Annotated in this window: 213 protein-coding genes, 2 tRNA genes and 9 pseudogenes (2 of these 224 only partly in view); 102 read left to right on the top strand and 122 right to left on the bottom strand. The window is 61.5% G+C overall.

The genetic code is table 11. The features are described from left to right. A protein-coding gene (locus tag V1289_RS45865) for a hypothetical protein (RefSeq protein WP_334406148.1) crosses the window boundary here: on the bottom strand, positions 1 to 1,833 show its 5' portion. It extends 882 nt beyond the left edge of the window; 1,833 of the gene's 2,715 nt are visible here — the first part of the coding sequence; the start codon lies at positions 1,831 to 1,833; its stop codon lies beyond the left edge, outside the window. A gap of 179 nt (positions 1,834 to 2,012) precedes the next feature. On the opposite strand from V1289_RS45865, the gene V1289_RS45860 reads away from it, so the two are divergent. Beyond that, positions 2,013 to 2,138 (top strand): hypothetical protein, encoded by a 126-nt coding sequence (locus V1289_RS45860; protein WP_334406146.1) that lies wholly within the window; start codon positions 2,013 to 2,015, stop codon positions 2,136 to 2,138. Between the two features lie 76 nt (positions 2,139 to 2,214). Here the strand turns inward: V1289_RS45860 and V1289_RS45855 are convergent. Beyond that, a tRNA-Asn gene (locus V1289_RS45855) sits at positions 2,215 to 2,289 on the bottom strand. A gap of 266 nt (positions 2,290 to 2,555) precedes the next feature. Between V1289_RS45855 and V1289_RS45850 the strand changes: the two genes are divergently transcribed. The 6 genes from V1289_RS45850 to V1289_RS45825 all read left to right on the top strand — a co-directional run bounded on the left by V1289_RS45850 (position 2,556) and on the right by V1289_RS45825 (position 9,962). Beyond that, on the top strand, positions 2,556 to 2,735 hold the full coding sequence (locus V1289_RS45850; RefSeq protein WP_334406144.1) for a hypothetical protein: 180 nt from the start codon (positions 2,556 to 2,558) through the stop codon (positions 2,733 to 2,735). A gap of 146 nt (positions 2,736 to 2,881) precedes the next feature. Then, positions 2,882 to 3,547, top strand: coding sequence for a protein-L-isoaspartate O-methyltransferase family protein (locus V1289_RS45845; protein ID WP_334406142.1), 666 nt, complete (start codon positions 2,882 to 2,884; stop codon positions 3,545 to 3,547). Between the two features lie 210 nt (positions 3,548 to 3,757). Next, positions 3,758 to 5,164 carry a TolC family outer membrane protein gene (locus V1289_RS45840; protein ID WP_334406140.1) on the top strand — a complete coding sequence of 469 codons (1,407 nt, stop codon included), beginning with the start codon at positions 3,758 to 3,760 and terminating at the stop codon, positions 5,162 to 5,164. A 430-nt stretch (positions 5,165 to 5,594) separates the two neighbouring features. Continuing rightward, positions 5,595 to 6,365, top strand: a complete 771-nt coding sequence (locus V1289_RS45835) for a PopZ family protein (RefSeq protein WP_334406138.1) — start codon at positions 5,595 to 5,597, stop codon at positions 6,363 to 6,365. A gap of 251 nt (positions 6,366 to 6,616) precedes the next feature. Beyond that, the gene (locus tag V1289_RS45830; RefSeq protein WP_334406136.1) at positions 6,617 to 9,484 is read left to right on the top strand and encodes a valine--tRNA ligase; all 2,868 of its coding nucleotides are present in this window, start codon (positions 6,617 to 6,619) and stop codon (positions 9,482 to 9,484) included. Next, positions 9,477 to 9,962 carry a VOC family protein gene (locus tag V1289_RS45825; protein ID WP_334406134.1) on the top strand — a complete coding sequence of 162 codons (486 nt, stop codon included), beginning with the start codon at positions 9,477 to 9,479 and terminating at the stop codon, positions 9,960 to 9,962. Before V1289_RS45830 ends, V1289_RS45825 begins: the two co-directional genes overlap by 8 nt. A 712-nt stretch (positions 9,963 to 10,674) precedes the next feature. Here V1289_RS45825 and V1289_RS45820 read toward each other — a convergent pair. Further along, positions 10,675 to 11,280: a DNA-3-methyladenine glycosylase gene (locus V1289_RS45820; protein ID WP_334406132.1), complete on the bottom strand. Its 606-nt coding sequence runs from the start codon at positions 11,278 to 11,280 to the stop codon at positions 10,675 to 10,677. Between the two features lie 159 nt (positions 11,281 to 11,439). Between V1289_RS45820 and lipA the strand changes: the two genes are divergently transcribed. Continuing rightward, positions 11,440 to 12,399: a lipoyl synthase gene (gene lipA / locus V1289_RS45815; protein WP_334406130.1), complete on the top strand. Its 960-nt coding sequence runs from the start codon at positions 11,440 to 11,442 to the stop codon at positions 12,397 to 12,399. A 9-nt stretch (positions 12,400 to 12,408) separates the two neighbouring features. Then, positions 12,409 to 12,882, top strand: coding sequence for a type II toxin-antitoxin system RatA family toxin (locus tag V1289_RS45810; protein WP_334406128.1), 474 nt, complete (start codon positions 12,409 to 12,411; stop codon positions 12,880 to 12,882). A 107-nt stretch (positions 12,883 to 12,989) separates the two neighbouring features. Here V1289_RS45810 and V1289_RS45805 read toward each other — a convergent pair whose 3' ends face one another. Continuing rightward, positions 12,990 to 13,592, bottom strand: coding sequence for a CinA family protein (locus V1289_RS45805; RefSeq protein ID WP_334406126.1), 603 nt, complete (start codon positions 13,590 to 13,592; stop codon positions 12,990 to 12,992). Between the two features lies 1 nt (position 13,593). Beyond that, positions 13,594 to 14,790, bottom strand: coding sequence for a bifunctional 2-C-methyl-D-erythritol 4-phosphate cytidylyltransferase/2-C-methyl-D-erythritol 2,4-cyclodiphosphate synthase (locus V1289_RS45800; RefSeq protein ID WP_334406124.1), 1,197 nt, complete (start codon positions 14,788 to 14,790; stop codon positions 13,594 to 13,596). 286 nt (positions 14,791 to 15,076) lie between these two features. Between V1289_RS45800 and dusB the strand changes: the two genes are divergently transcribed. The 7 genes from dusB (at position 15,077) to hflX (ending at position 24,586) form a co-directional block, all read left to right on the top strand. Further along, a complete protein-coding gene (dusB, locus tag V1289_RS45795) occupies positions 15,077 to 16,078 on the top strand; it encodes a tRNA dihydrouridine synthase DusB (protein WP_334407936.1) in 1,002 nt (333 codons plus the stop codon). After that, positions 16,075 to 17,250 (top strand): two-component system sensor histidine kinase NtrB, encoded by a 1,176-nt coding sequence (locus V1289_RS45790; protein WP_309176630.1) that lies wholly within the window; start codon positions 16,075 to 16,077, stop codon positions 17,248 to 17,250. Before dusB ends, V1289_RS45790 begins: the two co-directional genes overlap by 4 nt. Before the next feature lie 9 nt (positions 17,251 to 17,259). Then, a complete protein-coding gene (gene ntrC, locus V1289_RS45785; protein WP_309176631.1) occupies positions 17,260 to 18,702 on the top strand; it encodes a nitrogen regulation protein NR(I) in 1,443 nt (480 codons plus the stop codon). Positions 18,703 to 18,881: 179 nt separating this feature from the next. Then, positions 18,882 to 21,230 (top strand): sensor histidine kinase NtrY-like, encoded by a 2,349-nt coding sequence (locus V1289_RS45780; RefSeq protein WP_334406120.1) that lies wholly within the window; start codon positions 18,882 to 18,884, stop codon positions 21,228 to 21,230. Positions 21,231 to 21,247: 17 nt separating this feature from the next. Beyond that, positions 21,248 to 22,618 (top strand): nitrogen assimilation response regulator NtrX, encoded by a 1,371-nt coding sequence (gene ntrX, locus V1289_RS45775; protein WP_334406118.1) that lies wholly within the window; start codon positions 21,248 to 21,250, stop codon positions 22,616 to 22,618. A gap of 331 nt (positions 22,619 to 22,949) precedes the next feature. Further along, complete coding sequence (gene hfq / locus V1289_RS45770; RefSeq protein ID WP_006020546.1) at positions 22,950 to 23,198, top strand: RNA chaperone Hfq; 249 nt, start codon at positions 22,950 to 22,952, stop codon at positions 23,196 to 23,198. A gap of 11 nt (positions 23,199 to 23,209) precedes the next feature. Beyond that, positions 23,210 to 24,586, top strand: a complete 1,377-nt coding sequence (gene hflX, locus V1289_RS45765; protein ID WP_334406116.1) for a GTPase HflX — start codon at positions 23,210 to 23,212, stop codon at positions 24,584 to 24,586. Between the two features lie 131 nt (positions 24,587 to 24,717). Here the strand turns inward: hflX and mazG are convergent, their stop codons facing one another. Then, positions 24,718 to 25,572, bottom strand: coding sequence for a nucleoside triphosphate pyrophosphohydrolase (gene mazG / locus V1289_RS45760; protein WP_334406114.1), 855 nt, complete (start codon positions 25,570 to 25,572; stop codon positions 24,718 to 24,720). Positions 25,573 to 25,722: 150 nt separating this feature from the next. Between mazG and queC the strand changes: the two genes are divergently transcribed. Continuing rightward, positions 25,723 to 26,439, top strand: a complete 717-nt coding sequence (queC, locus tag V1289_RS45755; protein WP_334406112.1) for a 7-cyano-7-deazaguanine synthase QueC — start codon at positions 25,723 to 25,725, stop codon at positions 26,437 to 26,439. A 26-nt stretch (positions 26,440 to 26,465) separates the two neighbouring features. On the opposite strand, the gene V1289_RS45750 is transcribed toward queC, so the two are convergent. From V1289_RS45750 to nthA, 4 genes are all read right to left on the bottom strand, one after another. Further along, positions 26,466 to 26,969, bottom strand: coding sequence for a DUF4188 domain-containing protein (locus tag V1289_RS45750; protein WP_074278660.1), 504 nt, complete (start codon positions 26,967 to 26,969; stop codon positions 26,466 to 26,468). Between the two features lie 86 nt (positions 26,970 to 27,055). After that, positions 27,056 to 27,430 (bottom strand): nitrile hydratase accessory protein, encoded by a 375-nt coding sequence (locus tag V1289_RS45745; protein ID WP_334406109.1) that lies wholly within the window; start codon positions 27,428 to 27,430, stop codon positions 27,056 to 27,058. Next, complete coding sequence (gene nthB / locus V1289_RS45740; protein ID WP_334406107.1) at positions 27,430 to 28,089, bottom strand: nitrile hydratase subunit beta; 660 nt, start codon at positions 28,087 to 28,089, stop codon at positions 27,430 to 27,432. The genes V1289_RS45745 and nthB overlap by 1 nt, the downstream gene beginning before the upstream one ends. Next, entirely contained in the window at positions 28,086 to 28,724 is a 639-nt protein-coding gene (nthA, locus tag V1289_RS45735) for a nitrile hydratase subunit alpha (RefSeq protein WP_334406105.1), read from the bottom strand. The genes nthB and nthA overlap by 4 nt, the downstream gene beginning before the upstream one ends. A gap of 125 nt (positions 28,725 to 28,849) precedes the next feature. Between nthA and V1289_RS45730 the strand changes: the two genes are divergently transcribed. The 4 genes from V1289_RS45730 to V1289_RS45715 all read left to right on the top strand — a co-directional run bounded on the left by V1289_RS45730 (position 28,850) and on the right by V1289_RS45715 (position 32,023). Continuing rightward, entirely contained in the window at positions 28,850 to 29,563 is a 714-nt protein-coding gene (locus V1289_RS45730; RefSeq protein WP_334406104.1) for a hypothetical protein, read from the top strand. 54 nt (positions 29,564 to 29,617) lie between these two features. Further along, the gene (locus V1289_RS45725; RefSeq protein WP_334406103.1) at positions 29,618 to 29,947 is read left to right on the top strand and encodes an antibiotic biosynthesis monooxygenase family protein; all 330 of its coding nucleotides are present in this window, start codon (positions 29,618 to 29,620) and stop codon (positions 29,945 to 29,947) included. A gap of 47 nt (positions 29,948 to 29,994) precedes the next feature. Continuing rightward, positions 29,995 to 30,801 carry an enoyl-CoA hydratase/isomerase family protein gene (locus V1289_RS45720; protein WP_334406102.1) on the top strand — a complete coding sequence of 269 codons (807 nt, stop codon included), beginning with the start codon at positions 29,995 to 29,997 and terminating at the stop codon, positions 30,799 to 30,801. Between the two features lie 136 nt (positions 30,802 to 30,937). After that, positions 30,938 to 32,023: a S1/P1 nuclease gene (locus tag V1289_RS45715; RefSeq protein WP_334406101.1), complete on the top strand. Its 1,086-nt coding sequence runs from the start codon at positions 30,938 to 30,940 to the stop codon at positions 32,021 to 32,023. Positions 32,024 to 32,157: 134 nt separating this feature from the next. Here V1289_RS45715 and V1289_RS45710 read toward each other — a convergent pair whose 3' ends face one another. Together V1289_RS45710 and V1289_RS45705 are read right to left on the bottom strand one after the other, a co-directional pair. Further along, complete coding sequence (locus tag V1289_RS45710) at positions 32,158 to 32,439, bottom strand: hypothetical protein (RefSeq protein ID WP_334406100.1); 282 nt, start codon at positions 32,437 to 32,439, stop codon at positions 32,158 to 32,160. A gap of 107 nt (positions 32,440 to 32,546) precedes the next feature. Beyond that, entirely contained in the window at positions 32,547 to 32,768 is a 222-nt protein-coding gene (locus V1289_RS45705) for a hypothetical protein (RefSeq protein ID WP_334406098.1), read from the bottom strand. Positions 32,769 to 34,009: 1,241 nt separating this feature from the next. Between V1289_RS45705 and V1289_RS50105 the strand changes: the two genes are divergently transcribed. From V1289_RS50105 to V1289_RS45685, 4 genes are all read left to right on the top strand, one after another. Beyond that, positions 34,010 to 34,204 (top strand): hypothetical protein, encoded by a 195-nt coding sequence (locus V1289_RS50105; RefSeq protein WP_442896150.1) that lies wholly within the window; start codon positions 34,010 to 34,012, stop codon positions 34,202 to 34,204. Between the two features lie 603 nt (positions 34,205 to 34,807). Continuing rightward, positions 34,808 to 35,827: a TRAP transporter substrate-binding protein gene (locus V1289_RS45695; protein WP_334406096.1), complete on the top strand. Its 1,020-nt coding sequence runs from the start codon at positions 34,808 to 34,810 to the stop codon at positions 35,825 to 35,827. Between the two features lie 20 nt (positions 35,828 to 35,847). Beyond that, a complete protein-coding gene (locus V1289_RS45690; RefSeq protein WP_334406094.1) occupies positions 35,848 to 37,746 on the top strand; it encodes a TRAP transporter large permease in 1,899 nt (632 codons plus the stop codon). Positions 37,747 to 37,775: 29 nt separating this feature from the next. Beyond that, entirely contained in the window at positions 37,776 to 39,425 is a 1,650-nt protein-coding gene (locus V1289_RS45685) for an acyl-CoA synthetase (protein ID WP_334406092.1), read from the top strand. A gap of 163 nt (positions 39,426 to 39,588) precedes the next feature. On the opposite strand, the gene V1289_RS45680 is transcribed toward V1289_RS45685, so the two are convergent. Genes V1289_RS45680 through tmk (V1289_RS45660) form a run of 5 tightly spaced genes read right to left on the bottom strand, consistent with a single transcriptional unit; the run spans position 39,589 to position 45,009 of the window. After that, positions 39,589 to 40,395 (bottom strand): MBL fold metallo-hydrolase, encoded by an 807-nt coding sequence (locus V1289_RS45680; protein WP_334406090.1) that lies wholly within the window; start codon positions 40,393 to 40,395, stop codon positions 39,589 to 39,591. Next, positions 40,392 to 41,183 carry a TatD family hydrolase gene (locus V1289_RS45675; protein WP_334407934.1) on the bottom strand — a complete coding sequence of 264 codons (792 nt, stop codon included), beginning with the start codon at positions 41,181 to 41,183 and terminating at the stop codon, positions 40,392 to 40,394. The genes V1289_RS45680 and V1289_RS45675 overlap by 4 nt, the downstream gene beginning before the upstream one ends. A 14-nt stretch (positions 41,184 to 41,197) precedes the next feature. Further along, on the bottom strand, positions 41,198 to 43,222 hold the full coding sequence (gene metG, locus V1289_RS45670) for a methionine--tRNA ligase (protein WP_334406088.1): 2,025 nt from the start codon (positions 43,220 to 43,222) through the stop codon (positions 41,198 to 41,200). A gap of 57 nt (positions 43,223 to 43,279) precedes the next feature. Beyond that, on the bottom strand, positions 43,280 to 44,320 hold the full coding sequence (locus tag V1289_RS45665) for a DNA polymerase III subunit delta' (RefSeq protein WP_334406086.1): 1,041 nt from the start codon (positions 44,318 to 44,320) through the stop codon (positions 43,280 to 43,282). Beyond that, positions 44,317 to 45,009: a dTMP kinase gene (gene tmk, locus V1289_RS45660; RefSeq protein ID WP_334406085.1), complete on the bottom strand. Its 693-nt coding sequence runs from the start codon at positions 45,007 to 45,009 to the stop codon at positions 44,317 to 44,319. Before tmk (V1289_RS45660) ends, V1289_RS45665 begins: the two co-directional genes overlap by 4 nt. 96 nt (positions 45,010 to 45,105) lie before the next feature. Between tmk (V1289_RS45660) and V1289_RS45655 the strand changes: the two genes are divergently transcribed. After that, entirely contained in the window at positions 45,106 to 46,167 is a 1,062-nt protein-coding gene (locus V1289_RS45655) for a hypothetical protein (protein WP_334406083.1), read from the top strand. On the opposite strand, the gene tmk (V1289_RS45650) is transcribed toward V1289_RS45655, so the two are convergent. Both tmk (V1289_RS45650) and V1289_RS45645 read right to left on the bottom strand, forming a co-directional pair. Next, positions 46,115 to 46,786 (bottom strand): dTMP kinase, encoded by a 672-nt coding sequence (gene tmk / locus V1289_RS45650; RefSeq protein WP_334406081.1) that lies wholly within the window; start codon positions 46,784 to 46,786, stop codon positions 46,115 to 46,117. The two genes, V1289_RS45655 and tmk (V1289_RS45650), sit on opposite strands and share 53 nt — an antisense overlap. A 149-nt stretch (positions 46,787 to 46,935) precedes the next feature. Further along, positions 46,936 to 48,195 carry a D-alanyl-D-alanine carboxypeptidase family protein gene (locus tag V1289_RS45645; protein WP_334406079.1) on the bottom strand — a complete coding sequence of 420 codons (1,260 nt, stop codon included), beginning with the start codon at positions 48,193 to 48,195 and terminating at the stop codon, positions 46,936 to 46,938. 165 nt (positions 48,196 to 48,360) lie between these two features. On the opposite strand from V1289_RS45645, the gene V1289_RS45640 reads away from it, so the two are divergent. After that, complete coding sequence (locus tag V1289_RS45640) at positions 48,361 to 49,302, top strand: alpha/beta fold hydrolase (protein ID WP_334406077.1); 942 nt, start codon at positions 48,361 to 48,363, stop codon at positions 49,300 to 49,302. Here V1289_RS45640 and V1289_RS45635 read toward each other — a convergent pair. Next, entirely contained in the window at positions 49,296 to 50,216 is a 921-nt protein-coding gene (locus tag V1289_RS45635) for a septal ring lytic transglycosylase RlpA family protein (RefSeq protein ID WP_334406075.1), read from the bottom strand. The two genes, V1289_RS45640 and V1289_RS45635, sit on opposite strands and share 7 nt — an antisense overlap. Positions 50,217 to 51,033: 817 nt before the next feature. Here V1289_RS45635 and V1289_RS45630 point away from each other — a divergent pair. The 6 genes from V1289_RS45630 (at position 51,034) to V1289_RS45605 (ending at position 54,779) form a co-directional block, all read left to right on the top strand. Beyond that, positions 51,034 to 51,453, top strand: coding sequence for a PEGA domain-containing protein (locus V1289_RS45630; protein WP_442896149.1), 420 nt, complete (start codon positions 51,034 to 51,036; stop codon positions 51,451 to 51,453). Positions 51,454 to 52,017: 564 nt separating this feature from the next. Further along, positions 52,018 to 52,257 carry a DUF2493 domain-containing protein gene (locus V1289_RS45625; protein WP_334406073.1) on the top strand — a complete coding sequence of 80 codons (240 nt, stop codon included), beginning with the start codon at positions 52,018 to 52,020 and terminating at the stop codon, positions 52,255 to 52,257. A gap of 111 nt (positions 52,258 to 52,368) precedes the next feature. After that, complete coding sequence (locus V1289_RS45620; RefSeq protein WP_334406071.1) at positions 52,369 to 52,620, top strand: hypothetical protein; 252 nt, start codon at positions 52,369 to 52,371, stop codon at positions 52,618 to 52,620. Between the two features lie 163 nt (positions 52,621 to 52,783). Beyond that, complete coding sequence (locus tag V1289_RS45615) at positions 52,784 to 53,146, top strand: hypothetical protein (protein ID WP_334406070.1); 363 nt, start codon at positions 52,784 to 52,786, stop codon at positions 53,144 to 53,146. Positions 53,147 to 53,240: 94 nt separating this feature from the next. After that, entirely contained in the window at positions 53,241 to 53,501 is a 261-nt protein-coding gene (locus V1289_RS45610; protein ID WP_334406069.1) for a hypothetical protein, read from the top strand. Positions 53,502 to 54,485: 984 nt separating this feature from the next. After that, positions 54,486 to 54,779, top strand: coding sequence for a hypothetical protein (locus V1289_RS45605; protein WP_334406068.1), 294 nt, complete (start codon positions 54,486 to 54,488; stop codon positions 54,777 to 54,779). A gap of 56 nt (positions 54,780 to 54,835) precedes the next feature. On the opposite strand, the gene V1289_RS45600 is transcribed toward V1289_RS45605, so the two are convergent. Together V1289_RS45600 and V1289_RS45595 are read right to left on the bottom strand one after the other, a co-directional pair. Then, a complete protein-coding gene (locus V1289_RS45600) occupies positions 54,836 to 55,024 on the bottom strand; it encodes a hypothetical protein (protein ID WP_334406067.1) in 189 nt (62 codons plus the stop codon). Between the two features lie 585 nt (positions 55,025 to 55,609). Further along, positions 55,610 to 55,837: a hypothetical protein gene (locus V1289_RS45595; RefSeq protein WP_334406066.1), complete on the bottom strand. Its 228-nt coding sequence runs from the start codon at positions 55,835 to 55,837 to the stop codon at positions 55,610 to 55,612. Here V1289_RS45595 and V1289_RS45590 point away from each other — a divergent pair. Next, positions 55,812 to 56,105: pseudogene (locus V1289_RS45590) on the top strand (ATP dependent DNA ligase); the annotation flags it as partial. The gene V1289_RS45595 and the pseudogene V1289_RS45590 overlap by 26 nt on opposite strands. 88 nt (positions 56,106 to 56,193) lie before the next feature. On the opposite strand, the gene V1289_RS45585 reads toward V1289_RS45590, so the two are convergent. From V1289_RS45585 to V1289_RS45575, 3 genes are all read right to left on the bottom strand, one after another. Continuing rightward, positions 56,194 to 56,361, bottom strand: a complete 168-nt coding sequence (locus tag V1289_RS45585; protein ID WP_334406065.1) for a hypothetical protein — start codon at positions 56,359 to 56,361, stop codon at positions 56,194 to 56,196. A 357-nt stretch (positions 56,362 to 56,718) separates the two neighbouring features. After that, positions 56,719 to 57,099 (bottom strand): hypothetical protein, encoded by a 381-nt coding sequence (locus tag V1289_RS45580; protein WP_334406064.1) that lies wholly within the window; start codon positions 57,097 to 57,099, stop codon positions 56,719 to 56,721. A gap of 204 nt (positions 57,100 to 57,303) precedes the next feature. Next, positions 57,304 to 57,531 (bottom strand): hypothetical protein, encoded by a 228-nt coding sequence (locus V1289_RS45575; RefSeq protein ID WP_334406063.1) that lies wholly within the window; start codon positions 57,529 to 57,531, stop codon positions 57,304 to 57,306. A 410-nt stretch (positions 57,532 to 57,941) separates the two neighbouring features. Between V1289_RS45575 and V1289_RS45570 the strand changes: the two genes are divergently transcribed. Next, entirely contained in the window at positions 57,942 to 58,385 is a 444-nt protein-coding gene (locus V1289_RS45570; RefSeq protein ID WP_334406062.1) for a hypothetical protein, read from the top strand. Positions 58,386 to 58,509: 124 nt separating this feature from the next. Further along, positions 58,510 to 58,920 (top strand): hypothetical protein, encoded by a 411-nt coding sequence (locus tag V1289_RS45565; RefSeq protein WP_334406061.1) that lies wholly within the window; start codon positions 58,510 to 58,512, stop codon positions 58,918 to 58,920. Between the two features lie 659 nt (positions 58,921 to 59,579). Here the strand turns inward: V1289_RS45565 and V1289_RS45560 are convergent. After that, positions 59,580 to 59,789, bottom strand: a complete 210-nt coding sequence (locus V1289_RS45560; protein WP_334406060.1) for a PRC-barrel domain-containing protein — start codon at positions 59,787 to 59,789, stop codon at positions 59,580 to 59,582. A 659-nt stretch (positions 59,790 to 60,448) separates the two neighbouring features. On the opposite strand from V1289_RS45560, the gene V1289_RS45555 reads away from it, so the two are divergent. Next, complete coding sequence (locus V1289_RS45555) at positions 60,449 to 60,751, top strand: hypothetical protein (RefSeq protein ID WP_334406059.1); 303 nt, start codon at positions 60,449 to 60,451, stop codon at positions 60,749 to 60,751. Between the two features lie 743 nt (positions 60,752 to 61,494). Here V1289_RS45555 and V1289_RS45550 read toward each other — a convergent pair. The 11 genes from V1289_RS45550 to V1289_RS45500 all read right to left on the bottom strand — a co-directional run bounded on the left by V1289_RS45550 (position 61,495) and on the right by V1289_RS45500 (position 74,087). Further along, a complete protein-coding gene (locus V1289_RS45550; RefSeq protein ID WP_334406058.1) occupies positions 61,495 to 63,009 on the bottom strand; it encodes an amidase in 1,515 nt (504 codons plus the stop codon). A gap of 92 nt (positions 63,010 to 63,101) precedes the next feature. Beyond that, on the bottom strand, positions 63,102 to 63,857 hold the full coding sequence (locus V1289_RS45545; protein ID WP_334406057.1) for an SDR family NAD(P)-dependent oxidoreductase: 756 nt from the start codon (positions 63,855 to 63,857) through the stop codon (positions 63,102 to 63,104). A 61-nt stretch (positions 63,858 to 63,918) separates the two neighbouring features. Beyond that, positions 63,919 to 65,433, bottom strand: a complete 1,515-nt coding sequence (locus tag V1289_RS45540; RefSeq protein WP_334406056.1) for an amidase — start codon at positions 65,431 to 65,433, stop codon at positions 63,919 to 63,921. Positions 65,434 to 65,472: 39 nt separating this feature from the next. Beyond that, positions 65,473 to 66,180: an ABC transporter ATP-binding protein gene (locus V1289_RS45535; RefSeq protein ID WP_334406055.1), complete on the bottom strand. Its 708-nt coding sequence runs from the start codon at positions 66,178 to 66,180 to the stop codon at positions 65,473 to 65,475. Beyond that, positions 66,177 to 66,899 (bottom strand): ATP-binding cassette domain-containing protein, encoded by a 723-nt coding sequence (locus V1289_RS45530; RefSeq protein ID WP_334406054.1) that lies wholly within the window; start codon positions 66,897 to 66,899, stop codon positions 66,177 to 66,179. The genes V1289_RS45535 and V1289_RS45530 overlap by 4 nt, the downstream gene beginning before the upstream one ends. Further along, entirely contained in the window at positions 66,899 to 67,972 is a 1,074-nt protein-coding gene (locus tag V1289_RS45525; RefSeq protein WP_334406053.1) for an ABC transporter permease subunit, read from the bottom strand. Before V1289_RS45525 ends, V1289_RS45530 begins: the two co-directional genes overlap by 1 nt. Further along, a complete protein-coding gene (locus V1289_RS45520) occupies positions 67,969 to 68,835 on the bottom strand; it encodes a branched-chain amino acid ABC transporter permease (protein WP_334406052.1) in 867 nt (288 codons plus the stop codon). Before V1289_RS45520 ends, V1289_RS45525 begins: the two co-directional genes overlap by 4 nt. 39 nt (positions 68,836 to 68,874) lie before the next feature. Continuing rightward, on the bottom strand, positions 68,875 to 70,098 hold the full coding sequence (locus V1289_RS45515) for an urea ABC transporter substrate-binding protein (protein WP_334406051.1): 1,224 nt from the start codon (positions 70,096 to 70,098) through the stop codon (positions 68,875 to 68,877). Between the two features lie 31 nt (positions 70,099 to 70,129). Beyond that, on the bottom strand, positions 70,130 to 71,128 hold the full coding sequence (locus V1289_RS45510; protein WP_334406050.1) for an acetamidase/formamidase family protein: 999 nt from the start codon (positions 71,126 to 71,128) through the stop codon (positions 70,130 to 70,132). 18 nt (positions 71,129 to 71,146) lie between these two features. Further along, positions 71,147 to 72,547: an amidase gene (locus tag V1289_RS45505; protein ID WP_334406049.1), complete on the bottom strand. Its 1,401-nt coding sequence runs from the start codon at positions 72,545 to 72,547 to the stop codon at positions 71,147 to 71,149. A gap of 22 nt (positions 72,548 to 72,569) precedes the next feature. Continuing rightward, positions 72,570 to 74,087 (bottom strand): amidase, encoded by a 1,518-nt coding sequence (locus V1289_RS45500; RefSeq protein WP_334406048.1) that lies wholly within the window; start codon positions 74,085 to 74,087, stop codon positions 72,570 to 72,572. 354 nt (positions 74,088 to 74,441) lie between these two features. Between V1289_RS45500 and V1289_RS45495 the strand changes: the two genes are divergently transcribed. Next, positions 74,442 to 75,623, top strand: coding sequence for a transporter substrate-binding domain-containing protein (locus V1289_RS45495; RefSeq protein WP_334406047.1), 1,182 nt, complete (start codon positions 74,442 to 74,444; stop codon positions 75,621 to 75,623). Beyond that, a complete protein-coding gene (locus V1289_RS45490; RefSeq protein WP_334406046.1) occupies positions 75,620 to 76,222 on the top strand; it encodes an ANTAR domain-containing response regulator in 603 nt (200 codons plus the stop codon). Before V1289_RS45495 ends, V1289_RS45490 begins: the two co-directional genes overlap by 4 nt. Before the next feature lie 2 nt (positions 76,223 to 76,224). On the opposite strand, the gene V1289_RS45485 is transcribed toward V1289_RS45490, so the two are convergent. From V1289_RS45485 to V1289_RS50100, 3 genes and pseudogenes are all read right to left on the bottom strand, one after another. Beyond that, positions 76,225 to 76,413: an isochorismatase family protein gene (locus V1289_RS45485; protein ID WP_334407932.1), complete on the bottom strand. Its 189-nt coding sequence runs from the start codon at positions 76,411 to 76,413 to the stop codon at positions 76,225 to 76,227. Between the two features lie 372 nt (positions 76,414 to 76,785). Beyond that, positions 76,786 to 77,487, bottom strand: a pseudogene (locus V1289_RS45480) (IS110 family transposase); the annotation flags it as partial. Between the two features lie 121 nt (positions 77,488 to 77,608). Continuing rightward, entirely contained in the window at positions 77,609 to 77,992 is a 384-nt protein-coding gene (locus V1289_RS50100; protein WP_442896148.1) for a recombinase family protein, read from the bottom strand. Between the two features lie 455 nt (positions 77,993 to 78,447). Between V1289_RS50100 and V1289_RS45470 the strand changes: the two genes are divergently transcribed. Then, on the top strand, positions 78,448 to 78,717 hold the full coding sequence (locus V1289_RS45470; protein WP_334406044.1) for a hypothetical protein: 270 nt from the start codon (positions 78,448 to 78,450) through the stop codon (positions 78,715 to 78,717). A gap of 124 nt (positions 78,718 to 78,841) precedes the next feature. On the opposite strand, the gene V1289_RS45465 is transcribed toward V1289_RS45470, so the two are convergent. Both V1289_RS45465 and V1289_RS45460 read right to left on the bottom strand, forming a co-directional pair. Beyond that, entirely contained in the window at positions 78,842 to 79,075 is a 234-nt protein-coding gene (locus V1289_RS45465) for a hypothetical protein (protein WP_334406043.1), read from the bottom strand. Positions 79,076 to 79,317: 242 nt separating this feature from the next. After that, the gene (locus V1289_RS45460) at positions 79,318 to 79,467 is read right to left on the bottom strand and encodes a hypothetical protein (protein WP_334406042.1); all 150 of its coding nucleotides are present in this window, start codon (positions 79,465 to 79,467) and stop codon (positions 79,318 to 79,320) included. Between the two features lie 1,146 nt (positions 79,468 to 80,613). Here V1289_RS45460 and V1289_RS45455 point away from each other — a divergent pair. From V1289_RS45455 to V1289_RS45445, 3 genes are read left to right on the top strand one after another with little or no spacing between them, the layout of a single operon-like run. After that, positions 80,614 to 80,799, top strand: a complete 186-nt coding sequence (locus V1289_RS45455) for a hypothetical protein (RefSeq protein ID WP_334406041.1) — start codon at positions 80,614 to 80,616, stop codon at positions 80,797 to 80,799. A gap of 58 nt (positions 80,800 to 80,857) precedes the next feature. Continuing rightward, complete coding sequence (locus V1289_RS45450; protein ID WP_334406040.1) at positions 80,858 to 81,100, top strand: hypothetical protein; 243 nt, start codon at positions 80,858 to 80,860, stop codon at positions 81,098 to 81,100. A gap of 59 nt (positions 81,101 to 81,159) precedes the next feature. After that, positions 81,160 to 81,420 carry a hypothetical protein gene (locus V1289_RS45445; protein WP_334406039.1) on the top strand — a complete coding sequence of 87 codons (261 nt, stop codon included), beginning with the start codon at positions 81,160 to 81,162 and terminating at the stop codon, positions 81,418 to 81,420. A 594-nt stretch (positions 81,421 to 82,014) separates the two neighbouring features. Here V1289_RS45445 and V1289_RS45440 read toward each other — a convergent pair. After that, positions 82,015 to 83,670, bottom strand: a complete 1,656-nt coding sequence (locus V1289_RS45440; RefSeq protein WP_334406038.1) for a hypothetical protein — start codon at positions 83,668 to 83,670, stop codon at positions 82,015 to 82,017. Continuing rightward, on the bottom strand, positions 83,597 to 84,808 hold the full coding sequence (locus V1289_RS45435) for an ATP-binding protein (protein WP_334406037.1): 1,212 nt from the start codon (positions 84,806 to 84,808) through the stop codon (positions 83,597 to 83,599). The genes V1289_RS45440 and V1289_RS45435 overlap by 74 nt, the downstream gene beginning before the upstream one ends. Positions 84,809 to 85,203: 395 nt before the next feature. On the opposite strand from V1289_RS45435, the gene V1289_RS45430 reads away from it, so the two are divergent. Next, positions 85,204 to 85,374 carry a hypothetical protein gene (locus V1289_RS45430; RefSeq protein ID WP_334406036.1) on the top strand — a complete coding sequence of 57 codons (171 nt, stop codon included), beginning with the start codon at positions 85,204 to 85,206 and terminating at the stop codon, positions 85,372 to 85,374. A 78-nt stretch (positions 85,375 to 85,452) separates the two neighbouring features. On the opposite strand, the gene V1289_RS45425 is transcribed toward V1289_RS45430, so the two are convergent. Continuing rightward, a complete protein-coding gene (locus V1289_RS45425) occupies positions 85,453 to 85,653 on the bottom strand; it encodes a hypothetical protein (protein ID WP_334406035.1) in 201 nt (66 codons plus the stop codon). Between the two features lie 265 nt (positions 85,654 to 85,918). Between V1289_RS45425 and V1289_RS45420 the strand changes: the two genes are divergently transcribed. Further along, a complete protein-coding gene (locus V1289_RS45420) occupies positions 85,919 to 86,128 on the top strand; it encodes a hypothetical protein (RefSeq protein ID WP_334406034.1) in 210 nt (69 codons plus the stop codon). A 426-nt stretch (positions 86,129 to 86,554) separates the two neighbouring features. Here the strand turns inward: V1289_RS45420 and V1289_RS45415 are convergent, their stop codons facing one another. The 6 genes and pseudogenes from V1289_RS45415 to V1289_RS45390 form a co-directional block, all read right to left on the bottom strand. Then, positions 86,555 to 87,427: an alpha/beta fold hydrolase gene (locus tag V1289_RS45415; protein ID WP_334406033.1), complete on the bottom strand. Its 873-nt coding sequence runs from the start codon at positions 87,425 to 87,427 to the stop codon at positions 86,555 to 86,557. Positions 87,428 to 87,553: 126 nt separating this feature from the next. Continuing rightward, a complete protein-coding gene (locus V1289_RS45410) occupies positions 87,554 to 87,835 on the bottom strand; it encodes a hypothetical protein (protein WP_334406032.1) in 282 nt (93 codons plus the stop codon). Positions 87,836 to 88,213: 378 nt separating this feature from the next. Further along, entirely contained in the window at positions 88,214 to 89,278 is a 1,065-nt protein-coding gene (locus V1289_RS45405) for an IS630 family transposase (RefSeq protein WP_334406031.1), read from the bottom strand. Positions 89,279 to 89,683: 405 nt separating this feature from the next. Continuing rightward, a pseudogene (locus tag V1289_RS45400) lies at positions 89,684 to 90,394 on the bottom strand (cytochrome c biogenesis CcdA family protein); the annotation flags it as partial. A gap of 38 nt (positions 90,395 to 90,432) precedes the next feature. Then, complete coding sequence (locus V1289_RS45395; RefSeq protein WP_334406030.1) at positions 90,433 to 90,876, bottom strand: TlpA disulfide reductase family protein; 444 nt, start codon at positions 90,874 to 90,876, stop codon at positions 90,433 to 90,435. A gap of 210 nt (positions 90,877 to 91,086) precedes the next feature. Continuing rightward, positions 91,087 to 91,479: a thioredoxin family protein gene (locus V1289_RS45390; protein ID WP_334406029.1), complete on the bottom strand. Its 393-nt coding sequence runs from the start codon at positions 91,477 to 91,479 to the stop codon at positions 91,087 to 91,089. Positions 91,480 to 91,701: 222 nt separating this feature from the next. On the opposite strand from V1289_RS45390, the gene V1289_RS45385 reads away from it, so the two are divergent. From V1289_RS45385 to V1289_RS45370, 4 genes are all read left to right on the top strand, one after another. Continuing rightward, positions 91,702 to 92,340, top strand: a complete 639-nt coding sequence (locus V1289_RS45385; protein ID WP_334406028.1) for an RNA polymerase sigma factor — start codon at positions 91,702 to 91,704, stop codon at positions 92,338 to 92,340. Beyond that, a complete protein-coding gene (locus V1289_RS45380) occupies positions 92,337 to 93,026 on the top strand; it encodes an NrsF family protein (protein ID WP_334406027.1) in 690 nt (229 codons plus the stop codon). Before V1289_RS45385 ends, V1289_RS45380 begins: the two co-directional genes overlap by 4 nt. A 43-nt stretch (positions 93,027 to 93,069) precedes the next feature. Continuing rightward, complete coding sequence (locus V1289_RS45375) at positions 93,070 to 93,294, top strand: hypothetical protein (RefSeq protein WP_334406026.1); 225 nt, start codon at positions 93,070 to 93,072, stop codon at positions 93,292 to 93,294. A gap of 199 nt (positions 93,295 to 93,493) precedes the next feature. Beyond that, complete coding sequence (locus V1289_RS45370; protein ID WP_334406025.1) at positions 93,494 to 93,898, top strand: hypothetical protein; 405 nt, start codon at positions 93,494 to 93,496, stop codon at positions 93,896 to 93,898. 73 nt (positions 93,899 to 93,971) lie between these two features. On the opposite strand, the gene V1289_RS45365 is transcribed toward V1289_RS45370, so the two are convergent. Continuing rightward, a protein-coding gene (locus V1289_RS45365; RefSeq protein WP_334406024.1) for an IS3 family transposase occupies positions 93,972 to 95,149 on the bottom strand; the annotation gives its coding sequence in 2 pieces (ribosomal slippage) (positions 93,972 to 94,858 and positions 94,858 to 95,149; 1,179 coding nt in all). 271 nt (positions 95,150 to 95,420) lie between these two features. After that, positions 95,421 to 96,575, bottom strand: coding sequence for an IS630 family transposase (locus V1289_RS45360; protein ID WP_334402008.1), 1,155 nt, complete (start codon positions 96,573 to 96,575; stop codon positions 95,421 to 95,423). A 248-nt stretch (positions 96,576 to 96,823) separates the two neighbouring features. On the opposite strand from V1289_RS45360, the gene V1289_RS45355 reads away from it, so the two are divergent. Further along, positions 96,824 to 97,387 carry a lipocalin-like domain-containing protein gene (locus tag V1289_RS45355; protein WP_334406023.1) on the top strand — a complete coding sequence of 188 codons (564 nt, stop codon included), beginning with the start codon at positions 96,824 to 96,826 and terminating at the stop codon, positions 97,385 to 97,387. A 525-nt stretch (positions 97,388 to 97,912) separates the two neighbouring features. Here V1289_RS45355 and V1289_RS45350 read toward each other — a convergent pair. Further along, positions 97,913 to 98,116 (bottom strand): hypothetical protein, encoded by a 204-nt coding sequence (locus V1289_RS45350; protein WP_334406022.1) that lies wholly within the window; start codon positions 98,114 to 98,116, stop codon positions 97,913 to 97,915. A 422-nt stretch (positions 98,117 to 98,538) separates the two neighbouring features. Further along, entirely contained in the window at positions 98,539 to 99,774 is a 1,236-nt protein-coding gene (locus tag V1289_RS45345; protein WP_334397144.1) for an IS701 family transposase, read from the bottom strand. A gap of 245 nt (positions 99,775 to 100,019) precedes the next feature. Between V1289_RS45345 and V1289_RS45340 the strand changes: the two genes are divergently transcribed. Then, positions 100,020 to 101,162, top strand: coding sequence for an OpgC domain-containing protein (locus V1289_RS45340; RefSeq protein WP_334406021.1), 1,143 nt, complete (start codon positions 100,020 to 100,022; stop codon positions 101,160 to 101,162). 100 nt (positions 101,163 to 101,262) lie between these two features. Here the strand turns inward: V1289_RS45340 and V1289_RS45335 are convergent. Further along, positions 101,263 to 101,436: pseudogene (locus tag V1289_RS45335) on the bottom strand (IS256 family transposase); the annotation flags it as partial. Between the two features lie 634 nt (positions 101,437 to 102,070). Between V1289_RS45335 and V1289_RS45330 the strand changes: the two are divergent. Together V1289_RS45330 and V1289_RS45325 are read left to right on the top strand one after the other, a co-directional pair. Next, the gene (locus V1289_RS45330) at positions 102,071 to 102,943 is read left to right on the top strand and encodes an alpha/beta fold hydrolase (protein ID WP_334406020.1); all 873 of its coding nucleotides are present in this window, start codon (positions 102,071 to 102,073) and stop codon (positions 102,941 to 102,943) included. Positions 102,944 to 104,012: 1,069 nt separating this feature from the next. After that, the gene (locus tag V1289_RS45325) at positions 104,013 to 104,183 is read left to right on the top strand and encodes a hypothetical protein (protein ID WP_334395306.1); all 171 of its coding nucleotides are present in this window, start codon (positions 104,013 to 104,015) and stop codon (positions 104,181 to 104,183) included. Between the two features lie 494 nt (positions 104,184 to 104,677). Here the strand turns inward: V1289_RS45325 and V1289_RS45320 are convergent, their stop codons facing one another. The 9 genes from V1289_RS45320 to V1289_RS45280 form a co-directional block, all read right to left on the bottom strand. After that, positions 104,678 to 105,160: a phosphate-starvation-inducible PsiE family protein gene (locus V1289_RS45320; RefSeq protein ID WP_074280223.1), complete on the bottom strand. Its 483-nt coding sequence runs from the start codon at positions 105,158 to 105,160 to the stop codon at positions 104,678 to 104,680. A 43-nt stretch (positions 105,161 to 105,203) separates the two neighbouring features. Next, entirely contained in the window at positions 105,204 to 105,890 is a 687-nt protein-coding gene (locus V1289_RS45315; protein WP_334406019.1) for an ABC transporter substrate-binding protein, read from the bottom strand. Between the two features lie 858 nt (positions 105,891 to 106,748). Continuing rightward, a complete protein-coding gene (locus V1289_RS45310; RefSeq protein ID WP_334406018.1) occupies positions 106,749 to 107,804 on the bottom strand; it encodes a HupE/UreJ family protein in 1,056 nt (351 codons plus the stop codon). Continuing rightward, positions 107,801 to 108,322, bottom strand: a complete 522-nt coding sequence (locus V1289_RS45305) for a hypothetical protein (RefSeq protein ID WP_334406017.1) — start codon at positions 108,320 to 108,322, stop codon at positions 107,801 to 107,803. Before V1289_RS45305 ends, V1289_RS45310 begins: the two co-directional genes overlap by 4 nt. After that, positions 108,319 to 109,881 (bottom strand): GldG family protein, encoded by a 1,563-nt coding sequence (locus tag V1289_RS45300; protein ID WP_334406016.1) that lies wholly within the window; start codon positions 109,879 to 109,881, stop codon positions 108,319 to 108,321. Before V1289_RS45300 ends, V1289_RS45305 begins: the two co-directional genes overlap by 4 nt. Then, positions 109,878 to 110,579, bottom strand: coding sequence for an ABC transporter permease (locus tag V1289_RS45295; RefSeq protein WP_334406015.1), 702 nt, complete (start codon positions 110,577 to 110,579; stop codon positions 109,878 to 109,880). The genes V1289_RS45300 and V1289_RS45295 overlap by 4 nt, the downstream gene beginning before the upstream one ends. Then, positions 110,576 to 111,328 (bottom strand): ABC transporter ATP-binding protein, encoded by a 753-nt coding sequence (locus V1289_RS45290; RefSeq protein WP_334406014.1) that lies wholly within the window; start codon positions 111,326 to 111,328, stop codon positions 110,576 to 110,578. Before V1289_RS45290 ends, V1289_RS45295 begins: the two co-directional genes overlap by 4 nt. 121 nt (positions 111,329 to 111,449) lie before the next feature. Next, positions 111,450 to 112,316, bottom strand: coding sequence for an N-acyl homoserine lactonase family protein (locus V1289_RS45285; RefSeq protein WP_334406013.1), 867 nt, complete (start codon positions 112,314 to 112,316; stop codon positions 111,450 to 111,452). A gap of 457 nt (positions 112,317 to 112,773) precedes the next feature. Beyond that, positions 112,774 to 114,768 (bottom strand): adenylate/guanylate cyclase domain-containing protein, encoded by a 1,995-nt coding sequence (locus V1289_RS45280; RefSeq protein WP_334406012.1) that lies wholly within the window; start codon positions 114,766 to 114,768, stop codon positions 112,774 to 112,776. A 361-nt stretch (positions 114,769 to 115,129) separates the two neighbouring features. Between V1289_RS45280 and V1289_RS45275 the strand changes: the two genes are divergently transcribed. Next, on the top strand, positions 115,130 to 116,194 hold the full coding sequence (locus V1289_RS45275; RefSeq protein WP_334406011.1) for an IS110 family transposase: 1,065 nt from the start codon (positions 115,130 to 115,132) through the stop codon (positions 116,192 to 116,194). A 308-nt stretch (positions 116,195 to 116,502) separates the two neighbouring features. Here the strand turns inward: V1289_RS45275 and V1289_RS45270 are convergent, their stop codons facing one another. From V1289_RS45270 to V1289_RS45255, 4 genes are all read right to left on the bottom strand, one after another. After that, entirely contained in the window at positions 116,503 to 116,667 is a 165-nt protein-coding gene (locus V1289_RS45270) for a hypothetical protein (protein ID WP_334406010.1), read from the bottom strand. 95 nt (positions 116,668 to 116,762) lie between these two features. Then, complete coding sequence (locus tag V1289_RS45265) at positions 116,763 to 117,737, bottom strand: ABC transporter substrate-binding protein (protein ID WP_334406009.1); 975 nt, start codon at positions 117,735 to 117,737, stop codon at positions 116,763 to 116,765. Between the two features lie 259 nt (positions 117,738 to 117,996). Continuing rightward, positions 117,997 to 118,275: a hypothetical protein gene (locus tag V1289_RS45260; protein WP_334406008.1), complete on the bottom strand. Its 279-nt coding sequence runs from the start codon at positions 118,273 to 118,275 to the stop codon at positions 117,997 to 117,999. A 422-nt stretch (positions 118,276 to 118,697) separates the two neighbouring features. Beyond that, complete coding sequence (locus V1289_RS45255; protein ID WP_334406007.1) at positions 118,698 to 120,953, bottom strand: hypothetical protein; 2,256 nt, start codon at positions 120,951 to 120,953, stop codon at positions 118,698 to 118,700. Between the two features lie 679 nt (positions 120,954 to 121,632). Here V1289_RS45255 and V1289_RS45250 point away from each other — a divergent pair. Beyond that, positions 121,633 to 122,572, top strand: a protein-coding gene (locus tag V1289_RS45250; protein WP_334397836.1) for an IS630 family transposase whose coding sequence is annotated in 2 segments (ribosomal slippage) — positions 121,633 to 121,971 and positions 121,973 to 122,572 — 939 coding nt in all. Because the reading frame shifts where the segments join, the coding sequence is not laid out codon by codon here. 224 nt (positions 122,573 to 122,796) lie between these two features. Then, entirely contained in the window at positions 122,797 to 123,357 is a 561-nt protein-coding gene (locus V1289_RS45245) for a hypothetical protein (protein WP_334406006.1), read from the top strand. 788 nt (positions 123,358 to 124,145) lie between these two features. Here V1289_RS45245 and V1289_RS45240 read toward each other — a convergent pair. The 3 genes from V1289_RS45240 to V1289_RS45230 form a co-directional block, all read right to left on the bottom strand. Beyond that, positions 124,146 to 125,393, bottom strand: coding sequence for an AAA family ATPase (locus V1289_RS45240; RefSeq protein ID WP_334406005.1), 1,248 nt, complete (start codon positions 125,391 to 125,393; stop codon positions 124,146 to 124,148). After that, positions 125,390 to 125,791: a hypothetical protein gene (locus V1289_RS45235; protein ID WP_334406004.1), complete on the bottom strand. Its 402-nt coding sequence runs from the start codon at positions 125,789 to 125,791 to the stop codon at positions 125,390 to 125,392. Before V1289_RS45235 ends, V1289_RS45240 begins: the two co-directional genes overlap by 4 nt. 139 nt (positions 125,792 to 125,930) lie before the next feature. After that, positions 125,931 to 126,137 carry a helix-turn-helix domain-containing protein gene (locus V1289_RS45230; RefSeq protein WP_334406003.1) on the bottom strand — a complete coding sequence of 69 codons (207 nt, stop codon included), beginning with the start codon at positions 126,135 to 126,137 and terminating at the stop codon, positions 125,931 to 125,933. Between the two features lie 172 nt (positions 126,138 to 126,309). Between V1289_RS45230 and V1289_RS45225 the strand changes: the two genes are divergently transcribed. Next, positions 126,310 to 126,603, top strand: coding sequence for a hypothetical protein (locus V1289_RS45225; RefSeq protein ID WP_334406001.1), 294 nt, complete (start codon positions 126,310 to 126,312; stop codon positions 126,601 to 126,603). On the opposite strand, the gene V1289_RS45220 is transcribed toward V1289_RS45225, so the two are convergent. Then, positions 126,563 to 126,928 carry a hypothetical protein gene (locus tag V1289_RS45220; protein WP_334408041.1) on the bottom strand — a complete coding sequence of 122 codons (366 nt, stop codon included), beginning with the start codon at positions 126,926 to 126,928 and terminating at the stop codon, positions 126,563 to 126,565. The two genes, V1289_RS45225 and V1289_RS45220, sit on opposite strands and share 41 nt — an antisense overlap. Here V1289_RS45220 and V1289_RS45215 point away from each other — a divergent pair. From V1289_RS45215 to V1289_RS45205, 3 genes are all read left to right on the top strand, one after another. Next, positions 126,878 to 127,831 carry a site-specific integrase gene (locus V1289_RS45215; protein ID WP_334407930.1) on the top strand — a complete coding sequence of 318 codons (954 nt, stop codon included), beginning with the start codon at positions 126,878 to 126,880 and terminating at the stop codon, positions 127,829 to 127,831. The genes V1289_RS45220 and V1289_RS45215 overlap by 51 nt on opposite strands. Positions 127,832 to 127,982: 151 nt before the next feature. Beyond that, positions 127,983 to 128,072: transfer RNA gene (locus tag V1289_RS45210), tRNA-Ser, on the top strand. A 160-nt stretch (positions 128,073 to 128,232) separates the two neighbouring features. Then, the gene (locus tag V1289_RS45205; protein WP_334406000.1) at positions 128,233 to 129,282 is read left to right on the top strand and encodes a tyrosine-type recombinase/integrase; all 1,050 of its coding nucleotides are present in this window, start codon (positions 128,233 to 128,235) and stop codon (positions 129,280 to 129,282) included. A gap of 11 nt (positions 129,283 to 129,293) precedes the next feature. Here the strand turns inward: V1289_RS45205 and V1289_RS45200 are convergent. Both V1289_RS45200 and V1289_RS45195 read right to left on the bottom strand, forming a co-directional pair. Then, positions 129,294 to 129,671, bottom strand: a pseudogene (locus V1289_RS45200) (D-alanine--D-alanine ligase family protein); the annotation flags it as partial. Between the two features lie 401 nt (positions 129,672 to 130,072). Further along, positions 130,073 to 131,107 (bottom strand): putative zinc-binding metallopeptidase, encoded by a 1,035-nt coding sequence (locus V1289_RS45195; protein ID WP_334405999.1) that lies wholly within the window; start codon positions 131,105 to 131,107, stop codon positions 130,073 to 130,075. Between the two features lie 237 nt (positions 131,108 to 131,344). Here V1289_RS45195 and V1289_RS45190 point away from each other — a divergent pair. Both V1289_RS45190 and V1289_RS45185 read left to right on the top strand, forming a co-directional pair. Continuing rightward, positions 131,345 to 131,964, top strand: a pseudogene (locus V1289_RS45190) (tyrosine-type recombinase/integrase). A 234-nt stretch (positions 131,965 to 132,198) separates the two neighbouring features. Next, positions 132,199 to 132,408, top strand: a complete 210-nt coding sequence (locus V1289_RS45185; RefSeq protein WP_334405998.1) for a hypothetical protein — start codon at positions 132,199 to 132,201, stop codon at positions 132,406 to 132,408. A gap of 103 nt (positions 132,409 to 132,511) precedes the next feature. On the opposite strand, the gene V1289_RS45180 is transcribed toward V1289_RS45185, so the two are convergent. The 5 genes from V1289_RS45180 to V1289_RS45160 all read right to left on the bottom strand — a co-directional run bounded on the left by V1289_RS45180 (position 132,512) and on the right by V1289_RS45160 (position 139,843). Then, positions 132,512 to 134,056, bottom strand: coding sequence for a SpoVR family protein (locus tag V1289_RS45180; RefSeq protein ID WP_334405997.1), 1,545 nt, complete (start codon positions 134,054 to 134,056; stop codon positions 132,512 to 132,514). Further along, complete coding sequence (locus V1289_RS45175; protein ID WP_334405996.1) at positions 134,053 to 135,324, bottom strand: YeaH/YhbH family protein; 1,272 nt, start codon at positions 135,322 to 135,324, stop codon at positions 134,053 to 134,055. Before V1289_RS45175 ends, V1289_RS45180 begins: the two co-directional genes overlap by 4 nt. Before the next feature lie 17 nt (positions 135,325 to 135,341). After that, entirely contained in the window at positions 135,342 to 137,285 is a 1,944-nt protein-coding gene (locus tag V1289_RS45170; protein ID WP_334405995.1) for a PrkA family serine protein kinase, read from the bottom strand. A 588-nt stretch (positions 137,286 to 137,873) separates the two neighbouring features. Continuing rightward, positions 137,874 to 138,848, bottom strand: coding sequence for an ABC transporter substrate-binding protein (locus tag V1289_RS45165; protein ID WP_334405994.1), 975 nt, complete (start codon positions 138,846 to 138,848; stop codon positions 137,874 to 137,876). Positions 138,849 to 138,862: 14 nt separating this feature from the next. Beyond that, positions 138,863 to 139,843 carry an ABC transporter substrate-binding protein gene (locus V1289_RS45160; RefSeq protein ID WP_334405993.1) on the bottom strand — a complete coding sequence of 327 codons (981 nt, stop codon included), beginning with the start codon at positions 139,841 to 139,843 and terminating at the stop codon, positions 138,863 to 138,865. A 227-nt stretch (positions 139,844 to 140,070) separates the two neighbouring features. On the opposite strand from V1289_RS45160, the gene V1289_RS45155 reads away from it, so the two are divergent. Further along, positions 140,071 to 141,135 (top strand): IS110 family transposase, encoded by a 1,065-nt coding sequence (locus tag V1289_RS45155; RefSeq protein ID WP_334398280.1) that lies wholly within the window; start codon positions 140,071 to 140,073, stop codon positions 141,133 to 141,135. Between the two features lie 1,704 nt (positions 141,136 to 142,839). Further along, complete coding sequence (locus V1289_RS45150; protein ID WP_442896147.1) at positions 142,840 to 143,235, top strand: phasin family protein; 396 nt, start codon at positions 142,840 to 142,842, stop codon at positions 143,233 to 143,235. Positions 143,236 to 143,745: 510 nt separating this feature from the next. Here the strand turns inward: V1289_RS45150 and V1289_RS45145 are convergent. The 8 genes from V1289_RS45145 to V1289_RS45110 form a co-directional block, all read right to left on the bottom strand. Then, positions 143,746 to 143,979, bottom strand: a complete 234-nt coding sequence (locus tag V1289_RS45145) for a helix-turn-helix domain-containing protein (RefSeq protein WP_334407926.1) — start codon at positions 143,977 to 143,979, stop codon at positions 143,746 to 143,748. A gap of 1,762 nt (positions 143,980 to 145,741) precedes the next feature. Then, positions 145,742 to 145,945: a cold-shock protein gene (locus V1289_RS45140; RefSeq protein ID WP_044585652.1), complete on the bottom strand. Its 204-nt coding sequence runs from the start codon at positions 145,943 to 145,945 to the stop codon at positions 145,742 to 145,744. 155 nt (positions 145,946 to 146,100) lie between these two features. Then, positions 146,101 to 146,580, bottom strand: coding sequence for a hypothetical protein (locus tag V1289_RS45135; RefSeq protein WP_334405992.1), 480 nt, complete (start codon positions 146,578 to 146,580; stop codon positions 146,101 to 146,103). A 1,014-nt stretch (positions 146,581 to 147,594) separates the two neighbouring features. Then, a complete protein-coding gene (locus V1289_RS45130) occupies positions 147,595 to 148,374 on the bottom strand; it encodes a hypothetical protein (protein ID WP_334405991.1) in 780 nt (259 codons plus the stop codon). A 183-nt stretch (positions 148,375 to 148,557) separates the two neighbouring features. Beyond that, positions 148,558 to 148,719: a hypothetical protein gene (locus tag V1289_RS45125; RefSeq protein ID WP_334405990.1), complete on the bottom strand. Its 162-nt coding sequence runs from the start codon at positions 148,717 to 148,719 to the stop codon at positions 148,558 to 148,560. A 109-nt stretch (positions 148,720 to 148,828) separates the two neighbouring features. Next, complete coding sequence (locus V1289_RS45120; RefSeq protein WP_334405989.1) at positions 148,829 to 148,981, bottom strand: hypothetical protein; 153 nt, start codon at positions 148,979 to 148,981, stop codon at positions 148,829 to 148,831. 33 nt (positions 148,982 to 149,014) lie between these two features. Beyond that, positions 149,015 to 149,191, bottom strand: coding sequence for a hypothetical protein (locus tag V1289_RS45115; RefSeq protein WP_171985690.1), 177 nt, complete (start codon positions 149,189 to 149,191; stop codon positions 149,015 to 149,017). A gap of 4 nt (positions 149,192 to 149,195) precedes the next feature. Further along, positions 149,196 to 149,393, bottom strand: coding sequence for a hypothetical protein (locus V1289_RS45110; protein ID WP_334405988.1), 198 nt, complete (start codon positions 149,391 to 149,393; stop codon positions 149,196 to 149,198). Between the two features lie 328 nt (positions 149,394 to 149,721). On the opposite strand from V1289_RS45110, the gene V1289_RS45105 reads away from it, so the two are divergent. From V1289_RS45105 to V1289_RS45095, 3 genes are all read left to right on the top strand, one after another. Beyond that, entirely contained in the window at positions 149,722 to 149,919 is a 198-nt protein-coding gene (locus tag V1289_RS45105) for a hypothetical protein (protein WP_334405987.1), read from the top strand. Between the two features lie 160 nt (positions 149,920 to 150,079). Then, positions 150,080 to 150,295 (top strand): hypothetical protein, encoded by a 216-nt coding sequence (locus V1289_RS45100; RefSeq protein ID WP_334405907.1) that lies wholly within the window; start codon positions 150,080 to 150,082, stop codon positions 150,293 to 150,295. 1,321 nt (positions 150,296 to 151,616) lie between these two features. Then, positions 151,617 to 151,811, top strand: a complete 195-nt coding sequence (locus tag V1289_RS45095) for a hypothetical protein (protein WP_334405986.1) — start codon at positions 151,617 to 151,619, stop codon at positions 151,809 to 151,811. Positions 151,812 to 151,889: 78 nt separating this feature from the next. Here the strand turns inward: V1289_RS45095 and V1289_RS45090 are convergent, their stop codons facing one another. From V1289_RS45090 to V1289_RS45065, 5 genes and pseudogenes are all read right to left on the bottom strand, one after another. After that, positions 151,890 to 152,195 carry a hypothetical protein gene (locus tag V1289_RS45090; RefSeq protein ID WP_334405985.1) on the bottom strand — a complete coding sequence of 102 codons (306 nt, stop codon included), beginning with the start codon at positions 152,193 to 152,195 and terminating at the stop codon, positions 151,890 to 151,892. 28 nt (positions 152,196 to 152,223) lie between these two features. Next, the gene (locus tag V1289_RS45085) at positions 152,224 to 152,475 is read right to left on the bottom strand and encodes a hypothetical protein (protein WP_334405984.1); all 252 of its coding nucleotides are present in this window, start codon (positions 152,473 to 152,475) and stop codon (positions 152,224 to 152,226) included. 243 nt (positions 152,476 to 152,718) lie between these two features. Next, complete coding sequence (locus V1289_RS45080) at positions 152,719 to 153,261, bottom strand: hypothetical protein (RefSeq protein WP_334405983.1); 543 nt, start codon at positions 153,259 to 153,261, stop codon at positions 152,719 to 152,721. Between the two features lie 489 nt (positions 153,262 to 153,750). Continuing rightward, a pseudogene (locus V1289_RS45075) lies at positions 153,751 to 154,133 on the bottom strand (NUDIX hydrolase). Between the two features lie 1,448 nt (positions 154,134 to 155,581). After that, positions 155,582 to 156,690 (bottom strand): annotated as a pseudogene (locus V1289_RS45065) (IS630 family transposase). A 37-nt stretch (positions 156,691 to 156,727) separates the two neighbouring features. On the opposite strand from V1289_RS45065, the gene V1289_RS45060 reads away from it, so the two are divergent. Further along, positions 156,728 to 157,021: a LexA family protein gene (locus V1289_RS45060; RefSeq protein WP_334397265.1), complete on the top strand. Its 294-nt coding sequence runs from the start codon at positions 156,728 to 156,730 to the stop codon at positions 157,019 to 157,021. A 980-nt stretch (positions 157,022 to 158,001) separates the two neighbouring features. Beyond that, a complete protein-coding gene (locus V1289_RS45055) occupies positions 158,002 to 158,829 on the top strand; it encodes a phosphatase PAP2 family protein (RefSeq protein WP_334405981.1) in 828 nt (275 codons plus the stop codon). A 902-nt stretch (positions 158,830 to 159,731) separates the two neighbouring features. On the opposite strand, the gene V1289_RS45050 is transcribed toward V1289_RS45055, so the two are convergent. Genes V1289_RS45050 through V1289_RS45025 form a run of 6 tightly spaced genes read right to left on the bottom strand, consistent with a single transcriptional unit; the run spans position 159,732 to position 166,289 of the window. Then, positions 159,732 to 160,247: a VOC family protein gene (locus tag V1289_RS45050; RefSeq protein ID WP_334405980.1), complete on the bottom strand. Its 516-nt coding sequence runs from the start codon at positions 160,245 to 160,247 to the stop codon at positions 159,732 to 159,734. Continuing rightward, the gene (locus tag V1289_RS45045) at positions 160,244 to 161,470 is read right to left on the bottom strand and encodes an FAD-dependent oxidoreductase (protein WP_334405979.1); all 1,227 of its coding nucleotides are present in this window, start codon (positions 161,468 to 161,470) and stop codon (positions 160,244 to 160,246) included. The genes V1289_RS45050 and V1289_RS45045 overlap by 4 nt, the downstream gene beginning before the upstream one ends. Beyond that, positions 161,470 to 162,588 (bottom strand): ring-opening amidohydrolase, encoded by a 1,119-nt coding sequence (locus V1289_RS45040; protein WP_334405978.1) that lies wholly within the window; start codon positions 162,586 to 162,588, stop codon positions 161,470 to 161,472. The genes V1289_RS45045 and V1289_RS45040 overlap by 1 nt, the downstream gene beginning before the upstream one ends. Next, positions 162,585 to 164,933 carry a xanthine dehydrogenase family protein molybdopterin-binding subunit gene (locus V1289_RS45035; protein WP_334405977.1) on the bottom strand — a complete coding sequence of 783 codons (2,349 nt, stop codon included), beginning with the start codon at positions 164,931 to 164,933 and terminating at the stop codon, positions 162,585 to 162,587. Before V1289_RS45035 ends, V1289_RS45040 begins: the two co-directional genes overlap by 4 nt. Further along, complete coding sequence (locus tag V1289_RS45030) at positions 164,930 to 165,421, bottom strand: (2Fe-2S)-binding protein (RefSeq protein WP_334405976.1); 492 nt, start codon at positions 165,419 to 165,421, stop codon at positions 164,930 to 164,932. Before V1289_RS45030 ends, V1289_RS45035 begins: the two co-directional genes overlap by 4 nt. Next, positions 165,411 to 166,289 (bottom strand): FAD binding domain-containing protein, encoded by an 879-nt coding sequence (locus V1289_RS45025; protein ID WP_334405975.1) that lies wholly within the window; start codon positions 166,287 to 166,289, stop codon positions 165,411 to 165,413. Before V1289_RS45025 ends, V1289_RS45030 begins: the two co-directional genes overlap by 11 nt. Positions 166,290 to 166,618: 329 nt before the next feature. Between V1289_RS45025 and V1289_RS45020 the strand changes: the two genes are divergently transcribed. From V1289_RS45020 to V1289_RS44990, 7 genes are all read left to right on the top strand, one after another. Then, the gene (locus V1289_RS45020; RefSeq protein ID WP_442896235.1) at positions 166,619 to 167,392 is read left to right on the top strand and encodes an ABC transporter ATP-binding protein; all 774 of its coding nucleotides are present in this window, start codon (positions 166,619 to 166,621) and stop codon (positions 167,390 to 167,392) included. Continuing rightward, positions 167,382 to 168,305 (top strand): ABC transporter permease, encoded by a 924-nt coding sequence (locus tag V1289_RS45015; protein ID WP_334405973.1) that lies wholly within the window; start codon positions 167,382 to 167,384, stop codon positions 168,303 to 168,305. The genes V1289_RS45020 and V1289_RS45015 overlap by 11 nt, the downstream gene beginning before the upstream one ends. Positions 168,306 to 168,463: 158 nt before the next feature. Next, a complete protein-coding gene (locus V1289_RS45010) occupies positions 168,464 to 169,423 on the top strand; it encodes an ABC transporter permease (protein ID WP_442896234.1) in 960 nt (319 codons plus the stop codon). A 30-nt stretch (positions 169,424 to 169,453) separates the two neighbouring features. Continuing rightward, positions 169,454 to 170,443 (top strand): ABC transporter substrate-binding protein, encoded by a 990-nt coding sequence (locus tag V1289_RS45005; protein WP_334405971.1) that lies wholly within the window; start codon positions 169,454 to 169,456, stop codon positions 170,441 to 170,443. 102 nt (positions 170,444 to 170,545) lie between these two features. Further along, positions 170,546 to 171,520, top strand: coding sequence for an ABC transporter substrate-binding protein (locus V1289_RS45000; protein ID WP_334405970.1), 975 nt, complete (start codon positions 170,546 to 170,548; stop codon positions 171,518 to 171,520). 8 nt (positions 171,521 to 171,528) lie between these two features. Next, a complete protein-coding gene (locus V1289_RS44995; protein ID WP_334405969.1) occupies positions 171,529 to 172,350 on the top strand; it encodes an ABC transporter ATP-binding protein in 822 nt (273 codons plus the stop codon). Beyond that, positions 172,347 to 173,102: an ABC transporter permease gene (locus tag V1289_RS44990; RefSeq protein WP_074276752.1), complete on the top strand. Its 756-nt coding sequence runs from the start codon at positions 172,347 to 172,349 to the stop codon at positions 173,100 to 173,102. Before V1289_RS44995 ends, V1289_RS44990 begins: the two co-directional genes overlap by 4 nt. A gap of 5 nt (positions 173,103 to 173,107) precedes the next feature. Here the strand turns inward: V1289_RS44990 and V1289_RS44985 are convergent, their stop codons facing one another. After that, positions 173,108 to 173,269 carry a hypothetical protein gene (locus V1289_RS44985; RefSeq protein WP_309176793.1) on the bottom strand — a complete coding sequence of 54 codons (162 nt, stop codon included), beginning with the start codon at positions 173,267 to 173,269 and terminating at the stop codon, positions 173,108 to 173,110. Between the two features lie 134 nt (positions 173,270 to 173,403). Continuing rightward, positions 173,404 to 174,744, bottom strand: coding sequence for a PQQ-dependent sugar dehydrogenase (locus V1289_RS44980; protein ID WP_334405968.1), 1,341 nt, complete (start codon positions 174,742 to 174,744; stop codon positions 173,404 to 173,406). A gap of 240 nt (positions 174,745 to 174,984) precedes the next feature. Here V1289_RS44980 and V1289_RS44975 point away from each other — a divergent pair, with 240 nt between their 5' ends. Beyond that, positions 174,985 to 175,611: a DsbA family protein gene (locus tag V1289_RS44975; RefSeq protein WP_334407924.1), complete on the top strand. Its 627-nt coding sequence runs from the start codon at positions 174,985 to 174,987 to the stop codon at positions 175,609 to 175,611. Positions 175,612 to 175,700: 89 nt separating this feature from the next. Continuing rightward, the gene (locus V1289_RS44970; RefSeq protein ID WP_334405967.1) at positions 175,701 to 176,669 is read left to right on the top strand and encodes a Bug family tripartite tricarboxylate transporter substrate binding protein; all 969 of its coding nucleotides are present in this window, start codon (positions 175,701 to 175,703) and stop codon (positions 176,667 to 176,669) included. A gap of 24 nt (positions 176,670 to 176,693) precedes the next feature. Here the strand turns inward: V1289_RS44970 and V1289_RS44965 are convergent, their stop codons facing one another. Continuing rightward, on the bottom strand, positions 176,694 to 176,963 hold the full coding sequence (locus tag V1289_RS44965; protein ID WP_309176790.1) for a PilZ domain-containing protein: 270 nt from the start codon (positions 176,961 to 176,963) through the stop codon (positions 176,694 to 176,696). Between the two features lie 249 nt (positions 176,964 to 177,212). Between V1289_RS44965 and V1289_RS44960 the strand changes: the two genes are divergently transcribed. Genes V1289_RS44960 through V1289_RS44950 form a run of 3 tightly spaced genes read left to right on the top strand, consistent with a single transcriptional unit; the run spans position 177,213 to position 180,243 of the window. Next, a complete protein-coding gene (locus V1289_RS44960) occupies positions 177,213 to 178,616 on the top strand; it encodes an MFS transporter (protein WP_334405966.1) in 1,404 nt (467 codons plus the stop codon). A gap of 2 nt (positions 178,617 to 178,618) precedes the next feature. Next, positions 178,619 to 179,815: an acyl-CoA dehydrogenase family protein gene (locus V1289_RS44955; RefSeq protein WP_334405965.1), complete on the top strand. Its 1,197-nt coding sequence runs from the start codon at positions 178,619 to 178,621 to the stop codon at positions 179,813 to 179,815. 26 nt (positions 179,816 to 179,841) lie between these two features. Continuing rightward, positions 179,842 to 180,243 carry a VOC family protein gene (locus tag V1289_RS44950; RefSeq protein WP_074276744.1) on the top strand — a complete coding sequence of 134 codons (402 nt, stop codon included), beginning with the start codon at positions 179,842 to 179,844 and terminating at the stop codon, positions 180,241 to 180,243. 389 nt (positions 180,244 to 180,632) lie between these two features. Here V1289_RS44950 and V1289_RS44945 read toward each other — a convergent pair whose 3' ends face one another. Next, entirely contained in the window at positions 180,633 to 180,857 is a 225-nt protein-coding gene (locus V1289_RS44945; RefSeq protein WP_334405964.1) for a hypothetical protein, read from the bottom strand. Between the two features lie 224 nt (positions 180,858 to 181,081). Further along, positions 181,082 to 181,816 (bottom strand): Spy/CpxP family protein refolding chaperone, encoded by a 735-nt coding sequence (locus tag V1289_RS44940; protein ID WP_334405963.1) that lies wholly within the window; start codon positions 181,814 to 181,816, stop codon positions 181,082 to 181,084. A 468-nt stretch (positions 181,817 to 182,284) separates the two neighbouring features. Between V1289_RS44940 and V1289_RS44935 the strand changes: the two genes are divergently transcribed. The 7 genes from V1289_RS44935 to V1289_RS44905 all read left to right on the top strand — a co-directional run bounded on the left by V1289_RS44935 (position 182,285) and on the right by V1289_RS44905 (position 189,747). Next, positions 182,285 to 183,625: an ABC transporter substrate-binding protein gene (locus V1289_RS44935; RefSeq protein WP_309176785.1), complete on the top strand. Its 1,341-nt coding sequence runs from the start codon at positions 182,285 to 182,287 to the stop codon at positions 183,623 to 183,625. A gap of 149 nt (positions 183,626 to 183,774) precedes the next feature. Beyond that, on the top strand, positions 183,775 to 184,710 hold the full coding sequence (locus V1289_RS44930) for a carbohydrate ABC transporter permease (RefSeq protein ID WP_334405962.1): 936 nt from the start codon (positions 183,775 to 183,777) through the stop codon (positions 184,708 to 184,710). Beyond that, positions 184,710 to 185,621 (top strand): carbohydrate ABC transporter permease, encoded by a 912-nt coding sequence (locus V1289_RS44925; RefSeq protein WP_334405961.1) that lies wholly within the window; start codon positions 184,710 to 184,712, stop codon positions 185,619 to 185,621. Before V1289_RS44930 ends, V1289_RS44925 begins: the two co-directional genes overlap by 1 nt. Before the next feature lie 4 nt (positions 185,622 to 185,625). Continuing rightward, positions 185,626 to 186,726, top strand: a complete 1,101-nt coding sequence (locus V1289_RS44920; protein ID WP_074276739.1) for an ABC transporter ATP-binding protein — start codon at positions 185,626 to 185,628, stop codon at positions 186,724 to 186,726. A gap of 36 nt (positions 186,727 to 186,762) precedes the next feature. Beyond that, on the top strand, positions 186,763 to 187,752 hold the full coding sequence (locus V1289_RS44915) for a hydroxyacid dehydrogenase (RefSeq protein WP_334405960.1): 990 nt from the start codon (positions 186,763 to 186,765) through the stop codon (positions 187,750 to 187,752). A gap of 66 nt (positions 187,753 to 187,818) precedes the next feature. Then, positions 187,819 to 189,243 carry an amidase gene (locus V1289_RS44910; protein ID WP_334405959.1) on the top strand — a complete coding sequence of 475 codons (1,425 nt, stop codon included), beginning with the start codon at positions 187,819 to 187,821 and terminating at the stop codon, positions 189,241 to 189,243. Positions 189,244 to 189,345: 102 nt separating this feature from the next. Next, positions 189,346 to 189,747: a hypothetical protein gene (locus tag V1289_RS44905; protein ID WP_334405958.1), complete on the top strand. Its 402-nt coding sequence runs from the start codon at positions 189,346 to 189,348 to the stop codon at positions 189,745 to 189,747. 28 nt (positions 189,748 to 189,775) lie between these two features. On the opposite strand, the gene V1289_RS44900 is transcribed toward V1289_RS44905, so the two are convergent. Next, positions 189,776 to 190,294 (bottom strand): DUF1993 domain-containing protein, encoded by a 519-nt coding sequence (locus V1289_RS44900; RefSeq protein ID WP_334405957.1) that lies wholly within the window; start codon positions 190,292 to 190,294, stop codon positions 189,776 to 189,778. 98 nt (positions 190,295 to 190,392) lie between these two features. On the opposite strand from V1289_RS44900, the gene V1289_RS44895 reads away from it, so the two are divergent. Together V1289_RS44895 and V1289_RS44890 are read left to right on the top strand one after the other, a co-directional pair. After that, complete coding sequence (locus V1289_RS44895; RefSeq protein ID WP_334405956.1) at positions 190,393 to 191,175, top strand: transporter substrate-binding domain-containing protein; 783 nt, start codon at positions 190,393 to 190,395, stop codon at positions 191,173 to 191,175. A 193-nt stretch (positions 191,176 to 191,368) separates the two neighbouring features. Then, positions 191,369 to 192,187, top strand: coding sequence for a DUF2147 domain-containing protein (locus V1289_RS44890; RefSeq protein ID WP_334405955.1), 819 nt, complete (start codon positions 191,369 to 191,371; stop codon positions 192,185 to 192,187). A 186-nt stretch (positions 192,188 to 192,373) separates the two neighbouring features. Here V1289_RS44890 and V1289_RS44885 read toward each other — a convergent pair whose 3' ends face one another. The 3 genes from V1289_RS44885 to V1289_RS44875 form a co-directional block, all read right to left on the bottom strand. Then, positions 192,374 to 193,144 carry an FkbM family methyltransferase gene (locus V1289_RS44885; RefSeq protein WP_334405954.1) on the bottom strand — a complete coding sequence of 257 codons (771 nt, stop codon included), beginning with the start codon at positions 193,142 to 193,144 and terminating at the stop codon, positions 192,374 to 192,376. 189 nt (positions 193,145 to 193,333) lie between these two features. Beyond that, positions 193,334 to 193,738 carry a (R)-mandelonitrile lyase gene (locus V1289_RS44880; protein ID WP_334405953.1) on the bottom strand — a complete coding sequence of 135 codons (405 nt, stop codon included), beginning with the start codon at positions 193,736 to 193,738 and terminating at the stop codon, positions 193,334 to 193,336. Positions 193,739 to 193,761: 23 nt separating this feature from the next. Next, the gene (locus V1289_RS44875; RefSeq protein ID WP_334405952.1) at positions 193,762 to 194,460 is read right to left on the bottom strand and encodes a ribonuclease activity regulator RraA; all 699 of its coding nucleotides are present in this window, start codon (positions 194,458 to 194,460) and stop codon (positions 193,762 to 193,764) included. A 211-nt stretch (positions 194,461 to 194,671) separates the two neighbouring features. On the opposite strand from V1289_RS44875, the gene pxpB reads away from it, so the two are divergent. Genes pxpB through V1289_RS44860 form a run of 3 tightly spaced genes read left to right on the top strand, consistent with a single transcriptional unit; the run spans position 194,672 to position 197,277 of the window. After that, the gene (gene pxpB / locus V1289_RS44870) at positions 194,672 to 195,403 is read left to right on the top strand and encodes a 5-oxoprolinase subunit PxpB (protein ID WP_334405951.1); all 732 of its coding nucleotides are present in this window, start codon (positions 194,672 to 194,674) and stop codon (positions 195,401 to 195,403) included. After that, a complete protein-coding gene (locus V1289_RS44865) occupies positions 195,400 to 196,455 on the top strand; it encodes a biotin-dependent carboxyltransferase family protein (protein WP_334405950.1) in 1,056 nt (351 codons plus the stop codon). The genes pxpB and V1289_RS44865 overlap by 4 nt, the downstream gene beginning before the upstream one ends. A 51-nt stretch (positions 196,456 to 196,506) precedes the next feature. Beyond that, positions 196,507 to 197,277, top strand: a complete 771-nt coding sequence (locus V1289_RS44860; RefSeq protein WP_074276728.1) for a LamB/YcsF family protein — start codon at positions 196,507 to 196,509, stop codon at positions 197,275 to 197,277. Positions 197,278 to 197,405: 128 nt separating this feature from the next. On the opposite strand, the gene V1289_RS44855 is transcribed toward V1289_RS44860, so the two are convergent. The 5 genes and pseudogenes from V1289_RS44855 to V1289_RS44835 form a co-directional block, all read right to left on the bottom strand. Continuing rightward, positions 197,406 to 197,558, bottom strand: coding sequence for a hypothetical protein (locus tag V1289_RS44855; RefSeq protein WP_171985880.1), 153 nt, complete (start codon positions 197,556 to 197,558; stop codon positions 197,406 to 197,408). A gap of 257 nt (positions 197,559 to 197,815) precedes the next feature. Next, positions 197,816 to 199,413 (bottom strand): annotated as a pseudogene (locus V1289_RS44850) (sulfite reductase subunit alpha). Beyond that, positions 199,410 to 201,194 (bottom strand): NirA family protein, encoded by a 1,785-nt coding sequence (locus V1289_RS44845; RefSeq protein WP_334405949.1) that lies wholly within the window; start codon positions 201,192 to 201,194, stop codon positions 199,410 to 199,412. The pseudogene V1289_RS44850 and the gene V1289_RS44845 overlap by 4 nt, the downstream one beginning before the upstream one ends. Positions 201,195 to 201,545: 351 nt before the next feature. After that, positions 201,546 to 202,712 carry a CmpA/NrtA family ABC transporter substrate-binding protein gene (locus tag V1289_RS44840; protein WP_334405948.1) on the bottom strand — a complete coding sequence of 389 codons (1,167 nt, stop codon included), beginning with the start codon at positions 202,710 to 202,712 and terminating at the stop codon, positions 201,546 to 201,548. Next, a complete protein-coding gene (locus tag V1289_RS44835) occupies positions 202,709 to 203,299 on the bottom strand; it encodes an ANTAR domain-containing response regulator (RefSeq protein WP_334405947.1) in 591 nt (196 codons plus the stop codon). The genes V1289_RS44840 and V1289_RS44835 overlap by 4 nt, the downstream gene beginning before the upstream one ends. A 113-nt stretch (positions 203,300 to 203,412) precedes the next feature. Between V1289_RS44835 and rimO the strand changes: the two genes are divergently transcribed. Next, entirely contained in the window at positions 203,413 to 204,738 is a 1,326-nt protein-coding gene (gene rimO / locus V1289_RS44830; RefSeq protein WP_334405946.1) for a 30S ribosomal protein S12 methylthiotransferase RimO, read from the top strand. Between the two features lie 232 nt (positions 204,739 to 204,970). After that, complete coding sequence (locus V1289_RS44825; protein WP_334405945.1) at positions 204,971 to 206,167, top strand: acetylornithine transaminase; 1,197 nt, start codon at positions 204,971 to 204,973, stop codon at positions 206,165 to 206,167. Positions 206,168 to 206,270: 103 nt separating this feature from the next. On the opposite strand, the gene V1289_RS44820 is transcribed toward V1289_RS44825, so the two are convergent. The 3 genes from V1289_RS44820 to pcsA all read right to left on the bottom strand — a co-directional run bounded on the left by V1289_RS44820 (position 206,271) and on the right by pcsA (position 208,876). Further along, entirely contained in the window at positions 206,271 to 207,245 is a 975-nt protein-coding gene (locus V1289_RS44820; RefSeq protein ID WP_309176761.1) for a quinone oxidoreductase family protein, read from the bottom strand. Between the two features lie 171 nt (positions 207,246 to 207,416). Continuing rightward, a complete protein-coding gene (locus tag V1289_RS44815; RefSeq protein WP_334405944.1) occupies positions 207,417 to 208,145 on the bottom strand; it encodes a TerC family protein in 729 nt (242 codons plus the stop codon). Then, complete coding sequence (gene pcsA / locus V1289_RS44810; RefSeq protein WP_334405943.1) at positions 208,142 to 208,876, bottom strand: phosphatidylcholine synthase; 735 nt, start codon at positions 208,874 to 208,876, stop codon at positions 208,142 to 208,144. Before pcsA ends, V1289_RS44815 begins: the two co-directional genes overlap by 4 nt. Positions 208,877 to 209,008: 132 nt before the next feature. Between pcsA and V1289_RS44805 the strand changes: the two genes are divergently transcribed. Beyond that, the gene (locus V1289_RS44805; RefSeq protein ID WP_334405942.1) at positions 209,009 to 210,199 is read left to right on the top strand and encodes a UbiH/UbiF family hydroxylase; all 1,191 of its coding nucleotides are present in this window, start codon (positions 209,009 to 209,011) and stop codon (positions 210,197 to 210,199) included. Between the two features lie 14 nt (positions 210,200 to 210,213). Here the strand turns inward: V1289_RS44805 and V1289_RS44800 are convergent, their stop codons facing one another. Next, complete coding sequence (locus V1289_RS44800) at positions 210,214 to 211,167, bottom strand: AEC family transporter (RefSeq protein ID WP_334405941.1); 954 nt, start codon at positions 211,165 to 211,167, stop codon at positions 210,214 to 210,216. 123 nt (positions 211,168 to 211,290) lie between these two features. On the opposite strand from V1289_RS44800, the gene hspQ reads away from it, so the two are divergent. Beyond that, positions 211,291 to 211,623 carry a heat shock protein HspQ gene (gene hspQ / locus V1289_RS44795; protein WP_309176756.1) on the top strand — a complete coding sequence of 111 codons (333 nt, stop codon included), beginning with the start codon at positions 211,291 to 211,293 and terminating at the stop codon, positions 211,621 to 211,623. 101 nt (positions 211,624 to 211,724) lie between these two features. Here the strand turns inward: hspQ and V1289_RS44790 are convergent, their stop codons facing one another. Further along, positions 211,725 to 212,552, bottom strand: a complete 828-nt coding sequence (locus V1289_RS44790; protein ID WP_334405940.1) for an invasion associated locus B family protein — start codon at positions 212,550 to 212,552, stop codon at positions 211,725 to 211,727. 258 nt (positions 212,553 to 212,810) lie between these two features. Between V1289_RS44790 and V1289_RS44785 the strand changes: the two genes are divergently transcribed. From V1289_RS44785 to V1289_RS44770, 4 genes are all read left to right on the top strand, one after another. Then, entirely contained in the window at positions 212,811 to 214,643 is a 1,833-nt protein-coding gene (locus V1289_RS44785; protein ID WP_334405939.1) for an extracellular solute-binding protein, read from the top strand. Between the two features lie 18 nt (positions 214,644 to 214,661). Continuing rightward, the gene (locus V1289_RS44780) at positions 214,662 to 216,164 is read left to right on the top strand and encodes a class I adenylate-forming enzyme family protein (protein ID WP_334405938.1); all 1,503 of its coding nucleotides are present in this window, start codon (positions 214,662 to 214,664) and stop codon (positions 216,162 to 216,164) included. 88 nt (positions 216,165 to 216,252) lie between these two features. Beyond that, positions 216,253 to 217,473, top strand: coding sequence for a GGDEF domain-containing protein (locus V1289_RS44775; protein WP_334405937.1), 1,221 nt, complete (start codon positions 216,253 to 216,255; stop codon positions 217,471 to 217,473). A gap of 76 nt (positions 217,474 to 217,549) precedes the next feature. Continuing rightward, entirely contained in the window at positions 217,550 to 217,945 is a 396-nt protein-coding gene (locus V1289_RS44770) for a PRC-barrel domain-containing protein (protein WP_334405936.1), read from the top strand. A 161-nt stretch (positions 217,946 to 218,106) separates the two neighbouring features. Here V1289_RS44770 and mfd read toward each other — a convergent pair whose 3' ends face one another. Next, a complete protein-coding gene (gene mfd / locus V1289_RS44765; RefSeq protein WP_334405935.1) occupies positions 218,107 to 221,625 on the bottom strand; it encodes a transcription-repair coupling factor in 3,519 nt (1,172 codons plus the stop codon). Then, positions 221,622 to 221,912, bottom strand: coding sequence for an FAD assembly factor SdhE (locus V1289_RS44760; protein WP_334405934.1), 291 nt, complete (start codon positions 221,910 to 221,912; stop codon positions 221,622 to 221,624). The genes mfd and V1289_RS44760 overlap by 4 nt, the downstream gene beginning before the upstream one ends. Positions 221,913 to 222,167: 255 nt before the next feature. On the opposite strand from V1289_RS44760, the gene recG reads away from it, so the two are divergent. Then, positions 222,168 to 224,276, top strand: a complete 2,109-nt coding sequence (gene recG / locus V1289_RS44755; protein ID WP_334405933.1) for an ATP-dependent DNA helicase RecG — start codon at positions 222,168 to 222,170, stop codon at positions 224,274 to 224,276. Positions 224,277 to 224,422: 146 nt separating this feature from the next. On the opposite strand, the gene V1289_RS44750 is transcribed toward recG, so the two are convergent. Both V1289_RS44750 and glmS read right to left on the bottom strand, forming a co-directional pair. After that, on the bottom strand, positions 224,423 to 225,196 hold the full coding sequence (locus V1289_RS44750) for a DUF502 domain-containing protein (RefSeq protein WP_309176746.1): 774 nt from the start codon (positions 225,194 to 225,196) through the stop codon (positions 224,423 to 224,425). A 99-nt stretch (positions 225,197 to 225,295) separates the two neighbouring features. Then, positions 225,296 to 226,167: the final stretch of a glutamine--fructose-6-phosphate transaminase (isomerizing) gene (glmS, locus tag V1289_RS44745; RefSeq protein ID WP_334405932.1), read on the bottom strand. Its footprint extends 955 nt past the window's final position; only the last 872 of its 1,827 coding nucleotides appear in the window; the start codon falls outside the window, past its right edge — the gene reads right to left on this strand; its stop codon occupies positions 225,296 to 225,298.

Genomic DNA, 226,167 nt, shown 5'->3' with positions numbered 1-226,167 from the left:
TCCGACACTCTGCGAACCGTCCGAGATGGTCTTGCCTTGCGCATCGAGGAACTTGATATTCGTGATCGAGACCGACGATCCCGCACTCCAGAATGTTCCGGACGGGACGACAGCCTGCCCGATCTGTGGCGTCACGGGCTGCACGCCGGTGTCCTTCACCACGCTCACCGGCACGCCGGCGTCCTTCACGACGCTCACCATCGAGGTCTGCTGGCCCTCGACGGCAGCGGTCGAGGTGCTCGATGAGCCCCAGGTCGCTGCTGCGCTCCAGTTGAGTGCGAAGTCCCACGCGACGCCCGCAGATCCGCCATCGCCGAGGGATTCGCCCCCGGCCCAGATGCCCACCTGGCCCTCGCTCGTCAGGCTCAAGCCGATATTGACGGTTTGCTGCGCAGCGCTTTGCTGGGTCGATTTGGTCCCGTACACCATCGATCCGAGGTCGTTGCTGGTGCCCTCGAATTGCCAGCCGATCACGTTCGCGGCCGGCATCGGCAGCGGCCCATCGATGATCCCGGTCACCACCACGGTCGAGCCGCCATCCTGCGTAGTCAGAGCAATGTTACTGTAGTTCGCCATCGACACGGCGCTTCCATACGTGATTGCCTGCGCAACGGTGGTGCCGCCATAAAATACCAGCTGCCAAAGCGGGTACGACGTGCTGGTCATCGTGCCGTTCGCCGTTACGTTCTGGCTCGTCGTCGTTTTCGGATTCGAGGTGTCGACGATGAACAGCGACGTTGCCGGCGTAGAGGTGTTGGATGACTGTGCTGATTGCGTGGTCTGCGCGAGGTATTGAAGCTGCGCATAGGTGTTGAAGAGATGGAAGACCAGAGAATCCTCCTCCTGCTTGGTCCCGCCCTCAAGCGACGAACCGCTGGCCACGAGGCGGCCCGCGGGGTCGGATAAAAGCGTCAGAGGGGATTTGGTGGTCGGCGTGCTCGACCAGGCGAGCGCGGATGGCGCCGTGAGGGGCGAGCCGGTGTCATCAAGCGGGCAGGTGACGGCCACCTGGAACGGGGTTTTTCCGGAATGGTCCTCCATGGTGAGCGTGAGAAGCATCACGAGATTGAGGAGCAGCGGATTGTTGCCGTCGGCGCTGGTGCCGTTCACCTGCGGCGTGACCGCGATGCTGCACATGTTGCCGAAGCTGTTGCCGGAGCGGCCCGCGACGGTCGGAAGCAGTTCGCCGATCTCGAGGGCGGAGAACGCCCGCATGGCGCGCGCGGGCCAGATTCCGAAAGTGCCTGCGAGCGTCGTGGTCATGGTGCTCGGCAACTGATCGGCCACGTAATAAAGCCCGATGGCTCCCAGATTGAAGGGATTGCCTCCGGACGGGAACGCCACCAGAAACGCCTGCGATCCAAGCGAGACGGCGCTCACGCACGCCGCGTCCGGCGCCGGCATGATCGCCTGGTTGTCGTCGCACAGGACCAGGCCGGCCGACCAATTCACCGTCGGCGAAGTTGAGGTACCGCCCGACGATGGCTGGGTGACTTCCGTCGCCGACGTGGCCATGACACCGGCGTTCGGCTGAGCCCAGAACAGATAGAGCGCGGGGAGGGACTGGAGGGACTGAATCGCCAGCGCGCACGTGCCCTTGGTCTGCGGCGAAAAACTATCCGGCAGCGCAAGCCTGCTGTTCGACCATGATACCTTGTTTCCGAGGCTCGAAGCGGTGAAGCCGGTCGCGGCCGCGTAGATCGATTGCTGAATATCGGACTTGTCGTCGCCGCCGATGACGAAGATGTTCGGCCCGAACAGCGTGGCCGCATTCCCCTGCGGCCTCTCGCCAAACCCGAGCTGGATTTCCTGATTTTGTGCAGGCGTGGCCATTCCCGTATGTCCCTTCATGACAGATACTTCCGCCCGAGAGGTTACAGTCGATTCTTGTGATCAGTAAGACGGGCGGTACACTCGTCCCACACCTTGTGCGCGCGTGAGCAACGCGACTGAACCGAAGCGCAGGTGACGCCGATGACGGGTGCGCAGAGTCGTAAACCGGGGAACGGGCGATGATTAGCCAGGCCATATTCGCGCGCCAGCTCAGCTTGGCTACGGGGTACAGCTCGCGGCCCACCGGACCGGCGCTCGCGTTCCTGAATGTCATCGAGCGCAAGGGCATCAATGTCATTCTTTAGGCAACTCACCGCATCGGAAAGTTCGAATCCGCTGCGGGGGCAAATGTTACATTATTGATTTGATTCAGAGAATTGGTGGCTCCCCGGGCTGGATTCGAACCAGCGACCATTCGATTAACAGTCGAATGCTCTACCGCTGAGCTACCGAGGAACGGGCGAAACAATTGTTCGCGAGCCGGCAGCGTATAACAAAGCCTTCCGAGCTTGCAAAGGACCAAATGGCTGACTCGGGCATCGGCTCGCTCGGGCCGGAAAATCGCTGCAACACAAGGGTTTGCCGGCAGTTTTGCCCTGGCGGCAGACACAATTGGCAACCTGCCGGCGCAATCCGACCATCCGTCCGCGTCATAAGACCGGCCGCCAAATCGACTCATTCGGCCAAGAGGCTGGCCTTGCCGGGTTCACGGAGGCGATTCCATGCCAGTCATTGCGACCGATCTGATGAAGACGGTGCCCTCGATCGTGCCGAGCGACATCCCGACCCTGAGCGACGACGAATGTTTGCGCCGGCTCGCGCAGGCCGTTGAAGCCCGTGATTCCGAGCATCTGGACGAGGTGGCGCTGCTGATCGGCCGGCTCGCCGTCACGATCGAGTAACCCGGATTCCCGAGTGGCTGGCTTGCTTTCCGCAGCGCCATCGGCGTGTTGCGTTTTGGCGGAGCTTGTACCAAAGATGACCCGGTTCTAGCTCTTGCGGCGGCAATGCCGCTCGCCATCAGCGTCTCGTTATCAGGGTCTTGCCAATGTCCGGTTTTGTGACCGCGCGCCAGAAGATGGTCGATGGTCAGGTGCGTCCGAGCGACGTCACCGATATCCGAATCATCGATGCCATGCTGGCGGTGCCGCGCGAGGCCTTTGTGCCCGAAAACAAGCGCGCCTTGGCCTATCTCGATCTCGACCTCGATGTCAGCGAGGGCGGCGGCGCGAAGCGGTTCCTGATCAAGCCCGCGGTGCTGGCGAAAATGCTGCAGGCGGCCGAGATCAAGCAGACCGACCGGGTTTTGGTGGTGGGCTGCGCCAGCGGCTATGCGGCCGCCGTGATCGCGCAATTTGCCGGGCAGGTGACCGCGACCGAGAGCGAACCGGGGCTGGCCGCGAAGGCCCGGGACATCCTTTCCCGCAACGGTTGTGGAAATGTCGCGGTCGGCACCGGGGCGGCAGCCGGGGGCGATTCGGCGAATGCTCCGTTTGACGTCATCGTCGTCAACGGCGCGACCGAGATCGTGCCGGAGCAGCTCTACGCGCAGCTCCGGAATGGCGGCCGGCTGGTCGGAGTGTTCGCGATATCGTCGCCCGCACGGGCTACCATTGTGACGCGCTCCCACGGCGATTTCGGGAACCGGGCGCTGTTCGACGCCGCGGCGCCGGTCCTGCCCGGCCTGGAACGGCTTCCCGCCTTCGTTTTCTAGCCATTGTCGGCCCGCAACGGCCGTTAAAATCCCGTTCTGAATCAGAAGTGTGGCCGGATTGCCCCACGTGAAGAGTTTCCACCGGGTTCCGTTGCTGGGTGGTTCCGTCCGGCCCATGTGCGGACTAAGGTGAGCCGGGACTCACTTGGGCGAAGCGACGCCCGGTTCATTTGTGCGGACCGGCGAACGAATATGAATGGATTACCTGGGATGCGTGGGGTGAAGGTCGTTACCGGAGCTGCGGCTGCGGTGCTCCTGCTAGCTTACATGGGCCCGATGCCCGCTTTGGCCGACACGATCGAGGCCGCGTTGGTGCGCGCCTACCAGAATAATCCTCAGCTCAATGCACAGCGCGCCCAGGTGCGCTTCACCGACGAAAACGTGCCGCAGGCGTTGTCGGGCTATCGCCCGAAGGTCGCGCTCACCGGCAGTGCCGGTTACCAATATACCGATACCAATACCACCTCAGGCGGCAGCCCCACCGCCATCGTGCGGACCGAAATCCACGGCACCAACCCGCCGCGCAGCGTCGGTGCCACCGTGACGCAGACGCTTTTCAATGGTCAGCAGACCGCCAACAAGACCAGAGCAGCCGAGAGTCAGGTCTCCGGCTCGCGCGAGGCGCTGCGGGTTCTCGATCAAAGCGTGCTGCTTTCGGCCGCCACGATCTACATGGACTTTCTGCGGGACTCGGCAATCGTCGAGGTTCAGCAAAGCAACGTGCGCGTTCTCGAACAGACGTTGAAGCAGACCAAGGATCGATTCAATGTCGGCGAAGTCACGCGCACCGACGTCGCGCAGTCGGAAGCACAACTTGCCGCCGGCAAGACGCAGCTGTTGACGGCCGAAGCCAATCTGGTCACGACGCGTTCGAACTTCCGCCGCATCATCGGTAACGAACCCCAGGGGCTTGCCCCGGGCTCGCCGGTGGATCGCTTCTTGCCAGGAACGCTGCCGAGCGCGGTCGAACTCGGCTTGATCGAAAATCCGAACGTGACGGCTGCGATGTACGGCATCGACGTCAGTTATCTCCAGGTCAAAGTCAACGAAGGCGCGCTTTTGCCCACCGTGACGTTGCAAGCTTCGGTGCAACAGTCCTACGAATCGTCGCTAATCCTCTATCGGTCGTTTGGCGCATCGGCGACCGCGCAGGTCACGGTCCCGATCTATCAGGGCGGCGCCGAGTACTCGCTGATCCGCCAATCGAAGGAGACGCTGGCACAGCAGCGTCTCGTTCTTGAACAGACCCGCGATGCGACCCGCGCCAACGTCGTCACCGCATGGGGGCAGTTGGTCGCCGGCAAGGCCCAGGTGTCGTCGGCGCAGGCGCAGGTGACGGCATCCGAAATCGCGCTCAACGGCGTGCGTGAAGAAGCCAAGGCCGGACAGCGCACCACGCTCGACGTGTTGAACGCCCAGCAGGCTCTGGTCAACGCGCGCGTGGCGCTGGTTACCGCCCAGCATGACCGCGTGGTCGCGTCCTATGCCGTGCTGAACGCGGTCGGCCGGCTGTCGCCGCAGGTACTGAAATTGCCCACGGAGACCTACGATCCCAGCGTGCATTACCATCAGGTACGTGACAGCTGGATCGGCGTTCGCACGCCCGACGGCCGCTGATCCCGGCACCATCGCTGCCCCGCGCGGGATGACATCCGGCGGCGGCTGCGCCCCGGTCTCTTTTTGACGCGATTTCCATCGCCGATTAAGTCCACGCAATCTGCGTGGACTTAATTGCGATGCGAGCCGGATCGGTCCCGCATCACGTGCGGGACAGGCCTCGCTCGAAAACGCCATAAGTGCATTGCTTGCAATCAAATCTTGCCGTGACATACCTTTGCCGTAGGCAACAGAGCGATTCGCGCCGCGTATTTGCGTTCTTGGCGGCGATGCTCGGGTGCCAAAGGGGGAGCGGGACCTCGCGCGATGCATCGGGCGGGCTTGATCTGGGGACAAGTCAGGCCTGTGCGATGAAAATCCCGGCCTGCATATCCGGAACCGGCAAATCCTTTGCGGCTTGGTGTAAAATGCTTTCGATGTGGAGTCGGAAATGACGCAACCTGCAAAGGTCCAAGAGCCCTCGATGGAGGAGATTCTGGCGTCGATCCGTCGCATCATTGCCGACGACGAAGCAAAGCCGGCGGCTGCGGAGAAGCCCGCCAGTCCGCCGCCCACACCCGCCAAGCCGGACGCCCCGGCTGCGGCGCTGGCCGCCAAGGCGCCGGGGATGAAGGATATTCCGGCGTCGGCGATCGCACCTTCTGCCAAGCCGGCCGCGCCCAAGCCCGCACCGCCTCCGCCGCCCGCAGCGCCTGAGCCGGCTGTGTCCAACAGCCAGGACGACATCGACGCGATGCTGGCGAGCCTCGACGCGGCGACGCCCGAGGCCGAGATCAGGCCGCCGCAGCCTGACGGCGAGGTGTTCGAACTCACCGACGAGATGGCGCTGCCGGATCCGGCACCGCCGCCCGCCGCAGCGCCGGCATCCTCGTTCCACAAGATCGACCCGCAGGACGATATCGAATTCACCGAGGGCGCGTCCGCTAGGGCGCTTCGGCCGCCGGCCTACGAGCCGCCACCGTTCGAGAGCGCCGCAGCTCCGGCGCCGCAGCAGATCCTGTCGCGCACGACCGTGTCGGCGGTAGAATCCGCCTTCAATTCGCTCGCCAACACCGTGCTCAGCAACAACGCGCGGACGCTGGAAGATCTGGTCAAGGAAATGCTGCGCCCGATGCTGAAATCCTGGCTCGACGATAATCTGCCGGGATTGGTGGAGCGCATCGTCAAGGCCGAAATCGAGCGGGTTTCGCGCGGGCGGTAGGCCCCACATAGCGTTTTCAAGCGAAAGCCTGCCCCGGACTTGATCCGGGGTGGACCCCGGTTCGCAAAGCAATCAAGCTTGCGCAAATTGCGTAGACTTATCTGCGGTAGAAAACGCGTCAAAACAAGCGCCTTCCAGCCCTCATTCAGCCACCACAACCGGCTTTTATCGCGTTTTCAACGCACCAGCGCGGTTGACTTGGTGCTGTCAGGCGGCTTTCTAGCCGTTCCCATACCTCCGACTGCATTGTCATGATCGAGAAAACCTACCAGCCTGCCGATATCGAAAGCCGCATGTCCCGCCTCTGGGAGGAGAGCGGCGCGTTCAGGGCCGGACGCCCCGAGCGCAAGGACGCAGCACCGTTCACCATCGTGATCCCGCCGCCGAACGTGACGGGCTCGCTGCATATGGGCCACGCCCTGAACAATACGCTGCAGGATATTCTCTGCCGCTTCGAGCGGATGCGCGGGCGCGACGTGTTGTGGCAACCCGGCACCGACCACGCCGGCATTGCGACCCAGATGGTAGTCGAGCGGCAATTGATGGAACGGCAGGAGCCGGGCCGCCGCGAGATGGGCCGCGCCAAATTCCTCGAACGGGTCTGGCAGTGGAAGGCCGAGAGCGGCGGCGTCATCGTCAATCAGTTGAAGCGCCTCGGCGCGTCCTGCGACTGGTCGCGCGAACGCTTTACGATGGATGAGGGCCTGTCGCGCGCCGTCGTCAGGGTGTTCGTCGAACTGCACCGCGAAGGCCTGATCTACAAAGACAAGCGGCTGGTGAACTGGGACACGAAACTGCTCACCGCGATCTCCGATCTCGAGGTGCAGCAGGTCGAGGTCAAGGGCAGCCTGTGGTATCTGCGCTATCCGATCGAGGGCAAGAGCTTCAATCCCGAGGATCCCACGACCTTCATCGTGGTCGCGACCACGCGTCCCGAAACCATGCTCGGCGATACCGCGGTCGCGGTGCATCCGGAGAACGAGCGGCTGGGGCATCTCGTCGGCCAGCACGTCATTCTGCCGCTGGTCGGCCGCCGCATCCCGATCATTGGCGACGACTATGCCGATCCGGAAAAAGGCTCCGGCGCGGTCAAGATCACGCCAGCGCATGACTTCAACGACTTCGAAGTCGCCAAGCGGCACGGCCTGCCGCGGATCAGCGTGCTCGATCAGGAGGGCTGCCTCGCCCTCGTCGGCAACGAGGATTATTTGCGCGGCTTGCCGGAAGGGGCGATGCAATTCGCGGAAGAGTTCAACAATGTCGAACGCTTCGTCGCACGCAAGCGGATCGTCGCGCGCCTGGAGGATTTCGGTTTCCTCGAGAAGATCGAGCCGAACACCCATACGGTGCCGCATGGCGACCGCTCCGGCACGGTGCTGGAGCCCTATCTGACCGACCAGTGGTATGTCGACGCCAAGACCATGGCGCAGCCAGCGATCGCGGCGGTGCGCTCGGGTGCCACGACATTCGTGCCGAAGAACTGGGAAAAGACCTATTTCGAGTGGATGGAGAACATTCAGCCCTGGTGCATCTCGCGCCAGCTCTGGTGGGGCCATCAGATTCCGGCCTGGTACGGGCCGGACGGCAAGGTGTTCGTCGCCGAAACCGAGGAGGAAGCCGTCGGCAACGCGCTCGGCTATTACGTCGAGCAGGAAGTCATCACGCCCGAGCAGGGGCAGGCGATGGCGGAGGACCCGGCCAAGCGCGAAAACTTCATCACCCGCGATGAAGACGTGCTCGACACCTGGTTCTCCTCGGGGCTGTGGCCGTTCTCGACGCTCGGCTGGCCCGATGCGACGCCGGAAGTGCAGCGCTATTACCCGACCGACGCGCTGGTGACGGGCTGGGACATCATCTTCTTCTGGGTCGCGCGGATGATGATGATGGGCCTGCACTTCATGAAGGAAGTGCCGTTCTCGACCGTCTACATCCACCGCCTGGTCCGCGACGAGAAGGGCGCGAAGATGTCGAAGTCGAAAGGCAACGTCATCGATCCCCTCGGCGTCATCGACGATTTCGGCGCCGACGCGCTGCGCTTTGCGCTGGCGCGTGGCGCGGCGCACAGCCACGACATCAAGCTGTCGCCGCAACTCGTCGAAACCAACCGCAATTTTGCGACCAAACTCTGGAACGCCTGCCGCTTCGCCGAGATGAACGGCTGCGCGATGCCGGCAGGATTCGATCCGGCGAACGCCAGGGAGACGCTGAACCGCTGGATCGCGCATGAGACGTCGCGCGCGACGCGCGAGGTCACCGAGGCGATCGAAGCCTATCGCTTCAATGATGCCGCCAACGCGATCTACCGCTTCGTCTGGAACGTCTATTGCGACTGGTATGTCGAACTCGCCAAGCCGGTGTTGCTGGGCGAGGAGGGCGCTGCAAAGGCCGAGACCCGCGCCATGACCGCATGGGCGCGCGACGAAATCCTCAAATTGCTGCACCCGTTCATGCCCTTCATCACCGAGGAACTCTGGGCGGTGACGGCCAAGCGCGACAGCCTTTTGGTGCTGGCCGCGTGGCCCCGCAAGGCCGAGGCGACGGCGGAACAGATGGCGTCGATGGCGATGGCGGGGCCGAACGATCCGCTGATCCCGCCGATCATTCTTGCGCTCGATGCCGGTGACTTCAGCGATCCCGCCGCCGAAGCCGAGATCGGCTGGGTGGTCGACCTCGTCACCGCGATCCGTTCGGTGCGCGCGGAAATGAACATCGCGCCGGCGACGCTGACGCCGCTAGTGCTCGCGGGCGCATCCGCCGAGACGAAAGACCGCGCACAGCGCTGGAGCGATGTCGTAAAACGCATGGCCCGGCTTGCCGAGATTTCCGTCGCCGATCGCGCGCCGGAAGGCGCGGTGCAATTGCTGGTGCGCGGCGAGACCGTCGCGCTGCCGCTCAAGGGCGTGGTCGATCTGGCGGCGGAACGAACCCGGCTCGACAAGGAAATCGCCAAGGCCGACGCCGATATCAAGCGCGTCGACGCCAAACTCGGCAACGAGAAATTCGTCGCCAATGCACCCGAAGAGATCGTCGAGGAAGAAAAGGAAAAGCGCGAAGCCGCCGTGGCGCGCAAGGCCAAGATCATGGAAGCGCTGGAGCGACTGCAGAACGTCAATGCTTGACCACGTCTCCATCACGGTGTCCGACATTCCCGCCGCCGAGCGGTTCTATGACGCCATCATGAAGGCGCTCGATGTCGTCAAGGTCGGCCGCCGCGATGACTGGCTCGGCTATGGCGAGCGGGCGCGGGCGGCGTATCCGGATCGCGTCTATCTCACCATCCGCAAGGGCCCCAAGCCCGAGGAGGCCTTTGGGCCTCATTGGTGCTTCAAGGCGAAGTGGCGCACGCAGGTCGACGCGTTCTGGGACGCCGGCATCGCCGCCGGCGGCACCGACGACGGCGCGCCGGGCCTGCGCGACTATCACGCGTCCTATTACGGCGCGTTCCTGCGGGATTCCCGATGGCAACCGCATCGAGGCCGCGTGCCATCACGCGGTGTGAGCGGCGATCCAGAAAGTGCCCGACGGGCAAATCAGCGAATTTGCTGTCAAGCCTGCTCTAAGAAAAGATTCCTTTTGCACCGTCAGGCAAATCAGTGATTTGACTCTGCCCGTCTCACCCGAACGAGGGGCGGCTCGCGATCGTCACGAAACGCGCGGTGGGATGCGGTGGACGCGGCAGCGTCGGGCGCGATCGTCGTCGCTGGGCGGGCTCGTTGGGCCTCGTGAGCGGCAAGGCGGCGCGCAGACGACCGGCGCTGTTTCCCCGGGTTCGCCAAAACTTCGACGGACGTGCACAGCCCGCCGAAGTCCCTTGGTGAAGACGGCTCGCGTACGGCGAAGTCGTGTGGTCCTGGCATCCGTTGCTGATGTCAAGCCGGCGGAGATTAAGTCGGCCCAACCGGGCTTAGACAAATCTTAATCCGCTGGCGACGGTGACAAAAAGGAATTCGTCGCCGGGAGAGCACGAAGGAAACCGTTAAAACCATTGCGCCGGGAAAGCCGGGTGACTTCCGGTGTACTCGTGGTGACTACCCTGTGCTTACTACCAATGCACAGGGGCTACGGGTGCAGCGGGCACCCGGCTTTCCCTGCGCCCTCTGATTTCCGGGGCGAAAGTTTTTTGCAAAACTCGGGCGCATCGCGCCGCGATATCGCGAAGGTGCGTCCCATCAGCCGTCATTGCGAGCCACCGGGTCGCGCGAATGCGCGCCCGATGACAGGCTCCGCGAAGCAATCCATCGCGCCGCGCAAAGAAAGAATGGATTGCTTCGTCGCGGAGCTCCTCGCAAATGACGGTCTTATGCACTCGTCAAAACCGTTTGCTCAAAAACTTCGAATCCTTCAGCCCATACCGCCACGGCAAATCGACCGCCTTGGTGAGCCCGATCCGAATGCCTTTGACGATTTCCGGTTGGCCGGTCCGCGCATGCAGCGCGATCGGCGACTGATCGAGCGGCAGCTCGCTTTGCTTGATGGTGATGCCGAGGGCTTCGCACAGCTTGCCGGGCCCCGAGCACAACGCGCGTTCGTCGTGCAAGCCTCGGCGCCGGCGCATCGCTGGGATGCCGTGGGTCGGCTGCAGCGCGCGGATCAGCACCGCGCTGGCGGAGCCTGCTTCCTCACAGACGAAATTCACGCACCAATGGATGCCGTAGGAGCGATAGACGTAGGAAAACCCGGGGGGACCGAACATCACCATGTTCCGCGCCGTCGGCCCGCGGAACGAATGCGCGGCCGGATCGGTGTGATGATAGGCCTCGACCTCGACGATGATACCGCCGACGCCGTCGACCAGCAGTGTCGCCCCGATCAGGTCGGGGGCGACCTCATGCACGCTGCGGTCGAAAAATCGGCGTTTGATGGGCTTGCCGAGGCGCGGAGGGTGATCCGCGGCGGATTTGGAGCCTTGAGCCATTCTGATGAGAATCGGTGCAGAACTGACGGGAATGCTGCCAATATCTTGCATGTTTCTGCTAGCTTCGGCGAGCCCGCAGCGTCGCTTCGCTGGACGCAGCGGGTTGCAGGCTAGAGCGACACGGACTAGCTAGGGTGTCTCGCAACTTCCGGACTTAACATGGTCGTCCTCGTCGATACCGTCTCAACCAACCCGGTGCGCCCGCGTCATCCTGAAAAGGTGAACCGGCCGGATGCGCTGTCGCCGCCGAAACCGGACTGGATCCGGGTCCGCGCGCCGAATACCCGCGGCTATGCCGACACCCGCAAAATCGTCAAAGAGAACGGCCTCGTCACGGTGTGCGAGGAGGCGGGTTGCCCGAATATCGGCGAGTGCTGGGACAAGAAGCACGCCACCTTCATGATCATGGGTGACACCTGCACCCGGGCCTGTGCGTTCTGCAACGTCAAGACCGGCATGCCCGGCGCGCTCGATGCTTCCGAGCCGGAGCACGTTGCGGAAGCCACGTTCAAGCTCGGGCTCGCCCATATCGTGGTGACCTCGGTTGACCGAGACGATCTCGGCGACGGCGGCGCCGAGCATTTTGCACAGACCATCCGCGCAATCCGGGCGCGCTGCCCGACCACCACGATCGAGATTCTGACGCCGGACTTTTTGCGCAAGGAAGGCGCGCTGGAGGTCGTGGCCGCCGCCAAGCCCGACGTGTTCAACCACAATCTGGAAACGGTGCCGTCGCGTTACCTCACCGTGCGTCCCGGCGCGCGCTATTTCCATTCGATCCGGCTGTTGCAGCGGGTCAAGGAAATCGACCCGACCATATTCACCAAATCCGGCATCATGGTGGGCCTCGGCGAGGAGCGCCACGAGGTGCTGCAGGTGATGGACGATCTGCGCTCGGCCGACGTCGATTTCCTCACCATCGGGCAATATCTGCAGCCGACCCGCAAGCACCACGCCGTGATGCGCTATGTGACGCCGGACGAGTTCGCGGGCTATGAGAAGGTCGCCTATACCAAGGGCTTTCTGATGGTGTCGGCAAGCCCGCTGACGCGATCGTCCCATCACGCCGGCGAGGATTTCGGAAAACTCCAGGCGGCGCGGGCTGCGCTATCCCGCTGAGCATAGTCGATGCCGAAATTTTCAAGCAAGCGCCGTGTCCACCACACCGCGCAGCAAATGTTCGATCTGGTCGCCGACGTCGAGCGCTATCCGGAATTCGTGCCGTTGTGCCATTCGCTGAAGATACGCCAGCGCACGCCGAAGGAGGATGGCACCGAAATCGTCGTCGCCGACATGACGGTGTCGTTCAAGCTGGTGCGGGAAACCTTCACCAGCCGGGTGACGCTGGACCGGCCCAATTTGAAGATCCTGGTCGAATATTTGCGGGGGCCGTTCAGCAATATGGAAAACCGCTGGAGCTTTGAGCCGAGAGGCGAAACCGACTGCGACGTCGGCTTTTTCCTCTCTTACGAATTCAAGAGCCGGATGCTGGCAATGCTGATGGGCACAATGTTCGACACCGCGTTCCAGCGCTTTGCGGCCGCGTTCGAGAAGCGCGCGGACGTGGTTTATGGCAAGGCGGGAGTCAGTCGATCCTCATGAGCGCCTTACCCGTCATTGCGAGGAGCGAAGCGACGAAGCAATCCATACTTTTTTCCGCTGAGCGATGGATTGCTTCGCTTCGCTCGCAATGACGTGGAGAGGTCGCACTAAGTTCGCGGCGGCCGGCGCCGCTTGACGGCACCGCCGCGCGGTGTTCGGGCGACGCGCGGGCGCAACCGGCTCGCGGCCTCGCGTCGCGGTTTTGCCGGCGCCTGCGGCCCGCGGGCGAGCTCCATCAACATGCGCAGCGCTTCCACCACGGAGCGTTGGCGCACCGTGGTGCGGCCGATCGCGCCGAAGCGGCATTCGCGGTGCAGGATTCTGCCGTCGCGCGCGGCCACCGCGAAATGCACGAGCCCGACCGGCTTGCCGGGCGTCGCACCCCCGGGGCCGGCAATGCCGGTGATCGAGACGGCGAGATCGACGCCGGCCTTCTCCAGCGCGCCGATCGCCATCGCGGTCGCGGTTTCCTTGCTGACCGCGCCGAAGGTCGCAAGCGTGGTCGCCTTGACGCCGAGCATCGCGCGCTTGGCGTCGTTGGAATAGGTGACGAAGCCGCGGTCGATGACGTCGGAGGACCCGGGAATGTCGGTCAGTGCGCCTGCGACCAGGCCGCCGGTGCAGGATTCGGCGGTCGCGATCGTCAGCTTGCGCATCCGGCACAAATCGAGCAGCGAGCGGGAGAGGGCGCGGGCGTCGCTGCCGCTCATCTTATTCGCTCCAACCTTTATCATTCCAGGGAAGACGAATGGTGGCGCTCGCGGTCGCGGCGATGCCTTCCTCGCGCCCGGTGAAGCCAAGCCGCTCGCTCGTCGTGGCCTTCACGGCGATCCGGGAGATGTTGATGCCGGTGATCTCGGCGATGCGCGCGCGCATGGTGTCGCGCAGCGGTCCGATCTTCGGACGCTCGCAGATCATCGTGACCTCGAGATTCGCGATGCGGCCGCCGCGCGCGGTGACGCGGTCGACGGCGTATTTGAGAAACTGGTCGGAGGAGGCGCCCTTCCATTTGAGGTCGCTGGGCGGAAAATGCGAGCCGATATCGCCGTCGGCCAGTGCCCCGAGGATGGCGTCGACCAGCGCATGCAGGCCGACGTCACCGTCGGAATGGGCGAGGAAGCCGCGGGTATGCGGCACGCGCACGCCGCAGATCATCAGATGATCGCCATCGCCGAAGGCGTGCACGTCATAGCCGGTGCCGGTCCTGATATCGCCGAGCATGGCGCCGAGTCGGGCTTCTTCGCGGACGAAATCTTCGGGGGTCGTCAGTTTCATGTTTGCAGGATCGCCTTCAAAGGTCGCCACCGTCAATCCCGCCCATTCCGCGAGCGCGGCATCGTCGGTGAAATCGCTGCGGCCGTCGCGCGCGGCGCGGCGATGGGCCTCGAGGATGATTTCGAATCGAAACGCCTGTGGCGTTTGCGCGATCCGCAGCCGCGCGCGATCCGGCGTGGCCTCGACGTCTCCGGTCTCGCCGGTCAGCTTGATCGTATCGGTGACGGCGATGGCCGGAATAGCGGCGCCGGTGCGGCCCACCGCGTCGATCGCCCGCGAAATCACCGCGGCCGTGACGAAAGGCCGCGCCGCATCGTGGATCAGCACGACGTCGGGCTTCTCGCTCGCCAGCGCTTCGAGTCCCGCATGCACCGAAGCCTGCCGCGTCGCGCCGCCGCTGGTTGGCGGCGCATGGCGCAAGCCGCTGACGGCTTCGTTGAACATCGCGGCGTCGTCGGGATTCACGACCGGCTGCACGGCGAAGACATCCGGATGGCGGCAGAACGCCTCCATCGCCCGGAAGATCACGGTTTGCCCGCCGATCGTACGATATTGCTTTGGCCCGCCGGCGCCGGCGCGAAGCCCGCGCCCGGCTGCGACGAGGATAGCTGCTGTGCGCTCAGATTTGGACATTTGACTTAATGAGGGACGAATCCAGGTTCAGGAAAGGTGGGAAGGGCGCGTTGGCGACAGCCCTTACCATGCTGCATGCGCAAAAACAGAGCGATTGCCAATAGCTGTGGGAAAAGCAGTTTTTGTTGCAGTGCACTTGCACAAATGATAGAACTGTCTAAAGTGTAGGCATGAAGCTTGACTGCACAAGATTTGTGCTCACAATATGCGCCAGCGGTTGCAATGACGCGGCCGCCAGAACGACGAGAAACCCGTGACCGGCCTGGAATGCAAACGCACTAAGCCGTTGAAAATAGGTGATATTGCGGTCGCCAACCGGGTTCTCCTCGCGCCCATGTCCGGCGTTACCGACGCCCCCTTTCGACGCCTTACCGCCGCCCTCGGTGCTGGGCTGGTCGTGTCAGAGATGACCGCCAGCGACGACCTCGTCAACGGCAGGCCAATGTCGGTTCTGCGCTGCGAGGCGACCGGCATCGGGCCGCACGTCGTTCAGCTCGCCGGCTGCGAGACCCGTTGGATGGCGGAGGGCGCCCGGATTGCCGAAGCTGCCGGTGCCGACATCATCGATATCAACATGGGCTGTCCGGCACGCCATGTGACCGGCGGTCAGTCAGGTTCGGCATTGATGCGCGATCTCGACCACGCGCTGCGGCTGATTGAAGCAACGATCGCAGCCGTGAAAGTGCCGGTGACGCTCAAGATGCGGCTCGGCTGGGACGATCGCACGCTCAACGCGCCGGAGCTTGCGCAGCGCGCAGAGGCTGCCGGCGTCCAGATGATCACGGTGCACGGGCGCACACGTTGTCAGTTCTACAAGGGCGAAGCGGATTGGAGCGCGGTGCGCGCGGTCCGCGACGCGATCTCCGTACCCCTCATCGTCAACGGCGATATCACGTCGTACGAGAAGGCCGTGGACGCGCTGGAAATGTCGGGCGCCGACGCTGTGATGATCGGGCGCGGCGCGCAGGGCCAGCCCTGGTTGCCGGGTCAGATCGGGCGCCGGCTTGAAACGGGAACGGCCGAATCGGCGCCGCCGCTTGCCGAACAGCTCAAACATATCCGCGGGCTCTATGACGAAATCTGCAGCCATTACGGATTGCGCATCGGACTCAAGCACGCGCGCAAGCATCTCGGCTGGGCGCTGGAGATCGCGGCGCAATGCAGCCGGGCGCCGGCGGCGACGCTCAGGAATTGGCGGCACAAGATTCTGACCGCGGACGAGCCTTCCAGCGTGCATTGTTCACTCGAAGACGCATTCGACGATTTTGCATGGAGCGCTGCTGCATGACTTCAGCCGCAGAACATCGCCGGCGAGTGCCCGCCGACGGCGAGGCGATCCTCAACGCGCTGCCCAACCCGGTGCTGCTGATCGCGCCCGACGGCCGTATCGTCGATGCCAATATCGCCGCGGAATCCTTCTTCGAGATATCGACGCAATTCCTGCAGCGGCAGTCGCTCAAGGAACTGGTGCCGTTCGGCAGTCCGCTACTGGCGCTGATCGACCAGGTGCGGTCGAGCGGTTCGCCGGTCAACGAATACAAGGTCGATCTCGGCACGCCGCGGATCGGCGGCGATCGCCAGGTGGATCTTCACGTCGCTCCGCTCACGGAGCGGCCGGGCCATATCGTCGTGATGCTGCAGGAGCGCACCATCGCCGACAAGATGGACCGGCAGCTGACGCATCGAAGTGCGGCGCGCTCGGTGATCGCGCTGGCGGCGATGCTGGCGCATGAAATCAAGAACCCGCTGTCCGGCATCCGCGGCGCGGCGCAATTGCTGGAGCAGGCGGCTTCATCCGAAGACCGCATGCTGACGCGGCTGATCTGCGACGAGGCCGACCGCATCGTCACGCTGGTCGACCGCATGGAAGTGTTCGGCGACGACCGGCCGGTGGCGCGCGGCCCGGTCAACATCCATTCGGTGCTCGACCACGTCAAACGGCTGGCGCAGTCCGGCTTTGCCCGCAACATCCGCTTCATCGAGGAATACGACCCGTCGCTGCCGCCGGTGCTGGCCAATCAGGACCAGTTGATCCAGGTGTTCCTCAATCTGGTGAAGAACGCCGCCGAGGCGGTGGCCGACCTTGGCTCTGACGCGGAAATCCAGCTCACCACCGCATTCCGTCCGGGTGTGCGGCTCTCGGTGCCGGGCAAGAAATCGCGGGTGTCGCTGCCGCTCGAATTCTGCGTCAAGGACAACGGTTCCGGCGTGCCGGAAGACCTACTTCCAAACCTGTTCGATCCGTTCGTGACGACCAAGCAAACCGGCAGCGGGCTCGGCCTCGCGCTGGTGGCAAAAATCGTCGGCGATCACGGCGGCATCATCGAATGTGAATCCCAGCCGCGGAAGACCACCTTCCGCGTGCTGCTGCCGATGTTCAACGCCGCCAAGCATTTTGACCAAAGCAATCGCGATGACGTTTCGGGTACTCCGTCGCATGCCTCACAGGATGCAAGATGAGGAAAATCAATGCCCGCAGGTAGCATATTAGTCGCCGATGACGACACCGCCATCCGCACGGTTCTCAACCAAGCTCTCTCCCGCGCCGGCTACGAGGTGCGGCTGACAGGAAACGCGGCGACGCTGTGGCGCTGGGTGAGCCAGGGCGAGGGCGATCTCGTCATCACCGACGTGGTGATGCCCGACGAGAACGCGTTCGATCTGCTGCCGCGGATCAAGAAGATGCGGCCGAATCTTCCGGTCATCGTCATGAGCGCCCAAAACACTTTCATGACGGCGATCCGGGCCTCTGAACGCGGCGCTTATGAATATCTGCCAAAACCCTTCGACCTGAAGGAGCTGATCACCATCGTCGGCCGCGCCCTGGCGGAGCCGAAGGAGCGAGTGGCCAATGCGCCGGACGAGGGCGAATTCGATTCGATCCCGCTGGTCGGCCGCTCGCCGGCGATGCAGGAAATCTACCGGGTGCTGGCACGGCTGATGCAGACCGACCTCACGGTTATGATTTCCGGCGAATCCGGCACTGGTAAGGAGTTGGTCGCCCGCGCGCTGCACGACTACGGCAAGCGCCGTAACGGCCCCTTCGTCGCGGTCAATATGGCGGCGATCCCGCGCGACCTCATCGAATCCGAATTGTTCGGCCATGAACGCGGTGCGTTCACCGGCGCCAATACCCGCGCCTCGGGGCGGTTCGAACAGGCCGAAGGCGGCACGCTGTTCCTCGACGAAATCGGCGATATGCCGATGGAGGCGCAGACGCGGTTGCTGCGGGTGCTGCAGCAGGGCGAATATACCACCGTGGGTGGCCGCACGCCGATCAAGACCGACGTGCGTATCGTCGCCGCCAGCAACAAGGACCTGCGCATCCTGATCCAGCAGGGTCTGTTCCGCGAAGACCTGTTCTTCCGCCTCAACGTGGTGCCGCTGCGCTTGCCGCCGTTGCGCGAACGGATCGAGGATTTGCCCGATTTGATCCGGCACTTCTTCTCGCTGGCGGAGAAGGACGGCTTGCCGCCGAAGAAGCTGGATACGCTGGCGCTGGAACGCCTCAAGCAGCACCGCTGGCCCGGCAACGTGCGCGAACTCGAAAACCTCGCGCGCCGGCTGGCGGCGCTTTATCCGCAGGACGTCATCACGGGCTCCGTCATCGACGGCGAACTGGCGCCGCCGGCGGTCGCATCCGGCGGCAGCGCCCCGCTCGGCGTCGACAATCTCGGCGGCGCGGTCGAGGCCTATTTGTCCTCGCACTTCTCGGGCTTCCCGAACGGCGTGCCGCCGCCCGGCCTCTATCACCGCATCCTCAAGGAGATCGAGGTGCCGCTGCTCACCGCGGCGCTGGCGGCGACCCGCGGCAATCAAATCCGCGCCGCCGACCTGCTCGGCCTCAACCGCAATACACTGCGGAAGAAAATCCGCGATCTGGACATCCAAGTCTACCGCAGCGGGGGCTAGGCGGCTTAGCCGCCGGCTCCATCGCGCCATGAGGCGGAAAGCCGCTGGGGACCGATCACTTTCGTGGTCGGGTACGCCGCGGAATTGTCGCAATTCGGCAACATTGTGATATGAATGCATCAGTCCGCGGCAGGCGGACATAAGTCTTTCAGCTCACCCATTGCTCACCCATTGCCGGTATGACCAGCGCAGAGACCTCGGCTCCATCGTTTGACGCGTCGCTTGCCGAACCGAAGGGATCGCCCCTGCGGAAGTGGCTGGCGCCGGTTTCCGTCGCGATCGCGCTGCTCTCGGCGTTCCTGACCTTTGTCGTACTTTCCGGCCTGACCCCGATCGAGCCGACCAAACAGGTCGTATACTCATTTCTGCTGATCAACGCGTGCAGCATCCTGCTCCTGGTCGGCATTATCGTCCGCGAAGTCTGGCAGGTGGTTCAGGCCCGGCGCCGCGGCAGGGCGGCGGCCAGGCTGCACATCCAGATCGTCAGTCTGTTTTCGGTCATCGCGGTGTTGCCGGCGGTTTTGGTCGCCATCGTCGCCAACGTCACCATCGATCGCGGCCTCGACCGGCTGTTCTCGGGTCCGACGCGCGAAGTGATCCAGAACTCGCTGATCATTGCCCGCGCCTACACCTACGAACACGCGCAGCTCATTCGCGGCGATATTCTGGGAATGGCGAACGATATCTCCCATGCACGGCCATTGTTCGACCAGGACCGCAGGTCGTTTCGAGAACTGCTGACGGCAAGTGCAGCCTCGCGCAATTTGCCGGGCGCCATGCTGATCGACAAGGATCGCAACGTCCTGGAGTCGGCGCAAACCGGCATTCAGCAGAGTTTTACGACGCCGCCGCAGGACTTTCTCGGCAACGTCGATGAGACCGAGCCGCAGATCGCGGTATTTCCCGAAGCAAACTACGTCGCGGCCGTCATTCGCCTGCGCGCATTCAACGATACCTTCCTTTACGTCGCGCGCCTGCTCGATCCGCGCGTGATCAGCCAGTTGAAGCAGACCGAGGCCAGCGTCGCCGAATATGCCCAGATCGAATCCCGCAGGCTCGGCATTCAGGTGGCCTTTGCGCTGATGTTCGCGGTGATCGCACTGACGATCCTGATGGCTTCCGTGCTGATCGGGCTGAATTTTGCCAACTGGCTGGTGGCGCCGATCCGCAATCTGATGAGCGCCGCCAATATCGTTTCAACGGGCGATTTGCACGTCCAGGTGCCGGTCCACAAGTCGGAAGGCGATCTGGCCCAGCTCGGCGAGACCTTCAACAAGATGACGCAGGAACTGCGCACCCAGCGCGACGAACTGGTCAGCGCCAGCGACCTGATCGACAGCCGCCGTCGCTTCATCGAGGCGGTGCTGTCGTCGGCCAGCGCCGGCATCATCGGCGTCGATGCCTCCAGCAGCGTTGGCATCCTCAACCGTTCCGCCGAAAAACTGATCGGCCATGCCGAATCCGAGACGCTGGGCCACCCGCTGTCGGATGTGCTGCCCGAGCTCGACGATATGATGAAAACCGCGCGCGAAGGCACGCAGCGGCTGGTGCAGGGCCAGATCACCATTACCCGCGACGGCCACGAGCGCAATCTGTCGGTTCGCATCAGCGCCGAGCAAACCAGCCAGTCCCGCGACAGCTACATCATCACGCTGGACGACATCACCGAGCTGGTTTCCGCGCAGCGCACCTCGGCCTGGGGCGATGTCGCGCGCCGCATCGCCCACGAAATCAAGAACCCGCTGACCCCGATCCAGCTTTCCGCCGAACGTATCAGGCGCAAGTTCGGCAAGGTCATCGTCGAGGACAAGGGCATCTTCGAGCAGTGCACGGACACCATCGTGCGCCAGGTCGACGACATCAGGCGGATGGTCGACGAATTCTCGCGCTTTGCGCGGATGCCCAAGCCCGTGATGGAGGGGGAGGACGTCGCCGATACCGTGCGCCAGGCGGTGTTCCTGATGAAGGTCGGGCATGCCGACCTCGATATCGAAACCGTCATCAAGCAGGACCCGATGCGGGCCCAGTTCGACCGCCGGCTGATTTCGCAGGCGCTGACCAACATCATCAAGAACGCGACCGAGGCGATCGAGCAGGTTCCGCCGGAAGAACTTGGCAGAGGCCGTATCGACGTCATCGCGGCGTGCGAGAACGACGACATCGTGATCGATGTGATCGACAATGGCATTGGCCTGCCGAAGGTCGCCCGCGCCCGCTTGCTGGAGCCCTATGTGACAACGCGCCAGAAGGGCACCGGGCTTGGGCTGGCGATCGTCGGGCGCGTGCTCGAAGACCATGGCGGCCGTATCGAACTCAAGGATGCTTCCGACTTCCGGTCAGGCCAGCGTGGGGCGTGGATGCGGCTGCGGTTCGCCGTATCCGGCCAACCACCAAAAGCCGACGCAAAGGAGCAGCCTCCGGAGACAAATCAACAGGGCGCCGAAACAAATACGCCGGTTTCTGAAACCATTGAGCCGGCATCTACGACCAATAATGACACAAAAATCAAAGCCGCGACCGGCAACTGACAAGACAGGTGTAACCCATGGCCAGTGACATTCTGATTGTCGACGACGAAGCAGATATTCGGGACCTCGTTGCAGGCATCCTGGAGGACGAAGGCTTCATTACCCGCACCGCGCGCGACAGCGATTCGGCGCTGGCGGAGATCGCCAACCGCCGTCCGCATCTGGTGTTCCTCGACATCTGGCTGCAGGGCTCCAAGCTCGACGGTTTGCAGCTGCTCGAGCAGATCAAGAAGGATCATGCCGACGTGCCTGTCGTCATGATTTCCGGCCATGGCAACATCGAAACCGCGGTCGCAGCGATCAAGCGCGGCGCCTATGACTTCATCGAAAAGCCCTTCAAATCGGACCGGCTGATTCTGGTGGCTACCCGGGCGCTGGAGACATCGCGCCTCAAGCGTGAAGTGAAAGAACTCAAGCAACTGGCTCCTGCGGCTAGCGTTCTGACCGGCCGATCCGCCTGCATGAACCAGCTGCGCCAAACCATCGACCGGGCTGCCAAGGCCAACAGCCGCATCCTGATCGTCGGTCCCTCCGGTTCGGGCAAGGAACTGGCGGCGCGCACGCTGCATCACGCCTCGAGCCGTGCCGAGGGGCCGTTCGTGGTCATCAACGCCGCGGCGATCACGCCGGAGCGGATGGAAGTCGAACTGTTCGGGATCGAGCAGTCCAATGGCGAGCATCAACGCAAAGCCGGCGCGCTGGAAGAAGCCCATGGCGGCACGCTGTTCATCGACGAAATCGCCGACATGCCGCGCGAAACCCAGAACAAGATCCTGCGTGTGCTGGTCGATCAGACCTTTCTGCGCTCCGGCGGCACCGCCAAGGTCCACGTCGACGTCCGCATCATCTCCTCGACCGCGCGCAATCTGGAAGAAGAAATCGCGGAAGGGCGATTCCGCGAGGATCTCTATCACCGGCTCTCGGTGGTGCCGATCCGGGTGCCGCCATTGTCCGAGCGCCGCGAGGACATTCCCGAACTGATCGACTACTTCATGGATCAGATTTCGGTTGCGACGGGCTTGCCGAAGCGCCAGATCGGCCAGGATGCGATGGCGGTGCTGCAGTCCCATGTCTGGCCCGGCAACGTCCGGCAACTCCGCAACAATGTCGAGCGCGTCATGATTCTGGCCGGCGGCGGTCCGGAGGCGATCATCACCGCCGATATGCTGCCGCAGGACGTCGGTTCGATGGTGCCGGCAATGCCGACCAGCAACAATGGCGAGCACATCATGGGGCTGCCGCTGCGTGAGGCGCGGGAAGTATTCGAGCGAGACTATTTGATTGCCCAGATCAGCCGCTTCTCGGGCAACATCTCGCGCACGGCCGAATTCGTCGGCATGGAGCGCTCGGCCCTGCATCGCAAGCTCAAGGCGCTCGGGGTCGGTTGACCCGATCGGTTCTGATTGATCAGAACCGCGACTGTGTTTTGTTGTTTTGACGCGCACACGGTATCCGCAATACTCGAAAAGGCTTTTCTCGCGCCGGTCCATGCACTTGCTTTGGAATATTCATCTCTTTCCCCACGCTTTTGGAGATTTGACACCGGGTTCTTACGGGGTGGCGCGCGAACTGGCTTGCCTAAAAACCGCGCGTGCCTTCTAATCGTACGGCCGCGCCTACCGGAGGGGGATCTCAGGGTAGGCTGGCGACCGGGGAGGCTCCGTTAGAGAGCAGCAACCGGTTTAAGAAAAAGAAGCACAAGACGGCGGGATAAAAACAATGGCGGCAGACCGCGCACAAAACCTACAAGACACCTTCCTAAATCACGTTCGTAAAACCAAAACGCCACTGACGATCTTTCTGGTCAATGGAGTGAAGCTGCAGGGGATTGTCACCTGGTTCGACAATTTCTGCCTGTTGCTGCGTCGCGACGGTCATTCGCAGCTTGTATACAAGCATGCGATTTCGACCATCATGCCGGGCGCTCCGATCCAGTTGTTCGAAGGCGGCGAGGATGCTCCGGCTTGAAAGTGATCTGATTGGAACCCCTAAATCTTAAAGGGGGCGCCGACCGCCCGCGGTCGGCGGAGGGCAGAGAAACCGGGCGGGTGATCGTCATCGGCCCTTACTTGCGTATGCGCCGCGGCGACCCCGACGCGCAAACGAACGATGCTGTCCGCGATTCCGAGGCACGGTTGGAGGAGGCGGCCGGTCTGGCGCGCGCCATCGATCTCACGATCGCGGATACACTGATCGCGTCGATCAGCCAGATCCGTCCTGCCACCTATCTCGGCAAGGGCAAGGTCGAGGAGATCACAGGTCTCATCACCGGGCATGACATCGAACTTGCGGTGATGGATTGCGCACTGTCGCCGATCCAGCAGCGCAATCTGGAGAAGGCCTGGAACACCAAGGTTCTCGACCGTACCGGACTGATCCTGGAAATCTTCGGCCGCCGCGCCAAGACCAAGGAAGGCGCGCTGCAGGTGGAGCTCGCGCATCTCAATTATCAGCGCTCGCGCCTGGTTCGCTCATGGACCCATCTGGAACGCCAGCGCGGCGGTTTTGGCTTCATGGGCGGCCCCGGCGAAACCCAGATCGAAGCCGACCGCCGCCTGATCGGCGACCGCATCATCCGGCTCGAGAATGAGCTGAAGAAGGTTCAGGCGACGCGGAGGCTGCATCGCGCCGGCCGGCAGCGGGTGCCCTACCGCGTGGTGGCGCTGGTCGGTTACACCAACGCCGGAAAGTCGACGCTGTTCAATCGCCTGACCCGCGCCGACGTGCAGGCCGCCGACATGCTGTTTGCGACACTGGACCCCACACTGCGCGCGCTGACGCTGCCGCACGGCGGCAAGGCGATGCTGTCGGACACGGTCGGTTTCATTTCCAACCTGCCGACGCAGCTGGTCGCCGCGTTTCGCGCGACGCTGGAAGAGGTGCTGGAGGCGGACATCATCCTTCATGTCCGCGACATGTCCCATGAAGATGCGGAAGCGCAGGAGCGCGACGTCGATGCCGTGCTGCGCAAGCTGGGTATCGATCCCGATGCCGGGCAGCGCGTTCTCGAAGTCTGGAACAAGATTGATCGCTTCGACGCCGAAGAGCGCGAAAACCTGCGCAACATCGCCGCGCGCCGGCCGCCGGAGCGGCCGTGTTTCCTGGTCTCCGCCGCGACCGGCGAGGGGGTCGAGGCGCTACTGGCCGCAATCGAGGATCGATTGGCGGCTTTTCGGATGACGCTGGACCTCTCCGTCGACGCCGCCGATGGCGCCGGCATCAGCTGGCTGCATCGCAATTCCGAAGTGCTGAACAAGCAGCTTCACGACGGGCGATTCGATATGACCGTGCGCGTCGATGCGACCAAGCGCGACATCGTGGTGTCGCGTTTCGATGCCGTGCCGCACGTGGCGTAGTGGTCGTTCCCGCGCACGCGGGAACCCATAACCACAGGCGTTCGCGGTTACGACAGGTCGTCGAACGGCATTTTCAAATCGATAGATCGCGCGATTTGGGTCCCGGCGTTCGCCGGGACGACAACAAACATTCAGCCGCGACCCAGCGCCTTCACCGCCGCAGGCGGCGCGGGCTGCTCCTCGCCCTTGGCTTCATTCCACAACGCGTCCATCTCGGCGAGCGTGGCGCTTTCGAGTGAACGGCCCTTGGCCGCCAGAACGCGCTCGATATAGCCAAAGCGGCGTTCGAATTTGGCGTTGGTGCCGCGCAGTGCGGTTTCGGGATCGGCGCCGACATGTCGCGCCAGATTGACCAGTGCGAACAGCAGATCGCCGGTCTCCGCGGCGAGTTCGCCGGCGTCGCCGCGGTCGAGCGCGGCCTCGATCTCGTCGGCTTCCTCGCGGATCTTGTGCAGCACCGCGCGCGGGTCGTTCCAGTCAAAACCAACCGTCGACGCCTTGCGCTGCAAATCCATCGCGCGCGTCAGCGCCGGCTGCCCCGCCTTGACGCTCGACAGCAGTGATTTGTGCTCGACCTCCGGCGGCCGGCCCGCGGCGCGCTCGGCTTTCTCTTCCGCCTTGATGCGATCCCAGTTGCCTTTCACATGGGTAGCAGTCAGCCGCCCGTTCTGGTCGGCGAACACGTGCGGATGCCGTCGGATCATTTTTCGCGTGACCGCCTCGACCACGTCGCCGAACGCGAAGGCGTTTTGCTCCTCCGCCATGCGCGAGTGGAACACGACCTGCAGCAGGAGATCGCCGAGTTCGTCGCGGAGGTCGTCGAGATCGCCGCGTGTGATGGCGTCGACGACCTCATAGGCCTCCTCGATGGTATATTGCGCGATCGACGCAAAGTCCTGTTCGAGATCCCAGGGGCAGCCGGTCACGGGCGTGCGCAACGCCGCCATGATCTCGAGCAAACGTGAAATGTCGCGGGAAGGGGTCATCGGGCACCGGATTTTTTGGGTTTTGGCTTTATGCCGCAAGCGGCCGCTCGATCCCAGCGGAACGGGCCGAAACAGCCGATATTTCCACCGATTGGCCCAAACAAAGGTGGGCAATTGGCCAACGCATGGGTGGGTGCTAAAGGCCAATTAATGAACAATCAATCCCCATCCGAAACCGCGCTGGTGCTGTTTTCCGGCGGACAGGATTCCACCACCTGCCTCGCCTGGGCCCTGCAGCGCTTCGCCCATGTCGAAATGATCGGCTTTAGCTACGGACAGCGTCACGCCATCGAGCTTGCGTGCCGCGACCGTTTGCTTACGGGCATGAAGGCCGTGCGGCCGGACTGGGCGGCAAAACTCGGCGAGAGCCACACGCTGGAGATTCCGACGCTGGCGGAGATTTCCGACACCGCGCTGACACGCGATGTCGCGATTGAAATGGGCGCCGACGGCCTGCCCAATACCTTCGTGCCGGGCCGCAATCTGGTGTTTCTCACCTTTGCCGCCGCGCTGGCCTATCGGCGTGGCATCCGGCACATCATCGGCGGCATGTGCGAGACCGATTATTCCGGCTATCCGGATTGCCGCGACGAAACCATCAAGGCGTTGAACGCCGCGCTCAATCTCGGCATGGCCAAATCCTTTGAACTGCACACGCCATTGATGTGGCTCGACAAGGCCGCGACCTGGAAACTCGCGCACGATCTTGGCGGGGCAGGGCTGGTCGATCTGATCCGCGAGCACTCGCACACCTGTTATCTCGGCGAGCGCGGCGCGCAGCATGATTGGGGTTTTGGCTGCGGCGAGTGCCCGGCCTGCGCGCTGCGGGCGAGAGGATGGCGCGAATATTCGGCAGGCGCCGCCTAGCCGTTCGGTTGTCGGCGGGGCAAGACCTAAACGTTTGCCGGCTGATCCGCTCCGTCGGTCTGGCGCAAGCGGCCCTTGGCGCTCCTGAGCGATCCCTCGGCCGGCACATGCGCGCCGGCGGCGGCCAATCCCCAAATCGGCATGTTGTTGTAGACGCTCTCGTGCGCGCCGTCCTTCACAAGGTAGGTCTCATGCCAAATCCCGACGTCGCCATTCGAAGCTATCTTGCGGTTGAAGTCGCGCCATGCCGGTAAATGAGCCAACGATCGGTCGGATGCATAAGCGTGCAATTGCTCGAAGCTGCGCCAATACTGAATGACAAGCAGGTTGGGAAATCCAAACACCGTGCGGGCATGCAAGAGCCCGAGTTCCGGCCGTTCGGCAAGCTCGGTCAGCATACGCGGCATCGCCGTCGCCACCGGTCCCCATTTCCAAAACTTCCACCATTTGTTGACGCGCATCCCGATCAGGAACACGACGAAATCGCCATCAAGCCGGGCGGTCATGCGCGCCGGGAATAATTTGGTCATGAGCTTGGTCTCGCGCTGGAGTGAACGGTGCCTTTCCGACAAGCGACCACGGGTCGAGGCAGGCTAAAATGTCACTTCCGGCAATGCTAGCCGAAATCCGCCGGCGTTAGCTCGATTGGCTGGCCATGCGGCGTGCGGTCGGCGGCGTGGTCCCAGGCATCGCGGTAGCGGTGCAGGGTATCGGAGGTCGCGACGCCTTTCTCGGCAACCAGATTTTCCAGCGTCGCCAGCCAATGCCGGTAATAGGTTTCGCCGGTGTCGGGATCGCCGGCCGCCTGCGCCCGCTTGATCTCGCGAGCAAGGGCGGCAGCCCATTCGTTCCAGGTGAACAGTCCACGCTCATGCAGCGCGAGCGCCATCGCGAAGGCCTGCGCTTCCCAGGGCTCGCGGAACACCGGGCCGTCCTCATCGCGGGGAATCCCGGGCACGGCCGCCGTCGCGCGCACGCTCGCTGCGTCCATCACACCGGCTCCAGATAGGGCTCGAACGCGTCGACGGAAACCTTGACCGTCGGGTCGGCATCCGGACCCCAGAGTTCGGCGCCGTCGAACACGACGGTGTAGAGCCATTGGGGGTTCTCGCCGGATTCCGTCGCCGCCGAGTCCGGAAACACCTGACAGCCGTGATCGCGCTCGACCACGCCGACATGACCGCGCACGTAGCGCGGCAGCCGTGTGTGGGTCAGGGGGTGAATGTTTTTCGCGCGCACCCGATCGCCAGCCTTGAATTTCGCGGGTGCGGGCGCCGCGCGGGCGAATTTACCGCGCACCATGATGCGTTCGACATCATTGAGGCCAAACTTGCCGCGCTTGAGCGGTTTCGGCGGCTGCACGGCGTGTCCGGCGGCGACGTCTTCGGCTGCGATGAATCCCTTGTCGATCAAGAGGTCTTCGAGCCCCAGAAACCATTTCTTGTAATAGGAACTCGAGAGATAGACGTGCGGCGGCAAGGCCTCCCGGTAGAACCGCGACGTATCGATGTTGAAGGCGCCGGCAGCCCCCATCGCGCGCACCATCGCCAGCACGCGGGCTTCCCATTCGGTGTGGAACATCGGCTCGTTCGGCTCGGGCTCGACCTTGCCGAAACCGTCCATGCCGCCCATGTCGTGCACGCCGTTCATGATGGCGCGCCCGGCGTCTTCGGAAATCCGGTGCCGATCATGGAGTCGCGCGTCACGAGTTCGGCGAGCTGCTGCTCGCTCCAACCCTCGGTACCCTCTGGGCGTATCGGCAGCACCAGAAAGCGCGTTTCGGCGGTCGAATCCCAGACGCGGATATCGGTTTCCTTTGGCAGGCTGACGCCGAAGTCGGCGAGCACGCCGCGCGGGTCCTTGACGGCGCGCGACCGATAGGGCGCCGCCTTGTACCAGACCGGCGGCAACCCCAGCATTTCCCAGGGGTAACAAGAGCACAGCGTGCACACGACCATGTTATGGCGCTGCGGGGTGTTCTCGACGGCGACGAGATGGTCGCCGACCCGGCTGACATGACCGAGCGTGCTTACCGCCTTGGTGGCATCATCGAGCAGGGCCTGCTTGAAAGCTGGATCGGTCCAGGCTTTTGCGACAACCTGGGCGCCATTGTGCGGCCCGATCCTGGTCTCATAGGCCTGGATGATGGCATCGAGCGCGGCCGGTTCAACATAGCCTTTTTCGGTCAAAATCGTCTCGAGCGCGCGGACGCGCAGCTCGGTCTCCGACAATTCCGAATGGTCGTGATCGTGGTGGTGATGATGGTTGTGATCATGATCGGTCATGGGTCCAAGATAGGCGCAAAATCCGGGCTATGTCGAGGCGCAGACTCTGCTAGCATTTGTCATGGGGGCTGGGCAGGGTGGGGTGTTGGGCAGGGCGCATTGCAATAGCCGGGGGCGCGGCCATATTGGCGGGGTTTCCGGCGGGCGTGGCGCGGGCGGCCAACGGCGCCTATGCGGTCGACGCCGCCGACATTTCCGAGGTCGGATCGTGCAAGGTCGAAAGCTGGCTACAGGCGGCGACCAACACCGATTTCTCGGCCGTGGCCAATCCATCCTGCGCCGTGAATATTTTCACGCCGGTGGAATTGAGCCTGCAGACCGTGAGGTCACGCAGCGATGGCGACTGGAGCAACACGATCGCGCCGAGGGCCAAATGGAACATTGCGCCGACCGGAATCGGGCGGCTCGGTTATTCGTTTTATGCCGGCGGTTTGTTCGATGCGCTGACCGGAGAAAATCTGACCGCTTTCGCGGTGGTACCGGCGACGTACAGGCTATCCGAGAATATGCGGATCAACGTCAATGCCGGCTGGCTGTGGGATCGCACCGTCGATCGGCATTACCTGACCTATGGGCTCGGCTTCGACTGGAAATTCACCGAGGTCCTGCAATGGACGATCGAGGCGTTCGGCCAGGCTGGCGCGACCGATACGCCAAGCGTGGTCCGGCCCCGGTTCCAGACCGGCGTGCGCTACCGGCCCAATGAAATCTTTTCCGTCGATCTGATCTATGGGCACAATATCACCGGCGAAAACGCCAACTGGATCACGATCGGCACCACGGTCCGCTTTCCTGCGCCGGATCAAAGACCCGCGCGCGAGCGCACCGGCCATTTGTGAGCTATTGGTCTCTCAAATGCCGGGTAGGGTTTGGTCTGCTGTCGAGGAAATAGGATGCCCACAATTTCGAAAGGTCGAACGCCGCTAACGTTCATCAACGTTTTTACGGTCGCGCCGGAAAACCAGGATGTGTTGATCAAACTATTGACCGAAGTGACCGAGCAGAATGTCAGGCATCACAAGGGATTTATCTCCGCGAGCCTGCATCGCAGCGTCGATGGCAAGAAGGTGACGATGTACGCGCAATGGGCCAGCGTCGAGGATTATGAGTCCATGCGTCGAAACCCGGGGCCCGCACCGGCGCTGGAGAAAGCGCTCCAAATAGCGACGTTCGATCCCGGCATGTATGAGGTCACGCAGATTTTTCTTCCCGACAAGAATTAGATCGCGCCCTATCGTGCCAGGAAAAATACGGGCAGGGAGGTGTTGAGTTGACCGATTTCGTGACGATCGAAAAGGGCCTCGGCCCCGAGGGCCGCATTGCCGTGGTGCGCTTCGACCGCGGCGACGGCATCAATGCGCTGTCGCCGGAGGCGCTGCGTCAGCTCACCGATACCGCCCGCAGCTTTGAGGATGATGCCGAAACCTCGGTGGTCGTGCTCACCGGCGGCACAAAAGCGTTCAGCGCCGGCTTCGACCTCAGGGATCCCGAGGGCCGGTCGCGCAAGACCATGGATATGGACACGCTGCGCCGGCATTTAAAACTCGGACCGCGGCTGACGCGGGCCTGGCAGGAGATGGAGCAGATTACGATCGGCGCCATCGAGGGCTTTTGCGTCGGTGGCGGTGTCGCGCTGGCGGTGGCGCTGGATTTCCGCATCATGGCCAGCGACGCCCATCTGCGCGTGCCAGAGATCTGGCTCGGCATGAACATGAGCTGGCAGAGCGTGCCGCGGATGCTGCATCTGATGGGACCGGCGCGCACCAAGCAGGCCGTGATCCTGGCCGATCAACGCGTCTCGGCGGCCGAGGCCTATGAATGGCGGCTGGTGGAGCAGGTGGCCGATCCCGGCAAGGCGTTCGACGCCGCAATGGCGCTCGCCGCCAAGGTCGCCGCGCAACCGCCGCTGTCGGTCGCCATGACCAAGCTGACCGTCAACCGCCTCGCACACGCGCTGGACGATCTCGCCAGCCATATGGACGTCGACCAGTTCGCGCTGACGAGCCTGACCGAGGACCACAAGGAAGGCGTCGAGGCGTTCCTGGGCCGACGAAAACCACGGTTCAGGGGACGCTGAAAGCACCGAAACTGGTGTCACACGACTCCGTCAAGATGGTTTTGGCGGCGGCTTTCACATTGCCTCCGAGATTGCACTGTGTCTAAATCGCAACCGCGACGAATGTGCCCTTTTGAGCGAGACCGTGAGATTGCTCATGTCCAAAATAGTCTTCGCACTCAGTTGCCTTTTGTGCGCGCTCTATCCTGGATCTGCGTCGGCCTGGGCATATCAGGGACACAGGGTCATCGGCTCGATCGCGGACAATCTGCTGAAACCGAACGCAAGCCTGCAGGTCAAGCAGATCCTCAATCCGCCAGGGTCGCACGACGCATCGCCGGGTTCACAGGGGTTCGATCTGCGCAAGGCAGGGCCGTGGGCCGACTGCGTCAAGAGCGTCGCCAAGCTTTCCGACGGCACATTCAAATACACCCTGAGTGACCTGCATCCCGAATACGAATTGCCCTGCATCCCCTTCAAGAACGAGCGGGGCCTGATGGAGGACTACGCCTCACGAAACTGGACGACGTGTTTCTATCCATCGGATCCCAACAAGCCCCAGCTTGGCTGTCACAATACATTTCATTTCGACGACGTCGCGATCGAGCGCAACGGCTTTGACCGGAGTTTTCAGGGCACCAACGCGCACGATCTGGTGGCCGCTATCTCGGCGGCGATCGCGGTGTTGTCGGACAAGCCCGTGCCGCAATCGTTCGCCTTTTCGATCAAGGACAAGCGGGAAGCGCTGTTGCTGCTCACCCACTTCATCGGCGACTTGCATCAGCCGCTGCATGTCGGCTCGGTCTATCTGGACAATAACGGCCAGCTCGTCGATCCCGATGTGGCGCACGCAATCGATCCGGCCAACGATACCATCGGCGGCAATGCGATCCAGGACCAGAATATCAACCTGCACGCCGAGTGGGACGACATCCCGACCGACATCGGCGATGCCGCGACCCGGGAACTGCTTGCGGCGGCGAGGACGGTACCGGCGAGTCCAGGGCGCCCCGATGACTGGCCGGCGGCCTGGGCCACCGACACGGTCATGGTTGCCCATGAGGCTTTCGCGGGGCTGACATTCACGTTCGACCCGCCGCAGCCGCCGAGCACCCGAATCCAGTGGACGGTCGCGTTTGAGGACCACACCGCCTATCTCTGGCTGGCGGACCAGATCAAACGAAAGCAACTGGCCAAGGGCGGAGCGAGGCTGGCCGAAATCCTCAATGCCATCTGGCCGTAGCCCGCGTTGTCCGCAGGCCGCGTTCTCTGAGAGCAAGACCTCCGCTTGGGGCACGGCATTCCCGTGTGTGAGCGCCATCTTCAAATGCAGGGATCACCGTTGTGCGATCGGGATTTTGAGATTGAACAGCGCGATCAATGTTTGGGTGCGGGATGCCGATTACGAGCCGTTTCACTGCTTGCCAGGAGCTGATCGTACAATCGATCGATCTCGCTCGCCTGATCGGGTGTGACATCCTCCAAATGCAAGGCTCTCAGCTCATGCGCGGTTGGCTGGTAATTGCGACCATTGCGAATCGGCCATGGTCCCTTGTGAAGTGGAGGGGCGTTCTCTGCAGATCCGATGTTTGCCAGCAATAGCGACGCCAGAGCTAATGTGACCCCAAAGATAACCTTGCGTCGTGATTTGTCAGCCATTATTGCGAATCCCCGTGCAGAGGGTTACGGCGAACGACGGAGCGGACTCCGAGTGGATTCTCAAGGCAGTCGGGCTGGCGAGGTCTGCCAGCCCGAACTCTTCGTCGCTATTGGAACGTATCAATAGCGGTGTTGGGCATGCACGGGGGCACAGTATAGGGATCCGAGGCAAACGCGCCGACGCTTGGAGCCCGCACACAGTCCGTAGCGCTCGTATGGGCCTTGGTCGTGGCGTGCCGAGCCGCGACATCGTTGCGAGCAGCCATAGCCTGACTTGTGAATACGGCTGCGGCGATCAGCGCGGCCGACACGAAGGTCACTTTGGTCATTTGTTTCTCCATATGGTGGCAGAAGCCAAGAAAGCGTTCGGCTCCTTATTGTGGAGAGCGGCCAGCCTTGGGAAACATTCCATCACGCGCTTTCAACGAAGCGTGAGCTTCTGCGGTCACATTCGGTGATGACGACGGCCATGATGGCGGGACAATGCGGCTGGCGCGAAATCGTAAGAGCCGTAGCGGTCGCCGCAATAAGCAACGCCTGCGCCGATCGCCGCACACGCTCCCCTCAACGCGGGCCAGTCGCGAGACAACCTGGCAGCAGGAGTTGGCGCCCCTCCATTCAGAACGTCCAGATTGGGATAATAGAACGCGAAAAGGCCCGGCTCCTGGATGGCAGCTTGCGCAAATGCTGGCGCCGCCGCTGTCCCTGACAGGAGCACAGCCGCTGCGAGAGTTTTGAATGAAACCATTGTCCTTTCTCCTGTAGCGATCGGGTGCGTGCCCGCGTGGGGACACAAGACGATGTGATCACGCTCGTGAGGCGAGCGTGCTGTTCGAACGCGAGCTATCGGATTGCAACATCCAATGCGGATGCCTTCGCTTTCTGTAGGGAGAGATCGCGCCCGTTTCATTAAATTCCGCTTGGGAAACTCAACTCTACTTGAAACGCGCGTTACAGATTCAATTGCCAGGCGACCAGCCGGCTGGGGGAGCAACGGGACGTTGACGACCGGACGTAGTCGAGGTTCTGCTCGTCGCTCTTGGCTTGACCATATGCTGCCCGTTCGTCGCCGACAGGAGCAGTACCGACCGACGCCATGGGGTCGGTGGTCAAGCTGAATCACCACATGGAGCCGCTGCCAGACGCCCCACAAAGCGGCTACCGCGAACTCATCATCGCGAGAGAGGGCGTGGAAAGGCCCCGACGGTTGTTCGATCCCGACGGCAACCGTGTGCGCCTGGTGCCGCCGGGCATGAGAGGGCGTCACCCAGATCGGCGTAGGAATGGGGGTCCGAAGCCTCAGCGAACACCGACAAGCACTATGCCCATATCCATTGTTGCAACCAAGTTGAGATGTCCCTTGCTCTGCAAAGTTAAGATGTCACTCGGCAGCTTCTGACGTCGCCGGGGCCGTCGCTGCGTAGACGCCGGTATCGCAGCGGCGGCGGCCCCGGCGGGCGGGGCGTCTGCCTGGTTTTTTCCCCTGAACGAGACGATCAGCGCGGTCCTTCATCAGGCCGGCTTTCTGATTTGACCGCCTGGGACCGGCTAAGTTGTCACGATAATGGGGGTGCTTGTCCTGCTGCTGCTTGATCCAGGCCAGCACTTCGCCGAGACGCTTGTTCTCGATGATGGCGGCCGCTCGGCCCGGGGCAGCCAGATTCCGGCTTGCCGCATCCAGCCGCGCAACGTCTCCCGCGACACCCGCAGATCATGGCGCTCGGCCAGCTTCTCGGCCGCCAACGTCGGACCAAAGTCTGCGTAGTGCTCTCGAACCAGCGCAACCGCATGATCACGCACAACGTCGGGCAGGCGGTTGTTCGACGGCCGGCCACGCCGCCGGTTGGCAATCGCAGGTGAACGCCATCCCGGTGGCGCTTTAACAGCCGGTGGGTCTGCCGCCTCGTGAGGCGCATCAGATCGGCCGCCGCCGAAGTCGTCAGCCGGCCACCATCAAGCCGCGCCAGAACATCATCAGCACCACACCCATCGGATCCCCAGCCTCCAAACCCCGTGACATTTTAACTTTGCGCCTACATCCGTAATTCGCATAAGGTATATTATGGAATATTTATATCTACAATTAGATCAGATGTTTAGGCGGAATTCCTTCCAAATTAAATCAGTTCGGCCACCAACCTGACCATCGCGCCGGGATACCATCGGCCAGCTGGTTCGTATCCAAACGCGCGGCCGGCGCTCGGGCTTCGCCGTCCGTCCGCTCGCCCGAAAGCCGATATTGCCGCGGCCTGCGGACGCTGCAATAAGCCCCCCAAGAACCAGATCGCTAACGAGATCGCGGATGACCGCACGGCATCAGGTCCGTATAGGATTGCATCAAGAACAATAAGTCTCGAGGGAGAAACAGATGAGCTTTTCACGACGCACGCTTCTGAAGGCATCCGCTGCGTCAGCGGTTTTGGGCGGCATCGGCGCGCCATTGGTAGCGCGGGCCCAGACGGCCGAATTTACCTATAAATATGCCAACAACGCGCCGGACTCGCATCCGATGAACGTGCGCGCCAAGGAAATGTCGGCAGCGATCAAGGCCGAGACCAATGGCCGGTTCGACCTGCAGATTTTCCCGAATAACCAGCTCGGTTCGGACACCGACATGCTGAGCCAGATCCGCTCCGGCGGCATCGAATTCTTCACGCTGTCCGGCTTGATCCTGGCGACCCTGGTTCCCGCGGCCTCGATCAACGGCATCGGCTTTGCTTTCCCGGACTACGACACGGTCTGGAAGGCGATGGACGGCGATCTCGGCGCCTATGTGCGCGGCGAAATCGGCAAGGCCGGTCTCGTGCCCATGGACAAGATCTGGGACAATGGGTTCCGTCAGACCACGTCATCGACCAAGCCGATCACGAGCCCCGACGATTACAAGGGCTTCAAGATCCGCGTGCCGGTCTCGCCGCTCTGGACCTCGATGTTCAAGGCGTTCGACGCCTCGCCCGCCTCGATCAATTTCAGCGAGGTCTATTCGGCGCTGCAGACCAAGATCGTCGAAGGCCAGGAAAATCCGCTGGCGCTGATCTCGACGGCGAAGCTGTACGAAGTGCAGAAATTCTGCTCGCTCACCAACCACATGTGGGACGGCTTTTGGTTCCTCGCCAATCGCCGCGCCTGGGAGAAGATTCCCGAAGACGTCCGCGCTATTGTCGCCAAGAATATCAGCGCGGCGGCGGTCAACGAGCGCGGCGATACGGCCAGGTTGAATGCCAATTTGCGTGGCGAACTCGAGTCCAAGGGTCTGGTGTTCAACCAGCCGGATGTCGCGCCGTTCCGTGAAAAGCTTCGTTCCGCCGGGTTCTATGCGGAATGGAAGGGCAAATACGGCGACCAGGCCTGGGCGTTGCTCGAAAAATCCGTCGGCAAGCTGTCGTAACGCGTAGCCTGGGGGCCGTCATGGCTCATGCCGAACTGAGTGAAATCATGGGCGGCGAGGTGGATCAGCCCCCTCGCCGCCGTTCGGCATTGGCCTCGGTCGAACATGCCCTGGGAATGCTGGTCGAGATTCCGGCGGCGCTGCTGGTCATCGCCGAAATCGTGATCCTGTTCGCCGGCGTGGTGTCGCGCTACGGACTGCACAGTCCGCTGATCTGGTCGGACGAACTGGCCTCGATCCTGTTCCTGTGGCTGGCGATGCTGGGCGCCGCGGTCGCGTTCCGCCGCGCCGAGCATATGCGGATGACCGCGATCGTCGCCAACGCCAGACCTGCCATGCGGGCCTATCTCGATCTGATCGCGACCTGCGCCGCGCTCGCGTTCCTGTTGATGATCGCCTGGCCGTCTTACGACTACGCCTACGAGGAAAGCTTCATCACCACGCCGGCGCTGCAGATCCTCAACAGCTGGCGCGCGGCCGCATTGCCGGTCGGTATCTGCCTGATGGCGCTGTTTGCGTTGTTGCGGCTGGTGCGCGCGAGCAATTTTCGCACCGTGGTCGCCGCGATCCTGTCGGTCGCCCTGGTGATTGCGGTGTTCTGGCTCTTGAAGGGCTGGCTGAAACCGCTCGGCAATATCAATTTGATCATCTTCTTTGTCGGCGTGGCCGGCTTTTGCGTCTTCGCCGGCGTGCCGATCGCGTTCGGATTTGGGCTCGCCACCTATGGCTACCTGGCGCTGACCACGAATACGCCGCTGATGGTGCTGGTCGGCCGCATGGATGAGGGCATGAGCCATCTGATCCTGCTGTCGGTGCCGCTGTTCGTGTTTCTGGGGCTCCTGATCGAAATGACCGGCATGGCGCGGGCGATGGTGGCGTTCCTGGCCAGCCTCTTGGGCCATGTCCGCGGCGGGCTGCATTATGTGCTGGTCGGCGCAATGTATCTGGTCTCGGGCATATCGGGCTCGAAGGCCGCCGACATGGCCGCCGTGGCGCCGGTGCTGTTTCCGGAAATGAAGGCGCGCGGCGCCAAGCCAGGCGATCTCGTCGCCCTGCTCGCCGCGACCGGCGCGCAGACCGAGACCATCCCGCCGAGCCTCGTGCTGATCACGATCGGCTCGGTGACGGGGGTGTCGATCGCGGCGCTGTTCACCGGCGGATTGCTGCCGGGCGTGGTGCTGGCGATCACGCTGTCGGCGCTGGTCTGGTGGCGCTACCGCGGCGAGGATCTGCAGCACGTCACTAAAGCCAGCGGCAGCGAGATCGTCCGTGCGCTCGTCATCGCCCTGCCCGCATTGGCGTTGCCGTTCGTGATCCGCTACGCCGTGGTCGAGGGCATCGCGACCGCGACCGAGGTTTCCACCATCGGCATCGTCTACGCGTTCCTGGTCGGCTTTTTGATCTACGGCCTTTTGATCTACCGCAATTTCGACTGGCGGCGGATTGTGCCAATGCTGGTCGAAACGGCGTGCCTGTCGGGCGCGATCCTGTTGATCATCGGCTGCGCAACCGGCATGGCCTGGGGCCTGACGCAATCAGGGTTTTCGCGCGCGCTGGCCGCCGCCATGACTGGCCTGCCCGGCGGTTCGGCGTCGTTCATCGCGGTGTCGATCCTGGCGTTCACGATCCTCGGCAGCGTGCTCGAGGGCATTCCGGCGATCGTGCTGTTCGGGCCGCTGCTGTTTCCGATCGCCCGCGCCGTCGGTGTCCACGAGGTGCATTATGCGATGATCATCATCCTCGCGATGGGCATCGGATTGTTCGCGCCGCCGTTTGGAGTGGGCTATTATGCCGCCTGCGCCATTGGAAAGGTCGATCCGGCCGATGGCATCAGGCCGATCTGGGGTTATCTGCTGGCGCTGATGATTGGCCTCGTCATCGTGGCGATCTTCCCGTGGATTTCGATCGGGTTCTTGTAAAATTCACTTCGTGAGATGGGACAAAGCCGATGAGCGCAGCCCAAAACCAATACAGCATCGGACTGGACAAGACGCCGGCAAACTATGTGCCGCTGACGCCGCTAAGCTTCCTGGCGCGCTCGGCCGCGGTCTATCCCGATCACGTCAGCACGGTCTATGAAGGCCGCAGTTTTACCTGGTCGGAAACCTACGCGCGCTGCCGGCGCTTTGCATCGTATCTCGCCGGCCGCGGCATCGGTCATGGCGACACCGTGGCGGCGATGCTGCCGAACATCCCTGCGATGAACGAGTTGCACTTTGCGGTGCCGATGGCCGGCGCCGTGCTGAACGCGCTCAACATCCGGCTCGACGCGCCCTCGATTGCGTTCCAGCTCGATCATGGCGGCGCCAGGATCATTCTGGTCGATCCGGAATTCGCGAGCGTGATTGCGGAAGCGCTGACGCTGGTGAAGGGTCCAAAGCCCTTTGTGATCGACGTCGACGATGCCTCCTATGTCGGCGGCAAACGGATCGGCGAACTCGAATACGAGGCGGCGGTATCGCAAGGCGATCCGGGTTTCGTCGCAAAACTTCCGGACGACGAATGGGACGCGATTGCACTGAGCTACACCTCGGGCACCACGGGCAACCCCAAGGGCGTGGTGACCCATCACCGCGGTGCCTATCTCAACGCTGTCAGCAACATCCTGGCAGGCAATCTCGGCCAGCATCCGGTCTATCTCTGGACGCTGCCGATGTTCCACTGCAACGGCTGGTGCTTTCCCTGGACCATCGCTGCCGCCGCCGGTGTTAACGTCTGCCTGCGCAAGGTCGATCCCGCCAAGATCTTCGAACTGATCCCGAAGCACGGCGTCACCCACATGTGCGGCGCGCCTATCGTCTACAACACGCTGATCAACGCGCCCGGCGCACCGGAGGGCGGCGTCGCGCGGCCGGTGGTCGGGCTGATCGCCGGCGCCGCACCACCTGTCGCCGTGCTCGAAGGGGCCGAGCGCATCGGCGTCAAGCTGACGCATGTCTACGGTCTCACCGAAGTCTATGGCCCCGCCTCCGTCTGCGCCGAACAGCCGGGCTGGGACGACCTGGCGGCGGACCAGCGCGCTCAGCTCAAGCGGCGGCAGGGTGTGTCCTACCCGCTGCAGGAAGGCGTCACCGTGCTCGATCCCGAAACCATGCGCGAGGTGCCGCGTGACGGCGAGACCATTGGCGAAGTGATGTTCCGCGGCAATATCGTGATGAAGGGCTATTTGAAGAACGAGAAGGCCACGCGCGAAGCTTTTGCCGGTGGCTGGTTCCACACCGGCGATCTCGGCGTGCTCGACGAGCACGGCTATGTCATCATCAAGGATCGCTCCAAGGACATCATCATCTCCGGCGGCGAGAACATCTCCTCCGTCGAGGTCGAGGATATCCTCTACAAGCACCCCGCGGTCCTGTTCGCGGCCGTGGTCGCAAAACCCGACCCGAAATGGGGCGAAGTGCCCTGCGCCTTCGTCGAGCTGAAGGACGGCGCTCGCGCGACCGAAGCCGAGATCATCGCCTTCTGCCGCAGCCACATGTCCGGCTTCAAGACGCCGAAGGCGGTCGTATTCGGATCGATCCCGAAGACGTCGACGGGAAAAATTCAAAAATTCATGCTGCGCAGTCAGGTGGATTCGGCGAAGGCGATTTCGGCTTAGTCCGCGCGTCGTCCCGGCGAAAGCCGGAACCCATAACCACAAGTGTTTGTGGTTTTGGAAGCGCATCGAACAGCTCTTTCGAAAACGAGAGATCAGGCGGTATGGGTCCCGGCTCCTGATGCGCAATTGCGCATATGGGCCGGGACGACGCGTTGAGAGAGTCTCAGCCCGCCCCGTCCAGCGTCAGCCGCATGCCGTCATAGGCCGGCACTACCCCGGCCGGCAGGCTTTGGCGCAGCACCTCGTAATCGAGGTCGGAGTGCATGTTGGTGATGACGGCACGCTTCGGCTTGAAGCGGTCGATCCATGACAGCGCGTCGCTGACGCTGAAATGGCTGGGATGCCCGGCATAGCGCAGCCCGTCGACGATCCAGAGATCGAGGTTTTCGAGGTGCGGCCAGCTCGCTTCGGGAATGTCGTGGAGATCGGGCGTATAGGCGGCATCGCCGATCCGATAGCCGAGCGCCGGGATGTTGCCGTGCTGAACCAGAAACGCCGACAAGGTGAGCGGACCGCCCTTGCCTTCGATGGCGCGGTTCTCGCCGGCCTCGATCGCGTGACGGTTCAGGATCGGCGGATAGTCGCTGCCCTCGGGCGCGATGAAGCAGTAGGAAAACCGCGCCATGATGTCTTTGGCGGTCGACTGATTGAAATAGACCGGAATGCGGCGGCGCTGATGCAGCACGACCGAACGGAGATCATCGATGCCGTGGGTCTGGTCGGCATGCTCGTGGGTCAGAAATACCGCGTCGATGTGATCGACATGGGTATCGATCAACTGCTCGCGCAGGTCCGGCGAAGTATCGATCACGACCCGCGTGGTGCCATGCTCCGACGTCCGCTCGGCGAGCAGCGAACAACGGCGGCGCCGGTTTTTCGGATTGTTGGGATCGCAGGCGCCCCAGCCGAGCGCCGGACGCGGTACACCGGCCGAAGAACCACAGCCGAGGATCGTCAGCGTCAGCGTCATGCCACAGCCTTCGGCGCGGGCACTTTTGAGAACAGCCGGAAGAAGTTTTCGCTGGTCTGCCGTGAAATCTCCTCCAGCGAGACGCCGCGCGTTTCCGCCAGCACTTTTGCGACTTCCACCACGTAAGACGGCTCGTTGCGCTTGCCGCGGAACTTTCCGGGCGCCAGATACGGCGAGTCGGTCTCGACCATGATGCGGTCAGCCGGAAGCTCGGCCGCGAGCGCCCGCAGGCTCTCGGATTTCTTGAACGTCAGAATGCCCGTGAATGAAATCGAGAGCCCCAGCGAGATCGCTTTCATCGCCAGGTCTCGCCCGCCGGTGTAGCAATGCAGCACGGCCTTGAACGGCCCCTTGCCGATCTCGTCTTCGAGGATGCGGCCGCAATCCGCATCGGCGTCGCGGGTGTGGATCACCAGCGGCAGGCCGGTCGCGCGGGCGGCGGCGATATGGGCGCGAAAGCCGCGCTCCTGTGCGTCGCGCGAGCCGTGCTGATAGAAGTAATCCAGCCCCGCCTCGCCCAGCGCCACGACTTTTGGATGCCTTGTCAGCTCGATCAGCTCATCGGCGGGAATGCCGTCTTCCTCATCGGCCTGATGCGGATGGGTGCCGACCGAGCAATAGACGTTGGGAAACCGTTCGGCGATATCAAGCAGCGCGGCGAGCCGTTTCACCCGGGTCGAGATCGTGACGATGCGCCCGATGCCGGCGGTCTCGGCGCGCGCGACGATGGCGTCGAGATCCTCGGCAAAATCGGGAAAGTCGAGATGGCAGTGACTGTCGACCAGCATGGCGTCCGAACCGCTCAATCCGCTTTGGGTTCGACATAGCGCGGGAATACGCCGACCGGCGCCGGCAAGGCCGTCCCCGCTGCAATGCGCGTTGCGCCGCCGAGGGCGGCGAAGTTGCGCGCGTCGTGGGGAACCCCGAGACTGTCCAGCAACTTCGCGGATGCTTCCGGCATCGCCGCCTGCGCCAGGATCGCGATCTGGCGCACGACTTCGGCGGTGACGTACAGCACCGTTTTCTGCCGCGCCGGATCGGTCTTCGCCAGCGCCCACGGCGCTTCGCCCGCGAAATAGCGGTTGGCTTCCGCCACCACGGCCCAGACCGCGTTCAGCCATTGATGGATCTGCTGCGTCGCCATTGCGGTCCGCGATAACTCCAGCATGCCATCGGCCTGCGCCAGGATCGCCTTGTCGTTGTCGCTGAATTCGCCCGGCTCCGGCAGGATGCCGCCGAGCTGCTTCGCGATCATCGACAGCGAGCGCTGCGCCAGATTGCCGAGATCGTTGGCGAGATCGGCATTGATGCGCGCGACGATGGCTTCGTGGTTGTAATTGCCGTCCTGCCCGAACGGCACCTCGCGCAGGAAGAAATAGCGCATCTGGTCGACGCCGTATTGATCGGCGAGATTGAAGGGATCGACGACATTGCCGACCGACTTCGACATCTTCTCGCCCCTGTTGAACAGGAATCCGTGCGCATAGACCCGCTTCTGCACCGGAATCCCGGCCGACATCAGGAACGCCGGCCAGTACACCGCGTGGAAGCGGATGATGTCCTTGCCGATGATGTGCACGTCGGCCGGCCAGTAGCGCCAGGTCTCGCTGGTCTCGTCGGGAAAGCCGACGCCGGTGATGTAGTTGGTCAGCGCGTCGACCCAGACATACATCACGTGTTCGGGGTCGGTCGGCACCTTGACGCCCCAATCGAACGTGGTGCGCGAGATCGACAGGTCCCTCAAGCCCCCCTTCACGAAGCTGATCACTTCGTTGCGGCGTGAATCCGGTCCGATGAAATCGGGCTGGTTCTCGTACAGCGCCAGCAATCGGTCCTGATAGGCCGACAGCTTGAAGAAGTAGCTCTTCTCCTCGACCCACTCCACCGGCGAGCCCTGCGGGCCGCGGCGCACATTGTCTTCGCCGACAACGGTCTCCTCTTCGGCGTAGTAGGCTTCATCGCGCACCGAATACCAGCCGGAATAGGTGTCGATATAGATGTCGCCGTTCTGCTGCATGCGATTCCAGACCACCTGGACCGAGCGATGATGCTCGGGCTCGGTGGTGCGGATGAAGCGGTCGAACGAAACGTTCAGACGCTCGTCCATCTGCTTGAATCGCAGCGCATTGCGGGTCGCAACTTCCATCGTCGGCAGCTTTTCAGCTTCCGCGGTCTGGACCATTTTCAGGCCGTGCTCGTCGGTCCCGGTCAGGAAAAACACGTCCTTGCCATTGAGCCTTTGGAAGCGCGCCAGCGCATCGGTCGCGATCGCTTCATAGGCGTGGCCGATATGCGGCACGCCGTTCGGATAGGCGATCGCGGTGGTGATGTAGAAGATGTTGCTACGCTCGACCGCAGGCCGCGCGTCATGTTCGCGTTCTTTCTCAGCCGCTTCCTTTTCAGTAGCTTTCTTCTTGCGTTCGCGTTCTTTCTCAGCCGCTACCTTCTCAGCAGCCTTCTTCTTGCGTTCGCGCTCTTTCTCTGCAGCTGCCTTCTCAGCAGCTTTCTTCTTGCGTTCGCGTTCTTTCTCAGCCGCTACCTTCTCAGCAGCCTTCTTCTTGCGTTTGCGTTCTTTCTCTGCAGCTGCCTTCTCGACAGCTTTCTTCTTGCGTTCGCGTTCTTTCTCTGCGGCGGCCTTCTTCTTACGTTTGCGTTCTTTCTCTGCAGCTGCCTTCTCAGCAGCTTTCTTCTTGCGTTCGCGTTCCTTCTCTGCCGCGGCCTTCGCGGCGGCCGCGCTTTTCTTCGCGCGCTTTTTCGGCGCGGCCTTGGCGGCGCGCTGCGATACCTTCTTCGCTTTCTTCTTGGAAGGTTTTTTCTTAGCAGCCACCACGAATTCCTTTAGTGTTCAAAACGAGATTGTCGGGATTGATGTCAGGCGGAGCGCCTACCGCGTTGCTTCCGCGAGCATCGAGAATACCGAGAAAACCAGCGGTTTCCGTTCCAGATTGTACGATTCGGTATCGCGGGCGGCGCGGATGATCTTTTCCCATACCTCCGCCAGCCGTGCAAGGCGCGGCAGATTCGCGTTGGCGTCGTCGACGCGCAGCTTTTCGCCGATCCAGCGGTCGATCCCGTCGATGAAAGCCGCCAGCGCGACCCGGTCGCTGGTGCCGAGCGCATCGCCCAGCGCATGCAGTTCGCGCGGATCGACCCGCGGCAGCGTCGCCAGCATCGCCGCGGTCCGCTGCTGCAGTTTCAGCGCATCGCCGCCGAGCAGGTTGAGCGCGCGCCCGACGCTTCCGTCCGCTGCCGCAGCCGCCTCGGCAAGGGCGGGATCATCGGCTGCGATTTCCGTGGCGCCCGCGGCCGCACGCATGACGTCGCTGGTAGCGAGCGGCCGCAGCGGCAGCTTGCGGCAGCGCGACAGGATAGTGGGCAGCGCCCGTGCGGGGGCATGACTGACCAACAGGAACAGCGATCGCTGCGGCGGTTCTTCGAGAACCTTCAGCAACGCATTTGCCGCGTTCGGATTGAGTTCATCGACGGTGTCGACGATGCAGACCCGCCAGCCGTCCTCGGCCGCGGTCGAGCCGAAGAACGAAATCGTCTCCCGCGTCTCGTCGACGGTGATGACGGTGCGCAACACGCCGCGGTCGTTGAGACCGCGTTCGAGCACCAGCAGCCCGCCATGGGCGCCGGCCGTGACCTGGCGCGCCACCGGGTCGGATGGATCGACCGCGAGCGATTCGGCCCGTTGAACCGACGGCGCCAGCGGATCGCGATGGCTGAGCACGAACCGCGCCATACGGTAGGCCAGCGTCGCCTTGCCGATCCCCTGCGCGCCCCCGATCAGCCAGGCATGCGGAATCCGGCCGCTGCGATAGGCACTGAGCAACGCCGTCTCCGCCTTGCGATGCCCGAACAGGTCGGGCGTTTCGCGGGGGTGACGGACCGCGGTCTCCTGTTCGGTCTTGCGGGCGCTCATGCGGAACTGGCCGCGTTGGGGATGGCGAACAGATGATCGCGCAAGGCGCTCCAGACCTGGGCAGCGACCGCGTCAGCACCGGCATTGGCATCGATCAGCACGCAGCGCTGCGGGTCTTCGGCGGCAATCTGCCGGTAGGCGTCGCGCAGATCCTGATGGAACTTGATGTCTTCCGCCTCGAACCGGTCCGGCGCTCCGCTGCCGCGCCGGGCGGCGGCCCGCTGCAGCCCGATTTCGACGGGGACGTCGAGGATGATGGTGAGATCCGGCTTGAGGTCGCCGATGGTGACCCGCTGCATGGCGTTGAGCACGCCGGGCGCGACCTGCCCCAGGCTGCCCTGATAGGCCCGCGTCGAGTCGAAGAACCGGTCGCACAGCACCCAGATTCCCTGCGTGAGTGCGGGTTCAATCACCGTGCGCACATGGTCGTCGCGCGCGGCGGCAAACAGCAGCGTCTCCGCGTCGGGTCCCAGCAGCTTGCCCATCCCGGACAATACGAGATAGCGCATGATTTCGGCGCCGGGCGATCCGCCGGGTTCGCGGGTCACGATGGTTCGGAGCTTAGCGACGTGGAGCCGTTCGGCAAGCTTCTTGATCTGAGTCGACTTGCCAGTTCCAGTTCCTCCCTCGAACGTCAAGAACTTGCCCTTCATGCTGGTGCGCTGGGTTCTTGCATTGGTCTCACCCATCGAACAATCCAGTCTCTACCCATCTAGAAATTGACAAATTCGGCAAAGACGTCTCAATGCGTGTATTAGCCAATCCGATTTTCGCGAGGTACCTATATGCTGCGTAGTGGCCAACAAGTATCAGAGCTTCAACAATATATGGGGCAGATATACGGTGCCGCCAACAGCGAGTTCAGTGTTGAAGCTATTTTGGCACGTTTGCTCGAAGCGGTTTCAGAGGCAACCTCGCCTTTTGATTTGGCCGATAGCCACGCAACCTTTGTGAAGGCATTATCCTGGTATTTCGCGTTTTGTAACCGGATTCCGATCGACGTTCAAACTTGCACAATTAAGCGCTATCCTAAGTTGTGTCCTTTATGCTTGTCCGAAACCTGCGTTTGTGAACGAACGTCCCGCCTGCCTGCCCGAGCCAGTTATTTGGCAGGAAATCGTGAAGACACGCTAGAGGAAAGAGCCAGTCGAATCTTGCAGGGCAACAAACTCTCGCGAAAGAAGGCCGTTTCATTCGATCTGAATTGGTTTTCAGGAACTCTTTCGGAAATCTATCCCGTCAATCGAGCGCGCTGGCGTGTCAATCGGTTTTACTTTCCAGCCAAAGTTCTGAGAGAGACCGGAAAATTAGCTAACGGCTTTAGGAAATGGCGAAATGCGGGTAGTTCAGAAATCGCCGAACAAGCCACGCGACTGCTGGAGAAAGATGCCGCAGACTTTTTTGCTTGGCTGATAGGTTACTGGAGCTTAGTGGCGTCCGAAATCCGAGACGACGATCTTCAAAGCAAATTTGTTGAACGGTATGAATCGGGGTGCCCATACTGCCACGAAGTGCCATGTGGGTGCGACCGCAAGAAGCGCCTAGGAAATCGTGCAGAATTCGTTTCATTCAACTTGATAAACCAATCCCCTGATCTCGCTGAGGAACTCGAACGAAGGTTAGAGGAGATCAGAAAATCACTTGAACCCAACGCAGAACTTCTAAAAGAGTTCGAACCGGAGCTAAAGAGCAAGCTCTCCGTTGTTGAGGCCAAGCGAACTTTGTGGAAAATCGCCGAGAGAGTAGAGCAGTTGGACAAAATGTCGGGAAACGGCGAGAATATCGCAAGGAGGATTAGTACGGCGATAGAGTGGATCGACCGGACGTTTTCCTTCTTTCAAGGTTGAAGTGAGAAACAAGCTTGTTAGAAATATTGCTGGCGACGGTGCCAATTTCCTCTGTTCCATCGATAACCACGCATCGATCTGGTTGGGCGCTTGCGATTTTAAGGAATCCCTGTCGTGCGCGTTCGTGAAATTCGTCCATCAGTCGCTCGTAACGGTCCTCGGTTCCTCCACGCTTAAGTGCGCGCGCGATACCAACCTTGGTTGGCGCATCTAGTATAAACGTTATTTCAGGCTCAAGATTTCCGTTTACGCGCTTGTTCAATGCATTCAAAAACTTTCGATCTATCCCGTGCCCGTAACCTTGATAAGCGAGCGTCGAGTCATAAAAGCGGTCGCAAACAACCCAAATGCCGGTCTCTAAGGCTGGGATTACCGTCCGAACTACGTGATCTCGTCGGGCAGCGAACAACAGAAGCGCTTCCGCCAGAGGATCCCATCTGTCCTCGGCGCCTGTGACTAGTAGCTGCCGTATTTGGTCGGCACCATCAGAGCCCCCAGGCTCTCTGGTTAGGATTGCCTCAACTTCAAATGACCGAAGCAATTCAATAATACGGCGACACTGGGTGGATTTCCCCACGCCTTCTCCACCTTCCACAGTAATGAAGTGACCGCGTAACACTGAATCTATTTCTCCTATAGGGGCGATGCTACATGATAATTTCTGCGACGGCGCAGACCTAAACTCTTACCCACTGAAAGAATTAGGTGACGCTCGTTTGTGCAGGATCCCGCCTCCGGAAGTCCGCTTGACCGCTGCCTCGGCCATGGTCAGAGCTTCTCTGCGCTCGCGCGAAACATGCCGATGACGAGTTCGCTGGCTCCATCGATCGCGCGGCGCATCGTCGAACCTGTAGCGACCGCTTCCGCCGCGTAAACCGGCGCTTCCATGGCAACATTGGCGCCGCGCCATACCCGCACCAAGCCGACCTGCTGGCCGGACTGGACCGGTGCACGCACCGGCCCGCTGTAGACGATGCGGGCGATCAATTTCTCATTGCCGTTCTTTGGAACCATCACCTTGATCGGCTCGGGGCTGGCGAGCTTCACCGAGCGGCTATCGCCGCCGAACACCTTGGCGTAGCCGATCTGCTGGTTTGCCGCGAACAATGTCCGCGTCTCGAAACTGTGAAAACCCCATTCCAGCATCTTCTTGGCTTCGGTGGCGCGGTCTTCGGGATCCTCGAGGCCGTTGACCACGACGATCAGCCGGGTGTCGTTCTGGACCGCCGAGCCAACCATGCCGTAGCCGCCTTCCTTGGTGTAGCCGGTCTTCAGCCCGTCGGCGCCGGTGAGCGAGTTCAACAGCGGATTGCGGTTCTGCTGTCGGATCTTGTTCCAGGTGAACTCCTTCTCGCCGAACAGTTTGTAGAACTCGGGGTAGGTCTGGATGACATAACGCGCGAGTTTTGAGAGTTCCCGGACCGTCATCTTGTTGGCGGGATCGGGCAGTCCGTTGGAATTGCCGAAAGTCGACTTGGTCATGCCAAGTTCGCGGGCGCGCTTGGTCATGAAGTCGGTCGCAAAGGTGCGCTCGTTGCCGGCGATGCCCTCGGCGAGCGCGATGCAGGCGTCGTTGCCGCTCGGGATAATCGCGCCGTGCAGGAGATCGTCGACCGAAACCTTGCTGTTGATGGCCGCGAACATCGTCGAAGTGCCGGAGGGCGCGCCGCCCCGTCGCCATGCGTTTTCGCTGACCCGGTACTCGTCGGTGAGTTTGACGTCGCCTTTCTTGATGGCGTTGAACACCACCTCGGCCGTCATCAGCTTCATCATGCTGGAGGGCGCCCGCAGTTCATCGGCGTTCTTCTCGAACAGCACGCTGCCGCTGGACGCCTCGATCAGGATCGCGGTCGGCGCATCGCCGTCAAACCCGTTCTCATCCTTCTTGGCGCCCTGCACGCTGTTGTTGGCGGCGAAGACGATCCCGCCCCATCCGACGCCCAGCGCAACCACAGCCGCGATCAGGCTGCGCCAAGGTCGTCCGGCCGCGGCGCCAGATTTGCGGGAAGTTGCTGTCTCGGTTGCCATCGGCGATGTCCTGAATGGCAGGCGTTCTAACAGTTGGAAGTATCGCAAACAACTGAGGTTTTGGGACTTCCCCCGACCTGATCGGATTGCGGCGCGGGACAAAGGAACCTATCCTGCGCACCAAGCCGTTGCTCAACAAAATCCGGCAAACAAGGCGGAAACGCGATGCCCACCTCACGCACCCTCTCCGCCAACGGGATTGAGCTGTTCATCCTCGAACAAGGTGAGGGTCCGCTGGTGGTGCTTTGCCACGGCTGGCCCGAACTGTCCTATTCCTGGCGGCACCAGATCCCCGCCCTGGCCGAGGCCGGCTTCCATGTCGTGGCGCCCGACATGCGAGGGTTCGGCCGGACCAGCGCACCGGCCGATACCGGCGCCTACAGCATCTTTGACACGGTCGGCGACATGGTCGCGCTGGTCGCCGCCCTCGGCGAGAAACAGGCCGTCATCATCGGCCATGACTGGGGCGCGCCGGTTGCCTGGCACGCGGCGATGTTCAGGCCCGAGATATTCACCAAGGTGGCGGGCCTCAGCGTCCCGCCCCCTCTTCGTGGCCGCGGCCGGCCGCTCGATAGCCTGCGTGAAGGCGGCATTACCAATTTCTACTGGCAGTATTTCCAGGCGCCGGGTGTTGCCGAAGCCGAGTTCGAGCGCGATATCGCGCAGACCATGCGGATGGTTCTGGGGCGCGGCGTGTCCGATCCCAATTCGCTGTTCATCGACGAAGGCAAGGGATTCCTGGGCAATTTACGCGCCGACCTGCCCCTGCCGCATTGGCTTGATGAAACCGACATCGCCTATTTTGCCGAGGCCTACACAAAGTCCGGCTTTCGCGGCGGGCTCAACTGGTATCGCAACCTCGACCGCAACTGGGAGCTGACCGCGCCCTGGCAGGGCGCGCAGATCCATCAGCCCTCATTGTTCATTGCGGGATCGAAGGACTCCGTCGTCACTGGCCTGATCGGCGCCAAGCGTATCGGCGATATGGAACGGGTGCTGCCCAACCTGCGGCAAAAGCTGATCATTGAGGGCGCCGGTCACTGGGTCCAGCAGGAGCGCGCGGACGAGGTCAATGCCGCCCTGATCGCGTTTCTGAAAACTCAGTAGAGCCCGCGCCCGCTCAGCACTTCGGCGGGGCCGCGCGGATCGATCGGCATATAGCTCGGCCCGGCCGCATAGCGATCGTCGCTCTCGTAGGACACCGCGCGGCGATTCTCCGGCACCCGGCCGCGGGAGCGGCTGGAGGCCGACATTTCCGAGGTGGCATTGATCGAGGCGTAATCGGCCGAGGTATTGCCAAGGCTGTAGGGCCGCCCTTCCGGCATTGGAACCTCGCCCCGGATCCGGCCGGGGGATGACGAAAGTTCCGGCACGAACGGGCGGGCGGACGCGATTCGGACCGTGGACGGCGATGGCGCGGGAACGCCGGTGCGCAAGGTCGCAATCAACTGGCGATCGTCGGAGCCTTCGAGCGGAGCGCGACCGACATATTCGACGCGAACGCGGGCGACACCATTGCCTTTGAATTCAAGAAGTTCCGCGGCTTTGTTCGAGACATCTATGAGGCGATTGCCGTGGTAGGGTCCGCGGTCATTGACGCGGACGATCAGCGATTTGCCATTCCGGAGATTGGTGACGCGCGCGTAGCTCGGCATCGGCAGGGTTGGATGGGCGGCGGTCAGCGAGCCCATGTCGAACACTTCGCCATTGGCGGTCAGCCGGCCGTGGAAATCATCGCCGTACCAGGAGGCCATGCCCTCCTCGCGATACTCGGCATCTTCTTCGGGCACATAGACCCGTCCGCCGACAGTATAAGGCTTGCCGACCCGGTAGGTGCCGCCGCCCTTCGGCACGGGTTCCCCGAAGGCAACGACCCGGGGGCTACTGGAAACGCCGTATCTGGGATCAACGCGGCTGGCGAACTTGTTCGACGAGGCGCAGTTGGCGAGCACGAGGCAGGTTGCCACCGCGGCAGCGCCACGCGCTACCAGGACGATCGAATTTGGCCGTCGAATCCCCATCGCCCCAATTACCATTCCACTGGCCGCATGCCTACTCGGAGGCTTGAACAGCCATAAACCACGATGCGGCCCACCTCCGCACCAAGGCATGAAGATATCGCAACTGGAACACGGCGGAAATGGGGTCAGCCCCCGCGTGGTGAATCAATGGTTTCCGCGGCGGCCCGTGAAATTGCGACGCTGGAGCGCCGATCACGGGCAAATCGCGGCCGGATCACGCCTGCCCTGTCCCGCATTCAGACAACCTGTTGCAACAAATCATCACTCGGCCGGATCTTCGATCCGGACAAATGAATCTTTTTGACTGTGCAACGCGGCAGTCGTTTGGTGGGTGCCGGGGCGCAAAGGAAGTTTGCGATGATTGAGACGGTTACAGCGGTGATGGGCCTGGTGAGCGCCGGGATTTTTCTCGCTCATGCATTCGAAGGTTTTCGCTCAAGGGCTTGAGCCCTAGGCGGAGAGACGCGTCACCGCTGCCAATCGGCGATTCCGAAAGCTTTAATAAATTCGGACCAGAATCGACAGTGGCAGGTGTAACATGCGCAACCACGACATTGTCTCCGACGGTTTCCTCGCACTGACCACCGCGAGCCTCGTGCTTTTGTGCTCGAGCTTGATCGCTTTCGCGTTCAACTAGGCCGAAAGAGCGGGTGCCGGAACGCTGCCTCCACGCGCGTGCGTAAATTAACGATCTTGGATCGGTTGCTATTGATCTCACCCTCCGGTTGCGGTTGGATGCCGCCGGGCTTGGGGGAGATCAATCAATGCGTGTTTTGGGAGTCGTGGCGCTCGCCGGGCGTTGGGCGGCTGCGCGTCCGTGACACGCGGGACGACTGAAAATATCAGCATTTCATCGACGCCGCCAGGAGCCGAGGCCACCATCTCCGGCCTCGAGGTTCCGACCGCATGCATCACGCCCTGCGCCATTGTGGCCAAGCGCAGCGCCGACATCACCGTCAGTTTCGCCAAGGAAGGTTACGAGCCGGAAGTCGTCCCGTTGATAAAAGAGGTTCCGGCGACCGGCGCCGTCGGCTTCGCCGATAATGTCGGCTTCGCCGATAATATTGTCGCTGGCGGGCTCGTTGGGATGGGGGTCGACGCCGTCACCGGCGCGGCGCAGGACCACAAGCCGAATCCCGTTATCGTGACGCTCAAGCCGATCAGGCGGATGGTACCGCCCGACGCTGTCAAGCCGCACGGCAAATCCGCAAAACCCGCGCCCGAGACGGGTACCTGATTTCGAGCGATCGGCCTGCGAACTGGTTCGGCGTTTAGCTCCTGCCGAACCAGAGCAGATCGCATTCAGCGCCGGAATTTGCCGGACGCTGCGGCGGCTGGATCTCAGTAGCCGCAGTGCCTTATCGGCGACAGTTGCCCCTTTCGCGGCCCCGCCCGCTTTGCTAAGCCGCTGACTTCCAAAGACGGAAGGGTGGCCGAGTGGTTTAAGGCACCGGTCTTGAAATGCGTAAGGAAGTTTCCCGCTTTTTCCGGAAACTTCCTTTTGGCTCTAGTTTTTAAGGGCTTATGGCGCTGGCGGTCTCTCGCCATTATCAGACGTTCCCGCCGTTTCCATTATTTCCCATCGCGAGATGTGTCCAAAGATGTGTCCAAGATCGGACCGCTATCGCGAACGAAATACCGCAGCGCCCGCACGATCCCAGCATCCGCCCGCACCTCGCGCAATCAGGATCAAGGTCTTCGCCAGTCTGTCGTAAGCCACCCCGGCCCTAGCGGCTTCACTTCGGCCTGATCGGCGCAATGATCGGGGGGCATGCCACCCTCACCCGACGCGAGGCAAACCATGAAGGTTCTTGTTTGCGGCGGTCGCAAATACGATGACGCCGCCACGCTTGGCTCGCGGCTTGAGGAAATCCATCGAGATCGCCGCATTACAGTGATCATCGAAGGCGGCGCGACCGGTGCCGATGCCCTCGCCCGCAAGTTCGGAGAACGCAGGGGCATTCCGGTTCGGACGGTTCCGGCAGATTGGGGCACGCATGGCCCGCGCTGCTGGCCCTATCCGAAACCGCCAGATGCTTGACGAAGGAAAGCCCGATCTTGTTGTTGCCTTCCCCGGCGGCACAGCCACGGCCAACATGGTGAAGCAAGTCCGCGCGGCCGGGGTCGGGGCGTTGGAAGTCAGCTCGCCCTGATGCCCCATCCGACCAAGATCACCTTCGCCGAGACGCGCGCCGCTGGCGTCTCCGGCGTCCTGGTCTATTGCTCCGACCACCGCTGCAGTCATTGGACCCGGCTCAATGCCGACCAGTGGCCGGACGACCTCCGCCTTTCCGATGTGGAGCCCAAGTTCGTCTGCCAAGCCTGCGGCCATCGCGGCGCGGACGTTCGGCCGGATTGGCGATCACAGGCGCAGGCTTCGACCGGCCGAGCACTTCGGACCTGAACCGAAGCGGAAGCTGCCATCCTACCGGCATCAGCCCCCCCCAGTTGAATACCTTAACGGCAACTAGTAGCTTTAGGACGACGAGGTTGCACCGATTGGGGCCACCATGTTGAACCGCATGCCGACGCGCTGAAGAGCGTTGCCGTTACGCGAGGAGGATCACATGAAACCAGAACTGATCTCTGCATGTCAGATGTTCTTGGTCCCGTCGGCTATTATGTTTGCAGCGCTTGGCGTAGCGGGCAGTGAAGCACTTAAGTCACTCATTTGTGGTGCAGGCAGCTTCACGAGCCTCGTGTGGTTCTGGACGGTTAATCGTTGGAGCAGCCCTGATGTCCTTTTAGCTTGGCCGCAAGTCGACACAGCTCCTGTGTGGGTGCTTTCGCTTTTCTTTGCTCTGGCTTGGATCGGCTGTCTGATCGTTCATATACGGAACGGAAATAAGTACGGCTGGGAGAGGCAAAAGGATGTGCAGTGGACGTGGGCTGCACCGGCCCACGATTGGAAAGAGCCTAAAAAGCAATAGTCAGTCGTCCTTTCCTGCAGCAGGCGTGTCCGGCTCTTTCCCGTCAGTAGCTTCGGCACAGGAAGCAACGTCCTCATCGAGCTGAGATTGCAGCATGAAGTTCGTCGCCGACCGCCCCCTCGCCGATCCCGGCTTCGCCGCCCGCAAGCTCATGGAGCTGGCCAACGTTTTTGAGCCGGTGCAGGACGGCCGTATCCACATCGAGAAGATCAACCTGCCCTTCCTCCGGGAAGGCGGCAGCCCCGCCGAGTACAAAGCCGGCCTCGATCTCGCCATCGCCAAGGGCTGGCTGTGGCTGCATGAGTCCGGGACCTTCGTGCGGTTCACCCAGGCTGGCGCGGAGCTGTTCGCGTAGGATAGAGGCCGCCAACTGAGGCGGCCTCACAGATAATTTCTCTCCCCAATATAATGCGCTTCCATCGCTTCTCTAAAGTTGTCACTGGCTGAAATTATTTCAACGTTGCCAACCTCGTATGGCCCAGAGTCACCAAACCGATGCATCACGAACCCGCGTCGGCCACGGCCACGGCGTTCATACATGCCACTTTCTTTCCATATCGCCCACCATTGATCGAAAGTCAGGCGAAAGAGAATGCCCCTGCTCTTGGCGTTAGATTTCTGCTTCCGATATTGTTCTCGGGGTGATGACCACATGGCAATTGACCTCAGTTGAGCCGTCGTCATCCCACTGGAACTTTTTGGCTTTATCCGGGCTCGGTTCCAAAATAAGCCACTGCGGTTTTCAAATTAGGCCACTGAGGATCGAAACAGGCCAGTACCCGCGAGCAGGAACGTCGCCGGACTGGGCAGCCCGAGTACCACTGCCAGAGCGCACTCCCGAGGGAATAGCTCGCCGGAGATACGCAGTTTCCCAGAGTTGGCCGGACTGTCGCGAATCGGGCAGCCTCGGTTGAAATGCGTCGGGGCAGCGAAGTCTTCAAGGAACTGGGAAGGCTCGATTGGGCAGTCATAGCGACATGTCTGGCGGCCTCGATCTTTTTCGGAATTTACAGCGTCAAGCTCGCAATCGATTACCGGTCAAAGATTGACGCGCCGGAGGCGGCACAAAAGCCTCCCAAGGGTAGTTGACCCGCCGGCTCTCCCCTAGGCAATAACAGGCCTTTCCTGGTCCGTTTTTGTTGCGTGGGTGAATTATGAACGACGAATTTTTACGGGAACGCGCGCAAGCCGTGCGATCGATTGCCGAAAGGGCTGATCCCTTTACCAAGAAGCGATTGCTGGACCTAGCTGAACGGTACGAGGGCAACACCGGGCGGGCATCCCGTGCACCGGTCCGTTTGGCCGGGCTGCCGACCGTAGAACCGGCTGGCCGGGGCCAGTGAGACCGGACACCGGCTGGCAACGCTGGTTTGACGACCCGATCCCCCTGCCCGGCGGTGGCCAGCTCGTCACGCTCAAGGATGCCGCCAATTACATCTTGGCTTTGCCGGCGAAGACGTCCGCGCAAGAACACTGGCAACTCGCGATGCAGATGCTGATCGACGCCGCCGATCGCGGCGGCATCGTCATGCTGGCGCAGATCGCGATGATGCGGGCGTTGAACCACGGCAAGCCGGACCCTGCGAACACGCCGCGCAGCAAGCGGGCCAAGGCCTATCGGATCGTTCGATGATCGAGATCAACGCTTGGGAAAACGGGCGGCGTGAGGCCGCCCGCTCCTTTCGACTTTTACGCTGACTTGCTGAACCTTGCCTCGGCGACTTGCCTGCTGCCGACGTGGGTCTTTTCCTTCAACACATGATTGACGGCGCGAACGTTGATCACATACGCCGCCGCGATCTCGTGCTGATACTGGCCGCTGAAATGTCGCATCCAGACATCGATGGCCTGCTCGAAGGTAAATTGCGTAATACTCAAGTGTGGTCTCCGTTAGCAGGAGCCCATAGTGGATGACGTGCGAATCACCCATTGATCAGGGTGATTCTCGGTCGTACAATATTACTGTCCTCTTAGGCTCTCACAGGGTTAAAGGGACACGAAGGAGCCGAGCACCTGTGGAGGGAACGCTCGGCTTTTTCATGTTTGGTCCCCGGCGCAACTTGATCAAATTCCCCGGGGGGACCGCAAGGTGGCGCGGATGGGCCCCAAGCGCAAGGGATTGCGACGCCGTTCCCCACGTTATGCAAGGAGGAAAACCTTCTCCCGCCCCGCTCAACGGGCGGAAGAACAACGCCGCACAAGTCTGTTTGCGCTCAGTCGTCCATGCCTCCATGCCAGGAGCATGTGCCACGTCCTCTGCTGCGACTACTCCAGCCGTCGCGACAACGAGTGCAGCTTGCTGTCACTCCCCCAAATACCAAGACGAAGGCTGCAGCGATCCCAATGCCAATTGTCAACATGGTACACGGTGCTTTCCAGCCAGCCCCGGATGTAGCTTCGCTGATTCGGCTCCGATTGGTGTTCCGGTAATACTACGGTGTGCGCAAGCTCAGAGCATGTCGTTCAGGGAAAGATAAAAACATACCGTGCGGTTTTGCAGATGCCCGCATGCGTCACGATCTGTGCGACCGGCTTGGTCGACCCTTCGATCAGCGGCTCAAGCTCGCCATTCTTGAACCTCTCGACAACAGCGCCGGCCAGGATGCGCTCGGTCTCGCCGATCTCGGTCAGGTCATAACCCAGCTCGCGCAACGCTGCCGGCAACGCCGGGTTCGCGCTCGACGGCAGCAAATGGGATGGCATCTATGTCGGCCGCCGCAAGGGTAAGGACCTGGTCTACGCCGGCAAGGTCGACCACGGCTTCGACAAGATATCCGTCGCCGATCTGCGCAAGCGTCTGACGCCGCTGATCCGTAAGACCCAGCCCTTTGCGAAGAAGATCGCGCACAAGGCAATCTGGGTCGAGCCGGAGCTGCTGGCGGAGATCGAGTACCGTGCAAAGTCGGCCGAGGGGAAAGTCCGGCACCCGTTTTTCAAGGGACTGCGCGAGGACTTGTGACCGAGGCAGATCACCTCGCTCCGAAGGCCACAACGGGCTCGTATGGGCGGGCCAGTGCTGCGGGCATCGAACCGGCATGTCGTGTGTGTCACCCCGGTCGCATCATCAACAGGAACGGCGCATTGACTTTAACGTCGTCGACGCTCCGACCGACGAGGTTGTCCAGCTCCTCGCGTCTCAAAGTTTTTTGTTCGAGCAGCGCCGCCGCATGTCGTTCGATCAGCAACCGATGACGGCGCACGAGCATCCGCGTCATGGCGCGAGCTCCCGCCTTCGAGTTTCTCTGCCATTGGTTCGATCTGGTATCGGTCGTCACCGTCGCCCCCCTCCGTCGATTGGAGCAAGACGACCTCGGCCTCGGCACCGGCCATGAGGGCAATGATCCGTGCGTGCCAGACGGCGTCATCGATGAAGCGGACCTTGCCGCGCTTCTCCCATTCTCTGACGCATTGAAATGGATCTTCGGTGATGCTGTGGCCGGCGTGTCCCTCGTCAATGTCCCGTACAACGGATGCGCTGCCACAGGCGAGCGTAAGCACCCGCGCGATCACGGCATGACCGGCTTCGTGGGTTGCTGTGTGATCTGGATTGTTCAGTATCTCGCTGGCGTCGCTCACGACAGCACCCTCACCCCTTTCCCAAGCCGGTGTGCGACGTCGAACGCAACCACCTCGTGGGTCTCCGGATTGACCTCGATGTCGAAGTCGAAGTCCCACATGTCGAGATAGTCACCGTATGCACCGGAAAGAGCAGGGTCTGTTGATGGCGGCTTCAGCAATCCCCAACTCACGACCATCATCTCCACTTCCTTGGATCGTGTCGACCAACGGTGACCGTTTTTGCTGATCTGACCCAGCACTGAATGCCACAGATCAAGCGGGGTCACACCAAGGTCCTTCGCCATGGCGTTCGTTTCCACGTCGATGCGAGCGAGATCGTTGACGACAAGGTCCGCGTGGAACAGTTTCTTGCCGTTGAGCAGGACATTGATCATCGGGACGCTTCTCCCATTTGTTGACAGGAAGATGATCAGGTCGCGCAGGCTCAAAAGGAAGTCCGAAAATGAGACGTGATGCGAAATATATTTTCGATCTGGATGCTGGACTCAGCCGTCTACAACGACGGCGCGATGATCACCGTGCGTTGAAAATAATTCTCCGTTGCCGTAACAGTTTTAAGTGAGGATTTCCTCACACCTTCACGGTATCTCGAAGCCATACCGCTGCACCCAGACGATCCCGGCGTGCGTCACGCTGTGCGTTACCGGCCGGCTGCTGCCTTCCGTCACCCTCTCAAGCTCGCCATCGGCGCGGCGCGCAAACCGCTCGATGACTGCACCGGCCAGGATGCGTTCGCCCTCGCCGTCCGTGGTGACGTTGTAGCCGAACCGTTCCCGCAACTCCGCCGGCAAGGTCGAGCCAGGCAAGCATTCGATCGCCACTTCTCGCGCACCGGGTAGCGACTGTTACGAAGCCATTACGGGCCGTGACAAAGTCATTGATCGCGGCGAGGTCTTCCTTCCGCGCGGCGACACCGTCATTGCGCGGGGCAAGACGAAACTGGCGCATCCTGGTCTGGAAGTCCGTCATTGGCCTGCGGCCTCGTCGGCCGCCGACATTACCAGGTTGGCATACCCCCGCAGCCGTTCACGGAGCACGGCGCGCATCCGTGCGACGTCGGCCGGGTGGGCGTGCGTCCTGCAGGGCATTGGCAATGAGTGACAACGCCGTCACCGCCGGACGTGAAGCCTGGACGCGCCTTCTAGATCGCGAGCGTTCGACGTGGCAGGACTGGCTCGCGGTCGGCCGCGCTCTCCTCATCGGCCGCGCCGCCTGCTTGCAGATCGCGAAGACAAACAAGCCGGTCGGCACCCGCTACGACCGCGCCATAGGCGCATGGCTGGCGGAGAGCAAACTCGACGGGATCACCAACCAGGAGCGCTACCGCGCCCTACTCTGCTTGGAAAACCTGGGAACCGTCGAAGCCTGGCGAGCTGACCTCAACGATGCTCAGCGCCGCCAGCCGAATCATCCCAATGCTGTATGGTTCGCCTGGCGACGTTCCATGAAGGCGCGCGAGCCGAAGCCAGCGCGGGAGCCGGCCAAGGTCCAGGGCTCCAACCAAGCCCGAGCCGACTTTGAACAGGCGTGGCAAGTGTTTCTCGCCAACCGGACAGAGACCGATTTCCAGGCTTGGCGCGATCAGCGGGATTGGACGGCTCGAAAATATGCGATGTGGAAAGCCGGCGAGAAGCTGCCGTCGCAAAACCGAGTTCGCTGATGATGTGCCAGTGCGGCGAGACGTTCGACAGTCACGATCCTGATGGTAGCTTTATCCAACGTGGACACATCTATGCGGCCCAGGCCACTGATGGAATTCGGCGATGAGTTTTGGAGGGTGATCGATGATCAGCTTCGGCTTTACCGGCACTCGACAGGGTATGACTCCCGAACAGAAATCGGCGCTGCGAAATCTTCTCGACGGCGGTGCCGGCGAATTTCATCATCGCGATTGCATCGGAGCGGATTCAGAAGCTCATGACATCGCCGTCGAGTGCGGTTACGGGATCATCCTGCATCCGCCGACGAACTACTCTGAGCGAGCTTGGCGGGAAGTACGCCGGCACATGATGCGGCCCGAGAGGCCATATCTCGATCGTAACAAGGATATTGTGCGCGAGACCGCGTCGCTGATCGCCGCGCCGGCAGAGCCAGAAGAACAATTACGTTCTGGAACGTGGTCGACTGTTCGATTTGCGCGTAAGCAGGGAAAGCCGGTGTTTCTGATCTTGCCGGACGGAACTGTTAGAAGATGAGCATGGAATGCTCACTCTGCGATCATCGGGATTGGACTGCCGAGAAGCATCGCCGCTTTGGCAGATTGGGTACGCTTTGCACTCACCTGCTGATCTTCGGGACGGCGCTTCTCAATTATCTATCGCAATGATTATCGAGGCCACCTCAGTTGGCGGCCTCTTTCAACCGCGACCGTGCCGGGCCGCCCTCCTTAACTTGTTGGACACCATTGCTAGCGACGCTGCGATATTTGGGGGCCTCGTAAACTACGCGTCAGTTTCCTGTAAGGTGCAAGGCACATACTCCCCTGCGCACCTATTCTCAGTGGGGCGCACTAAGAGAGAAACCTCGCCGGGGACTGTCCTCTCTGGGCGGGGTTTTTTCTAATTGGTCGCCAATCGCCACCGCGCGGGCCTTGCTTCCCCAACTATCTGGACGCCCTTGCCTTCATGGTTCTCGAACGTAGCGGCCATGGGCGGGGCGCTCAGGGCGACAGCGGTTGGCTTCGCTTCGGCTCTCAGCCGGTCGCCAGCGCATCCGGTCAACACGAAGGCAAATAACAGGGCGATGATCCTCATTCGTGCAATCCCATTCTGTCAGGTTTCCAAACAGGGGATACGCCGCGAAGGGAATGCTATCACCGGAATTGGCGGCTGGAAATATGATCCGGGAAAACGGCCTACCCCTGTGTAAATTTGATGGTCGAGACGGGCCACTTGCCATCATGGCCCGTGATCGAAATTCGCAGACCGTGCACCTCGTCGAGCCAAACGTTCTCTACCGTACCGGCCTTGCCATCGGTGAGGATCACGGCCTTGCCGACAAGCTCAGACTGAGCCTCATCGAATGCACGGATGATCGTTAACGCATGGCGCTTCGCGGTTGGCATTGGTTGTATCCGAAACAGGCGCAGGCGTTTGGGGAGGGTGTCTAGGCGGAAAGCTGCGCCGGCTATGAGGCGAACGCTAGGGCCGTTTGCGACCTCATGCGGCCGGCGACTCGCTGTACCCGCGATCACCGAGCCCAGCGGGTAGGCAACCGGAGAAATAGCGCCCAGTTGCCCCTGTACTTGGCTGCTGGTCGCATGCTTTCAAACCCCGCCCATACGGTCCCGTAGCGGTCACAGACCCGCCATTCCCACTTGGTCGGCCTTAGCTCGGTAATCAACCCTTCCAACACGCCCCGACCGCATCCCCAGTTGCGCACCATCCAGATACGTGCCCTGCGCCGTCTGTTTCAAGCGGAAATGCGCGTGGTGGGGTCCGGAGGCGTCCCCGGATTCCAGACACAACCGGAACGCTCCGCCGCGAAGGTTCGCCGCTCGGATAATGCCATACCAACGGTATAACTCGGATTGTTCGGCGCATTGATTTCCATCAACGTCTCGGGCTGAGACCGGAAAGCACGACGCCGCCCAAGCGGAGTATTGTAGCCCGCGTGCCGCATACGTTACGCCGCGCTACTCCCGTCCTCCCTCGATTGGCCCGGTGGAACTCTCCGTGTCGGTGCCCGTTGCACCTCTAAATCAAGCCCAAGGAGGGTCTCCATATGATGAAGATCACTCTTGCCGTGGCGGCAGCCGCAGTGGTGCTGACGACTGCCCCGCTCGTCACTCCGGCCAAGGCCGAAGGCGTCAAGATGGCCCAAGTCGATATGCAGACCGGGCGGCACCTCGACGACCGCGACCCCGGCTACTATGGGGAACGTCGGGGGTATGATTCCAACGCCACTGTTGGCGTCGGTCGAGGCGGTGTCACCGTCGACCCACGACAGCGCTGCCGCATGGAGACTACCACGATTGAACGGGACGACGGCCGCAGGATCACGCGCCGTGAGCGCCGCTGCGACTAGACGGCGAGCAACAACGAAATATCGCCGATCCGCTGCCGCGCGGGGAGCCCCAACCCGGTGGAACCTGGTTTGCGTGTCGAACTGGGCCAGATGGTAGGCAGCCCTTTGGTGACGAGCAGTCACGGAGTTTTAGAGTCCCGGTTTAATAGGTCGGTGGTCGGTGCCAGTACAGGGTCCGTTTAGAAATCGGCCGCTCGATGTCGGCGGCGCAAGCCCGTCAGAGCCGGCTGATCGTGGTGTGCGACACAGCGAAGGTCCGCGCGATGGCCGTCAATGCCTCGCCTCGCGCCGTGCAATTGCCTCGCGCTGCTGATCGCTGGTAGCGCGTCGGCGGCCTGGCCTAAGCCTGCAACGACACGCTGTCGGAGGCGGCGATCACGGACATCATGGGTCCGAGGCTATCGGCTGCCCTTGCATCTTCGGCCGAAACATCTCGATCGTCCGGGCTACTTACTTCGTAGCTTGGTAGCTGCACCGTCGTCGCCGGCTGCTCCGTGATCGTGGCCTGGTTGCAGACCCGCTCCAGCATTAGAGAGTTTACTGCGGCGGAGAAAACGGAGTTATGGGATCGCTGGAAGCGCGGAGAGTCGCTGAAAGCGATCGGACGAGCTTTTGGTAAGCAGTCATCGTCGATCTATTTTTTCGTAGCTCCGCATGGTGGGATTCATCCTGCCGGACGGAGCCATCCGGCCGACAATGATGGCGATACCGTCCGATCGGACCGACCGGCGGGCCGCGCCGGTTCAGATCGGCTGCGGCATTTTCCAGCCGCCAAAGGTTTGTTCGAGATGCTGCACCAGCGCCAGCGCCACGTCCTCCCGCCACGGCCGGGCAGCAACCTGGACGCCGATCGGCAGCCCTTCCGGCGAGGTGCCGATGCGTACGGTTGCGGTAGGCCAGCCGGTCAGGTTGTGCATCTGCGTGTAACCGAACCCGATCCGCCGATCGTCGTCGAAGCTGGTGCCATGCGGCAATGCCGGATATGGCATGACCGGCGACAGCAATGCGTCGTAGTTTTCGATGAAGCGCAGCATCGAATTGCGAAACAGATCCCATCTGGCGAACGCGCCCAGCGCCTCCGTGGTGTTGGGCATCGCCGGCGCCACGGCAACCGTCAGCGCCCGCTCGAACAGCGGCGAGATCTGGTCGGTCCCGATGCTCTTCAGGAACGCCCGGGTGCCGGCGCCGCCGTCGCCGCGGCTGATGTCGAGATAGACGGCGCCAGGCTTTGCCACGTCGGGAGGCCGGTTTTCTTCGACCTTAACCCCTGCATCCGCGAACGCCTTGGCGGCGTCGCGGACCGCGGCTGCGATTTCCCTGGTCGGGGTGGCGACGCCATCGTCGTCGAAATAGGCCACTTTCAAATCGCGCAACGCCACTTTGGCCGGATCTCCGAGCGGCATGCCGACGATCGAGTGATCGCGGAAATCGGGACCGGCGATGATCGGCAACGCCAGGGCCAGATCTTGAACCTTTCGCGCGATCAGACTGACGTGAAACACCGGATTGCGCGCGCCCAACGGCAGCGGAAATTGCCCGGTCCGCGGAACCCGGCCCGCGGTCGGCTTGATCGCCGCGAGCCCGCAATAATGCGCAGGGATGCGGATGCTGCCTCCGGCGTCGGTGCCGAGCCCGAGCGGCGAACCGCCGGCGGCAATGATCGCCGCCTCGCCGCCGCTGCTGCCGCCCGGCGTGCGGGTGAGATCGTAGGGATTATTGGTCCGCCCATAGACCAGATTGTCGGTCTCGGCCGCGCCGGCGAGTTCGGGCACATTGGTCTTGCCGAGGATAATGCCGCCCGCGGCGCGCAGCCGCGCCACCGCGGTGGCGTCGGCCTTGGGGACGAAATTGGCTCGGCCCTTGGTGCCGCCGGTGCAGATGACACCGGCGGTTTCCAGCGTATCCTTGATGGTGATGGGAACGCCATGCAGCGGGCCTTTGATGTCGCCGCGGGCGAGCGCCGCGTCGGCTTCATCGGCCGCTTTCCGCGCCGCCTCGGCGGTCAGCTGAACGACGGCATTGAGTTTTGGATTGACCGTGGCGATCCGCTCCAGATGCGCCTCAACGACATCCCTGGATCTCAATTTCTTCGATCGAATGGCCGCAGCGAGGTCACTGGCCGACGCCGAGGTGATGCCGTCGCTCGGGTTCGCGGCGGCTTCGGCGGAATCGATCAAATTGGTTCGCTGCGCCGCCGCGGCTGCTCCCGCCAGCGCCAGTGTGCCGAGAAAGTCGCGGCGCCCAATCTTGCTATTCATCTGCGATCCATCCGTTTTTGCTGCGAGGTGGCGGTCGGCTGCGCCAGCTATCGACCATGTTCGGGCGATCCTTGAAAATTCCGCTCGAATCGTCAGACCGCCTTGGTGAGCGCGCCATCGATCACGAGGTTGGTGCCGGAGATCCGGCTCGCCACCGGGCTTGCCAGAAACACGACACCGGCGGCGACTTCCAGCGGCGTGCCCATGCGCCCGGTCGGGTTCAGCGACATCGCCGTCTTGTAGAGATTGGGCATGCCGCGCTCGATATCCTGCCAGATGCCGCCCTCGAAATAGGTATTGCCCGGCGATACCGTGTTGACGCGGATGCCCTTGCCGATCAGCTGGCTGCTGAGCCCTTTGGCGTAATGGATCAGTGCCGCCTTGAAGGCGCCATAGGATCCCGCAGCGAAATCAATCTCGAAGCCCGAGACGCTGGAGAGGATCACGATCGAGGCGGATTTGGATTTCTCCAGATAGGGAACCGCCGCCGCCACGGAGTTGACCGTATGCATCATATCGGTGCGAAACGACTTCTCCCAGGTTTCGGCCGTATCGCCGACCGCGAGCGCGCTGACGTTACAAACGATCGCGTCGATGCCGCCGAGTTCGCCGGCCGCGCCCTCGACCCATTGCTTGAGCGCAGCCGGGTCGGCGACATCGATCGCCTCACCCCATGACTTGCCTCCCTTCGTCGCCAGATCCTTCACCACCTTGCCGACCTCCGCGGCATTACGCGCGCAAATGGCGACATTGGCGCCTTCGGCGGCAAACAGTTCGGCGACCGCCAGGCCGATGCCCTTGCTTCCCCCGGTCACCAGCACGTTCTTACCCTTCAATCCGAGATCCATCTTGGCCTCCGTTGTGACGATGGGGCGGCCTGCCCTTGCGCGAACCGGCCGCTTCGCTGTCTTACATCTCGGTCCAGTCGCCTGCGTCCTCGAACGCCGCCGCAGCCCGATAGATCACCGACTCGTCGTAATACTTGCCGATCAGCATCAGCCCGATCGGCAGCCCGTCGCTCATGCCGCAGGGAATGGTCATCGCCGGATGTCCAGTCGCGTTGAACGGCGCCGTATTGGGAACCATCTCAAAGGCGCGCCGGATATAGAGATCGCGCGGCGCATCGGGCGGCGGCAGCGGCGTTGCCTTCATCGGCAAGGTCGGCATCAGCAGCAGATCGTAGCTGTCGAGCGCCGTATCGTAGGCGGCCCGCAGTTTGCGGTTGAGGTTCTGCGCCTTGGCGTAAAAATGCCCCCGATAGTGCTTGGTGAAATATTGACCAAGCAGCATGGTGATCTTGAGGCTGTCGGACAGTTCGTCGGCGCGACGGTGCCAGGCGGAATGGGCATCAAGCAGCGTCGTATTGTAGAGACCGCGCCAGTTGGTCCCCATGGCGTTGCCCTTCATCATGAACTCGGTGCCGCCTTCCGCGGCGATCGGCAGCCAGATCGCGGGGCCCAAAAGATGCATCGGCACCGATATCTCGTCGACGGTGGCACCGAGTTTCCTGAAAAACGCGGCGCCCGCCATGACCTTGGCATCGACATCGCGCTCGGAAACCGGAAGTCCGAAACCTTCCTTGACGATGCCGATCCGCAGCCCCTTGACGCCGCCGTCGAGCGCTTGCGTGTAGTTGGCGACCTTGGGAGCGATCTGCCTGGGATCGAGGCCGTCGGCGCCCGCCAGCACCTCGAGCAGAAGCGCGTTGTCGCCGACATTGCGGGTCATCGGCCCGGTGTGATCGAGCGTGATTTCGATCGGCATCACCCCGGTATAGGGAACGAGACCGTGCGTTCCCTTCATGCCGTAGATGCCGCAGAACGACGAGGGGATACGGATCGATCCGCCCTGGTCGCCGCCAATCGCCATATCGGCCTCGCCGAGCGCGACCACGACACCGCTGCCCGAAGAAGAGCCGCCGGCCGAATAACCCATCTTGTGGGGATTATGGACCGGACCGGTCGAATTGGTGTGGCTGCCGCCGGAGAAACAGAAATACTCGCAATGCGTCTTGCCGAGGATCGTGCCGCCGGCGTCGAGGATGCGCGTGACGATGGTGGCGTCCACATCGGGCACGTAGCCTTCGAGCGTCGAGGCGCCGTTCATCATGGGCACGCCGGCCAGGCTGACATTGTCCTTCAGCGCGACCATCTTGCCGGCGAGCTTGCCGCTTGCCGCGCCCTTGACCGTGCTCTTGACGTACCAGGCGTTGTACTTGTTCTCCTCGCCTTCCGGACGATAGCCGGGCGTTCGCGGATAGGTCACGGCCGGGACGTAATCCGGCATAGCATCAATAATGTCATAGGCAGCGTAATTTCCCTGCATCAGGGCGTCGTAGGATTTAAGCTCTTCCTCCCCCATATGCATGCTGAGGTCCTCGGCGACACTGCGCAATTGATCGAGAGTGGGTCGTCTGACTGCCATGGTCGGTCTCCCTGTTATCCGTGCCCGCTGAATCGGGCCTTACGTTGTGATTCCGATAAATTCGCCGACCAGACTTGCATCGGCGAGATCGCCTGGCTGCAATTCCCGGGTGATGGCACCTTTTTGAATGATGAGAATCCGCCTTGAGAGCGCGGCGATGAACTCGAGGTTCTGCTCGACCAGAATCATGGTGAGGCCGCTTTTGTCGCGCAGGCGCTGCAGCACCTCGACAATCTCGTCGATGATCGAGGGCTGGATACCTTCGGTCGGCTCGTCGAGCAGAATGAGACGCGGCTTGCCGCAAAGGCAGCGCGCGAGCGCCAAGAGCTGCTGCTCGCCGCCCGACAGCGCGCCACCGGACCGATCGAGAAGAGGTTTGAGGCGAGGAAACTCCTCGAGCACTTCCTCAATGGTTTCCTGCTCGCTGCCTGTCTCCTTGGTACAGCCCATGCGCAGATTGTCGTAGACGGTAAGCCCGGGAAAAATCTCTCGCCCCTGGGGCACATAGCCGAGCCCGAGCCGCGCGCGCTGATAGGGCTCGGCCGTTGTCAGGTCGTGACCATCGAAACGGACGGACCCGCCGGTGGCCGGCAAAAAGCCCATCAACGCCTTGAGCAGCGTCGTCTTGCCCATGCCGTTATGACCGAGAATTCCGATGAACTCCCCGACCTTGACGGCAAAACTCACCCCGTTGAGCATCGGAATGCGGCCGTAGCCCGCACGCAGTCCCTGGACATTGAGCATCATGCGGCTGCCTGCTTGCCGAGATAGACGTCGCGCACCAGCGGGTTGCGCAGGATATTTTCCACGGAATCCTCCACCAGCACGCTGCCCTGATTGAATACCGTCACCTGCTTGGCGATCATGCGGATGAATTGCATGTCGTGCTCGACGACGATGAGGGCCTTGCTGCGATTGATCTCGCGCACGATCTCGGCGGTCTTGTTCACCTCCTCATGCGTCATGCCGGCCGCGGGTTCATCGAGCAGGATGAGATCGGGATCGGTCGATAATACGATGCCCAGTTCAACCCATTGCCGCTGACCGTGGGCGAGTTGGCCTACCAGGCGGTTTGCCGCGCCGGTGAGCCCGATGCGCTCCAGCATCTCGTCAGCCACGGCATTAACGCGATCACGGGCATGGATGCGGCTCGCCGCCAGCCAGATGTTTTCGCGCACGCTCAAGCCATCGAACACGCTTGGCACCTGGGTCTTGATGCCGATGCCGAGACGCGCGATCTCGTGGGCGTGGGCCTGAGAAATATCGTGGCCGCGGAACAGCACCTGTCCCAGGCTCGGCTGAAGCTGTCCGGTGAGCATCTTGAAGAACGTACTTTTTCCGGCGCCGTTCGGACCGATCAGGCAGCGCAGTTCACCCTCGGCCAACGTGAAGTTGACGTTGCGGACCGCCTTGACGCCGCCGAAGTGCATGCTGAGATCGCGGGTTTGCAGTAGCGGTTCGGCCATCACCCCTCCTCCGCCTGCTTGGGCTCGAGGCTGGCTGCGACCCGCCGCGTGCCCGCCCGCAGCAGCCATTGTCCGACGTCGCCGAGCGTAGGCACCAACCCCTTCGGCACCAGCAGCACGAACGCCACAAGGATGACGCCAAAAATGAACGGCGCATTGGCCAGGAGCTTCGTCCACCAATCCGAGCCACTGGGCTGGTTCGCTCCGAGTGCCGTCGTAAGCCACTGGATGCCGATGCAACCGATGATCGGACCGATCAGCGTGCCGCGCCCGCCGACGATGACCCAAATGATGATCTGGGCGGACTGGGCCAACCCGAAAATGGTCGGACTTACAAAATTTCCCCAATTGGCGAACAGGCATCCGGCGAAACCGGCGAGCGCTCCGCCGATGGTGAAGGTCACCAGCTTGTAGGCCCGCGGATCGTATCCGAGGAGTTCGGCGCGCCGTTCGTTCTCACGGATACCGACGATGATGCGGCCGAACCGGCTGGCCAACAACAGCCGCAATCCGAAATAGGTCACGAGCAAAGCCGCCGTCGAAAGATAGAACATGCCTTCCAGATCGACCGTCGCGCCCTTGTTGCCGGGGTAATTAAGCGGCGGTATCCCCGGAATGCCGTTGAAGCCGCCAAGTCGCGCCGCGCCAATATGGAATTCCGGGCCAGCGGTGGAATTGATCGAATTGAACAGGATCAGCGTCACCGTCAGCGTGATGACGCCGAGATAGACGTCGCTGATGCGCCCGTAGAACATGAAATAGCCGAGCAACGCGGCGAAGGCTGCCGGCAGCGCGATGGCCAGCAGAAACGGAACCGTGCTTTCGCCGATGTTGAACATGGCGATCGCGTAGGTATAGGCGCCCAATCCGAAGAACGCGGATTGGCCGAAGCACAGAATGCCGCCATAACCCCAGATCAGCGCCAGACTGAGCGCTAGCACCGCCATGATCATGTAGACCGTGAGTTCAAGCACGGTATCGAGCTCGGCGAAGCGCGGGATCAGGATCAGGAAGGCGACGCCGACGATGCCGACCAGTCCGAGGCCGAGAAAATTCAGGGTGCGGGCGTTCACAGGCCTCTCCGGAAGAAGCGGCCGGTGATGCCCTGCGGCAGCAGGCGGATCAGGACGATCGCGGCGGCAAGCAGCGCGACCTCGCCAAACACCGGCGTCGTCAAGAAGGTCGCGATCTGATTGATGGTGCCGAACAGCACGGATGCCGACACCGTTCCCGAGAGGATCGCAGCACCGCCTCCGATCACCGTGATAAAGGATTTCGCCACATAGGCGACGCCGATGGTAGGAAAGACGCCGGAGACCGGCGCCAGCACGGCGCCGGCAAGGCCCGACAGAGCGGCACCGATGCCGAAGGTGACGGCATAGACCCGCGGCGGGTTCACCCCGAGTGCGGCGGCCATATTGGCGTTCTGCATGGTGCCGCGGGCAATCAGGCCGAGCCGCGTAAAGCGCAGCACCGCGAAGATGCCGGCCATCACGACCACAGAAACGGCAATGACGAACAGCGTGTATCCGCTGGTGCGATACGCGCCGATCTGGAAACTGCCAAGCGGCGCCGAGATGCCGACGGTGGTGTTGCCGAAGATCGCGGTCGTGAGCCCCACCAGGAAAAGACTGAGGCCCCAGGTCGCGAGCATGGTGTCGACCATGCGGCCATACAGGAAACGAATGATCGTCATTTCGACGACAATCCCGATGAGGCCGACGACAACAGGCGCCACCACCAGCATCGCAATCCAGATGCTGACACCGTGGCTTGTCGCGACAATCGCGGCATATCCGCCCAGCATCAGAAACTCGCCATGGGCGAGATTGATGACCCGCATCATGCCGAAGATGATGGCCAGCCCGACGCTGATCAGCGCCAGGCTGGCAACCGCATAGAGGACCTGGATCGCCAGAAGAACAACGAAATCCACGTTTACCTTTCCCAACGCATGCGAGATCCAACCGGCCTTTTAGATCTTGATCACGTATTGCTGGTTGTCGGTGGGGTTCTTGATGAGGTCGCACACCGCAGCGGTATCCGAAGGCTTCTGCTGCGCGAAGTCTTCCAGCACCTTGAGCTTCTTGTCGCTGACCTCGGCGATGTGAACGTCGAGCACGCAATGATGCGTCGGCGGGTCGATCGTCACCTTGCCGGACGGTGCATCGATGCTGATGCCGGTTTCCAGCGCCTCGATCACTTTCATGCGGTCGATACTGCCGGCTTTCTTGACCGCTTCGGCCCACAGAAGGAATCCCTGATAGGTTCCCATCGCGAGTTCGGTGACATTCGGATAATCGGCGCCGAAGCGCTTGTGGAAGGCGGCGACGAAGGCTTCGTTGGTCTTGTTCTTCAGATCCTGGAAGTAGTTGTAGCAGACCAGCATGCCGTTGCATTCGTCCGGCGACAGCACGATGTGCTCGTTGCCGACCGCGAAGGTGGTCGACGCCATCGGAATGCTCTTGCGCATGCCCGCCGCCGCCCACTGCCGATAGAAGGAGATATGCGCGCCGCCGACCAGCGCGGACCACACGAAGTCCGGCTTCGCCGCCTGGATCTTGGAGATAGTCGGACCGAAATTGGTGACGTCGAGCGGGAAGAAGTCGATCGAAGAAACTTCGCCGCCGTTTTCGGTGACGTATTTCTTCACCCATTGTGAAGTGATCTGGCCGTAGTTGTAGTCGGCCGCGACGATATAGACCTTCGTGCCCCACTTCTTCATGGCGTAGGGCACCAGCTTTTCCACAGTCTGCGCCGGCGTCACGCCGGTGTCGAACTGGTTGCGGTCGCAGACGCCACCTTCATATTGCGTGTTGTAGAAATACAGCGTCTTGAACTTGTCGAGTACCGGCCGGATCACCTCGCGCGAGGCGGAGGTGATGCCGCCATGCACGACGGCGACCTTGTCCTTCAACGCTGCCTGCTGCGCAAACTGCGTATAGAGCTGCATATTCGACTGGGTATCGTAATTGATCAGCTTGATCTGCTTCCCAAGCAGACCGCCGGCCGCATTGGCTTCCTCGACCGCGAGCGTCAGCGCATCGACCATCGGCTTGCCGTAGATGTCGAGCCCGCCCGAGAGATCGTGGATGCTGGCGACGTTGATTTCGTCCGCCGCCCAGGCGCTGGAGCCGAACGTGCCGGCAGCAAGGGTTGCGGCCGTGCCCCGTACGAATTTTCTGCGATTGAGCTTCATTGCAGTACTCCTCCTCGATGTTGCCGAAAAATCATGAGACCAGATATTTTTTCAGGATCGACGCACCCATTGTGTACTTTGGATCGACCATGTTCCCGAGCCGGATGCGTCCGGCCTGGCTGAGAAGCATGTAGGCGTCGATTTCATCGAAGCCGTAGTCGGCGCTCATCCAGCGCACGAGTTCGCGATAGGCGATCCGCGCCGCATCCTCCAGCGGCCGGGCACTGCCGATCGTCATGAGAAAGGCTTCCGTCTCGAGCCGCGGCCAGGCGAAGCTCCAGTTCTTGATGACGTCGATCTGCAGCGTGACCGTGGCGCGTTGTTCGACCGCGACACCCGACAATTCGCCGTCACCCTGCGCCGCGTGGCAATCGCCGACGTAAAGCAGACCGCCTTTGCTATGCACCGGAAAGTAAAGGATCGCGCCAGGAGCTACGTCCGGCAAATCCATGTTGCCGCCGTGGTAATCCGGCTGCAGCGAGGAGATCGCCTCGATCTGGGGCGAAACCCCGATCGTGCCGATGAACGGCTCGTAAGGGAGGACGATCTTGTCGCTCCAGCGCACCCCGCTTTTGTCGACGTGCATTTTCCTCACCCGCTCCGGCAAGGGCTGATTAAGCATGGCTGTAGACGCCGTTCCAACGAGGCCGCCGAATTCCGGAATGATGCAGGTTGTACCGGCGGGCTGCGCGCCCCGTGTTTCCACGGCGTGAATGTGGACCGCCAGGCAATCGCCCTTCTCCACGCCGTTGACGGCCACGGGGCCACACTGCGGATTGAGAAAAGGAAACTCCAATTTGGCGGTCGGACTGTCCTGCTCGCTGGTGATGACACCGCCGAAAGCGTCTTCCGTCTCCACCACGACGACGTCGCCAGGATTGATCGTGAGCACCGGCTTGGCGTAGGGCCCGTAGACGTAGTGGAAGTCGCCTTGCGCCGCGATCGGTAGTTCGTGGCGTTGCCCGGCCTGGCCTTTGGCAAGTCCGCGTTTCGCCATGATCGAGGTCTTGAGCCAAGGGTCGTTGATCATCGTGACATCCCTAAATCCTCACAGTGAAGGGTGGCGGCGGTGCCAGTTGGTCGCGCGCTGAAACGCATCTCCGGCGGCCACCAGACGAGCCTCATCGAAATGACGGCCAACGAACTGGAACGCTACCGGACCGCCGCTTTCCGTAAAGCCGCCCGGAAGAGTGATGGAAGGACTTCCCGTCATGTCGAAGGGGCAGCTGAAGCGCAGCAGACCGGTGATGAGATCCGGATTTTCACCCAGGGTCGCCATTTTGCCGATGGTCGGCGCGGCGAATGTCTGGGCCGGGACGGCAAGAAGGTCGACCTTTTCGAACAACGCCCTCACCTTTCCCCGGAATGCTTCGCGGCGCAAAACGATCTTCTGATAGTCGGTGCCGGATTGCTGCAGGCCAAGTTCGATCAATCCGGCAAGTCCCGGCCCGTATTCCGACTTCCGCGAGGGATAGGTTGTTTCGTGCGCAACTGCCGTCTCGACGCCGCATAGCGGAAACCAGTCGGCGATCATCGCTGTCGGATAGGGAAAGACAATCTCGTGAATTTCTGCGCCAAGATCGACGGCAATACGCAGCGCATCCTGAAGAACCTTGGTCGAAGCGGCATCGACGTCCTCGCTGGTCCAGCGCGGGTCGACACCGATCCGTGTCCCACGCAGCCTGCCATTCAAGTTCGCCAGATAATCCGGCACCGGTTCCAGTACGGCGGTCGGATCTTTCGGATCGGCGCCTGCGATAGCGCCCAGGATGGCGCCGCAATCCACGGCACTTCGTGCCATCGGCCCGATGTGATCCAGTGTGGCGGCAAGTTCGAAGACGCCGTAGCGGCTTACCCGTCCCCAAGTTGGCTTCAGGCCGGTCACACTGTTGGCGGCTGACGGAAAGCGGATCGAGCCGCCGGTGTCCGACCCCAATGAACCGTAACAAAGTCCCGCGGCAGTCGCTACGCCGGAGCCGCTCGAGGATGCGCCCGACCAGAGCGTTGCATCCCACGGGTTCCGCGGTGGATCGATGTCCGGATGATGGTCGGCGTAAGCACCTTCCGTCAATTGCAACTTGCCGAGGATGACCGCTCCTGCCTCCTTGAGCCTGGAGACGACAGTCGCATCCTCACTGGGGCGGTTGTTGCGATAAATCTTCATGCCCGCTGCGGTTGGTGCATCCTTGGTCCAGCACAGGTCCTTGACAGCGATCGGCACGCCATGAAGCAGGCCCCTCACCTTGCCATTTGCGATTTCCTTCTCGGCTGCGTACGCCTGCTCCAGTGCCGACGAGGCCATGACATGTGCGTAGCTTTTCAATTGGCCATCAAGACGGGCGATACGATCCAGTTGGGCTTGCGTTGCCTCCACTGAAGACAGGTCGCGCTTCTGAATACGTCGTCCAACCTCGACCAGTTCGGAATAGTGCAGATCGCGCGCCGGCATCAGATAGTTGCCTTGTTATGTTCTAATTCAGCTTCCAGTCGCCGCCAGCTTCGATCGCCGAAGCAAGCTGTATCAATGTCGTTTCCTCGAAATGGCGCCCGACCAGCATCAAGCCGACCGGCAGGCCGTCGATCCGGCCGCATGGCAGCGTGAAGGCGGGATGTCCGGACACGTCGAACGGGCAAGTGTTCGCCTGCATGTTGAGCGCTGCATCGATCGTCGTGCCGAGCGGCGCATCGGCCGGCGGAATCGGCGTTGCCGTAAATGGAATCGTCGGCATCGCCAGCACGTCGAATTTTGCGAGCGCCTCGTCGTAGGCGCGCCGCAGCAACACCCGCAGATTCTGCGCCTTCGAATGATAGCGCCCGTGGTAGCTGCGATGCATGTATTCGCCGAGCAGCAGCACCAATTTCACCGTCGGTGAGACGTCGTTGATCCGAGTTCCCATGCCACGGGCAAAGGCTTCCTGCATTGAAAGCGGATAGTAACCTTGGATGTTGTTGCCGACGCCGTATCCCTTGAGCATCATCTCGGCCGCGCCTTCCAGGATGATCCCGCTCCAGACATGCGGCCCGTCGAGATGCCAAGGTACCGAAACTTCCTCGGTTTCGACGCCGGCCTTGCGCAATGCGCTGACGGCTGCGAGCACCTTGGCATCGACAGCTGGATCGCTTTCGGGATGCCTGAAGCCTTCCCGCAGAACTCCGACACGCAATCCTTTCACCGACTTGCCGAGGGCGGCCATGTAGTCGCCGGTGTGAGCAGCAATCGTGCGGGTATCCCAACCGTCATGGCCGGCAATGACGGTCAGCAGCCGCGCGACATCTTCGACCGTCGCGCCCATCGGGCCGCAGTGATCGAGGGAATAACTGATCGGCATCGACCCCGTGGTCGGCACAAGTCCCCAGGTCGGCTTCAGACCATAAATTCCACACCAGCTTGACGGTGTCCGGATCGAACCGCCCTGGTCCCCGCCAAGCGCCATCGGCACCTCGCCAGCCGCCACGAGAGCGGCACTCCCCCCCGATGAACCGCCGGCACTGTGGGCGACGTTGTGCGGATTGCGTATCACACCGCTCGCGCAAGTGTGACTGGCGCCGGAAAAGCAAAGATCTTCACAGGCCGCCTTGCCTGCGATGGTACCTCCCGCCTCAAGAATCCGCGTCACCACAGTGGCATCGAGTTCCGGGACATAACCTTCAAGCAGCGCCGAGCCATTCATCATCGGAACGCCTGCGACACAGATGTTGTCTTTGATCGCGACGCTCTTGCCGCTCAGCAGGCCGTCTGCGTCGGCCCGGATATTCGTCTTCCAATACCAGGCGCCGTACGGATTTTCAGTCGCCGGAGGCCGGTATCCGGGCGATCGGGGCGCAATCGGCGCCAGGGCGGGCGGGACCAGTTCGTCAAGCCGGCCATATGAGGCCAGCGATCCCTTGAAGGCCTGCTGAAAGCCGACAACTTCGTCAGCCGTAAGAACGAGACCAAAACCGGACGCCAGGTTATCAATTTGCTCCAGCGTCGGAAGACGAACTACCATGCTTCACCGCAATCCTGTCTTTTGGCAGACAAACGAAAAACGCCACCCGCGGCCCGAAAAGGCCCCGAATGGCATCAATGCCGCTTCTATCGATGGTCGAGTATGCTTACGTTGCAGAACGAAACTTGAGGGTTGTCACTCAGACGTCATCGGCTGGGCGAGAACTCTATCGTCATGCACGCATTCACGTAGCGATTTATTGTGTCTTAGCGTTGCCAGCCTTGTCAATGCGACACCAGCACCTTTTTTGAGCATGTGGTCGCACAAATGACGCGCAGCCTAGATCGATGATACAAGGTGACAAATCGACGTTGTTGCGATGAGATGATCTGCCGTACAGCTCCGAGCTTCTTCATGAAAAAGCCATCCGTCCCTCTCGGTCTCGTATTTTCCCAATCGGGACCTTACGCAATGATGGCGGGCGAGATGTTGAAGAGCGCGTTGATGGCGATCGACGAAGTCAATCAGGGCGACGAGTTCGATTTCGCGTTCGCACCCCATTTGCGCGATCCCGGCGGCGTTGTCGCCGCCTACCATACGGCATGCGACGACTTGATCCGCGAAGAACACGTCGATCACATTGTCGGTTGCTACACGTCCGCCTCGCGCAAGCAGGTTATTCCCGTTGTCGAACGCACCGAACGGCTGCTATGGCATCCGGCACGATATGAAGGATTCGAAAGCAGCGACAACGTTATCTATGTCGGGGCCGCGCCGAACCAGCACGTCGTGCCGCTGGTGCGGCACATGCTCGATCACATCTCCGACGACGTGCTCTGCATCGGTTCCAACTATGTCTGGACCTGGGAAACCAACCGCGTCATTCGTGAAATCGTGACCAGCGCCGGCGGCCGCATTCTTGCCGAACGCCTGCTGGAGCTCGGCGAGACCGCGGTAGACCACATTGTCAACGAGGTCATCGACCGGAAGCCGCCTGTTGTGTTCAACACGCTTGTCGGGGAATCCAGCTACGCCTTCATGCGCGCATTGCACGAAGCGGCAACGCGCGCGGGACTGACGATTCCCATGCTGAGCTGCAGTCTTTGCGAACCCGAGCTGAAGCTGATCGGATCGGCGGCTTCGGTCGGATGCATCACATCATCTGCCTATTTCGAGAGCATCGAGCAGCCCGAGAACCGGGCTTTTGTTGCGCGGTGGAAGGCCCGCCACGGCACCGACAGCGATCCGTCCGTCGATGGACAGTCAACTTACGTCTGCGTCATGCTGCTTGCGCGCGCCATCCGTCGCGCGGGTTCGGCGGATGTCGGAGCCGTCCGTCGCGCCGCCGCTAATCACCGCTATGATTCTCCTCAGGGTCCGGTCTGGGTCGATCCTGACAATAATCACTGCTTCCTGACACCCCGGTTGGCACGCTCTGTGCCTGGATGCCAGTTCGAGATCTTCTGGGAAGCGGACGCTCCTGAGCGACCCGATCCCTATCTTTCGAACCTCGATCTTGCAGCCATTGGCGCGAGGCCGGAAAAGAGCAATGAGGCGATGACGAAGCGGTCAAGCCATCTGCGTGTCGCGAAATGACGAGGCCATCGCCATTTTCCGTTCGCGGCCGGCGCGCTCTCGTGGTGATAAGAGATGAGCGGGAAATTTCAATCGTGCGCCGCCAGCTCAACCGCCTCGGCATGTCGGTCACTGAATGTGACCCAGCGGAGTCGCCGCCAGCGGACGAGGCCTTCGACGTCGTCGTGGTTGACGCGGACACCATTCCGATCAAGTCCGATCTGGCCACAGCGTGGAAGGTCAGCGCACCGATCGTCGCGCTGATCGGAACCGAGACACCCAGCCGGTTGAAGTGGCTGCTCGACCTGCAGCCAGCATCCTTTCTCGTCAAGCCGCTGCGTTCCGCCGGACTCTACACCGCGCTGGTGGTTGCCTTCGATTCCGCGCAACGAAGAACGGATGAAGCCGCCTATATCGAAAGACTGGAAGATCGCATTCGTTCCCGGCGCGTTGTCTTCGCCGCCGTTCTTCAGATTATGCGCAGTCACGCTCTCTCCGAATCGGACGCGTTTACCCTGGTTCGGCAGACGGCAATGCGGCACCGCTCCACCATCGAGCAATTGTCCGCAGAAATCATCGCAGTCGGTGGAATGCCGAACCGGACAACACGGACCGCGTAACATCAGATCATCGTAAGACCGTTGACGCGCAGCACGCCCGCCTCGGCCATCGCGGCCCAGGCAGCGTCGAGCGAGCCCGCCAGATCGATGGCCCTGCAGCCCGCTTCGATGAGCACGATGTCGAAGCCGAGCCGACGGGCGTCCAGGGCGGAGTAATAAACGCAGAAGTCTGTCGCGAGCCTAGCCGGGATGTCAATCGGCCCTTTAATTGCGAATTTTTGTCAAGCACCGATAAGACCATTCCCAGCAAAACGGTAGCGCTCGCCCCGTCGGAACTGTTCGGGGTGGAGACGGGGCGAGCGCGGCTGGCATATGATTGCCAGCTCGGTATTGGATCGGTCGGCCTTCGCCGAAAAATCTCAACGCGGTGATGCCATCGCTGAGATCATGGTCCTTTCCGAGGTCGCCAGGCGCCTCATGATGATGTCCGGGTCGGGTGCCTCAACGTGTACAGCGGGGTACGGACGAGCCGCCACCAGCCGATTGACCGAGGTCACCACGACCACCGTCCCAGCGGGACATCGCCAGCCCGGCGGACCGGGCAAGGAAACTTCAGGATGCGTTCAGGCCGGCTTTGCGTGGCCCCAGTCGAACGAGGTGCCGTCGACCCAAATGCAGTGAAGGATGACGGCGATCTCGCGGGCAATGGCGACCTTCGCCTTCTTCATACCTATCCATTTTGCAAGCTTCATTCCCCAGACCTTGAGGGAGGACCATTTCTTGGTCCGATAAAGCAGAACGGTCGTCGCCTCGAACAGACAAGTTCGGAGAAGCCGGTCGCCCCATCGCGATATCTTGCCAGTTATGTCAGTTTCTCCAGATTGGTTGCGCCGAGGTGTAAGGCCGAGGTAGGCGCCGACTGTCGAGGCCGATCGGAAGCGGGACGGGTCATCGATCGTATGGCGGAACGTTAGGGCCGTCACCACTCCGACACCAGGAACCGTCATCAGGCGACGCGTCGTCTCGTCTGACTTCGCCAATCGGCGGACCTCGTCGTCGAACTTGTTCTGCTGCTGACAGATATGCTCATGGATCGACAGGGGCGGCGCGATCACGCTGAGGAGCTGATGATCTTTGCCTATTAGCTCGCTAACCTGATTGCGGAACTGTTGGCCAATGGCGCGAGGGAATAGCAACCCACATTCCTTGATGAGACTGCGGACCTGGTTCTCGATGTCCCGGCGCATAGACACGAGCCGAGATCGCGCGACGAGTATCGCGCGGATCTTCTGACTTTCCTCGCTCTTAACTTTGACTTCTCTATATCAAGTGAAAGCAACCACTCTCTTAAGTAGCGGGCCATGGGATGAAATTGGGAAAGGCGATGTCAGAGGCTACGAACGTCAGCCGTAAGCTCGTCGCAGTCTTCGCAGCGGATGTCGAAGGCTACATGGGCATAATTATACTGCTACATGCAGGGGTGTGCCGCCCCGATTTTTGGCGCCCGGATAGTATCTCGGGAGTCCGCGGCTTTTGGAAGCGGATCGGCCGACGCACTCTGATCAAGCGCGAAATCGTCGACTGATCGACGTTAAACAACCGCGCCACGGCGCTCTGCGGCTCGCCAGCATCGAGCAGCTTGATTGCCTGCTGCTGTTGGTGCTTGGTCAGCTTCGACGGCCGACCGAACTTGACACCCGCTTCTCTCGCGCGCCGGATGCCAACGGCGGTGCGCGCCTTGATCAAGCTGCGCTCGAACTCAGCGGCGCGCGTTCCGACCGGCCGCAGTTGCGCAAGGCGATCGCTGCCTTCGGCGAAGGTGACGCACACCTACGTCAGCAAACTTCGTGATGAACTCAGGTTCGTCACTGTAAACGTTGACAGTGAGGATCGAACCTACCGCACGAAGCACGGCACCGTCTCGACCATGCGGACCGGCAACATTGGCGTACTAAGGCCGACGAAATGTCCGAACTGCCGCTAGCGCCAGGTATGGTCCAGGATCAAACCGACCAGGGGAACGGGGACATCTGGTCCGGTCTTCGCATGATACAATTTTATCCTTGCCAAAATGCCCCCGCCCGACAGGGCAGCGGAGCGTTTCCCTCATTATCTCCGCAACACTTTCACGAGCGCGAACCTTTACGAAAATGGCGGAGTGGTTGCGCGAGTTTGCAGACCACTTTACCGAGAAAGGGAAAGACGACGTCGCTGCCTAGTGATTGCCCCCGACCTCATGACAGCACTTGGCAGCAACCTTTGCAGGACGATGAGGTTTATCGCCCGTGGCAACGGGCGGCTCTTCCTCGCCGAGCTCGGTCACCGTCGATGACCCGACCAGCACCTACTCCAACCCGACGCGCAGCCCGTCCGGCGTCACCGTCTTCTCGACGACCAGCGGCTTGTCGACGCCAACCTATGCCGCGTTCACTACGCCTGTCGCCGCGATCCGGCTCACGATGAACGCGCTGTCGAGCGCAGGCGGCAAGCCGAGCGACACATCGCTAGCGTTCGCCGCTATATTGAGAGCCAAGAGCAGATCATTGCTGACCTAGAGCGTGACGAGTGCGACATCACCATTGCATTGGACCTGCTTACGACCTTTCGCCACATGCAAGATCAAAACGTTGCGCACCGCGACCACATTCTTAAAGAGCTAGAGCAGTAAGGCCGCCTCTTTCATGACAGCCTTGACCCACGCGGCGCATGGCCTTCCCCGCCCGTCAAATGATCTTCGATGTTATCGGCGATCTCCTCGCAGACCGACGCCAACGCGAGCAGTTCGGTTTTAACGAGAGGATCGTCGGCCTGCTCGACAAGTTTCCGACACGTGGCCGCTTGATCCCATAGATAGTTAAGCCAATCATCTATGCCGAACACAGTACCGTTGGGCTTGGAGCGGTCACAATCCATGGTGGAGCTCTCACTAGAACGCCGAATGCGTGAAGCTGATGCAGGTTCGCAAACTGCCGACACCGTTAATTGTGGTTTTGGTTCGTGCTCCAATCTTTGGAAGCAGTCATTGCGAACGAGGAAAGCAAGTAAGGTCACTCAGTTGGACGAAACTGAGGCGGGCTCTCTAAACAGAATTTGATGGCGCGGCAGTGCGAACACGATGGATCACTCGTCCAAATGACGGATGAACGTCAAGACCGTTACTGACCAGTGCGGCGATCCAGCCTGAAGTCAACGTAGGACACGCTCGCGCTGCTGCCGTCGCCGATCGCCGCCTGTATCGCGGCGAACACCCGGCGCGCGCTCCGTGGCAGCGCCGCATAGGCCGGTGAGTTCTCCCGATCTGCCATGTCGGCTCCTCCCTGAGGGTGCGACCCAAAACGCCGATGTGGGCCGCACCTCGAACGTGGTTCCGCTCGCTTGCTCCACAACCGCGATTACGCCAGCAATGCGACACCGACGACGACCAGCATCATGAAGATCGCAACCTCGACCGGCGTCATGGTCCACACCGCGCACCGCCTTTGTGTACCAGACGGTACGTAATTTAGGGCGGTGTGATGAATTGCAAATATATTCGCCCATCGGCGTCGCGCGTTCCCCGCAGGCCCCCCACCCCCTCCATAGGACCCTGTCGCTGTCGCTGCTGCATGTTTGCGCTGTTCTGCCGACAATTCGGTCGCCCCGCCATCACGACAGGCAGGCAGGCACGGCAATAGAGCTTGTTCGGGGTCACCGTGATACCGCAGTTGCGGCAGCGTTTGTACCTCATCATCGCCCCGTCAGCATCGCTTGCGCTGCCTCTGGCATCTCATCATGATCCGGGTTGCTCTGCACTTATGCAACTGCCCATCAGGTCATGTACGCCACTCGCGTTCAGCGCTAGCAGCTGATCGCACGGATGCTTCGGCCGCATCAACATGCGAAGCGCCGCTCAGAGTCCTCGGCAAGCGCCTTAAGCTGACCCGCAACGTGTTGGTCGGTCATTGTTTGGGCAGCGCGGAGCAAAGTCTGCGCTGTTTCTAAGTATTCCTTGCCTCGTTGTGAGATCCGGAACGTCATAAGGCCCTCGTGCGGTACTCTGGCAGCTGGTCGAAGGCGATTTGGAGCCAGCCTACCCAATTACGGTCACTTGCCCGGCGAGCTCTGAAGCGATCAACGCACTTCTTGGAACAAAGCGGGGTTCGCCACGAGTAATGCCGGACGAGACCAAACTTGCCATCACAAACTGTGCATCGCGCGGCTCTGCCAGATCTAAGACTTTCGGAGCAATTGGGCATTGTAGTCTCCTCTCGGTATTATCGTCGCTGTTCGTCGATCATCCTTTTTTCACCGTCGCACTTCATGAGCCTGTGCGCTTTTCCAACGCATGCAGGCTAGGACGATCGCGATCAGCGGCTCAATTGAACGTAGGTAAACGTCGGGCATCTAAAGGGGTCACGGACCTATACGCAGGTTTATAGCGCTCGCCCTTAAAGCCGGTGGCCAAGACGAAGATGCGCGAGCAGATCGAAGCGCTCGCCGCTGCCGCCGCACCGAATTGCGACAGCGCGATTGAGCACGGCTTGCCGATCGGCTTCGTGACCAAGACCGTCTCCTCCATCGTGCGCAACGTCGAGGGGCCGGCAATCACATTCGTTGAGAGCCCGGACGCATTAGGGCTGATGTGTTTTATTCCGTGATCAGATCATCGTCCGCATTGAGCAGGAGTGGGACGCGCTCGCCGATGATGGCGCGGCCATGAGCGAGCGCGAACGGCAGGAAGCTGAAGCGCAGATCATGGCCGACACGCTAATGATCGAGCGCAGTGAGTGTGCGCTGACCTGGGCCGCCGAAGCCAAGGGCGAGGTGATCGACTTCCGCAGCGACACGACAGCGCAGGCGGTGCTTGGCCTCCAGCTCGTCAACCAACCGCGCGCCAACCCGTCACCGGGAACGTCGCCGCACGCCGAATTGATCGGACGTGAAGGCACCGGCGAATAGGTGGGGGAACAGGCACGCAGGCGCGGTCTACCTAAGAACCCAACCTTTCGAGGCCGTTCATGACAAAATTTGCAATCCTTGGCGCAGGGGTACTTGGCGCAGCGTTGCTAGCAACGACGCTCGCAGGTCCAGCGAGAGCGCAGGCCGTCGTCGAGGAGCCCGGGTACTGCGCGCAATATTATCCGACCGCGAACTGCCAGAACTACGGACCCGGCAACCCGCTCTATCCCAACGGTCTCTTCCGGAATGATTGGCAGGGCAGTTCTGCCCGGGTGTATCATCGCTACGACCGCCATCAGCGTCACCGTCACCACGGGTAAGGAAGGCGGGATCGATCCCGAGCCTTGGCCCGCGAACTGGCTAATCCCCTTCGATTTGACTAGTCTCACGGCGAACAAGCGCCGCCCTTTCGAAGCGGCCGGGATCGCGACTGTCATTTTGAGCATGGCTCTAGTCGCCTGGCGCACCATCAGCCGATAGCCGTCATGCTTGATTTCATGAACCCAGAGCGGGCCGGACGGCGGGCTTTGATGACGGCCATGGACTGCCGCGCACCCGGTGAAGATCAGCGGCAAGCTCACGCAGCCGGTGACGCTAACGAGCCACTCCGCCGCTTAAGGTTTCGCCCCTCTTCAGCAACTCCGACAACGGCGGGTCGTCAACCGGCGCGATGGTGCCATCGCCGGGGATGCCGCCGCGCAAGAGCCAGTCGCTTACCGCGCCTCGCAACTGCGCGTAGGTATTCCGGCGCGCGCCCCGGCCCTCATACAACGCCTGCTGCCGATCGCGTTCAGCCGTCGCGCGCTACAGGGTCAATCGCGTCGTTTTGACTGCTCGCTGATCACTTCCGGTCCACCCCGCAGAACGGACATCGTCAGAGCCGGTCGGCATGTCTCAAAAGTGCCAACAGCGGACTAAGCAGACGATCTTAGATCGCCGAGGAGACGCTGAGCTTTCGACAAATTTGCCGTTTCGATCCCTTCAGTGAACTGGCCGCAAATGCCGGGCAGCAGAGTCAGCGCCTCTTTCCCCCGACCTCGGCTTGCCCAAAGTTCACTCAAAGCCAGCGTTGTCCTCAGCTCCCAGGCAAGAGCTCCCTGCTTCTGCGCGAGTGCAATCGATTGCAGAAACAGGCTTTCCGCCTTTGCGACATCTTTGTCCACACCCAGCGCAAGTGCACCCCTCGCGCGAAGGATTTCAGGTGTCCACCAGTGGTGCTCGGGACCCGGGTCTTCCGCATCGATCTTCGCCATCCAGGTTGAAGCGTCGTCGTACCGCTCCGCATTGATTGCGGCCAGGACGAGTTCGGTACGGAACGCCGAATCGAAGATTCCATACTGGCCGTCCGCAAGCAGTTTGAGACCTTCGCTGACGAGCATCGGCGCGTCGTCATATTGCCCGCGTTGGGCCTGGCACAACCCCAATATGCAAAGACCAATACCTTGATAGCTGTCGGCAGGATGGGCTCTCCCATGCTCCGCAAGTTCGATCGCGTCATTTTCGATGGCATCGATATCGATTCCCGATAGATATCTGTTAAGGCTGGTCCACGCCTTCGCCACGCTGATGGGAACGGGGAAACCAAGCGTCGTTGAGGTCTCCATCGCACGCGCACCCATTTTCTCCGCCTGCCTGGGCAATCCCTGAAGCCAAAACACATTGGAAAGCGTAGCAAAGGTGTCGGTACGGCGATCATAGCCGACTTGCCTGAGCTGCGCGTGCCGGGACGTTTCGGTATCGGTATAGAGTGAACGCTGAAGATGCAGGCGGGCCTCCCTATGACGTCCCAGGCGATGCTCGGTTGTGCCGAGCATCCACTCCGCCATCGACCTCTGTCCAGGATCGTCAATCTTCCTGGCCGTGTCGACACATCTTTCTGCAACCTCGAATGCCTCTTGATAGTAAGGCGTCCGCACCGCTTGTCCCCAAAGAACCAAATATGCGTATACTTCCCCCCTGACATCGTTGAGACTGATAGCCAGCTCCAGGGCCTTGGCCCCGAACACTTTGACCTGATCCGATGCACCATTCGTAAACAGCACGGTACTTGCGAGCGCCATCTGTATTGAGAGCTGTTTTTGCGGTGAAGGAGTGCCCGTATCCGCTGCTGCCGCGGCCGCTGCCACATTTGCCCAATGGCGATACTCGGTCAAAAGCGCTTTGCCATACCATAGCGATGCCGAATAGGCCGCCAGGTCGACGCCGACCGACGGATCGCCGTTTGGGCCAAAGGCCCAATTCAGTGCGGCCCGGATGTTGTCGATGTCCGCGGCGGCTATGCCGGCCTGGTCTTGATAGACAGTGTCCTGATCCGCGGCGTTCTCGAGAATGTCGCGATAGCAAAGGGCATGTCGCCGCCTCAACAGCTCGCTTTCGCCACTATCGCCCAGTTTTGTGGAAGTATAGGTACGCGTGGTATCGAGCAGTCGATAGCGCGGGACCCGCCCGGACATATCGGTCGAGGCAAGCGATTTTGCGATCAACTCCGCGATCGCGTTATGGACCTTGGCCTCCTCGAGATCTGGCGTTCCGACAACCTTCTGCGCGACGTCGAGGGTGAAGCCGCCCACGAATACTGACAATCGCCGCAGCAGCAGCCGTTCGAGATCGGATGGGCGGCGCAGTCCGGCGTCCCGGCCAAAGCAGAGAAAATTGGCTGTCGAGCAGCTCCGCAGTGCGCCGTATGCCATATGCTTCAACCCGACCGGCCGCGAGCTCGATGGCCAGCGCCACGCCGCCGAGTTTGCGGCAAATGCTTCCGACAATCGGAGCATCTTCGTCGGTCAACTGTATCGGCATTCCGCCGGCGGCTACGCGTTCAAGAAATACTTGCACGGCCGGAAACGCGAGCGCTTCGTCCGCCGTAATGTCCTGGCGGTCAGGCGGGCTTTCGAGTGGCGACAGCCGATAAACGTGTTCCCCATGCGCGCGCAGCGTTTCACGGCTCGTTGCCAAAATGTGCAGGCTCGGAGCTTCCTCAAAAAGCCTCTGCGCCATTGCGGCCACTTGGGCGATCAGATGTTCGGAACTATCGAGTACGAGAAGTGTCCGCTTTCCGCTGATGTGAGCAACGAGAGCGGGGATTGGATCTTCCGATTGTATGGGAAGGCCAAACGCTGACGCCACGGTGCCCGCAAGCAGGCGCGGGTCACTGATCGTCCCAAGGTCCGCAAAACACACAGCACCGCTAAATTCGGTCAACAACGCATGCGCAACGGACAACGCGACGGTTGTCTTGCCCATGCCGCCGTGCCCGACGATGGTAACGAAACGCTCGGTGACGAGCTTTTCGCTGATGAGGCGGACGGTATCGTCGCGCCCTCGCATGTGTGCCAAACGTTGGGGAAGATCATAGATCGGTGTGTCGAGCGGCGGTTTGATGTCCGACGTGGAGCGTTCGTACGAAACAGGGGCGCTAAAACAATAACCGCGGCCCTTCACGTTGGTGATGTAATGCTCGCCGGATTGTCCTCCATCAATCGCTTTGCGCAGAGAAGCGACGTGCACGCGGAGACTGATTTCTTCCACAATGACGTTCGGCCAAACCTTGGCAATGAGATCCTTGTGAGCGACCACTTCTCCGGCGCGTTCGACCAACGCCAACAGAATATCGAAAGCCCTGGCACCCAGCTTGACGGGGTCGTCCCCTTTCTTGAGAAGACGTTGCGCTGAATACAGCCGGAATGGCCCAAAGGATACGGCGTCCATAGATGATAGCGTCCCTCAAGCAACGATCGAATCGAAGGCCAGGTCTCGGTCAAGGCGCAGCGCCGGCGTCCGCCGTCTTGATTAATTTTGATAGTGCGATGCGAACCACCGCGGAGACATCCTCGGCAAGGAAAAGAACTTGGCGCACCGTAAGAGAAAGCGACATCGTGTTTCAACCCCCCACAATGTATTTAGGACGCTTAGCACGATTGTCGGAAAGAATAGCACGGTCCGACCGTGCGGTCCTCACTTTGAGGCCGCATTGCGGCTCGGTCTAATGTCCGGTTGGGGTCAAAAGCTGAAATGCTCAATGGGAGCATATGTTTTCCGCTCTGCCCCCAACAACGGACATAGAGCGACCACGGCGGCATGTCCGAAAGGTGCCAACAACGGAAGTGGGCAAACTGAGTTTCTACTTCCGTGGCCTGCCACGCTTCGCGAATGAAATCCCGCCCGCATCAGCCGCATTGCGCAGCAGTCGGGCCTTTTTCAAGGCTTCCATTTTCTCCCGCCCGCTCGGCATTGATCGCGCCGCCTCCAAAAGCTTCATCGGCTTCTATCCATAGCCAAGTCGCGGATCAGAGCGGCCTCTGCGGCATCCTTACGAAGCTTTTCGACGGACTTTTGATAATCCTTCATGGACGCTACTTCGGCTGCTGAAGGCCGGGCGAGCTGGCCCATTCGTTGAGGTGTGCCGCAGTATCGGCCTGCCGTGCCTTGCGAAGCAGTTCGTCCTTCTCTGCCCCAGGTCGCAGAAGCGAAGCCTTCTCTCGTGCAGCCTTGGCGAACAGCGCCAGCCGTTCTTGAAGTGACAACTTTTGTTTGAAACGACGCCGCGTTGTCATGGTGTGCTCCTTTCCAGAGGAAGGCGGGAGCGCAACCAGGCGTTCTCATCACCGATGTAGGCCAAGGGCGGGGCGGTGATGGGTAAAGGTTATCAAGCCATGCAGGCTCAGTCGACTCAATCAAGCAAAATCTTAGTGCGCCCAATAGGTTACCGGCAATTTAGACGGATTTGGCTACGGAACACCGTAAGACCCCTAATTAATCAGGAACGTTATTGCCGCTTTGTACTTCTAATGAGTAAGTTTTCACATCACGCGGTGGACCATGGGTGTACTCAACCGAGCAGAACGCCTTCAGATCATGTTGAAGCCGGCCGAATTGAAACTGGTCGACAATTGGCGGTTCTTGAAGCGCATGCCGAGCCGCGCATCAGCGGTGCGAGAATTACTCAAGCGTGGATTGGTGGCCGAGGGTTTCGAAGTGGCGGAAGATGGCTCTCACTCAAAAGATTTCGGCTTAAGCACGGCTGAGTAGCCAGGGTGCAAAAACACATTAGCCAATTCCAATTAACGATTGGGGGGATGTCCTTTGGGGCAGTGCCCGCGTCCGATTACTTGCGGCTCGCAACTGGTTTACGCGCTTTGCCATGAGCCGCGTCCGTCGAGCTCCCTCGCCGACCCGGTATCGTTCGGGCGGGCGCGGAGCGCCTTCCGGTTGATCGTGATGGATACGCATTAAGCCGAAGCCGCCCCCGGCACCCTGGTTGGCCTCATGCGGCAGGATCACCCAGGCGTTTTCACACAGAAAAGCGCGCTTCCGCTTTGCGTCAAAAACGGAAGTGGGCCCGCTAGATCGGCACGTCCGTTCTGCCCTCAACAGCAGACATCGTCAGGCCGCCCCGCCACTTCCGTTTCGTGCCAAAAGGCGACGCAGTATGAATTCTCAAGCGTGCGATCGGCGTTATAGGTCGCACGCTAGGAACGGCGCAACGACCTGCGCGACTTGATCGGCGAACTCCTCGTGCAGAGAGAGCTTGCCCCGCGGAATACAGACGCTTCGCATACCGTCAATCGTGGCGAGCGCCTCCATCTCGGCACGCGATCGTGGCGGCGTCTGATCCCCATACACCATCAGCATTGGGATCGCCGCCTTTCGCGCCAGTGCCAGAAACTGTTCGCGCGTTTCGATCGGATCGAGCTCCCCCGTCACAAAGCGGATTGATGCAAATCGAGATCCAGGCGCCCGAGTGACCGCCAGTTTTTCGCGCTGCCGCTCATCGCTCAGCCACGTCGGGTCCGCGTAGACGTGCCCCGCGGCCATGTAGCGAACGACGATGCGATTGACGTTCAGCTTGTAGAGCATGGGTCCGAGCACCGGCAGATCGACGAATTTGCAAAGCCGGCCAAAGAATGGCCGCCGCCCGTTCATCATGGTCGGCAAGGGCCCGCGCCAGGTTGGCGCCAGCAGGACAAGCCGTCCGAACGAGCTGGGCCGAGCGGAGGCATGAGCGAGTGCATAGGTTGCCGCATGCCCCGCCGCAATAATGGCGCGCGGGGATGGGGCCACCGCGTCAAGGATGTATTCCAGGAATGCCGCGTACGCCGCAGGGTTCCAGTCAACCGCGGGGCGCGCCTGATCGCCAAAGCCCGGCCAGTCGAGAGAAACCGTGCGATAATGTGAGCTCAAGCGCTCCTGTAGCGGCCACATTTCGCGCCGCGTCGAGATCGAGCTCAATGCGGGCAGCAGAAGTAGCGTCGGTCCTTGCCCACTCGTGTCGAAGCCGAGATGGATGCTCTTGCCACGCCAGGTCCACGTAAGCTGTGCTGACTGCATGTAAGAAACACGGCTCCCACATGGAAAGCGTCCACGATCTGGACCCGTAAAGTGCTACTCCGTTCATAACCTACGTCAACTCAGCTGCTTCGCCAGTATTCGCCGGAGCCGAAAGCCCGTAGCCTTTTATAGCTCCGGGTCACCCAAAAGGGCGCAGTAAGGACAGTAACGGTCAGCCGCTTTGCCGAGTTGGCGTCCAAATTCTTTCCGAAGAGCTTCTCCCTCCCACGTCGTGCCATCGCTTTTGACGAGCTTTCTGGCACGCGCAAAGGCGTGGCTTTCAGCCGCGTCGTCACCGATGCGGATGGTTAGATCCAAGTGAAAAGGGCAAATTGTTATGGCATGGGTCGTTTCTAGCGCGTAGTGCACGGCTGAACCCAGATCATCCGCGTAACTGGTTACGGACATGCGAGCCTCCTGCTCGGGCGAAGCGGGGCTCGGAATGCCTAGGAGCCCGGGCCTCATATCAACGACGGGGTAAGGTCGTTCGGCTACTATCTAAGATAGTTTTAGGGTTCCATTTTGAGTTAGCTCAAGAGTTGGGCACCCGCTGGGACGAAGTAAGCGCCGGAATCACCGAGGCCGACATTGCGACCACGCGGGGCTACGCCAAGCGCAGCGCGGAGGCGCTGGCCCAGTATGGGCGGAAGGGCGACGGGCGAGGCCCGGATGAGGGTATCCGGGCCTCTGACAAAAGCCGGAACTGAGACCTCGGACCGCTCGGCTATCGCTAGAACGAAGGCTAAGGCGAAACTTTGCGCACCCATCTTGATCTAGTACCCGGAATCAGAGCTTCGTGATACGGCGGCCTTTGAAACGGCGTTGACGGACCTTTTTCTTGGTCCAGACGAAGGGCTCGGCTTTGTCGTTGTACGCGTTGACATAGGCATCGATGTGTTCCTGAAGCTGCTTGAGGCTTGTGAAGGAGGTGCCGCTAAGCGACTGCCCCTGCAGGATCGAAAACCATACCTCGACCTGATTGAGCCAGGACGCACTTGTCGGCGTGAAATGAAATTGCACGTTGGGGTGGGCCTTGAGCCAATGTTCGTTTTTCTTGTGGGTGTTGAGGTTGTCGAGAATGACGTGAAGCTTTCGGTCCGGAAAGGCCGCGGTGACGCTGTTCATGAAGTCGAGAAACTCGACGCGGCGACGTCGTTTTGAATGAGCCGCGATGATCTTTCCGGTGGCGACTTCGAGCGCCGCAAACAATGTTGTGGTGCCATGCCGCTTGTAATCGTGGCTCTGGCCGGTCAAGGCGCGGCCATTGGGCAACTTCAGATAACCCTGCGCTCGCTCCAAAGCCTGGATCGAGGGCTTCTCGTCCACGCATAGCACAATGGCCTTCGCGGGCGGGGCGACGTAGAGGCCAACAACATCGGCGGCTTTGGCCGTAAAGTTCGGGTCGGTGCTCTCGCACCAGGACTTGCGAGCCGCGAGGTCAATCTTGTGGCTGCGCAGGAACCGCCAGACATATTGGACGTCAACATCGCCCAGCGCCTCGGCCAGCAGAGGGCCGGTCCAGCGCGCAAACCCATCCGGGGGCGGCTTATCCAGCAGCTTCAGAATCCGCTTGTCGGTCGTCTTCGTATAAATCGGCTGCTTACCAGGCCGCGGCTTGTCTCGCAGCCCTTCAAGGCCATGGTCGGCATAGCGATGCCGCCAAAGGCTGACAATCCGCGGCTGGACCCCAACTTCCTTGGCGATCGACCGGGTGCTGCGCCCGTCCGCCGCCAACAGAACTATCCGCGCCCGCTTCAAATCGCGCTGCAACGTCACCGGTGAGCGACAACACGCCTCAAGCACCTTGCGATCTTTCCTCGAAAGGTGGACTTCTCTTGCTTCGGGTATCATCCATATCTTGAATCACGACTCACGATCCAAGAAAAGTGGGTACTAGAGCAAGATACGCGGAGCTTTTCCTTGTGTACATGCCGCCGCCAATACCCCGGTGTAGCAACTGCTGTTTCAGCCTTCCCCGATATGGCAGTCGGATCGGCCTACACATCTTCCTTTTCGAGGCTTACTCGACGTTCACTCGCGTTGCGGCCTGCACACTCGCGCTGTCACCAATTCGTGACACGCTAATCAAAGGCTTCAGCCACTTCGTTACCTCCATGACTGCTCCGATTGCTTCCGGCTGGAGCGGTTGCCGGGTGGGGCTTGCACCCACTGGAAAGCGCCGCCTTTGCACGGCGCACGCCAGTAACGGAAGTCGCGTAACCAAAGGCGTATGGAAGTAACCTCACCAATGCCTTTAGTCAGGTCGATCAGCCATGACGGCGAGACATCGACCAGGAACGCTTCGAGCGACTTGTCCGCGCCCGATATGACGAGTACGCCGATCGTCACGAACAGAAGCCCGAGCGCAGCCTTCATGGCGCTGCCTGCCGATAGCAGCCCGCTTCGCCAGCGCGCCATGGTTTGCCTCGAGAGCCACCCCAATCCCAGCAGCGGAAGTGCTGCGCCGATGCCGAAAGCAAGCATTGTGAGCGCAACCTGGCCAAGGTCCTTGCCCTGAGCCGCAACGAGGGACGCCGCTCCGAGCGTGGGCCCGACGCACGGACTCCACACCGAGCCCAGGAGCACGCCGATCCAGAACTGTCCGGTAACGCCGCTGGCGCGCCCCGCCGCGAGCCTGCTGTCGGCCCAGTTTCCGAGCGGGCCGGCTGCGACCGCGAGGCGGACCTGGAGCGGTGGCAAGAGCAGCACGGTGCCGACGACCACGATCAGCGCCGCCGCCACATAGCGAAGCCTGTCCGCATCCAGTCCGATCGAATGGCCCGCCGTTGCGAGGAACAGTCCGATCGCCGCGAACGAAACGGACAGCCCGGCGGCGAGCGCCAGCGGCCCGTGGCGGTGACTTGATGCCGCCGTACCGAGCACGATCGGCAGGATCGGCAGCACGCACGGCGAGAGGATCGAGAGAATCCCGGCGAGGAACGCCAGAAGAGGGTTGCCGATCGTCATTGCTGATATCCCTTTGAAAGAAAGCCCATGGTCGGACGCTACGCGGTTTGCAGATATGCAATGAGCGCCTCTGCGGCAGGCTCAGTCCAATCCGCTGCGCCAGGCATGTAACCGACGATCCCTCCCGAACGCGCGATCAGGTAGGTGATCGGCATTCCGTAAAGGGCGAATGGCGCGCCTGTCCTGTCCGGATCCGTGTGCGCGACATAGCCATTCGGATCCAGGCAGACGGCAAGGTTTGGGATCGCCAGCGATTGGATGAAACGGCTGACCTGATCGCGGCTGCCGCGATCCTCCCATACGGCGATCACGCGCAGATCCCGGTTGGTCGTTTTCTGGCTCAGCCTGTCGAGGACAGGCAATTCGACCCGACAGGCGGCACACCACGACGCCCAGAAATTCAAAAGGATCGGCCGGCCGCGAAGCGCGGCCAGGTCGAACGAGCCTCCGGCCAGCCTGAAGAGACGGATTGACGGCAACATGCGTTGCGGAGCAAGCAACGTGAATTGGTATCGTCCAGAACTGAAAGCCGGAGGCGATGTCGCCGCGGCGGCCGGATCGAACCAAACCGCAGCAGCGGCGAGCCCTCCGATGAGGGCGCCCCGCCGTGACGGCAATCCAGGTCTCATCCTCCCCGCCCCTGTGCTGTCTCCATTCACGGTGGTGGGTTTCCGGTCTCGAGAAGCGGTGCTCTAGATGGTCTTCGAGACCAGGGCATAGATGGAATCCCGATTGGTATCGCCGACCGAGCGCCCCTCCTCCTTGTCGCCCTTGAATACGATCAGGGTCGACTGCATGCGAGCGCCGAAGTGGTTGACCAGGTCCTTCTGGCTGTCGAAATCGATCTCGAAATAAGCGAGATTCTTGAATCTCGGATCGGCCCTCAGTTCGCTCACGATGGGCGCCTGCGCCTTGCAGGTCGGACAACAGGAGGCGTGAATCGCGATCAGGATCGGCCTGCCGGCTTTCTGTGCGTCGGCAAATGCGTTGGCGTCGAAGGCCGGACCGGTCGCGGCCAATGCCGGCGAGACGGCCAGAGAGGCGGCGGCGAGCGAGGCAATCAGGATGGAACGGCGATTCACCACGGTATTCTCCTTTTCCAGTGTCTGAGAGTTTCGTTGCAAGGACTGCAAATGTTACGGGCCGCGCGCGGGCAATCGCAGCCGGCCCTGTTCTCCGGTTCGTCCGGTCAGCTTCGTTCGAGCTTCGGAAAAGGTTAGCGGCCTTGCGAAAAATTCCTTCCTATCGCGGCTTCCGCAGCCGGTGTATGCAGCCCATGAAACCGGGCCGGGACACAGGCAGCGCGAATGCCGAGTTGCAGCAAGGAAAATCCTCCCTACCCGGAAGCGCCGAAACTGACGCTGGTCAGTTCCACGCCCAGCGTCCAGCGGGCCTCCCGCGGCCAGTCGGACTGGTCGGCGCTGATGGCGCGCGCCCAAGATGGCGACCGCGAGGCCTATCGAGCCTTGCTCACCGAAGCCGAACCCTACATCCGATCGATCGCTATCAAATATCTCGGTCGATCCGCGGAGGTGGACGACGCGGTCCAGGATGTCCTGATGACCGTTCATTCGATCCGGCAAACCTATGATCCGACGCGGCCGTTCGGCCCCTGGCTGGTCGCCATCGCCCATCGCCGCATCATCGACCAGCTGCGCCGTCATACCCGGCACAAGACCCGGGAGGTTGAATTGTCGAACGAGCATGAAACCTTTGCCGAGGCTCCGGCGAACCTCTTCACTGAGAAGTCGGCTGAGCATGCCTTGGTGGGCGCGATCGACAAGCTGCCGCCGGATCAACGCGACGCGATCAGAATGCTGAAGCTCAAGGAAATGTCGCTACAGGAGGCCTCCCGGGCCAGCGGCCGATCGATCACGGCGCTGAAGGTCGCAACCCACCGCGCCGTCAAGAACCTGCGCAAACTGCTGAAAGGCGAACCCTCGTGAAGACGTCCGACGTCATCGATGCGCTCGTCGACGCCGCGGTCCCCGTCCGACGCCTGCACCCTCCGCTGGTGCGCGCGGGCATCTGGCTTGCGCTGGCCGCCACCGTACTGGGGGTGCTCTGTGTCGCTCACGGCCTGCGGCCGGACATTGCCGCGCGACTGCGGCAGCCAGTGTTCGTCGTCAGCATGCTCGGCGCACTCGCGACCGCAGTCCTGGCGGCACTGGCATCGTTCAAGTTAAGCCTGCCGGACGCTCCGCGTTGGTGGCTGTTGTTGCCGCTCCCGGCGCTCGCGGTATGGGTGTCGACGATCGGCTACGGATGTCTGACTGATTGGGTCAGCATGAGCCCCGATGGCATGCGGATGGGCGAGGCCGCGCGATGCTTCGCCACCCTGCTGCTGACCAGTGTGCCGCTTTCGATCGCGATGCTGATCATGCTCCGCCACGCCGCGCCACTGCGGCCGACGGCCGTGAGCGCGGCCGGCGGGCTGGCCGTCGCCGCCATGACGTCGTTCGCGCTGGCGCTCATCCATGACCTCGACGCGACAATCATGATCCTGATCTGGAATCTCGGCATGGCGGCCTTGATCGCGGCTCTCGCCAGCGCGTTCGGACGAACCAGCCTGAAATGGGTTGCCGCGCGCGTCATGCCGTCGCTCCCGCCGCAACTTTCAGGTCGACGATAAGTTTTTCCAGCCAGCCTCGGCGCAGCAATCGGAAGGTCGACCAATGTATTGCAGCCGCTCGATATTCGGACACCTGCTGCGGGGCCTCGGTGCCGTTGTCCTGGTGGCGATGGCCGTGATCTACGGCGAGATGCGTCCCTGGCTGTTGCCGCCTCTATTGATCGGCGCCATCGTGCTGATGCGAGGCTGCCCGATGTGCTGGCTAATGGGACTGGTCGAAACCATCGCAGAAAGGCGCAATGCTCCGCACGCGGACGAAGCCCGCTGACAGCCAAGGCCTGCGTTCTGACAGTGCCGTATAGCCTCCGGTCATCTCGATAAGAGAAAATTATCGGAGCCGATCGTCGCATCGCCGTTCCTGCTTGTCGCGAACGGCTGGAGATTACGCCATAGGTGTAACATTTGCGTTCGGGTCAGCGAACCTTAACTCTCGTCCATCGGAAAGGACGCCAACCTCCTTCGAGCAAATGGTATACCAGATGACCCCTCCCAAGAGACTATTCCTGTTAATCCTCGCGGCTGCTGGCCTGCAGTTCGCATTCGCAGACGGCAGCTTTGCTGCGTCGCCGCTGACGATGAACTTCGTCACGCACGCCTCGTTCTTTTCCGCGGAATCGAAGCAGCCCAAAACGCTCGATCCTCAGGTCTTTGTCCAAGACCCGGCAGCGGAAGCCGCAACCGGTCCACAAGGTATCAAGCACGCCGCCGGTGTTCGGCCCCCTCTTATCGAGCAAGATGCCAAATCGTCCCCCCTCTACAATGCCGACGGAAAGCCGCTAGGGTTCGACTTGCAGACATGGCTCTCGCCATCCGGAACTGTCACGGTTTGCGTGTTCCAGCCGATCGTGATCACCGATTCCAGGCCATCGTGATCACCCATTCCAGAGCATCGTGATCATCGTTTCCAGCCGATCGTGTGATCTTCCCCCGAAAAAATGGACAGGGTTAAGCTGCTTTTAGCTCCATCTCGATCGGGCTGAGATAGCCGATGGCGGAGTGACGACGCGTTCGATTGTAGAAGCCCTCGACATAGGCAAAGATATCACGTGTGGCTTCTTGCCGTGTTGCATAATGCCGGTGATGGACGAGCTCGGTCTTGAGAGTGTGGAAGAAGCTTTCCATCGGGGCATTGTCGTAGCAGTTGGCCTTGCGGCTCATTGAGGCCCGCAAGCCGGCAGACTGCATCATTTTGCGATACTCCGCCGAAGCATATTGAACGCCCCGATCGGAATGGTGGATCAGGCCGGCACCAGGCCGCTGTGCTGCAATGGCCATCCGCAAAGCCGCCAATGGCAGGTCGGCGCGCAAGTGATCCGCCATCGCCCAGCCGACGATCTTGCGGCTGTACAGGTCCATGACGGTGGCCAGATAGAGCCAGCCCTGATCAGTCTCGACGTAGGTGATGTCGGCGAGCCAGATCCGGTTCGGCGCGGCGGCGGTGAAGTTCTGCTCGAGCAGATTCGGGGCAATCGGGAAGTCGTGACGGCTGTCGGTGGTGCGCACCCGCCGTGGCCGCGCCATGATGGCCCTGATCCCGTGACGGCGCATCAGTCGCTCGATGCGACCGCGGCTCGCCCCGCGGCCCTGGGCCTTCAGCTCGGCATGGATGCGCGGGCTGCCATAGCGTCCGCAGGCCTCGCGGTGGACCCGTTCGATGTCGTCGACGAGCGCACGATTGGCGGCGGATCGCCGGCTCTCCGGGCGCGCGCGCCAGGCATAGTAGCCGGCCGGCGAGACACCGAGCATGTCGCACATCAGTGACACCGGATAGTCAGCGCGGCGATCTTCAATGAAACGGAATCTCATGTCCGCGTCCCAGCAAAGATCGCGATCGACTTTTTTAAAATGTCGCGCTCCATGCGCAGCCGCTCGTTCTCTCGCTGCAAACGAGCGATCTCCGCCGCGTGGTCCGCCGACGGCACCGTCGCCTGCGTTGTGGGGCGCCGCGCCGTTGCCGTCGGCTCCCGCCCAGCCCCACGCTGCTCCACCCAGCGCCGCAATACGGAATCGCGCAGGCCAAGTTCCTTGGCCACCGATCCGATCGAGCGACCGCTCGAAGCCACCAGATCGACTGCTTGCCGCTTGCAATCGTTCGTAAACGACCGACGTTGACGTGCTTCCATCCGACACCTCCTGGCTCATCGAGCCTACTACAGGTGTCCATCAATTCGGAGGAGGTTCACCTTGCAATTTGAAACACCAGCAGAGAGATTTAACGCCTGTGTTGCGTCGACCGGTTGAGCCGGCAGCCAATAACGGACATCGGAACATCCTTGCCGTTTTGGGGCAGCTCTTGGCCATTCCGTCTGTTGGAACGCTGACGCTAATTATGTGCCACCGCGCAATATCTCAATTCGACATTCCTAGGTCAGCGTTTCCTTGGTTCGAATCATATTAGGCAGCCTCGGCGAGTTTGTAAGACCATGTGTGGACGACCGGGTGGCGATTGACGTCCTTGATGCCGAGCATGATGCGTTCCTTGAGCTCCTGCTTGGACGCCACCCGGATGTGGCGCAGGACCGAGCGGGCGAACTTGGAGAAGAAGCCCTCGATGAGGTTGAGCCAGGATCCGTGCTTGGGCGTGAAGGTGAACGCGAAGCGGCCCGCCGGTTGAGTGGCGAGCCAGGCTTGGGTTTCTCTGGAGATATGCGCCGAGTGGTTGTCCAGGATCAGCTTGATCGCCGTACCGGCCGGGTAAGCGGCATTAAGAAGCTTGAGGAATTCGACAAACTCGCGGCTGCGATGGCGGTCTTTGACCAGGGCGTGGACCTTGCCGGTGAGCAGATCGATCCCGGCCAACAGGCTGAGCGTGCCATGGCGCTTGTACTCATGATCGCGCGAGAATGTCGCGTAGGTGCCAGGCACCGGCGGCAAATCCGGCGATGTGGTCGCGATCGCCTGGATTCCCGGCTTCTCGTCGTAGGAGACAATCGCTACCGGCTTGCGCGATGTTTTAGATTTTTTCTTCTTGGCCGCGGCCTTTTTCAGGACCTGGACCTCGCGATAGACGCACAGAACTTCCGCCATCTTCTGTTCGAACTCGGCGTCGCGGCGTTCAAGATGGTAACGCACCTTATGCGGTTTGATTTCCTCTTGACCGAGAATCTTGCACACCGTGCCTTGGACAAGATTGGCGAGACATCCGTGTCCCGCCGCCGCCCCGTGCTCACGCGCATGGCGCGCCAAAAGACGCGTCGTCCACAACTCGTGCGGATAGCCGTGATCCTTGGCCTTGTCGCACGCCAACGCCACCAGCCAGGCTTTGGCCTCCGGCGTAATCACTGGCTCCTTGCCCGGTCTGGGTCGGTCATCAAGCGCCATTAACGGCCCATAGGCCAGCGCCCGCTCGATGCAGCGTTGGACCGTCTGATGATGCACCCCCACCCGCTGTCCAACGGCAAAAAAAGACGGGTTCTCGCGATAAGCCAGAAGCATCTGCGCACGCTGCACCCGGCTCGCTGGCTCGGTGCGAGACCGTGAAACGGTTATCAGACGCGCAACGTCCTCATCTGTCATCACCACTTCAAGCGCTTGCCGCCATGTTGCCATGATGTCGCTCCTCGTTCAGCTCTTCTCAAACGAGGAATCTACCAACAACCTTCCAGTTCCATAGATGTTGGCTTCTCAATGCCGGTTTCATGAAATCGGTCGTCTAGTATTACCCCCGACGAGTGCGCCCCCCCGGAATAGCCGGATGGGGAATGACGGAATATCACTGGCAATGTGATTACACTGGCAATGATAGCAAGGTGACTGAAACGACGAGCCGTCACGTCTTGCAACCAGGGAGGAATATCATGAAGCGATCCATCACAGTCATGACCACGAGTTTGGCGCTGCTAATTCTGGGACTCGCGTTCTCCGTCGGCACCGCTGTCGCACAATCCGCGAAGGACCTGGTCGGAACGTGGACACCTGTTTCGGCGGAGGTATTTGACCCCAATCCAAAGGGCAACCTGACCTTCGATGCGAATGGCCGTTTCTCGCTCCAACTCTTGCGCGCTGACCTCAAAAAAATCGCGGCAAACAAACGTGATCTGGGAACCCCCGAGGAAAACACTGCAATCGTGCACGGAAGTATCTCTTACTATGGCACATATACAATGAACGGGACGGAGCTAGTGCTCCACGTCGAGGCGTCCTCGTTCCCGAATTGGACTGGAACCGACCAGAAGCGAACGAATGTCTCTCTCACAGCCGATCAACTCACGTACACAAACCCGTCGCCATCGGGTTGGTCCAGGAACGCCCACTATACTGGTGTGGAAACGAGCGCCAGCAGTGCGCGCAAACTAAATCGCGTCACTTCTAGGTTGGCCCCGCTCGGCTTCGGCCGAGGGGCCCTTTTTGGACACAAATGATCCACGAATAGTGAAGAGACGGAGGGTCCGCTCAGGGTCTTGGCTGTGTGAAAACGCGACGGAGCGCAAATTGCGGAGAAAAGCATTCCTTCTGACGCCGCTTTTGAAACTACGAAGAGCATACTGAGCTCCAGTGCCGCGTGATCTGAGAAGTAGATTCTCCAGCGTTCGCAAGATTTCACGTTTTCACACAGCCAGGGTCAAAAGCTGAGAAGCTCAATGCGAGCATATGTTTTCCGCTCTGCCCCCAACAACAGACATAGAGCGACCACGGCGGCATGTGCGAGTTGTGCCAATAGGCGACATTGGCTCGCCCATTTCCTCCCGCGACCGGGCCCTGATGAATCCGATCACCGACATTGCCAGCTGCCGCGCGCGCGCCGAGAGCAGCCACGCTGCCGCCCCACCGCCGAGTAGGGTGATGAACTGGCGTCGATGTGGTTGATCGAACATCCGACCCTCAACGCAACCAATCATCGAGCCGCACCGAGATCAAGGCTGGCGAGCTGTTGCACGAGCCTTCGCCTATTCGTCTTCGTCGGGTTCTCTGACGATCGGCGGCTGGCGCTCGTCGTCGGTGTCGTTGTCTTCGTCCTCGTCATCGTTGGGTTCTCGCGGCGGCGGCATCGTGTTGCCCTTGATGGAGACGAGTCTCCACTCGGCCGCGGAAAAGTTCTCAGGGGTGCGCTGGGTCAGGGTCGGCTCCTTGCTGGATGTCGCGACATTCATGCGCGGATGTTATGGCGCCGGGCCAGAGCCCCAGCCCCTAGTTACGGAGCTTCGGGCCCCTCGTGAGCATTGTGTGTGGAAAAAGCAATCCGGTCTCGCCCGATTCGGATGGCCACCAAGCACAACGTCTGACAATTCCTCGCGGCGGACACCAACGATGTCCTGAACGTGGGTGTCGAAATCGATCGCGCGGTTCATCAGATGAGCGCGCTCGTCGAGGCCGGTCAAGGTCGGCGTATCCTCGTGCCCGGCTTAACAGCCGACTTAGCATTACAGTTGCTTTGTTGATTTGAAGTGGGCGCGTTGAGCGGCGGCCTGGTGAGCTCTGCGCCAGAAAGACCATGCGATGATGTGTGCGGGTTGAATCCGTTTTCGAGCGAGTCTGATGGCAATGCGGCGGATTTCCTGGATTGACCAACGGATCAGTGGCGGCGTGGATATGTTTTGGCTTTTGCCGGGGGGCGCCGTTTCGTTTTTTTGGGCGGTGGCGGGTTAGCGCGATGTCGGATCGCGGCCATCATGGCGAAGGCGAGCATCACCAGGGACACGTGACGGTGCCAGCCATGCCAGGATCTGCTCTCGTTGTGATCGAGCCCGAACTCGTTTTTCGCGGTTTCAAAGCTGTCCTCGATCGCCCATCGATGGCCTTCGACCGCCACCAGCGTTTCGATGGATGTTCCCGCTGGACACCAGGTGGTGAAGAAGGCGAGGTCATCATCGGCGATGCGACGACGGATCAGCAGACCTCGTGTCCAAAGACCATGATTTGCGCTGTAAAATTCTTCGACCTCGAGATCGGCCAATTCGAGATAGCACCAATCGTGCAGCCGCGGTCCTTTGGTTCCGGCCCCTGCCGACAGGCGTTTCCAATCGGACGCGCGCCGCGTCCGAGCGATGTCCGCGGCCTTGCCGGCGACCGATCGCCGCTTGCCCCAGGATTGAAATACATGAGCGCTGCTGACCCCGAGCACGTAGCCTTTGCCTGCCCGGCGTAATTGCTGTTCGATATCGCCAACACCGTAGACAGTATCACCGGCAACCCACTTGAATGGTACAGACGCGGCTATGGCGCGTGCGATCATGCTCGTTGCAAGCTTTGGCTTGGTCGCAAAGCCGGCACCGGGAGGCACATATGCGGCTTCCAGACGATCTGGATCGTCGGTCCATTCCTTCGGAAGATACAGCGCGCGATCGATGAACGCATGACCGTGGCGCGACACGTAGGCGGCGAAGACGCCGATCTGGCAGTTCGTGATCTTGCCGGCGGAACCAGTGTATTGCCGCGCCACTCCGCACGATGCCTTGCCCTGCTTGAGAAAGCCGGTCTCGTCGATCACGAGCACCGCATCGTCATCCGCCAGGTGCTCAATGACATAGTCCCGGACGATGTCGCGCAGGGCATCAGCGTCCCAATCCCTGCGACCCAGGATCGCCTGTTGCCGCCAAGGACCGGGATCGCCAGCTGCCTCCGCGCGCATCCAACCGGTCTTGCGTTGCTCATCTCCGAGCAGGCTTTCCAGAAACAAGCCTGCATTCCTCGCAACACGATCTTGATTGAACAACGGACGTATCCGTTGCTTGATCTCACGAAGCGACGCCGCCCACAGCGCAAGCGTCTCTTCAATCGACGCTGGCCGCGTCCACGATCTTCGAATCATGGTTGCCCATGGATTCAGAAAACTGCATAAAAGGCAACTGTAGTGTTAGGAGAGACCTCGTCAAGCGCCGAAGACGGGCGGCCGTAATCGCGTGGCTGAACTGATCACGTGCGAAGCCGGCAACGCTCAACGCTGGCGCGCAGATTGGTCTCAAATGACAGCGCAAAAATAAGTCTTTGAAGGTGAACCAGTTCACACCAGGAGCTCAAACGGCAGGTCCATTTTGCTGGCATGGGGTAACCAAGATGCACGATCGAATCGCCACCCCAAAGCTATTCGTCGGCGAGCTACCGGAGCTGAAAGGCCAGGGCCGCGACCTGCGAATAGATGCCTGCCGAGGCATCGCGCTGTGGTGCATCTTCCTTGACCATGTCCCCAACAGCATCGGAAGTTGGCTGACGCTGCGGAACTACGGCTTCAGCGATGCCGCGGAAGTATTCCTGTTCGTCTCGGGCGTAACCTGCGCGCTGGCCTACGGCAAGGCACGATGCTGCGAGGGATGGACCGGAGTGATCAGCCGGACGCTGCGGCGAAGCTGGGACATTTATGTCGCATTTCTGCTGCTCACGCTCGCCTGCGCCATCTTGGTTCACCTCGCAGGAGGCGGCCGTCTTGCCGACGACAGCAATACGCGCATTCTGTTGGACCATCCGGGCGCGACGCTCGCGCACGCGGCGATCTTGCAATACCGTCCGGTCAATACCGACGTGTTGCCGATCTTCGTGCTGCTTCACCTCTCGTTCGCGCCGTTGCTGTGGCTGCTGCTGCGCGTGCCGAACGTGACGCTTGGCGCCTCGTTGGCGCTTTATGCGCTGGTGCATGTCTTCGGCTGGACCCTCCCGGCGTGGCCGAACGGCCACTGGGCCTTCAATCCGCTGGCCTGGCAGCTGCTCGTTGTGCTTGGCGCGTGGTGGATGATCGAGGACGGGAGCGTCCGACCGTGGGTGACGTCACGTACGGCGCTTGCACTTGCCGTCCTGTATCTGCTCCTCAGCTTGGTCATCGTATTGAGTTCGCGCATCAAGCCGCTGGAATCACTGGTCCCGCAGACGCTATCGCAGCTGCTATATCCATTGGACAAATCGAATCTCGATCCATTGCGACTGCTGCATTTTTTGGCCATAGCGGTTTTGGCGGCATGGTTCGTGCCTCGCGATTGGCGATGGCTAAAGACGCCGGTGATGCGCGGCGCGATCCGCTGTGGCCAGAACTCGCTGCCAATCTATTGCGTCGGCGTTCTGCTGGCGTTCGCCAGCCACATGGCGCTGCTCAACATCTCGGACGGGCTTGCGATGCAGATAGCGCTGAGTCTCGGTGGCATCGGGGCGATGATCGCGACCGCAACGCTGCTGGGCTTGATCGGCACCAAACCCAAGCAGCAATCATAATATTTCTTGGCACTGCGATCAGCGAGAATGTCTATGAAAGACGAAGAATGCCGTCATCGCCGAGATCGCCGCCTGCCATCGCCATGCCGCTGACGGCACTCAGTCTCTGCGCTCGCGGCTCGGTCTTCAAATCGGCATGCTTGCCGAGAAAGTCCGCGACTTCGGCCTTGACCGCCTTGGCCAGCAGGGCACGGGCCCCATTGCGCAAGATTTCGGTGAGTTGATCGTCGAAGATTCCTGGCTGAATCAGATGGATGACGTTATCGTTGGACACGGCATATCGCTCCTTCGGTGGAGAAGTGGAGGCGTCAAGCACCCCCACGATATGCCGCCTTCTCGATTCCTGCCGTCACCAACTTTCAGCGATAGCTCAGCGCACGCCAGTGGAAACGGTCTCGTGTGCACGCACCGGGGTGCAACTCGTGAATACGAGCGCAAACCGGCTGCACTGCCAGTCAGCGCCGAGCGCGGCCCTAGTGGGTGGTGTCAGGTTGACCGACAGTAATGCCGCTACGCAGGCAAACATCACGTACGCCGCGATCAGCACCGCTCCCTTGTGGGTCCTTGGGTGGGAAATCATGGCTTTGGCTCCTGTTCGATGGCCGGAACAATAAGGAGCAGGCTCCACAGTCCTTGTGATCTAAATCACATCCTGACCCACATTTTTTCGCTGGTGCCCGAAAGCGTACGGGATTGCCGGCACTGGATCAGCGCCGCAGCGTTCAATGCTGCAACGCAGTAGCATTCTCTGACGTGCATTCTGCATATATTTAGCCGGAAGTTGCTCACGAGCTGGACTTGGGGTAACCTGATCGCTGCAATTTTAACTTGCGTTTGATGGGTTAGGAAACCGACAGAATTGTTGTCGGCACTCTGCGATCATCCTGAAGTCGATGGCCGAGCCCCCTATGAAACGTGGAATTACCGTTCTGCTTTCACTCTCCGTGCTTGTCACGGGCGCGTACTTCACCATCAGCAAGTGGGCGATTCGCCACGAGACGATTACGTTCTACGATCCGTCGCGCGACAACCGTCCGGTCGCGATCGATATCGCCATCCGCCGCGACAAGGAGATGCAGGCCAATGCCGGCATGATCAAGTTGCCGGTCGCGGTCCTCAACCACGGCAACGCGGTCAAGAACACCGAGTATTCGTTCCTCGCCAACGCCTTCGCTGCGCGCGGCTATCTCGTGCTCAGCCCTCAACATGACCTGCCCACCGATCCGCCGATGGTGACCAAGGTCGGCGAGCTCTATGTCGGCCGCCTGCCGCAAATCCTGCGCGGCGTTGCCAACATCCATTTCGCCGTCGGCGAGATGAAGAAGATCCAGCCCAGCGCCGACTACGACAAGCTCACTATGGTCGGACATTCGATGGGCGGCGACATCTCGATGTATTTCGCCAAACAGTATCCGGACGAGATCAAGAAGGTCGTGACGCTGGATAATCTGCGCGTGCCGTTTCTGACCGAGGGCAAGTTCAAGATTCTCTCGTTCCGCTCCAAAGATCCGCAGTTCAAAACTGATCCAGACGTCATTCCGAACGAAGAGCAGCGCGAGAACGCCGGGATTACGGTTGTGCAAACCACCTTCCAGCACAATGACATGCGCGATACTGGCCCGGACGAAGCCAAGATCTCGATCATGAGCATGTTGGATAAATTCCTGGTCAATACCGACGGCGAGGTTGCGCCGGTCGATACAAGGATCGCGCCGCCGCCCCAGATTCTCGACCCCGGTCCGGTCACGCCGTACGTACCGGTCGCACCAATCCAGAACTGACACCGGCTTCACACGCCTCGATCGAAGCAACTAGGCAATCGCACCGTCGGCTCAGATTTTGATCCGGGCAAATGTCCATTGGGGTCAAACTCGGAAGTTCCTGCGCGCAACTGGGAAGTCCCCTTGGCACTCAGGAACGGACATTGTCTGCCGGGCCTATCAGGTCCGAAAAGTGCCAACAGGCAACATCTGAGGTTGGCCTAATGCTACAGAGACCGCCAACTCTGCTTCAAAGGTCCTGCTCATTTGAAGGCTTGCAGCGGGAACTAATCCACTGGATTTTGCTTGCGTGCTTCTCGGTTGCTGAGGACGACCACGGTGCATGCCTGTGGAACTTTAGCGGATCGGGGAACGAAAGTCTCCGTCGCGACTTTAGAGGGTGAGGCCGCTGCTCGCCGTCAAGAGACAACGGCGCATGTCGCGGATAGCCAAAGGTCCTCTGGACCCGCTGTTCAAAACGAGCGCGCGCGCAGATAGCCAAAGGCGGCGGTCTCCATTTACTGCAAACTGCACGGCGCGTGCTCGGTTGTATGGCGATTCATGAAATCGATGGTTGGTGGGCGGGGTTCACCGGAACGAAGGTTCCGTTATGCGAAACCGTATCGACATTGACCACACCCACAGCCGGGCAATCGCGCAAGAGATCGGCGAACGGCTACGGGCGCACCTGAGAGACGAATCCGAGCCATCGGCAAGCCTCCAAAAGCAGATCGACCGGCTACGCGAGTTGGATGGCCAATCGCCATCCACTATGAATCGCCGGTTACGCGGCACGTCGCACAAGGACGCAGGCCGAGGAGATCGGTTGCGGCTTATTCGGTTGTGGCGACGTAAAAGCTGATCGCTCAGTCGCAGTAGCAGCGTTCTAGTGTCGTCTCCGACACCTAAACTCCGCGATACTGCGGTCGCGCTGCCATAGCTCAAGGTTGTGGCCGTCCACTTTGGACACGATGAGACCAGGCTCAGAAACGGCTCGGTTAAGTCCTCATAATAATATATTCGGGAAGCGCTCTGGAACCGTTTCCGAGAGTGCGCGGTTAGTTTGTGGGACCGATGGAGGATGATTGCCATGAGATATCAGGCTACGATTGCGATAGCTGTCATTGTCGCTGGTGCTGGGCTGGCGGTCTATTCTGTCGGCTCGCTGCCCCCCGAAAAGCAGTCGACGCCGACCGTCACCCAATTGGCGACACGATTGGCTCAGTCCGTGGATCCGTTTGTGCCTCAGTCCGGTGGCTAACAGCCGGCGCAACTCAAAACGGATTGCCGGCGCTGCTGCCTTAAACCATTCCGGATAGCCGGCTAGGAGGCGGCAATGTCGCCCGCGAGGCCGTCCTGAAGCTGAAGCCCACCGCCGTGAAGCGACTCAAAAGCACTTTGGTGGGCGCAAGATTTTCGACCAACGAGCTACGGCAAGGCGGCTAGCAGCATTCTGTGGAACGCGTGGATGTTCTCAGCTTAACGCTAAATGGCCGTAGAATTACGGTATGTCGCGCTTCTTAATTCCGCGCGGCTTGTCTAGAAACAGAATCCCGATGATCCGAAGGACGACGTTGTGGGGTCCGCTTTACCCCCGGAAGCGGACATCGCGCGTACTGGTCGACATGTCCGTTTCGTGCCAACAACAGAAGTACAGGTCGGTTTGCTGGCAACCTGTTTCCTCGCGTCAGGCTAGGAACTTCGAATTTGAACTCGTTTTGTCAGCTTTTGTAGCGACCGCCTTGCAAAGCAACCTCATCCGTCTCCCGCCGCGATGATTTCGCGCGGCTGCCCTTGGTCGCGCACCAGCCAATAGACGGCCCCCAGCGCGAGGATGGCTGCGGCGAGCGCCAGCAGATGGAAGGCATCCGTGCTCGACAGATCGAGAATGATCAATTTGCGTACCACCGCCAGCAACGCAATCAGGATGACAGAGCGTACTTGCACTACACTGTCGCGCCGCTCCGCCACCACCAGCAGGGAGCGCTTGAACTCGAGTGCAATAATGACGGTAAAGATCATGCCGAACACCGTCTGGAATACACCATAATCGGTCGGATCGAAATTGGTTGCCCAGATGCTGAGCAGGATTTTCAGCGTCAGATTCCACAGCGCGAGGGCAATGATGATGGCGATCAGCGTGGTCAGCATCAGGACGCAGACTTGCTCGAATTTCTGGTAGAGCGTCAGCGGCTCGAACGACAGGCGCAGATCAGAAAATTCCTTTTTCAAAGGCATCGTCGGCTCCATCAGCCAGCGGGCTTTAGGCATAGCATGATTTTCACAATGATAGTGCCGTACGGTCGTGACGCCCGCTGATCGACTTGACAATACTTTCGACCCGAGATTCATCCCGAACGGGCGCGGCTGTCGCCGTGATGGCAAAGGATTTAGCGGCGGCATCAATCGAGCGCAGGAACAGTTTGGTTTGGGGTGCGGTATCGGGATTAAAAAGAATCGTGACCCGCTCGACGCTGGGTGCAATCTCCTTCAATAATCCTAACCACTTGCCGCCCATTTCGGGCTCGAAGAAGGTAAATCCAGTTATGTTTTCGCCGGGGTGGGCCAAATTCGAAACGAAACCTTGCCCAACCGGATCAGATACCCCGACAAAGATGATTGGAATTGTCTTGGTTGCAGCCGCAACCGCTGCCAAAACTGGAGTGCTGACCAAAAAGATCAGATCAGGACTTTGTCGGACGAGGTCGGCCGCGACAGCTTGGAAGGTGGCGTTATCGGCGCTCGGACGCCAGCGCTCGACGATTTCGATCTCGCGCCCTTCCGTCCAGCCCAATTTGCGAAGCCGGTCTTTAAATACGGTGAAGGATTCATTCTGAGTTCTATCGGTCTGAGCGAAAGGAATAAAGACACCGATGCGGCGAGCCTTGCGGGGTTGCTGCGCAAATCCAACGCCGCGACCGACGATCGTCGCACCTCCCATTACTGCAAAAAATTCCCGCCGCTTCATCCTTGCTCCTCCCAATGGGCATCATAGCGGCTAAAATTGCGATATTGGAAGTCTGGCGATGTCCGAGTTGGGTCAAAAGCTGAAAAGCTCAACGCGAGCATATGTTTTCCGCTCTGCCCCCAACAACGGACATAGAGCGACCAAGGCCGCATGTCCGAGTTGTGCCAAAAGCGGAAGAGGACTCCCAAGGCGACATCAGACTTGGTATCGTTCATTCAATGAGAAGTAGAGCGATGGTGAGGTCTTTCCGAGGGTTGTGCCTGATTTGCTTCTGCATTTTGGGACTTGCTCTTGTCGTGGCTATCTTGGAGGTTGCAGCTCTCCCCGTGATGCTCAACGCAACCGGATGCCAGTCGAATTTCGAAATATTGCCTAATTTCACATGCGGACCCGGATTGATTCGCCGTTCGATCGAAGTAGTCCTCAACTTGCCGCTTATATTCGTCTACGCCCCGGCATTTACGCTTTTCGTGGCTCATACGCCGGCCCGAAATTTCATGCTTCTGCTCTACCTTTTCGACGTAATTCTTATTTTCGCTTTGACGTATCCTCTTCTGTTATACTTTAGGCGGAAGCACACTAAGCATAGCGGCTAACTTCCGTTCCGGGTCAATTTCAGACCTCACCGCAGTCCTGAGCGATGTCCGCTTTACCCCTGCCGAACAGACATGCCTGAGCGCGACCATCAGGTCCGAAAAGTGCCATGAACAGAGATGCCGTCACATGGTCGGTTGAGGGAGTTTTGGCCTAGTTTTCACCTCCTGATAGCAACGTTGGCAGGCCACCGTGTCGGATTTGTAAGATTTGCGATCCCAGCGCGCGGCGTTCTCAGGCTGACCACAGCTTAACAGCGGTACCTCAGCCGACAACGATGCGTTCGACCAACCAGTAGGTGGCGATCGTGGCCACCGTCAGCGAGGCGATGCGCGGGGTCAGCCGCGCGCCGCGCCCGCGTGCCAGCCACATCAGCGCCGGCAGGAAGACGGCGACGAAAAGTAGCTGCCCGATCTCGACACCCAAATTAAAACCCACCAGTCCGCGTACCAGCGCCGCCCCCTTCAGGCCGAGTTCGCCAAGTGCGGAGGCAAACCCCAGGCCATGTACAAGGCCGAAACCGAAACTCCAGATCCACCGCCTCCGGTCCGGCTCGGCTGCGAAAAGATTTTCCAGCGCGACCCAGACGATCGTCGCCGCAATCAGCGGTTCGATGATGCGGTCAGGTATCGTCACAATACCCAACGCGCCGACCGTCAACGTCACGCTGTGAGCCAAGGTGAAAGCCGTGACGATGCGCACCACCGACCACAGGCCTCGCGCAGTGGCGAGGAGCGCCACCAGGAACAGTAGATGGTCATAGCCGGTGAGGATGTGCTCGACACCGAGCCTGACGAAGTCGAACCAGCCCGTCGCGGCTGTGCGGTCGATGTCCACGCTGGCGGTCCTCGATGCCTCCCCGAAGGTCACCTGGCGCTCGCCGCCCGTCGTGCGGACATTGCCGAGTGTCTGGTAGTGCTCGCCCAGAAAGGTGCTCCAGTCTTCGGTAATGTCGAGGCGACCGTTTGAGGTGCCGCAGGTGAAGTCGATCTCGATCGTTGCACGCGTCTCGTTTGCGCCGGCGCCGCCAATGCGCACCCGCCCCGTCCGACAGCGGACGCCGGCGAGGCCGACTGTGACGCTCCTGCGCGCCGCTTCGGCAATCGCCTCCGCCGTTGCGCGGTCGCCGTTGGCTGCAGCGATGAGGACGCTCGCCGACGCGGCCGGCAACTCGGGCAAGGCAACGGAAAGCGCATAGAGCACCCGACCGCCTGCTACTTCGATGCGGAGCAATCCCGTCGTGGTCACATGTGCAAGAGCGTCGCTGCAGCCGATGAGCGCCAGCCAGAGTGCCGCCCATCGCATGAGCCTCGTCGTCACGGCGTTCCTCCTGTCCGCTCCCATTCTTCGGCCACGAACGCCGGCAGCAGCGCGATCTCCGAACTCCCGTCAAGCCTCGCATAGTGCGACAGGCCCATCGGATTGGTAACGCCAAACGAAATGGCGAAAACCGAAGCGTCAGGCCCGCTGACAATAATGCGCAGCCGCGGCGGCGCGAGGCCGAACTGCGCCGCGCCGGCCCGAGCGACTTCCGCCTCGGTCAGGACGCGGTCCGGACCCGAATTGCGCAGGAGCTTGAGCGCGCTGTCGAGGCGCACCTCGAAACCTGCGGTGGCTGTCCCCTGCGTCGCGCGCCAGCCGTCCTGCGTGCGCACGAAGTGCCAATGGCCGCGCAGGGCGGCGACATCGATCTCCCGCACGTCCTCGATCGGGATCGTCATCAGTCCCTTCGGTACGAACGGCTCAAGCCCCGGGCCGCTGCGACCGCCGGTAAACGCGAGTGTCACGAGGAAGGCCGTGGCGCCGAGCGCGGCAGCTGCCCAGGCCAGCCTATTCATCGTCGCCACCACCACATCGCGCTGCCGGCGAGCGCTATCAGCCCGGGCATCAGCAGGACCGTGATGAAGAAGATGCTGCGCATCTGTTCGCCGGTGAGCGAGACCGTGGGAAGCACTTCGACGGACGGTTTCATCGCCGGTGCCCTTTCCTCACGCGTGAGCCACGCGAGTTCGGCCAGCACGGCGTCAGAGTTGGCCAGATAGGGAAAAAAGGAATTGGAGGCGAAATCGGCGTCGCCCGCGACAATCATGCGGAACGTCGTTGCCGCCGATTCACTCAACCGTCCCTCGGCGGCGAGAGCGATGATCTGCGATGCGCGCGGCCCGGACTTCGCCTTCGATTGGTCCTCCAGGCGATTTGCGATGACGTAGCTGTCGGCGCTGCTGCTGGCGAGCGGCGTCACCTGTACGCCCGCCGCGGGCAAGACCTCCAGCGGACGCGCTCCGGGATAGAACGAGAGTGCCAGTCCCCGCGTGGCAGGATGGGGCCCGTAGCGCGCTACGGCGATCATCTGCTCGTCAGTGAAGTAGTGCTCCGTCGGATCGACGATCACGCCGTCGCGCACCACGATGCCGGCGCTGGCAAGCAGGGCCACGATGCTCTCGTCGAGCGTGTAGTCCGGCTCGATCAAGAACATCGCAGAGCCGCCGCGCTCCAGATAGCGGCGCAGCACGTCGGTTTCGCCGGGGCTGTAGCGGGTCCGCGGATTTGCTTCGACAATCACGGCGCAATCATCCCCGATCGGCTGCCCGGTGGCGAAGGAGACCTTGCGGGCGACCAGGCCCAGCTTCTCGATGGCGCGTCTCAGGCGGCCGAGACCGTGCTGCTCCATCTGCACGACACCCGTGCCGGAGACGTCGTGGCTGTGGTTGTGAGCGCCTTCGAAATGCGTGTGAAACTCGAAATTGTCGATGTCGTATTCGCCGTGACCCGCCACAAAACAGATCACGACCTGGCGTCTCCGCAGCAGTCGCAACACGCCGAGCGCGATCTCGCGATCGTCAGTGGTGATCATTTCGACGCGGCGCTCACCGAGGCGCAGCACGGCGGAATTGTAGGTCCGGACGCCCAGGCTGCTGGCCAGCGCCGGGTTCTGGTCGGCGTCGATCAGCTGCACGCGGAAATTGGCGTTCTGTCGCTCGAGTTGCCGCAGCATGGCGCCAAGTGCCTGTGCAGCTAGGTTCTGCTTCTGGTAGAAATAGGCTATGTCGACCTGTTCGCTGAGCCCGCGCACGACCTCGCGCGCCTCTGCCGACGGCGTGAAGGCTTTTTCATGAGTGAGGTCGAGGTGCGCGTCGTGGCGGAAGAGCGCCACATTGGCGAGGATCGCGACCGTCAGGGCTACGGCGACAACCAGCGTGGCAGAGGCGACGCGGCTGGCGAACGCCAGTCTCACCGGCACTTTGAGCCCGGCCGCAAAGACCACCGCCAGCGCGAAGACGACTCCGGCAGACCAGCCGAGATTAATCCAATCAAGCGATTGCAGCGGCTGCAGGAGGAGGCGAAGAAAGCTGCTGTCCTCGGCCGGCAGGTCGTTGAATCCCTGCTGGTCGATCATCGCTGCGCAAGCCCCCAAGCGGTGAGGAAAAGCGCCAGCATGCTCGCGGTGACAAAATAGCCGATGTCCGACAGGAACACGGAGCCGCTGACCATTGGTTTGAAGTGGCCGATCAGGGAGAGGTTTATCGCAAAGGTGTCGAAGGGTGGCGGCAAAAGATAGGACACCGAATCGGCGAACCAAAGCATCAGGAATGCGCCGATCGACAACGCCGCGGCGACGACCTGGCTCTCGGTGAGGCTCGACATGAGGAGGCCGACCGCGACCAGGAGCGAGGCATGCAGCGCCAGCGCCAGATATCCTGCGTAGATCGGTCCCCAGTCCGGCTCGCCGTAGCGGTCAAGGATGACAGCGTAGACGAGCGTCAGCGCGAAAATTCCGATCACGAGCGTCAGCGTAGCAGCATATTTCGCCAGCACGACCGAGAGTTCCCGAACCGGCGTGGTGAGCAGCAGTTCGAGCGTCTCCGATCGCCGCTCCTCGGCGAAGGTGCGCATAGTCAGCACGGGCACCAGCAGGATCGACAACACATACATTTGGTGAAAGATGTATTGGAGGTTCGCGACCTTGGTGACGAATAGCGTCAGGCTGAACGTATAGCCAAGCACAAGCAGGAACACGGCCGCAACCGTGTAGCCTATCGGCGACGTCAGTGTCGCGTTGAGCTCCTTGGCAAAGAGGATGCGCAGCGTTCTCATGTCAGTGACAAAAACCAGCCTTCGAGATCCGGGGTGTCGGCCATCGCCCGAACGCCGAGCAACCGGCCGTTGAGCAGAACCGCCACCCGGTCGGAGGTCTTCTCCACCTCGCTGAGGATATGTGAACTCATGAGTACTGTATGGCGCCCGGCAAACGAGCGGATCAGCTCCCTCATTTCGATGATCTGGCGTGGATCGAGCCCGTTGGTCGGCTCGTCAAGGATGAGGATGTCGGGATCGTGGATCAGCGCCTGGGCGAGGGCAGCTCGCTGGCGATAGCCGCGCGACAGGGCCCGCGTCGGCTTATCCACGACAGCGCCCAACGCGAGCTGGTCGACGACCCGCTCCACGGCGGCAGCGACCGCCCGTTCGGGCAGCCCGCGAAGCCGCGCCATGAATGCGAGGAATTCGCCGACGCGCATCTGCCGGTAGAGCGGCGCCGATTCGGGCACATAGCCGATACGCCGTCGCACCGCGAGCGAATCGCGCACGGTGTCGAGGCCTGCTACCGTGAGCCGCCCTGCAGAAGGCAGCAGATAGCCCGCGAGCAACCGCATGAAAGTAGTCTTGCCGGAGCCGTTCGGCCCCAAGAGGCCGAACACCTCGCCGCAGCGGATGTCGAGCGTGAGTCGGTCGAGCGCCGTGACCGAGCCGTAGCGTTTGCTTACGCTGACAGCCGAGATCGCCGGAGCGTCCGTCGCCCGGGCCGGCGCATCGTCCGGCGGCGCCGCGTCGATTGACGAGATCATCATGCAGCGTCTCGAAAAAGCAGCACCTGCCCCGCAGACAAACTTGCGGCTACGTCGCCTCGGCGGGCTCGCCTGGAGGTCCGTTGCGGACGCTCCGAAGGAGCGCCCGCTGCGTTTAGTCTCAATCGTAGAAGTCGGGCGCGTGCTTCGTCGCCTTGAATACCTCTGGATCGTGTCCATAGAAAATCTGCGCGTTGTTGGCGTCGCGCACCAACCGAATGCGCTGATAGCTGCGATAGGCATCGCCCGGATTCACCGTGCCCGGAATCGGTGGGATGAGGTTCTTGTCGAGATTTTCCTTGAGATAAACAACGTCGCTCGTGAGGATTACGGAGCCGGTCTTAGGCAGCTTCACGGTCACAAACTGGCTGCCAGGGGTATGACCGGGAGCACGCATGATGCGCACCGAGCCGTCGTCGAACAGGTCCAGGTCGCCGTTGAGACGGATGATGTTCATTTTCTTCGTGTCGGCGAAATCGCCCGGAATGTAATACAAGGAAAAGCCTACATCCGGCCACCAAGCAGCCTTCAGCTCGTCCTCCTGGACGACGAGGGTCGAATTCGGGAACTGGCTGATATTGCCGCCGTGATCGAGGTGCAAGTGACCGGCCACCACGTACTTAATGTCGTCGGTCTTGAGGTCAATCTTTGCCAGCTGCGCAGGGATCGCGTCATCCTTGGTCATCTTGAGCCCGAAGCCCTTGGCGAGCGGTCCCCACCATCCCTCGGCGTCGGTTATCGTCTTGTCGTTGTTTCCGGTGTCGATAATGACATTGCCCTTGGGATGTTTGAGCACATAGAAACTCACTGGTGCCCAGTCGATGTTACCTTGCCCGCCCATCTGCAGGGCGGCCTTCGGGAACCCCCCCAACGAGCCGGATGTGAAGACATAAAGTTTCGGGCCTTCCTGTGCCGCGGCCGGAGCAGCGGCGCCCGCCGCAAGGCTGAGCGCGATAGCTAGACTCACGGCAACTTGCTTCGTCGTCATAGCGTTTCCTCCTTCGCGTTCTTTTTTATCGGCTCTTTGTGTAGCCACAAAGCCCCGCCCGACGCGGTCGAGGCCAAGCGCCCAAGAATAGGTTGAGCGCCCCGGCAAAAGCAAGTTGGGAATGGTCTTCTACGTTGACCGGCCTCCCGTTTTTTGGGCCACGCTAGGTCGGAAACTCCAGTTTTGGATTTTGCACCTGGCCAGGGCGTCCAGTCCCACGAACGCGACATCAGATTCCGATCGCGCAAGGAATTGCAGCTGTGTCGAATTACTAAACTGCTGCGCTAAACCGATCGCGACATGTCCGGGTTGGGTCAAAAGCGTCGTCTTGGCCCTCTGCCAGCCACTTCCGGTCAACTGCTATGAACGGACATCGTCAGTCCGGCCTGTCAGGTCCGAAAAGTGCCAACACCGGACTCATGCACCACAGCAAATTGCATCCCGGTGGTGCGGGCGCTCATTCGGGCAACCCCGCTTTCCGAAGACCTTCAATCTCCAGCTTCGCGTGTGCTTGTCTGCGCCGACCCATCCTCGCTGATATTGTGAAGGCGGGATCGAGTTCCAGCACACGCGCCGCCGCCTCACGCGCCTCGGCGTCGCGTCCGAGATGGGCGAAAGCCGACGCGAGAACGAGGTTAACTGCCGGGAAGGAGGAGTTCTGACGTAGCGCCTTCTTCCCTGCGACGATGGCCTCCTCAAAGCGACGAAGCTCAATAAGGGCCATCCCCATTCCACTCAACGATCGGTGTAGCGCCGGGTCTACCGGGCTCATGCGAATGGCGTGTTCAAGGCTTCGAACCGCTTCCTCCGGCTGACCCGCAACTTTATAGACCCAGCCTCTGCAGGCCCATGCGTGAAATGAATTGGGGTTGAGCGCGACCGCCCGGTCCGCCATTTCGATCTCACGTTCACTATCGCCGACGATGAACGCCGAGATTAAAGCAGCCCATGCTAACGTTCCCGGATTATCGTCGTTGACGCTCAATGCCAAGCGGGAAAGCCGAACTGCTTCCTTGCGGTCGAATTGGGGATCGTCAGCATAGCCCCAAATGACCTTTTCCATGTGACAGACGCCTGCCATAGCAGCGGCCAAGCCGAAGCGCGGGTCAAGCTCCAAGGCGCGATGAGCCAGCTTTATCGTTTCCTCCAACCCTTCGCGGGTCGACAGGTAATACTGTTGCATGGCTCTTAGAACGAAATCATAGGCGGAGAGGTTCTCGGGTCGCCGCCGCGTCGCCATTGCAATTTCTGTTTGAAACAATTTTGGCTCGATGGCCGAGACGACAGCGGCGGTGACGTCGTCCTGGAGAGCGAAAACGTCCGTCAGGTCACGCTCGAACCTGTCCGCCCAGATGTGCGCGCCCGTCACCGCATCAATCAACTGCCCCGTGATGCGGACTTTCCCCGACGATTTGCGCACAGCCCCCTCAAGGACATAGCGGACGCCAAGCCTGCGCCCGACTTCCTTGATATCGACGGCTCGGCCTTTGAAGGTGAAGCTCGAGTTGCGAGCGATTACGAACAGCGATTTGAACCGAGAAAGCGCCGTGATGATCTCTTCAACCATTCCGTCCGCGAAGTATTCCTGTTCGGGGTCACCGCTCATGTTCTCGAACGGTAGTACCGCGATCGACGATTTGTCTGGAAGTAGCGGGGCCGCACTTTGTCTCTCGGTCAGCGCGCTAGACGCTCCAGTACGGACGGCGTAAGCGTGGACCGGCCTGGAGATGTTCTTGAGCTGCTGCTCGCCGCGATCCTCGAAGCCAACATCCAGCTTGCCTTCGACTTCGCTGTACACCTTTTCGGAAATCAGGATGCCGCCCGGATCGGCGAGCCCCTCCAGCCGGACAGCAATGTTAATCCCGTCGCCATAAAGATCGCCGTCCTGCCCCACGATAACGTCACCAAGGTTGAGCCCTATGCGTACCCTTAGGGGACTACCTCCCGAGGCGAGATGATCCTGTATCTCAACCGCGCATCTCATGGCGGCTAAGGGACTGGCGAACTCGGCGTGCGCGCCGTCACCCGTTGTCTTGATAAGTCGCCCTTCGTGGCGGGCGAGGCTGGGCTCGATCAATTCTTGCTTGAGACGCTCGAACTCGGCGTAGGTGGCTTCCTCGTCGCGTTCCATGAGCGCGGAATAACCGACCACATCGGCGGCCAAGATCGCCGCTAATCGCCTTTGAACCCGCGGCTTGTCCAGAGCAGGCCAGAAGCCCGGCCCGGATGAGCTGTCGATTGGCAAAACACGCCAAAGGGAGCCGGTTGGGATATGCCGAAACCATCGGTCGCCGGGCTCGCGCGGTTGATCGGGAGGAGGCTCTATCTCTTCGGATATTCCGCTTGCGATCTGGCCCTGCATCCACGACAAAAAGCAGTCTCGCTCCCGTAGCGAACCAAAATTTCCGATCTTCTTCCACTCCCATGGGTCGGCCACGATTGCCTCACGCAATCCCCTGATCTCCACAACAACGGAAACCCGCACGTGCTCAGGTTAGTGATCGAGCCCGCTGCTCGGTCACAGCGCCCTCCGAACATCCAAGCTAACCACGCCGGGAGAGACGGTAGGGAGTTTAGCATTTTATTGCGCACCCGCGGGTGGTAATCGCGGTAGCGCCGATCTGTCGCAAGCTTGCATTCGGCGGCCCGCGCCGGGCAAAGGCATCGAGCTTGGGTCGAGGATCGCAGTGGGACGGCGTCCGCGGCTAGGATTCTTTGGGTTACCGAATGTCGGCTAATGGGATGGTCCGGCCGTGCTCCTGCCCCGCCAGCAAGCGAAGCTGGCAAGGGGCGCCAAGGACAAGGAGCACGCCATGTCTCAGATACCCAATACCGCGATCGCCGTGATCGGCATCGATATCGGCAAGAACTCATTCCACGCCGTGGGCCACGATGCGCGCGGCGCCATCGTGCTGCGGCAAAAGTGGTCGCGTGGCCAAGTGGAAGCGCGGCTCGCCAATATACCGCCCTGCCTGGTCGGCATGGAAGCCTGCGTCGGCGCCCATCACCTGAGCCGCAAACTCGCATCGCTTGGTCACGATGCCAGGTTGATGCCGGCCAAATATGTCCGCCCCTATAGCAAGGGACAGAAGAACGACTTCAATGATGCCGAAGCGATTGCCGAAGCCGTGCAGCGCCCGACGATGAAGTTCGTGGCGACCAAGACCGCGGAGCAACTGGATCTGCAGGCGCTGCATCGGGTGCGCGAGCGGCTGGTGTCGCAACGCACCGGCATCATCAACCAGATTCGCGCCTTCATGCTGGAACGCGGGATCGCCGTGCGCCAGGGGATCGGCTTCCTGCGCACGGAACTGCCCACCATCCTTGCGACGCGCACCGATGCCCTGTCGCCCCGCATGTTGCGTGCCATCGAGGAGTTGGCAGGCGACTGGCGCCGGCTGGACCAGCGCATCGATGGCTTATCCGGCGAGATCGAAGCCCTGGCCCGTCAGGATCAGGCATGTTCGCGCCTGATGACGGTGCCCGGCATCGGGCCGATCATTTCGAGCGCCATGGTGGCCGCGATCGGCACTGGAGACGTATTCTCCAAAGGCCGCGACTTCGGCGCCTGGCTCGGACTGGTGCCCAAGCAGATCTCGACGGGAGACCGCACGATCCTCGGCAAAATCTCCAGGCGCGGCAATCGCTACCTGCGCGTTCTGTTCGTGCAGGCGGCATGGGTTGTGCTGGTCAGGATAAAGGACTGGGAACGTTACGGGCTCAAATCCTGGATCGAAGCCGCCAAGAGGCGGTTACACCACAACGTGCTGGCGATCGCGCTCGCCAACAAGCTTGCCCGGATCGCCTGGGCGGTGCTGGCCAAAGGACGCGCCTTCGAGCTGACGAGGACCGACGATGCAGGCGTCCGACCCGCTTGATCCTCGCGCCGTGCTCGGCGCGGTCAAGGCGCAGCCTGGCGACGCCGGCGCCCGCCGCAAGCCAGGCGCGACGGCCGGCCTTGACCGCCCCTGCGCGCGACGCGATCGACGTTCTGCGGGCCGGGACGAAGGAACGGCCCTTGGCTCGAACAAAGGAACTGCGCGACATGAGGAGCAAGCGATGACGTAACCCTATCAACAGTTTCCAGCCGAGGTCTGCGAGAGGATGAGACGAGATGGAGGTTCGGTCTTCCGAGCGCGTGCGAACACTGGTGACCCAAATGGCCCAATCGAGGCCTGTCCGCTAATTAGAACGCACGCGCGCTGATATCCATGATGGCCCGGAGCACCACATGGGCTCCAATCAGAGGCCGGATACATTGATGCAAGACCGCCGCCGCCAATTCGACGAAATCTTCTTGCAACGCGCGGCCGGACCATACATCGCTACCGAATTGGGCTGTCTGCGCCATGTCCGGTCTTCCCCCGATAGCGACCGAATAGCGGACATCGATGGAGGTCCGGTTCGTGCCATTTTCGGACTCATGCACTGCAACAACAAGAAGCTTTATTCGATCACCTCGTCGGCCGTGGCAAGCAGGGTCGGCGGTACCGCAAGCCCGAGCGCCCGTGCCGTCCTGAGATTGAGCACGAGTTCGAATTTGGTGGACCGCATCACCGGCAAATCGCCCGGCTTCTCGCCTTTGAGAATACGGCCGGCGTAGATACCGGTTTGGCGATAGGCATCGGCAATGCTGGCGCCATAGCTCATCAAGCCGCCAATGCTGGCGAACTCTTTGAGGTGATAGGTCGCGGGCAGCGCATCGCGAGCCGCCAGCGCGACCAGCCGTTCCCGATGGGAAAACGTGAAAGCACCTGAACCGATGAGCAGGGCGCCGGCCCCGCGCTGGACGAATGTTGCAAAGGAAGTATCGATTTCGCGGTCGTTGCTGGCATCCAGAACGATGAGTTTTTGCCCGGACACCTGCGCTGCGGCCTGTACGTCGCTTCGTTCCGCCTCGGTATTCGGAGTGTTCGGGTGAACCAGCATGGCAATCGTCCCGGCCTTCGGGACGAGCTGGCGCAGCAGTTCCAGTCGCTTCGCCCCCAACACGCCTCCGAAAAAGTGCACGCCCGTGACGTTGCCGCCCGGCCGGTTCAGGCTGGCGACAAGACCCTCCCCGACCGGATCGCCTCCAGCCGCGAACACGATCGGCACACTCGTGGTTGCGGACTTGGCCGCAAGCATCGCCACGGCATCCCCGACAATCAAGGCCACAGGCCAGTGGATCAGCTCATCCACCAGAGCCGGCAATCGATCGGTCCTGCCCTCTGCCCAGCGAAATTCGATCGCAACATTTTGGCCCTCGACGTAGCCCGTGTCCTTCAGGCCCTGGCGGAACGCTGTTACGAACTCCGTTGCGTCCGCGGCCGTCGTGCTGCGCAGAAATCCGATCACCGGCATCGCCTGCTGCGCGCGGGTGGCAAACGGCACACTCGCCGCCGCGCCACCGACCAGCGTGATGAACTCGCGCCGCTGCATGTAACCCCCTGAGAAAGCGCCTTCTGCAAGACTTAAAGCCCAGCACTTTGCGACTGTCCAGCGCGGAACAAATGGCACTCACCTGGCTTTCGACACGACAACTCCTGATGTCTCAATTGGGTCAAACTCAGAAGTCCGGATGCTCAACCCCGAGGTCGGCTTCACCCTCAATAACGGACATCATCGGCCAAGCCTATGAGGTCCGAAAGCCACCGCGCGCGGCTAAGGAAACCCACCGATGCGATGGACCGCCTCGCCGCTATCGATCCGCCACGGGATCGCGCCCGCTCACCAGCGGCGCGCTGGCCGCATCTGCTGGAGTATTTGATCCGCTCTTTCGGGTCGCAGTTGTTCTAGGCTGGGTCGGCTTCTTCTTGCTCGACGTCGACCGCTTGAGCTTGCCCGTGATGTCGTCCGCGATCTTCAAGGCCTTCTCGTCATCCTGGTGGATCGCGATCCATTCGACCCAGCCGACAAGGTAGTGGGTTTCGCGCACGACGATGACGGTCTCGCTCTCGCCGCCGAGCGCCTTGAGCATGCAGGCGAAGTTGGATCGCTCCAGGGCATCGCTATCGCGCGACTGGCCGACGCCGGAGGAGAAGTAAGCCGGCCAGACCGCGCCGACGTATTCGCAGGCATGGTCCAGCGCTGCAGGTGTTCCGGATCATAGATCATTGCGAAACCTCCCAGGACGCAGGCGATGGGTCCCTCAGCGGAAAACTTGCCGGCAAATGTGGGGTCCCTCCATATCTTGGCACGCAAATAATTACCGCGCGAGGAGATGGGTCCCTTTGCGGGGAGATCGGCATCGATTTCACGTGGCGGCCCGAGCAGTCTGGCCTACGCGGGGAGTACAGGGTCCGTTACAGGGTCCGGCCAGCGCATTGTCGCCCGTGGCAAGGTCAAGGAGTGACGCGGCATCAGCCCCGCATAGGAACAAGGCGCAGGCCATCATCTGGGTTACCTCGACGCTGCGCCGGTCACTCGGCTTGCGACCACCTCAATGGCATCGCGCCATTCGCGGTCGGACTGTTGCTCGAATAGCCCCTTGATGTCACGCGCGAGTTTCGTACCATCTGGCTTCCTGATCGCGCCGATGACGGCGGCGACTTGGTCATCGATCCTGGCCTCGCGCAGGATGCGTTCGGTGATCGTCGCGCGGACCTTGTTCTCGATCCGGTCGGCCAAATCCTGTTCAAGCACCTGCGGCGGCGGAATCAATTTGCCGCTCCCAAACCTGGCCATTTTCTCATCAAGCCACTGGATCAGTTGCGGAGTCGTCATCGCATTCAATTCGACGCGATGGGTCTGCAACCAGTTTTCCCAATAGTGGCCGTCTTCTCGCTCGCGGATGTAGTTGGCAACAGGTTTGGGATATTTCCCCTGCTCCACGGTCTCGACCTCAAGCCCCATCGCGACCGCTTCCCAGGGGTCCAAACCGAGATTGATGATCTTGATCTTGCGCGCGCCGCGCGCCCTCGTTTCCTCCTGCAAGGTCTGATAGATCATGGTGCCTGATGCGTCGGCATCATGGACGCAGAACACCTCGACCGATTCGTCGTGCTCGGCCAGCTTGTCGATCAGATCGCGTGCGGCCCGCGTCGAGAAGCCCTTGGACGACATCACGGCGCAATCATGCCGCTCGCACCAGCGGTTCTGCTTGAGCGCCTCCTGCGCGCCTTCCTTTTCGATGTAGACGAGCTTGTTGAAATTCCATGACGGGCGCTCGTACTCCTCTACCATCAGGGTGCCGAGGGTGAAGGTCTCGTTGCGGTGCGGATGCGTGATGCTGCCGCGCGGCTCCCGGTACATCAGCGGGATTTCGCCGTTTTCGCTTTCGTAGTCGGTGATGATTTCCTTGAAATTCCCGATATTCAGTTCCTTGCCGATCTCGTTCATGACGATGGGCCGCAGGGCATAGAACAGTTGCCGCTCGTTGAACCGGTAGCCTTCTTCGCCGCTGACGGCGGCGATGACATCGTCGAGATTATCGAGAACGATGTCCTTCTGCGACGTGACTCTGGCTCTGGCACCGGGGCGTCGAGCCTTGCGCACCGCCTTCGCTACGGCACTCATGATCTCGCCGAGAAAAGGTTCGAGGTCCGGTTCCTTGCCATCCGACGTGATCGGCATGTAGGGCGTCATGATGTTCAGCACGACGAGGAAGTTCGAATCCTTCGGGGCTTCCGCGACCGTGTGCCTGAGTCCGCATCCAAAGATGTTGATCTTCCGCTTGTTGCGGGCCACATCGATGTTGCCAGTGACCGGTGTGCGATTGACGCAGACGAGGAGCCGCATGTCCGCGCTCTCGGCCGCCCAAGCCTCGACCACGAAGGGAATCTCGGCCTGCGGTCTGGCTGCGCCGAAAGGGACGACACCGCTCGACACGCCATAGGCCCGGTCGGGAAATAGTGCGGGACCGACCGGGCCGAGCCGCCCCGGCTTGACCCGTCGCGCACTATGCCGCGCGACTTCCAGGAGTCGGACGGCCTGCTCGCGGCTAAGCGCACTGCAAGCCATGCGGACCAGCTCGGCCTCGGCAACGATCTCGCCAGCTCGCCCGCCAGTACAGCCATCGAGGCGTGCTACAAGTTCGCGCACGGGTGCAGCGCCGCTCGCCGATAACAACTCGTGAAACTGCGGAGCGTCGTACCACCACGGCGATGACTTGCCTTGGTAGGACTGTCCGCGCGCCATCTCGGTCGCGACGACCGCCCAGCCGAGCGCGTTCGCGTCCTCCGGAATAGCCGGGCCGAAACCGATGTCGACGCGGGTGCCGACCGGGAAGTCGACCGGCGTCACGGTGACGACCGTTGTCGAGCCGTCGCGCTCGGGGTGAAGTTCGATCCGGCGATTGCGGGTTGTGACGACGAGAAAGCCTTCTGATGCGAGGACTGCACCAGCGACAACACGCAGGCCGTTGCCAAGCGCGCCGCGCGTCGGCAGCCGTAGCAGCTTGGTCGAGACCATTGGCCGGGCGACGCTGAACAACCGAGCGATCTCTTCCGGCTGACCTTCGATCCCGCTGCCACTGTCCTCGACGAAGTAGCCGCCGCTCGCCAGTTCCCCCGCATGGACTCGGGCTCCGGTGTCGAGCGCGTTGTCGGCCAGTTCTTTCAGAACCAGGCGGCGCATCTTGCTCTGCGGCACGCCAGCCTTTTGCTGCAGCCCCTCGACGGTGCGGAAGCTGGTCCAGTCGGCGCGCTCAAATTTCAAGTTCGCGGTTGCCGGTTGGCATGCTGAACGGTCATTAGAAACTTGAAAGTTCGGGCCGTCGCTCATGAACGGTATCAAAGCCGGTTGTCGGCTAAAGGCAATGGGGGCGAGGCGTCATGGGTGTTGACTTAGCAAAAACGAAACAAGACGGGACGGTTTGGGACGAATTTTTCCCAAAATAAAAATCGGGAAATGTTTTTGGGAAGGCGGGAGGTGATCGTGATCAGAGTTTATCGACGGCGGCCTGAGTAGTCCGGGACGGCTCCCCTGCAGCGAGGCGCGGGTTCGGGTCAGGTGCCGCGCCTGGCGCATAGTGCGCGGCGCGCTGCACCCTCTCGGCGGCATCCGGCTGAATGCCGCAGCGATATCGAGCGCGGCGCTGACGCTGCGCATCCTGCAGGGCATTGGCCAATGACGCCGTCACCGCGACGTCGTCATTGCCGGCGCGATGTCGGCTTTGCCCCGGTAATCCGACATCATCAACACGGCCGGCGATGTCCGAGATGTGCCAAATTCGGAAGTCGCGCGCGCTGCTTCTGATCGAGCGCGCACCGTAATCGAAATGCCTTAAAAGTCTCTAGAGCGGTTTTCGGTTGATGTGAATCGGAACAGTAAGGGGGTTCCCAGAGGCGCGCAAATCAGATTCGAGTTGCTTTGACAGCAACGGCGAGGTCGCGCGATGGCGAAGGGATACTCGAAAGACCTCAGGGCGCGGGCGGTCGCGCTTGTCGAAGACGGCGAGAGCAGACGGGAAGCGGCGCGGGTGCTCGGTCTCGGCGCCTCGACCGCAATCCGCTGGATCGAGCGCTGGGCGACAACGGGCAGTGTAGCGGCATTGCCCGGCACGGGCCACAGCCGCTCGCCGCTCGAGGCGCATCGCCAATGGCTGCTTGATCTGGTCGCAGCGGAGCCGGACTTGACGCTCGAAGAGATTCGCGCGCGGCTCAAGTCCGAGAAGCGGCTGAAAACCGGTACGACCTCGGTCTGGCGCTTCTACGAACGCCACGACATCACGTTCAAAAAAAACTCTGCACGCCGCCGAACAGGATCGTCCTGATGTCGCTGCAGCGCGTGCCGCGCTGAGGGTCGAGCAATCCAAGCTTGATGCGCCGCGCCTCGTCTTCATCGACGAGACGGCGGTTACGACCAAGATGGTCCGGCATCGCGGCCGCTCACCGCGTGGCGAGCGTCTCGTTGCGAGCGTGCCGCACGGCCACTGGAAGACGCTGACGCTCGTTGCCGCGCTGCGCATCAATGGCCTGACGGCGCCTTATGTCATTGACGGCGCGATGGATGGGCCATCGTTCCTCGCTTATGTTGAGCAGATCCTCGCGCCGACGCTGCGCAAAGGCGATATCGTATTCATGGATAACCTGCGCACCCACAAGATCGACGGCGTTCGCCAGGCGGTCGAAGCGGTCGGCGCCAAGGTGCGCTATTTGCCGGCCTACTCGCCCGACCTCAATCCGATCGAAATGGCATTCTCGAAGCTAAAGACAGCGCTGCGCAAGGGGGCCGCTCGCACCGTGACAACGCTGATGAAGCTGATCGGCAGGCTCATCAAGACATTTGCACCCGAGCAGTGCGCGAACTACTTTCGACATGCCGGATACGCGTAGTGACCCATATCAAGTGGAAAGCGCTCTAGTCTCGTTATCAGCGCATAAACGCGTTTGAAGTATCCATCACAGACGCCACGCAAGGTGAATACTGAAACGGGTGATCAATGCGCCATGTTAAATTTCTCTTATTGATGTCTTTGGCCTGTCCTATGCCGGCAGACGCCGAACCGATGTCAGTCCGCTGTGATGGCCGGTACTTCCGCGAGCCCCAACCTTATTTCATGACCTTTGATATCGAAAAAAGTCACTTCGTGTTTGAGCGCGCGGGAGGAAATATCATAACGGGTGAAATCATTTCGACGACTGACGAACAATTGGATCTCAGCTTGAGGGGCGCCGGTGGACGCATCCTTCTTTCCTACAATCGCAAGCGCAATGTGGTGACTTGGCCGGGATTGCTGGCCGGAGAGTTGGGAAGATTTGCAATGCACCACACCTGTACTGGAGTTACTGGCAGAACAATGCTTTCCACATTCTATCAGCCGGAGCCATTTGATCCGAAACGTCGCGACCCCATCGATGCCTTTTCGCTCAGTTGTCCGGGCAACACCGGCCCGTTTTTTATCACTATGGATCGCGTCACAAAAACTGTCGTGGTAGAAAATGAACATTCGTCCGGGGGCTCGTCAGGCAACATTACAAGGCATAAAGGATGGCGTCATCAAGTTCACTTTTGGACCTGGTCCCACGAGTCAAACCGAAGCGGTGTGGGACGAGGGTATTCGATCGCTGACCTTGATATTCGCTACGGGCGATCCGGTGAGGCCGAACAGGGTTTTTGAATGTACCGTAGCAAGGCCGCGATCGATTATGGAAGGCTACAAGGACTGGGCGCGCTGGGGGAAGTGAGACCGCCATTCACGTCAGCTCCTGAAGTCCGCTTTGGGTAAGACTCGGACCTCCCGGCCCCGAAACGCAACTTCCGCTGTGCCTGGAAGCGGACATCGTGGAAGAACCCGGATCGCGGTCGCTCCTGCCAACGCGCCCTGGTCGGCTCCCTCGACGACATCGACGCCGGCATGGCGCATGTCGCGCCATTCGGCGATGCCCTGGCGGGTGACGCCGAAATCGACGAGTGGTCGGAACAGCGGGGAAGCCGGGTCAACGCATGTAGAGCCACGCGCTTCAATCTGCGGGCACGTTTGCGATGGGACCATGGGTGCAGGCGATGGGTCCCAAATCCGGAAGCGTCTGCAAGTGTTTGGCGCGGCGAAGTTGAAAAAATTTCTGGAAAAAATTTGCGGGTTTTCGGATTTGGAGATGGGGAGACGTTTGAGACTGGGGCTAACTGATATTTCGACGGCGGGCCGATGGAAGGTCCCCACCCGAGGGGTTAGGGGTCCGTTACAGCGCGCGGCGAGGTCCCTTGATCATCGCATCGGATCGGGGATCGGATCGAAATTGTCGCAGCGCGCCAGATCATCAGGAGCGCGCCCTCCTCTGATGGCGTCGAGGCTTGTGGCGATGGCGTTTCGGAGGCGGATGTGTCCAGCAGATGTGTCCAGCATCGCGCGCCAGCGAGAAAGCGCCAAGCAAATCAAGCACTCGGCTCAGTCCGGCACCGGTTTGATCATCCGGTCAGTGCATTGTCGCACGGCGCGCGGCGTACTCCTGCCGCCTTCGCCGCCATCCTCTCGTGCCATGTGATCCGTCGTGGGGCGGTGCGGGCCACACGCTTCAGCATCTCCGCGACCCCGGCGTAACCGAGTCGGGTGAGCACGTGGCGGGCTTCGAGCAGCGTCTCGCGGTCAAAGCTGACGGCCTTGAGCGTGATCTCGCTCGCGAGCACCTCATCGACCCCGGCATCGCGCGCCTGGGCGACGAGTACCCCGCGCGCGACGTGCATGGCGAGATCGAATGCCCAAAACGACTTGCCGCATTTCGGTGGCCCGTAGATGAGCACGAGCCCGACGAGCGGCAGGACGTCCTTGACGATGTATTCGCCGCGAGTTGTCCATTTGATCTCGCCGAACGCCGTGAGTGGAAAGCGTGGCATCGCCTTGGAGGTCTCCTCCGGCGAGACGTCCGGCGCAATCGGCGGGGCCTCGTTCAAGAGCCGCGCCAGCTCGTCGGCGGTGCCGCCCGCCGAAATCCAATCGGAGACGTCCTTGTACTTCACCGACAGGCGGACAATCCGGACCGACTTGGCGACGGGCGTGAGCGCGGCACAAACCTTTTGGGCATGGGCTTCGCCCGGCCGGTCATTGTCGGGGATGAAGAACACGTCGCGGCCCTTGAAGTATGGCGTGAGATCGGGCGACCACTTCCCGGCACCGCCCGCGTTCGTCGTGGCGGTGAAGCCGAGCTTGGCTACGTTGTCCGCGTCCTTCTCGCCTTCGACAATGATGACGGTGTCATGTTCGGCCGCGAGCAGCTCGGGCAAACGATAGGGCACCTGCCGGACACCCTTTGTCGACCACACCCATCCACCCTTGCCGTCTGGCTGACGCTGCAGAAACGTCTTCGGTTCCTTGCGCAGCACCTGGAACAGCAGATCGCCGTTCTCGTCGTTGTAGTTATAGGTCGCGACGATGGCAGGACTGCGCTTGCTCTTGCTGGCATTGGCGTGATCCTTGCCGTTGCCCTTGTTGTAGCTGCCGGTGCCGTTGAGGCCGAGCTTTGCGCGAACGTAGTCCTTGCAGGCGATGTCATCGTCACCCGCGAAGCTGTGAACGAGGAACCCATCCGGCGCGTCCGCCTTCGGCGTGACGCTCAGGCTGCGGTCTTCCGCCGAGTGGCGGGGGCCGGGGCAGAGAACCGAGTTGCCGGACACCTCGCCTCCGAGGGCCTTCGCAATGGTGCTCAAGCTGCTGTTCATCGCGCCCCCCGCACCCGATCAAAGATGGCGAGAAGCCACACCTCCTGCTTAGGCGTCAGCTCAAGCCTATTGCCAAGACGACGAGCGAGGCGATCCATGTCGGCGACGAACATCCGTTCACGGTCGGTCAGTTCATCGGCGCATCCGAGGCAGAACCGGATGACTGCCGCGAGATCGGTGTCGTCGAGAGCATCGTCGTCGAGTTCATGCGGCGGCGGCACTGCGATCAGCGCCCTTTCCGTGACTTCGGCGAGAGAATGCAGATCGAGCCCGGCACCGCGCAGCGCGCGCTTGAGCGCGGTCGCGGCGGCGACGATCTCGCCGCTCTTGTCGGAGCCGAGCAGGCGCACGAGTTGGCCGATCCGGCCAGCCGTGCTGCTAGCGACGGTGATGTTCATGAACGCACCTCCGCTGCGGAAGGTGCTGCTTGCGAGGGGCGCGGCCGATCAGGTAAAGTGAAACTGCAATTGCTGCTGCTGTTGCTACCTGAAAAAGTCTCGAAGCCCCTCGCCGTTTGGTCCGGCGTAGGGGCTTTCGTCATTTCGCGACCACCACCTTCTGCGCGGCCTGCTCCAGCATCGCCTCAAGCGCGCGGACGGGGACTCGGAGACGCCCGCCGATGCGAATCGTCGGGATGTCGCCGCGCTGCGCGGCCAAGTAGCTGCCGTTCATCGACAAGCCGAAATACAGCTTCCCCGCCTCGGGCACCGTGAGAGTTTTGCAAGGCTCTTCAGACTTTTGCATCCAACTGCCCCTTACTCTAAGCGTAAGCTTTACTTACTATAAGTCATTGAATTGACTTACATTTCTACCCTGTTCGCATCTGGTACCGGAGGAGCAGTGTACTGTCAAGAACCATTGTGGTCCTTATCTGGTCCTGCTACAATTTCCAAAATTATCCCGAAATGGAGGAGGTATGGCGCGCAAACCCAGCGATCTCGTGCAGGTGAAGTTCAGGATCACAGAGCGGCTTCGACGCCTGATCGAGGCCGAAGCAAAGAAGAACAAGCGGACGCAGGCGCAGGAGATGGTGCAGCGCTTGGAGAAGAGCTTCGCCGACGACGTGCTCAGTCGTGACTGGTCCTTGCACAGGGAGGCGACGCAGTTCCAAGCGGAGGCGCTCAAAAAGATAGCTGAACACATTGGCAGGCCCGACATCGCGGCGGAAATCACAGCGAGGCCGAAGAAAGGGGAAACGAGCAATGGCTAAATATGGCAACGGCAGCATCGACTCTCGCGGTGAAGGCCGGTTCCGACTGCGCTATTCGATCAACGGCAAGCGGTTCGTCCAGACGATCACCGCAAACAGCAAGAGCGAGGCGCGGACAGCATTGCGCAAGCTCCTCAAGGCCGGTGATGACGGCGAACACGTCGAGCCGGACAAGATCACCGTGGGAGCTTGGATCGAACAGTGGCTCGACGCTGGCGCTCCGGGTCGGCGGCGGAAGAAGGTCAGCCAGCGAACGCTGGAGCGGTACGGGCAATTGCTCCGCACCCACATAAAGCCAGTGCTCGGCGAGAAGCAGCTGCAGCAACTTCGCGCGCCGGACATCGACGCGCTCTATGCCAGTCTCGAAGCCGCATGCGAGATCGCGCCGAGAACGCAACATCATGTTCACGTCGTCTTCGGCGCATGTCTGGCGACCGCTCATCGCAAGGGCATGGTCTCGACCAACCCCATGCTGCGCGTTGAGCAGATTCCCAATCCTGAGGGCCAGATCGATGTAGACGATGATGATGCCGCCGACGACATTGGTGAGGGCCTGACCGAGACCGAACTGGCGACGCTGGTCGCGGGGTTCGCCACGTCGAGCCTCTATCCGGTCGTCGCGCTCGCGGCGGCCACTAGCGCGCGGCGGGGTGAGCTGCTTGCCCTTCGCTGGACCGATCTCAACATCGAGAAGAAAACCCTCCGGATCGAGAGGGCACTGGAGCAAACCAAGAAGTTCAAGGTCCGCGTCAAGCCGCCAAAGACCAAGCGCGGCCTGCGCACCATCGATCTGGATGATGCCAGCATCGCAATGCTGCTCAAGGAAAGGGAGCGGCACCAGCGCATCATGGCGGGCGTGCCGGACGGGGCCGAGGTCGACCTGTCGCTGATCAAGCTGCCACCGAATGCCCTGCTGTTTCCCACCGTGCCGGAATCGGGCGAGGACTTCGACTTCGCCAAATGGCGCAACCCGCGCAACTTCTCAAAGGAGTTCGCCCGCAAGGCCGATCTGCTCGGGTTCGGCCGGACGCGGTTTCACGATCTGCGCGGCATCCATTCGACCGCCCTCCTCGACGCGGGCATCCCGGTCCACACCGTGGCGCAGCGGATCGGCGATGATCCCGCCGTCCTCCTGCGCAGCTACGCGAAGCGCAAACGGTCGAAGCAGGCAGACCAGAACGTCGCCAACGCCATCGCGGCCTTCTCGGCAGGGTTTCTCAGAACATGAAGCGAACGACTGCTACCGGAAATGTGTCCAGAGATGTGTCCAGCCACACTCTGTTCTCGTCCGTTCTGCTCCGGCGAGGTCAGATCGGTGACCTCGCAAGGCGTGCAAGTTCTTGAAATTGCTTCGGCAAAATGCTTGATGTGCGACCAACGGAAGGGTGGCCGAGTGGTTTAAGGCACCGGTCTTGAAAACCGGCGTGCCTGCAAGGGTACCGTGGGTTCGAATCCCACCCCTTCCGCCAGTACATTGTTCTTCCTTGTTCTCCACTGTTCGGAATCCCCAGCAAAATCAGTGCTTTCTTCGGCAAGCTGTATTCCATAGTTCGCCGATGTTCCTCACAATCAAAGCGCCGACCGTGGCTTGGGACCGTGAGTTCGGGGGACGTTTTTTCGGAGGAACACATGGCTGGAAGGCTCAAACCGCTCGAAGTCGAACGCGAGACGAAGCCCGGCAAGTATGCCGATGGGGGCGGGCTCTATCTCATCGTCAACGGTCCAACGGCGAAGAACTGGTCGTATCGCTATTGGAAGGACGGCAAAGAGCGTTGGCACGGGCTTGGCTCATTCAAGGACGTGTCGCTCAAGGACGCGCGGCTCGCACGGGACGCGGCGCGCCTCCGCGTGAAAGGCGATCGCAACAGGCCCGGCGTGGACATCGTCCAGGAGCGGCGGCAAGCACGCGAGGAGGTCAAGACCGCAGAAGTTGAAGCGAAGGCACCCACATTCGAGGAATGCGCCGAGGAGTATATCCGCGAGCATTGGTCGTCCTGGAGCAACAAACATCGCGAACAGTGGCCCTCCTCACTCAAGCGCTACGCCTATCCAACGATCGGCAAGCTGACCATGGCCGAGATCTGGCCCAGCCATATTCACGATCTGCTCGAACCTATCTGGGTGAGCAAACGCGAGACGGCCAACCGCGTGCGCGGCCGGATCGAAACCATTATCGCGAAGAACGCCGACATCGACGACAAAGACTTCCGCAACCCGGCGCAACTTACTAAGCAACTGCGCGAAAAGCTTCCTAAGCGGCCCAAGCGTGTCATTCGCCACCATCCCGCCCTGCCCTATGCGGACGCTGCGAAATTCATGGGCGAGCTCGGTACGGCCGAGGGTAGCGCGGCGCTCGCGCTGCGCTTCCTGATCTTTACGGTCTGCCGCACGAACGAGGTTGTCGGCGCCCGGTGGACCGAAATCGACCGCGCCTATTCAACGGGACCTGTGTGGAGAATTCCCGGCGAGCGCATGAAGATGGACCAAGATCACTGTGTCCCACTCTCGCAGCCGGCGCTCGACATTCTGGACGAGATGAGCAAGGGCGACCAAAGCGAACTGATTTTCACCAACCCTGAGGGGCAGGAATTTTCCGAGAACGCGATGCTCGCGGTGCTCGATCGCTTGGGATATCCATCGAGCCCCAGTGTTCGGTATATGCGTTTCGCGGTTCGCTGAATGCGGGCGCATACCTCCGGCGCGAGGTCTTTGGCCGGCCCGTCCACGATTCCGACGCGTTCCTGATAATCGGGATCGTGTTTGGCCTTTTCGGTGGCGATCTGCCGTGCCCCCTGACCGCCCAAGCTGCCGAATTTCAATTCCCACACTGGCAGAACGCGCAGCCGGTTGTTGCCGAGCACGCCGACATAAAGTTCACGTCCCTCAATGTACTGTTCGGCGATGGCGGCGGTCCCGAGCCGATCGTGAACGAAGGCGACGCGCTCTGCGAGCTTCTCGTCCGTATCGACGATGGATGCTTGCGAGATACCGAAGGATCCATCCTCGCTCAGGCTCTTGACGATCAGCGGCAGGGCAAGGCGCGAGGGCCGGTTGACCTTGCGGCGCATCGGAAACACGGCAAAGGCCGGTACCGCGATCCGGCGATGGTGCACCAACGTTTTGGACAGATCCTTGCCGCGCGCCAGGATCAGGCCGCGCGGGTTACACCCGGTATACGGGATTTTCATCAGCTCGAGATAGCTCGCGATGTGCTGGTCATATGCGGACGCATAGTGGAACTCCTCCAGCAACGTGTAGACCACATGCGGCTTGAAACTTTCGATCTCGTCGCGCACCGGCTTGATTTCCTCCTGCACGCCGAGCGGGCGAACGTCATGGCCAACCGCACGTAAGGTGCTCACGACGTCGAATTCCGTTTTCCATCCGTTGATCTCCCGCGCGGTGTATCCGTCGGTCGAGTCGGGGGGCACGCAGTCCGGATGCATCAGCACTAGAATGCGCAGGCGTCTCATAGAGCGATCCATTTGCGCCGCGACGGGCCGAACAGCGCGTGCATGGTCTTTGCGGTCAACAGGATGGTGAAGTTGATGACAAGCTTCCGTTCGGAGCCAGGGGCACGGAGATCGAGTTCGCGGCAGCGGGAGATCATGTTATCAAGAACGGCATCGAGCGTAAGCTGGTTCTCGCCCGTCCATCGCGAGACCATCTGCCTGACTTGCGCGCGGTGCCGCCTGATGAAGACCGCCGCTGGCTGCGCCCGTCGATGTCGTGGATCAGCGGAGAAGAGATGGGAGAGGTCGCGGTCGTACGTCTTCGGTGGCTTGAAAGCGTAGAACGCCTGCTTTTTCTGGTAGTGCTCGCCAAGCGTTTGGCTGAGCTTAGGCAGTGGATCGACACGCTCCCGTGTCGTGACCGGCGGCCGCTCCCCTGCAATCTCGCCCATTAGCTCGTCGACATATTCGAGCTTCTTTAGCGCCGGCCAGCCGGCATAGCGTGTCCGCCAGTTCGACCGCGGCCGCAACCACACCGCAAAGGTTTCGGCGAAATCCTCGTCCGGATGGCTCTGCGCGTACCAGCGCCGAAGATGCTGGACATAACGCCGGCTGGCCGGATTGGGCCGGTAATAGAGCGGGTAGTGTTTCGAAGACGGGCCGAACAACTGTTGCCAGCGCCGGCGGCGTTGCAACTGGTAGGCGTGCTGCACGGCATGGCCTGCCTCGTGACGGAGAATGGCCATGCACTCGGACCAGGTGCCGCCCTCGACCTCGAGCATCATTTTCTTCTCGAGTTTCATCAGGCGGGGATGGGCAAGATAGAACGGGATGGCAATGCCGGGCACATCTGCCGGACTGAACCATTCGCTCGATATCCATGCGTGCGGCCGCAGCCGGATGCCCCGCGCTTGAAGCTCTTCATTCAGAGTGCCGAGACAATCCTCGAGCCAGGTGCCTTCGACCTTAACCCTCAGACTGCTGAGGCGTTGCTTGAGCAACTGCTCATCCGACAGCTTCTCCCAAGCATATTTCCGACGTGGCATAGGCATCCATAAATCATAAAACCCAGTACTTGGATGGTGTCATAGGAAGCTGCTGGCAACAACCGCCGAGTCTTCGCGGCGTGCGGTCGTTCAGTGAGCCGCGCCGGCTATGGGTCAATCGCTACAGGTCGTTTGCCGCTGGGCCGGCCGCGAAGTCCGCTTTGGCCCGAAAACCGACCTGATTCCAATGCCTAACTAACCCGTTGGCTCATGCTTCTCGCCTCTGTAACCGAGCCGAGGAGTATGGCCATGCAGGATCAAGTGAATGCGACCCCCGCGCCCAAGCGAATGCCGTGGAACAAAGGCAAGCTAACCGGGGCAAAGCCGCCGCTGCGGCCCAAACACGTCTGGTCGATCCGGACGAAACTCCAAATCGAAGGGCGCGCTCGGGATCTCGCCATGTTCAATCTGGCAATCGACAGCAAACTTTGCGGCTGTGATGTCGTCGCCATCCGAGTCGAGGATGTCGCCGCCGGCGGATATACGGCGGATCGCGCAACGGTTCGGCAGAAGAAGACGGGACGGCCAGTCAGATTTGAATTGGGCGAACAGACCCGCCAAGCGGTCGACGACTATTTGAAAGTCGCCAACAAAAGGCCAGGCGAGTTTTTGTTCACCGGCCATCGCGGACCTGACCGCAGCATGACAACCCGCCAATATGCCCGCCTCGTCTCCGAGTGGATCGGCAGCGTGGGACTGGACCCAAGACTGTTCGGGACGCATTCGCTTCGCCGCACAAAAGCTACCCTGACCTATCGACGAACGGGCAATCTCAGGGCTACACCAAGATCGAAAGCACGGTCCGGTATCTCGGCATCGAGGTCGATGACGCCCTGGCAATAGCGGAACAAGTTGATGTCTGAAATACACGGGCAGCGGACATGCTCTGCCCGCCCTCTAACCGCCGGTTTGTGCCAGGAACCGACAACTGCGTCACAAAGAACCGCCTCCGGCAGATACAAATTAAAAGCCGTCACGGGCCAGTGGTAAAAGTGTGCCCACAAGGACCCAGCGCACCAACCTTACGGCTCCACGGTATTTCCGCAAAATCGTCAGATTTCAACTTCAGCCTGGGGCTGGCGACAGAAAAGGATCCAGTGGTAAAGGAAGCAAAATCCGACGCCGAGCTCGAAGACATGATTCTTCAGAGGTTGTTGATCGGCGGTGTGTTCGTATCGGTACGCCGAGATCCGCTCCTCGGCTGGCGACCGACGGTGATAACTGCGCCGAAGCACACGAAGAACGCGCAGGAACTCGCCGACAAGATAGCTGCGGAGCTGCGTAAGAAGTTCACACTGAAGGAATGAGATCACGCCGTGTCCTCTGCTGCTGCGCGCCGGCATACCCCATCCCCTCTTCGCACCCATAGTAGATATTTGCTGTTCCGTTCGAAATTCACCCGGCAACCATTTACGCTGCGGCAGTGAACCGACGCGGGTTCAAAACGTATTCCTTGAGGACCGTGCCTGCAGCGTCGACTTCGACGAGCGACACGTCATAGCTCCAAAGATCGGCGAGGTACTGAAGCACGCGCTTCGCATCCGCCTCATTCAGTTGGGCTCCTTTCACTACGACATGGCGCAACATCAAGCGACGATCGCCCGCAAGGTCAACATCGACTACTTCGATGTTGGGATCGATGAACCCGACGTCGTACTGCCGTGCCAATTCACGACGAACACGACGGTAGCCGCGTTCATTATGGATAGCATCTACTCTGATACCAGCGCCTTCCGCCGGATCGTCATGCAGATGGAACATTCGGAAGCGTCGCATGAGCCGGGCGCTGAGGAACTGACCAATGAAACTTTCGTCTCGGTAGTTGGCCCAGACATTGCGCAATACCGCCATCACGTCACCGGTTCCGGCAATGTCCGGAAACCATTCACGATCCTCATCGTCAGGATTGGAGACGATGCGCTCGATGTCCTGCATCATCGCGAAACCGAGCACATAGGGATTTAGGCCCGAAAAGCGCGGATCGTCGAAGTCAGGCTGAAACACGACATTAGTGTGCGACTGTAGGAATTCGAGAAAATTGCCGTCGGAAATCCGACCCTGTGCGTGCAACCGGGTCATGATACGGTAATGCACGTAAGTCGCTGTGCCCTCGTTCATGACTTTGGTCTGGCTCTGGGGATAGAAATACTGCGCGATGTGCCGTACGATCCGTAGCAATTCGCGCTGCCAAGGCTGCAGGCGCGGGGCCGCCTTTTCGAGGAAATACAGCAGATTCTCCTGCGGCAGCCCAAGCAACTTGTGTCTCCGCTCCGCACTCAGCGTCGCTACACTCTTGATCGGTCCGGTCGGAACGGTTCGCCACAAATCATTGAACACACTCTCCTCGTGCAGGCGGCGCTCTCCAGCGCGCTTTTCTTCGGCGCGTAGATCCAGCTTCTTCTTGCCGGGATAGCGATCAATCCCGTGCGACATCAGGGCATGCGCGGCATCCAGCGTCTGCTCGACTTCCAGCCGACCATGACGCTCCTCGCATTGCGCCACATAGCTCTTGGCGAAATCGAGATAATCGAGAATTCCATCAGCGTCCGTCCATTGCTTGAACAGATAGTTGTTCTTGAAGAAATGGTTGTGGCCGAACGCCGCGTGAGCAATTACCAGCGTTTGCATGGTCGCGGTGTTTTCCTCCATCAAATAGGAAATACACGGCGAACTGTTGATCACGATCTCATAGCCAAGCCCCATAAGTCCCTTACGGTAAGACGCCTCTTGATGCGCAAAACGCTTGCCGAACGCCCAATGCTTGTAAAACAGCGGCATGCCGACCGAGGAAAATGCATCCAGCATCTGCTCCGCGGTGATGACCTCAATCTGGTTAGGGTAGGTGTCGAGCCCCAGTTCAGAGCGCGCGATTTCCTCGCAGGCGTCGTGAATACGCTGCAGCGTCGGAAAGTCCCAGTCTGCTCCCCCAAACAAGCGTTCGGCTGTCGCGGTCATGGCGCGGCTTTCTCCTGCTTTCCGCGGCGGTGAAACAGATCGTGAAACACCGGAAAGATTTCGGTGCGGTCGCTGACCTTGCGCATCGACAGCGGCACGCCATCGGATCGCAAGCGCTGATACAGGCTCCAAAGCTGCGAATCGGACATATCGAAAGCGCTGCCGCCGGGCTCGCCGACTTCCAGATAGGCAAAGAACTGGCTAGCGGGCAGTATCATCTCGGTCAGGAGCCGGCTCACAACATCTCCGTCCGAGCCGGAGTTATCGCCGTCGGAGGCCTGGGCGGCGTAGATGTTCCAGTCCGCCGGACGAAACCGCGACCGGACGATGTCGTGCATCGCCTGCAGCGCGCTCGATACCAACGTACCGCCCGAGGCCGGTCCGTGAAAGAAGGTGTCTTCGTCCACCTCTTCCGCCCGGTCCGTATGACGAATGAAGACGATCTCGACGTGGCGATAGCGCCGCTTCAGAAACACGTAGAGCAGCATGTAGAAGCGCTTGGCCAGATCCTTCATATGCTCGGTCATTGAGCCAGACACGTCCATCAGGCAAAACATGACGGCCTGGGCCACCGGCTTTGGCACGGTTTCGAAACGTCGATATCGGATGTCGATCGGATCGATAAAAGGAATCCGGCGGACTTTTGCCTTTAATGCGTCGATCTCCACCATCAACTCGATGCGGCGCGCCTCGTCGCAATCAGCGATCTCCGCTTCAAGCTGTGCAATCGTCTCCGGCCTTGGCCGCCGCAACGCGACCCGCCGCGCCGTTGCGAGCCGCACCGTCCGGCCTACCGAAATGTTCGCGGGCGAGCCGGACGTCGCATAGCCGGCCCGATGGAGTCCGTCGCGTTCGGCTTCAGCAAGCTTCCGTTTGGTAAGATCCGGTAATTCGAGATCGTCGAGGAAAAGGTCGACAAACTCGTCACGGCTCAGAACGAACCGAAACGTATCTTCGCCGTCGCCTTCGCCTGGCTCGGACGCCTTTCCACTGCCTTCGCCCGATCGCGGGAGAATGTCGCCCTCGACGAACTTCTTGTTTCCGGGAAGCACCATGTCGCGCGTGCCGCCTTCGCGGCGAAAGCGCGGCTCATTCAAGCCATCAACGGCAATACTGACTTCGCCACCCTCCAGCACATCCTTGATATCCCGGTCCTGTGAGGATTTCTTGACCGCGTCCTGAACCAGCGCCTTGGCACGGCGCAAAAAACGCTGGCGGTTCTCAAGGCTTTTATTGCCCGGATTCAGACGCCGATCGACGATGTGCATGGCCACCTTGCTCCGCCTCAGCTAGCCTGCTTTACGCGCATGTACCATTCGACGAGCCTCCGAACCTGACGCTCGGTATAGCCGCGCGCCACCATCCGCTCGACAAATTCGCCGTGCTTCTTTTCGGTATCGCCGTCCTTTTTTGAACCAAACGAGATAACCGGAAGGAGGTCTTCGACCTGCGAAAATATCCGCTTCTCTATGACCTCGCGAATCTTTTCGTAGCTGGTCCAGGACGGGTTCTTGCCGCCCTGCTGTGCCCGCGAACGCAGAGAAAACTTGACGACCTCGTTGCGGAAGTCCTTTGGGTTGGCGATGCCCGCGGGCTTCTCGATCTTGGTCAATTCCTGGTTTAGAAGCTCGCGATTGAGCAACTGGCCAGTATCAGGGTCCTTGAAGTCCTGATCTTCGATCCAGGCGTCGGCATAGTCCACGTAACGATCAAACAGGTTTTGACCGTAATCCGAATAAGATTCGAGATAGGCCTTCTGAATCTCGTGGCCAATGAACTCCGCGTAGCGCGGCACAAGCTCGGCCTTGATGAATTCGAGGTAGCGCTTTTCGATTTCCTCAGGGAGCTGCTCCCGGCGGATCGACTGCTCAAGCGCATACATCAAATGGACGGCATCTGCACCAAGCTCCGCTGTGTCGTGATTGTACGTTGCTGCTAAAATTTTGAATGCAAAGCGCGTCGAGACGCCGTCCATGCCTTCGTCGACGCCGGCAGCATCCTTGTATTCCTGAACGCTGCGGGCTTTCGGATCGGATTCCTTGAGGCTTTCACCGTCATAGACCCGCATTTTCGCGAACAGCGTCGAGTTTTCGTGCTTGCGCAAGCGCGACATTACCGAGAAGCGCGCCAGCGTCTCCAGAGTTGCCGGCGCACACGGCGCGGAAGCGAGCTCGGATCCCTGGATCAGCTTCTCATAGATCTTCTGTTCCTCAGTCACCCGCAGGCAGTAAGGTACCTTGATGACGCAGATGCGATCGATGAAGGCTTCATTATTTTTATTTGTCTTGAAGCTTTGCCATTCGGATTCGTTCGAATGCGCGAGAATGATACCGGTAAATGGAATCGCCCCGATATTCTCGGTGCCGATATAATTACCCTCCTGGGTTGCGGTCAGCAGCGGGTGCAGCATCTTGATCGGCGCCTTGAACATCTCGACGAATTCGAGAATCCCCTGATTGGCGCGGTTCAATCCGCCGGAATAGCTGTAGGCGTCGGGATCATTCTGGGCAAAGGTCTCCAGCTTGCGGATGTCGACCTTGCCAACCAGCGAAGAGATATCTTGATTGTTCTCGTCACCAGGTTCCGTTTTCGAAACCGCGATCTGCCGCAAGCGCGAGGGTTGGATTTTGGCGACGCGGAATCGTGAAATATCGCCCCCGAAAGCTTCCAGCCGCTTATAGCACCAGGGACTCATCAGTCCATTCAGGCGGCGACGCGGAATGCCGTACTTTTCCTCAATCATCGGTCCGAGCGATTCCGGATCGAACAGACTGAGAGGACTCTCGAAGACGGGACTGAGTTCGTCGCCGGCCTTCAGCACATAGATTGGATGTAATTCCATCAACGACTTCAGCCGTTCTGCCAGCGACGATTTTCCACCGCCCACCGGTCCGAGCAAATAAAGAATCTGCTTGCGCTCCTCCAAACCTTGAGCTGCGTGCCGGAAGAACCCTACGATGCGCTCAATCGTTTCTTCCATGCCATGGAATCCGGCGAAGGCCGGATAGGCGCGCATTGTCCTGTTCAAAAAAATTCGGCCAAGGCGGGGGTCCTTGGCCGTGTCAATCATTTGAGGCTCACCAATAGCAGCTAAAAGCCGCTCAGGCGCATTGGCATATCGCATCGGATCGCCTCGACATGATTCCAGATATTCCGCCATCGACATGTCGGTTTCGCTTCGAGCCTCGAAGGACCGGGCAAAAGCATTGAACAGAGAATCGTTGTACATGATCCTTCTCCTCTATGGTTTGCAGCATTACTGTAACGCGCGGCAAGATTCCCTATCGACAGAGCACCATGTGCATCCCGTTACGAATCGGAGGTCGATTGAACCCGCCGCAGGCTCCACCACGCAATACGCAGTGCAGGCAGCGAGTGATTCATAAGGAGGCAAGTTGCCGAATTATTGTGCGAAACGAGTCGCGACGCCTGTTCGTCCCCAGCTAGCGGAGATTGATCCGACCGCGTGTGACGTCCGAAAAGTGCCACATCCGCCCCAGTGCTCGCGACAATCGCCGAAAACGCACGATTACCGTAAAGCTCCAAACAGGGACTCACTCTGTTGCCGAGACAAGCGTGCGAGATTTTAGGTTAATAAATTTCTTAACGACACCGCTGTGCTGATGCCAGGCGGCCCGATGTGCTGGCCGATCGGCCTCGTCAAAGCTGCCGCAACAATGCGAAAAACTCCCCGCGGGATGACGTCCGCCTCGGGTAAAAAGGCGAAATACTCACTCCGAGTAGATGTTTTCCGCTTTTCCCTCGAAACCGGACATCGCCCAATGGGGTCGGCATGTCCGGTTCGTGCCAGAAGCGGTCATTCGATTACTTCGTCGGCTGTGGCAAGCAGCGCCGGTGGTATTGCAAGCCCAAGCGCCCCCGCCGTCTTGAGATTGAGCACGAGTTCGAACACCGTCGGCTGCAACACCGGGAGGTCACCAGGCTTGTCGCCTCTAAGAATGCGACCGACGTAGAGTCCGGCATCACGATAAATCCGCGGAACGTTGGGGCCATAGCTGGCGAGCGCGCCGGACGCGACGGATGCCCGATAAGCGAAGATGGTCGCGGTCCCATGACTGAGGGCCAGAGCCACGATGCGGTCGGTCGAGATGGTGAACAGAGTGTCAGGGCTGACGAGCAGCGCGCCGACCTGCCGCTGGACGAGCGTCGCAAATGCAGCGTCGATTTCACTATCGTTGCTGGCGGTCAGAACCTCCAGCCGGAACCCGGCTGTCCTTGCCGCGGCTTGCGCATCCGCTACCACACGTTCCTCGGCCGCGTTGGTCGGATTGGTCAGCAGGCCAACGACCTTGGCTTGTGGAACCAATTCCGCCACAAGCTCTAGCCGTTTCGGCGTCAGATCAACCGCGAGGAAGGTAACGCCGGTGAGATTGCGGTCGGGTCGCGACATGCTTCCGACCAGACCGTCTCGTACGGGATCACTTCCGACCACGAATACAATCGGAATGGTCGAGGTCGCCGCACTCGTTGCACGCAATGAAGGCGGACCGGAAGCAAGGATCACATCGACCTCGCGACCGACCAGATCCGCGGCGAACGCCTGCATTTGATCGTAGTCGCCGCCGGCCCAGCGATATTCGATTGCAAGGTTTTGACCTTCTTGAAATCCGAGTTCACCGAGGGCTTGCCGGAACCCGTTGAGGCGCGAAGCAAAAGCACTCGCCGAGCCGGTCGCAAGGAAGCCGACCACGGGCATCTTCTGCTGCGCGCGCGCGCCGAACGGCATCGCCGCCAGGCCGCCAAGTGCTGCAATAAAGTCGCGTCGCCTCATGCTCTGCTTGCCAATCACTCGATCACTTCGTCGGCGCGCGCGAGCACGGAGGGCGGCACAACGAGGCCGAGTACTTTCGCGGTCTTGCTGTTGAGCACCAACTCTACCTTCGTCGCCTGCTGCACAGGCAGATCAGCCGGTTGCTCGCCGCGAAGTATCCGACCGGCATAGACGCCGGCGAGGCGCCACGCGTCGGCGGTGCTACCGCCATAGCTGACGAGGCCGCCTGCTTCGGCGAAACTCCGGTTTTGGTATACGGCAGGGATGCGATGCTGGATCGCAAGCGCGGCCAACTGACGACTGTGGCTGGTGAAGAAGCCGTCGGCACTAATGATCAGCGCCTGCGCGTTGGTCGTTTTCAGCTGTGCGAAGGCCGTGTCGAGTTCGGCCTCCGTTCCGGCATCGAGAAGATACAGCTCTCGCTTCAACCGACCGGCTGCCGTCTGCAGCTCCGCTGTCTGGCTGTTGGCGAGGTTTGGGTTTCTGCGGTTCACGAGCAACGCAAACGACGCTGCCTGTGGCACGATTTCGCTTATCAGCTCCAGCCGTTTCGGCCCGAGCTCGGATGTCAAGGCAGTTATGCCGGTGACATTGCCGCCGGGCCGGTTCAAGCTCGGCACAATGCCATCCTTAACCGGATCAGACCCGATCGCAAACACAACAGGAATGGTCGGGGTGGCAGCCTTGGCGGCAAGCGCGCCCGGCGTAGTAACTGTGACGATCACGTCGACCTTGCGCCTTACGAGATCGGTGGCGAGATCGGGCAAGCGATCGTTGCGCCCCTCCGCCCATCGCTCTTCGATCGTCAGGTTGCGGCTTTCCGCAGCGCCGGATTCTGCAAGTCCCCCACGGAAGGCGCGCAGCGGTCCGGCGAACAAGGCGGGCGACGCGCCGCCAAGCAGGCCGACCACCGCAATCGGCTGTTGCGCGCGCGTGGCGAGCGGACACGCCGCTGCCGAACTGGCGATCCCTTTAATGAAATCGCGGCGTCTCATACTTTCTTTCTCCTAAAGACTCCGAGAGACGCCAGCGTACCAGCTCATCGTGGCATTCTGGAAGAGCTACGTAGCCCCTCAGGCACGACGCAGGAGATGTCGCAGATGGTTCCACAAGCGGAAGCTGAACGACCCAATCCTACGACCGCTAATGGGATGGTCCGGCCGTGCTCCTGCCCCGCCAGCAAGCGAAGCTGGCAAGGGGCGCCAAGGACAAGGAGCACGCCATGTCTCAGATACCCAATACCGCGATCGCCGTGATCGGCATCGATATCGGCAAGAACTCATTCCACGCCGTGGGCCACGATGCGCGCGGCGCCATCGTGCTGCGGCAAAAGTGGTCGCGTGGCCAAGTGGAAGCGCGGCTCGCCAATATACCGCCCTGCCTGGTCGGCATGGAAGCCTGCGTCGGCGCCCATCACCTGAGCCGCAAACTCGCATCGCTTGGTCACGATGCCAGGTTGATGCCGGCCAAATATGTCCGCCCCTATAGCAAGGGACAGAAGAACGACTTCAATGATGCCGAAGCGATTGCCGAAGCCGTGCAGCGCCCGACGATGAAGTTCGTGGCGACCAAGACCGCGGAGCAACTGGATCTGCAGGCGCTGCATCGGGTGCGCGAGCGGCTGGTGTCGCAACGCACCGGCATCATCAACCAGATTCGCGCCTTCATGCTGGAACGCGGGATCGCCGTGCGCCAGGGGATCGGCTTCCTGCGCACGGAACTGCCCACCATCCTTGCGACGCGCACCGATGCCCTGTCGCCCCGCATGTTGCGTATCATCGAGGAGTTGGCAGGCGACTGGCGCCGGCTGGATCAGCGCATCGATGGCTTATCCGGCGAGATCGAAGCCCTGGCCCGTCAGGATCAGGCATGTTCGCGCCTGATGACGGTGCCCGGCATCGGGCCGATCATTTCGAGCGCCATGGTGGCCGCGATCGGCACTGGAGACGTATTCTCCAAAGGCCGCGACTTCGGCGCCTGGCTCGGACTGGTGCCCAAGCAGATCTCGACGGGAGACCGCACGATCCTCGGCAAAATCTCCAGGCGCGGCAATCGCTACCTGCGCGTTCTGTTCGTGCAGGCGGCATGGGTTGTGCTGGTCAGGATAAAGGACTGGGAACGTTACGGGCTCAAATCCTGGATCGAAGCCGCCAAGAGGCGGTTACACCACAACGTGCTGGCGATCGCGCTCGCCAACAAGCTTGCCCGGATCGCCTGGGCGGTGCTGGCCAAAGGACGCGCCTTCGAGCTGACGAGGACCGACGATGCAGGCGTCCGACCCGCTTGATCCTCGCGCCGTGCTCGGCGCGGTCAAGGCGCAGCCTGGCGACGCCGGCGCCCGCCGCAAGCCAGGCGCGACGGCCGGCCTTGACCGCCCCTGCGCGCGACGCGATCGACGTTCTGCGGGCCGGGACGAAGGAACGGCCCTTGGCTCGAACAAAGGAACTGCGCGACATGAGGAGCAAGCGATGACGTAACCCTATCAACAGTTTCCAGCCGAGGTCTGCGAGAGGATGAGACGAGATGGAGGTTCGGTCTTCCGAGCGCGTGCGAACACTGGTGACCCAAATGGCCCAATCGAGGCCTGTCCGCTAATTAGAACGCACGCGCGCTGATATCCATGATGGCCCGGAGCACCACATGGGCTCCAATCAGAGGCCGGATACATTGATGCAAGACCGCCGCCGCCAATTCGACGAAATCTTCTTGCAACGCGCGGCCGGACCATACATTTGGGTCAAAACCGGAAAAGCTCAGTGCGAGTATATGTTTTCCGCTGTTCTCCCAACAACGGACATTCGGCAGGGCATTTGCCGATCTCCTAGGAGGCTACTAGTGGGGAATGGGTTCGGCACTGGTGGGGAATTGGTGGGGATCCGGTTCGACACCGCCTTCGAACCGACACCGGCAGGGCGTGGTCGTCCTATGGCAACGTGGTCGCGACCGGCAAGCTTGGTGTTTCAGTGTCTCACCGTACCGAATCAAAACGACCCTTTGAGTTGAGACAGGAGAGCCATTGCCCGTCCTTGAGGTTGATCGCATCTTTGACTCAGTCATGAGCGAGGTATTTGGCACCGAACTCGATCCAGACGACATGGATGGAAGGTCTTGGACTAACAGCGGACATCGTCAGACCGCGATTGCATGGCCGAAAAGTGCCTTAAGCGGAAATCAGCTCGCTCCGCACTAGGTCCCCTCGTCGACATCGTAACTCCTCACCCGACGGACATCCCCTCCTCCGAACCGTGGCGCCAATGCTCGCAATAAGCGTGGTTTTCTGCCTGCAGCGCCGAAAGCTACGGTCAAAAGCCACGATCGACGCCGCGCCGGAGGGAATTACGTGCGCGTTGCTGCCGCAGCTTTAACACCGGTTGATCCGATCGGTCGAACGATCCGGATTTTTGCGGGCGATCCGCGATTTCCCGTCAGATCGAAGGCTGGGGGTAAATTGATCGCTTCGGCCCGGCTCCAGGAACGCGACCATCTACAGCTGCAAAAATTAAGCGCAACGAATGACAGGACGTTGCGGCCGGACTATCGGCCCCAACATTGATGTGCCGAACCTGACGTACAGCCATGGCTCTTTCACGGCCTGGCACTCGAATACCCGACTGCCCTGGGGCGCGTCAGGTCCGCCCGCGTTCCATTCAGAGTTCCAGTCACCACATCAACGCCGCGTAACGAACAAGGCAGAACCGCGATTCCATCGCAAACATGACGGAGTATCTTTGGCGTCGGGTTTGATTCGGAAGAGCGGAGTTAAACAATGTCGACTACACACAAGGACAAACCGCGCAGTAAGCCCCGCCAGCGCAGCCGGAAGGCGGATCAGCGAGGCCAGAAACCTGATCAACAGCAGAGTCCGAAGCTCGTCCAGCGGGATGAAGATCGAATCGACGCAATGGTCGCGTCAACTGACACCCTCACGAACGGCACAGCTGCGCCGGTGGAGCCCCCCTCAAGCGGGGCACCCGCCCCGGCGGATGTGCCCTTGATCGGCGAAGTCGCACCGGCGGATGCTCCCCCAATCGTCGCAGCTGCGCCGGTGGATCTCCCCTCAAGCGAGCGCGTCCCGGCGGATGCCCCCTCAATCGGCGCAGTCACGCCGGCGGACAACTGTCCAGTCAGTATTCAAGCTATCGCGAATGCCTACAGGGACTACACCAAGAAGTCGCTCCAGGAGACCGGGTCTTTTGTCGAAAAGCTCGTGGCTGTGCGGTCGTTCGATAAGGCGATTGAGGTTCAGACCGAATTCGCAAGGCAGGCGTATGCAAACTTTGTCGCTGAGTCGCAGAAGATTTGTGAACTCTACAGCGAACTTGCCAAGCAGATCATCGTCAGGCCTTGGGAAGGCTTCGCGGCGAAGGTGACCCAAACTGGGCGCTAGGATCTCGCAGTGGCACGCGGTTGGATTTACTGAAACGCGACCTGCAACCCCGGTGCCGGCGAGCGCGGCGGCGCTCGAGCGTGCCATTCCTGCCGGTTGGCACCCTTCCCCAACGGGCCTCAGCTGCCTTTCGCGGGCCGTCCCCGCTAAGCGACGGCGGACGGTCGCATGCGGTGAGCCGCCAGACGGCGCGGCCGGCGTCGGGTTACGGCAACTGGCCTTATCGGCGACGGCGCCGGGATCGGCGTGACCGTTACGATGGCTTCCGGCGCTTGTTCGGCAACGATCGTTGTGGGGATCGGTATTTCGACGGACGCGAGGAACGCATCCTCCCTACCCGCCTGCAAAACGGGTTGGAATCACTCACACTTCTGAAACAATCGGCAAAATGCAGCACCAAAGCTACGGTCGAAAGCCGCGGCGGAAGGGCTTACATGCTGAGCTGCTTGTTCTCAGCCGGGCGCGCGAGACAGGCCCAGGCGAAACCCAGAAATGCCGACGAAATAAGCATTAGTCACGGTCGCCGCCTCGCTGGATATCCTCTAACAACCTGGAGGGAGCAACCCGAAGACCCTTCGCAATTCTCGCGATATTGTCGATCGAAACATTCCGCTCAGAACGCTCCACGCCGGAAAGGTAGGTACGGTTGATCCCGCACTCGTGCGCCAACGCCTCCTGGGTGAGACCACGGACAGCCTTTAACGATTCCCTCTCTGTAACCCGACCAGAGAGTCTGCTTCTTATGAGCCTGCCGGATGTCCGGTTGTGAGGGAAGAACGGTCATGCTCGAAAAGCGCGACTAAGTCGCAGTTTGGCCCATCGCGTCATTTGGCTGCGCTGCAAACTTTGGTCGCTATCGGTGAATAGCGGACTCTAGCAAGCCGTTCGCCCGGCAGATTTATGGGTTCGCGGCCTAGGCTGGTCGACGCACGCCTGAATCGATAAGCAGTCCCGTGGAGTTCTTTCATGTTAGTTCCGTTCCAATCCGCAAACGACGTCGGTTGGCGGGACGTTGGTCCGGACTTTGGTCATGATACGGGCGCCACGTACTTCTGCCTTCGATAGTCCCTTAGTTTCTCCATAAATGATGGCGGACGCTCGCTCGAGATAAAGTACAAAGCGGAGGCCTGTCTCATTTTTTGCCGTCGATCGATGAATTGAAGGGCAAGCGGCCGTCCAGCCACCGCGCCTCCCAGCTTACTGCTCAGTGGAAGTGGCAAACAATGATCAATCGAAGAGATAGCAGCCTCGCGATATGCGTCAGCTGTAGCTCGTGGCGCACTTGGCGTAACGAAAGTAATACGCGGCTCCCCAACAAGTTCTCCATTTGATTTAAGAGAAAATCGGACGGTCACCCTCATGTCCGCAAAGGCACGATCTATGGGAGGCGGTCTCCAACATCGTCGCAAAATCGTGAAGAGCTCTTGAAGTGTTTCGATGTCGCGTGCTTGAGCCGATCCCGCGGCTAGCCCGCAGGCGGCTATTAGCACAGCTATCCGTGCTATGCGGCACCGCAAATCGAAACTCCCTGATTGGCGCAGAGAGACAATTGCGTGGGCAGCCGATCGTTCACTCGTAGAAAATTTGTCCCTTTCCTTGATCGTAACCTGAGCGCCTGCGGGATCTAGATGCTGGCAGCAATGTTGCGCAATAAACGCAAGGGGTAGTCCCTTCATCCCGATCCCCGGAGCGCGCAGGAAGCACGGCCCCGGCGCTCGAGCATGCCATTCCTGCCGGTTGGCACACCCTCCCCCAACGGGCCTCAGCCGCCTTTCGCGGGCCGTCCCCGCTAAGCGACGGCGGACGGTCGCATGCGGTGAGCCGCCAGACGGCGCGGCCGGCGTCGGGTTACGGCAACTGGCCTTATCGGCGACGGCGCCGGGAGCGGCGTGACCGTTACGATGGCTTCCGGCGCTTGTTCGGCAACGGCCGTTGTGGGGATCGGTGTTTCGACGGACGCGAGGAACGCTCGACCGGCTTCGGTGATTTGCCAGCCCGCATTGTACCGTAGAACGAATGCTTGACTGAAGATATCAAGGCCAGGGGCGCGCGCGGCTAAGCGCTTCGTTCGATTGGTCCAATCGGTGCCGCTGGAAATCAAAATTGCGACCGCGCGCCTGAGGTCGGCCAGCGACGCGCGGCCTTCAGGATGCCCAGCCAAGACCTTCAAAACTGTAATTTGAAAACTCACCGCACGCCCCGCAAAGGAGACCTTGCAAAAAATGCAATGTGAGGAGCCTATGCGCTCTTTCCGAGAGCGTATGTCGACAAGCGGACATACGTTCCGGTGGGGAACGATTTTTCGCGGAGAATGTGCTAAATGCGCAACAGCCAGCGGAGAGAGTCCACGAAGTTATCCGCGGCCATATCCACAGGCGCAAAAGCGCGAATCTGGCTTCTTCGACAGCGACTTGCTGCGCACGAATTCACAGGCCTCCTACCCGCAGAAAAAGAAAAAACCCACCGGACATGAACCGGTGGGCGCAATAGCGGAACCAATCGGCCCTTAGCCGACTCTCAGATTCTCCGCGGACGTCTTGCCGCGGTTTTCCTTCTCTTCGTAGCTCACCTTTGCACCTTCGTTCAGGCTGCTCAGCCCGGCTTTCTCCACCGCCGAGATGTGAACGAATACGTCTTTGCCGCCGCTATCGGGTTGAATAAACCCAAACCCCTTAACTGGATTGAACCACTTCACTGTACCCGTCGCCACGTCGCTCTCCCTTTTGAAGCAATGGCGGCAGCCTAGGGCGCTAGCGCAGTACACCGCAAGGAAATCCCGCCGGGCGTGAATCGTTCAGGCCATGCTGTTGAGGGCGGCAACCGCGCTCCTAAGCGCGGTCATGTGCCAGTAACTTTCATCAACCTCTAAGTCGTCATCCAGAACGTACAGGATAAGCGCGGCGGCACCGGCCGGCGTTGTGGTTTCGTCCTCGAAAGGCGTTCCGCACATCGTTGGTCGTCCGCTACCGCCAGGTCCACCTCCTTGCGCTTCACCGCCAACCCGGCGCGCACATCCCAAGCCTTCTCTGCGTCCCTTCTCGCTTGCAAGCGCGCCTTGGCGTCGAGATATTCCTGTTCCACCATTGCCGGATCGATGTCTGCTTCACGCATCAGTTGTTCGCGCCGATCGTCAATTTCAGATCCACCAATGTGATAATGGCGCCAAGTGATAAGGGCGATAGGGCGCCGCCCGTGCTCTTTCCCAGCTTCATACTCAGCGGCGGCCAGTTCCCAGTACATGTGTTGCCAAGCCGCCCGAAGCTTTCTGGGATCCTCGATCAGCGCGAAGATTGGATCGGCTTCAGATGCCGCTGCGACGTCCGGACCGGTCAAAGCAATCGGCAACACGCTAGCGATGGAAGTACGACGAGTGTATCGCCGTTCGACATAGCGGTATTCGCCACACCCATCTCCTTCAGCATCGCCATTTTGCGCGGACCGTCTGGCATGGCGCGGCGAACGCTCTAGGTGTGTCGCTCTCGCAACGTCACAATTGTTCCATTGATCTTCGAGCCCCTTTTGACTTCACAGGGTGGCGAATGCGGAGTTTGATAATGGCGGACCTGGGGCAAGGGATTTCATCTCGAAGCCATTTTTGAGGCCGGGTTCAAGAGGCCGCTGTCCAGCGCCAGCGGTCTCTTCGTTTTGTTTTATTTGCGGGAGGGGCCGTCCGATGCCGACGCAAGTACGGACTCTCGCGACGTCAATCGGCTGGACAGCCGTCGTGGCCGTGATCCTGCTCTATATAATCTTCAGCCCTAGCTAATCGGGTATTGGCGCTGCGATGGCCGCATGCACCGACGGCTCCGCGCAGGCTAGCATGGCGTCCGAACTCACCCCCATAGGAGCTTCATCGTTCCAGCACGTTCCCAGATGATCGCGACAGAATACCGCTCCACCGCTGGGCTGGGGGCTAATCGCGATGGAGCGGCAGCCAGAGGCATTTGTCAGCAGCAGCACGGCCTCCGACCCGTCGCAAGTGCGACAATGATTCGGGCACGTTGAGGGCGATTGCAGGGAGCGATTGTTTTTATCCGCCGAACAAATTCCACATTATCACCAGCGCGACGATCAGCAGCATGGCAAGGACCGTGCGCCGGCCGATGCGATTCACTCCAGAACCTCATATTCGAAAGCGACACCCTCCGGGTCGTTTTCCTGAAACCACGTTTCCGCCGCGTCCTCGTTCGCAAAAACCTTTCAGGTGGTCGCGGTCGCCGACCTGCTTGCCGGTGTCGACGTAAATCCAAACTGTCATAGCTGATCCCTTTTCAGCTTCCTTTTTCCCCAGTGATGCTCTTTCCGGTCAGGATTGAACTCTCGAACATGGCCGCGGTTCAATCGGGCGGTTGCTTACCACTAAAGACGGCAGCGCTGGACAAGGTCTAAGTTTGCTAAAGGCGCACCGGCAACGTCGAAGGTCAACTTAATCCCTTGGACGTTCACAAAAAGCACCTGCTTGTTTGCAGAACCTACCGGGCTAACTAGCCGAAAAAACAAATCTGTGACGATAAATCCGCTTTCTTGAACTTCTACCGATATCTGATCAGGTGGTCCTCCGTCAGTCGCGAAGGTGACGAAAGATTGAGATTTCCGAAGAGGGGGCTTCACAGGATAACTGACCCACCCGTAGTAGTTTTTTGAGGCAGGCCGACAACTCACTTCGAATCTGATCGCAGGGTTCGATCGCTCTGGAAGGGAGGCCTTATAGACGAGCGCGCCGCTGAATTTTGTTTCCCCCGTTATAGTCCAGCCTCCGAACTGGGCAACGCTCACCGGCGGCGCCTGATTTTCTTTTGGGTCGGATTCGAGCTGGTTTTCAGCCTCCATCCGCAACATTATTTCGAATGCCCCGCAATCGTTGCGAGCTTTTGCGATGTCGTTTTCTAGACTGGGCTCCATATAGCGATGGCTATTGGCGCGAAAAAATGCAGTTTCTTTGGCAACTAGAGTCCGGTCGCATGCTTTGCAGGCGTGTTTTACGATTTCACTGTTATCAGTTTTGCCGCTCTTAATTGCGTTCTTTGCCGCTTGGAGCATGCAAGTCTTGTGACGTCCGAATGCCGCGTCAACATCAGATTTTAGGGTCGGATCGGGCGGTAGGTCGAGGCGACGAAGCATTTCCTTCGTCCGCTCCATCGGGCTCGTCTGTCCCAGCGCTACAGAGTTTGTGCAGGCAAGGAGCGCTACTGCGTATAGTATTTGCCAAGCACGCGATGACATATGTTCACCAGACCCACTGTCATCCAAGCGCAACCGTTGGTCGAAGGCAATGGGAAACGCACGAAAGCGCTCCGAAAGGGGACGGGATTTTAACGCGACTCAGGCTTTGAGCGCTGGAACTATTACCTGCCCATCCCTCAAAACTGCCTTCAGCACCGAAGCAAACTCCGGATCTGCAAGAAGAACGTCGGCCACGCTAAATGAAGCGTCCTGATTCCACTTCGCGCCATTGCTGGCTTCGGACAGTGAGGCTTCAGTCATCGCGTAGCCTATCCGGCCGCCACCAACCTCAACGAACTTCCTGACCCTGTGCACGCTCTATCCCCCGGTTTTGCCTTCAGCCCCAGATCGACCCAGCCGCCGGCCGACTTCATTTCCCATTTGCCTTCACTTCCCTCGGCTCACGATCGGCCTCAGCAATCCCGTTTCGGCGAAACGCCAAACCGACAAATCCGAGCACCACCAGGACGGCTCCAGCTACCATCAACCAGTGCGGATATTGCATTCCGGAGAGGATGCTCAACTAGACTCCTCCGATCGATCAGAATAGCTCCGATCAATAAGTCAGTACGAGCAGACGTTGCACAATCGCACCTAAGCAAACGAGCACCACCAGCAACTTGAGAAGGTTCGCCAATCGGCCATCGGTCGCAAACTTGTCGATTGCCCAAAAGCAAATGGCCCCCACGACAACGATGATCAGAACTCCGATCAGAACCGAAATGATCGCCATGGCTTTATTTCCCTTTCGTCTTCAGCCCCAACTCGACCAGCCGGCGGATGGCTTCTGGACGGCCGGGCAAGTCGTCCTGCTTCCGGCGCCAGTCGTCTAGTTGCTTAGCCATGTCGGGTTGAACACGGACAAGCACCGGCTCACCAGTTGCGGCTGCGCGCTTCTTTGGCAATTTCGTGATTTCACGAATTGATTTGCTCATGAGCCCATGATATCATGAAATCGAGCCGAGGGGAAGTTACGAGCTTCCGCCCCGGCTCTAACCCGAGCCACGAAGGAACCCTCCATAATGACCCAGGCTGACAGCGTGCATAGCACGCCACCCACAAACACGTCTGCAGATAGCCCCGTAGAACGCCCAGCGGACTCCGCTGGCGCGCTGTACCGACGAACCGACATTTCCCCCGAGCATTTCTTCCAAGCGCTTGGGCGAGTCCGCAGGGCCGCCCAGGATGAGATCGAGCGGCTGATCGACTGGCTCGATTCCACGATCGGAGCAGAAAGAAGAACGGGCGCGGTTCAGACAGGGATTGCGGGCGCGGATCACGCTGATCGCAACCGAGCGGGATTTGCCGAAGTCGGAAACCGCAAAGGTGATCAGCTATCTACGCACCGGCGACGTCATAGCCTTCATTGTTCGCCACGATATCAGCGCGGATTGGCTGCTTTGCGGCGACCTGAAAGGACTGCTGAAAATGGCCCACAATCGGCAAAGCTTCGCACCATGAAGCGCCGGCGCCGATCGATGAGAAAGCGCAACCGGCAGCGGCTGGGGGCTCATGCCCGACGGCTGCGGCGGCAACTTATCCACAATCCCGGCGGTGCTGGCGTCTTGTTTCGGCGCCGCCGAGGATCAGGATCAGAATCATCAGAACGATAGGAGCCAACATGGGAAACAAGAAGCCCGCGAGTTTGAGCCCCAAAGTCGAGAGGCGGATCGCAGAGATTGAAGGGATGAACCTCGATGAGGTTCAAGCGCTCACGGCACGCATGATGTCCGAAATCGTCAAGGGAGATGTAACCACGAGAGAGGCGCGCGCGATCGACCGCGCTGTCGGCCGAAGATTGAAGGCGATCGAGCAAGAGCTTAGGGCCGACGCATGAGCACGCGGTATGAAACGACTGTCTCTTTGTGCGCCGCGATATGCAGAAGTAATAATGCTGTGTTGTGCGGAGCGGGGAGCTTGGCAGGCAACCGACAGTGGTCCAAAGCGCTTAATCCTGAGCAAAGCAACGTCGAGGGAGTGAAAAGCCCATGACGACTTTACAAGCAATACTCTTGGGAATGATGTTATCCTGGACACCAGGCATGGCGTTGCTGGCGTTTCTGCTTTGGCAAGACGGAATTGGTGTAGATGAGGACTGTGGCTGATCACTGCATGCGGACTTAGCTACGCGCCGATCGACTCCAGAGTGGCGCCAGCGGCTTTCCTAAAGGGGGGCTTCGGTCCCGCGCCTGTTGCGGATGCGGCGCCTGCATGTGGACAGAGCGGAAGCGGATTAGGACACTCCCGGTTCCGGTAAACACCGTGTTAGTACGGAATCCTCAATGTCTGTGGAAAACACTAAGCTGGCTCTTGCTGGGGCTGGCTTTTCATTCCGTACAAATTTGTACCAGCAAGGGGTCGCGGTAATGCGGCCCCTTTCGATTCGGAACGCGCGGCTGGACAGCAACACAGACTCGCCCATGCGCTGGCTCCGATCGACCGGCACACGACAGCCCGCAAGCCGGACCCGCACCAGCGGCCCTCTTAAGCCGGTGGTGGGGCCGGGTGATCCGTTATCGGGCCGTCGCGCGCTTCTGCCTTGGGGGCTCTGTTGGCTGAACTGCAGGAGCCTGCTGAGTACTCGCGAACGATTGTTGTAGGACCTCGATTTTGGCGCTCAGCGCTGTGACGTCGTCGGACAACCGCTTCATCTCGGCCCGATCGGATGAGACCGTTTGTTGAAGGGCCCCCAGTTGACCGACGGCCTGCTGTAGGGACGCCTGCAGGTCATGGATCGCCTGAGCAGTCGGATCTGGTGGTGGTGCGGTCGCTTTGTGCTGCTTCACAGGAATAGTTTCGTAAACGCCCAAAGGTACGATTAAGGCGACGGCTAGCAACGTGAGGACGAAGATACGCCCGCTCCGAGAGTGGCGATTAGGTCCTGGTGGACGCTCGAATCTCGATTGATCGCCCATGAAACAAAAATCCTGGTTTGCAGGGTTCTGACATTTGCGCGGCCCGGCTCAGCTTAAACGATTCCCCGGCCGCGCCAGCGTGGCGCGCCGAACGATTGCCGGGGAAAGCCCGGCAAATTCCAGCCCGCAAAAGCCGGACTCACCAGCGACTCTCTCAAGCCCGGCGAACGGCCTTCGCAAGTTCTGGTAGTTGTGGCAGACTTACTGACTGGAAAACGTGCGAGCCGGGCGCATATTGGGGGCATGGATCAAATTCTGCCCCCAGAGCTAAATGATTTGGAATTTGAGGCCCTGCGGCAGCTCGCCGCGCATCCGATCACCCATCACATTCCGTCCCGCATTCAATCCCGGCTCAAGGATATCGGCTACGCGAAGGAAGTCTTGGGCGGCATCGTCCTGACTGAGGACGGCCTACAGCGGATTTCGGAAGGCAAATGACACAAGCATCCCCCAAATCCCGGACTCACCAGCGGGCTTCCTAGAGTCGCGGAGAGGCATGGGCGCGGGCTTTCCACGTCATACCTTCGGGGCCTTCTCACCCTTCCAAAAGCGAAACAGGTAAGCTGATGCGAAGTCGGCCGCCGGAATTTCCCAAGCCGGCCAATTTCGATCTGGTCGCGGCTTCGCAGGAAGAAAGATCAGCTCTGCCAAATCCTGGTCGGTCCAGTCCGCGGGAATTGCGGCCGCGACCTGTTTGTGTCCATGGGAGCCAGCCTTTTTGTAATTGACGACGAGGTGTGGCACGCCCGAGGAGTGATTTTCATCGATGGTGATGGTCGCGTCGGTGTTGTAGTGTGGAACATACAAATCGATCCGCTTCAAATTGTACTTGGACATTTTTCCTGCCGCCTCAGTACCGCGGATTCCGATGCCCGACGGCGCCAGTGTACGGGTTCACGTTGCCGGTGGCGCCGTAATTGTCGCGCTGGGTGCTGTTCGGGTTGGTCGCGACGTAGGGTGCCACATAGGCGCCGCTGCTCGTGACGTGGCCCTGGACGGGGTGGCTGTTCGGGTTCGATCCCGTGCCGTAAGTGCCTGTGTACTGCGCCTGTGCGGCGGTCGCGGCCAGCGTCAAAGCCGCGGCCAAAATGATCTGCTTCATTCCCAGTCCCTTCCCCATGGTTTTATTCGCGGCCGGAGACAACCATGCCGAGAGGGAGAAGTCCAACAGACGAAAGTCGCGAGCGCCCTGCTCTATCCCGTAGTCAGAACCGTGGCTTTCCAAAAACTGATCACCAAAAGCATAGCAACTTCAATAAGGTTGACAGGACACCCCTTCCGCCACAATAGCCAACATCTCATTGATTATGCTAATGAAGTTCAGACGTTGGTATCTGCGCACATATCAACGCACACTCAACGGCGTGGGCGGTGCGTTGCCGATTTTTTCGACGTGCCACGAATGGGAAGCCTCGAAGAATCGGAGGCCACCATGCTCACCGGACCAAATACTATAGCCATCAAGCTTGGAGATTATCTGCAAGGCACCGCTGAAGGGCCGCTCGGCATTAGAACACTTGATAATTTTTGTCGTCATCGTTGTGGCCGCTGAGATACGCCGAACGCGGTAAAGAAACGCAGCGCTCTTTGGGTAGGCTCTGACGCCGCGCAGCAATCTGTCGCGGCTTGCGCGCGTCGGCCTACCCGCGCTTTGATAAGCCACGCTCCAATGGCGCGGGCTTGCATGCGTGAACAGAAAATCACTTTCGGGGAAATGCGGGAGTCTGGCCCTGCCCGCCTTCTCGTCTACTGCGGCGATTACAAATGCGCGCATTCGGTCGTCGTGGATGCCGATCGCTGGGCCGGTGACGTTCGGTTGTCCGATCTCGAGCCGCTGTTCATCTGCAAGGCTCGGTGCTGATGTCAGACCGTTATTCGCGGTAGACAAGCCCTCATCGGGGTATCCAGCCAACGGCTGAAACCGGTGGCGGGAAGTCGTCGTTAGAGCCCGTGCAGGCGTTTGCCGATTCGCGGCGAGGCACATACTCGCTCGCAGGGAACAGCGCGCCAGCCGTAGCCGGTAACGGGGCGATCAGGAGACGGTTAGCGAGTCGCGCTCGGCGTTGAAGGCGAAGCCAAAGTCCTTGGAACGTTTTGGCCCGTAGCAAGTAGTAGCTGTGGCAATCGATCCCAGTTTCGCTTTTGGATCGAGCATGGATCAAGTGGCCGGCTATGCGATCTCAGCCTTAATCGTCGGCTTCGGTGTTTGGATCTTTATTGCCGGCATAAGCTCCAGCGCGCCCGCTTTATGGATTTGCGTCGCTCTCATCCCCATAGCGATCGGCCTCTGGAGCGCTTTCTGCGACACTTAGAATCCATCCCCTTTCGGTACTGGCCTGTTTCGACCCCTGTGGCCTAATTTGAAATACGCAGTGGCCTAATTTGATTTTGGGAAGAGTTTATCCTTGATGTAGCGCGACGTTGGCGTCAGACGAATGCCGCGCGGCCTGCGCCAGATTGCCCTATCGATTTCTTTTTTGTCGCCGATTGTCAGGCGACCGGACGCTTTTGCTGCGACGAAAATCGCGTCACTCATTTTCCGGCCCGAACGGCGGTTCCTGGTTCTAACATCCTTCCAAAGCCTGAGATGTCCAAGCTTGAGTTTCGGAAGCTCTTCTTTGATCTCCTGCGCAGGCAATCCTTATCGCTTTCTCGCGCGCGCTTTCGCCCTCCGGGAAACATCCAAAGTCCATCGCGCTTTCGTCTTACGAGCAGCACCCGTCCGCGTTTCGCAGCCACCAGTTTCGAGGATTTCGCCATTCTCTATAAACACCATTCAAACCAACATCTCCTCCTTACTAGTCCCAAATCCTGTCGAAAATTATAGCTAGGGCCACCTCAGTTGGTGGCCTCTTTCTGTGATTTTCTCGAAGAGATAGCTCCATTCGCGGCGGACCTTAAAAGGACCAACCGCGTTGAGGCCTTTGAGACCGGGGCGGCCACGAACGCGGAGCTTTGGCTATGAGCGGTATTCCTCTTCACATTCAAAGAAGGCTTGAGCGGCGATGGGCTGCGCGGTTCGGGCCACTGAAACGCACAACGCCACCAAGCGAAGTATCTTCGCTTGGTGGCGTTACGTATTTCAAGCTGCCCTCAAATCCCCAGCAGGGTTTTGTCGGCGCAGATCGTGGCCAAGGTTCAAGAGAGAATCATCGGGATTGTTGGAACCATTCGTGACTTAGCAATTTGACTTAATTCACCCGAGTGCAAGAACCTCGGCTGGCAGACCACCCCGGTCGCCCCCTCCCCAGTCGGGAGTTCCGACACAAGCGGCCTCAGTGCCGTCCGCGCTGGGGCCATTTCAGTTTGAATGTGGCGGGGATGATGTCCGATGATCGGTACCCATCGAACTTGTAAGTGCGGCGCGGTTTATGACCGCAGCGAACACATTGCAGAGGCACGCGAGATCAGCAGCTTTGAATGCGCCGTGTGCGGTGAAACTATCGAGAATTGGAACTCCGCTTGGGTTCCTCGATATCGATTCATCGCCTGCCCAGCTAGGGATGCCGAATGACTGACCACCCCGCCGCCGATCCGGCGGGGTCTCAGTCGGCGTCGAAAGGCCCATCACACGTCGGCGGTCTCATACCGAGCTGCCGGTTGGGGCACCTGAGGCTTTTCCTCGATCGGGCTTGCAGGCAATTGTAGTACCGTAGCCCTTTGCCCGACAGTGAGGTGCGTGACTAGAACGATTGCACCGTTTGAGAATTCTAGCGCGTCATGATGTCGGTATGGCTTGTCGAGGGCTATTTGGCGAAACCGCGCCAATCGATCGCCGACGCTCTTGCGAAACATCATGCCGCCAGTTTCAACCTCATTCTCGAATGCGATCTCGGTCCCGGGACGAAGGCAGACCGCGACTTTCGGATCGTCCGGGCTCGCAAAGCCGTGAGTCCCTGTAGAAAAGTTGGTCGAAACCAACGTTTCCGCGACCTCAGCGGGACGTGTCGCAACCGCATGTAAGCTGTAATCGCACATGGATGCGCCTCCTATAAATCGTCACCCCCGAATCACGAACCTTCACAAACCTATTTGGTTGCGATACCGCCGAAAAAAACCCGCCGGCGTGAACCGGCGGGCTTTGATTATTCGGCTAATCAGGATTGAGCAGGTGAAACTCATTGCGGTTTCGGCTTCACCGTCTTTGCGCCCTTCACTTTCTTTTCTTTGGCGGCTTGGTTGTAGCCTCTAGTACCTCGTCACAGTGATTATGACTCTTTGGACGTTGCGGGATAAGCGCGGCCCATTTTGGCGCGGGCTTTTTCGGTTGTGAACATCCATTTGATGCGGGCAGCGGCGGCGTTTCGTTGCTGCTCCCATGCGGCGATTTCGCTGATCAGACGCTTGGGATCGTCGATTCTGCGGTCCAGGCACTGGCCGCGGAGTACGCCGATCTCGATCTCGACCATGTTGAGCCAACTGGCATGCTTGGGGGTGTAGTGGAACTCCAGCCGGCGCAAGATGCGCCGGGCTTCGGCGGGGGCGAATGCCGCATAGAGGGAGCCTACGGAGTGGGTCGACAGATTGTCCTGCACGACCCGGATGCACGCGGCATCGGGATAATGGACATCGACCAGTTCGCGCATGCATTGGGCGTAATCTTCTGCCGCCCGTCGCTCTGTGACTTTGACCTTGCGCCAGGGCCGATGCACGTCGACGCAGATAAAGAGATTGACGGTGCCGTTGCGGCGATATTCGCAATCGTAGCGTTCGAGTTGGCCCGGCTCGGCGGGGATCGGCTCGCGAACCTCGCCGATGAGCTGGACCGGGCTCTCGTCGAAGCAGACCACCGGCCGGTCGGGATCAGGCGCTTCGGCATAGAGGTCGAGCACGTCTTCCATGCGGGCGACATATTCGCCATCGACCTTTGGAATGCACCACATATCCTTGCGCCATGGCTTGAGGCCGTTTTCGGCCAGCCGCCGGCGTACCGTCTCGCCCGACAGGCTCTCGTGCCCGGTGAGCTTGACCATGGCGTCGGCCAAAAGCTCCAACGTCCAGCGGGCGCGACCCTCCGGAGGGGTTGCGCAAGCCGTTGCCACCAGCAGGGCTTCCTCCTTGCCAGTGAGCTTGCGCTCCGCGCCTGGACGCGGATCCTCGCTCAGCGCCCGTTCCAGATTGCCTTCCACGAAGCGACGCTTGGTCCGGTACACGGTGGAACCGCCCACCGACACCGCGCGCGCAATCTCTTCATCGCTGCGGCCGGCATCGGCCGCCAGCAATATCTGGGCGCGCTTGAGCTTGCGGGCGGCCCGCTTGCCCTTGCTCAACATCGCGGTTCGGCTTGGCTCAATGCGACCCGATAACGTACATTCATCCCGACCTCCTTGTCGGAGGACCGGACGAATCGACAAATGAATCGAAAATCAGGCGCCGCTCGCAGCCTCACGGCTCAAGGCTTCACCGAAAAGCAAGGCCAGTACCTGGCTTTCATCTACACCTACGCGCACATGTTCCGGCGCCCGCCCGCTGAAGCCGACATGCAGCGCCACTTTCAAGTCAGCCCGCCATCGGTCCACCAGATGATCGTGACGCTCGAACGAAATGGTCTCATCAGGCGTCAACCCGGCCTCGCCCGAAGCATCCAAATCCTCGTTGCTCCGAAAGACCTGCCCATCCTGAACTGGCTCGGAATCAACCAGTCATAATCAATGTAACGAGGTACTAGTGGCAAAGTCACCCTTGCCGCTCATTGCACCCGTGCAGCCGCATAGGCGGGCGTGAACGACGCGGCGATGGTCAAGCTGAGGAAGGCCGTTAAAGCGAGTATGGTAATAGCTCTCATGAAAATCCTCCTTGGTTGATGTCCGCCGATTTGACAATTACCCGTTGGGAAAAGCTTTCGCACGTGGCCGCGCTTGGTTACGCTGACCCATGCAAGCATCCATCTGGATAGGGATTTTTATTGGCTCTACGATCGGCGGGCTTATTCCCGAACTCTGGGGTGGCGACATGATCTCCTATTCGGGAGTGCTGCTCAGTGGGGTCGGCGCCTTCGTGGGACTGTGGCTCGGGTCGCGAGCGTCAGGATGACAGAGACGAACGCGCAGGCCGCTCAGGAGATTCCTAACTGACTGGGGCTATCGATCCTGATCGGCTTCGGCGCTGGCATGCCGGACCAGGATTGGTTGCGCTGCGGCCATCCGAAAGCCGCCTTGTCCGATCCGACATCGGGCGGCGACACCCGGCATTCGGCGGACCTGTTGAGCCGGCTTGTTCGCTGTGCTTCGCAAGCTCGGCCCGTTCCTGCGCCGCGTCGTATTCGTCTGCTAGGCGGCGCTTGGCACCGTCGTTGAACCGGTCGTTCGCGGCTGACGCTCCCCCTCGGCGCGCGTGATCGAGAACACTACGGAGGCGATTTTCGCACGCATCAAGACCGCCGGCAGCGACATTGCCGCGGTCAAGCGGATGGGATGAAACGACGACAACTATTCGTGGAATTTGGCTCGCTCACGAGGTGCGACGCCAATCGGAGCCACCAAACCACGCCGCAGCAAGCAGAACCGGAGGCACCTGTCCTAGTTTGCCCCTTTTTCGCCATCCGGTCGATTGACGGCTGCTGCATTCCGGGCACAGTCGCGTGTTGAGTTCCACTGCCCGCCCTTTGATAGAAGCCAAGATAACAGGCATGTCCAACGAATTATCCGCTTCGACGGACCTGGCACCGACAGCCACCACCGCGCTGTCGAAACGCGTTGTCACGGACCTTATACCAATTTCTGCAGCTGTTCTTGTCGCAATTTTATGCGTCGGCTGGATGACAGGTCTGTCAACGGGCCTTGATGTTCGCATTTACCAGGTTTTCAACGACTTCTGCGGCTGGAGTTCCAAGTTGGACAAGCTGCTGCTTCAAGGCTCCGCGCTGAAGAGCGCGCTCTTGATGTGCGCTTTTGGCTTCTTATGGTTCCGACCCGACGGTGATGTATCGCTTCGCCGCGAACTGCTGATCACCACGATCCTTGCGGTTCTGATTTCGCTGATCCTCAACCGCACGCTGTCAACGCTGCTGCCATTTCGAGACCGCCCGATCTACAGCATCGGCGGGCACGCGCCGAGCATGGATTGGCGCGCGGATCTGGAAAATTGGAGCAGCTTTCCCAGCGATCACGCAACCTACCTGTTTGCGATCGCGGCCGGCTTCTGGTTGATATCAAGGCCGTGGGGTGCGGTCTTTGGCATGGCCGCCGCCGTGGTTTCGTTGACGCGCATTTTCGTCGGCGTCCACTTTCCAAGCGACATCCTGACCGGCGCATTGATCGGCATCGCCACCAGTCTTGCGGTCAGTCGTGAATCGGTCAGGGTTCGCATCGCAGCCCCGATCATTGCGCTGGAGCCGCGCTTTCCTTCGTTCTTTTATGCCGCTCTCTTCGTCACGCTTGCCGAACTATCGGAAGCTTTCCAACACACGCGCCATGTTGGCATGGCCATCCTCCATCTTTTCGGTGGCCATCACTGAACAGGACCACGGGGGACCCGACTACCGCTGCGGGCCGTTGTCCCCAGATGCGATTATGGCCCTTTGATCGGATTGACCCCGAAGAAACGATTTCACTCGCTGGATGCGTTGCGGGCTTTGGCCGCCAAAGCGAAATCCAGGACCTCATTTGCCGATTACCCGTTGGGAAAAGCTTTCGCGCGCGACCGCGCTTGGTTACGCTGACCCATGCAAGCATCCATCTGGATAGGGATTTTTATTGGCTCTACGATCGGCGGGCTTATTCCCGAACTCTGGGGTGGCGACATGATCTCCTATTCGGGAGTGCTGCTCAGTGGGGTCGGCGCCTTCGTGGGACTGTGGTTCGGGTCGCGAGCGTCAAGATGACAGAGAACGGCGCAGGCCGCTCAGGAGATTCCCGCGGATCGGGGCTATCGAATCCCGATCGGCTTGGGCGCAAGGCTTGCGGGCATCGCGGCGCCGATGTTCGGCCGGATTTCAGCGCGGCTAAGAAGCGGCCCGGCGCGCGGTGTGAGTTCTCGACGACACGCGTCGGGCCCTGACCATCCCCTTGGCCCGCTGGGCATGGCCAAAATCGAACGTGGGGGCGATTCGTGGCAAAAACCCGCCCGCGAACGGTTTGTACACAGCGCGATCAATAAGCTTGGCGGCTGACGCAGCCCGCTGCGCGCTACAGCGCCCAGAAAGCGCCCATGATGGCTGCTCCGAGCATCAGGATGATCAGGTCGGTCGCTAAGCGCTGCTTCGCGGATGGTTGGGTCATGGCTTAATCCCTCCACAATTCCCACTCTCGGACCGATCACGGCCGGCCGTTGTGATCCAGTTCACTGGAACTCAGGGGAAAGGTGGCAACTAAGGATTACAACGATTGATATATTGGGCGATCGTCGGCCGGCATTGCGTCAGGCGAGTTTTGGATAGGTCGCCTTGTCGAAGAAGCTGGAGCCGGCGACGTACTTTCGTCCCACCGACATATCCGGCTTCTCGTCGCCCTCGCCGCCGGATTCAAACGTCAGTTCCAGCTGAACGCCGCTCGGGTCATAGACGAACAGTTGCCACAGCGACGTGCCGGGCACGATGAATTCGCGCCAGTCGAGTCCGGCCGCCTTGAACCGCGCAACGTAGGAGCGATAGCCCGAGCACGACAGCGAGACGTGATCGATGGCCGCGGTGCCCGCGGGCGCCTTGCCTTCGGGACCCAGTGCCGGTCCGCCGGCATAGACATGGAGGATTGCAAGCCCGCCCGGTTGCGTGCAGCCGAGCCAGGCCCCCGGATATCCGAAATCCGGCCGCTGGAAGTCGCGCAATCCGATGATGTCGGTATAGAATTTTCGCGTCGCCGCCAGATCCTCGGTCTTGATCGCGATGTGATAGAGCCCGTGGACCGTTGCGAGCGGCAGTTCGGTGGCTGCGGTCATTGCGCGTGTCTCCTCAATTCGACGTTTCCATCCAGGGGCAGTCCGACGTCCCGATAGAGCGCCTTCAACCGGTTCTGGAACGATACTTCATTCTTGTGCGCGGTTCCCTTCACGGGATCGGCGCCTTCCAGCATCGTATCGGTGGCATCGAGCGAAAACTCCATGACGAAACGCATGCGGTCCTTCCTCAGCGTTTCGACATCGGCGAGCCAGCTTTCGACGTTACGGCTTCCGCTGCGATAGCGCTGCGTGATCAGCATCGCCGCATTCGCGGCATCTTCGAGCGCCTGGGTTGCGCCCTGCCCCAGCGTCGGCACCATGCCGTGCGCGGCATCGCCGAGATAGAGCACGTTGCAGCCGGCGGCGCGATAGAGCAGTTCGTGTTCCTGCATTCGCGCCCAATGCGTCTCGGTCGCGTTTGCGCCGATGGTGTCGATCAGCCAGCGTGCCTGCGCACTCGGCGGCGCACTGCGCGGCGTGTAGGCCGCGCGCAGTGCATCGGGTGTTTTCGAACACTCCGCGATCAGCTCATCCGGTGCGATTGGAAACGTGCCGGCAATATAAATGTGCCCGGGCGGTACCCGGAACGACAGCAGGCGGTTGGGTCCGTTGAACCATTGCTCGTAGTCGTCGATCAAACCGTTCGACGTGTCCGGCACCAGCAGGCGAAAAATCGCAACGCCGGTCTGCCGCACCGCCGGTTCGCCCGATATCGCACGCCGTATCCGCGAGTATCGTCCATCGGCCGCGATCAGCAGATCGATCCCGTCCAGCCGATGAGCATTGCCATCCCGGCCCCACGAAATCGATGTCTTGGTGGGATCACCCGCGTCGCGGCTGATCTCGGTGATCTCGCAGCCATACGACACGCAGTCGCCGGCGGCCTCGCGCAGCACCCGGTAAAGCTCCGACCAGCGAATCCGCCAGCCCGGTCCGTCCGCAACATTTGCCAGCGGAAGATCGAACAGCACGGTGCCGTCGGTGAGCGATATTCGCCAGTTGCGCCAGATATAGCTGGCCTCGGTGATGCGCGCGGCCAGTTCGGGATCGATCGCATTAAGCGCCTTCACGGCGTTCGGACCGACATTGAGCCCGGTGCCGGCTTCGGAATGATCGTCGCGCGAAACCCGCTCGAGGCAAACTACTTCGACATCCCCGAGCCGCGCGAGCCTGCGCGCCATCACGCATCCCGCCACGCCTGCACCCACGATGACGATCCGCATCAGGCACCGCCCTGTTTCTGGTAGGCGATGATGGCAATCAGACCGCCGCCGTCCGGTCCCTGATGCTCAGCGCCGCCGGACACGAAAATCCGTCCGTCGCCGATCACGCCGGCGACCAGGCCCGCGACCGCGCCGCGGATATGACGTTGCGCGTTGATGTCGGTGTCATCAAGCATAGTATGGCGGTTGCCGCGGATCCGGCCGCGCCGGTCCGGCTCGCATTTGACCAGCACGGTCGCGATCCGCGCGGCATCGTCAGCGGAAACCTGTGGGTTCGCGGCGATGCCGAGATCGGCCAGCACATCGACGATCGCGCCGATGTCGAGCGCGTCGGCCATCGGCCGGTGCGCGATGCGCAGCGAGCCTGACCAGTGCGGGCTGTTGCCGAGCACGATGACCTCGTTGCTCTCGACTTCGACGCCCGAGGAAATGCTGGCGCGCGGCGACTGGATCGAAAAATCGCTGAGCAGCGACGCGTCCTCGAAGCCGGAAAGCTTTAGCTCGTCGAGCGCGACGGCAACCCCGAAGGCGCCGGCCGCGCGCGCATAAGCCATCGATTTGTTGGGATCATTGGTGAGCGGCGTCTTGCCCGCGGCAATCGCCGCCGCTGCACGGGCGACTGTCACGCAAGGACATTTGACCTGCACGAAATGCACGTCGTCGAGCCGCTCAATCCCGGCATTGGCGATCGCCGCACGAACCGCATTGGCGACGCTGTCGACATGCGCGCGCCGGCCGACATTTTCGGCCGGGACCGGCTCGCTGACCGCGGTACCGATCGCGAGCGACGATCCTGCGCCCGGCGTCGCATCGGCTTCGCCGGCACAAAGCACGCTGTAATGCGGGCTCATGACGCCTTCCGTGCCGCCGGACAGCACGCAGGGAATTTCGTGGATCAATTGCTCCGCGGGCTTTTTCAGATGCTTTGACAGCAGCGCCATCAGGGTCTGTGTGAAGTAGCCGCGGGTGAAATCGTTGACGCCGCCATTGCCCTCGGTCTTGCCGATGATGGCCACTAATTCGGCCGCGCGAACCGTTCCGCCCGCGATCAGCCGATCGAGTTCGGAGAGATCTCCGGGATGCGCCATCGACAGTCTGAAAACCTGCGCCGACCTCACGGGACCCTCGCGCTTCGCGTCAGTTCAAACAGCCGGCTCGGGCTGAGCGGAATCTCCAGCAGTTCGACCTTCTGGTGCTTGAGATCCAGCGCATCCTCGATCGCTTGCGCAAACAAGGGACCGACCGGGATCGCACCGGCTTCGCCCGCTCCCTTGATCCCCAGCGGGTTGAGCGGGGACGGCGTCGTCGTATGATCAAGCTCCATGCGCGGGACCTCCAGCGCGGTCGGCAGCAGATAGTCGGCAAGCGACGCGTTGAGAAGCTGGCCCTGGTCGTCGAACGACAGTTTTTCGTAGAACGCGTTGCCAATGCCCTGGGCTACGCCGCCATGGATCTGGCCCGCCAGGATCATCGGATTGATCACGGTCCCGCAATCGTGGACCACGACGTATTTGAGGATCTTCAGGTCGAACGTCTGCGGGTCGAGTTCAACGATCATGGCGTGGACGCCATTGGCGGTCGCGCCGCTGGGCGGCCCAAAGTACTGCGTCGACTCCAGCCCCGGCTCGGTGCCGGGCTTGATCGCGCCGCGCATCGGATTGGCGCGTTGGGCCAGTTCGCCAAGCCTGATGAATTTTTCGGGGATACCGACGATCGAAAGCTTGCCGCCTTCGAGAACGAGATCATCCTCCGAGCATTCGAACAGGTCGCTGGCGAGCTTCAGGGCCTTCTGTCGCACCACGCGCGAAGCTTCATTGACCGCGTTGCCGGCGACGACCGCGCCACGGCTGGCGAATGTCCCCGCTCCCCAATAGAACCGGTCGGTGTCGCCGGTGACGATATCGACTTCGGTGACATCGACCCCGAGCTGGTCGGCCACGATTTGCGCAAAGCTGGTGAAATGCCCCTGCCCCTGGGTGCCAATTCCAGTCGCGACATTGACCTTGCCATTGGCCTGCACCTGAACCTTGGCGCCCTCGTAGGGACCGATGCCGGTGCCCTCGACGTAACATGCGACACCGATGCCGACATGACGGCCTTGCGCGCGAAGTTTTGGCTGTTCGTGCTGGAGAAAATCGGCATATCCGATCGCTTCGAGCGCCTTGTCGAGCACCGGCTCGTAATTGCCGCTGTCGTATTCGAGCGGCTGAAAATCCTGGAAGATGATCTCGTTGTTGTACGGAAACGCGTCGGATGGAATGAGATTGCGTCGCCTGATTTCCGCCGGATCGATCTTGAGCTCGTGCGCAGCCAGATCGAGCAGCCGCTCCATCACGAACACGCCGTGCTGACGCCCGGCGCCGCGATACGGCGTCACGATCGGCAGATTGGTGAAGACCGCCGTGAATGTGCTGTCATAGGCCGGCACCACATAGGGACCGAGCAACGTGCACTGGCTGTTGATCGGCACGGTCAGGCCATAGGGATCATACGCGCCGGTGTCATGCAGGAAGACATCCTTAATGCCAAGAATGCGGCCGTCACGCGAGACCGCGATTTCCGCATCATGAATCTGGCCGCGCTCGTGGGTGGTCGCAAAAAAGTGCTCCAGCCGGTCTTCGATCCATTTCACTGGACGGTTTAGCCGCATCGAGATCCACGGCAGCGTGACCTCTTCCGGGTAGAACATCATGATCTTCGGCCCAAAACCGCCGCCGACGAAGGGCGCGATGACGCGCACCTGCTGTTCGCCGAGACCGAGCATCGCAGCAAGGCCATTACGAACGAAAACCGGCGCCTGGGTGGTGTCCCAGATCGTCATCTGGCTGCTGCGGGCGTTCCATTGCGCCACCACGCCGCGGGTCTCGATCGGCGAGGAAATGCCGTGCTCATAGCGAAACCGGCGTTTGAGGATCAAATCGGCCTTCGCGGCTGCGTTGCGGTAATCGCCCTTGGTCTGCCGGACATGTGCGGCAATGTTGGACCCGAGATCGTCGTGAACGTGGGGCGCGGCGGCATCGAGCCCCTTTTCGATATCGACGACCGTCGGCAGGATTTCGAGATCCACGTCGATATCATCGAGCGCGTCCTCGGCGATGTAGCGGCTTTCCGCGACGATGACGGCCAGCGGCTCGCCGACGTGGCGGACTTTTTGCTTGGCCAGCGGCACCTGGGTTCGCGCGTTGAAGACTATTCCCGCGATCGGCGGTGGCGGGACCAGCAACGGTCCGGGCTGCCAGTAGGCGCCGAGATCGTCGGCGGTATAGACCGCCACCACGCCGGGGCGTTTCAGCGCGCGAGATACATCGATACCTTTGATACGAGCATGCGCCACCTGGCTGCGCAGGAAGGCCGCGTGCAACAGCCCGGGCAGTTCGACGTCGTCGATGAACAGCGCCTGTCCGGTAAGAAGCTTTCGATCCTCATTGCGTTTGACCGGTGCGCCGAAAAAACGGGTTGTCATGGCCGGGACACCCGCATCGCCTGCGCGGCCGCCAGCATGGCGTCGACGATATTCTGGTAACCGGTGCAGCGGCACAGATTGCCGGACAATGCTTCGCGCACCGCGTCTTCCGACGGCTGAGGATTTTCATTCAGGAACGCGGTCATCGTCATCAAAATGCCCGGCGTGCAGTAACCGCATTGCAGGCCATGATGATCGTGCATCGCCCGTTGCACCGGATGCAATTCGCCGGCCGGCGTCGCAAGACCCTCGACGGTCGAGAGTTCGTGCCCATTGGCTTGCACCGCAAACATCAGGCAGGAGCGGACCGGCGCGCCGTCCAGCAGGACCGTGCAGGCGCCACACACCCCGTGTTCGCAGCCGACATGGGTGCCGGCGAGCAAGAGGTCATGGCGGAGGAAATCGCTCAGCAGCATGCGGGACTCGACGCCGCGCCGGTACGACACCCCGTTGACCGATAGCTCAATATCGTGCCGGTCAGGCGCCATGACAGGCCCGTTGATGCGCGATGGTGAGGGCGCGCTGCGTCAAGACTCCAGCGATGTGCCGTTGGTAGTCGGCGGTGCCGTGGACGTTGCCGGAGGGCGCGATCATCTTCTGGACCTCCGCGGCAGCGGTTTCGATTACGCCGTCCGTGCAGGGCTGCCCGATAAGGGAAGACAGGGCCTTGCTGGCATCCACCGGGGTTTCGCCGACGCCGCAAAGCGCCAGCCGCGCCTTTGCGCATCGCCCTTCTCCGTCGAGAGTCAGGATGGCCGCGACGCCGGCCAGGGCGAAATCGCCGCGCCGGCGGGCCACTTCCATGAAGCATGTGCCGGTGCGGTGCTTTGGCGCCGGAAACGCGATCTCCACCAACATCTCATCGACCCGGAGATCGGTGGTGAGCAACCCCTGGAAAAACTCCGATGCGACAACTTCCCGCCCCCCGGTGGACGATTTGAGCCGCATTCGCCCCTCCATCGCGACCGCGAGCGCTGGAAGCTCGGACGCTGGGTCCGCATGCGACAGGTTCCCGCCGATGGTCCCTCGGTTTCGGATTTGGGGATGGGCAATGTGGGGAAGCGCGTCGGCGAATAACGGACATGATGTCAGGAAGCGGCTGTCCCGTTCGAGGTCGCGGTAGCGCGTCAGCGCGCCGACCCGGATGCCCTCACCACTGGTCTGATCGACGCCGGCCAGGTCCTTCAGGCCGTTGATGTCGATCAGCACGGACGGCCGCGCCAGGCGGAAATTCATGGCCGGAATCAGGCTTTGGCCACCGGCGAGAAACCGGGCTTCGTCACCATATTCGGCCTTGAGCGACAGCGCGTGATCCAGCGAAGAAGCCGCAATGTATTTAAATGGAGCAGGCTTCATAACGCTCGCTCGGAGACGGCATCCGCTTTGGCTTGAAAAGACACCATAAAAGTATCTGCCGACCGACGTTGCCTGTCAAAAGCCGCCAAGCCAAAACGCCACAAGAACTGCATGGATATGCAGCGAATTCCTGCTTATTATTCTCTCGGCGTGCATAAACAATGGGCGCGCCTCTTTTAGCAGCTTTTGCCACTATTCCTGACATGGCATCGCGTCAGCCGAGCATGTCAATTGTCAGTGAACCGACGATCAGGCATCGCCCGGACGAGAACGTGTCATCCTTTTCTCCTGTGACTTCAGCTCCTTCGCCCGCGCACTCGCCGGGACGGCTGGTCGTCGATGCGCAAAACATCTCGCTGACATTCGAGACCTCCGACGGCCGGGTCGACGCGCTTTCCAACGTCAGCCTGCAGATCGCCGAGGGCGAGTTCGTTTCCTTTATCGGCCCGTCCGGGTGCGGCAAGACCACGATGCTGCGCGTGATCGCCGATCTCCAGCAGCCGTCTTCCGGCACGCTCCTGGTCAACGGCATGAGCGCGGAGAATGCGCGGCTGGCGCGCAGTTACGGCTATGTGTTCCAGGCGCCGGCGCTGTTCCCGTGGCGCACCATCGAAAAGAACCTGAAGCTGCCGCTGGAAATCATGGGATTTTCGGAGGCCGACCAGCAGCAGCGGGTGGAACGCTACCTCGCACTGGTCAATTTGACCGGTTTCGAGCGCAAATTTCCCTGGCAACTGTCGGGCGGCATGCAGCAGCGGGTCTCGATCGCACGTGCGCTGTCGTTCGACCCCGCGATGTTGCTGATGGATGAACCATTCGGCGCGCTCGACGAGATCGTGCGCGACCATCTCAACGAGCAGCTGCTGCAGTTGTGGAAATCGACCGAAAAGACGGTGCTGTTCGTCACCCATTCGATTCCGGAAGCAGTCTTCCTGTCGACCAAGATCGTGGTGATGTCGCCGCGTCCCGGGCGCATCATCGATATCATCGATTGCGATTTTCCGCGGGACCGCTCGGTCGAGATCCGCGAGACGCCTGAGTTTCTCAAGATTGCCCAGCGCGTCCGTTCCGGCTTGCGCGCAGGACATTCCTATGACGAGTAGTTCGCTCGCATTGCCTGTGCGGACGACGGCCACGCTTGCCCGCCATCCGCTGGCCGAGCGCTATGCGCCGCTGGCGACGACGATTCTGGCGCTGATTGCGATCTGGTACGTCGCGGCGCTGGCCATGAACTGGACGCTGGTCCGCGACGGCTTCGAGCGGGAGGAGACGCCGTACACGGTCACGGACATTCTGTCCGGCACGATGAGCGCCGAGCGTCCGCTGTTGCCGGCACCGCATCAGGTCGTAGCCGCGTTCCTCGACGGCGTCTTTGGCTATCCGCCGATGGCGCCGCGCAGCCTGGTCTATCATTCGCTGGTCACCCTGTCGGCTACATTACTGGGTTTCGTGCTCGGCGCGCTGTTCGGCATCCTGCTTGCGCTCATGATCGTGCACAGCCGGGTGCTGGAGCGCAGTCTGTTGCCCTGGATCATCTGCTCGCAAATGGTGCCGGTGTTGGCGCTGGCGCCGATTTTCATCGTGGTGCTCGGCGCGCTCGGGCTGCACGGGCTGCTGCCGAAATCGATCATTTCGGCCTATCTCAGCTTTTTCCCGGTCGCGATCGGAATGGTGAAGGGATTTACGTCGCCCGATCCGCTGCAAATCGAACTGATGCGGACGTGGTCGGCAAGTCAGCGCCAGATGCTCCGGAAGTTACGCTGGCCCGCGGCAATCCCCTATCTCTTCACGAGTCTCAAAGTGGCCATCACGATTTCGCTGGTCGGCGCCATCGTCGCCGAGTTGCCGACGGGTGCGGAAGCAGGTATTGGCGCACGGCTCTTGGCCGGCTCCTATTACGGGCAGACCGTCCAGCTTTGGGCGGCGCTGGTCGCATCCGCGGTGCTCTCGTCCGGTCTGATTGGCCTCGTCGGTCTGGTCGAGCGCGGCGTTGCCCGGCGCATGGGAGCCCATTGATGGACCCGCGCAAGCTCCGGCTCGGCCTTCTCGTGTCCGCGGGCGCCATTCTGGTGGCCTTTCTGTTTCCGCTGGCGCCGCTGGCAAAGCCGCTGCTGTCGCATCCGATATGGCAGGCCGCCGCCGGCGCCGGGGTGCTGTTCGTGCTGGCGGCCTGGATGGCCGACGACCGCGCCGCGGCGGTCGGCATCGGCGGGGTCGTTCTGACCGGCACGACCTCGCTGGTCTTGCTGCACGATCCTGAGGTCGCGGGCTCCGCGCGAATCGGCTTCTGGCTGATCGTGATTGCGGCCTGGCTCGCGGCCGCCACTTGCGTGATCAACCTCGCCGCCCAGCGTCCGATCCGGACCGAGCGGAGGAAACTACTCAATCTGCTGGTCCCGTTGCTGTTCGGGGCAACCGTTTTCTATCTCTGGGAGGTCGGCGTGCGCGGCTTTGGCGTGCCGCCGGTGCTGCTGCCGTCGCCGAGTGCAGCAGCGGTCAGATTTGCGGCATCACTGCCGACGCTGAGGGAGGATTTTGTCCAGACCTTCATTCGCGGCGTTCTGGTCGGTTACGCGATCGGCTGCGGCGCCGGGCTGTTGGTCGCCATCCTGGCGCACCGTTTCGCGTTTCTCGGCCGCGGGCTATTGCCGCTTGGCAATTTCTTCTCGGCGCTGCCGCTGGTCGGAATCGCCCCGATCATGGTGATGTGGTTCGGCTTCGACTGGCCGTCCAAGGCCGCCGTGGTGGCGCTGGTGACCTTCTTCCCGATGCTGGTGAACGCCCTGGCGGGCCTGTCGGCGTCCGGACATATCGAACGCGACCTGATGCGCTCCTATGCCGCGACCTACCCGCAGAGCCTGAGCAGACTGTATCTGCCGGCGGCGCTGCCGTTCATTTTCAACGCACTAAAGATCAACGCCACGCTGGCCCTGATTGGCGCGATCGTTGCAGAGTTCTTCGGGACACCGACGCAGGGTATCGGGTTTCGCATCTCTACCGAGGCGGGACGCATGGCCATCGACATGGTCTGGGCGGAAATCGCCCTCGCTGCCCTCGCCGGAATGGCTTTCTACGGACTTGTCACGCTGGCCGAACGCGCGACAACTTTTTGGCACCCGTCGTATCGGACCTAGGTCGGCAAGGTCGAGGATTTGGAGTTTTTTATGAAGCACAGTTTGGCATTGGCCGCAGGCCTCGCGTTTGGTCTGGCGCTTTCGAGCGCACAGGCCGCCGATCCCGTCACCATCCAGCTGAAATGGGTTTCCCAAGCCCAGTTCGCCGGCTACTTCGTCGCCAAGGACAAGGGCTTCTACAAGGAAGCCGGACTTGACGTCACGATCAAGCCGGGCGGCCCGGATGTCGCCCCGCCGCAGGTGATCGCCGGCGGTGGCGCCGATGTCGTCGTCGACTGGATGCCGTCGGCGCTGGCCTCGCGCGAAAAGGGCGTGCCGCTGGTCAACATATCCCAAACCTTCAAGAAGTCCGGACTCGAACTGACCTGCCGCGCCGACACCGGCATCAAGAAGCCCGTCGACCTCAAGGACAAGACCGTCGGCATCTGGTACGGCGGCAACGAATATCCGTTCCTGTCCTGGATGTCGAAGCTCGGCTACAAGCCCGACGGCTCCAAGGGCGGCGTCAAGGTGATCAAGCAGGGTTTTAACGTCGATCCGATCCTGCAGAAGCAGGCGGATTGCGTCTCCACCATGACCTATAACGAGTACTGGCAGGTCATCGATGGCGGCTACAAGCCGAGCCAGCTCGTGGTCTTCAAATATGAGGACGAAGGCGTCGCCACGCTGGAAGACGGCCTCTGGGTACTGGAGAAGAACCTGAAGGATCCCGCTTTTGTCACCAAGATGGCAAAGTTCGTCAAGGCGTCGATGAAGGGCTGGGATTACGCCAAGACCCATCCCGACGAAGCCGTGAAGATCATCCTTGCCGGCGATTCCACCGGCGCCAAGACCGAGAAGGATCAGAAACGCATGATGGGCGAGGTCGGCAAGCTGCTCGGCGACGCCGACGGCAAGCTCGACGTCAAGGACTACGAGCGCACGGTTGCGACCCTGATGGCGGGCGGCTCCGATCCCGTGATCACCAAGAAGCCGGAAGGCGCTTATTCCTTCGCAGTTTATGACGCGATGAAGAAGTAATCCCGGGTTGACCAAAGGGCGGGGTTTCGGCAGTGCCCTCTTTTTCAAAAGCGCAGACCGGCGCCTGGCTTTTTTACCCATTCGTTTAGAGAGATCGTGAACATGAAATGGATGACGAGGACCGCCGCGCTGATTGGCTTGCTTGCAGGCCTTGCAGCCCTGCCCGGACAATCCCAAGCGCAGGACAAGGTCTCCGTCGGCGTGTTCCCGGTGAGTTCTTCCCTGCCCTACTTCGTGGCGCTGGACCTTGGATTCTTCAAGGAGCAGAACATCGAGCCTGAGATGACCAAACTCATGGGCGGACCCTCGAACGTCGCCGCCATGATGACCAACCAGATCGAAGTATCCGTGGTCCTCGTGATGCTCGAAGGACTTAACGCCAACGTCAAGAAGCCCGGCGTCGCCATGTATATCGGCCTCAACAGCCAGACCAAGGTCTGGAAGATGGAGCAGTTCGTGGTCCGCAACGGCTTCCCGGCAAATTCGATCGCCGATCTCAAGGGCGCCAAACTGATGTCGGCGCCGGGGCCGGCCAATCTAAATACCGCCAAGGCCATCCTCGCCAAAAATGGCCTCAAGGAAGGCGACTACACCATCGATCAGCTCGACATGGGCCAGCACGTCAATGCGATGACGGCGGGCACTTTCGACGGTGGCTATACGCTGGAGCCCAACGCGTCGATGATGATCAAGGCCGGTGTCGCGCGGTCGCTCGAGGCCGGCGTGATATCGAAATATATTCTGGGCAGCGAAACCGCTGACGCCTATGCCGCGGGCTGCGCCATGACCTCTGACTTCATCCAGAAGCGGCCGGAGGTCGCAAAACGTTTCGCGGCCGCCTGGGCAAAGGCCATCGCGTTCATCAATGCGAACCCCGACGAGGCCCGCAAACATCTCGCCAAAAATACCTTCACGCCGGACAACGTGGTCGACATGGTGTCGATGCTTGGCTACGTCATGGCGGGCGACATGAGCCCGCAGCAGCTTGCGGATTTTCAGGCGTTCGCCGATTTCGGCACGTCGATCGGCGTGGTGCCCGAAAAGGTCGACGTGACAAAATTCCTCCAGAAGTTTTGAGGGCGCGCGTGGCAAACCCAGCCCTGAGCGTCGCGACCGGGTCGGCCAGCGTCCCTGACGAGTCCCATCGGACCGCGCCGCACGTCACCATCCGGGGACTATCCAAGCACTACGCCGACGCCACGATCTACGATCGTTTCGACTTCGACATTCCCCGCGGCAAGCTGATTTCGGTGTTCGGCCCGAACGGCTGCGGCAAGAGCACCCTCATCAACATGATCGCGGGCCTTGTCCCGGCTGACGCGGGCGAAGTGCTGTTCGACGGCCGCCCCTTGAGCGGCATTCGGTTCGGCTACGTGTTCCAGAACTATCGCGAGGCCTTGTTTCCCTGGCTGCGCGCGTTCGACAATATCGCCTATCCCTTGAAGCTGATGGGAATCCCGACGCCCGAGCGCAACCAACGCGTCGAACGGCTGATTTCCCATCTCGGCGTCAAGATTGACCTCGCGCTTTATCCCTATCAGCTGTCCGGAGGCCAGCAGCAGCTGGTCTCGATCATGCGGGCGCTGATCATCGAGCCGGAGATCCTGTTCCTCGACGAACCGTTTTCCGCGCTCGACTACGAGATGACCCTGTTCATGCGCGACCAGCTGCAGCGCGTTTTCATCGAGACCAAAACGACCACGGTGCTGGTGTCGCATGATCTTGAGGAAGCGGTGTATCTTTCGGACTATGTCCTGCTGCTGTCGCGGCATCCGGCCCGCGTGGTCGAGTTCGTGCCTTACGATGCGCCGCGGCCGCGAACCGACAGGACCATGTCGGAGGCGGGCTTCATCGCCACCAAGGCGCATTGCCTAAAACTGTTCCAGCGCGAGGTGCACCGCGGATGAGCAAAGCCAAGGCCCTGCTGCCGCTGGTCGGCGTCGCCATCCTTCTGGCGATCTGGACAATCGTGACCTGGCTGAAGCTGGTCGATCCGGTGTTGCTGCCGTCGCCGCTGGCGACGTTCCGGACGTTGTGGGAGGGCATGGTCAACGGCAAGCTCGGTGTCGACTTCCTCAAGACGGTGATGCGAACGATCTACTCGACCGCGATAGCCGCCGTGATTGCGATCCCGCTCGGGATCCTGCTCGGTTCATCGGAAAAACTCTATCGCTCGGTGGAGTTTCTAATCGATTTCTTCCGTTCGACGCCGGCGTCCGCGATGTTTCCGCTGTTCCTGGTGCTGTTCGGCGTCGGCGATCGGACCAAGATTTCAGTGGCCGCGTTCGGCGCCGCCCTGGTGATCCTGTTCAACGTCGCCTATGGCGTCATGAATGCGCGCAAGACGCGGCTGCTCGCCGCCAAAGTGATGGGCGCTTCCCGGCTGCGCGTGCTGTTTGACGTGATGCTGAAGGAATCGCTGCCACAGACCTTCGTCGGCCTGCGCAACGGCGTCTCGCTGGCGCTGGTCATCATCGTCGTGGCGGAGATGTTCATTGGTTCGACCGACGGGCTCGGCCAGCGGGTGTTCGAAGCCCAGCAGCTGTTCGATATGCCCGGCATGTATGCCGCGATCTTCGCGGCTGGGGCTCTCGGCTATACGCTCAATTTATTGTTTCTGGTGATCGAACGCCGTTTTGTGCACTGGGCCGGGCGATAACCGCCTTACGCAACCTCGTGATCGCGCTGCCATTCTTCGGTGTCGGCGAGCCGCGTCCAGTATTGCGCGAAGCTCTGCAGGCGCCGCGCTTCGTTGGCATCCTTCTCGGTCCGGGCCTGTTGAGCGGCCTCGGCTGCCCATTTTCGGAGCTCTGATTGATTTGACATATCCGCCTCGTACATCCCGCCACGTCGGTTCGTATTGAGGCAACCAGCCAAGTTCATCGTTTTTGAGGCCGAACACGTCCTTGTGTTCGAACAATCCTGTGTTCGGACGACCCTGCGCCCAGTCGCCAGGCCGATCAGTGGCTGACCCGCCAGATCGTTCCGTTGCCGTCTTCCGAAACAAGCAATGCGCCGTCATGCGCCACCGCAATGCCGACGGGGCGACCCCATACCTCGGAATCGTTGATGACGAAGCCGGTAACGAAGTCTTCGTACTCGCCGGTCGGGACGCCCTCCTTCAGCCTGATACGAACGACCTTGTAGCCGGTTCGTTTGGCCCGGTTCCACGATCCGTGCCCGGCTGCGAAGGCATCGCCACGATACTCCGGCGGAAAGCTGCTCCCGCTATAGAAGCTCAGGCCGAGCGACGCGGAGTGGGCCTGCAGCAGGACGTCGGGGACCGTGACCTTGTCTTTCAGGTCGGGGCGCTCCCCGGCGTGTCTTGGGTCTTCGTTGCCGCCGATGTAGAACCACGGCCATCCATAGAAGGCATTCTCGCGAACCCGGGTCACATAGTCCGGCACAAGGTTGTCGCCGAACCCGTCGCGCTCGTTGGTCGAGCACCACGGCGTGCCGGTCTGCGGCTGGATCGCCAGGCCCACGCAGTTACGGATGCCGGTGGCAAATATTTTCTGGTTCTTGCCGTCGGGATCGAAAGCCAGCACCGCCGCGCGATTGGTCTCGGCGCCCCAGGCTGCGCCGAGCGCGTGCGCGCGGCTCCAGGATTGAAGGCCGCCGCGGGGCCGGCCCATGCCTTCGCCGTCATTTCCTTCCGAGCCGACCGAGACCAGCATGCGCGTGCCGTCCGGCGTGAAGGCGATATCACGTGTCGAATGACCGCCAGTCGGCAGCTTGGCCACCACCGTTTCGGGTTTGCCGGATGCCGTCAAATCGCCGGACCGGTAGGGAAACCGAACGACGCTGTCGGTATTGGCGACATACACCCAGTGCGGATCGTCGCCATCAGGGAAAAACGCGATTCCGAAGGGGTGGCTGAGGCCGCTGGCATAGACTTCGCTAATCTGAGGTTTCGGAGCGCCATCCGCCGCGCGCAAAATTCGGATGCGGCCTGCGCGCGTTTCGGCGACAAACAGGTCGCCGTTCGGCGCGGTCCGGATGATGCGTGGACCGCTCAGCCCATCGGCGAACAGTTCCACTTTGAATCCCGGCGGAACTTGCGGCTTGGTCGAGTCTGGCCTGGCCACGACGCGGGATACGTTGGCGGCCGAAGGCGTTGCGCCCGGCTTCGGCAGGTCTTCCGGTTTTATGAGACGAACGGTGCCGGGTTTGTCGCGCTGCCAGTCGCCGAAGGCGTCCTGCCCCCGCAGTGTAACCGGCTGGGCATTCGACGGACCAATCGTGGAAAGTATTGATGCCAACGCCGCGGCGGCTGCACAAGTTTGTCGTGTTGTGGTCATTCCATTCCTCGGGTGGTGAACACGGTCAAAACAGTGAAAACAACGCCTGCCATCCCAGATCGTCCATTCGCCGGCCCCTGATCACGTTGTCTTCACGAGATTGCCCGAGGCGGTTCTCTGGACGATCACCATTTTACCTTTTCGGCCCGTGGATTCGGCACGCCGGAAGTTGTAATCAATTTCGATGATGCCGATTGGATATTCCTTCGCAGACATCGTTTCGGAGCAGGCCCTTTGAATATTCTCTGCCGCGTCCTCGCCGTCACATTCCTCGCCCTCGCCCCGCCGCTCACCAGCGCAGCGATGGCGCAAAGCGCAATCGCCGCCGCTGTGGCAAAGCCGGTGTCGCTGCCGGATATCGCGATCGGCTCGCCGAAGGCGCCGATCACCATCACCGAATACGCCTCGATGAGCTGCCCGCATTGCGCGGCGTTCGGCGAGAACGTGTTCCCGATGCTGCGGTCGAAATATATCGACACCGGCAAGGTGCGGTTCATGTTCCGTGAATTTCCACTCGACATCAAGGCCGCGGCGGCCTCGATGCTGGCGCGCTGCATCGCCAAGGACGATTCCGAAAAATACCTCGGCGCCGTCGATATCCTGTTCAAGCAGCAGGACCGCTTGATGGATCAGACCAAGGACACGCTGAATTTCATCGGCAAGCTGAACGGGATGAGCGAACAGGAGGTCGAGACCTGCGAGAAGGATCAGGCGCTGCTCGACAAGCTCGCCGCCGACCAGAGATATGCGGTGGATGCCTTGAAGGTGGATTCGACGCCGACCTTCTTCGTCAATGGCGAGCGGCTCAAGGGCAGCATGTCGTTCGAGGAACTGGAAGAGCGGATCAAACCGCTATTGAAGAAATAACGACGGCACGCCGTCGCCCTCTCTCCCCTTGTTCTGCGCGCCGCCGTCGCCGATGATGGCGCCAACAAGCATATTTGGGGGAAAGCGCCATGGCGGCCATTTTGCGAATATCGTGCGCAGCGGTGTTGTTGTTGTGCGGTGTCCCGCCAGCCTCGGCGCAAAGCTATCCAAACCGGCCGGTGCGCGTGGTGGTCGGGTTTCCGGCCGGCGGGCCGACCGACGCCATCGCGCGCATGGTGTCACAGAAACTCTCCGATGCGTTCGGCCAGCAGTTCTTTGTGGAGAATGTCGGCGGCGCGGGCGGAAACACCGCGGCCGGCCAGGTCGCGCGCGCGACCCCGGACGGTTACACCATCATGGCGATCAGCACCGGGTTCATGGTCAATCCCAGCCTCTACGCCAGGGTGCCGTACGATGCGGTGAAGGATTTTGCCCCGGTGACGCTGGTCGCAGCGTCTCCGAATGTGGTCGTGGTCAACCCGTTGGTGCCGGCCAAATCGCTACCGGAACTGGTGCAGCTCATTCGAGACAATCCCGGCAAATACAGCTTTGCGGGTCCTGGCGTCGGCTCGACGCCGCATCTCGGCGGCGAATTGTTTCGGCTGGCGTTCAACCTCGACCTGGTGCATGTGCCGTTTACAGGTGCTGCTCCGGCGGTCCAGGCCACGGTCGGCGGGCATACGCCGATCGCCTTCACCGCATTGCCGTCCTCGCTCTCGGCGATCCAGTCCGGGCAACTCCGCGCGCTCGGTGTTGCGGCAAACGAACGCGCGGGCGGAATACCCGACGTGCCGACCTTCGCCGAACAAGGCATCAGTGACCAGGAGGCCGACACCCTCACCGGCATCGTCGCGCCGGCGGGGACCCCGAAGGAGATCGTTGACCTGCTTTATCGCGAGAACGCCAAGGCTGTCGGGCAGCCGGACCTGACCGAGCGCCTTGCCGTGCTCGGCTTCAAGGCGGTGGCGGACACACCGGATGAATTCGCCGCACGGATCAAGCAGGAAATGGAGAAGTGGGGCAAGGTCGTGCACGATGCGAAGCTGAGGATCGAGTAAGCTGCTTCCCCGCGCTCAGCGCCATCAGGTCGATTGCGGTGCTTTCGGGACGTCGATGAAGGTCAGGCCAATCCGGTTTTTCTGGATCCAGGCGATGCGGCATTCACGCACGATCGAGGAATCCTTCGCCATCACGAGGCGAAAGCACTGCGGAACAAAGGCCGGATTTGCGACGTCAATCGCCGCCCCCTCGACCGAAATGTTGCGCACCACGCAACGCATCACGGAACCGCCCGACGAGACATAGGCGGGTTCGTCGATTTCGGTTCGCGGATGCTTTCGTTTCTCTTCCATCCCCTTCGGCCCTGGATATCGCTATACCGGCAGGCTAGCGGCAAAACATTAAACAAATGGCGAGCGTCCGTCGCCACGCCGGCCGAATTTGTGCAAAGCGGTATGACGTCCCGCCGCCGTTGCCGCGCAGATGTGATCCGCGTCTTCGCGGGGTTGCTGTTCGCGGCATCGGCGGGATAGCCTTTGCCGATAGCGGTGCGCAGGCGCGACGCCCGTTCAAAAAATGAACATGCGCCAAGGGGAAACGCCATGTTCGAGATACTCGATCGCCGGACGAGTCTGACCGGCAACCAGATCAAGATCCTCACCGCCGCCATCATCGGCGACGCGCTCGAATTCTTCGACTATTTCCTGATCGGCTTCGTGCTCGCCTTCCTGATCGGGCCGTGGAAGCTCACCTTCGGTCAGTCGGCGACGGTGCTGATGAGTTCCGGCATCGGCGCAATCATCGGCGCCTATCTCTGGGGTTGGCTTGCCGATCGCGTCGGCCGCCGCGTGGTGTTCATCGGCACCGTCTTGAACTTCTCCATTGCGACCGGCCTGCTCTATTTCACGCCCGATAATGGCTGGATCTATCTGACGATCATGCGTTTCTTCGTCGGCACCGGGGTCGGCGGGCTGTATTGCGTGGACCTGCCGCTGGTGCAGGAATTCATGCCCTCTTCCAAGCGCGGCTGGGTCGGAGGGCTGGTGACGTGCGTCATCCCGCTGGGTGTCGGTCTTGGCGCCGTGATGGGCGGTTTCATGGGAAGCGACCAGTGGCGGCTGCTGTTTGCCATCGGCGTGCTCCCGGCGCTGCTGGTCCTGCTGGTCCGCCTCTGGGTTCCGGAATCGCCGCGCTGGCTGTGCCGCCAGGGCCGCTACGAAGAAGCCCGCAAGTCGCTCGCCTGGGCGCTCCAGATGGAACCATCTACCCTGCCGCTGCCGACCGCCGCTGACGCCGGCCCGATTGTTAAGTCGAACTGGCTCGACCTGTTCAAATATCCGCGGAGCCTGCTGGTCTCCTGGCTCGGCAATGCCGGCGCCCAGACCGGCGTCTACGGCATCACGCTCTGGGCACCGTCGCTGTTCGTGCTGCTGTTGAAGGTGACGCCCCAGGAAGCCGCCAAGATGATGATCCTGCTCAGCGTGAGCGGCTTCATCGGCCGTCTCTCCTTCTCCTATTTCTCGGAGGCGTTGGGACGGCGCACCGCCGGCGGGCTGCTCGGCCTCGGCGCCGGGGTGCTGACCATCGTCGCCGGCTACCATTACGATACGACGCTGTTTGGCCTGTCGGCGTTCTGGCTGATCCTGGCCGTGGCCTTCTTCTTTGCCGATGGCGGCTTTGCCATCGTCGGGCCCTATGCGGCCGAGGTCTGGCCGTCGCATCTGAGAACCAGCGGCATGGGCTCGGCCTATGGCTTCGGCGGTATCGGCAAGATCATCGGACCGGTCGGCCTCGCGTTGATCGTGGGTTCAAACAATTATCTCAAGCCCGACGTGCCGCTGACCCAAATCCCGACCGCCTTCGTCTATCTCGGCTGCTGGTTCCTGATGGCCGGCGCCGTGTATTATTTCCTCGGCATCGAGACCAGGGGCAAGTCGATCGAACAGATCGACAAGGATCTGGCTGACGGGCTTGATTTGTCGACGGCCACCGTGCGGCAGGCATAGCCTTGGACAGGCCGATCTCCACTTCTGCCGATCTGGCGGGCGACCAGCGTGTGATCGCCCGCGCCGAGGCCGTCCGTCCCGCGGTCGCCGCGGCCTCCAACGAGGTCGAGGCGACGCGGCGGCTGCCGCCGGCGCTGCTCGACAAGCTTCACGACGCGGGGCTGTTTCGTCTACTGCTGCCGCGTTCGTCCAACGGCATCGAAACCGATCCGGTCACCTTCTTCCACGTCATCGAGACCATCGCCCGCGCCGACGCCTCGACGGCATGGTGCCTGAGCCAGGCCGGCGGCTGCGCGATGTCGGCCGCCTATCTCGACCTGCCGGTGGCGCAGGCGATCTTTGGCGATCCGAAGGCCGTACTGGCCTGGGGCCCCGGCCCCAGGGTCAAGGCGGTGGAATGTGACGGCGGCTACCGGGTCACTGGCGTGTGGTCGTTCGCCTCCGGCGGCCGGCATGCAACCTGGCTCGGCGCGCACTGTCCGATCTATGCGGCCGACGGCACGCCGAAGCACGAAGCCAATGGCGAGCCGCAGGAGCGCACCATGCTGGTGCGCACCCAGGATGTGGAATGGACCGACATCTGGAACACGGTCGGGCTGCGCGGCACCGCCAGCGACCAGTTCGCGCTGAACGACTTCTTCGTTCGATCCGATCATTCGATCACCCGCGAATTCGACCGGGAATGCCGCGAAGGCGGACCGCTCTACCGCATGAGCGCCGGCACCTGCTACCAGGTCGGCTTTGCCGGCGTGGCCTGCGGAATTGCCCGCGGCGCGCTCGACAATTTTGTCGATGTGGCGCGCAACAAGGTGCCGCGCGGCATGAAGTCACCGTTGCGCGACAACGCCGTGGTGCAGTCCGGTCTCGCCCAGGCCGAGGTCAATTTGCGCGCCGCGCGCGCCTTCCTGCTGCAGTCGATAGCCGACATCTGGAAGGATCTGGTGGCCGGAACCAGCATCACGGTCGAACAGCGTGTCGTCATCCGCATGGCCGCCACACACGCCATCCACAAGGGGCGCGAGGCGGTCGATTTCGCCTATAACGCCGCCGGAGCCACCGCGATCTTCGAGGGGCATCCGCTGGAGCGTCGCTTCCGCGACATCCACACCGTGACTCAGCAGTTGCAGGGCCGGCTCAGCCATTTTGAAACCGTCGGCGCCTGGATGCTGGGCGTCGAGGCCGACCTCACCTTCGTCTAACCCACTTTCGTCTAGGGAGAACAACCATGCCACTTGGCGGACTGCAGCATTACACCATCGAACCCCAGGACCTCGAGCGCACCAAGAACTTCTACTGTGAAGTGCTGGGCCTGGAGAACGGCGATCGGCCGCCGCTCGATTTTCCCGGCTATTGGCTCTATTCAGGCGGCGTCGCCACGGTGCATCTGATGGGCACGCGCAAGCCGCGCGAAGGCATTGTGGTACGCGGCACCGAGAAGAAATACGAGGACACCGGCCGTCTCGATCACATCGCCTTTTCCGCCACCGATGTCGACGGCGTGCGCAAGCGCCTGCAGCAGCACAACGTCAAATTCCGCGAAAGCATCGTGCCGCGTACCGGCGATACGCAGTTCTTCATGTACGACCCCGATGGCGTCGGCGTGGAATTGAATTTCCCGAAGGCGTAGAGCATTTTTCGCGCCCCCCGGTCTTGCCGCGAGTTTGACATCAATTCGGCCAGCCCCGCGCTGGCCGGATTCGCCTTGCGATATTCTTGGGCCAAAGGATTCCTGGGCCAAAGCGCGCATGATGTTCCGGCGCAATACTCAACGGTGAAAGATCGACGTTCCCGACAAGGCCGCGAGTCGGCCATCACTCGGGCGCGAGTCGGACAGGGTTTCTTCACCATTGCGTGACGAATAGACGAGCCGCGCCGCTGCGGCAGGATAGCCGGGTGCCGTGCCTTCAACCTACCCCAGGGCTACGTGCCCGGCTATTCGTCGCGGCTCCACCGCGTTCAAGCCACAAAAAAGCCCCGGGCGATGCCAGGGCTGTTGTTTGGCGCACTGGGTCGATTTCAGCATTTCGCAACAACCGGTCCGGCCCGGTCGAAGCGATAATTGAGCTTCACCATGACCTCATTGGTCTCGACAGTCTTGTGGCCCGTCACATTTTGATTGAGGCAAGCCGTCGTCGTCTGACAAATCCCGGCGACCTGGCCGAGTCCGAAATCTCCGCCCTGATAGCGGGTGTACCGATACTCGCCGCCGATTTCCCGGTTCTTGTTGGGCGCGTAGGCCAAGCCTGCGCTAGCCCTGGCACGGAGCGGTCTGCTCAGTTTGCCCTTGGCTGTTGCCAAAACGCAGTCGTTCGGGTCCTCCGCGTATCTGACGCCCAACTTGGTCCGGGCGGTGAGGACTTATCCACGCTGAACCAAGGTTCGGCGGGGGACAGCCAAGCCAGGAATCGAGGCGTTCGGGCACCGCCAGCGCCAGTGGGTGGAGCGGCGGGACCGGTTACAATTGCCTAATCGAGCCCGCGTTCGTGGCTCAGATTGACCATTTCCTGAATGAAAATCTGCTTCTGCTTGTCGTCCAGGCTCGCAAACAGCGGCTCGGCCGCATCGGCCACATTGCGCTGATCGACCGCGCGATCGTTGAGGAACTGGGCTTCGTTGCGCATCTGCTCGATGATGTCGTCGGGCGGATCGCGCTTGGCGCGCGCGATGCGCAGATTAAGGCGGTCGGCGCCGTTATGGCCAAGATAATGCATCGCACTGTTGAAGCCGGCCCAGTTCTTCTCCTGCTCCGGCGTCAGGTTCAATTCCTTCTTGATCCGCTCGATATTGGAGTCACTGTTGGCGACAATTTGTTCGGCCGTGATCTGCGGCGCACCTTCCTGGGTCAGGACTGTCGGCTGCTTGGCGCCCTTGGCGCCCTTGGCTGCCTTCGCCGTTTTCGCAGCATCGCCCTGCTTGCCATCTTTCGCGGCCGGCGCCTGTCCATTCGGCGCCTGGCCATTCTTGCCGCCGGTCAGGACACCGGTGACTCCGGTCACGACGCCGACCACGCCGCCGATCGCGCCGCCGAGGACGCCGCCAACCGGTCCGGCGGCCTTGTTGCCCTCGCGGGCGCCCTTTTCAACGCCTTGAACCACCTGCGCATCGGCCATCCACGGCGCGCCAAGAAGCATGATGGCGGCCACCCCACGCGCGACGCATAGCTTCCACCGCGAACGCAGCGTCGTTACCGGGTTGGTCATTCGTTCGTCTCCTTTTGGTCGATCTAAAACTGTCGGCTTTGCGTTCTCTACGGCGGAGGGCCCGCCGCCGAATCCGGATTTTATCGTTTTCGCGTTGCGCAAGTCTACCTGCCGCGCTCCGTCATCCAAATGACGAAACGTTTGCCGCAAAACGGGATTAGGCCGGCGAGGAGAAACCTGCTGCGCTATCGCACACCCGCTCGCCCATCCGCGAGGTCGGTGTGTGCGATGCAATATCCTCGCGCCGATGCCCGGAATGCCTTGCATTCGTGGACGGAGATTCCCGCTGCCTGCAATTTGCACACAACGTTAGTTCTAGAACAGCAAGCGCCTGATTTCTCGACAGACGCCGGCAATTCTGCTCTGATTGCGTCAATGAAATCTCCGCGACGCCTGAATCGCCGCGAGCAGAACAACAAAAACGAGATTTCTCTTCAAATCCGATTGGCTCACCAGGGAGGTAACGCCATGTCACGGAAGAAGCTCACTCGTCGAGAATTTGTTGCTGCTACTGCGCTGTCATCGGCAGCGTTGATCACCGCACCCTATGTGCGCGGCGCGTACGCCGCCGGCAAGCTGACAATGGGCTTCTGGGATCACTGGGTGCCCGGCGCCAACAAGGCCTCGACCGACCTGGTCAACGAGTGGGCCGAAAAAGAGAAGGTCGAGGTATCGATCGACTACATCACCAGCAACGGCAGGAAGAACGAGATCACGATCGCCGCCGAAGCCCAGGCGAAGTCCGGGCACGATATCCTCGCGATGGCGACGTGGTGGCCGCATTCGCAGGCCGATCTGCTCGAGCCGATGAATGACGTCGTCGAGCCGCTCATCGCGCAAAACGGCGCCGTCAATGGCACGGTGCAATATCTCGGCAAGGCCGGCGACAAATGGCTCGGCGTTCCCACCTGCATCGGCAGCCAGATCAAGGGGCCCTGCTCGCGCATCGACCTCATGAAGAAGTACGCCGGCATCGACGTGCAGGAGATGTATCCGGCAGGCAGCCCGCCCAAGGCGGAGAACTGGACCACGGACACCTTCCTCAAGGCGGCCGAAGCCTGCCACAAGGGCGGCTTCCCGTTCGGCATCGGTCTTGGCGAGACCAGCGACTCCGTCGATACCGTCGGCGCGATCTTCCTGTCCTTTGGCGCCGAGGTCGTCGATGCCAAGGGCAATGTTGTCGTGAAGAACGACAATGTCCGCCAGGCGCTAGAATACTACAAAAAGTTGATCGCGTTCCTGCCGCCCGACGCGCCGGCGTGGGACGATGCCTCCAACAACCGATGGCTGGTCTCCGGCAAGGGCGCGCTGATCATGAACCCGCCGAGCGCCTGGGCCGTCGCCAGGCGCGACGCCCCGGATATTGCCGCGCAATGCTGGACTCACGGCTTCCCAGCCGGCCCGAAGGGCCGCTTCGCGCCGTTCCTGCCCTATTTCTGGAGCGTCTGGAATTTCGGCAAGAACAAGGCGGCGGCCAAAAGCCTGCTGACCCATATGTCGCAACCGGCTGCAGTCGAGAAACTGGTCGCGGCAAGCGGTGGCTATGATCTGCCGGCGTTCGAGAAACTCACCACGCTGAAGACATGGGCCGAGGAAGGGCCGCCGAAGGGCACGCTTTACCACTACCCCAATCCGTACAACCATCAGAAGCTCTCGATCGCGGCATCGCCGGCGCCACCGAAGGTCGCCCAGCAGATTTACACCCAGGCAACCCTGACCAAAATGTGCGTGCGCTTCTACCAGGGCGAGCCGATGGAGAAGACGCTGGCCTGGGCGGAAGGCGAACTCGAAGGCTTCATGCGGAGTTGAACTGGTCCGGGCGGTCGCGCCAGTCGCGTGGCCGCTGCGGCGAGCATGCTCCACGACGCGGTTGCGTCAATACGACTGGTGGCCGGCAGCGATGCCGGCCCCGATTGAAAGCCTGACCGGCTCCTCTGAAACCGCGAGGAAGATGAATCATGGCTGATGTAGCAATTCAATCGAGCAGAATTGCCGGCGCGGGAACGCGAAAGCGCTCCAGTTTGCGGACAACGCTCAAGCGCAAGTCCACGGCCGCCTTCCTCATGACGCTGCCGCTGATCCTCCTGATCGGAATTCTGGTGATCTATCCGGCCTTCTATTCCCTGCATCTGGCAACCCTGAACAAGTCGATGCAGCGGTTCATCGGCTTCGGCAATTTTGAGTTCCTGTTCAGACGCGAAACGTTCTGGCTGGTCGTGAAGCAATCGTGCATCTTCGCGATCACAGCTGTGGTGTTCAAGGCGCTGATCGGCTTCATCGTCGCGCATTTCGTTCACAACATCCCGGCAAAAGGGCAGCGCAAGTGGCGCGGCATGCTGCTGGTGCCTTGGGTTATCCCCCCCGCGATGAGCACGCTGGCATGGCTGTGGCTGTTCGATCCTTCCTACAGCGCGTTCAATTATACGCTTTCCTATTTTGGCATCGGGCCGATCTCGTGGACCGGCGACGCCTATTGGGCGCGGTTCTCGGTCATTCTTGTCAACATCTGGTTTGGCGCGCCCTTCTTCATGATCATGTATCTGGCGGCGCTGAAATCGGTGCCGGAGCAGCTCTATGAGGCGGCCGCCATCGACGGTGCCAATTGGTGGCAGCGGATCTGGTACGTGACGCTGCCGATGATGCGCAACATCATTGCGATCACGACGCTGTTCTCGCTGATCGTGACGTTTGCCAATTTCGACATTGTCCGGATCCTGACCGCCGGCGGTCCGCTGGATCACACGCATATTTTCGCGACCTGGGCGTTCCGCGTTGGTATCGAAGGCGGCGACATCCCGCTCGGCGCCAGCGTGTCGCTGTTCATGTTCCCAATACTCGCGATCGCGGCGATCTTCATCCTGCGCGACATCAACAAACGTGGGAATGAAGCCTGATGAGCACGCTCGCAATCGACAAGGCCGGCCCGACCCGCAAGACCAAATATGGCAGCATGAGCCGCGACCGCGCCTGGGCGCTGAAATGGTCGTACTTCTTCCTCATCCTGTTCGCGATCTTTTCGCTGGTGCCGCCGCTCTACATGCTCATCACCTCGCTGAAGAGCAGTGCCGAGATTTCGGCGGCGACCAATCCCTGGTGGGTATTTCATCCGACGCTGTCGAACTACGTTGGGCTGCTGACGTCGAACCAGTTCCTGGTATTCTTCCGGAACTCTGCCTTTGTCTCGATCTTCGTGGTCACCATCACCATGCTGATCAGCGTGCCCGCGGCCTTCGCGCTGTCGCGCATGCGGTTCTGGGGCTCGGCGACCCTCGCGACCGGGGTGTTTTTGACCTACCTCATCCCGGACACCCTGCTGTTTCTGCCGCTGTTCAAGATGTTCGCGGTATTCGGCGACTGGACCGGCATCCAGCTCATCAACAGATGGTACGTGCTGCTGCTGCTCTATCCGACGCTGACGGTTCCGTTCTGCACCTGGATCATGATCGGTTATTTCGCCTCGATCCCCAAAGAGCTCGATGAGGCCGCGATCATCGATGGCGCCTCCTGGTTCCAGACCCTGACGCGGATATTCATTCCGGTGGCGATGCCGGGGATTATCGCCGCGACCATCTTCGCCTTCACCGTGTCCTGGGCGCAATTCCTGTATCCGCTGGTGTTCACGACCTCGACCGATCAACTGGTGCTGCCGGTCGGCATCATCACCTCACTGATCAAGGGCGACGTGTTCAACTGGGGCCAGATCATGACCGGTGCCCTGCTCGGCGCCGCGCCGCCGCTGATCATCTACGCGTTCCTGATGGATTATTACATTGCCGGCCTGACCGCCGGCGCGACAAAGGGTTGAAATCATGGCTGACGTGACGTTGCGCAAGGTGATCAAGCGTTACGACGACGTCGAGGCGGTGCGCGGCATCGATCTCGACATCGCCGACCACGAGTTCGTGGTGCTGGTGGGACCGTCGGGCTGCGGCAAGTCGACCACGCTGCGGATGATCGCGGGGCTTGAGGACATCACCGACGGCGACATCATGATCGGCGGCGACGTCGTCAACGACGTGCCGCCAAAGGACCGCGACATCGCGATGGTGTTCCAGAACTACGCGCTGTACCCGCACATGACGGTCGCCGAAAACATGTCGTTCGGGCTGCGCCTGAAACGTTATCCGAAGGCCGAGATCAAGACCCGGATCGACGAGGCCGCGCGCATGCTCGACATCGTCGAACTGGTCGATCGCAAGCCCAAGCAATTGTCCGGCGGCCAGCGCCAGCGCGTCGCCATGGGCCGCGCCATCGTGCGTAACCCAAAAGTGTTCCTGTTCGACGAACCGCTGTCCAACCTCGACGCCAAGCTTCGGGTCCAGATGCGGATCGAAATCAAGAAGGTGCACCAGAAAGTCCGCACCACCACGGTTTACGTCACCCACGATCAGGTCGAGGCGATGACGCTGGCCGACCGGGTCGTGGTGATGAACCACGGCCGCATCGAACAGATCGGCACGCCGAACGAACTCTACCACAAGCCGGCGACGCGCTTTGTCGCCAGCTTCATAGGCTCGCCGGCGATGAATTTCATCCCCTGCCGGCTCGAGGATGTCGGCGGCAAGCTCAACATCCGGATCACCGACCGGATCGCCTTCCCGCTGCCGCCCGCCCGCGCCGCCCGATATCAGGGTGTCTCGCGGACCGACAAATTGCTGTTGGGGGTCCGGCCCGAACACATCACCGAAGCAAAGCCGCATTCGGAGCCGGGCATCGAGCCCTTCGATGCGGTGCTCGATGTTACCGAGCCGATGGGAATGGAAACCCTGATCTATTTCACGCTCGAGGGCGCGCAGATCTGCGGCCGGGTCAATCCCAACGCCGGGGCGCGCGATGGCAGCCCGCTCCGATTGGCAGTGGACCTCAACAATATGCACCTGCTAAACGAGGTGACCGGCGTCGTCCTTTGACGGCGCACAAACAAAAATGAGGCCAAGGGGCTGGAAATGGCGACCAACAAGAAGAAAATTTTCGTAACCGAATCGATGTCGCAGCAGGGACGAGCACTTCTCGATGCGCGGGACGATATCGAACTCATCGAATTTCCCAACATGATCTCGGCCCGGGATTTCGAGGCCATGCTGAAGGCGCAGGCGCCGGTCCATGGCGTGGCGCTCGGCGCCACCCGGTTCGGCGAACCCGAACTCGAGGCCTCCGGCGACATGAAGGTGGTGACGCGGATCGGGGTCGGTTTCGACGCCGTCGATGTCCCGGCGCTGAGCCGCCGCAAGGTGCCGCTGATGGTCGCGGGCACCGCCAACTCGCCGTCGGTCGCCGAACAGGCGCTGTTCATGATGCTGACATTGGCGAAGCGCGCGGTGGAAATGCATTCGATCGTCAAGGACGGCAGATGGGCGTCGCGCCTCGGCGTGCTGCCCTACGATCTCTTCGGCAAGACCGTCCTGATCGTCGGTTTCGGCCGCATCGGCACCCGCACCGCCAAGCGTTGCCTGGCAATGGAAATGAACGTTCTGATCTACGATCCCTACAAACCCGCGGCCGACATCAAGACAGCCGGCTCTGAACCGGTTGCCGATCTCGATGCGGCATTGCCGCGCGCTGACTTCGTCAGCATTCACTGCCCGAAAAATCCGGAAACCGTCGGCATGTTCAATGCCGCGCGGCTGCAGCGGATGAAGCCGACGGCGTACCTCATCAACACCGCGCGCGGCGGCATCGTCGACGAACCGGCGCTGCATGCGGCCCTGGTTTCAGGCAGACTTGCGGGCGCGGGCCTCGACGTTTTCGAACAGGAGCCACCGCCGGCCGGCCACTCGCTGTTCGCACTTCCCAACGTCATCATGGCGCCGCATGTCGCCGGCGTGACGCGGGAGGCCGTGGACCGCATGAGCGAGCAAACCGCACGCAATATCCTGAGCGTGCTCGACGGCGATCCTTTGCGCCAAAACGTGATCAATCAGGACGTCTTCGGCTGATCGCCCAGGGATCACCGTTCTGGCGCCGGCCGATCCATCGATTGGCCCGGTCAACGAGGTATGCACATGGCATTCAGGGAATACGGCAATTTTGACGCGGTCGGCCTTGCCGGGCTGGTCCGCAACAAACAGGTCACGGCGCGCGAGCTGCTCGACGAGGCCGTGGCCCGCACCGCGAAAGTCGATCCGCAAATCAACGCGGTCGTCGTCAAACATTACGATTATGCCGAACGCCAGATCGAGCGAGGACTTCCCGACGGTCCGTTCGCCGGCGTGCCGTTTCTCCTGAAGGACCTCGATCTGTTGGAGGGCACGCGCACGACGTCGGGCGCGACTTTGCTGAAGGATTTTGTCGCCGATCACAGCGGTACCCTCGCCCAGCGCTTTCTCGCGACTGGCGTCTCGATTTTCGGAAAAAGCGCCAGTCCCGAATTCGGCCTGATGCCGACCACCGAGTCCCGTCTGCACGGACCAACCCGAAATCCCTGGATTCTGGCGCACTCCTCCGGCGGCTCGTCCGGCGGTGCCGCGGCGGCGGTCGCCGCGCGCATCCTGCCCGTGGCACATGCCAGCGACGGCGGCGGCTCGATCCGTATCCCCGCCTCCGCCTGCGGCGTGTTCGGGATGAAGCCGACCCGCGCGCGCAATCCGCTCGGTCCGGATCGCGGCGAAGGCTGGGGCGGATTTTCCTGCGGCCATGTAGTGAGCATCAGCGTGCGCGACAGCGCCGCGATGATGGACGCCATCCACGGGCCGGAAGCGTCGAGCCCCTATGTCGCGCCCGCTCCGGAGCGGCCGTTTGCGCAGGAGGTCGGCCGCGATCCCGGCAAGCTCCGCATCAGCTTCACCGACAAATCGCCTTATGGCGATGCCATCGATCCCGAGATCGCGGCTGCGGTTCGTGACGTCGCCGGCCTGCTCGCAGGATTGGGACACCACGTCGAGGAGCGCGCGCCGCCGCTGGCTGCCGATCCGGCGGCCGTGATGACCACGATTGTCGGTGGCAACACCGCGCTGACCGTGCGGTTGATCGAGCAGCGGCTCGGCCGTTCGGTGACCGAAAACGATTTCGAGATCCTGACGCTGGCGTTCGCCCACAACGCGCAAAACACCTCGGCGACCGACTATGTCGCCGCCCAACTTGGCGCCTTCCAGATTTCGCGCGGGCTCGCGACCTTCTTCGGGAATCGCGACGTTTTCCTGTGCCCGACGTTGTGTTCGCCGCCGCTGCGCCTCGGCGAACTCGACTCGATGTCTGGGGATCTGTCGCACATCCCGCCGGTCCTGCGGCGCTATATGCCGTGGACCTCGATGTTCAACATGTCCGGCCAGCCCGCGATGTCGGTGCCGCTGGCATGGAATAAGGCCGGATTGCCGCTCGGCATGATGTTTTCGGCCAAATTCGGCGATGAGGCCACCTTGTTCCGCCTGGCAGGCCAGTTGGAGCAGGCCCGGCCCTGGAACGGCCGATTGCCGCCGGTATGCGCGTAAGCTGACAAAACTCAGCCTTAATCCGGAGCGAGGAAGGGGTATTAGCGCTGGTGGCGGAGCCCGGCTTCCGTTAATCACGCCCTATTTCCGGGGACTAATATTTTGAGCCAGAGCGACCCAACCGATAATGCACTTGCGGCCATTGCCAGCATCCTTGACCAGCCCGAATCCCACCGCGAGCCGGAAAAGGTCGCGGTTGAAGAACAGCCTGCGCCGCCCCCCGCGATCGAGGCGGCCGGTTACTCCAAACTCGGTCCCGGACCGATGGCCGCGATCCGCTTCAAATGGACGGTGCGCGAGGATGATGGCGCATATTATGTCGACGAAACGATCGGCGAGAATTCGACCCCGCTCGTGACGGGGCCGATGACGAAGGAGGCCGCGATCAAGTTCGTGGACGATCGCGAAAGCGACGCGCGGCTGCGCTTCGAGCAGCTGAAAAGCGAAATGACTGGACGCAGCGCCGCCGCCAATCTGGTGCACAAGGACAGCGGCGAGATATAACGCTTCAGTCTCGTTCTCAAGCCTGTCGTCAAACTTGTCTTGGCGGACCCAGAAAATCCTTCTTGGCGAGATCGACGCCCGCGTGGCGCAGAATGTCATAGGCCGTCGTGACATGGAAAAAGAACTGCGGCACGCTGAACGTCAGCAGCAGCGATCGCCCGGTGAAATTTCGTTCCGCGCCGTTCCTGAACCTGAACGCGACCTCCTTGTCCGCGGCGCCATCGATCGCGCTGCGCGGCATCGCCTGGACGAAATCGATCGCGGTGTCGATCCGCGATTTCAGCTCGGTGATATCGGGCTCGGCATCCCCGTAGGTGTGAGGTTCGCGGCCGGCCAACAGCGCGCAGGCAATGACCGCGTGACGGTTGGCTTCCCCGACCTGCTGACGGAGGCTGTACATGTTGGGATAGAGCCGCATGTTGAGCAGGATCGCGGGATCGATGTTGCGCGCGCTCGCATAGGCCGATCCACGGTCCAGAAGCGCGGACAGATTGCCAAGATACGGCACGAAAACACCGACGGACGCTTCGTATAATGAGATGGTCACGATTCTGGCTTCTCCGGCTGGCTCCAGGCTGCCATCTGGTCTAGATCCTTGCGCCAGCACAAGTGCATGTCATCAGATTTGGCGGCGGAGAAGACACCATGTTTCGAATTCTGGCGGGCTTGGCAATCGCTGTCCTGGTGACGGTTTCCGCCCACGCCCAGCAGCCCGCGGCATCTTCCCGCCTCGACGACATCATCAAACGCGGCACGCTGCGCGTCGGCATGACCGGTGACTATCTGCCGTTCACCTATCTCGACAAAACCAATTCGAAATTCCGCGGCTTCGACGTCGACATGGCGGAAGCGCTGGGCAAGGCGCTCGGCGTCAAGGTCGAATATGTCCCGACCGCATGGCCGCAGCTGATGAAGGACTTTGAGGCCGACAATTTCGACATTGCGATGGGCGGCATCTCGATCACGCTCGACCGGCAAAAGAAGGGAATGTTCTCCACGCCGATCATGCGCGAGGGCAAGACCCCGATCGCGCGCTGCGTCGATGCGGGCAAATACCAGACCATTGCCGATATCGACAAGTCAGGCACGCGCGTGATCGTCAATCCCGGCGGCACCAACGAACGGTTCGCCCGGGCCAACGTGAAGAATGCCGAGATCAGGGTTTTCGGCGACAATGTCACGATCTTCGACGAGATCGCCAAGGGCAATGCCGACCTGATGATGACCGACTCATCGGAGACGCGGTACCAGCAGAAGCTGCATGCCGGCGTGCTCTGCGCGGTGCATCCGGAGAAACCGTTCGACTTCGCCGAGAAGGCCTACTGGCTGCAACGCGATGTCGCGTTGAAGGCGTTCGTCGATCAGTGGCTGCATATCGCCATGGAAGATGGCAGTTTCAAGCGGATCTATGCCGCATGGTTTGAATAATCCGCATGGAAAATACGGCGCAAAACGCCGCGGAAATTGACCACCCATCCAGCCCTAACTAGACTGGCCGCCGGCACCTTTGAACCAAAGCCGCTACACTACGACTCATGATTTGAAAGTGATCCAGGTCACGTTTCGTGACCCTGCTGAAGCATAGCTTCGCTCGCTGGGATTCCCTGCTCAGGAGGTCATCATGAAGAAGCTTCTCGCTATCGCCGCACTGTTGTTGGCGAGCACCGCCGCGCAGGCCCAGTACACCTTCGAATATGGCGGTCGCACCATTCGCGTCGATCCCGATCGCGGCACCGTTTCGATTCCCGGCGTCTACGATAATTCCGGCCGGCGCTCGAAGCGTTCGCGCAACGAGGATAGCGACCGTCCGCGTAAACAGGCGCCGCAGCAGGCGAAGACCGACCCGCAGGCGCCGCCGGCCGAAGCCGCAGTCCCGCCACCCGCACCGGCCGAGCAGACGCCCCCCGCTCCAGCCGTCGCCGCTCCCGCGCCCGTTCCCCCGGCGAGCGAACCCGCGACCACGACCGCCACCGTTGCGCCGGCCGATACCGCGGTGGTTCCGCCACCGTCTCCACCTGCGGCCAGCGCACCCGAGCCGCAAGTTCAACAGGAACCCGCTCCTGCTCCAAAGCCCGTACCGGCGCCGGCCGTTGCCGCGGTGACGCCACCGCCCGCACCGCCGCCGGCTGCTCCGCAAGCCGCGAATTCGCCGCTCGGCGTCTGGTTGACGGAAGAGAAGGAGGGCAAGGTCCGGATCGAACAATGCGGTGCCAATCTCTGCGGATATTCCGTCGACAAGAGGTCGAACCAGAATGGCGAACAGGTTCTGATCAACATGAAGCCCGGCAAGGACAAATGGAGCGGCCGGATTCTCGATCCGAATACCGGCAGCACCTATGATTCCACCATCGCGCTGAAGGGCACCGACACCCTGCGCGTCCAGGGCTGCGCCTTTGGCGGCGTGTTCTGTGGCGGCCAGACCTGGACAAGGGTCAACTAAAGCGTTTTCGAGCGAAAGCCTGCCCCGGACTTGATCCGGGGTGGATACCGGTTCGCATAGCAATCAAGTTTACGCAGATTGCGTAGACTTATCTGCGATAGAAAACGCGTCAAAACAAAAACCATAGGGCCTCGGTTCTGATTGAATCAGAGCGGGCCCCGCGCGGATTTTTGCCCGATCAAAAGCCTATGCAGCTTTGCTGTCTGCCGCGGGTTTGCGCCGGAACGTTTCGGTATCGCGCTTCAGCGCAATAGTGTCCTGTCCGGCCTCGAAGATGGCAAATCCGCCTGCCTCCAGTCTTTGCGTGAGGTCGGCGGCGTCCTTTTCCGCCATGCTTTCGTTTTCGTAGATCACGAGCTTGGTCGAAAGTTTTGCAAAGTCGAATTGGGAAAGGATGACGTGGTCAAATCCCTCCGCGTCGACCACGATGATGTCGGGGTCGCGATGCGCGGCGCAATCGAGCAGATCGGCAACCGTGACGCAGTGAACTTCGCTGGCGCGGATATAGGCGTCGATATTGGCGATCTGGTCGCCGAATTTCTCGATCTGCTCGCGTGACAGCGTGCCCACGCCGTGCGCCCAGCCGGGCAGCCGGCCGCTGCTGCAGTCGAGCGTGTACATGGTCATGGCGCCGTTATTCTCGGCCACGGCGTATTGCAGGAACACCATGCCCGGGAAGTCGCGATAGGTGCGTTGCAGCTCGCGATAATAGTTCGCCTGCGGCTCGACGAACGTGCCCGTCAGCTTGTGGCGGAAGATCGCCAGATTCAGCGGATCCGAGAGATAGCCGTCATTGGCGCCGATTTGCAGAAAGGTCCGCGCGTTGTCTTGCAGGACGACGTCTTCGACCAGAACCTCGACCGGCCGCCGGACATAGCCGCCCAGCCGGTAAGCGATCTTGCGAATGTTCGATTTCTGGCGTGCCGATAAATTGCGTGCCGCGAGCGCTCTGATCATCGGTCGTATCCTTTTGGGCAAGGGCTGTGTCATCGCGAGACAGCCGGCGTCCTCAAGGACAGAGGATTGCGAAGAGCGTGCCATCGATCGACCGGTGACGGTCCTGGTGGACGGTTCTCCTGTCCCGGACGCGATGCAGCGCTTTTTGCGCTGCTCCGCAGAGCCGGGACCCACTTCGCTCGAAACGCACTAACCAAGCTTTGCGGAAAACTCCGCGTCGGTCACGTGCTCCATCCAGGTCACGTGATTGCCGTCCAGCGACTCCTGCATCGCGATATGGGTCATGCCATTGGTCGGCGACGCGCCGTGCCAATGTTTCTCACCCGGCGGAATCCAGACCACGTCACCGGGCCGGATCTCGTGGATCGGTCCACCCTTGGTCTGAACCCGTCCAACGCCTGAGATCACGTACAGCGTCTGGCCGAGCGGATGCGTGTGCCAGGCCGTCCTCGCGCCGGGCTCGAAGGCGACCAGGTTCGAGACCAGCCGTGCCGGCGCCGCGGTTGCGACGATCGGATCCTGCAGCACCGTGCCGGTAAAGTATTCGGGCGGCGCGCGGCGGGTCGGCCGCGAGCCCGAGACGTGAATATCCATGGGGTTACCTCGCTTTGTTGATGTTATTTCTTGGATGCCGCGTAGCGCGCCTTGGTCTCGGCATTCATGGGATAGAGGCCGGGCAAGACCGCGCCATTGTTCACTTCATTGACGATCCAGGCTTCCATCCGCTCCTGCTCGGCACCTTCGGCCAGAATGAGGTCGAGGAATGCTTGCGGGATCAGCACCGCGCCGTCCTGGTCGGCGACAACGATATCGTTCGGAAACACCGCGACGCCGCCGCAGCCGATCGGCTCGCCCCAGCCGACGAAGGTTAGCCCGGCGACCGAAGGCGGCGCAGCATAACCGTCGCACCAGACCGGCAGGCCGGTACCCAATACGCCTTCGACATCGCGCACGACGCCGTCGGTGATCAACGCGGCGACGCCGCGTTTCATCATGCGCGCGCACAGAATATCGCCGAAGATGCCGGCGTCCTTGACGCCCATGGCATCGACCACGGCAATGCAGCCCGCAGGCATTGCCTCAATCGCGGTGCGCGTCGAAATCGGCGACGACCATGATTCCGGCGTTGCCAGATCCTCGCGCGCAGGCACGAAGCGCAGCGTGAAAGCAGGTCCCACCAGCCGCGGCAGCCCAGGCCGCAGCGGTTTGGTGCCGCGCATCCAGACGTTTCGCAGGCCCTTCTTGAGCAGGACCGTGGTGATGGTGGCGGTGGACACGCGCGACAGCGTCGCGATCGCTTCGGGGGTCAGGGACATCTGGAAGGCTGGCTCCGGTGGGGATGAATTGCGCGCGCATCTTGCGGGGTGCGGCCATCGCGTCAAGGCCTGCTTGATGAGGTGCGATCACAACATCTTATCGCTGGCATGCAGATTAATTTATTGAAGTTGCTGGATCTTTTTGCACGAAGCGAATTCCACTGCGCCCCAAAACAGGCTAGAGCGTGATATCCGGACGAGTCACGAGGCCATGGCCGCACCCTTAAGCCCACCCCGCCTTTTGCCGAGTGGCGACAGCGCCATCACGGTGGAATTCAGCCGCAACATCGACGACGACGCCAACCGGCGGGTGCTGGCGCTCGACCGCGCGATAGCGGGCTCGCCCGTTACCGGCGTCACCGAGACCGTGCCGACCTATCGGTCGCTGCTGGTGCATTACGATCCCGTGCAGATCGGTTTCGCCGAGCTCGGCGAGCAGCTTCTCGCTCTGGCGCAACGGCCAATTCCCTCCGCGGCAAAAACCCGGCGCTGGCGCATCCCCGTGGTCTATGGCGGCGAGCACGGCATCGACCTCGAGGACGTCGCAAAAGCGCTCGACACGACGCCGGACGACATCGTGGCGCGGCACGTCGCCGGCGACTACCGCGTCGCCATGATCGGCTTCACGCCGGGCTGGTCCTACCTCAGCGGGCTCGCGCCCTCGTTGCAGATGCCGCGGCGGCAAAATCCGCGCCTGCTGACGCCGGCTGGAACGATCTCGATCGGCGGCGTACAAACCGGCGTGCAGTGCCTGGCCGGCCCGAGCGGCTGGCACCTGTTGGGACAAACAGCCGTGAGAACCTACCATCTCCACCGCGAACCGACTTTTCTGCTGGAGCCCGGTGATCACATCACCTTCACGCCGGTCGATGCCAAGACCTTCAAGGAACAGGATCGCGCCGCGGAAGCCGGCGAATTCGTCGCCGAGTTGATGGCGTCATGAGTAAGCTTGTCATCGCATCCATCGGTCCGGCAAGTTCGGTGCAGGACGGCGGACGGCCCGGCGCCCAGCGCTACGGCCTGACCCCGGGCGGCGCAATCGACCGCCTGGCGCTGGCGGCCGCGAATACGCTGGTTGGAAATGACCTGTTCGCCGCAGCCGTCGAAATCGGCCCGTTCGGCGCTAAATTCACGGCGCGCGGCGGCGCCGTCCGCGTCGCGCTGTCAGGCGCGCCGCGCAATGCCGACATTGCCGGACGCGCCGTGGCCTTGGATACATCGATGACGCTGGCCGACGGCGAGACATTGACGCTCGGCTTTGCCCGTGGCGGGTCGTTCAGCTATCTCGCGATCGAAGGCGGCGTGCAGGGCGAGCCGATGTTCGGCAGTCTCGCCGTGAACGCGCGCGCCGGGCTAGGCAGCCCCTACCCGCGCCCGCTGCAGGCCGGTGACGAGTTGCAGACCGCGCCCGCCAGCGGCATGGCGGAGCGACGGATCGACCTTCCGGCGACGTCGGAGGCGCCGATCCGGATCGTGTTCGGTCCGCAGGACGATGAATTCACCGCCGAAACAAAAAAGCTGTTTCTCGACAGCGAATGGAAGATCTCGGCGACCAGCGACCGCATGGGCTACCGGCTCGAGGGGCCCGTCATCCAGCATATCGACGGCCACAACATCGTGTCCGACGGCACCGTCAACGGCAGCATCCAGATCCCCGGCAACGGCCAGCCCATCGTGCTGATGCCGGACCGTGGCACCAGCGGCGGCTATCCAAAGATTGCGGCCGTGATTTCGGCCGACCTCGGTCGGTTCGCGCAGATCCCCGCCGGCCGCGCGTTTCGCTTCAAAGCGATCAGCATGACCGAGGCGCATGCCGAGTTGCGCAAATTCCGGGAATTGCTGCGCACCCTGCCCGACCGGCTACGCGATATCGAAAGCTTTGATCTCAACATCGAGGCGCTGCATGATGCCAATGTCGCCGGCCACGCCGTCAGTGCCGTCGATGCCGGGACGTGGCACGTCGCATCGCCAGCGGACATATTGGGGCCGGACTGACCAATCCCCAGGACTCAACGACACGATTCACTCACAAGCGGACAGATCATCATGACAACCATCGATCTCAACTGCGATCTCGGCGAAAGCTTTGGCCCCTGGGAAATGGGCAATGACGCGGCCATGATCGAGCTTGCGACCTCGGTGAACGTCGCCTGCGGTTTCCATGCCGGCGACGCCGACATCATGCGCCACACCGTGGAACTGGCGAAAGCGCGCGGCGTCAGCATCGGCGCGCACCCCGGCTACCGCGACCTGCACGGTTTCGGCCGGCGGCCGGTGCCCGGCATGAAATCGTCGGAGATCGAGAACCTGGTCGCCTACCAGATCGGCGCGCTGCAGGCGATCGCGACCGCGGCCGGTCACAAGGTCACCCACGTCAAGGCGCATGGCGCGCTATCGAACGTCGCCTGCGAGGACGACATGACGGCGAAAGCGATCGCCAGCGCCATCAGGGCAGTCGACCCAAACTTGATCTTTGTGGTGCTCGCCAATTCAAAACTGGTGCAGGCCGGCGAAGCTGCCAATTTGCCGATGGTGCACGAGGTGTTCGCGGATCGCGCCTACGAGGACACGGGCTCGCTGGTGTCGCGCAAGAAGCCTGGCGCGGTGTTGCATGATGCGAAACAGATCGCGGACCGCGTGGTGCGGATGGTGCAGGACGGCGCGGTGGTCTCGGTGACGGGCAAGGTCATCAAGATGCGCACCGATACCGTCTGCATTCACGGCGACACCCCCGGCGCAGTCGATATCGCGCGCGGCGTGCGGCAGGCGTTGAAGGATGCGGGGATCGCGGTGGCGCCGTTCAAGACGGCGCATTAGCCGCACCCACCGCCCTCATCCTGAGGAGCGCGCTTTGCGCGCCTCTCGAAGGATGACGTATCATGCTGCGGCCCATCCTTCGAGACGCCGCGCCATTGCGCGGCTCCTCATCAGGATGAAGGGTTTCTTCAGAACGGGTGAACCGACAGCGTGCCGAACACGACGGCTGCGATGACCGCCAGCGCGCTGTAGAGCGCGGCGGTGTGGATTCCGGTTCCGGTCCGGCGGGACAGGGAGCGCGCGTAAAGGTGCAGGCGGGCTTCCGCCGATAGTTCGCGCATGGTCGATCTCCAACGCCCCATTTCGCGATAATGGAATATCGTTCGTGGCGCGACGCAAGATGACTGCAAAAATAGCGATGCGATGCTTCGGCAGACTCCGTTTTAGGTGAAAAATTCTCTCACACGGATTCCCGCGAGAATTTTATTCGCCCCGATTTGAGCGAATGGGAACCCGGACCTCTTGTCTTACGCGTTTTCTTCACGCGAACCGGTTCCCACCCCCGATCAAGTCCGGGGCAGGCTTTCGCTTGAAAACGCTAGTAGACGTCCTGCTGGAACCGGCCCTTCTTCTTGAGTTCCGCGACGAAGGCGATGGCCTCGTCGGTCGAGCGGGCGCCGAACTGGGCGACGATATCGACCAGCGCGCGCTCGACGTCCTTGGCCATCCGCTTGGCGTCGCCGCAGATGTAGATGTTGGCGCCTTCGGCCATCCACGTCCACACTTCGCGGCCGAGTTCACGCATGCGGTCCTGCACGTAAAATTTCTTGTCGCCGTCGCGCGACCACGCCAGCGACAGCCGCGTCAGTAGGCCCGAGGTCTTCATGGCGTTGAGCTCGTCGGCATAGAAGAAATCGCAGTCGCTGCGCTGATGGCCGAAGAACAACCAGTTCTTGCCGGGCGCGCCGGTGGCGCGGCGGTCGTGCAGGAAGGCGCGGAACGGTGCGATGCCGGTGCCGGGCCCGATCATGATGATCGGGACCTTGGGATCGTCCGGCAACGCGAAGCCGTGGGCCTTCTGCACATAGACCTTGACCTCGTCGCCGGGCTGGATGCGCTCGGCGAGGAAGGTCGAAGCCAGCCCCAGCCGCTTGCGCTTGTTGATGACATAGCGCACGCAATCGACCGTCAGCGACAATTTTCCGGGCGTCGCGTTGTGCGACGACGAGATCGAATAGAGCCGTGGCTGCAAAGCCTCGAGCGCCTCGATGAAGGCTTCCGGGTGCGGCCGCACGTTGGAGAATTTTTGCAGCACCGCCATCACGTCCAGCGTCACGGCATCGCCGTCGGGATCCTTCCCTGCGCCAGCGCCCGCGCCTTCTCGCGCTGCGCGCCGCCGGTCAGGTAGGAGATCAGTTCGAACAGCGAATCCGGCGCCGGCGCCAGCGAGACATCGTCGAGCAGGACTTCGCGCAGCGTCTTGCCCCGGACATCAGTGGTATGCGACGCGCCGAGCAGCGCGATGATCTGGTCGACATGGCCGAGATCGTTGCGGGCAAAGACGCCGAAGGAATCGCCGACGACATAATCGAGGCCGCAGCCCGAGAGGTCGAAATCGATGTGCCAGGTCTCCTTTTCCGACTTGCCCTTGTTGAGCAGACGACGCGCGATGAATTGTGCCGGCGCCGGATTGTCGCGCGAACGCCCCGGCTCCGCCACCGCGGGCGCAGCAGCGGCAGGTGCGCCAGCCGATGACGATGCGGCCGGCGCTTTTTCCAGTTCCTCGTTCAGCGCCCTGAGCATCCGCGCGGTTTCCTTGCCGCCGGGGACGCAGAGATTGAGCCGCGCCTCGCTCTTGGCTGCGATCGCGTCGGAATAGTCGTTGCAATTGTAGCCGCACTGGCCGCAGTCCTGCTGCGCCATCGCCGCCATCATGCGCCGGCGCAACGGCCGGCCTTCGGCAAGCTTCATGCGCTCGGCGATCGGCATGGTCTGGTCGTGCCACGGCGCTTCGCCGTCGTCGCTGTCACCGGCGGGACCTTGCATCACCGCGGCGCCCTGCTCGGCCGACAACGGCGTCGTGCCGTCGGACAACAGGCCGGCAAAGAAGCCGTTCAGCCAGGAGCGCTGTGCCTCGGAGAACGGCGCGCTCGAAGGGATGATCTCGATTTTGGGTGGAGGCGAGATCTGGTTCATGAGGACACCTCGGCGTCGGCGAGCTTGCGCAGCGTCTCGCCGTCATGGCGGCGCGCAAAGGACAGAAAGGTTTCGTCCGGCGAGGCGCGATGCGCGAGATACGCCTTCAACAGCCGCTCGACGGTCTGCGGCGCATCCTCGGCCTTGAGGTCGTGATAGACCTCCTGCCCGACATCGGCATTCGGTCCAAAACCGCCGCCTGCAAACAGCTGATAGCCCTCGACGGGATCAACATCCTCGCCGACATCAACCTTGGCCGCGATCAGGCCGATATCGCTGATGTAGTGCTGCGCACAGGAGTGATGGCAGCCGGTCACATGGATGTTGAGCGGGGTCTCGATATTGACGCGCGGTTCGCACCAGTCGCCGATTTCGGCCGCGTGCTTCTTGGTATTCGACGCCGCGAACCTGCAGCCGGCATTGCCGGTGCAGGCAATCAGCCCGGCGCGGATTTGCGAGGCCTCGACCGCAAGTCCTATTGCCTTGATCGCAGCGATTGCGAACTCGACATTCTCGTCACGCACGCCCGGGATCAGCAGGTTCTGCCAGACCGTCAGACGGATATCGCCGTCGCCGAGATCCCGGGCGATCCTGGCGAGCCCGCGCATCTGCTCGCACGTCACCTTGCTGAGCGGCAACGCGACGCCGATCCAGCTCAACCCTTCCTGCTTTTGCTTTTGCACGCCGATATGCGCCATGCGATCGAACGCCGGACGCGGCGCCAGCGCCTCTGACGGTACCCGCGTAAAGGCATGACCGAGCTTTTCCTCGACCAGGACGAGGAATTTCTCGATCCCCATGCCGTCGATCACATATTTCAGCCGCGCCTTGAGCCGGTTGGTGCGGTCGCCGAGCTCGATGAACACGCGGACGATGGCGTCCGACACCTTGGTGGCATCGGCCGGCTTGACGATGATGTCAGTGTATCTGGCAAAATCCCTGTGACCGGTGATGCCGCCGATCCCCAACCGGAACCAGATTCCGGGCTCGACGCCAAAGCCGTCTTTCACCTCGACCGCGGAGAACGCGATATCGTTGGTGTCTTCGAGCACCGCAATCTTGCCGGCGCCGTCGAAGGCAACGTTGAACTTGCGCGGCAAGCCATACAGCGAGCGGTCGTTGAGGATGTGGTAGTGCCACTCGCGGGCATATTCGCGGGTGTCCAGAATTTCCTGCGGATCGATCCCGGCGGTCGGCGTGCCCGTGACATTGCGGATGTTGTCGGCGCCGGAGCCGCGCGAGCACAGGCCGAGATCCTGAATGCCTTCGATCAGCGCCACTGCGTGCTTCGGCGGAATTTCGCGAACCTGCAGATTGGCGCGCGTCGTGACGTGGCAAAACGGCCCGCACAGCCGCTCGGCGAGATCAGCCATGCCGGCAAACTGCCAATGCGTGAGAATGCCGTTCGGAATCCGTAAGCGGCACATGTAGGAATCCTGCGCCGGCGCCACGTAAAACAGCCCGTAATAGCGCCAGCGGAAATTATCCGCCGGCGGCGGCGGCGCGTTGTCGAGCGCCTGCTGCCTCAGCCGCGGATAGGCATCGAACGGATGCTCATCGCGTTTGAATTTTTCTTCGTTGACGAGCTTTTTGCCTGACGCCGTGACCTTGTCCTGGGCCTTGATATGCGCGGCTTCAGGTCCAGTCGGCTCTGCGTTTGCCCTGCCAGCGCTGCCGCCAAGGCCACGTCCGACCCTGCTGATCTGCAAGCCGGTGGTAAAGCCTTCGAGATAGCGCTTCTGCTCGTCGGTAAAGTCGACTGAGAGCGTTTCGATTTTCATAGCGTCGACGAAGCTCCTGCGGCCACCTTCAGTGGCTGCAACGGGAATGGGACGACCGCCTTGAAATCAGCTCAGCTTCAAGCGCCGGGCTCGACTCCAGCAAACGGTCCGACCAGCCTCGTTGCTGCGGAAATCCATCTTGGACATAGGCCAGCTGACATCTGCGACGACTGACCGCAGTGCAACATACAAGTTGCGTGCCAGCGCGAGACCTATAAAATATATTGATATTTCAATATGTTGCGAAACGAACTTGGAATCCTGAACCGGGCTTCACAACTATTTTCGGGCAGATTGCCGAAAAATTAGCCAGATGGGAAAGATGCCCAATACTGCATCAACTGGTAGCGTTCAGGGCTTCCAATGGCCGATCCTGAATGCCGCCAAATGCCCGGCGATGTCGTCCGGATTGAAGGCCGGACCGGCGAAGGCGCCGATGGCGGCGGAGGCACCGGCCGCCTTCCCCTGATGCCCGACAGCCGCGTCATACAGGTCGGGCCTGAACACCCCCATGGCGATCCTGAGCGCGTCCGGTTTCATCGCGGTCTGTCCCCATCGCACCATCTGCGCGTACAGCCAGGCGGCCTGCGCGGGATCGGGCCGGGCCGCGCCCTCGCGTCCGACCAGCAAATAGCGCCCGCTTTCGCGCAAGCCACCATCGGGCGAGATCTTCAAACGGCCATCCAGGGTGCGCTGGATCACCTCGGCGTCGACGCCGATCCGCTCCGGGGCGCTGAGGATGCGCGCCACCTCCGCGCGGTTCTGCGGCTCCTCGATGAATTCGGCGGCGCGGACATGCGCCCGCACCAGCGCGGCCACCACATCCGGATATTTCTGCGACCAGTCCTGCCTGACGGCCAGCACCTTTTCGGCCGCGCGCACCAGGATGTCCGTGACGAAATGCAGGATGTGTCCTACGCCGAGATCGACCGCGACCGAATTCCAGGGCGCGCCGACGCAGAACGCGTCGACGTGCCCGCTGGCCAGACTGTCCACCATGTAAGGCGGCGGCAGCACCACCAGCCGGACGTCCTCGTCGGGATCGACTCCGCCGGCCGCCATCCAGAACCGCAATTGATAATTGTGGGTCGAGAACGGAAACGTCATGCCGAAGGTCAACGGTTCGGCGCCGCTGCTGCGGCGTTTGGCGACGACACGCGCCAGCGCCAGCGCGGTGGCCATCGGGTCGAAGCGGTCGCCCTCGATTTCGCCCATGATCGCGGCATGCAGCGCCGGCGACACCGTGATGGCATTGCCATTGAGCCCGAGATTGAACGGCGCCACGATCGGCACCTTGACGTGACCGAGCCCGAGGCTGGAGGCGATCGCGACCGGGGCCAGCAGATGCGCGGCGTCGAACAGGCCGATGTTGAGCTTGTCGCGGACATTCGACCACGAGACTTCCCGCACCAGCGAAACGTCGAGCCCTTCGCCCGCGGTAAAGCCCTTGTCGACGGCGACGATCAGGGCCGCGGCATCGACCAGCGGAATGAAACCAATGCGAAGCGGTCCGGTCATTTCAGCAACTCCGCCGCGGTCAGGATCGACTGGGCGATCTCGCCGATCTTCTTTTTCTCGCGCATCGCAGTCGAGCGCATCAGCACATAGGCCTCGTCTTCGGTGAGGCCTTTCAACTTCATCAAAATGCCCTTGGCGCGGTCGATGACCTTGCGTTCCTCGAGCGCGGATTTGGTCCGGTCGAGTTCGTCCTGCAGTTTTGCGAACGCATTGAAGCGCGAGACGCAGAGGTCGAGGATCGGCTTGATGCGTTCTTTCTTCAGCCCGTCGACGATATAGGCGGATACGCCGGCATCGACGGAAGCCTGGATCGACGCCGCGTCGCTCTGGTCGACGAACATGGCGATCGGCCGGCGCACGGCCCGGCTGACCTGGAACATTTGTTCCAGCACGTCACGGCTGGGGTTTTCCAGGTCGATCAGGATGATATCGGGGTCGAGCGCATAGATCCGCGCCAGCAGGCTCTGCATTTCGCTGATATGGACGACGCCGGTAAAGCCCGCCTCCCGCAGCCCCTCTTCCAGGATCGCGGCACGGATCGGGCTTTCGTCGACTATGACGATTTTAGGAGACGACTCAGCGCTCATCGACCACTCACAACCCGGCAAACGCATCCATAGCACGCCGATAGCCGGCGCAAAGGGTTGTAATTATGAGTAATTCGGACTAGCTCCTGCGGATCAATCAGGCAGATCCAGATATGCAACAGGCCGGAGCGCCGAAAGTCAGCTTTGTCTCCTTGGGATGCCCCAAGGCGCTGGTGGATTCCGAGCGCATCATCACGCGGCTGCGCGCGGAAGGCTATGAGCTGGCGCGCAAGCATGACGGCGCCGACATCGTCATCGTCAACACCTGCGGCTTCCTCGACAGCGCCAAGCAGGAATCGCTTGGCGCGATCGGCGAGGCAATGGCCGAGAACGGCAGGGTCATCGTCACCGGCTGCATGGGCGCGGAGCCCGAGCAGATCGAGGCGGCCTATCCCGGCGTGCTCTCCATCACCGGCCCGCAGCAATATGAGAGCGTGCTGGACGCGGTGCACCGCGCGCTGCCGCCGGTCCACAATCCGCACCTCGACCTGGTGCCGCCGCAGGGCATCAAGCTGACGCCGCGGCACTACGCCTACTTGAAGATTTCCGAAGGCTGCAACAACCGCTGCAGCTTCTGCATCATTCCGAAATTGCGCGGCGATCTGGTGTCGCGCCCGGCCGGTGACGTGTTGCGCGAGGCGGAAAAGCTGGTCAGCGCCGGTGTCAAGGAATTGCTCGTCATCTCGCAGGACACTTCGGCCTATGGCGTCGACCTGAAATATGCCGAAAGCCCGTGGAAGGACCGCGAGGTCCGCGCGAAATTTTTCGATCTGGCAAAAGAGCTCGGCGAACTCGGCGCCTGGGTCCGACTGCAATATGTCTACCCCTACCCGCATGTCGATGAAGTCATCGGGCTGATGACCGACGGCAAGGTGCTGCCCTATCTCGATATCCCCTTCCAGCATGCGAGCCCGGAAATCCTCAAGGCCATGAAGCGCCCCGCCGTGCAGGAGAAGACCCTGGCGCGGATCCAGAAGTGGCGCGAGCAATGCCCTGATTTGACGCTGCGCTCGACCTTCATCGTCGGCTTCCCCGGCGAGACCGATTCCGACTTTGCGTATTTGCTCGACTGGCTCGAGGAGGCCGAGATCGATCGCCTCGGCTGTTTCAAGTACGAGCCCGTCGCCGGTGCTGCGTCGAACGCGATCGGCCATGCCGTTCCCGCCGAGATCAAGCAAGAGCGCTGGGATGCGCTGATGGCGCGCCAGCAGAAGATTTCGGCGCGGCGCCTGAAGCGCAAGGTCGGCACGCGGCAGCAGATCATCATCGACGAAGTCGGCCCCACCGTCTCGAAGGGCCGCTCCAAGGCCGACGCGCCCGAGATCGACGGCGCGGTCTATCTGTCGAGCCGGCGTCCCTTGCGTGTCGGCGAAATCGTCACCGCCAAGATCGAGCGCGCAGATCAATACGACCTCCACGGCAGCGTCGCGGGCTTCTAACGTGCTTGACACCGCCTGCCATCAGGCTGTATGGCCCTGCGCCATGATCCAGAACCGGACCAACCGCCGCGCTGCTTTCCGTCGTCGCTCCTGCGACGATGATGGGTTGCGCCGTGTCCGACGACAACGCTGATCAACTAGTTCAGCAATGTTTTCGAGAAGGCCGCACCCAAAAAGTGCGGCCTTCTTGCGTTTCGGCCCGCCTTCCCACCCAAACCGCAGGAGTTTCGACATGCCCAACGCCACCCATCCGTATCATGCGCAGATGAACATCACCGCCCGCCCGCAGACCGTCTTCGTCAAGGGCGAAGGCGCCTATCTGTGGGACGACAAAGGCAAGCGCTATCTCGATTTCATGCAGGGCTGGGCGGTCAATTGCCTCGGCCATTCGCCCGCCGTCGTCGCCGACGCGCTCGCGGCGCAGGCAAAGCTGCTGCTGACGCCGAGTCCCGCGTTCTACAACGGCCCGAGCTTGAAACTGGCAAAAGCGTTGGTCGCGAACAGTTGCTTCGACCAGGTGTTCTTTGCGAATTCCGGCGCCGAAGCCAATGAGGGTGCGATCAAGCTCGCGCGCAAATACGGCGCGCTGCACAGAGGCGGCGCGCACGAGATCATCACCTTTGCAGGCGGCTTTCACGGCCGCACGCTCGCGACCATGTCGGCGTCGGGCAAGAAAGCTTTTGAGCCATTGTTCGAGCCCAAGGTGACGGGCTTTCCCAAGGCGCAACTCAACGATCTCGATTCCGTCAAGCGGCTGATCTCCGACAAGACGGTTGCCGTGATGCTGGAGCCGATCCAGGGCGAAGCCGGCGTCTGGCCCGCGACCGATCAATTCCTGAAGGCGTTGCGGGCGCTGACCAGGGAGCACGGCCTGCTGCTGATCGTCGACGAGATCCAGACCGGCATGGGCCGCACCGGAAAGCTTTTCCATTACGAGCATGCCGGCATCGAGCCCGACATCATGACGCTCGGCAAAGGCATCGGCGGCGGCGTGCCGCTCGCAGCATTGCTGGCGACCGAACATGCCTCGTGTTTCGAACACGGCGACCAGGGCGGCACGTTCAACGGCAATCCGTTGATGTGTGCCGCGGGGCTTGCGGTTCTCGATCACGTCAGCAAACCGGAATTCCTGAAATCGACGGTCGACGCCGGCCTGTTTCTGGAAAGCGAGTTGCAGCGGTTGTCGGCGCGGCACGGTCTCGGCGAAGTTCGCGGCCGGGGCCTGCTGCTGGCGCTCGATCTCAAACTGCCGATCGGCGCGTCGATCGTGGCGCAGGCTTTCGCCGACGGCGTGCTGCTGAATTCGCCGCAGCCGGACGCGCTGCGATTCATGCCGGCGCTCAATGTTGAGCGGGACGAGATCGCAGAGATGGTCGAATGCCTTGATGCCATACTCACCAAAGCAGGTGCGGCCAGGCGCGTGGCGTAGGTTCTTGGTCGGCGTCATTCCGGGATGGTGCGTAAGCACCAGACCCGGAATCTCGAGATTCCGGGTTCGATGCTGCGCATCGCCCCGGAATGACGCTGGGGAATTACGGCCGCAGAATCGCCGCGCCCGTCGTCGCCCTGCTCTCGAGCTCGATATGCGCCTTCGCAGCATCCTTCAGTGCGTAGGCGTGGTTGATCGGCACGTGCAGCTTGCCGTTGATGACGGCGGCAAACAGCGTGTCGGCGCCTTCGAGCAGTTCGTGGCGGGTGCCGACGTAATCGTTGAGCTTTGGCCGGGTCGCAAACAGCGAACCGTGATTGTTGAGCTCGGCGAGCGCGAACGGCGGCACCGGGCCGGAGGCGTTGCCAAAACTCACGAACAGGCCGCGCGGCCGCAGGCACGACAGCGAGCCCGGAAACGTGGTCTTGCCGACGCCGTCATAGACGACGTCGCAGAGTTCGTTGCGGCTGATCTGCTTCACCCGCGCGACAAAGTCTTCCTCATTGTAGAGGATCACGTGGTCGCAGCCATTGGCGAGCGCGAGATCGGCTTTTGCCTTGGTGCCGACGGTGCCGATGACATGCGCGCCGAGTGCTTTGGCCCATTGACTGGCGAGCAACCCGATGCCGCCGGCGGCGGCGTGGATCAGCACGCGATGTCCGGGCTCGACCTTGAAGGTCTTGTGCAGGAGATACCAGACCGTCAGCCCCTTGAGCATCAGCACTGCGCCCTGCTCGTAGGTGATGTGGTCCGGCAGCTTGACCAGCTTGTCCGCGGGGATGACGCGTTCGCTCGCATAGCCGCCAAGATTGAAATAATAGGCGACGCGATCGCCGGGATGAAAATTGGTGACGCCGGGCCCAACCGCGACAACCTCGCCCGCGGCCTCGTTGCCGGCGATGAACGGCAAGCCCGGCGCCTTGTAGAGGCCGGTGCGGAAATACACATCGATGAAGTTGAGACCGACGGCGTGCTGGCGGATGCGAACCTCGCCGGGTCCAGGTGCGGCCACGTCAACGTCCTCATAAACCAGGGCTTCCGGGCCCCCCACCTTGTGCACGCGCACGGCCTTGGTCATGACAGGTTTCTCCCTTGGTATTCCCGCGAATCCGAACCGAAAGCCATCGCCGCCGCGTTGTCAACTGAGTGGCTGAAACCGGCTAAAGCATGATCCGGAAAAGTGGGAACCGGTTTTTCCGAACAGATCATGCTCGAACAAGGAGAAAGATCGCGATCCGATTCAATCGGATCATGATCTGACGGCCCTTTTGCGGTTGCGCCTGGCGAGCACATTGAACAGCTCCACCGCGGCCGAAAACGCAATGGCAAAATAGATGTAGCCGCGCGGGATGTGGAATTTGAATCCGTCCGCCACCAGCGCGACGCCGATCAGCACCAGGAATGCCAGCGCCAGCATTTTGGTGGTCGGATGATCCGCCACAAATCGCGCGACCGGTCCCGATGAGACGTACATGATGACGCAGGCAATCACGACGGCCGCGATCATGATTTCGAGCTGCTGCGACATGCCGATCGCGGTGATGATCGAATCCAGCGAGAACACCATGTCGATGACGATGATCTGGACGATCACCCAAAAGAATGCGCTGGCTCTCGGCGCTGCATCGGACTCCAGCTCTTGCGCTTCGACCTCGGCATGAATTTCGTGGGTCGCCTTCGCGATCAGGAACAGGCCGCCGCCGATCAGGATGATGTCGCGCCATGACAGCACAATGCTTTTCACAGTGATGACCGGCTCGGTCAGCCCGATCAGCCATACCAGCAGGGTGAGCAGGATGATGCGGAATACCAGCGCCAGAAAGAGACCGATCTGGCGCGCCCGCTTGGCCTGCGCCGGCGGAATGCGCGAGACGATCACCGACAGGAAGATGACGTTGTCGATCCCGAGCACGATTTCGAGCGCCGTCAGGGTCAGCAGCGCCGCCCAGGCTTCCGCGCTGGTGAATAATTCCATCATGCCCGCAACGATTTTATTTGCCGGATGACCGCATCGCTGCCGACCATATAGGCGGCGATGGCGCAGAGCCCGGCGACGATGGGGGCGCCGACATCGAAATCGCGGGCCAGCGTGTAGATCGCAAGCACGGCCCAGGCGGCCAGCAACAACAAGGTCAGCCAGCGCAGGCGCACCACGCGGATCGGATGCAGCACGTGAACCGGCACGAATGTCAGCACGATCAGAATGGCGATGGCGAGGCTGGAAATCGACGGCCGGAACTGCAGCAAAAACAGATAAAATGCCACCGCGTTCCACAGCGCCGGAAATCCGCGAAAATGATTGTCGGCGGCCTTCATGCGGCGATCGGCGAAATAGAGCGCGCTCGATACCACAATGCCGATGCCCAATAGCGGCGCCGCCAGCGGCAGCAGCAGCCCGCTCGCGGTGATCGCGTAGGCGGGGACGAAAACGTAGGTGACGAAGTCGACGACGAGGTCGAGCACATCCCCTGACCAGTCCGGCTGCAGCCGCTTGACATCCAGCTTCCGCGCGATCGGGCCGTCGATCGCGTCGATCACCAGCGCCACGCCGAGCCAGCCGAACATGCTGGCCCAGTGTTCGCGCACGGCTTCCAGCATCGCGAGCAGCGCAACGCCAGCTCCCATCGCCGTGAAGATGTGCACGGAGAAAGCCGCCGCGCGCATTCCGTGCGACGCTGGGGATGAAACTGGCTGGCTGGTCTGGTCCATGCCCGGGCAGTGCTATCAGGAATCGGTCCGATTAGCATATCCGCGCTTGCGACTTTCCGCCGCGTAAACCGGTGAAAATAATCCGCCGGTTAATGGCTTGAAAATGGCGCCGGGAACGTCAATTGTCCCGATATGACCGATGCACCGCAAGTTTATGACACAGCCGTGATTGGCGGCGGGCCGGCCGGACTGACCGCCGCCATTGCGCTGGCGGAGACCGGGGCGAAAACCGCCCTGCTCGCCCGCCGCGCGCCCTATGCCGACAATCGCACCACCGCACTACTCGGCGCCTCCACCGACCTGCTCGAACGCCTGGACGTCTGGCGGCGCTGCAAGGATCAAGCCGCGGCGTTGCAGACCATGCGCCTCGTCGACGACACCGGCCGGCTGATCCGTGCACCGGAGGTGCGGTTTTCCTCCGATGAAATCGGCCTCGATCAGTTCGGCTTCAACATCGACAACCGCTCGCTGATGGCAGCACTGGAACAGCGCGCGGCCGAGCTTTCCGGCCTGACGCGGTTTGACGATGAGGCGGAAACCATCCATCCGGAACACGCCGATGTTTCGATCCGGACCGGCCGGGGAGAATCGCTCGCCGCGCGGCTTGTGATCGGTGCGGACGGGCGGCAGTCGCTGTCCCGCGAGGCCGCCGGTATCGCGGTCAAGCGCCGCGACCTCCATCAGTCGGCGCTGACCTTCAATATCGGTCATACCCACCCGCACAAGAACATATCGACCGAGTTTCACACGCCGCACGGACCGTGCGTGTTCGTGCCGCTGCCCGGCAATCGCAGCAGCGTGGTTTGGGTTTCGGCGCCGAAGCAAGCCGAACGGCTGATGGCGCTCGGCGACGACGAATTATCTGACGCCGCCGAGAAGCAATCGCATTCGATTCTCGGCCGGGTTCAGGTCGAGCCCGGTCGAAATGTCTTTCCGCTTGCGATCGAGAGCCCCCGGCAATTCGCAAAAGATCGGGTCGCGCTGGTCGGCGAATCCGCCCATGTGCTGCCGCCGATCGGCGCGCAGGGCCTGAACATGGGACTGCGCGACGCCGCCGACATCGCCGATATCGTGGGCCAGGCGATGTCTATCGGGGAGGATCCCGGTTCGCCGCAGGTGCTGGCGCGCTACCAGTCCGCGCGTCGGACCGATGTGTTGAGCCGGACGTTTACGATCGATATTGCCAACCGCTCCTTGCTCAGCGATTTCCTTCCCATACAATCGCTGCGCGCCGCAGGCCTGCACCTGATCGGCTCGATCGGCCCGCTGCGGCGGCTTGCCATGCGCGAGGGGCTTGCGCCCTCATGGCGGCGCGTCAGCTAGATCTTCGGCGGTTCTCAAGGAAACATCAGCCGTCCGCTCTGAATGAACCACATCACGCTGGTCAGTGTGACGACGGACGCAAACGTCCCGATCAGCACGGCCACCGACGCCGGCTCGACCCAGGTCTCGTTCTGCCGGGCGATCACGAACACGTTCAGCGCCGGCGGCAATGAGGCCATCAGGACAGCGGTCGCCGCCCAAGGTTGCGGGAACGGACCGAGCAGCAGCATCAGTCCGAACACAACGAGCGGATGGAGCAGCAGCTTGATCGCGATCACGCCGGGCACTTCCCAGGGCACGCGATTGAACGGGCGCAACGCCACCGTGACGCCGAGCACGAACAGCGCCGTCGGCGCCGCGGCGTTTTGCAGAAACAACAGCGTTTTGTCGATCGCAACCGGAAATTGAAGGTGCAGCGCCGCAGCCAGCGCGCCGGCGCAGGCCGACATGATCAGCGGATTGAGCGCAATCTGCCGCGCGACGACGCCGAATGCGTGCAACAGCGAAGGATGCTCGCGGTTGGTCAACTCGATCAGCAGCGGCACGATCGAAAACAGGAAGATGCTGTCGCAGCAGAAAATCAGCGCGGTCGGCGCCGCCGCCTTGGCACCGAGCACGGCCAGCGCCAGGCCCGGGCCCATATAGCCGATATTGCCGTAGGCGCCCGAAAGCCCCGCGATGGTGGCCTTGCGCAGTGATAGTTCTCCAACGACCCGGCCGAGGACCATGGCCAGCACAAAGGCGCTCATGGTTCCGAGCGTGGTCGCGATCAGGAATGGCGGGTTGTTGAGTTCCGCGAACGGGGTCTTCGACATGATGCCGAACAGGAGCGCCGGCAGCGAAACATAGAGCAGGAAGAAGTTCATCCAGGCGAGGCCCGATTCAGGCAGCCCTTTGGCCTTCCCGCAGGCAAAACCGATGAAGATCAAGCCGAAATAGGGCAGCGCCAGATTGAGAATGTCAGCCATGCGGAAATCGTCTTTTCTTCAGCGTTTTCTTGGCTGTGGCGCCAGATGCGATGGCCAGAGCGGAGGGTTAAATCGACCTTTTGCCCCTAGCATCGGCCACAATCATGGTCTATTTGACGAGGCATGATTAGAGCGCGCACCGCCAAATTTCAGATCGGTCAGATCGTTCGCCACCGGGTGTTTTCGTTCCGGGGCGTGATTTTCGACATCGATCCGGAATTCAACAATACCGAGGAATGGTGGTTGTCGATCCCCGAGGATGTCCGGCCGCACAAGGATCAGCCGTTCTATCATCTGCTCGCAGAGAATTCGGAATCGGAATACGTCGCCTACGTCTCCGAACAGAATCTGCTGCCCGACGATTCCGGCGAGCCGATCCGGCATTCCCAGGTCGCCGAGATTTTTGTGAAGGATAAATCGGGCGGCTACCGGCCACGCAATCCGTCATTGAACTGATTTGGCTCCATCCGGGCGACACTTTCCCTGAACGAAAAGAAAAAGGCGCCCGGTCCAGGCGCCTTTTGTTTGTCGACAAGCCTTACGCTTACTTCGCGCGTTTACTTCGCGGCCGGATTGGCCGGAGCGCCGGCCGCAGGCTGGGCAGCCTCGAGCTTCTTGCGCTGTTCTTCCGCCCGCTTCTGCAACTCTTCCTGCAGCTTCTTCTGGGTTTCCTCGAACACCTTCGGGTCGGTCGGCGGGCCATCATAGGCCTTGGCGAACTCGGCCAGCGGCAGCGGCAGCGTCAGCGGCGCGCCGTTGGAGTTGATGGCCTGAACCACGAGATTCTGGCCCTTCTTCATGTTGGCCAGCAATTCCGGGGTCACTTCGTAGTCCGACATGCAGCCGTTGGCGAAGCAGATCACATAGGGGCTCTGCGCCGGCGGATTGTTGTCGACGATCACGCGGGTACCATGAACGAGTTGCATGCCGAGCGGCAGCGTCACGCGCAGGATCTTCTTCGGCTCGCCTTCCGGCTCGATGATGACGGCGGCGATGACCGGCTGGCCGGACTCGATCCGGCCATCCTTGCCCGTGAAGCAGACCTGCTTGGCGCCGGCGTCCTGGCCCTTGAGGCAGAACTTGGTCCAAGGCGCGTAGATCAACTGAACCTGCTGATCCTGGGGCTGCTGGCCGGCTGCGGGGGGCGCGCCAGCAGCTGCCGGCGGCGGAGCAGCCTGGGCAGCCGGTGCGGGCGCCTGGGCCGGAGCGGCTTTGGGTGCAGCTTTGGGAGCTGCCTTGGCCTTCGGCGCCGCCGCGGGGGCAGGAGCCGGGGCTTGGGCCTGCGCCGCTTCGCTGAGCAAAGTTGCGGACATTGCAGTCGCCGCCAACAAGGCGAAAACTCGCCCATGCGGCCGAATCGGCGCGGCCAAGATACGGAAATTCATTGCGGAAAACCCTTTCTGAACGGGAGCGCCCGAAACCGCTGCAGGCGCCGACACCTAGCCGTTTGGGCGGCTGTCTCCAAGTCAATTGAGGCGGATACGTGACAGGCGCTGCCGCCTTGGTCAATTGCACGCCTTCAATACAGCGGCGCGCGAAAAGATCAATGCCGACAAGCATCTTTGAGCCAGCGTTACGGCGGATGCCGAGGCCCATGGTAAAGCTTGGTTGTGTGCAATTTCGAATCAAATCCGCGCGTGCCGATGTCCGCCTTTGGACGAATCCGCCTTCGAGCCATCGCCTGCGTCGCGGTCGCGCTCGGCCTGTCGCCGGTGCCGGGCGCCCGCGAGGCCCAGGCCACCGAAAGCTATGCGATCGCCATGCATGGCGCCCCGGCGGTTCCGGCCGATTTCACCCATATGCCCTATGCCAATCCGGACGCGCCGAAGGGCGGCCGGCTGGTCTGGGGCGCCCTCGGCACCTTTGACAGCCTCAACCCGCTTATTGTCCGGGGCCTCGCGGTGCAGCAGATCCGGGGGTTCGTCGTCGAAAGCCTGATGACGCGCGGCAATGACGAGGCTTTCACCCTCTACGGATTGTTGGCGAAAAGCGTCGAGACCGACGACGCTAGAAGCTACGTCACGTTTCATCTCGACCCCCGCGCTCGCTTCTCGGATGGCAAGCCGGTCGCCGCCGAGGACGTGCTGTTCTCCTGGGCCTTGCTGCGCGACAAGGGCCGCCCCAACCATCGCCAGTATTATTCCAAGGTCGCAAAGGCCGAGACGCCTGATCCGCTCACGGTGCGCTTTGATCTCACGGGTGCCAATGACCGCGAACTGCCGCTGATCCTCGCTTTGATGCCTGTGCTGCCAAAACATGCGGTAAATCCCGCCACCTTTGAGGAAACCACGATGACCGGACCGGTCGGCTCCGGTCCCTATCGCGTCACAGCGGTGAAACCGGGCGCGAGCGTCACGCTGACGCGCAATTCCGACTATTGGGCGCGCGACCTGCCGGTGAACCGGGGCCTGTATAATTTCGACGAGATCAGGCTCGACTTCTACCGCGAGGCCAACGGCGAGTTCGAGGCGTTCAAGCGCGGCCTCTACGACTTCCGCGTCGAGGGCGAGCCGCTGCGCTGGCACGACGGCTATGATTTTCCCGCCGCGCGCAGCGGCGAGGTGATCCGCGATGTCATCAAGACCGGGATGCCGCAGCCGTCGGAATTCCTGGTATTCAACACCCGCCGGCCGGTGTTTGCCGACATCCGCGTGCGCCAAGCGCTAACGCTGCTGTTCGATTTCGAATGGATCAACCGCAACTACTTCTTCGGCCTCTATGCCCGCAGCGCCGGCTTCTTCGCAGGCTCTGAACTGTCGGCCTATGGTCGCCCCGCTGACGAGCGTGAGCGCGAGTTCCTCAAACAGGCTAGCGCGCATATCCCGCCCGATATTCTCGACGGCAGCTATCACCTGCCGGTAAGTGACGGCTCGGGCCGTGATCGCACGACGCTCCGCAAAGCGCTCGCCCTGCTGTCGGAGGCCGGCTACGACCTCAACGGCACGGTGCTGCGCCAGCGCGCGACCAAGGCGCCCCTCACCTTTGAAATCCTCGTGACGACGCGCGATCAGGAACGGATTGCGCTGGCCTATCAGCGCGACCTCAAGCGCGCCGGCATCGAGGTCAGCGTGCGCGCGGTCGACCCCGTCCAGTTCGATCAGCGCCGGCTCGGCTACGAGTTCGACATGCTCCAGAACCGCTGGGACCAGTCGCTGTCGCCCGGCAACGAGCAGTCGTTCTATTGGGGCAGCCAGGCCGCTGATATCCCGGGCACCCGGAATTACATGGGCGCCAAGGACCCCGCGATCGACGCCCTGATCGCGGCCCTGTTGGAAGCGCACGAGCGGCCGGCCTTCGTTGCGACGGTACGGGCGCTGGACCGGGCCCTGATGTCGGGCTTCTACGCTATCCCGCTGTTTAACGTGCAAGAGCAATGGCTCGCGCGCTGGAATCGGATAGAACGGCCTGCAACCACGGCGTTGACGGGCTACCTGCCGGAAACGTGGTGGCAGAAGCCGGACCCGCAGCCGCAATGATGCAACCGAGTTGACGCCGTGACCCAGCCCACCGCTTCGCCAACGCTCGACGGATTGTTCAAACGCGTTTTGGCGCGGCAGCCGGACGCGATCGCACTGATCGACCCGCCGAACAAGCCCCGCATCACCGGCCAGAGCCCGAAGCGCCTCACCTTTGCGCAGGCCGATCGCGCGATCTCGGCGCTGGCGGCGCATTTCATCGAATCCGGATTGCCGGCCAATTCCGTGATCGCGGTTCAACTGCCGAACACGATCGAATTCGCGCTCACGGTGCTGGCCGCGTACCGCGCCGGGTTGGTGGTCGCCGTGCTACCGCTGCTCTGGCGGCAGGCGGAATTGACCATGGCGCTCAACCGCACCGCGGCGCGGGCGATCGTGACCACCAGCAAGGTCGACGGCATCGTGTATGCCGACCTCGCGATGAACGCCGCCGCCGAAGCGTTTTCGATCCGCCATGTCTGCGGCTTCGGCACCGATTTGCCCGACGGCATGGCTTCGCTCGACAATGCCATCCTGAGAGAATCCCCTGCGACGCGCGCGGTGATCCAGGACGGCCGCAAGGCGGCGCTGATCTCCTTCGACGTCATCGCCGACGGTTTCCGCCCCGTGCCGCGCGCCCATCTCAGCCTGATCGCCGGCGGACTGGCGCTCTCGCTTGAAAGCGACGTGCCGCAGGGTGCAACCGTGCTGTCGGCGTTTTCGCCGATGTCGTTTGCCGGCCTCGCCTGCTCGCTCGTGGTCTGGCTGTTGTCGGGCGGCACGCTGGTGCTGCACCATCCGTTCGACGAGGAGGTGCTGGAGCGGCAGATCAACGAACATCGCTGCGATACGCTGATTGCGCCGGCGCAGCTGGCGCTGCGGCTGGATGAACTCGACCTCACCCAACGCCTGCCGCGCTTGCGCAATGTCATCGGCCTGTGGCGCACGCCGGAACAGGTCGCCTCCAGCGCATGCTGGGCTGCGCAACAGGTGACGCTGACCGACGTCTATCTGTTCGGCGAAGCCGGATTGTTCAGCGCGCGCCGGATCGCCGAAGATGGCGCGCCGGCCCTGATCAAGCCGGGACCGCACGGCGCGCCGCGCGAATTGCCGGGGTCGTCGATCGCCGGAGAAATCCTGCTGACGCCGCGCGGCACATTGGGATTGCGCGGGCCGATGGTTCCCGTCGCCGCCTATGCGCCGCCGCCACCAAGCGACTCCCTGATTGCGCCGCCGCCGCGCGATTTCGTCGATACCGACTATGCCGCAAGGCTCGATCGCGCGACCGGCGCGATCAACATCACCGCGCCGCCTTCCGGCATCATGGCGGTCGGCGGCTACCGGTTTCTGGCGCAGGACCTGCAGGAATGGGCGAGACGGCTGGGCCAGGGCGCGCTGCTGACGGCATTGCCAGATCGACTGAGCGGCCACCGGCTGGCCGGGCGCGCACAGGACAATGCCCGCGCCCGCGAAGCCCTGTCAGGACTTGGACTTAACCCATTGATGGTGGAAGCGTTTCGCGATCGGACGCCCTCGACCTGAAAGCCTGACCCGATAGTGGCGTTGACGCCGCATTAAGCCCGGCAAACTAGGATCGCAGGCTCCGTCCTGCGTTAATCCGAGTTGTCAGATGTCCCAACAAGGCCCGATCCTCGTCGTCTCGGCTGCAGCAAGGCCCTCGTTTGCGTCCGCGCTCGATGACGCAAAACTGTTTCCGATCGTGGAGGCCGAATGGGCGGATGCAGCCCGGGCGGTCGAACAGGTGCAGCCGGCGGCAATCCTCACCGCGACATCCGCAATCGATGAACCGAGGTTCGCCGCGCTGGCGAAGCAGATCGCGGCGCGGCAACCCTATCTGCCGTTGATCGCGGTCGATCCGCTGATCGGGTTGCCCGAGAACGCCATTCCGTTTTTCCAGGTGCAAGGCAATTTCGATCGCCTGGTCGCGCGCCTGAATGCTGCGCTGCGAATCCGTTCGCTGCATGCCACCGTGATGCGCCGGCAAGCCGTGCGGATCGCCCTGTCGGATATCGATACGGTTAGCGAGGCCACGGTGCTGCTGGTCGGCCGCGGCGCCGCCTACCCCGCGCTTTCGGTATCGCTCGGCGAGCGAACCGGCGTGGTCGGGGCGCTCAGCATCGAGGCCGCGGCAAGACATCTGAACACCCGCGACATCGACGGCATCGTCGTCGGCGAAGGCTTTAGCGCGCGCGTGATCGATGCGTTCCTCACGGTGCTGACCGAGGACTCCCGCTTCCGCAACCTGCCGGTCGTGGTGGCGTCGAACGATCTCGCGCCGGCCTACGATCTGCCCAACCTCGAGATGATCTCCGGCGAGCCTGAGCGGATCGCCGATATCGCATTGCCGATGATCCGCCAGCACGCTTTCGAAGCCCATCTGAGCCGGACGCTGCGGGCGATCGACGCCGAGGGCTTGATCGACGCGCGGACCGGCCTGCTGACTCCAGCGGCATTCGATCGCGACTTCGCAACGGCGGTCTATCAAACCCAGGAACGCGGCGGCTGCTTGTCGGTGGCGCGCTTCGCGTTCGATCCGGCGCACCCGCGTGCCCAGTTCGACGGCGCGCGGATCATCGGCCGCCTGATGCGGCAGATGGATTTCGGCGCGGTTTTCGAAGATGGATCTGTCATCGTCGCCTTCGCCGAGACCGAGGTAAGGAACGCCCATGCGATTGCGCGACGCCTCTCCAGCGTGATGCGCCACACCAGCCACGGCAAACGCGACGCGCGTGCGGAGCCCGTCGTCAGCGTCGCGACGCTGCTACCGAACGATTCGGCGAAGTCGCTGCTGGCACGGCTCGACGAGGAAGCGCGTCGCGTGGCGTCGTAATTGTTCCAAAATTAAATTGAGGAACGTTCGTTCCGTCCTCGCATTGTAGATCGGCAATTCTGCACTGGAGGACATTATGAAAAAAATCGCACTTATCACCGCTTCCCTCGCCATGCTCGCTGCGCCGGCTTTCGCCGAGGACGCCAAGACCACCGGCACCGCGCCCGCTGAAGCGAAATTCTCGACGGTACAGAAGGACGAGATGTTTTCTTCGAAACTGAAGGGCCTCAACGTCTATAACCAGAAAGATGAATCGGTCGGGGAGATCACCGATCTCGCGATCAAGAACCACCAGGTCGACGCGCTGATCCTGTCGGTCGGCGGCTTCCTCGGCATGGGTGAGCGCTATGTCGCGGTGTCGCCGTCGTCGGTCAACGTCCGCTACGACGCCAAGAACGACAAATGGCTGGCGTCGATGAACACGACGAAGGAGGCGCTGAAGGCCGCGCCGGAGTTCAAATATCCGAAGTAAAGCGCGACGCTTTGGTTGAGTAACAGCAGCCGTCGGCAGCCATGCCGGCGGCTGTTTGCGTTAGTTTCCGTCATTGCGAGCGAAGCGAAGCAATCCATCCTACCGCGAAAAGAAAGAATGGATTGCTTCGCTTCGCTCGCAATGACGCTGATAGGTCCGAACTACGCCGCCTTCTTGCTTTCCGCGAGATTGGCCAACTGCCGCAAAATCTCCGTCGTGCCCAGCAGCCGCTCTTCCGGCGTCTTCCATTCCTGGAAGAACACCACCTTCATGTCCGGCCGCACCTTTGCGGCCTGGCCGTGCTGGCGGATGAAGAACACCAGGCGATCCGGCTGCGCGAATTTGTTGTCGCGGAAGGTGACGACCGCGCCCTTCGGCCCGGCATCGACCTTCTCGACATTGGCCCTGCGGCAATAGGCCTTGATCGCGGCGACCTTGAACAGATAACGGACCTCGTCCGGCAATACGCCAAAGCGGTCGCGCATTTCGGCGGCGAAATTCTCGATCTCCTCGTCGGTGTCGAGATCGGCAAGGCGCCGATACAGCGACAGCCGCACCGCGAGATCGTTGACGTATTCCTCGGGGATCAGCACCGGCATGCCAATGGTGATCTGCGGCGACCAGCGGTCGGCGGCCGGCTCCACCACGCCGGCCTTGAGGTTGAGGATCGCCTCCTCCAGCATCGATTGATAGAGCTCGAAGCCGACTTCCTTGATGTGGCCCGACTGCTCCTCGCCGAGCAGATTGCCGGCGCCGCGGATATCGAGGTCGTGGGAGGCCAGCTGGAAGCCGGCGCCCAGCGTCTCCAGCGACTGCAGCACTTTTAGCCGCCGCTCGGCCTGGGCGGTGATCTTCAGCTGCGCCGGCAGCGTAAACAGCGCATAGGCGCGCAGCTTCGAGCGACCCACCCGCCCGCGCAGCTGGTAAAGCTGCGCCAGCCCGAACATGTCGGCGCGGTGCACGATCAGCGTATTCGCAGTCGGGATATCGAGGCCGGACTCGATGATCGTGGTCGAGAGCAGGATGTCGTATTTGCCGTCATAGAACGCCGACATGATGTCTTCGATCACGGTCGGCGGCATCTGGCCATGCGCGACCGCGACCTTCATCTCCGGCACGTTCTTGTCGAGGAAATCCTTTACGCCGGCGAGATCCTCGATCCGTGGCACCACGTAAAACGCCTGTCCGCCGCGATAGCGCTCGCGCAGCAACGCCTCGCGTATCATCAAAGGATCGTGCGGCGCCACGAAGGTACGGACCGCAAGGCGGTCGACTGGTGGGGAAGCGATGATCGAGAGATCGCGCACGCCGGTGAGCGCCAGCTGCAATGTGCGCGGGATCGGCGTGGCGCTCAGCGTCAGCACGTGGACCTGCGCGCGCAACTGCTTCAGCCGTTCCTTGTGGCTGACGCCAAAATGCTGCTCCTCGTCGACGATCAACAGACCGAGATCCCTGAACTTGATCGCCTTGCCGAGCAGCGCATGGGTGCCGACCACGATATCGACATTGCCCTCGGTGAGGCCTTTCTTGACCTGCGTCAACTCCTTCGCCGCGACCAGGCGCGAGGCCTGCGCGACATTGACCGGGAAACCACGAAAACGTTCCGTGAAGGTCTTGCTGTGCTGGCGCGCCAGCAGCGTGGTCGGCACCACCACGGCGACCTGCTTGCCGTCGAGCGCGACCGCAAATGCCGCGCGCAGCGCCACTTCGGTCTTGCCGAACCCGACGTCGCCGCAGATCAGCCGGTCCATCGGCCGGCCGCTTTCGAGGTCCTTTAAGGCGGAGGTGATGGCGCCAAGTTGGTCCTCGGTCTCCTCATAGGGGAAACGCGCGCAGAACTCGTCATAGACATGCGGCTGCACCGGCATTTTCGGCGCTTCATGCAGATGACGCTCGGCGGCGATCTTGATCAGTTCGCCGGCGATCTCGCGGATCCGGTTCTTCAGCTTGGCCTTGCGCGCCTGCCAGCCGCTGCCGCCTAGCCTGTCCAGTTCGACATTGGCGTGGTCGGAGCCGTAGCGCGACAGCAGTTCGATGTTCTCGACCGGCAGGAACAATTTTGTCTCGGCGGCATAATGCAGCTCGAGGCAGTCGTGCGGCGCGCCGGAGACTTCCAGCGTCTGCAGGCCGATGAAGCGGCCGATACCGTGCTCGACGTGAACCACGAGATCGCCGGCGGCAAGGCTCGTGACTTCCGAGATGAAGTTATCGAGCTTGCGGCTCGCCTTGCGCGGCCGCACCAGGCGGTCGCCAAGAATGTCCTGCTCGCTGATAACGGCAACGTCGTCGGTCTCGAAGCCGGATTCCATGCCGACTACCGCCAGCATCGCCTCGTTGCGCGGCGTCGCCTGCACCGTGCGCCAGGTGTTGACGCTGGTGAGGTTGTTGAGCTTGTGATCCCGCAGCATGCTGCCCATGCGGTCGCGTGAGCCCTCGCTCCACAGCGCGATCACGACCTTCTTGCGCTGCGCCTGCAACGCCCCGACATGGGCGACGACGGATTCGAACACGTTGATTGTGCTGTCGGCCCGCTCCGGCGTGAAATTACGTCCCTGCCGCGCGCCGGCGTCGAACACGTCGGCGGTGCCGTCCGGCACCGCGAACGGCGTCAGCCGCGCCAGTGCGGATTCGCCGAGCCGTTCCGTCCATTCGTCTTCGGTCAGATAGAGCCGGTCGGGCGGCAACGGCTTGTAGATCGCGCCGCCGCCGGGGTGCTCCAGCGCCTCGCGCCGGGCCTCGTAGTAATCCGTGATCTGCTTGAAGCGCTCGCGCGCGGCGTCCTCGCTCTGCGGCTCGATCGCGACGACCGCGCCGTCGAGATAATCGAACAGCGTGTCCATGCGCTCCTGGAACAGTGGCAGCCAATGTTCCATGCCGGGATGGCGGCGGCCTTCGCTAACGGCTTCGTACAGCAAATCGTCGCGCACCGGCGCGCCGAAGGCTGCGACATAGCCCATGCGGAAGCGGCGGATGGTCTCGGTGACCAATTGGAATTCCGAGATCGGCACCAGGTCGAGCGCGCGCATGTCGAGCAATGTGCGCTGGGTCTCGGCGTCAAAGGTGCGGATCGATTCCAGCGAGTCGCCGAAGAAGTCGAACCGCACGGGCTGATCGAGCCCGGCAGGAAACAAATCGAGGATGCCGCCGCGCACCGCATATTCGCCGGGCTCGCGCACCGTGGAAGAGCGGTTGTAGCCATTGTGCTCCAGCCAGGCGACGATGGAATCCATCGGCACGACATGGCCGGGCGCGACCGACAGCGCCTGTGCCGCCACGGTTTCGCGCGCGGGTACGCGCTGCACGATGGCGTTGACCGTGGTCAGCACGATCAGCGGCTTGTCGCTGCCGGCAAGGCGCGACAGCCGCGCCAGCGTGGTCAGGCGCTGCGCCAGGATGCCACCATGCGGCGACACCCGGTCGTAGGGCTGGCAGTCCCAGGCGGGGAACTGCATCACCGGCAAATCGGGGGCGAAGAATTCCAGCGCCCGCGCCAATTGCTGCATGCGCGGGCCGTCGCGGCAGACCACGGCCAGACTGACCGCCGGTGGCTTCGGCCTGGCGGCGACCGCGCGCGCGAGGTCCGAGACGACGAGGCCTTCGGCGCCCTCGGCGACATTGGCGAAGGTCAGCGCGCGGCCGGGGGCCAGCAACGCGGCGGGCGATTTAACCGGAGACTTCATGCGTCGTGGTCCACGGCGCGGAACGCCTTGATGCGGTCGAACAATGCGTTGGCATGTTGGGGATCGAGCGGCTTGTCGCCCGTCAGCGCGGCATAGAGATCGGGATCGGGAACCTCGATCAGGTCCTCGAGCTCGGCCAATTCGCGGTCGGACAGGCCTGCGATCTCCGCATCGGCAAACCGCCCGAGGATCAGGTCCATCTCGCGGGTGCCGCGATGCCAGCAGCGAAACAACAGCCGCTTGCGGCGGTCGTCAAGGCCGCCGCTCGATCGTGTCGATCCCGTCATTTTCTCTAATCCATCCGAACGCCAAAAGCCCGGACGTGCCGGGCGGGGTTGATATAGCGATGGAGATGGCCGATGTCAGCCCTTCATATTCGCTGATTAGCCAACCGGTTCGTCATGGCCGGGCGTAGCCGTCCGAAGGACGGCGTCGCTTCCGCTCGCCTATGCCCGGCCATCCACGTCCTGGCCACAAAAAAAGACGTGGATGCCCGGCACAAGGCCGGGCATGACGGTGAGGAACGCGCTTAGGTACCCTTGATGCGCCCTGCTCTGCTCAATCCGCTGTTTGCACCGGTCACGACCCTTCCCGGCGTCGGGCCGAAGCAGGACAAGCTGCTACGTTATCTGCTCGGCCGCGATGAGACGCCGCGGCTGGTCGATTTGCTGCTGCATCTGCCCGCCAGCGTGATCGACCGCCGGGCGCGGCCAAAAATCCGCGACGCGGCTGTGGGAACGATGGTGACGCTGGAGGTCACGGTCGATCGCCATCGGCCGCCCCCGCCGCGCAATGCCCGCGCGCCGCACCTGGTCTATGCCAGCGACGAGACCGGCGATGTGGTGCTGACCTATTTTCGCGCCAAACCCGGTTATGTCGACAAACTGCTGCCGGTCGGCGCCAGGCGCTACGTCTCCGGCACGCTGCAAATGTATGACGGCATCCCGCAGATCGTGCATCCCGACCGGGTCATCGACGAGGAAGGCTTTGCAAAGCTCACGGGCATCGATCCCGTCTATCCCCTGACCGAAGGCTTGGCGCTCGGCTCGCTGCGCCGCGCGATCGCGCAGGCGCTGCAAAAACTGCCGGAGCTGCCGGAGTGGATCAGCCCGGACGTGATCCGCCGCTGCAAGTTTCCGCCGATCAAGGAAGCGCTGAACCGCGTCCATGTGCCGGTTGAACTGACGGACATCCTGCCTGACGGCCCGTTCTGGTCGCGCCTTGCGTTCGATGAATTGCTGGCCGGCCAACTGGCGCTGGCGCTGATCCGCGCGCAGCTGCGGCGTCCGGCCGGCGACCGCCATACCGGCGACGGCCATCTGCGCCGAAAAATCATCGATGCGTTGCCGTATGCGTTGACCGGTTCGCAGCGCGAGGCGGTGGCCGCCATCACCGAGGATCTGCGCCAGCCGGTGCGGATGTTGCGCCTGCTGCAGGGCGATGTCGGATCGGGCAAGACCGTGGTGGCGCTGCTGGCCGCGGCCGCCGTGACCGAGGCCGGCAAACAGGCCGCCCTGATGGCGCCGACGGAAATTTTGGCGCGCCAGCACATCAAGACCATCACGCCGCTGGCCGCGCGCGCGGGATTGCGGGTTGCGATCCTCACCGGGCGTGAGAAAGGCAAGGAGCGGAAGGAGATTTTGGCGCGTCTGGAAGCCGGCGAGATCGATTTACTGGTCGGCACGCACGCTCTGATCCAGGACGACGTGATTTTCAAAGCGCTCGCACTCGCGGTCGTCGACGAGCAGCATCGTTTCGGCGTCCGCGAGCGGCTGGCGCTGACCTCGAAGGGCGAAGCCGTCGATGTGCTGGTGCTGAGCGCAACCCCGATCCCGCGCACCCTGGTGCTGACCTATTTCGGCGACATGGACGTCTCCGAATTGCGCGAGAAGCCGGCGGGCCGGCAAGCGATCGATACCCGCGCGATCCCTGCGAGCCGCATTGACGAGGTGATCGAGGGCGTCGGCCGCGCGCTGAAGGCCGGCAAGCTGGTCTACTGGATCTGTCCGCTGGTGGAAGAATCCGAAGCCGAAGGCACCGAACATCTCACCAACGCCACCGAGCGGTTCGAGTCGCTGCAGAAGCGGTTCGGCGAGCAGGTCGGCCTCGTCCATGGCCAGATGAAGGGCGCCGAGAAGGACCGCGTGATGGCACAGTTCGCCGCGCATGAGATCGGCTTGCTGGTCGCCACCACCGTGGTCGAGGTCGGCGTCGACGTGCCCGCCGCGACCATCATGGTGATCGAGAACGCCGAGCGCTTCGGGCTCGCACAATTGCATCAATTGCGCGGCCGGATCGGCCGCGGCTCGGAGGCCTCGACCTGCCTGCTGCTCTACAAGGAGCCGCTCGGCGAAATGTCCACCGCGCGGCTCAAGGTGATCCGGGAAACCACCGATGGATTTCGGATCGCCGAGGAGGACCTGAAACTGCGCGGCGAAGGCGACGTGCTCGGTATCCGGCAAAGCGGCCTGCCCGGCTACCGCATCGCGCGCTCCGAGGTGCATGGCCAGTACATCACCCAGGCGCGCGACGAGGCGCTGCGTATCCTGAAGGACAATCCGAAGCTGAAGGGCGAGCAAGGCGAAGCGCTACGGTGTCTGCTCTATCTGTACGAGCGCGACGAGGCGATACCGCTGATTGGGGCGGGGTGACTGGTGCCCCTCATGGTGAGGAGCCGCGAAGCGGCGTCTCGAACCATGAGTCCCCCACGCTGCTCATCCTTCGAGACGCGGCGCAAGCGCCGCTCCTCCCGAGTGAGCGCAAGCGCGCTCATCCGGGGATGAGGACCGCGGAAGTCTCACTCCGCCTCCACCTTCGCCGGCTGCAGCGTGGCTGCGTTCGCCACCCGCGCGGCGTTTGCGGTCGCGGCCAGGGCTGCGATCTTCTTCTGCGGATCGGAGCCGGGCTGCACCACGCCCGCCGACATGATCAGGGTCGCGGCGTCTTCGGCGCTCATGTCGATCTCGACGATCTTGCTCTTCGGCACATAGAAGAAGAAGCCCGTGGTCGGGTTCGGCGCACAGGGCAGGAACACCGAGATGTGCTCCTCCTGCCCGGGGAGACTGTTGGCGATCTCGACGCTCGGCGCTTGCGAAATCAAGACGATCGACCACATCCCCGGCGAGGGAAATTCGACCAGCCCGACGCGGCGGAAGCTGGATCCGTTGCCGGAGAACAGCGTTTCGAACACCTGCTTTAGCCCGCGATAGATCGCGCGCACCGCCGGAATGCGGCCGAGCAGCCGTTCGCCGAGATCGACCAGCGTCCGCCCGATCAAATTGGCGGTGAGGAAACCCAATAGCGTCAGCGCGATCACGGCGACGATCAGCCCCGAACCGGGCAACCCGAACGGCAGATAGGTTTCCGGCCGGTAGGCGATCGGCACGAACGGCCGCACCAGGCCGTCGACCCAGGTCACGAACCACCAGGTCAGGTAAAAGGTGATGGCGATCGGCCCGGCGACCACCAGCCCGGTCAGGAAATAGTTGCGGAAACGGGCCATCAGCCCGCGCGGGGCGTCCGGATGTGACTCGCTCGGGGGCACGGTCGGCGGCAATTCTTGGCGATTCATTATGGTTCCAGGTCGGTCGAGACGGCCGGCTAACTCCCAGCTAAGCCATCCTAGCAGGTTTTTGAAGACCTGAGGTGACGGCCGGCGCGCGCTTTGCGACTATTCGACCGTGACCGATTTCGCCAGATTTCGCGGCTGGTCGACGTCGGTGCCCATCACCACGGCGGTATGATAGGCCAGCAATTGTACCGGGATGGCATAGACCATCGGCGTAAAGGTCGCGGCCATGTCGGGCAGCACGATCGTCACCAGGGATTCGATCGAGGCCTCGGCCGCCCCTTTGGCGTCTGTCATCAGGATGATACCGCCGCCACGGGCCGCGACTTCCTGCATGTTGGAGACCGTCTTTTCGAACACCCGGTCGTAGGGCGCGATCACCACCACCGGCATGTTCTCGTCGATCAGCGCGATCGGCCCGTGCTTGAGTTCGCCCGCGGCGTAGCCCTCGGCGTGGATGTAGGAGATTTCCTTCAACTTCAGCGCGCCTTCCAGCGCCAGCGGATAGCTGGTGCCGCGGCCGAGATAGAGCACGTCCTTGCATTTCGCGATCTCGCGCGCCAGTTTTTCGATCTGCGGCTCGGTCGTCAGGGCTTCCGCCATCAGCCGCGGAATTTCAACCAGGCCATGGACGAGCTTGGTTTCGTCCTCGTCCGACAATTCGCCCCTCGCCTTGCCGGCTGCGACCGCAAGCGCGGCCAGCACCATCAACTGGCAGGTGAACGCCTTGGTCGAGGCGACGCCGATTTCGGGGCCCGCCAGTGTCTGCAGCACGGTCTCGCTCTCGCGCGCAATCGTCGAGGTCGCCACGTTCACGACCGAGAGCGTATGGACGCCCTGCGATTTGGCGTAGCGCAACGCCGCCAGCGTGTCGGCGGTTTCGCCGGATTGCGAAATGCAGATCGCGAGATCGCCCTTGCGCAACGGCGCCTCGCGGTAGCGGAATTCCGAGGCGACATCGAGTTCGACCGGCA

This window comes from Bradyrhizobium sp. AZCC 2289, from assembly GCF_036924615.1.
Classification (GTDB): domain Bacteria; phylum Pseudomonadota; class Alphaproteobacteria; order Rhizobiales; family Xanthobacteraceae; genus Bradyrhizobium.
Note: the sequence above shows the minus strand (reverse complement) of the source record. Positions and strands in the feature narration are given on the sequence as shown.

What these genes read in the sequence shown, in the direction of transcription:
- V1289_RS45860 (WP_334406146.1), top strand. Translation starts at nt 2,013, where the DNA reads ATGATTAGCCAGGCCATATTCGCGCGCCAGCTCAGCTTGGCTACGGGG.
- V1289_RS45850 (WP_334406144.1), top strand. Translation starts at nt 2,556, where the DNA reads ATGCCAGTCATTGCGACCGATCTGATGAAGACGGTGCCCTCGATCGTG.
- V1289_RS45845 (WP_334406142.1), top strand. Translation starts at nt 2,882, where the DNA reads ATGTCCGGTTTTGTGACCGCGCGCCAGAAGATGGTCGATGGTCAGGTG.
- V1289_RS45840 (WP_334406140.1), top strand. Translation starts at nt 3,758, where the DNA reads ATGCGTGGGGTGAAGGTCGTTACCGGAGCTGCGGCTGCGGTGCTCCTG.
- V1289_RS45835 (WP_334406138.1), top strand. Translation starts at nt 5,595, where the DNA reads ATGACGCAACCTGCAAAGGTCCAAGAGCCCTCGATGGAGGAGATTCTG.
- V1289_RS45830 (WP_334406136.1), top strand. Translation starts at nt 6,617, where the DNA reads ATGATCGAGAAAACCTACCAGCCTGCCGATATCGAAAGCCGCATGTCC.
- V1289_RS45825 (WP_334406134.1), top strand. Translation starts at nt 9,477, where the DNA reads ATGCTTGACCACGTCTCCATCACGGTGTCCGACATTCCCGCCGCCGAG.
- V1289_RS45820 (WP_334406132.1), bottom strand. Translation starts at nt 11,280, where the DNA reads ATGGCTCAAGGCTCCAAATCCGCCGCGGATCACCCTCCGCGCCTCGGC.
- lipA (WP_334406130.1), top strand. Translation starts at nt 11,440, where the DNA reads ATGGTCGTCCTCGTCGATACCGTCTCAACCAACCCGGTGCGCCCGCGT.
- V1289_RS45810 (WP_334406128.1), top strand. Translation starts at nt 12,409, where the DNA reads ATGCCGAAATTTTCAAGCAAGCGCCGTGTCCACCACACCGCGCAGCAA.
- V1289_RS45805 (WP_334406126.1), bottom strand. Translation starts at nt 13,592, where the DNA reads ATGAGCGGCAGCGACGCCCGCGCCCTCTCCCGCTCGCTGCTCGATTTG.
- V1289_RS45800 (WP_334406124.1), bottom strand. Translation starts at nt 14,790, where the DNA reads ATGTCCAAATCTGAGCGCACAGCAGCTATCCTCGTCGCAGCCGGGCGC.
- V1289_RS45790 (WP_309176630.1), top strand. Translation starts at nt 16,075, where the DNA reads ATGACTTCAGCCGCAGAACATCGCCGGCGAGTGCCCGCCGACGGCGAG.
- ntrC (WP_309176631.1), top strand. Translation starts at nt 17,260, where the DNA reads ATGCCCGCAGGTAGCATATTAGTCGCCGATGACGACACCGCCATCCGC.
- V1289_RS45780 (WP_334406120.1), top strand. Translation starts at nt 18,882, where the DNA reads ATGACCAGCGCAGAGACCTCGGCTCCATCGTTTGACGCGTCGCTTGCC.
- ntrX (WP_334406118.1), top strand. Translation starts at nt 21,248, where the DNA reads ATGGCCAGTGACATTCTGATTGTCGACGACGAAGCAGATATTCGGGAC.
- hfq (WP_006020546.1), top strand. Translation starts at nt 22,950, where the DNA reads ATGGCGGCAGACCGCGCACAAAACCTACAAGACACCTTCCTAAATCAC.
- mazG (WP_334406114.1), bottom strand. Translation starts at nt 25,572, where the DNA reads ATGACCCCTTCCCGCGACATTTCACGTTTGCTCGAGATCATGGCGGCG.
- queC (WP_334406112.1), top strand. Translation starts at nt 25,723, where the DNA reads ATGAACAATCAATCCCCATCCGAAACCGCGCTGGTGCTGTTTTCCGGC.
- V1289_RS45750 (WP_074278660.1), bottom strand. Translation starts at nt 26,969, where the DNA reads ATGACCAAATTATTCCCGGCGCGCATGACCGCCCGGCTTGATGGCGAT.
- V1289_RS45745 (WP_334406109.1), bottom strand. Translation starts at nt 27,430, where the DNA reads ATGGACGCAGCGAGCGTGCGCGCGACGGCGGCCGTGCCCGGGATTCCC.
- nthB (WP_334406107.1), bottom strand. Translation starts at nt 28,089, where the DNA reads ATGAACGGCGTGCACGACATGGGCGGCATGGACGGTTTCGGCAAGGTC.
- nthA (WP_334406105.1), bottom strand. Translation starts at nt 28,724, where the DNA reads ATGACCGATCATGATCACAACCATCATCACCACCACGATCACGACCAT.
- V1289_RS45725 (WP_334406103.1), top strand. Translation starts at nt 29,618, where the DNA reads ATGCCCACAATTTCGAAAGGTCGAACGCCGCTAACGTTCATCAACGTT.
- V1289_RS45715 (WP_334406101.1), top strand. Translation starts at nt 30,938, where the DNA reads ATGTCCAAAATAGTCTTCGCACTCAGTTGCCTTTTGTGCGCGCTCTAT.
- V1289_RS45710 (WP_334406100.1), bottom strand. Translation starts at nt 32,439, where the DNA reads ATGGCTGACAAATCACGACGCAAGGTTATCTTTGGGGTCACATTAGCT.
- V1289_RS45705 (WP_334406098.1), bottom strand. Translation starts at nt 32,768, where the DNA reads ATGACCAAAGTGACCTTCGTGTCGGCCGCGCTGATCGCCGCAGCCGTA.
- V1289_RS45695 (WP_334406096.1), top strand. Translation starts at nt 34,808, where the DNA reads ATGAGCTTTTCACGACGCACGCTTCTGAAGGCATCCGCTGCGTCAGCG.
- V1289_RS45690 (WP_334406094.1), top strand. Translation starts at nt 35,848, where the DNA reads ATGGCTCATGCCGAACTGAGTGAAATCATGGGCGGCGAGGTGGATCAG.
- V1289_RS45685 (WP_334406092.1), top strand. Translation starts at nt 37,776, where the DNA reads ATGAGCGCAGCCCAAAACCAATACAGCATCGGACTGGACAAGACGCCG.
- V1289_RS45680 (WP_334406090.1), bottom strand. Translation starts at nt 40,395, where the DNA reads ATGACGCTGACGCTGACGATCCTCGGCTGTGGTTCTTCGGCCGGTGTA.
- V1289_RS45675 (WP_334407934.1), bottom strand. Translation starts at nt 41,183, where the DNA reads ATGCTGGTCGACAGTCACTGCCATCTCGACTTTCCCGATTTTGCCGAG.
- V1289_RS45665 (WP_334406086.1), bottom strand. Translation starts at nt 44,320, where the DNA reads ATGAGCGCCCGCAAGACCGAACAGGAGACCGCGGTCCGTCACCCCCGC.
- tmk (WP_334406085.1), bottom strand. Translation starts at nt 45,009, where the DNA reads ATGGGTGAGACCAATGCAAGAACCCAGCGCACCAGCATGAAGGGCAAG.
- V1289_RS45655 (WP_334406083.1), top strand. Translation starts at nt 45,106, where the DNA reads ATGCTGCGTAGTGGCCAACAAGTATCAGAGCTTCAACAATATATGGGG.
- V1289_RS45645 (WP_334406079.1), bottom strand. Translation starts at nt 48,195, where the DNA reads ATGGCAACCGAGACAGCAACTTCCCGCAAATCTGGCGCCGCGGCCGGA.
- V1289_RS45640 (WP_334406077.1), top strand. Translation starts at nt 48,361, where the DNA reads ATGCCCACCTCACGCACCCTCTCCGCCAACGGGATTGAGCTGTTCATC.
- V1289_RS45635 (WP_334406075.1), bottom strand. Translation starts at nt 50,216, where the DNA reads ATGGGGATTCGACGGCCAAATTCGATCGTCCTGGTAGCGCGTGGCGCT.
- V1289_RS45625 (WP_334406073.1), top strand. Translation starts at nt 52,018, where the DNA reads ATGAAGGTTCTTGTTTGCGGCGGTCGCAAATACGATGACGCCGCCACG.
- V1289_RS45620 (WP_334406071.1), top strand. Translation starts at nt 52,369, where the DNA reads ATGCCCCATCCGACCAAGATCACCTTCGCCGAGACGCGCGCCGCTGGC.
- V1289_RS45615 (WP_334406070.1), top strand. Translation starts at nt 52,784, where the DNA reads ATGAAACCAGAACTGATCTCTGCATGTCAGATGTTCTTGGTCCCGTCG.
- V1289_RS45610 (WP_334406069.1), top strand. Translation starts at nt 53,241, where the DNA reads ATGAAGTTCGTCGCCGACCGCCCCCTCGCCGATCCCGGCTTCGCCGCC.
- V1289_RS45585 (WP_334406065.1), bottom strand. Translation starts at nt 56,361, where the DNA reads ATGACGCGGATGCTCGTGCGCCGTCATCGGTTGCTGATCGAACGACAT.
- V1289_RS45580 (WP_334406064.1), bottom strand. Translation starts at nt 57,099, where the DNA reads ATGATCAATGTCCTGCTCAACGGCAAGAAACTGTTCCACGCGGACCTT.
- V1289_RS45565 (WP_334406061.1), top strand. Translation starts at nt 58,510, where the DNA reads ATGATCAGCTTCGGCTTTACCGGCACTCGACAGGGTATGACTCCCGAA.
- V1289_RS45560 (WP_334406060.1), bottom strand. Translation starts at nt 59,789, where the DNA reads ATGCCAACCGCGAAGCGCCATGCGTTAACGATCATCCGTGCATTCGAT.
- V1289_RS45555 (WP_334406059.1), top strand. Translation starts at nt 60,449, where the DNA reads ATGATGAAGATCACTCTTGCCGTGGCGGCAGCCGCAGTGGTGCTGACG.
- V1289_RS45550 (WP_334406058.1), bottom strand. Translation starts at nt 63,009, where the DNA reads ATGAATAGCAAGATTGGGCGCCGCGACTTTCTCGGCACACTGGCGCTG.
- V1289_RS45545 (WP_334406057.1), bottom strand. Translation starts at nt 63,857, where the DNA reads ATGGATCTCGGATTGAAGGGTAAGAACGTGCTGGTGACCGGGGGAAGC.
- V1289_RS45540 (WP_334406056.1), bottom strand. Translation starts at nt 65,433, where the DNA reads ATGGCAGTCAGACGACCCACTCTCGATCAATTGCGCAGTGTCGCCGAG.
- V1289_RS45535 (WP_334406055.1), bottom strand. Translation starts at nt 66,180, where the DNA reads ATGATGCTCAATGTCCAGGGACTGCGTGCGGGCTACGGCCGCATTCCG.
- V1289_RS45530 (WP_334406054.1), bottom strand. Translation starts at nt 66,899, where the DNA reads ATGGCCGAACCGCTACTGCAAACCCGCGATCTCAGCATGCACTTCGGC.
- V1289_RS45515 (WP_334406051.1), bottom strand. Translation starts at nt 70,098, where the DNA reads ATGAAGCTCAATCGCAGAAAATTCGTACGGGGCACGGCCGCAACCCTT.
- V1289_RS45510 (WP_334406050.1), bottom strand. Translation starts at nt 71,128, where the DNA reads ATGATCAACGACCCTTGGCTCAAGACCTCGATCATGGCGAAACGCGGA.
- V1289_RS45505 (WP_334406049.1), bottom strand. Translation starts at nt 72,547, where the DNA reads ATGCCGGCGCGCGATCTGCACTATTCCGAACTGGTCGAGGTTGGACGA.
- V1289_RS45500 (WP_334406048.1), bottom strand. Translation starts at nt 74,087, where the DNA reads ATGGTAGTTCGTCTTCCGACGCTGGAGCAAATTGATAACCTGGCGTCC.
- V1289_RS45495 (WP_334406047.1), top strand. Translation starts at nt 74,442, where the DNA reads ATGAAAAAGCCATCCGTCCCTCTCGGTCTCGTATTTTCCCAATCGGGA.
- V1289_RS45490 (WP_334406046.1), top strand. Translation starts at nt 75,620, where the DNA reads ATGACGAGGCCATCGCCATTTTCCGTTCGCGGCCGGCGCGCTCTCGTG.
- V1289_RS45465 (WP_334406043.1), bottom strand. Translation starts at nt 79,075, where the DNA reads ATGGATTGTGACCGCTCCAAGCCCAACGGTACTGTGTTCGGCATAGAT.
- V1289_RS45460 (WP_334406042.1), bottom strand. Translation starts at nt 79,467, where the DNA reads ATGGCAGATCGGGAGAACTCACCGGCCTATGCGGCGCTGCCACGGAGC.
- V1289_RS45455 (WP_334406041.1), top strand. Translation starts at nt 80,614, where the DNA reads ATGCGCGAGCAGATCGAAGCGCTCGCCGCTGCCGCCGCACCGAATTGC.
- V1289_RS45450 (WP_334406040.1), top strand. Translation starts at nt 80,858, where the DNA reads ATGAGCGAGCGCGAACGGCAGGAAGCTGAAGCGCAGATCATGGCCGAC.
- V1289_RS45445 (WP_334406039.1), top strand. Translation starts at nt 81,160, where the DNA reads ATGACAAAATTTGCAATCCTTGGCGCAGGGGTACTTGGCGCAGCGTTG.
- V1289_RS45435 (WP_334406037.1), bottom strand. Translation starts at nt 84,808, where the DNA reads ATGGACGCCGTATCCTTTGGGCCATTCCGGCTGTATTCAGCGCAACGT.
- V1289_RS45425 (WP_334406035.1), bottom strand. Translation starts at nt 85,653, where the DNA reads ATGACAACGCGGCGTCGTTTCAAACAAAAGTTGTCACTTCAAGAACGG.
- V1289_RS45420 (WP_334406034.1), top strand. Translation starts at nt 85,919, where the DNA reads ATGGGTGTACTCAACCGAGCAGAACGCCTTCAGATCATGTTGAAGCCG.
- V1289_RS45415 (WP_334406033.1), bottom strand. Translation starts at nt 87,427, where the DNA reads ATGCAGTCAGCACAGCTTACGTGGACCTGGCGTGGCAAGAGCATCCAT.
- V1289_RS45410 (WP_334406032.1), bottom strand. Translation starts at nt 87,835, where the DNA reads ATGTCCGTAACCAGTTACGCGGATGATCTGGGTTCAGCCGTGCACTAC.
- V1289_RS45405 (WP_334406031.1), bottom strand. Translation starts at nt 89,278, where the DNA reads ATGATACCCGAAGCAAGAGAAGTCCACCTTTCGAGGAAAGATCGCAAG.
- V1289_RS45395 (WP_334406030.1), bottom strand. Translation starts at nt 90,876, where the DNA reads ATGTTGCCGTCAATCCGTCTCTTCAGGCTGGCCGGAGGCTCGTTCGAC.
- V1289_RS45385 (WP_334406028.1), top strand. Translation starts at nt 91,702, where the DNA reads ATGCCGAGTTGCAGCAAGGAAAATCCTCCCTACCCGGAAGCGCCGAAA.
- V1289_RS45375 (WP_334406026.1), top strand. Translation starts at nt 93,070, where the DNA reads ATGTATTGCAGCCGCTCGATATTCGGACACCTGCTGCGGGGCCTCGGT.
- V1289_RS45370 (WP_334406025.1), top strand. Translation starts at nt 93,494, where the DNA reads ATGGTATACCAGATGACCCCTCCCAAGAGACTATTCCTGTTAATCCTC.
- V1289_RS45360 (WP_334402008.1), bottom strand. Translation starts at nt 96,575, where the DNA reads ATGGCAACATGGCGGCAAGCGCTTGAAGTGGTGATGACAGATGAGGAC.
- V1289_RS45355 (WP_334406023.1), top strand. Translation starts at nt 96,824, where the DNA reads ATGAAGCGATCCATCACAGTCATGACCACGAGTTTGGCGCTGCTAATT.
- V1289_RS45350 (WP_334406022.1), bottom strand. Translation starts at nt 98,116, where the DNA reads ATGAATGTCGCGACATCCAGCAAGGAGCCGACCCTGACCCAGCGCACC.
- V1289_RS45345 (WP_334397144.1), bottom strand. Translation starts at nt 99,774, where the DNA reads ATGATTCGAAGATCGTGGACGCGGCCAGCGTCGATTGAAGAGACGCTT.
- V1289_RS45340 (WP_334406021.1), top strand. Translation starts at nt 100,020, where the DNA reads ATGCACGATCGAATCGCCACCCCAAAGCTATTCGTCGGCGAGCTACCG.
- V1289_RS45330 (WP_334406020.1), top strand. Translation starts at nt 102,071, where the DNA reads ATGAAACGTGGAATTACCGTTCTGCTTTCACTCTCCGTGCTTGTCACG.
- V1289_RS45325 (WP_334395306.1), top strand. Translation starts at nt 104,013, where the DNA reads ATGAGATATCAGGCTACGATTGCGATAGCTGTCATTGTCGCTGGTGCT.
- V1289_RS45320 (WP_074280223.1), bottom strand. Translation starts at nt 105,160, where the DNA reads ATGCCTTTGAAAAAGGAATTTTCTGATCTGCGCCTGTCGTTCGAGCCG.
- V1289_RS45315 (WP_334406019.1), bottom strand. Translation starts at nt 105,890, where the DNA reads ATGAAGCGGCGGGAATTTTTTGCAGTAATGGGAGGTGCGACGATCGTC.
- V1289_RS45305 (WP_334406017.1), bottom strand. Translation starts at nt 108,322, where the DNA reads ATGAATAGGCTGGCCTGGGCAGCTGCCGCGCTCGGCGCCACGGCCTTC.
- V1289_RS45300 (WP_334406016.1), bottom strand. Translation starts at nt 109,881, where the DNA reads ATGATCGACCAGCAGGGATTCAACGACCTGCCGGCCGAGGACAGCAGC.
- V1289_RS45295 (WP_334406015.1), bottom strand. Translation starts at nt 110,579, where the DNA reads ATGAGAACGCTGCGCATCCTCTTTGCCAAGGAGCTCAACGCGACACTG.
- V1289_RS45290 (WP_334406014.1), bottom strand. Translation starts at nt 111,328, where the DNA reads ATGATCTCGTCAATCGACGCGGCGCCGCCGGACGATGCGCCGGCCCGG.
- V1289_RS45285 (WP_334406013.1), bottom strand. Translation starts at nt 112,316, where the DNA reads ATGACGACGAAGCAAGTTGCCGTGAGTCTAGCTATCGCGCTCAGCCTT.
- V1289_RS45275 (WP_334406011.1), top strand. Translation starts at nt 115,130, where the DNA reads ATGTCTCAGATACCCAATACCGCGATCGCCGTGATCGGCATCGATATC.
- V1289_RS45270 (WP_334406010.1), bottom strand. Translation starts at nt 116,667, where the DNA reads ATGGCGCAGACAGCCCAATTCGGTAGCGATGTATGGTCCGGCCGCGCG.
- V1289_RS45265 (WP_334406009.1), bottom strand. Translation starts at nt 117,737, where the DNA reads ATGCAGCGGCGCGAGTTCATCACGCTGGTCGGTGGCGCGGCGGCGAGT.
- V1289_RS45260 (WP_334406008.1), bottom strand. Translation starts at nt 118,275, where the DNA reads ATGCTCAAGGCGCTCGGCGGCGAGAGCGAGACCGTCATCGTCGTGCGC.
- V1289_RS45245 (WP_334406006.1), top strand. Translation starts at nt 122,797, where the DNA reads ATGACCTTTGATATCGAAAAAAGTCACTTCGTGTTTGAGCGCGCGGGA.
- V1289_RS45240 (WP_334406005.1), bottom strand. Translation starts at nt 125,393, where the DNA reads ATGAACAGCAGCTTGAGCACCATTGCGAAGGCCCTCGGAGGCGAGGTG.
- V1289_RS45235 (WP_334406004.1), bottom strand. Translation starts at nt 125,791, where the DNA reads ATGAACATCACCGTCGCTAGCAGCACGGCTGGCCGGATCGGCCAACTC.
- V1289_RS45230 (WP_334406003.1), bottom strand. Translation starts at nt 126,137, where the DNA reads ATGCAAAAGTCTGAAGAGCCTTGCAAAACTCTCACGGTGCCCGAGGCG.
- V1289_RS45225 (WP_334406001.1), top strand. Translation starts at nt 126,310, where the DNA reads ATGGCGCGCAAACCCAGCGATCTCGTGCAGGTGAAGTTCAGGATCACA.
- V1289_RS45205 (WP_334406000.1), top strand. Translation starts at nt 128,233, where the DNA reads ATGGCTGGAAGGCTCAAACCGCTCGAAGTCGAACGCGAGACGAAGCCC.
- V1289_RS45195 (WP_334405999.1), bottom strand. Translation starts at nt 131,107, where the DNA reads ATGCCTATGCCACGTCGGAAATATGCTTGGGAGAAGCTGTCGGATGAG.
- V1289_RS45180 (WP_334405997.1), bottom strand. Translation starts at nt 134,056, where the DNA reads ATGACCGCGACAGCCGAACGCTTGTTTGGGGGAGCAGACTGGGACTTT.
- V1289_RS45175 (WP_334405996.1), bottom strand. Translation starts at nt 135,324, where the DNA reads ATGCACATCGTCGATCGGCGTCTGAATCCGGGCAATAAAAGCCTTGAG.
- V1289_RS45170 (WP_334405995.1), bottom strand. Translation starts at nt 137,285, where the DNA reads ATGTACAACGATTCTCTGTTCAATGCTTTTGCCCGGTCCTTCGAGGCT.
- V1289_RS45165 (WP_334405994.1), bottom strand. Translation starts at nt 138,848, where the DNA reads ATGAGGCGACGCGACTTTATTGCAGCACTTGGCGGCCTGGCGGCGATG.
- V1289_RS45160 (WP_334405993.1), bottom strand. Translation starts at nt 139,843, where the DNA reads ATGAGACGCCGCGATTTCATTAAAGGGATCGCCAGTTCGGCAGCGGCG.
- V1289_RS45155 (WP_334398280.1), top strand. Translation starts at nt 140,071, where the DNA reads ATGTCTCAGATACCCAATACCGCGATCGCCGTGATCGGCATCGATATC.
- V1289_RS45130 (WP_334405991.1), bottom strand. Translation starts at nt 148,374, where the DNA reads ATGGAGCGGACGAAGGAAATGCTTCGTCGCCTCGACCTACCGCCCGAT.
- V1289_RS45125 (WP_334405990.1), bottom strand. Translation starts at nt 148,719, where the DNA reads ATGACTGAAGCCTCACTGTCCGAAGCCAGCAATGGCGCGAAGTGGAAT.
- V1289_RS45115 (WP_171985690.1), bottom strand. Translation starts at nt 149,191, where the DNA reads ATGGCGATCATTTCGGTTCTGATCGGAGTTCTGATCATCGTTGTCGTG.
- V1289_RS45110 (WP_334405988.1), bottom strand. Translation starts at nt 149,393, where the DNA reads ATGAGCAAATCAATTCGTGAAATCACGAAATTGCCAAAGAAGCGCGCA.
- V1289_RS45100 (WP_334405907.1), top strand. Translation starts at nt 150,080, where the DNA reads ATGGGAAACAAGAAGCCCGCGAGTTTGAGCCCCAAAGTCGAGAGGCGG.
- V1289_RS45095 (WP_334405986.1), top strand. Translation starts at nt 151,617, where the DNA reads ATGGATCAAATTCTGCCCCCAGAGCTAAATGATTTGGAATTTGAGGCC.
- V1289_RS45085 (WP_334405984.1), bottom strand. Translation starts at nt 152,475, where the DNA reads ATGAAGCAGATCATTTTGGCCGCGGCTTTGACGCTGGCCGCGACCGCC.
- V1289_RS45060 (WP_334397265.1), top strand. Translation starts at nt 156,728, where the DNA reads ATGAATCGAAAATCAGGCGCCGCTCGCAGCCTCACGGCTCAAGGCTTC.
- V1289_RS45055 (WP_334405981.1), top strand. Translation starts at nt 158,002, where the DNA reads ATGTCCAACGAATTATCCGCTTCGACGGACCTGGCACCGACAGCCACC.
- V1289_RS45050 (WP_334405980.1), bottom strand. Translation starts at nt 160,247, where the DNA reads ATGACCGCAGCCACCGAACTGCCGCTCGCAACGGTCCACGGGCTCTAT.
- V1289_RS45045 (WP_334405979.1), bottom strand. Translation starts at nt 161,470, where the DNA reads ATGCGGATCGTCATCGTGGGTGCAGGCGTGGCGGGATGCGTGATGGCG.
- V1289_RS45035 (WP_334405977.1), bottom strand. Translation starts at nt 164,933, where the DNA reads ATGACAACCCGTTTTTTCGGCGCACCGGTCAAACGCAATGAGGATCGA.
- V1289_RS45030 (WP_334405976.1), bottom strand. Translation starts at nt 165,421, where the DNA reads ATGGCGCCTGACCGGCACGATATTGAGCTATCGGTCAACGGGGTGTCG.
- V1289_RS45025 (WP_334405975.1), bottom strand. Translation starts at nt 166,289, where the DNA reads ATGAAGCCTGCTCCATTTAAATACATTGCGGCTTCTTCGCTGGATCAC.
- V1289_RS45015 (WP_334405973.1), top strand. Translation starts at nt 167,382, where the DNA reads ATGACGAGTAGTTCGCTCGCATTGCCTGTGCGGACGACGGCCACGCTT.
- V1289_RS45010 (WP_442896234.1), top strand. Translation starts at nt 168,464, where the DNA reads ATGGCCGACGACCGCGCCGCGGCGGTCGGCATCGGCGGGGTCGTTCTG.
- V1289_RS45005 (WP_334405971.1), top strand. Translation starts at nt 169,454, where the DNA reads ATGAAGCACAGTTTGGCATTGGCCGCAGGCCTCGCGTTTGGTCTGGCG.
- V1289_RS45000 (WP_334405970.1), top strand. Translation starts at nt 170,546, where the DNA reads ATGAAATGGATGACGAGGACCGCCGCGCTGATTGGCTTGCTTGCAGGC.
- V1289_RS44990 (WP_074276752.1), top strand. Translation starts at nt 172,347, where the DNA reads ATGAGCAAAGCCAAGGCCCTGCTGCCGCTGGTCGGCGTCGCCATCCTT.
- V1289_RS44985 (WP_309176793.1), bottom strand. Translation starts at nt 173,269, where the DNA reads ATGTCAAATCAATCAGAGCTCCGAAAATGGGCAGCCGAGGCCGCTCAA.
- V1289_RS44980 (WP_334405968.1), bottom strand. Translation starts at nt 174,744, where the DNA reads ATGACCACAACACGACAAACTTGTGCAGCCGCCGCGGCGTTGGCATCA.
- V1289_RS44970 (WP_334405967.1), top strand. Translation starts at nt 175,701, where the DNA reads ATGGCGGCCATTTTGCGAATATCGTGCGCAGCGGTGTTGTTGTTGTGC.
- V1289_RS44965 (WP_309176790.1), bottom strand. Translation starts at nt 176,963, where the DNA reads ATGGAAGAGAAACGAAAGCATCCGCGAACCGAAATCGACGAACCCGCC.
- V1289_RS44960 (WP_334405966.1), top strand. Translation starts at nt 177,213, where the DNA reads ATGTTCGAGATACTCGATCGCCGGACGAGTCTGACCGGCAACCAGATC.
- V1289_RS44950 (WP_074276744.1), top strand. Translation starts at nt 179,842, where the DNA reads ATGCCACTTGGCGGACTGCAGCATTACACCATCGAACCCCAGGACCTC.
- V1289_RS44940 (WP_334405963.1), bottom strand. Translation starts at nt 181,816, where the DNA reads ATGACCAACCCGGTAACGACGCTGCGTTCGCGGTGGAAGCTATGCGTC.
- V1289_RS44935 (WP_309176785.1), top strand. Translation starts at nt 182,285, where the DNA reads ATGTCACGGAAGAAGCTCACTCGTCGAGAATTTGTTGCTGCTACTGCG.
- V1289_RS44930 (WP_334405962.1), top strand. Translation starts at nt 183,775, where the DNA reads ATGGCTGATGTAGCAATTCAATCGAGCAGAATTGCCGGCGCGGGAACG.
- V1289_RS44925 (WP_334405961.1), top strand. Translation starts at nt 184,710, where the DNA reads ATGAGCACGCTCGCAATCGACAAGGCCGGCCCGACCCGCAAGACCAAA.
- V1289_RS44920 (WP_074276739.1), top strand. Translation starts at nt 185,626, where the DNA reads ATGGCTGACGTGACGTTGCGCAAGGTGATCAAGCGTTACGACGACGTC.
- V1289_RS44915 (WP_334405960.1), top strand. Translation starts at nt 186,763, where the DNA reads ATGGCGACCAACAAGAAGAAAATTTTCGTAACCGAATCGATGTCGCAG.
- V1289_RS44910 (WP_334405959.1), top strand. Translation starts at nt 187,819, where the DNA reads ATGGCATTCAGGGAATACGGCAATTTTGACGCGGTCGGCCTTGCCGGG.
- V1289_RS44895 (WP_334405956.1), top strand. Translation starts at nt 190,393, where the DNA reads ATGTTTCGAATTCTGGCGGGCTTGGCAATCGCTGTCCTGGTGACGGTT.
- V1289_RS44890 (WP_334405955.1), top strand. Translation starts at nt 191,369, where the DNA reads ATGAAGAAGCTTCTCGCTATCGCCGCACTGTTGTTGGCGAGCACCGCC.
- V1289_RS44885 (WP_334405954.1), bottom strand. Translation starts at nt 193,144, where the DNA reads ATGATCAGAGCGCTCGCGGCACGCAATTTATCGGCACGCCAGAAATCG.
- V1289_RS44880 (WP_334405953.1), bottom strand. Translation starts at nt 193,738, where the DNA reads ATGGATATTCACGTCTCGGGCTCGCGGCCGACCCGCCGCGCGCCGCCC.
- V1289_RS44875 (WP_334405952.1), bottom strand. Translation starts at nt 194,460, where the DNA reads ATGTCCCTGACCCCCGAAGCGATCGCGACGCTGTCGCGCGTGTCCACC.
- pxpB (WP_334405951.1), top strand. Translation starts at nt 194,672, where the DNA reads ATGGCCGCACCCTTAAGCCCACCCCGCCTTTTGCCGAGTGGCGACAGC.
- V1289_RS44865 (WP_334405950.1), top strand. Translation starts at nt 195,400, where the DNA reads ATGAGTAAGCTTGTCATCGCATCCATCGGTCCGGCAAGTTCGGTGCAG.
- V1289_RS44860 (WP_074276728.1), top strand. Translation starts at nt 196,507, where the DNA reads ATGACAACCATCGATCTCAACTGCGATCTCGGCGAAAGCTTTGGCCCC.
- V1289_RS44855 (WP_171985880.1), bottom strand. Translation starts at nt 197,558, where the DNA reads ATGCGCGAACTATCGGCGGAAGCCCGCCTGCACCTTTACGCGCGCTCC.
- V1289_RS44845 (WP_334405949.1), bottom strand. Translation starts at nt 201,194, where the DNA reads ATGAAAATCGAAACGCTCTCAGTCGACTTTACCGACGAGCAGAAGCGC.
- V1289_RS44840 (WP_334405948.1), bottom strand. Translation starts at nt 202,712, where the DNA reads ATGACCGGACCGCTTCGCATTGGTTTCATTCCGCTGGTCGATGCCGCG.
- V1289_RS44835 (WP_334405947.1), bottom strand. Translation starts at nt 203,299, where the DNA reads ATGAGCGCTGAGTCGTCTCCTAAAATCGTCATAGTCGACGAAAGCCCG.
- rimO (WP_334405946.1), top strand. Translation starts at nt 203,413, where the DNA reads ATGCAACAGGCCGGAGCGCCGAAAGTCAGCTTTGTCTCCTTGGGATGC.
- V1289_RS44825 (WP_334405945.1), top strand. Translation starts at nt 204,971, where the DNA reads ATGCCCAACGCCACCCATCCGTATCATGCGCAGATGAACATCACCGCC.
- V1289_RS44820 (WP_309176761.1), bottom strand. Translation starts at nt 207,245, where the DNA reads ATGACCAAGGCCGTGCGCGTGCACAAGGTGGGGGGCCCGGAAGCCCTG.
- V1289_RS44815 (WP_334405944.1), bottom strand. Translation starts at nt 208,145, where the DNA reads ATGATGGAATTATTCACCAGCGCGGAAGCCTGGGCGGCGCTGCTGACC.
- pcsA (WP_334405943.1), bottom strand. Translation starts at nt 208,876, where the DNA reads ATGGACCAGACCAGCCAGCCAGTTTCATCCCCAGCGTCGCACGGAATG.
- V1289_RS44805 (WP_334405942.1), top strand. Translation starts at nt 209,009, where the DNA reads ATGACCGATGCACCGCAAGTTTATGACACAGCCGTGATTGGCGGCGGG.
- V1289_RS44800 (WP_334405941.1), bottom strand. Translation starts at nt 211,167, where the DNA reads ATGGCTGACATTCTCAATCTGGCGCTGCCCTATTTCGGCTTGATCTTC.
- hspQ (WP_309176756.1), top strand. Translation starts at nt 211,291, where the DNA reads ATGATTAGAGCGCGCACCGCCAAATTTCAGATCGGTCAGATCGTTCGC.
- V1289_RS44790 (WP_334405940.1), bottom strand. Translation starts at nt 212,552, where the DNA reads ATGAATTTCCGTATCTTGGCCGCGCCGATTCGGCCGCATGGGCGAGTT.
- V1289_RS44785 (WP_334405939.1), top strand. Translation starts at nt 212,811, where the DNA reads ATGTCCGCCTTTGGACGAATCCGCCTTCGAGCCATCGCCTGCGTCGCG.
- V1289_RS44775 (WP_334405937.1), top strand. Translation starts at nt 216,253, where the DNA reads ATGTCCCAACAAGGCCCGATCCTCGTCGTCTCGGCTGCAGCAAGGCCC.
- V1289_RS44770 (WP_334405936.1), top strand. Translation starts at nt 217,550, where the DNA reads ATGAAAAAAATCGCACTTATCACCGCTTCCCTCGCCATGCTCGCTGCG.
- mfd (WP_334405935.1), bottom strand. Translation starts at nt 221,625, where the DNA reads ATGAAGTCTCCGGTTAAATCGCCCGCCGCGTTGCTGGCCCCCGGCCGC.
- V1289_RS44760 (WP_334405934.1), bottom strand. Translation starts at nt 221,912, where the DNA reads ATGACGGGATCGACACGATCGAGCGGCGGCCTTGACGACCGCCGCAAG.
- recG (WP_334405933.1), top strand. Translation starts at nt 222,168, where the DNA reads ATGCGCCCTGCTCTGCTCAATCCGCTGTTTGCACCGGTCACGACCCTT.
- V1289_RS44750 (WP_309176746.1), bottom strand. Translation starts at nt 225,196, where the DNA reads ATGAATCGCCAAGAATTGCCGCCGACCGTGCCCCCGAGCGAGTCACAT.